203 protein-coding genes, 2 tRNA genes, 3 rRNA genes, 2 pseudogenes and 1 CRISPR repeat array (2 of these 211 cut by a window edge) are annotated in these 230,686 nt (G+C 50.7%); of the genes and pseudogenes, 83 read left to right on the plus strand and 127 right to left on the minus strand.

Annotated features, from left to right (window positions below; genetic code table 11):
- A protein-coding gene (locus EL143_RS10615; RefSeq protein WP_197719597.1) for a multidrug effflux MFS transporter crosses the window boundary here: on the minus strand, window positions 1–769 show its 5' portion. It extends 449 nt beyond the left edge of the window; 769 of the gene's 1,218 nt are visible here — the first part of the coding sequence; the start codon lies at window positions 767–769; its stop codon lies beyond the left edge, outside the window.
- A 234-nt stretch (window positions 770–1,003) separates the two neighbouring features.
- On the opposite strand from EL143_RS10615, the gene EL143_RS10620 reads away from it, so the two are divergent.
- Window positions 1,004–3,247 (plus strand): nitric-oxide reductase large subunit, encoded by a 2,244-nt coding sequence (locus tag EL143_RS10620; RefSeq protein ID WP_085417376.1) that lies wholly within the window; start codon window positions 1,004–1,006, stop codon window positions 3,245–3,247.
- A 231-nt stretch (window positions 3,248–3,478) separates the two neighbouring features.
- Here the strand turns inward: EL143_RS10620 and EL143_RS10625 are convergent, their stop codons facing one another.
- From EL143_RS10625 to EL143_RS10650, 6 genes are all read right to left on the minus strand, one after another.
- Window positions 3,479–4,702, minus strand: a complete 1,224-nt coding sequence (locus EL143_RS10625; protein WP_085417377.1) for a heme biosynthesis HemY N-terminal domain-containing protein — start codon at window positions 4,700–4,702, stop codon at window positions 3,479–3,481.
- A gap of 2 nt (window positions 4,703–4,704) precedes the next feature.
- Window positions 4,705–6,102 carry a uroporphyrinogen-III C-methyltransferase gene (locus tag EL143_RS10630; RefSeq protein ID WP_085417378.1) on the minus strand — a complete coding sequence of 466 codons (1,398 nt, stop codon included), beginning with the start codon at window positions 6,100–6,102 and terminating at the stop codon, window positions 4,705–4,707.
- Entirely contained in the window at window positions 6,092–6,823 is a 732-nt protein-coding gene (locus tag EL143_RS10635; RefSeq protein ID WP_085417389.1) for a uroporphyrinogen-III synthase, read from the minus strand. Before EL143_RS10635 ends, EL143_RS10630 begins: the two co-directional genes overlap by 11 nt.
- A gap of 65 nt (window positions 6,824–6,888) precedes the next feature.
- On the minus strand, window positions 6,889–7,557 hold the full coding sequence (locus EL143_RS10640; RefSeq protein WP_085417379.1) for a cold shock domain-containing protein: 669 nt from the start codon (window positions 7,555–7,557) through the stop codon (window positions 6,889–6,891).
- 87 nt (window positions 7,558–7,644) lie between these two features.
- Window positions 7,645–8,592, minus strand: coding sequence for a hydroxymethylbilane synthase (gene hemC, locus EL143_RS10645; RefSeq protein WP_085417380.1), 948 nt, complete (start codon window positions 8,590–8,592; stop codon window positions 7,645–7,647).
- A 125-nt stretch (window positions 8,593–8,717) separates the two neighbouring features.
- The gene (locus EL143_RS10650; protein ID WP_085417381.1) at window positions 8,718–9,167 is read right to left on the minus strand and encodes an Rrf2 family transcriptional regulator; all 450 of its coding nucleotides are present in this window, start codon (window positions 9,165–9,167) and stop codon (window positions 8,718–8,720) included.
- 108 nt (window positions 9,168–9,275) lie between these two features.
- Here EL143_RS10650 and EL143_RS10655 point away from each other — a divergent pair, with 108 nt between their 5' ends.
- Window positions 9,276–9,644 carry a hypothetical protein gene (locus EL143_RS10655; RefSeq protein WP_085417382.1) on the plus strand — a complete coding sequence of 123 codons (369 nt, stop codon included), beginning with the start codon at window positions 9,276–9,278 and terminating at the stop codon, window positions 9,642–9,644.
- Window positions 9,645–9,675: 31 nt separating this feature from the next.
- Window positions 9,676–10,833 (plus strand): NnrS family protein, encoded by a 1,158-nt coding sequence (locus EL143_RS10660; RefSeq protein ID WP_085417383.1) that lies wholly within the window; start codon window positions 9,676–9,678, stop codon window positions 10,831–10,833.
- A gap of 55 nt (window positions 10,834–10,888) precedes the next feature.
- Here the strand turns inward: EL143_RS10660 and EL143_RS10665 are convergent, their stop codons facing one another.
- Window positions 10,889–12,118 (minus strand): D-alanyl-D-alanine carboxypeptidase family protein, encoded by a 1,230-nt coding sequence (locus EL143_RS10665; RefSeq protein WP_085417384.1) that lies wholly within the window; start codon window positions 12,116–12,118, stop codon window positions 10,889–10,891.
- 198 nt (window positions 12,119–12,316) lie between these two features.
- Here EL143_RS10665 and ilvA point away from each other — a divergent pair, with 198 nt between their 5' ends.
- Entirely contained in the window at window positions 12,317–13,855 is a 1,539-nt protein-coding gene (ilvA, locus tag EL143_RS10670) for a threonine ammonia-lyase, biosynthetic (RefSeq protein WP_085417385.1), read from the plus strand.
- A gap of 136 nt (window positions 13,856–13,991) precedes the next feature.
- Here ilvA and EL143_RS10675 read toward each other — a convergent pair whose 3' ends face one another.
- From EL143_RS10675 to EL143_RS10705, 7 genes are all read right to left on the minus strand, one after another.
- The gene (locus EL143_RS10675; protein ID WP_085417575.1) at window positions 13,992–14,288 is read right to left on the minus strand and encodes a ComEA family DNA-binding protein; all 297 of its coding nucleotides are present in this window, start codon (window positions 14,286–14,288) and stop codon (window positions 13,992–13,994) included.
- A 260-nt stretch (window positions 14,289–14,548) separates the two neighbouring features.
- Window positions 14,549–14,661: ribosomal RNA gene (rrf, locus tag EL143_RS10680) — 5S ribosomal RNA — on the minus strand.
- 152 nt (window positions 14,662–14,813) lie between these two features.
- A 23S ribosomal RNA gene (locus tag EL143_RS10685) occupies window positions 14,814–17,700 on the minus strand.
- Between the two features lie 333 nt (window positions 17,701–18,033).
- A tRNA-Ala gene (locus tag EL143_RS10690) sits at window positions 18,034–18,109 on the minus strand.
- Window positions 18,110–18,158: 49 nt separating this feature from the next.
- Window positions 18,159–18,235, minus strand: a tRNA-Ile gene (locus EL143_RS10695).
- Window positions 18,236–18,338: 103 nt separating this feature from the next.
- Window positions 18,339–19,879 (minus strand): 16S ribosomal RNA (locus EL143_RS10700).
- Together the 16S, 23S and 5S rRNA genes with 2 tRNA genes alongside form the textbook arrangement of a ribosomal RNA operon.
- A gap of 292 nt (window positions 19,880–20,171) precedes the next feature.
- A complete protein-coding gene (locus EL143_RS10705; protein ID WP_085416755.1) occupies window positions 20,172–20,975 on the minus strand; it encodes a cytochrome C assembly family protein in 804 nt (267 codons plus the stop codon).
- Between the two features lie 128 nt (window positions 20,976–21,103).
- On the opposite strand from EL143_RS10705, the gene ffh reads away from it, so the two are divergent.
- Window positions 21,104–22,468: a signal recognition particle protein gene (gene ffh, locus EL143_RS10710; RefSeq protein WP_085416754.1), complete on the plus strand. Its 1,365-nt coding sequence runs from the start codon at window positions 21,104–21,106 to the stop codon at window positions 22,466–22,468.
- An 87-nt stretch (window positions 22,469–22,555) separates the two neighbouring features.
- Window positions 22,556–23,566, plus strand: coding sequence for a ferrochelatase (gene hemH, locus EL143_RS10715; RefSeq protein WP_085416753.1), 1,011 nt, complete (start codon window positions 22,556–22,558; stop codon window positions 23,564–23,566).
- 196 nt (window positions 23,567–23,762) lie between these two features.
- Here the strand turns inward: hemH and pepN are convergent, their stop codons facing one another.
- The 8 genes from pepN to EL143_RS10755 all read right to left on the minus strand — a co-directional run bounded on the left by pepN (window position 23,763) and on the right by EL143_RS10755 (window position 33,816).
- Window positions 23,763–26,384 (minus strand): aminopeptidase N, encoded by a 2,622-nt coding sequence (gene pepN / locus EL143_RS10720; protein ID WP_085416752.1) that lies wholly within the window; start codon window positions 26,382–26,384, stop codon window positions 23,763–23,765.
- Between the two features lie 382 nt (window positions 26,385–26,766).
- Entirely contained in the window at window positions 26,767–27,513 is a 747-nt protein-coding gene (gene fabG / locus EL143_RS10725) for a 3-oxoacyl-ACP reductase FabG (RefSeq protein WP_085416751.1), read from the minus strand.
- Window positions 27,514–27,718: 205 nt separating this feature from the next.
- The gene (gene fabD, locus EL143_RS10730) at window positions 27,719–28,645 is read right to left on the minus strand and encodes an ACP S-malonyltransferase (protein WP_085416750.1); all 927 of its coding nucleotides are present in this window, start codon (window positions 28,643–28,645) and stop codon (window positions 27,719–27,721) included.
- A 9-nt stretch (window positions 28,646–28,654) separates the two neighbouring features.
- The gene (locus EL143_RS10735; RefSeq protein WP_085416749.1) at window positions 28,655–29,962 is read right to left on the minus strand and encodes a cold shock and DUF1294 domain-containing protein; all 1,308 of its coding nucleotides are present in this window, start codon (window positions 29,960–29,962) and stop codon (window positions 28,655–28,657) included.
- Window positions 29,963–30,052: 90 nt separating this feature from the next.
- A complete protein-coding gene (locus EL143_RS10740; RefSeq protein ID WP_085416748.1) occupies window positions 30,053–31,012 on the minus strand; it encodes a beta-ketoacyl-ACP synthase III in 960 nt (319 codons plus the stop codon).
- A 320-nt stretch (window positions 31,013–31,332) separates the two neighbouring features.
- The gene (locus tag EL143_RS10745) at window positions 31,333–32,259 is read right to left on the minus strand and encodes an OadG family protein (RefSeq protein WP_232001293.1); all 927 of its coding nucleotides are present in this window, start codon (window positions 32,257–32,259) and stop codon (window positions 31,333–31,335) included.
- A gap of 330 nt (window positions 32,260–32,589) precedes the next feature.
- A complete protein-coding gene (gene erpA / locus EL143_RS10750; protein WP_085416747.1) occupies window positions 32,590–32,928 on the minus strand; it encodes an iron-sulfur cluster insertion protein ErpA in 339 nt (112 codons plus the stop codon).
- Window positions 32,929–33,126: 198 nt separating this feature from the next.
- Window positions 33,127–33,816, minus strand: a complete 690-nt coding sequence (locus EL143_RS10755) for a S24 family peptidase (protein ID WP_085416746.1) — start codon at window positions 33,814–33,816, stop codon at window positions 33,127–33,129.
- Between the two features lie 204 nt (window positions 33,817–34,020).
- Between EL143_RS10755 and EL143_RS10760 the strand changes: the two genes are divergently transcribed.
- Window positions 34,021–34,293 (plus strand): hypothetical protein, encoded by a 273-nt coding sequence (locus EL143_RS10760; protein WP_085416745.1) that lies wholly within the window; start codon window positions 34,021–34,023, stop codon window positions 34,291–34,293.
- Window positions 34,294–34,478: 185 nt separating this feature from the next.
- Here EL143_RS10760 and argC read toward each other — a convergent pair whose 3' ends face one another.
- Entirely contained in the window at window positions 34,479–35,528 is a 1,050-nt protein-coding gene (argC, locus tag EL143_RS10765; protein WP_126326765.1) for an N-acetyl-gamma-glutamyl-phosphate reductase, read from the minus strand.
- Between the two features lie 243 nt (window positions 35,529–35,771).
- On the opposite strand from argC, the gene EL143_RS10770 reads away from it, so the two are divergent.
- From EL143_RS10770 to EL143_RS10780, 3 genes are all read left to right on the plus strand, one after another.
- The gene (locus EL143_RS10770; RefSeq protein WP_085416743.1) at window positions 35,772–36,932 is read left to right on the plus strand and encodes an FAD-dependent monooxygenase; all 1,161 of its coding nucleotides are present in this window, start codon (window positions 35,772–35,774) and stop codon (window positions 36,930–36,932) included.
- 88 nt (window positions 36,933–37,020) lie between these two features.
- Window positions 37,021–37,410, plus strand: coding sequence for a RidA family protein (locus tag EL143_RS10775; RefSeq protein WP_085416742.1), 390 nt, complete (start codon window positions 37,021–37,023; stop codon window positions 37,408–37,410).
- Between the two features lie 10 nt (window positions 37,411–37,420).
- Complete coding sequence (locus EL143_RS10780; RefSeq protein WP_085416741.1) at window positions 37,421–38,581, plus strand: FAD-dependent monooxygenase; 1,161 nt, start codon at window positions 37,421–37,423, stop codon at window positions 38,579–38,581.
- A 681-nt stretch (window positions 38,582–39,262) separates the two neighbouring features.
- Here EL143_RS10780 and EL143_RS10785 read toward each other — a convergent pair.
- The 31 genes from EL143_RS10785 to EL143_RS10935 form a co-directional block, all read right to left on the minus strand.
- Entirely contained in the window at window positions 39,263–39,994 is a 732-nt protein-coding gene (locus EL143_RS10785; protein ID WP_085416740.1) for a hypothetical protein, read from the minus strand.
- Window positions 39,991–41,055 (minus strand): beta-ketoacyl synthase N-terminal-like domain-containing protein, encoded by a 1,065-nt coding sequence (locus EL143_RS10790; protein ID WP_085416739.1) that lies wholly within the window; start codon window positions 41,053–41,055, stop codon window positions 39,991–39,993. The genes EL143_RS10785 and EL143_RS10790 overlap by 4 nt, the downstream gene beginning before the upstream one ends.
- Complete coding sequence (locus tag EL143_RS10795) at window positions 41,052–41,342, minus strand: phosphopantetheine-binding protein (RefSeq protein ID WP_085416738.1); 291 nt, start codon at window positions 41,340–41,342, stop codon at window positions 41,052–41,054. The genes EL143_RS10790 and EL143_RS10795 overlap by 4 nt, the downstream gene beginning before the upstream one ends.
- 68 nt (window positions 41,343–41,410) lie before the next feature.
- The gene (gene prfA / locus EL143_RS10800) at window positions 41,411–42,487 is read right to left on the minus strand and encodes a peptide chain release factor 1 (RefSeq protein ID WP_085416737.1); all 1,077 of its coding nucleotides are present in this window, start codon (window positions 42,485–42,487) and stop codon (window positions 41,411–41,413) included.
- A 228-nt stretch (window positions 42,488–42,715) separates the two neighbouring features.
- Entirely contained in the window at window positions 42,716–43,213 is a 498-nt protein-coding gene (gene tpx / locus EL143_RS10805; protein ID WP_085416736.1) for a thiol peroxidase, read from the minus strand.
- Between the two features lie 28 nt (window positions 43,214–43,241).
- Window positions 43,242–43,856 carry a DUF4230 domain-containing protein gene (locus EL143_RS10810; RefSeq protein ID WP_085416735.1) on the minus strand — a complete coding sequence of 205 codons (615 nt, stop codon included), beginning with the start codon at window positions 43,854–43,856 and terminating at the stop codon, window positions 43,242–43,244.
- Window positions 43,857–43,981: 125 nt separating this feature from the next.
- Window positions 43,982–44,554 (minus strand): hypothetical protein, encoded by a 573-nt coding sequence (locus EL143_RS10815; protein ID WP_085416761.1) that lies wholly within the window; start codon window positions 44,552–44,554, stop codon window positions 43,982–43,984.
- A gap of 11 nt (window positions 44,555–44,565) precedes the next feature.
- Window positions 44,566–46,497, minus strand: coding sequence for an ATP-binding cassette domain-containing protein (locus EL143_RS10820; RefSeq protein ID WP_085416734.1), 1,932 nt, complete (start codon window positions 46,495–46,497; stop codon window positions 44,566–44,568).
- An 89-nt stretch (window positions 46,498–46,586) separates the two neighbouring features.
- Window positions 46,587–47,795 (minus strand): beta-ketoacyl-ACP synthase, encoded by a 1,209-nt coding sequence (locus tag EL143_RS10825; RefSeq protein WP_085416733.1) that lies wholly within the window; start codon window positions 47,793–47,795, stop codon window positions 46,587–46,589.
- A 3-nt stretch (window positions 47,796–47,798) separates the two neighbouring features.
- Window positions 47,799–48,356 carry a hypothetical protein gene (locus tag EL143_RS10830; RefSeq protein ID WP_232001294.1) on the minus strand — a complete coding sequence of 186 codons (558 nt, stop codon included), beginning with the start codon at window positions 48,354–48,356 and terminating at the stop codon, window positions 47,799–47,801.
- The gene (locus EL143_RS10835) at window positions 48,316–49,554 is read right to left on the minus strand and encodes an NAD(P)/FAD-dependent oxidoreductase (protein WP_085416732.1); all 1,239 of its coding nucleotides are present in this window, start codon (window positions 49,552–49,554) and stop codon (window positions 48,316–48,318) included. Before EL143_RS10835 ends, EL143_RS10830 begins: the two co-directional genes overlap by 41 nt.
- A gap of 212 nt (window positions 49,555–49,766) precedes the next feature.
- Entirely contained in the window at window positions 49,767–52,160 is a 2,394-nt protein-coding gene (locus EL143_RS10840; RefSeq protein WP_085416731.1) for an MMPL family transporter, read from the minus strand.
- A 54-nt stretch (window positions 52,161–52,214) separates the two neighbouring features.
- A complete protein-coding gene (locus tag EL143_RS10845; protein ID WP_085416730.1) occupies window positions 52,215–53,213 on the minus strand; it encodes a BtrH N-terminal domain-containing protein in 999 nt (332 codons plus the stop codon).
- Entirely contained in the window at window positions 53,206–53,649 is a 444-nt protein-coding gene (locus tag EL143_RS10850; protein ID WP_085416759.1) for a hypothetical protein, read from the minus strand. Before EL143_RS10850 ends, EL143_RS10845 begins: the two co-directional genes overlap by 8 nt.
- A gap of 8 nt (window positions 53,650–53,657) precedes the next feature.
- Window positions 53,658–54,821, minus strand: coding sequence for a beta-ketoacyl-ACP synthase III (locus EL143_RS10855; RefSeq protein WP_085416729.1), 1,164 nt, complete (start codon window positions 54,819–54,821; stop codon window positions 53,658–53,660).
- Between the two features lie 55 nt (window positions 54,822–54,876).
- Complete coding sequence (locus EL143_RS10860; protein WP_085416728.1) at window positions 54,877–55,785, minus strand: hypothetical protein; 909 nt, start codon at window positions 55,783–55,785, stop codon at window positions 54,877–54,879.
- Window positions 55,786–55,959: 174 nt separating this feature from the next.
- Entirely contained in the window at window positions 55,960–56,553 is a 594-nt protein-coding gene (locus EL143_RS10865; protein WP_085416758.1) for a LolA family protein, read from the minus strand.
- A gap of 15 nt (window positions 56,554–56,568) precedes the next feature.
- Window positions 56,569–57,297, minus strand: coding sequence for a nitroreductase family protein (locus tag EL143_RS10870; RefSeq protein ID WP_085416727.1), 729 nt, complete (start codon window positions 57,295–57,297; stop codon window positions 56,569–56,571).
- 28 nt (window positions 57,298–57,325) lie between these two features.
- Window positions 57,326–57,763 (minus strand): acyl-CoA thioesterase, encoded by a 438-nt coding sequence (locus EL143_RS10875; RefSeq protein WP_085416726.1) that lies wholly within the window; start codon window positions 57,761–57,763, stop codon window positions 57,326–57,328.
- Window positions 57,756–58,697, minus strand: coding sequence for an LpxL/LpxP family acyltransferase (locus EL143_RS10880; RefSeq protein ID WP_085416725.1), 942 nt, complete (start codon window positions 58,695–58,697; stop codon window positions 57,756–57,758). Before EL143_RS10880 ends, EL143_RS10875 begins: the two co-directional genes overlap by 8 nt.
- 150 nt (window positions 58,698–58,847) lie before the next feature.
- Window positions 58,848–59,570, minus strand: coding sequence for a glycosyltransferase family 2 protein (locus EL143_RS10885; protein ID WP_085416757.1), 723 nt, complete (start codon window positions 59,568–59,570; stop codon window positions 58,848–58,850).
- A 116-nt stretch (window positions 59,571–59,686) separates the two neighbouring features.
- A complete protein-coding gene (locus EL143_RS10890; protein WP_126326769.1) occupies window positions 59,687–60,256 on the minus strand; it encodes a hypothetical protein in 570 nt (189 codons plus the stop codon).
- Window positions 60,257–60,295: 39 nt separating this feature from the next.
- Window positions 60,296–60,889 carry a hypothetical protein gene (locus tag EL143_RS10895; protein WP_085416723.1) on the minus strand — a complete coding sequence of 198 codons (594 nt, stop codon included), beginning with the start codon at window positions 60,887–60,889 and terminating at the stop codon, window positions 60,296–60,298.
- A 112-nt stretch (window positions 60,890–61,001) separates the two neighbouring features.
- Entirely contained in the window at window positions 61,002–62,717 is a 1,716-nt protein-coding gene (locus tag EL143_RS10900) for an AMP-binding protein (RefSeq protein ID WP_085416722.1), read from the minus strand.
- A gap of 4 nt (window positions 62,718–62,721) precedes the next feature.
- Window positions 62,722–63,465, minus strand: a complete 744-nt coding sequence (locus tag EL143_RS10905) for a hypothetical protein (RefSeq protein ID WP_085416721.1) — start codon at window positions 63,463–63,465, stop codon at window positions 62,722–62,724.
- A 287-nt stretch (window positions 63,466–63,752) separates the two neighbouring features.
- On the minus strand, window positions 63,753–63,980 hold the full coding sequence (locus tag EL143_RS10910) for a DUF2798 domain-containing protein (protein WP_054598670.1): 228 nt from the start codon (window positions 63,978–63,980) through the stop codon (window positions 63,753–63,755).
- Window positions 63,981–64,064: 84 nt separating this feature from the next.
- Window positions 64,065–64,604 carry a COG4648 family protein gene (locus tag EL143_RS10915; RefSeq protein WP_085416720.1) on the minus strand — a complete coding sequence of 180 codons (540 nt, stop codon included), beginning with the start codon at window positions 64,602–64,604 and terminating at the stop codon, window positions 64,065–64,067.
- Between the two features lie 220 nt (window positions 64,605–64,824).
- The gene (locus EL143_RS10920; protein ID WP_085416719.1) at window positions 64,825–65,070 is read right to left on the minus strand and encodes an acyl carrier protein; all 246 of its coding nucleotides are present in this window, start codon (window positions 65,068–65,070) and stop codon (window positions 64,825–64,827) included.
- An 11-nt stretch (window positions 65,071–65,081) separates the two neighbouring features.
- The gene (locus EL143_RS10925; RefSeq protein ID WP_085416718.1) at window positions 65,082–65,339 is read right to left on the minus strand and encodes a phosphopantetheine-binding protein; all 258 of its coding nucleotides are present in this window, start codon (window positions 65,337–65,339) and stop codon (window positions 65,082–65,084) included.
- Entirely contained in the window at window positions 65,336–66,094 is a 759-nt protein-coding gene (locus tag EL143_RS10930) for a lysophospholipid acyltransferase family protein (RefSeq protein WP_085416717.1), read from the minus strand. The genes EL143_RS10925 and EL143_RS10930 overlap by 4 nt, the downstream gene beginning before the upstream one ends.
- Window positions 66,091–66,837, minus strand: coding sequence for a beta-ketoacyl synthase chain length factor (locus tag EL143_RS10935; protein WP_085416716.1), 747 nt, complete (start codon window positions 66,835–66,837; stop codon window positions 66,091–66,093). Before EL143_RS10935 ends, EL143_RS10930 begins: the two co-directional genes overlap by 4 nt.
- 123 nt (window positions 66,838–66,960) lie before the next feature.
- On the opposite strand from EL143_RS10935, the gene EL143_RS10940 reads away from it, so the two are divergent.
- From EL143_RS10940 to EL143_RS10950, 3 genes are all read left to right on the plus strand, one after another.
- On the plus strand, window positions 66,961–67,449 hold the full coding sequence (locus EL143_RS10940) for an ApeP family dehydratase (RefSeq protein WP_085416715.1): 489 nt from the start codon (window positions 66,961–66,963) through the stop codon (window positions 67,447–67,449).
- An 80-nt stretch (window positions 67,450–67,529) separates the two neighbouring features.
- Entirely contained in the window at window positions 67,530–68,258 is a 729-nt protein-coding gene (fabG, locus tag EL143_RS10945; protein ID WP_085416714.1) for a 3-oxoacyl-ACP reductase FabG, read from the plus strand.
- The gene (locus EL143_RS10950) at window positions 68,252–69,481 is read left to right on the plus strand and encodes a beta-ketoacyl-ACP synthase (protein WP_085416713.1); all 1,230 of its coding nucleotides are present in this window, start codon (window positions 68,252–68,254) and stop codon (window positions 69,479–69,481) included. Before fabG (EL143_RS10945) ends, EL143_RS10950 begins: the two co-directional genes overlap by 7 nt.
- 82 nt (window positions 69,482–69,563) lie before the next feature.
- Here EL143_RS10950 and EL143_RS10955 read toward each other — a convergent pair whose 3' ends face one another.
- Window positions 69,564–70,178 carry a 4'-phosphopantetheinyl transferase family protein gene (locus EL143_RS10955; protein ID WP_085416712.1) on the minus strand — a complete coding sequence of 205 codons (615 nt, stop codon included), beginning with the start codon at window positions 70,176–70,178 and terminating at the stop codon, window positions 69,564–69,566.
- Window positions 70,179–70,287: 109 nt separating this feature from the next.
- Between EL143_RS10955 and corA the strand changes: the two genes are divergently transcribed.
- From corA to EL143_RS10970, 3 genes are all read left to right on the plus strand, one after another.
- Complete coding sequence (corA, locus tag EL143_RS10960) at window positions 70,288–71,340, plus strand: magnesium/cobalt transporter CorA (protein ID WP_085416711.1); 1,053 nt, start codon at window positions 70,288–70,290, stop codon at window positions 71,338–71,340.
- 57 nt (window positions 71,341–71,397) lie between these two features.
- A complete protein-coding gene (locus tag EL143_RS10965) occupies window positions 71,398–71,889 on the plus strand; it encodes an acyl-CoA thioesterase (RefSeq protein WP_085416710.1) in 492 nt (163 codons plus the stop codon).
- Window positions 71,890–71,966: 77 nt separating this feature from the next.
- Window positions 71,967–72,575, plus strand: a complete 609-nt coding sequence (locus EL143_RS10970) for a riboflavin synthase subunit alpha (RefSeq protein ID WP_085416709.1) — start codon at window positions 71,967–71,969, stop codon at window positions 72,573–72,575.
- 101 nt (window positions 72,576–72,676) lie between these two features.
- On the opposite strand, the gene panC is transcribed toward EL143_RS10970, so the two are convergent.
- The 13 genes and pseudogenes from panC to EL143_RS11035 form a co-directional block, all read right to left on the minus strand.
- Complete coding sequence (gene panC / locus EL143_RS10975) at window positions 72,677–73,510, minus strand: pantoate--beta-alanine ligase (RefSeq protein WP_085416708.1); 834 nt, start codon at window positions 73,508–73,510, stop codon at window positions 72,677–72,679.
- Between the two features lie 16 nt (window positions 73,511–73,526).
- Window positions 73,527–74,321, minus strand: coding sequence for a 3-methyl-2-oxobutanoate hydroxymethyltransferase (gene panB, locus EL143_RS10980; protein WP_085416756.1), 795 nt, complete (start codon window positions 74,319–74,321; stop codon window positions 73,527–73,529).
- Between the two features lie 130 nt (window positions 74,322–74,451).
- Window positions 74,452–74,718 carry a hypothetical protein gene (locus EL143_RS10985; RefSeq protein ID WP_085416707.1) on the minus strand — a complete coding sequence of 89 codons (267 nt, stop codon included), beginning with the start codon at window positions 74,716–74,718 and terminating at the stop codon, window positions 74,452–74,454.
- A gap of 17 nt (window positions 74,719–74,735) precedes the next feature.
- The gene (locus EL143_RS10990; RefSeq protein WP_085416706.1) at window positions 74,736–75,128 is read right to left on the minus strand and encodes a phage holin family protein; all 393 of its coding nucleotides are present in this window, start codon (window positions 75,126–75,128) and stop codon (window positions 74,736–74,738) included.
- Between the two features lie 65 nt (window positions 75,129–75,193).
- Window positions 75,194–75,505 carry a DUF883 family protein gene (locus EL143_RS10995; RefSeq protein ID WP_009117081.1) on the minus strand — a complete coding sequence of 104 codons (312 nt, stop codon included), beginning with the start codon at window positions 75,503–75,505 and terminating at the stop codon, window positions 75,194–75,196.
- A 228-nt stretch (window positions 75,506–75,733) separates the two neighbouring features.
- Window positions 75,734–77,452: a flotillin family protein gene (locus EL143_RS11000; RefSeq protein WP_085416705.1), complete on the minus strand. Its 1,719-nt coding sequence runs from the start codon at window positions 77,450–77,452 to the stop codon at window positions 75,734–75,736.
- Between the two features lie 99 nt (window positions 77,453–77,551).
- On the minus strand, window positions 77,552–77,785 hold the full coding sequence (locus EL143_RS11005) for a hypothetical protein (protein WP_085416704.1): 234 nt from the start codon (window positions 77,783–77,785) through the stop codon (window positions 77,552–77,554).
- Window positions 77,786–77,821: 36 nt separating this feature from the next.
- Window positions 77,822–78,487, minus strand: coding sequence for a YqiJ family protein (locus EL143_RS11010; protein WP_085416703.1), 666 nt, complete (start codon window positions 78,485–78,487; stop codon window positions 77,822–77,824).
- Between the two features lie 46 nt (window positions 78,488–78,533).
- Entirely contained in the window at window positions 78,534–79,529 is a 996-nt protein-coding gene (locus EL143_RS11015; RefSeq protein WP_085416702.1) for a tetratricopeptide repeat protein, read from the minus strand.
- Between the two features lie 75 nt (window positions 79,530–79,604).
- A complete protein-coding gene (locus EL143_RS11020) occupies window positions 79,605–80,267 on the minus strand; it encodes a PspA/IM30 family protein (RefSeq protein ID WP_085416701.1) in 663 nt (220 codons plus the stop codon).
- Between the two features lie 27 nt (window positions 80,268–80,294).
- Window positions 80,295–80,795, minus strand: a complete 501-nt coding sequence (locus EL143_RS11025) for a hypothetical protein (RefSeq protein WP_085416700.1) — start codon at window positions 80,793–80,795, stop codon at window positions 80,295–80,297.
- 162 nt (window positions 80,796–80,957) lie between these two features.
- A pseudogene (locus EL143_RS13020) lies at window positions 80,958–81,763 on the minus strand (integrase core domain-containing protein).
- Window positions 81,764–81,826: 63 nt separating this feature from the next.
- Window positions 81,827–82,804, minus strand: a complete 978-nt coding sequence (locus EL143_RS11035) for an IS30 family transposase (protein ID WP_126326771.1) — start codon at window positions 82,802–82,804, stop codon at window positions 81,827–81,829.
- A 90-nt stretch (window positions 82,805–82,894) separates the two neighbouring features.
- Here EL143_RS11035 and EL143_RS11040 point away from each other — a divergent pair, with 90 nt between their 5' ends.
- From EL143_RS11040 to EL143_RS11055, 4 genes are all read left to right on the plus strand, one after another.
- Complete coding sequence (locus EL143_RS11040; protein WP_126326773.1) at window positions 82,895–83,248, plus strand: helix-turn-helix domain-containing protein; 354 nt, start codon at window positions 82,895–82,897, stop codon at window positions 83,246–83,248.
- On the plus strand, window positions 83,245–84,045 hold the full coding sequence (locus tag EL143_RS11045) for an IS3 family transposase (RefSeq protein ID WP_126326775.1): 801 nt from the start codon (window positions 83,245–83,247) through the stop codon (window positions 84,043–84,045). Before EL143_RS11040 ends, EL143_RS11045 begins: the two co-directional genes overlap by 4 nt.
- Before the next feature lie 362 nt (window positions 84,046–84,407).
- Window positions 84,408–85,931 (plus strand): sodium-dependent transporter, encoded by a 1,524-nt coding sequence (locus EL143_RS11050; protein ID WP_085417318.1) that lies wholly within the window; start codon window positions 84,408–84,410, stop codon window positions 85,929–85,931.
- A complete protein-coding gene (locus EL143_RS11055) occupies window positions 85,928–86,020 on the plus strand; it encodes a methionine/alanine import family NSS transporter small subunit (RefSeq protein ID WP_040667075.1) in 93 nt (30 codons plus the stop codon). The genes EL143_RS11050 and EL143_RS11055 overlap by 4 nt, the downstream gene beginning before the upstream one ends.
- A gap of 236 nt (window positions 86,021–86,256) precedes the next feature.
- On the opposite strand, the gene recD is transcribed toward EL143_RS11055, so the two are convergent.
- Window positions 86,257–87,987: an exodeoxyribonuclease V subunit alpha gene (gene recD / locus EL143_RS11060; RefSeq protein ID WP_085417319.1), complete on the minus strand. Its 1,731-nt coding sequence runs from the start codon at window positions 87,985–87,987 to the stop codon at window positions 86,257–86,259.
- 210 nt (window positions 87,988–88,197) lie between these two features.
- Between recD and EL143_RS11065 the strand changes: the two genes are divergently transcribed.
- The 4 genes from EL143_RS11065 (at window position 88,198) to EL143_RS11080 (ending at window position 92,021) form a co-directional block, all read left to right on the plus strand.
- The gene (locus EL143_RS11065; RefSeq protein WP_085417320.1) at window positions 88,198–89,340 is read left to right on the plus strand and encodes an extracellular solute-binding protein; all 1,143 of its coding nucleotides are present in this window, start codon (window positions 88,198–88,200) and stop codon (window positions 89,338–89,340) included.
- A 228-nt stretch (window positions 89,341–89,568) separates the two neighbouring features.
- Window positions 89,569–90,696 (plus strand): aminotransferase class V-fold PLP-dependent enzyme, encoded by a 1,128-nt coding sequence (locus EL143_RS11070; protein ID WP_085417321.1) that lies wholly within the window; start codon window positions 89,569–89,571, stop codon window positions 90,694–90,696.
- A 144-nt stretch (window positions 90,697–90,840) separates the two neighbouring features.
- Complete coding sequence (locus tag EL143_RS11075) at window positions 90,841–91,521, plus strand: epoxyqueuosine reductase QueH (RefSeq protein ID WP_085417322.1); 681 nt, start codon at window positions 90,841–90,843, stop codon at window positions 91,519–91,521.
- 260 nt (window positions 91,522–91,781) lie between these two features.
- Window positions 91,782–92,021 (plus strand): hypothetical protein, encoded by a 240-nt coding sequence (locus EL143_RS11080; RefSeq protein WP_085417323.1) that lies wholly within the window; start codon window positions 91,782–91,784, stop codon window positions 92,019–92,021.
- 404 nt (window positions 92,022–92,425) lie between these two features.
- Here the strand turns inward: EL143_RS11080 and EL143_RS11085 are convergent, their stop codons facing one another.
- Entirely contained in the window at window positions 92,426–93,274 is an 849-nt protein-coding gene (locus tag EL143_RS11085; protein ID WP_085417324.1) for a ferritin-like domain-containing protein, read from the minus strand.
- 272 nt (window positions 93,275–93,546) lie between these two features.
- On the opposite strand from EL143_RS11085, the gene lolA reads away from it, so the two are divergent.
- The 4 genes from lolA to pth all read left to right on the plus strand — a co-directional run bounded on the left by lolA (window position 93,547) and on the right by pth (window position 95,737).
- On the plus strand, window positions 93,547–94,155 hold the full coding sequence (lolA, locus tag EL143_RS11090; protein ID WP_085417325.1) for an outer membrane lipoprotein chaperone LolA: 609 nt from the start codon (window positions 93,547–93,549) through the stop codon (window positions 94,153–94,155).
- 257 nt (window positions 94,156–94,412) lie between these two features.
- Complete coding sequence (locus EL143_RS11095; protein WP_085417326.1) at window positions 94,413–94,844, plus strand: type II toxin-antitoxin system RatA family toxin; 432 nt, start codon at window positions 94,413–94,415, stop codon at window positions 94,842–94,844.
- Window positions 94,837–95,139 (plus strand): RnfH family protein, encoded by a 303-nt coding sequence (locus tag EL143_RS11100; protein ID WP_085417327.1) that lies wholly within the window; start codon window positions 94,837–94,839, stop codon window positions 95,137–95,139. The genes EL143_RS11095 and EL143_RS11100 overlap by 8 nt, the downstream gene beginning before the upstream one ends.
- Window positions 95,140–95,161: 22 nt before the next feature.
- Window positions 95,162–95,737 (plus strand): aminoacyl-tRNA hydrolase, encoded by a 576-nt coding sequence (gene pth / locus EL143_RS11105; RefSeq protein WP_085417328.1) that lies wholly within the window; start codon window positions 95,162–95,164, stop codon window positions 95,735–95,737.
- A 79-nt stretch (window positions 95,738–95,816) separates the two neighbouring features.
- Here pth and EL143_RS11110 read toward each other — a convergent pair whose 3' ends face one another.
- On the minus strand, window positions 95,817–96,857 hold the full coding sequence (locus EL143_RS11110; protein WP_085417329.1) for a sensor histidine kinase: 1,041 nt from the start codon (window positions 96,855–96,857) through the stop codon (window positions 95,817–95,819).
- Window positions 96,858–96,925: 68 nt separating this feature from the next.
- Here EL143_RS11110 and argH point away from each other — a divergent pair, with 68 nt between their 5' ends.
- A complete protein-coding gene (argH, locus tag EL143_RS11115) occupies window positions 96,926–98,308 on the plus strand; it encodes an argininosuccinate lyase (RefSeq protein WP_197719598.1) in 1,383 nt (460 codons plus the stop codon).
- A 76-nt stretch (window positions 98,309–98,384) separates the two neighbouring features.
- Here the strand turns inward: argH and EL143_RS11120 are convergent, their stop codons facing one another.
- Together EL143_RS11120 and EL143_RS11125 are read right to left on the minus strand one after the other, a co-directional pair.
- Window positions 98,385–98,753, minus strand: coding sequence for a YkvA family protein (locus tag EL143_RS11120; protein WP_085417331.1), 369 nt, complete (start codon window positions 98,751–98,753; stop codon window positions 98,385–98,387).
- A 306-nt stretch (window positions 98,754–99,059) separates the two neighbouring features.
- Window positions 99,060–100,037: a malate dehydrogenase gene (locus EL143_RS11125; RefSeq protein WP_085417332.1), complete on the minus strand. Its 978-nt coding sequence runs from the start codon at window positions 100,035–100,037 to the stop codon at window positions 99,060–99,062.
- Between the two features lie 635 nt (window positions 100,038–100,672).
- Here EL143_RS11125 and sdhC point away from each other — a divergent pair.
- From sdhC to lpdA, 9 genes are all read left to right on the plus strand, one after another.
- Window positions 100,673–101,050: a succinate dehydrogenase, cytochrome b556 subunit gene (sdhC, locus tag EL143_RS11130; protein WP_085417333.1), complete on the plus strand. Its 378-nt coding sequence runs from the start codon at window positions 100,673–100,675 to the stop codon at window positions 101,048–101,050.
- A complete protein-coding gene (sdhD, locus tag EL143_RS11135; RefSeq protein WP_054618386.1) occupies window positions 101,044–101,391 on the plus strand; it encodes a succinate dehydrogenase, hydrophobic membrane anchor protein in 348 nt (115 codons plus the stop codon). The genes sdhC and sdhD overlap by 7 nt, the downstream gene beginning before the upstream one ends.
- A gap of 2 nt (window positions 101,392–101,393) precedes the next feature.
- Window positions 101,394–103,157 carry a succinate dehydrogenase flavoprotein subunit gene (sdhA, locus tag EL143_RS11140; RefSeq protein ID WP_085417340.1) on the plus strand — a complete coding sequence of 588 codons (1,764 nt, stop codon included), beginning with the start codon at window positions 101,394–101,396 and terminating at the stop codon, window positions 103,155–103,157.
- A gap of 12 nt (window positions 103,158–103,169) precedes the next feature.
- Entirely contained in the window at window positions 103,170–103,874 is a 705-nt protein-coding gene (locus EL143_RS11145) for a succinate dehydrogenase iron-sulfur subunit (RefSeq protein WP_085417334.1), read from the plus strand.
- A gap of 2 nt (window positions 103,875–103,876) precedes the next feature.
- Complete coding sequence (locus EL143_RS11150) at window positions 103,877–104,125, plus strand: FAD assembly factor SdhE (protein ID WP_085417335.1); 249 nt, start codon at window positions 103,877–103,879, stop codon at window positions 104,123–104,125.
- Between the two features lie 92 nt (window positions 104,126–104,217).
- On the plus strand, window positions 104,218–105,501 hold the full coding sequence (gene gltA, locus EL143_RS11155; protein WP_085417336.1) for a citrate synthase: 1,284 nt from the start codon (window positions 104,218–104,220) through the stop codon (window positions 105,499–105,501).
- Window positions 105,502–105,697: 196 nt separating this feature from the next.
- Window positions 105,698–108,532 (plus strand): 2-oxoglutarate dehydrogenase E1 component, encoded by a 2,835-nt coding sequence (locus EL143_RS11160; protein WP_085417337.1) that lies wholly within the window; start codon window positions 105,698–105,700, stop codon window positions 108,530–108,532.
- Window positions 108,533–108,595: 63 nt separating this feature from the next.
- Window positions 108,596–109,786, plus strand: coding sequence for a 2-oxoglutarate dehydrogenase complex dihydrolipoyllysine-residue succinyltransferase (gene odhB, locus EL143_RS11165; protein WP_085417338.1), 1,191 nt, complete (start codon window positions 108,596–108,598; stop codon window positions 109,784–109,786).
- A gap of 273 nt (window positions 109,787–110,059) precedes the next feature.
- Window positions 110,060–111,493 (plus strand): dihydrolipoyl dehydrogenase, encoded by a 1,434-nt coding sequence (lpdA, locus tag EL143_RS11170; protein ID WP_085417339.1) that lies wholly within the window; start codon window positions 110,060–110,062, stop codon window positions 111,491–111,493.
- Between the two features lie 600 nt (window positions 111,494–112,093).
- Here the strand turns inward: lpdA and EL143_RS11175 are convergent.
- Both EL143_RS11175 and EL143_RS11180 read right to left on the minus strand, forming a co-directional pair.
- Window positions 112,094–119,323 carry an Ig-like domain-containing protein gene (locus tag EL143_RS11175; RefSeq protein WP_170162411.1) on the minus strand — a complete coding sequence of 2,410 codons (7,230 nt, stop codon included), beginning with the start codon at window positions 119,321–119,323 and terminating at the stop codon, window positions 112,094–112,096.
- A gap of 177 nt (window positions 119,324–119,500) precedes the next feature.
- Window positions 119,501–120,409 carry an OmpA family protein gene (locus EL143_RS11180; protein ID WP_197719599.1) on the minus strand — a complete coding sequence of 303 codons (909 nt, stop codon included), beginning with the start codon at window positions 120,407–120,409 and terminating at the stop codon, window positions 119,501–119,503.
- Window positions 120,410–121,048: 639 nt separating this feature from the next.
- Here EL143_RS11180 and smc point away from each other — a divergent pair.
- From smc to EL143_RS11215, 7 genes are all read left to right on the plus strand, one after another.
- On the plus strand, window positions 121,049–124,531 hold the full coding sequence (smc, locus tag EL143_RS11185; RefSeq protein WP_126326780.1) for a chromosome segregation protein SMC: 3,483 nt from the start codon (window positions 121,049–121,051) through the stop codon (window positions 124,529–124,531).
- A gap of 257 nt (window positions 124,532–124,788) precedes the next feature.
- The gene (locus EL143_RS11190) at window positions 124,789–125,190 is read left to right on the plus strand and encodes a bacteriohemerythrin (protein WP_085417139.1); all 402 of its coding nucleotides are present in this window, start codon (window positions 124,789–124,791) and stop codon (window positions 125,188–125,190) included.
- Between the two features lie 114 nt (window positions 125,191–125,304).
- Complete coding sequence (locus tag EL143_RS11195) at window positions 125,305–125,934, plus strand: lytic transglycosylase domain-containing protein (protein WP_085417138.1); 630 nt, start codon at window positions 125,305–125,307, stop codon at window positions 125,932–125,934.
- Between the two features lie 163 nt (window positions 125,935–126,097).
- Entirely contained in the window at window positions 126,098–127,480 is a 1,383-nt protein-coding gene (locus EL143_RS11200; RefSeq protein WP_085417137.1) for an MFS transporter, read from the plus strand.
- The gene (locus EL143_RS11205; protein WP_085417136.1) at window positions 127,480–127,980 is read left to right on the plus strand and encodes a single-stranded DNA-binding protein; all 501 of its coding nucleotides are present in this window, start codon (window positions 127,480–127,482) and stop codon (window positions 127,978–127,980) included. The genes EL143_RS11200 and EL143_RS11205 overlap by 1 nt, the downstream gene beginning before the upstream one ends.
- 358 nt (window positions 127,981–128,338) lie before the next feature.
- Complete coding sequence (gene greA / locus EL143_RS11210; RefSeq protein ID WP_085417134.1) at window positions 128,339–128,815, plus strand: transcription elongation factor GreA; 477 nt, start codon at window positions 128,339–128,341, stop codon at window positions 128,813–128,815.
- 173 nt (window positions 128,816–128,988) lie between these two features.
- A complete protein-coding gene (locus EL143_RS11215) occupies window positions 128,989–129,486 on the plus strand; it encodes a DUF4149 domain-containing protein (RefSeq protein WP_085417133.1) in 498 nt (165 codons plus the stop codon).
- A 104-nt stretch (window positions 129,487–129,590) separates the two neighbouring features.
- On the opposite strand, the gene queA is transcribed toward EL143_RS11215, so the two are convergent.
- From queA to EL143_RS11240, 5 genes are all read right to left on the minus strand, one after another.
- Complete coding sequence (gene queA, locus EL143_RS11220) at window positions 129,591–130,619, minus strand: tRNA preQ1(34) S-adenosylmethionine ribosyltransferase-isomerase QueA (protein WP_085417132.1); 1,029 nt, start codon at window positions 130,617–130,619, stop codon at window positions 129,591–129,593.
- A 169-nt stretch (window positions 130,620–130,788) separates the two neighbouring features.
- Window positions 130,789–131,727 carry a 4-hydroxybenzoate octaprenyltransferase gene (gene ubiA / locus EL143_RS11225; protein ID WP_085417131.1) on the minus strand — a complete coding sequence of 313 codons (939 nt, stop codon included), beginning with the start codon at window positions 131,725–131,727 and terminating at the stop codon, window positions 130,789–130,791.
- A gap of 235 nt (window positions 131,728–131,962) precedes the next feature.
- The gene (locus tag EL143_RS11230; RefSeq protein ID WP_085417130.1) at window positions 131,963–132,451 is read right to left on the minus strand and encodes a chorismate--pyruvate lyase family protein; all 489 of its coding nucleotides are present in this window, start codon (window positions 132,449–132,451) and stop codon (window positions 131,963–131,965) included.
- Between the two features lie 12 nt (window positions 132,452–132,463).
- Window positions 132,464–132,952: a transcription elongation factor GreB gene (gene greB, locus EL143_RS11235; protein ID WP_372338565.1), complete on the minus strand. Its 489-nt coding sequence runs from the start codon at window positions 132,950–132,952 to the stop codon at window positions 132,464–132,466.
- Window positions 132,953–133,096: 144 nt separating this feature from the next.
- The gene (locus tag EL143_RS11240; protein ID WP_085417128.1) at window positions 133,097–134,488 is read right to left on the minus strand and encodes a nucleobase:cation symporter-2 family protein; all 1,392 of its coding nucleotides are present in this window, start codon (window positions 134,486–134,488) and stop codon (window positions 133,097–133,099) included.
- 403 nt (window positions 134,489–134,891) lie between these two features.
- Between EL143_RS11240 and dapA the strand changes: the two genes are divergently transcribed.
- The 3 genes from dapA (at window position 134,892) to tsaD (ending at window position 138,066) form a co-directional block, all read left to right on the plus strand.
- A complete protein-coding gene (dapA, locus tag EL143_RS11245; RefSeq protein WP_085417127.1) occupies window positions 134,892–135,767 on the plus strand; it encodes a 4-hydroxy-tetrahydrodipicolinate synthase in 876 nt (291 codons plus the stop codon).
- A gap of 20 nt (window positions 135,768–135,787) precedes the next feature.
- Window positions 135,788–136,909 carry an outer membrane protein assembly factor BamC gene (gene bamC / locus EL143_RS11250; protein ID WP_085417126.1) on the plus strand — a complete coding sequence of 374 codons (1,122 nt, stop codon included), beginning with the start codon at window positions 135,788–135,790 and terminating at the stop codon, window positions 136,907–136,909.
- A 107-nt stretch (window positions 136,910–137,016) separates the two neighbouring features.
- Window positions 137,017–138,066: a tRNA (adenosine(37)-N6)-threonylcarbamoyltransferase complex transferase subunit TsaD gene (gene tsaD / locus EL143_RS11255; RefSeq protein ID WP_085417143.1), complete on the plus strand. Its 1,050-nt coding sequence runs from the start codon at window positions 137,017–137,019 to the stop codon at window positions 138,064–138,066.
- Window positions 138,067–138,125: 59 nt separating this feature from the next.
- On the opposite strand, the gene pta is transcribed toward tsaD, so the two are convergent.
- The gene (gene pta, locus EL143_RS11260; RefSeq protein WP_085417125.1) at window positions 138,126–139,607 is read right to left on the minus strand and encodes a phosphate acetyltransferase; all 1,482 of its coding nucleotides are present in this window, start codon (window positions 139,605–139,607) and stop codon (window positions 138,126–138,128) included.
- Window positions 139,608–139,864: 257 nt separating this feature from the next.
- Between pta and EL143_RS11265 the strand changes: the two genes are divergently transcribed.
- The gene (locus tag EL143_RS11265; RefSeq protein WP_085417124.1) at window positions 139,865–140,872 is read left to right on the plus strand and encodes an LLM class flavin-dependent oxidoreductase; all 1,008 of its coding nucleotides are present in this window, start codon (window positions 139,865–139,867) and stop codon (window positions 140,870–140,872) included.
- A 70-nt stretch (window positions 140,873–140,942) separates the two neighbouring features.
- On the opposite strand, the gene rarD is transcribed toward EL143_RS11265, so the two are convergent.
- Complete coding sequence (gene rarD, locus EL143_RS11270) at window positions 140,943–141,854, minus strand: EamA family transporter RarD (protein ID WP_085417123.1); 912 nt, start codon at window positions 141,852–141,854, stop codon at window positions 140,943–140,945.
- A 147-nt stretch (window positions 141,855–142,001) separates the two neighbouring features.
- Here rarD and EL143_RS11275 point away from each other — a divergent pair, with 147 nt between their 5' ends.
- Window positions 142,002–142,466 (plus strand): Lrp/AsnC family transcriptional regulator, encoded by a 465-nt coding sequence (locus EL143_RS11275; RefSeq protein ID WP_085417142.1) that lies wholly within the window; start codon window positions 142,002–142,004, stop codon window positions 142,464–142,466.
- Between the two features lie 172 nt (window positions 142,467–142,638).
- The gene (gene recC / locus EL143_RS11280; RefSeq protein WP_085417122.1) at window positions 142,639–145,878 is read left to right on the plus strand and encodes an exodeoxyribonuclease V subunit gamma; all 3,240 of its coding nucleotides are present in this window, start codon (window positions 142,639–142,641) and stop codon (window positions 145,876–145,878) included.
- 115 nt (window positions 145,879–145,993) lie between these two features.
- On the opposite strand, the gene EL143_RS11285 is transcribed toward recC, so the two are convergent.
- Window positions 145,994–147,244: a DUF2254 domain-containing protein gene (locus tag EL143_RS11285; protein ID WP_169709828.1), complete on the minus strand. Its 1,251-nt coding sequence runs from the start codon at window positions 147,242–147,244 to the stop codon at window positions 145,994–145,996.
- Between the two features lie 210 nt (window positions 147,245–147,454).
- Here EL143_RS11285 and EL143_RS11290 point away from each other — a divergent pair, with 210 nt between their 5' ends.
- Complete coding sequence (locus EL143_RS11290; protein ID WP_085417121.1) at window positions 147,455–148,429, plus strand: PhoH family protein; 975 nt, start codon at window positions 147,455–147,457, stop codon at window positions 148,427–148,429.
- Between the two features lie 48 nt (window positions 148,430–148,477).
- A complete protein-coding gene (locus EL143_RS11295; RefSeq protein WP_085417120.1) occupies window positions 148,478–149,077 on the plus strand; it encodes an LURP-one-related/scramblase family protein in 600 nt (199 codons plus the stop codon).
- Between the two features lie 85 nt (window positions 149,078–149,162).
- On the opposite strand, the gene EL143_RS11300 is transcribed toward EL143_RS11295, so the two are convergent.
- From EL143_RS11300 to EL143_RS11310, 3 genes are all read right to left on the minus strand, one after another.
- On the minus strand, window positions 149,163–150,107 hold the full coding sequence (locus tag EL143_RS11300) for a bile acid:sodium symporter family protein (RefSeq protein WP_085417119.1): 945 nt from the start codon (window positions 150,105–150,107) through the stop codon (window positions 149,163–149,165).
- A gap of 133 nt (window positions 150,108–150,240) precedes the next feature.
- Window positions 150,241–150,819, minus strand: a complete 579-nt coding sequence (locus tag EL143_RS11305) for a GNAT family N-acetyltransferase (protein WP_085417118.1) — start codon at window positions 150,817–150,819, stop codon at window positions 150,241–150,243.
- A gap of 61 nt (window positions 150,820–150,880) precedes the next feature.
- Window positions 150,881–151,315: a peroxiredoxin gene (locus EL143_RS11310; protein WP_009116905.1), complete on the minus strand. Its 435-nt coding sequence runs from the start codon at window positions 151,313–151,315 to the stop codon at window positions 150,881–150,883.
- Window positions 151,316–151,447: 132 nt separating this feature from the next.
- On the opposite strand from EL143_RS11310, the gene EL143_RS11315 reads away from it, so the two are divergent.
- Window positions 151,448–152,725: a NupC/NupG family nucleoside CNT transporter gene (locus tag EL143_RS11315; protein WP_085417117.1), complete on the plus strand. Its 1,278-nt coding sequence runs from the start codon at window positions 151,448–151,450 to the stop codon at window positions 152,723–152,725.
- A gap of 129 nt (window positions 152,726–152,854) precedes the next feature.
- Complete coding sequence (hemF, locus tag EL143_RS11320) at window positions 152,855–153,760, plus strand: oxygen-dependent coproporphyrinogen oxidase (RefSeq protein WP_085417116.1); 906 nt, start codon at window positions 152,855–152,857, stop codon at window positions 153,758–153,760.
- Window positions 153,761–154,093: 333 nt separating this feature from the next.
- On the opposite strand, the gene EL143_RS11325 is transcribed toward hemF, so the two are convergent.
- The 4 genes from EL143_RS11325 to tsaB form a co-directional block, all read right to left on the minus strand.
- Window positions 154,094–154,345 (minus strand): hypothetical protein, encoded by a 252-nt coding sequence (locus tag EL143_RS11325; RefSeq protein WP_085417115.1) that lies wholly within the window; start codon window positions 154,343–154,345, stop codon window positions 154,094–154,096.
- Between the two features lie 748 nt (window positions 154,346–155,093).
- The gene (locus EL143_RS11335) at window positions 155,094–155,927 is read right to left on the minus strand and encodes a uracil-DNA glycosylase family protein (protein WP_085417113.1); all 834 of its coding nucleotides are present in this window, start codon (window positions 155,925–155,927) and stop codon (window positions 155,094–155,096) included.
- Window positions 155,921–156,364: a ribosomal protein S18-alanine N-acetyltransferase gene (gene rimI / locus EL143_RS11340; RefSeq protein WP_085417112.1), complete on the minus strand. Its 444-nt coding sequence runs from the start codon at window positions 156,362–156,364 to the stop codon at window positions 155,921–155,923. The genes EL143_RS11335 and rimI overlap by 7 nt, the downstream gene beginning before the upstream one ends.
- Before the next feature lie 3 nt (window positions 156,365–156,367).
- Complete coding sequence (gene tsaB, locus EL143_RS11345; protein ID WP_085417111.1) at window positions 156,368–157,045, minus strand: tRNA (adenosine(37)-N6)-threonylcarbamoyltransferase complex dimerization subunit type 1 TsaB; 678 nt, start codon at window positions 157,043–157,045, stop codon at window positions 156,368–156,370.
- 158 nt (window positions 157,046–157,203) lie between these two features.
- Here tsaB and gluQRS point away from each other — a divergent pair, with 158 nt between their 5' ends.
- The gene (gluQRS, locus tag EL143_RS11350; protein ID WP_085417110.1) at window positions 157,204–158,091 is read left to right on the plus strand and encodes a tRNA glutamyl-Q(34) synthetase GluQRS; all 888 of its coding nucleotides are present in this window, start codon (window positions 157,204–157,206) and stop codon (window positions 158,089–158,091) included.
- A gap of 470 nt (window positions 158,092–158,561) precedes the next feature.
- Complete coding sequence (locus EL143_RS12775) at window positions 158,562–160,250, plus strand: calcium-binding protein (protein ID WP_085417577.1); 1,689 nt, start codon at window positions 158,562–158,564, stop codon at window positions 160,248–160,250.
- Window positions 160,251–160,321: 71 nt separating this feature from the next.
- Here the strand turns inward: EL143_RS12775 and EL143_RS11360 are convergent, their stop codons facing one another.
- Together EL143_RS11360 and EL143_RS11365 are read right to left on the minus strand one after the other, a co-directional pair.
- Window positions 160,322–160,669: a SpoIIAA family protein gene (locus EL143_RS11360; protein WP_085417578.1), complete on the minus strand. Its 348-nt coding sequence runs from the start codon at window positions 160,667–160,669 to the stop codon at window positions 160,322–160,324.
- A gap of 69 nt (window positions 160,670–160,738) precedes the next feature.
- Window positions 160,739–161,596 carry a DMT family transporter gene (locus tag EL143_RS11365; RefSeq protein WP_085417579.1) on the minus strand — a complete coding sequence of 286 codons (858 nt, stop codon included), beginning with the start codon at window positions 161,594–161,596 and terminating at the stop codon, window positions 160,739–160,741.
- Between the two features lie 82 nt (window positions 161,597–161,678).
- On the opposite strand from EL143_RS11365, the pseudogene EL143_RS13025 reads away from it, so the two are divergent.
- Together EL143_RS13025 and EL143_RS11375 are read left to right on the plus strand one after the other, a co-directional pair.
- Window positions 161,679–162,484, plus strand: a pseudogene (locus EL143_RS13025) (integrase core domain-containing protein).
- Window positions 162,485–162,729: 245 nt separating this feature from the next.
- Window positions 162,730–163,128 (plus strand): MliC family protein, encoded by a 399-nt coding sequence (locus EL143_RS11375; RefSeq protein ID WP_085416210.1) that lies wholly within the window; start codon window positions 162,730–162,732, stop codon window positions 163,126–163,128.
- Between the two features lie 232 nt (window positions 163,129–163,360).
- Here EL143_RS11375 and EL143_RS11380 read toward each other — a convergent pair whose 3' ends face one another.
- The 8 genes from EL143_RS11380 to ybaK all read right to left on the minus strand — a co-directional run bounded on the left by EL143_RS11380 (window position 163,361) and on the right by ybaK (window position 173,649).
- Window positions 163,361–164,011 carry a sulfate/molybdate ABC transporter ATP-binding protein gene (locus tag EL143_RS11380; protein WP_085416211.1) on the minus strand — a complete coding sequence of 217 codons (651 nt, stop codon included), beginning with the start codon at window positions 164,009–164,011 and terminating at the stop codon, window positions 163,361–163,363.
- Window positions 164,011–164,685 carry a molybdate ABC transporter permease subunit gene (gene modB, locus EL143_RS11385; protein WP_085416212.1) on the minus strand — a complete coding sequence of 225 codons (675 nt, stop codon included), beginning with the start codon at window positions 164,683–164,685 and terminating at the stop codon, window positions 164,011–164,013. Before modB ends, EL143_RS11380 begins: the two co-directional genes overlap by 1 nt.
- A gap of 242 nt (window positions 164,686–164,927) precedes the next feature.
- Window positions 164,928–165,677, minus strand: a complete 750-nt coding sequence (modA, locus tag EL143_RS11390; protein WP_085416213.1) for a molybdate ABC transporter substrate-binding protein — start codon at window positions 165,675–165,677, stop codon at window positions 164,928–164,930.
- A 297-nt stretch (window positions 165,678–165,974) separates the two neighbouring features.
- On the minus strand, window positions 165,975–169,136 hold the full coding sequence (locus EL143_RS11395; protein ID WP_085416214.1) for an Ig-like domain-containing protein: 3,162 nt from the start codon (window positions 169,134–169,136) through the stop codon (window positions 165,975–165,977).
- A 132-nt stretch (window positions 169,137–169,268) separates the two neighbouring features.
- Window positions 169,269–171,500, minus strand: a complete 2,232-nt coding sequence (locus EL143_RS11400; protein ID WP_126326787.1) for a DNA internalization-related competence protein ComEC/Rec2 — start codon at window positions 171,498–171,500, stop codon at window positions 169,269–169,271.
- Between the two features lie 101 nt (window positions 171,501–171,601).
- Window positions 171,602–172,477, minus strand: coding sequence for a hypothetical protein (locus tag EL143_RS11405; RefSeq protein WP_085416215.1), 876 nt, complete (start codon window positions 172,475–172,477; stop codon window positions 171,602–171,604).
- Between the two features lie 248 nt (window positions 172,478–172,725).
- Window positions 172,726–173,139: a DUF4870 family protein gene (locus EL143_RS11410; protein ID WP_085416216.1), complete on the minus strand. Its 414-nt coding sequence runs from the start codon at window positions 173,137–173,139 to the stop codon at window positions 172,726–172,728.
- Between the two features lie 27 nt (window positions 173,140–173,166).
- Complete coding sequence (gene ybaK / locus EL143_RS11415; protein ID WP_085416217.1) at window positions 173,167–173,649, minus strand: Cys-tRNA(Pro) deacylase; 483 nt, start codon at window positions 173,647–173,649, stop codon at window positions 173,167–173,169.
- 76 nt (window positions 173,650–173,725) lie between these two features.
- On the opposite strand from ybaK, the gene EL143_RS11420 reads away from it, so the two are divergent.
- Window positions 173,726–174,082 (plus strand): RidA family protein, encoded by a 357-nt coding sequence (locus EL143_RS11420; RefSeq protein ID WP_085416218.1) that lies wholly within the window; start codon window positions 173,726–173,728, stop codon window positions 174,080–174,082.
- A gap of 74 nt (window positions 174,083–174,156) precedes the next feature.
- Here EL143_RS11420 and EL143_RS11425 read toward each other — a convergent pair whose 3' ends face one another.
- A complete protein-coding gene (locus tag EL143_RS11425) occupies window positions 174,157–174,768 on the minus strand; it encodes a glutathione S-transferase family protein (RefSeq protein WP_085416219.1) in 612 nt (203 codons plus the stop codon).
- A 393-nt stretch (window positions 174,769–175,161) separates the two neighbouring features.
- On the opposite strand from EL143_RS11425, the gene pdxA reads away from it, so the two are divergent.
- Window positions 175,162–176,148, plus strand: a complete 987-nt coding sequence (gene pdxA, locus EL143_RS11430) for a 4-hydroxythreonine-4-phosphate dehydrogenase PdxA (protein WP_085416220.1) — start codon at window positions 175,162–175,164, stop codon at window positions 176,146–176,148.
- A gap of 439 nt (window positions 176,149–176,587) precedes the next feature.
- Window positions 176,588–177,004 carry a hypothetical protein gene (locus EL143_RS11435; protein ID WP_085416222.1) on the plus strand — a complete coding sequence of 139 codons (417 nt, stop codon included), beginning with the start codon at window positions 176,588–176,590 and terminating at the stop codon, window positions 177,002–177,004.
- 303 nt (window positions 177,005–177,307) lie between these two features.
- Here EL143_RS11435 and narI read toward each other — a convergent pair whose 3' ends face one another.
- The 12 genes from narI to EL143_RS11495 all read right to left on the minus strand — a co-directional run bounded on the left by narI (window position 177,308) and on the right by EL143_RS11495 (window position 193,540).
- Window positions 177,308–177,991, minus strand: coding sequence for a respiratory nitrate reductase subunit gamma (gene narI / locus EL143_RS11440; protein WP_197719600.1), 684 nt, complete (start codon window positions 177,989–177,991; stop codon window positions 177,308–177,310).
- A 2-nt stretch (window positions 177,992–177,993) separates the two neighbouring features.
- On the minus strand, window positions 177,994–178,662 hold the full coding sequence (gene narJ / locus EL143_RS11445; RefSeq protein WP_085416224.1) for a nitrate reductase molybdenum cofactor assembly chaperone: 669 nt from the start codon (window positions 178,660–178,662) through the stop codon (window positions 177,994–177,996).
- Entirely contained in the window at window positions 178,662–180,221 is a 1,560-nt protein-coding gene (gene narH, locus EL143_RS11450) for a nitrate reductase subunit beta (RefSeq protein WP_085416225.1), read from the minus strand. Before narH ends, narJ begins: the two co-directional genes overlap by 1 nt.
- 651 nt (window positions 180,222–180,872) lie before the next feature.
- Window positions 180,873–183,139: direct repeats of the CRISPR family, unit length 31 nt; unit sequence GTTTCAACACACAGCCGCCCGAAGGCGGCTG.
- Window positions 183,140–183,329: 190 nt separating this feature from the next.
- Window positions 183,330–183,623, minus strand: coding sequence for a CRISPR-associated endonuclease Cas2 (gene cas2 / locus EL143_RS11455; protein WP_040667137.1), 294 nt, complete (start codon window positions 183,621–183,623; stop codon window positions 183,330–183,332).
- A gap of 78 nt (window positions 183,624–183,701) precedes the next feature.
- Entirely contained in the window at window positions 183,702–184,715 is a 1,014-nt protein-coding gene (gene cas1c / locus EL143_RS11460) for a type I-C CRISPR-associated endonuclease Cas1c (RefSeq protein ID WP_085416226.1), read from the minus strand.
- 127 nt (window positions 184,716–184,842) lie between these two features.
- Window positions 184,843–185,886, minus strand: a complete 1,044-nt coding sequence (gene darG / locus EL143_RS11465) for a type II toxin-antitoxin system antitoxin DNA ADP-ribosyl glycohydrolase DarG (protein WP_085416227.1) — start codon at window positions 185,884–185,886, stop codon at window positions 184,843–184,845.
- A 13-nt stretch (window positions 185,887–185,899) separates the two neighbouring features.
- Window positions 185,900–186,541: a type II toxin-antitoxin system toxin DNA ADP-ribosyl transferase DarT gene (gene darT, locus EL143_RS11470; protein ID WP_197719601.1), complete on the minus strand. Its 642-nt coding sequence runs from the start codon at window positions 186,539–186,541 to the stop codon at window positions 185,900–185,902.
- 76 nt (window positions 186,542–186,617) lie between these two features.
- Window positions 186,618–187,223 carry a CRISPR-associated protein Cas4 gene (cas4, locus tag EL143_RS11475; protein ID WP_085416278.1) on the minus strand — a complete coding sequence of 202 codons (606 nt, stop codon included), beginning with the start codon at window positions 187,221–187,223 and terminating at the stop codon, window positions 186,618–186,620.
- A 143-nt stretch (window positions 187,224–187,366) separates the two neighbouring features.
- A complete protein-coding gene (gene cas7c, locus EL143_RS11480; RefSeq protein ID WP_085416228.1) occupies window positions 187,367–188,209 on the minus strand; it encodes a type I-C CRISPR-associated protein Cas7/Csd2 in 843 nt (280 codons plus the stop codon).
- A 19-nt stretch (window positions 188,210–188,228) separates the two neighbouring features.
- A complete protein-coding gene (gene cas8c, locus EL143_RS11485; protein ID WP_085416229.1) occupies window positions 188,229–190,313 on the minus strand; it encodes a type I-C CRISPR-associated protein Cas8c/Csd1 in 2,085 nt (694 codons plus the stop codon).
- Window positions 190,310–191,032: a type I-C CRISPR-associated protein Cas5c gene (gene cas5c, locus EL143_RS11490; protein ID WP_085416230.1), complete on the minus strand. Its 723-nt coding sequence runs from the start codon at window positions 191,030–191,032 to the stop codon at window positions 190,310–190,312. Before cas5c ends, cas8c begins: the two co-directional genes overlap by 4 nt.
- Before the next feature lie 9 nt (window positions 191,033–191,041).
- Window positions 191,042–193,540 carry a CRISPR-associated helicase/endonuclease Cas3 gene (locus EL143_RS11495; protein ID WP_085416231.1) on the minus strand — a complete coding sequence of 833 codons (2,499 nt, stop codon included), beginning with the start codon at window positions 193,538–193,540 and terminating at the stop codon, window positions 191,042–191,044.
- 365 nt (window positions 193,541–193,905) lie between these two features.
- On the opposite strand from EL143_RS11495, the gene EL143_RS11500 reads away from it, so the two are divergent.
- From EL143_RS11500 to EL143_RS11510, 3 genes are read left to right on the plus strand one after another with little or no spacing between them, the layout of a single operon-like run.
- Complete coding sequence (locus EL143_RS11500; RefSeq protein ID WP_085416232.1) at window positions 193,906–194,121, plus strand: heavy-metal-associated domain-containing protein; 216 nt, start codon at window positions 193,906–193,908, stop codon at window positions 194,119–194,121.
- Between the two features lie 19 nt (window positions 194,122–194,140).
- Window positions 194,141–194,794: a membrane protein YczE gene (gene yczE / locus EL143_RS11505; protein ID WP_085416233.1), complete on the plus strand. Its 654-nt coding sequence runs from the start codon at window positions 194,141–194,143 to the stop codon at window positions 194,792–194,794.
- A 50-nt stretch (window positions 194,795–194,844) separates the two neighbouring features.
- A complete protein-coding gene (locus EL143_RS11510; RefSeq protein ID WP_085416234.1) occupies window positions 194,845–197,037 on the plus strand; it encodes a heavy metal translocating P-type ATPase in 2,193 nt (730 codons plus the stop codon).
- A gap of 380 nt (window positions 197,038–197,417) precedes the next feature.
- Here EL143_RS11510 and EL143_RS11515 read toward each other — a convergent pair whose 3' ends face one another.
- Window positions 197,418–198,713: a hemolysin family protein gene (locus EL143_RS11515; protein WP_085416235.1), complete on the minus strand. Its 1,296-nt coding sequence runs from the start codon at window positions 198,711–198,713 to the stop codon at window positions 197,418–197,420.
- A gap of 356 nt (window positions 198,714–199,069) precedes the next feature.
- Between EL143_RS11515 and EL143_RS11520 the strand changes: the two genes are divergently transcribed.
- Window positions 199,070–199,357 (plus strand): PepSY domain-containing protein, encoded by a 288-nt coding sequence (locus tag EL143_RS11520; RefSeq protein WP_085416236.1) that lies wholly within the window; start codon window positions 199,070–199,072, stop codon window positions 199,355–199,357.
- 70 nt (window positions 199,358–199,427) lie between these two features.
- Here EL143_RS11520 and bioB read toward each other — a convergent pair whose 3' ends face one another.
- The 4 genes from bioB to EL143_RS11540 form a co-directional block, all read right to left on the minus strand.
- Window positions 199,428–200,480 carry a biotin synthase BioB gene (bioB, locus tag EL143_RS11525; protein ID WP_085416237.1) on the minus strand — a complete coding sequence of 351 codons (1,053 nt, stop codon included), beginning with the start codon at window positions 200,478–200,480 and terminating at the stop codon, window positions 199,428–199,430.
- Window positions 200,481–200,845: 365 nt separating this feature from the next.
- Window positions 200,846–201,793, minus strand: a complete 948-nt coding sequence (locus EL143_RS11530) for a hypothetical protein (RefSeq protein ID WP_126326789.1) — start codon at window positions 201,791–201,793, stop codon at window positions 200,846–200,848.
- A 44-nt stretch (window positions 201,794–201,837) separates the two neighbouring features.
- Window positions 201,838–202,365 (minus strand): alpha/beta hydrolase, encoded by a 528-nt coding sequence (locus EL143_RS11535; RefSeq protein ID WP_085416239.1) that lies wholly within the window; start codon window positions 202,363–202,365, stop codon window positions 201,838–201,840.
- Window positions 202,366–202,380: 15 nt separating this feature from the next.
- The gene (locus EL143_RS11540) at window positions 202,381–202,578 is read right to left on the minus strand and encodes a DUF1737 domain-containing protein (protein WP_004283984.1); all 198 of its coding nucleotides are present in this window, start codon (window positions 202,576–202,578) and stop codon (window positions 202,381–202,383) included.
- A 136-nt stretch (window positions 202,579–202,714) separates the two neighbouring features.
- Between EL143_RS11540 and EL143_RS11545 the strand changes: the two genes are divergently transcribed.
- On the plus strand, window positions 202,715–203,158 hold the full coding sequence (locus tag EL143_RS11545) for a phosphatidate cytidylyltransferase (RefSeq protein ID WP_085416240.1): 444 nt from the start codon (window positions 202,715–202,717) through the stop codon (window positions 203,156–203,158).
- 148 nt (window positions 203,159–203,306) lie between these two features.
- Here EL143_RS11545 and EL143_RS11550 read toward each other — a convergent pair whose 3' ends face one another.
- Complete coding sequence (locus EL143_RS11550; protein ID WP_085416279.1) at window positions 203,307–204,083, minus strand: exodeoxyribonuclease III; 777 nt, start codon at window positions 204,081–204,083, stop codon at window positions 203,307–203,309.
- Window positions 204,084–204,251: 168 nt separating this feature from the next.
- Between EL143_RS11550 and EL143_RS11555 the strand changes: the two genes are divergently transcribed.
- Together EL143_RS11555 and EL143_RS11560 are read left to right on the plus strand one after the other, a co-directional pair.
- Window positions 204,252–204,518 (plus strand): type II toxin-antitoxin system RelB/DinJ family antitoxin, encoded by a 267-nt coding sequence (locus EL143_RS11555; RefSeq protein ID WP_085416241.1) that lies wholly within the window; start codon window positions 204,252–204,254, stop codon window positions 204,516–204,518.
- Window positions 204,505–204,771 carry a type II toxin-antitoxin system RelE/ParE family toxin gene (locus tag EL143_RS11560; RefSeq protein WP_085389274.1) on the plus strand — a complete coding sequence of 89 codons (267 nt, stop codon included), beginning with the start codon at window positions 204,505–204,507 and terminating at the stop codon, window positions 204,769–204,771. Before EL143_RS11555 ends, EL143_RS11560 begins: the two co-directional genes overlap by 14 nt.
- Window positions 204,772–204,881: 110 nt before the next feature.
- Here EL143_RS11560 and EL143_RS11565 read toward each other — a convergent pair whose 3' ends face one another.
- On the minus strand, window positions 204,882–207,395 hold the full coding sequence (locus EL143_RS11565; RefSeq protein WP_085416242.1) for a TonB-dependent receptor plug domain-containing protein: 2,514 nt from the start codon (window positions 207,393–207,395) through the stop codon (window positions 204,882–204,884).
- 230 nt (window positions 207,396–207,625) lie between these two features.
- On the opposite strand from EL143_RS11565, the gene EL143_RS11570 reads away from it, so the two are divergent.
- The gene (locus EL143_RS11570; protein ID WP_085416243.1) at window positions 207,626–208,279 is read left to right on the plus strand and encodes a hypothetical protein; all 654 of its coding nucleotides are present in this window, start codon (window positions 207,626–207,628) and stop codon (window positions 208,277–208,279) included.
- A gap of 40 nt (window positions 208,280–208,319) precedes the next feature.
- On the opposite strand, the gene EL143_RS12795 is transcribed toward EL143_RS11570, so the two are convergent.
- Window positions 208,320–208,541 (minus strand): chromate transporter, encoded by a 222-nt coding sequence (locus tag EL143_RS12795; RefSeq protein ID WP_408634058.1) that lies wholly within the window; start codon window positions 208,539–208,541, stop codon window positions 208,320–208,322.
- A 1-nt stretch (window position 208,542) separates the two neighbouring features.
- Window positions 208,543–209,004 (minus strand): chromate transporter, encoded by a 462-nt coding sequence (locus EL143_RS11575; RefSeq protein WP_232001297.1) that lies wholly within the window; start codon window positions 209,002–209,004, stop codon window positions 208,543–208,545.
- Between EL143_RS11575 and pyrE the strand changes: the two genes are divergently transcribed.
- The 7 genes from pyrE to EL143_RS11610 all read left to right on the plus strand — a co-directional run bounded on the left by pyrE (window position 208,987) and on the right by EL143_RS11610 (window position 215,149).
- The gene (gene pyrE / locus EL143_RS11580; protein WP_085416244.1) at window positions 208,987–209,628 is read left to right on the plus strand and encodes an orotate phosphoribosyltransferase; all 642 of its coding nucleotides are present in this window, start codon (window positions 208,987–208,989) and stop codon (window positions 209,626–209,628) included. The two genes, EL143_RS11575 and pyrE, sit on opposite strands and share 18 nt — an antisense overlap.
- Before the next feature lie 131 nt (window positions 209,629–209,759).
- Window positions 209,760–210,161, plus strand: a complete 402-nt coding sequence (locus tag EL143_RS11585) for an MJ0042-type zinc finger domain-containing protein (RefSeq protein WP_085416245.1) — start codon at window positions 209,760–209,762, stop codon at window positions 210,159–210,161.
- A gap of 6 nt (window positions 210,162–210,167) precedes the next feature.
- Window positions 210,168–211,508: an amino-acid N-acetyltransferase gene (gene argA, locus EL143_RS11590; RefSeq protein WP_085416246.1), complete on the plus strand. Its 1,341-nt coding sequence runs from the start codon at window positions 210,168–210,170 to the stop codon at window positions 211,506–211,508.
- Between the two features lie 89 nt (window positions 211,509–211,597).
- On the plus strand, window positions 211,598–211,870 hold the full coding sequence (locus EL143_RS11595; RefSeq protein WP_085416247.1) for an oxidative damage protection protein: 273 nt from the start codon (window positions 211,598–211,600) through the stop codon (window positions 211,868–211,870).
- A 65-nt stretch (window positions 211,871–211,935) separates the two neighbouring features.
- The gene (locus EL143_RS11600) at window positions 211,936–212,688 is read left to right on the plus strand and encodes a GNAT family N-acetyltransferase (protein WP_085416248.1); all 753 of its coding nucleotides are present in this window, start codon (window positions 211,936–211,938) and stop codon (window positions 212,686–212,688) included.
- Between the two features lie 128 nt (window positions 212,689–212,816).
- Entirely contained in the window at window positions 212,817–213,563 is a 747-nt protein-coding gene (locus tag EL143_RS11605) for a lysophospholipid acyltransferase family protein (RefSeq protein ID WP_085416249.1), read from the plus strand.
- Between the two features lie 203 nt (window positions 213,564–213,766).
- Window positions 213,767–215,149, plus strand: coding sequence for a phosphomannomutase/phosphoglucomutase (locus EL143_RS11610; RefSeq protein ID WP_085416250.1), 1,383 nt, complete (start codon window positions 213,767–213,769; stop codon window positions 215,147–215,149).
- 434 nt (window positions 215,150–215,583) lie between these two features.
- Here the strand turns inward: EL143_RS11610 and hflX are convergent, their stop codons facing one another.
- Window positions 215,584–216,684, minus strand: coding sequence for a GTPase HflX (gene hflX / locus EL143_RS11615; protein ID WP_085416280.1), 1,101 nt, complete (start codon window positions 216,682–216,684; stop codon window positions 215,584–215,586).
- 220 nt (window positions 216,685–216,904) lie between these two features.
- Complete coding sequence (locus tag EL143_RS11620) at window positions 216,905–217,729, minus strand: phosphatidylserine decarboxylase (RefSeq protein WP_085416251.1); 825 nt, start codon at window positions 217,727–217,729, stop codon at window positions 216,905–216,907.
- A 198-nt stretch (window positions 217,730–217,927) separates the two neighbouring features.
- On the opposite strand from EL143_RS11620, the gene cytX reads away from it, so the two are divergent.
- Window positions 217,928–219,112 carry a putative hydroxymethylpyrimidine transporter CytX gene (gene cytX / locus EL143_RS11625; RefSeq protein WP_085416252.1) on the plus strand — a complete coding sequence of 395 codons (1,185 nt, stop codon included), beginning with the start codon at window positions 217,928–217,930 and terminating at the stop codon, window positions 219,110–219,112.
- A 98-nt stretch (window positions 219,113–219,210) separates the two neighbouring features.
- Here the strand turns inward: cytX and EL143_RS11630 are convergent, their stop codons facing one another.
- Complete coding sequence (locus EL143_RS11630; protein ID WP_085416253.1) at window positions 219,211–219,885, minus strand: CDP-alcohol phosphatidyltransferase family protein; 675 nt, start codon at window positions 219,883–219,885, stop codon at window positions 219,211–219,213.
- 284 nt (window positions 219,886–220,169) lie between these two features.
- On the opposite strand from EL143_RS11630, the gene queC reads away from it, so the two are divergent.
- The 4 genes from queC to EL143_RS11650 all read left to right on the plus strand — a co-directional run bounded on the left by queC (window position 220,170) and on the right by EL143_RS11650 (window position 227,532).
- Window positions 220,170–220,820, plus strand: a complete 651-nt coding sequence (queC, locus tag EL143_RS11635) for a 7-cyano-7-deazaguanine synthase QueC (RefSeq protein WP_085416254.1) — start codon at window positions 220,170–220,172, stop codon at window positions 220,818–220,820.
- A 276-nt stretch (window positions 220,821–221,096) separates the two neighbouring features.
- The gene (gene queD / locus EL143_RS11640) at window positions 221,097–221,519 is read left to right on the plus strand and encodes a 6-carboxytetrahydropterin synthase QueD (RefSeq protein ID WP_085416255.1); all 423 of its coding nucleotides are present in this window, start codon (window positions 221,097–221,099) and stop codon (window positions 221,517–221,519) included.
- Between the two features lie 98 nt (window positions 221,520–221,617).
- A complete protein-coding gene (locus tag EL143_RS11645; RefSeq protein WP_308021758.1) occupies window positions 221,618–226,852 on the plus strand; it encodes a RecQ family ATP-dependent DNA helicase in 5,235 nt (1,744 codons plus the stop codon).
- 41 nt (window positions 226,853–226,893) lie between these two features.
- Complete coding sequence (locus EL143_RS11650; protein ID WP_085416256.1) at window positions 226,894–227,532, plus strand: 7-carboxy-7-deazaguanine synthase QueE; 639 nt, start codon at window positions 226,894–226,896, stop codon at window positions 227,530–227,532.
- Between the two features lie 366 nt (window positions 227,533–227,898).
- On the opposite strand, the gene EL143_RS11655 is transcribed toward EL143_RS11650, so the two are convergent.
- On the minus strand, window positions 227,899–228,438 hold the full coding sequence (locus EL143_RS11655) for a DUF924 family protein (RefSeq protein ID WP_085416257.1): 540 nt from the start codon (window positions 228,436–228,438) through the stop codon (window positions 227,899–227,901).
- A 176-nt stretch (window positions 228,439–228,614) separates the two neighbouring features.
- Here EL143_RS11655 and EL143_RS11660 point away from each other — a divergent pair, with 176 nt between their 5' ends.
- Window positions 228,615–230,686 carry the 5' portion of a heavy metal translocating P-type ATPase gene (locus tag EL143_RS11660; protein WP_085416258.1) on the plus strand. It continues 358 nt past the right edge of the window, so the window shows 2,072 of its 2,430 coding nt (coding positions 1–2,072); its start codon is at window positions 228,615–228,617; the stop codon falls past the right edge of the window.

Consider the following 230,686-nt stretch of genomic DNA (forward strand, 5'->3'; position numbering starts at 1 on the left):
CGAACAGCCAAGCATACGCGTGCGGGCTTACACCGTATAACTTCATATACACAAACGGCGATTCGGTGATAAATGCAAACATCGAAGAAAAACTAAACGCTTGGAAAAACAGAAAACCCAAAGCGAGTTTGGTGCGCAAAACTTTCCGGTAACGCGCCCACACATCGGCAAAAAACAATCTGTCAAATTTTCCGTTATGCGCCGAATGCGGCAGAAAACGGTAAACCAGCCCCCAAACCAACGCCGCATAAACCATTAAAAAAGCAAAAATCAGCCGCCAACCGCCCAAAATCTGTAAAACCGAGCCCAGCATAGGCGCAACCAACGGCGCCCCCATCATGATGATGCCGATTAAAGCAAACATCTGCCCAGCCTGCCGGCCTTCATAATGGTCACGCACCACCGCTCCCGCCATTACCGCCGCCATCCCCGCCCCCAGAGCCTGAACGGCACGCAAAAACAACAGCTGCTCCGCCGTTTGCAGCAAGGCCAAGCCCAAACTGGCAACGATATACACGGCCAATCCGCTCAATGCTACGATTCTTCGGCCTTTAACATCCGAAACAGAACCTCCGGCAAGCTGCCCGAAAGCCACGCCCAGCAAAAAAGTGCTGAGGCTTTTTTCTATCATATGGATATCTGCATCCAAACTTTCCGAAATCTGCACCAATGCGGGCAGATAACCATCAATGGAAAGCGGCATCAACGCCGTTATCGTGGCCAGCAGAAAAGCCATTTGTTTATCGGTTAAAGCTCGTTTTCCTTGCATTTTTATCTCTATAAAATGAAACAGCAAACCGCCTTTTAAGGCGGCTTATACGACCGAATTATACTTTTTTCCTTTAACGACGCACACCGTTTTTTCTTCCTATTTCATAACAACATATTGCGCCCTTCTAATCCGAAAGAACTATACCGTTATCACATCATACAGTAATACAATTCTTAACATTCATATTTTATGAATGTTAAATAACTTTATACCTTTAAAGAGGACACAACCATGGGACAGTATAAAAAACTTTGGCTGTCGCTGATTGCAGTGTTGACCATCACTTTCGGCATATTGGGTTATCTTGGTGTGGATGTTTACCGCAACGCACCACCTTTTCCCGAGCGGTATGTCAATCAAAACGGTAAAACCGTAATGACAAAATCCGACATTTTGGCCGGCCAGTCTGCTTGGCAATCAACCGGCGGCATGGAATTAGGCTCAATTTTCGGCCACGGTGCTTTTCAGGCACCCGACTGGACAGCCGATTGGCTACACCGCGAACTGGAGGCATGGCTGGAAATCAGTGCGCAACAACAATTCGGTAAATCTTATACAGCTTTAAACAGAATCCAACAGTCCGAGCTGCAAACGCTGATGAAAGAGGAATACCGCAACGGCGGTCGCCTCAACAGAGAAGGCACGGTCGTTCTGAGCGATACGCGCATTAAAGCAATCGAAATGGTTGCACCTTATTACATCAAGCTTTATGGCGATGATCCCGCCATGATACAAACGCGCGACCATTTCGCAATGAAAAACAATACACTACCCGATTTGGAAAAACGCACGCAGTTAACCAAGTTCTTTTTCTGGACCTCTTGGGCGGCTTCTACCAATCGACCGGATCACAATGCTACTTATACTGCCAACTGGCCTCATGAGCCTTTAATCGGCAATGTGCCGACCACCGAAAATATTATGTGGTCTATCGCAAGTATCGTTTTCTTATTGTTAGGTATAGGCCTTTTAGTTTGGGGCTGGTCTTTTATGCGCAAGCACGAAGCCGAACCGCAGGCCCCCGATATTGATCCGGTAAGCAAAGTCAACCTTACGCCTTCGCAAAAAGCTTTGGGTAAATATGTATTCTTGACCGTGGCGCTGTTTGTCGTACAAGTGTTACTCGGAGGGCTGACCGCACACTACACGGTAGAAGGCCAACACTTCTTCGGCATACCCCTGTCTGAATGGTTTCCTTATGCTTTGATACGTACATGGCATATACAGTCAGCGATTTTTTGGATTGCGACCGGTTTCTTAACGGCAGGTCTGTTCCTTGCTCCCATCATCAGCGAGGGGAAAGACCCTAAATGGCAGGCAGCCGGCGTAAATTTTCTTTATATTGCCTTATTTATCGTTGTGGCCGGTTCTTACGGCGGTAACTTTCTGGCGCTCAGCCACGCACTGCCTACGGAGTTGAACTTCTGGTTCGGCCATCAAGGCTACGAATATCTCGACCTTGGCCGTTTCTGGCAAATTCTACTGATGATAGGCTTGCTTTTATGGCTGTTCCTAATGTTGCGCTGTACTGTTACCGCGTTCAGAGACAAGCATGCCGATAAAAACCTGCTGGCCATTTTTGTGGCTTCTATGATAGGTGTAGGCGTGTTCTACGCACCCGGCTTGTTTTACGGTGAACATGACAGCATTACCATTATGGAATATTGGCGCTGGTGGGTTGTGCATTTATGGGTAGAGGGCTTTTTCGAAGTATTTGCCACAGTTGCATTGGCGTTTATTTTCTATAACTTAGGTCTTGTCAGCCGTCAATCGGCCACCGTAGCTTCCTTGCTTTCGGCTTCTTTGTTTATGATCGGCGGCGTGCCCGGCACATTTCACCACCTGTATTTTTCAGGCACAACCACGCCGGTTATGGCAGTAGGCGCTTCATTCTCCGCTTTAGAAGTGGTTCCGCTGATTTTATTGGGTAAAGAAGCGTACGAACATTGGTCTTTCCAACATGCTACCCCTTGGATGCAGCGTTTGCGCTGGCCGCTAATGTGCTTCGTGGCAGTTGCATTTTGGAACATGATCGGTGCCGGTGTGTTCGGTTTCCTGATTAATCCTCCGATTTCCCTTTTCTACCTGCAAGGTTTGAACACTACCGCCGTGCACGCCCATACTGCGCTATTCGGCGTGTATGGTTTCCTTGCCCTAGGTTTTGTGCTTCTGGTGGCCCGTTATATCAAACCTACCGTCGAATTTGACGAACAGCTAATGAAATGGGGGTTTTGGAGCCTGAATTGGGGTTTGGTCTTGATGGTGCTTATCAGCTTGCTGCCTGTCGGTGTATTGCAAGTGCATGCCTCTATCACCGAAGGGCTTTGGCTTGCACGCAGCGAAGCGTTTATGCAGCAAAGCAGCTTGGTTACTTTGCGGTGGCTGCGTACATTGGCCGACTTAATTTTCATTGCAGGTGCATGCTGCGTAGCTTGGCAGGCAACGAAAATCGTATTCAGCAAGCACCGTCGCTAAATGCCTGTCTGAAAACAAACACCCGCCGGGAAATCCGGCGGGTGTTTGTTTTCAGACAGGCAATATGCTCTGATATATAGTAAATCAACTTAAAAGTAGCACTCCCTTGATACTCGTACTTGACTCAAATATGAAGAGCCCAGTAATTAAAGAGATACTCGGATCAAGCCCGAGTATAACGGTACCGTTATTATGTAAGCAGATTGACTATATTTATTAAACCAAAAACAGTTACACTTCTTTCGGCAGCAACATATCCGGTTCGTCATACTCCACGCCTTCCAAAGCCAGCATGCGCTGCTCCTCGGCTTTACGCGTTTCTCCGGTAGCATCAAACACTTTGGCCAAAGCCAAACGCGCTTGGATGCTCGGCGCCAACGCCAAGCTTGCCTCCAGATAGCCTTGAGCTTTGCCCCAAAGCTGCTTCGCATGAGCCAGCTGGCCGGCATACATCAGCAAACGCGAATCTTCGGGATATTGCTCCAGCCAATGCGTTGCCGTATCGATGGCTTTGCGCTGTTCGCGCTCTCCCAGATATTGCACGCTTTGCACGAAAGAAGGCAGCAGCTCTGCTTTGCGGGTTTGCGGATAATATTTGCTTACCCATGCTACCGCTTGGCTGTACAAACCCAATGATTCGTATTTTTCGGCAATCGGCACGCACAAGTCGGCCGCCTTCAACGAATCAGGAATCCTTTTCAGACAGGCCTTCAAGCTTCCCGAATCGGTTGCCATAGCAAGCAGGCGGCGGTATGCCCAATCGTGATATTGGAGCGCCTCGTGATCATTAATCGCACCGGCTTTTTGCAACTTGGCAGACGTGTCCAGCACTTCCACAGCATCGCCGTGGTCAAACGCATAACGCAGCTTGAGTTTGACCAAACGGGTTAATGTGGGGTTGATTTGCGCGGCGGCCTGAATATTTTCCAAAGCTTTCGGATAATCCCGGCGGTTTAGCGCACTTTCGGCCAGCAGCAGATAGCGGGAAAGCTGGTCTTTGTGGGGCAGCTTGGCAATATCCGCCAGATAACGGTCGCGCAGCTCCACATCGTCCATAGAATCGGCTGCATGTGCTGCCAGCATCAAAGCCAATGAGCGGTTGCTGCCGGCTTCTTTATTGGCCAACACTTTGGCTGCTTCCTGCTCGGCTTTTTGGAACTTGCCTTCAAAATAAGCCAAACCGGCCGATTGAAGATCGCTTCCGGCTTTGAGCTCTTTACGGCGGTTGCCGAAACGCTGCATGCTGCCCGGAATGTTAAGAAACGCCGCAACAATGCGCACCAAAATATAAAGCAGCACAACAACCAGCAGCAAACCTAAAATAAAGGCATGCAGATTAACCCGCATCAGCGTTTGCTCCACCACAATATACACATTGCCCGTGTAAATACCTGACGCCACCGCCAAGCCTACAGCCACGGCAAATAGGATGATGATCCAAATCAAGCTTTTCATACTTATGCTCCTTTGGCAGTTTTATCGCTGCCGGCAGCAGGTTGGGCGGGCTTATCTGCTTTCTTTTCCGGCGCCTGTTTGGCTTCGGCAGCAGCAGAAGCAGCTTTGGTTTGCGGTTCGGATGCAGAAACCGGCGCAGCAGAAGCGGCAGACTGCGGGGCGACAACTGCCGATGCTTCCGATGCAGCAGAATGGGCAGGCTCTGCCTGTGTTTTCGGGTTGGCAGGCATGGTAACCGCGCCCTGATGCGTGCGTATGCTGTCTTGATAATTTCTTACTGCATGCAGGCTGGCTTTCAGCGCGTCATCGGAAACGGCGCGTACATCAAGCGCCTTTAATTCGGCTAGCTCTTTCAGCCAGGCTTGTGTTACTTGGGATTTGTTGTCGAAATACTGCTTAACGGCATCTTCAACTACGTTCAAATCGGTTTGGTAAATTTCACCGTTGCGCTGGATCAAGGCAAAACGGGCATCCATCAGGCGCAGGCGCAGGTTTTCTTTAATAAAGAAATTCTGTTCGGGAGAAATCAGCATGGCATCATTGCTGTTGAGTTTGCGCACCTCTACCAAACCCCTCAAATTATCCAGCGTTTTGTTCCACGCATTTTCCCACCAAGTAAGCGCGGTATCTTCCGCAACTTCAGGCGCTGCCTCGCTCGGACGCAGTGTTCCTTCCAACACCAGCGGCAGGCCGGCAACTGCGCTTTCCAATCTGTCGAGACGCAAAGACGCGCTGGACACATCCAAATAAGGGCGGTTTTTCAGTGCCGCCAAATCGCTGCTCACCGCCTGTTTAATCGGCAGCAGTTCAGGCTGATTGAAGCGGTTCAAGCGGTTTTCAACACTTTCCAATACCTCAACCGCAACAGGCACATTACCGGTTAGCAGCAGTTGTTGTGCCGCCACGTTTAAAGTAACCTCGGTTTCGTCGACCAACCAATTGACCCGGCCTTTGAGCAATTCTTGATAAGCGCGCTGCGCATTGGCTACAGCTTCGGCATTTTGGCGGTTTTCACCGTCCAATTTTGCCAGGGCGGCGGCAATGCTTTCCTGTTTGCGCAGGGTATCTTGCAGCATCCCCGCATTTTGACTTTCGCCCAAAGCCGCTTTATCCAGCTTTTGCTCGATATTCAGTTCTTGATTTTTCAATACGTTTTGGCCCTGCACAAACAAAAAGCCGCTTGCACCCAAACCTAACAGCGCCAAAATCAGCGCACCCGCAGCCAAACCTCTGCCGCCCGATTGTTTGATCACCACCGGAGCCGGCTGCTGTGTGTTGTGCTGTAAATATTCTTGTTTGGGTTCGCTCATACTGTTTCCTGTCGTTTCATTTTGCGGTTTTGTCGGTGCGGGTGCGGCATCTGCCGGCATCTGCTCTTGTCGGTTATGTTCATCGCTCATCGGCTTGCTCCGTATAGCGTTTTAAAGTTGGCACATCCAACTGCTTAATCAATTCGACTCTCTCTGCGCCCTGCTGTTGCAGGCTTTCTGCAATACGCGGGTGATGTGTAAAGTATAACAAGGATTTAGCTTCTTGCACCAATTCATCGGGCATTAAAGAGAAAAACAACGCCACGCTTTCGGTTGAAGCAATCCAAACGGCATAAGGCTTCTCCCGGGCAAAAACCTGCCATTCCGGCTTTTGCGGCTCCCGCCGGTAAACTTCCGCAAATTCAACCTGCATACCGAGCCCGTTTAAAGTCTGTGCCAGATAAGCCCGCCCGCCCCTGCCGCGCACAATCAGCACCCGTGCCCCGGAGGGCAGGCTCTGCCAGATCGGCAAACGGATAACCGCTTCGCTGTCATTACCGTTGCCGGGAAAAAGCACGTTTGTACAGCCTGCTTTCAGCAAAGCGTCGGCCGTAGCCTGCCCCACGGCGATATTCGGTTTTTCAGAAAAGCATTTGCCGTCGATAACGCCTATGCCTGTCTGAACTGCACCGGGGCTTACCCAGAATACCGCGTCGGCGGCAGCGTATTGCGCCGGCAATGCTGCCAAATGCGGCTTGTCCGGCACAATTTCAAGCACACTAAACGGCACGCCCCGCCAGCCGGCCGCTTTGCAGACTAAAGCATCGGCGGCGGCACGTTCGGCAGGTCGCACAAGCAGAATCGTGGGCATAACGTTTATCCGGCATTCATGGTTTTCAGACAGGCATGAATTAACTCGGAACAGCATATCAGTTTTCAATGGCACCATTGTTTTTCACAAGGCGTGCCGTCTCCGTCTCCATCCATTTCCACATTAGGACAATGTTCTAGGAAATATTCTGCCTCAGAGCAAGAAGTCATTTGAGAACAATGGACTCTTCCATCACATCTAAAAGCAGATTGCTTCTTAATAGAAATAGGCTTTGTATGGGACTCATCATAAACCTTGTTTCCCCCTACGGTAAGAATCACTTGCTTCTGCTCCGTATAAGCAGATTTTGAACTATCAGAAAACTGCTTTCTCTCTGCTGCCATTTTCGCTGCTACCTGTTCTACGGTTGAGAGTGGCTGTGGTGTACTACTGTTTTTCTTTGTGTAATCAAAATACAAAACAATTGCTATCAACACACCGATTAATAACAATACACCCACAATATGATTATTTGTATATTTCCTTGATTGTACGGAATTAAATTCCTGATCAGCTTTTAATGTGCTCCCTAAATAACTTACTTCAACTGCTTCTTTTTTACCCGTAGAATCCTCTGCAATTTTAAACAAAACTTTTTTGCCTTCTATCGGACGGGGCTCCTTAATTGTAAACGCTGATATATGAGCAAAAATCTCTGTACCTGATTTCTCTTCCTCAATAAAACCAAAACCGCGCTTATCATTCCAACGGATAATTTTTCCAGAATACTTCATACTTTTACTTCCCCTAAATTGTTTCTGAAACTTTCATACAAAATTCAGACAGGCATCCGCTTTCAAATGCCTATCTGAAAAAACAGTTTAACTGTTGGCGTTTTGCTCGCCCAACACGGCGGCAATCAAATTTTCTGCGCCGTCGTCGGCCAGCTTTTTAGCCACGACACGGCCTAAGGCATCGGCGTAAGCCAACGGGGCTTGGGCATCCGCCTCCAGCATTACCGAGCCGTCGGGATGGCCGACCATGCCGCGCAAGGTGAGCAGGCCGTTTTCTTCGGTGCAATAAGCGGCCAGCGGGATTTGGCAGCTGCCGCCCAGTGCGCGGGACAATGCGCGCTCGGCGGTAACGCAGGCGTTGCTCAGCGGGTGGTTGAGCGGGTTCAATATTTCGAGCAGATCGTAGCGGTTGGCGGCGATTTCGATACCCAACACGCCTTGCCCTGCTGCGGGCAGACTGTCGGCAGGCGATAAAACGGTACGGATGCGCTCTGCCAACCCCAAACGCTGCAAGCCGGCTTCTGCCAAAATGATGGCGTCGTATTCGCCTTTATCCAGTTTTTCCAGGCGGGTTTGCAGGTTGCCGCGCAAGGGTCGCACGTTCAGATGAGGAAATCGCGCGCGCAACTGGGCTTCGCGGCGCAGGCTGGCCGTGCCCACCACCGCGCCTTTGGGCAAATCCTCCAAACGCCCGTATTGGTTGGACACAAAAGCATCAAACGGGCTGGCGCGCTCTGTGATGGCTGCCAATGCGAAACCTTGCGGCAGCTCCATCGGCACGTCTTTCAGCGAGTGCACGGCCAAATCGGCGCGGCCGTCCAGCAATGCCTGTTCCAGTTCTTTGATAAACAAGCCTTTGCCGCCGATTTTAGACAAGGTTTTATCGAGAATCTGGTCGCCCCGCGTGGTCATGCCCAGAATGCTCACTTCGCATTCCGGATAAAGTGCCTGCAAACGTGCTTGGATATGCTCGGCCTGCCACATGGCCAAGCGGCTTTCGCGGCTGGCGATAACGAGTTTTTTCGGGATATTCATGATGTTTGAAATTTGAGAAAGAGTGGTAACTGAAAACAGGCAGAAGTGTAACAGAATTGGCTTCGTTTAGCCCGAATGCCTGTCTGAAACGTTTTTCAGACAGGCATTCTGTGCTGCGATAAATGTTATGACCGGGCAGCCTGATTATCTGAGTCCACGCGGTAAAGCAGCCGGAAAGTGGGTTTGTTTACCAAATCTGCCAGCGAAAACCCTTCCAAATGCGTCAAAAAGGCTTGCGCCGCGCCGCTCAATATGCCGGCCAAGCGGCAGTCGGGCGTGAGCAGGCAGTTATTTTTGTCGCCCATGCACTCCACCAACACCATAGGCTCCAAACAGCGGACAACCTGCCCGATATTGATTTCCCCGGCAGGCCGCGCCAGCTTGAGTCCGCCGCCCTTGCCGCGGATGCCGGTTAGAAAACCGCCTTTAACCAAAGCGGTTACCACTTTCATCAAATGGCTTTTGGAAATTTGATAGATGCCTGCGATTTCACTGATGTTGACCAAATCATCATCGTTAACTGCGGCGTAAATCAACACCCTCAGCCCGAAGTCGGTATGTTGTGTCAGATACATAGTTGCGGTTTGTTATCTAAAGTTTCATAATATATGCACATTATACACAAAAGGCATAACCAGACGCCACGGTTAAGGCAATGCCTGTCTGAAAATAAGGAACCCCACATGAAACGCCACCCGGAGCTTATCGACCTTTCGCAAGAGCATCATCACGCGCTGGCTTTGTGCGTACGCATTCTGCGCAATCCCGAACTGAACCACGCGCAAGATATCGAGCAGCACAAAGCCGGTTTGCTTGAGCATTTCACACAGGAAGAAGCCCGGTTTGCCGCCTATTGGCAGCGGCTGCCCGATGCCGGCTTGAAAGAGCGCTTCGAGCAAGACCATGCCGCGTTGCGCGAGATGCTGAACAATCCGCGTTTTGACGATCCGCAATGGAACCTGCAATTCGCCCAAACCTTGCGCGACCATGCCCGATTTGAAGAAAGGGTGTTGTTTGGGCAGATTACCGAGCATTGCCTGTCTGAACCCTAAACTGCCGTTAACCACGCTATAAGGAACCACCATGTCTTTTACCCATCATCCCGTTTGGGCCATGGCTTTCCGCCCGCTTTACCCGCTCGCCGCAATATACGGCGCTTTATCCATTTTGCTTTGGGCGTTCGGTTATCAAGGTACACCTGCGCTGCCTGCCTATTTTTGGCATGCCCACGAAATGATCTGGGGCTATGCCGGAGCCATTGTCGTGGCCTTTCTGCTTACCGCATCCGCTACTTGGACAGGCCAGCCGCCCACTCGCGGCGGCGCCTTAATCACTCTGGTTGCTTTGTGGCTGCTTTCACGAGTGTTTGCATTTACGCCGCTTGCCGCCGCATCCGGCCTATCGGGTGTTGCATTTTATTGGCTGGCCGCTTGGTTTATGGGCGTTTCCGTGGTACGCAGCCGCAATTCGCGCAATTACATCGCTGTGGCTGCCTTGTTTTTATTCGGCCTCACTTTATTGCTGTTTCACCTACAGCTTTCCTCTTTCAACGCCGCCGCCCTGCAAAACGGTTTGTTGGCGGGTTTGATTATGGTTGCGGGTTTTATCGGCTTGGTAGGCACGCGGATTATTTCGTTTTTTACCTCACGCAGGCTGGGAACCGAGCAAGTGGCAAGCCCGATGTGGCTGGCATTGAGTGCATTGGTGCTGCCGATGCTTGCGGCTTTGCTGATGAGCCTGAATACCGCACTGCTGCCCGCGTCTCTGTTTGCATTGGCCGCTGGCATAATCGGCTTGGTTCAGACAGGCCGTTGGTTTGAACCCAAAGCTTTGGGCGAACCTTTATTGTGGATTCTGTTTGCCGGCTATGCGGCCACTTCTTTGGGGCTGATGGCGATGGGCGCGGCTTTTTGGAAGCCTGAAATGATGAGCACCGGCGTGCACTTGGTCGCCGTAGGCGGAATCGGTATGTTAACCGTAGGCATGATGGTGCGCACGGCTTTAGGCCACACGGGCCGACCGCTGTACCCCGCGCCCAAGCCGATGGGTACGGCTTTCGTGCTTATGCTGGCTGCTACTGTCGTACGCACGCTTGCAGCGTTTATGGCAACCGTCAACACCACCGCCTATGATCACAGCCTGCGGCTTTCCGCTGCGTTATTCGCCGCATCCCTCTTGCTTTATGCGTGGCGTTATATCCCGTGGCTGTTGCGCCCGAGAGTCGACGGTAAAGCAGGTTGATATCAACAATAATGCCTGTCTGAAAATTTTCAGACAGGCATTACCATCAACAGAATCAACCGAAAATATTTTTAAACCAAAGCTTGATATTATCTATGATGCGGACAAACCAACCCGCTTCTTCCACTTGGTTCAACGCCACCACATTGCGCTCTGCCAGCAGCTTGCCTTCATACATAATTTTCAACTTGCCGAGCACTTGACCCGTACGCACGGGCGCGACAACAGGCTGCACGGTTTCCAACACAGGTTTGATATTTTTTCCCTCGGCATGCGGAATGGTCAGGTAAATAGCCTCGATAAATCCGGCATCCACCGCCTTGCTTTCCCCTTTGTAAACCTTTACTTGAGAAACCACTTGGCCGGCATTGTACAGCTTAGGCGTGTCAAACGAATGCAAAGCCCAGTTCAACAGCTTGCCGCTCTCGGCCGCACGCAACTCCGGGCTTTCCGCACCCACCAACACCGCTATCACCTGTCTGTCATTGCGGTTGCTGGAAGAAATCAGATTGTATCCCGCCGTAGGAGAATGACCGGTAATCATGCCGTCGATACTCGCATCGCGGTAAAGTAACAAATTGCGGTTAGGCTGCTCAATACCGTTATAAGTAAACGATTTCATGGAAAAAATCGGATAATAACGACGAAAATCCTGAGCCACGGCAACCGCCAGTTTCATTAAATCTTTTACCGTGGAAACATGGCCGTCTGCCGATTCGCCGGTGGCATTTTTAAAACTGGTATCCAGCATACCCAAGCGTGTGGCCTGTTCGTTCATCTTTTTTACAAATTCCGCTTCAGAACCGTTGCCCAACACTTCGGCAAGCGTTACGGCGGCATCATTGCCCGATTGCACCAGCATACCTTTGAGCAAATCGCTCACACTCACAGTTTTATTCGGGCTTAAAAACATGCGCGATCCACCGGTTTTCCAAGCCCGCTCGGACACAGTCAACATCTGATCCGGTTTCAATACACCGTCATCCAATGCTTTAAATACCAAATAAGCCGTCATCAACTTGGTAAGCGCAGCCGGCTCAATCTGAGCATCTGCATTATGCGCGCCCAATGTCTGCTTGCTTTGAACATCCATCACCGCATAAGCAGTGGCCGCCAGCTCAGGCAACTTTGGCATCCCTGTTTGCTCTTTCTGAGATACAGTCGCTTGAGGAACGGTATGGGAAGCCGGTTTTTGCACCGCCGGTGCAGCTTCTTTTTTTACGGGATCCGCAGCAAAAGCAGAACAGGCTGCCGCCAACAGCAGGCAGAAAATGTTTTTTTTCATAGCACCAAAGTTATTTCAATTAATTTAACCACAGAAAATAAGGCAGAAAACTGCGTCGAAAAGCGCAGCTTTAGTTGAAATTTCAGCAAATTATACATGAATTCAGTTTCTACTTGCACTATCGTGCCGCTCAGAGTATGGTTTTGCTTTATTCACATCTTAAAAAAACGACATTCCGCGATAACCAGCCACCTTATCATGAACCCAAAACTGCATTCCCAATACCTAACTCAAATCCTGACCGCTTCAGTATATGACGTTGCCACAGAAACCCCTTTGGATTCGGCACGGAATCTATCGCGTAGAATGGACAACCAAATTCTGCTCAAGCGCGAAGACCTGCAACCTGTGTTTTCATTCAAAATCCGCGGTGCTTACAACAAAATGGCTTCCCTCTCACCCGAAGCCTTGGCCAAAGGCGTTATTACCGCCAGCGCAGGCAACCATGCTCAAGGAGTAGCCCTATCCGCCCAATATTTAAATTGCGAAGCCACCATCGTAATGCCCGAAACCACACCCCAAATCAAAGTAGACGCAGTAAAAGCCCGCGGTGGTAATGTTGTACTCAAAGGTGTTTCCTATAACGATGCTTATGACCATGCTATGAAGCTTGTGGCAGAAAGCGGACTTACCTATATTCCTCCTTTTGACGACCCTCATGTAATAGCAGGGCAAGGCACCATCGGCCTCGAAATCATCCGCCAGCACCCCAAACCCATCCACGCCATTTTCATACCGATTGGCGGTGGTGGCTTGGCAGCGGGTGTAGCTGCATTTATCAAAAACGTGCGCCCGGAGATTAAGGTAATCGGTGTTGAAACTTATGATGCCTGCGCCATGAAGCAATCTATTGAGCACGGTGAACGTGTCGAATTAAAAGACGTCGGCTTATTTGCCGACGGTACTGCAGTTAAATTGGTAGGCGAAGAAACTTTCTCACTTTGCCGTGACCTGCTTGATGAAATCATTCTTGTCGATACTGATGACATTTGCGGCGCTGTGAAAGATATTTTTGACGATACCCGCAGCATTACCGAACCGTCCGGCGCACTTGCACTTGCAGGCTTAAAAGCCTATATCGAACGCGAAAAGTGTCGCAACCAAACCTTAATTGCCATTAATAGTGGCGCTAATATGAATTTCCACCGTTTGCGCCATGTTTCCGAACGCAGTGAATTAGGTGAAGGTCATGAGGGTATTTTTGCTGTGTCTATTCCTGAAACCCCTGGCAGCTTCCGTAAGTTTATCAATGTATTAGGCAGCCGAAATATTACAGAATTCAATTACCGCTACGGTGACGACAAAATCGCACATATTTTTGTCGGTATCCAAACTTCCAGCCCGCGCGATATCGGGCGTATCAGCAAAGAATTGGCTGCCGCAGGTCTGCCCAATATCGACCTTTCCGGTGACGAAATATCTAAAATTCATATCCGCTATATGGTTGGTGGGCGCACGGATAAAATCAATAACGAACGTTTAATTACATTCGAATTTCCCGAGCGCCCAGGAGCCCTTGCTCGTTTCCTCAATCATATGCAAACCAACTGGAATATCACCCTATTTCATTACCGTAATCACGGCGCTGATTACGGGCGTGTTTTAGTCGGAATAGATGTTCCGGAACAAGAAAGCGCTGCCTTTACCGACTTTCTCGAAAACGTAGGTTACACCTGTCATGATGAAACTGGCAACGCTGCTTATAAGCTGTTTTTAAGCTCCCCACACTCAGCGTAACTCACAGCCTGCCTGTCCGAACAGCGTCTGCATCTTCCGTCTTATTGACGCGTTCACCTCCAGCCAGCCCGCAACAAAGGCCCGTTGACGGGCCTTTTGCACTATCGGTGTTAACAGCTTCGTTTCCAGTTAAAGGCTACTTGGCCTTGGGCTGCACCGGTTTGGCCGGTTTGGCCTTCGCCGCACCCGACACCGTCGCCTCTTCCTTCAGCTTATTGAAGATACCGTCCCCGATACCCTTCACCTTCTTCAACTCCTCCACACTTTTAAAGGCACCGTTGGCCTGACGGTATTCCACTATCGCCGCCGCCTTCGCCGGGCCGATACCCGGCAACGCCTTCAACTCCTCCGCCGTCGCCGTATTGATATTCACCGCCGCCAGCGACCACGCACACGACAACGCCGCCAACACACCCAACATCAGTTTTTTCATGTATGTTCCATCCTTAATATGATACAGCCGGTTTCCCGAATGTGTTTGGTCAATATACCGTACATAACGAGCCTCCGCCCTTTATGAACAGCCATCATAACCAAACCCTCCCGGCCTTACAAGCCGTTTTTCCCGTTATTATCAGTTTTACAACAGTTCAACTATTAAATTTTTACCCCTCTGCACCGCCATACACCCAATACCGCCAAAAGCAAAAGCGAATCCCCGATATCATACAATATCGGGGATTCTGAATGGGTGTCTGGCAGTGACCTACTTTCACATGGGTATCCACACTATCATCGGCGCTGAGTCGTTTCACGGTCCTGTTCGGGATGGGAAGGCGTGGGACCAACTCGCTATGGCCGCCAGACGTAAACTGTACAAATCGGGAAAGCCGTTATGGAAGAGTCCTTCCACTTATTTATTCTTTAATCAACTGTGATGTGTATCGTCTTCAAGACTGATATAAGCTTTCATATTCAAAGTACCGCATCCTTCAGAATGCAAAGTTCTTCAAATGATAGAGTCAAGCCTCACGAGCAATTAGTATCGGTTAGCTGCACGCATTACTGCGCTTCCACACCCGACCTATCAACGTCCTGGTCTCGAACGACTCTTTAGGAGGGTCAAGCCCTCAGGGAAGTCTCATCTTCAGGCGAGTTTCGCGCTTAGATGCTTTCAGCGCTTATCTCTTCCGAACTTAGCTACCCGGCGATGCGACTGGCGTCACAACCGGTACACCAGAGGTTCGTCCACTCCGGTCCTCTCGTACTAGGAGCAGCCCCCGTCAAACTTCCAACGCCCACTGCAGATAGGGACCAAACTGTCTCACGACGTTTTAAACCCAGCTCACGTACCACTTTAAATGGCGAACAGCCATACCCTTGGGACCGACTACAGCCCCAGGATGTGATGAGCCGACATCGAGGTGCCAAACTCCGCCGTCGATATGAACTCTTGGGCGGAATCAGCCTGTTATCCCCGGAGTACCTTTTATCCGTTGAGCGATGGCCCTTCCATTCAGAACCACCGGATCACTATGTCCTGCTTTCGCACCTGCTCGACTTGTCGGTCTCGCAGTTAAGCTACCTTTTGCCATTGCACTATCAGTCCGATTTCCGACCGGACCTAGGTAACCTTCGAACTCCTCCGTTACTCTTTGGGAGGAGACCGCCCCAGTCAAACTGCCTACCATGCACGGTCCCCGATCCGGATCACGGACCTGGGTTAGAACCTCAAAGACACCAGGGTGGTATTTCAAGGACGGCTCCACAGAAACTGGCGTCTCTGCTTCTAAGCCTCCCACCTATCCTACACAAGTGACTTCAAAGTCCAATGCAAAGCTACAGTAAAGGTTCACGGGGTCTTTCCGTCTAGCAGCGGGGAGATTGCATCTTCACAACCATTTCAACTTCGCTGAGTCTCGGGAGGAGACAGTGTGGCCATCGTTACGCCATTCGTGCGGGTCGGAACTTACCCGACAAGGAATTTCGCTACCTTAGGACCGTTATAGTTACGGCCGCCGTTTACTGGGGCTTCGATCCGATGCTTGCACATCTTCAATTAACCTTCCAGCACCGGGCAGGCGTCACACCCTATACGTCCACTTTCGTGTTAGCAGAGTGCTGTGTTTTTAATAAACAGTCGCAGCCACCGATTCTCTGCGACCCTCCAATGCTTACAGAGCAAGTCTTTCACATCGAAGGGCATACCTTCTCCCGAAGTTACGGTATCAATTTGCCGAGTTCCTTCTCCCGAGTTCTCTCAAGCGCCTTAGAATTCTCATCCTGCCCACCTGTGTCGGTTTGCGGTACGGTTCGATTCAAACTGAAGCTTAGTGGCTTTTCCTGGAAGCGTGGTATCGGTTACTTCTTGTCCGTAGACAATCGTCTTCACTTCTCGGTGTTAAGAAGACCCGGATTTGCCTAAGTCTTCCACCTACCGGCTTAAACAAGCTATTCCAACAGCTTGCTAACCTAACCTTCTCCGTCCCCACATCGCATTTGAATCAAGTACGGGAATATTAACCCGTTTCCCATCGACTACGCATTTCTGCCTCGCCTTAGGGGCCGACTCACCCTACGCCGATGAACGTTGCGTAGGAAACCTTGGGCTTTCGGCGAGCGGGCTTTTCACCCGCTTTATCGCTACTCATGTCAACATTCGCACTTCTGATACCTCCAGCAACCTTCTCAAGTCACCTTCTTCGGCCTACAGAACGCTCCCCTACCATGCACTTAGTGCATCCGCAGCTTCGGTTACAGATTTGAGCCCCGTTACATCTTCCGCGCAGGACGACTCGACCAGTGAGCTATTACGCTTTCTTTAAATGATGGCTGCTTCTAAGCCAACATCCTGGCTGTCTGGGCCTTCCCACTTCGTTTACCACTTAATCTATCATTTGGGACCTTAGCTGGCGGTCTGGGTTGTTTCCCTCTCGACAACGGACGTTAGCACCCGCTGTCTGTCTCCCATGATTGCACTTTCCGGTATTCTTAGTTTGCCATGGGTTGGTAAGTCGCAATGACCCCCTAGCCATAACAGTGCTTTACCCCCGGAAGTGATACATGAGGCACTACCTAAATAGTTTTCGGGGAGAACCAGCTATCTCCGAGTTTGTTTAGCCTTTCACCCCTATCCACAGCTCATCCCCGCATTTTGCAACATGCGTGGGTTCGGACCTCCAGTACCTGTTACGGCACCTTCATCCTGGCCATGGATAGATCACTCGGTTTCGGGTCTACACCCAGCAACTCATCGCCCTATTAAGACTCGGTTTCCCTACGCCTCCCCTATCCGGTTAAGCTCGCTACTGAATGTAAGTCGTTGACCCATTATACAAAAGGTACGCAGTCACCCAATAAATAGGCTCCCACTGTTTGTATGCATCAGGTTTCAGGTTCTATTTCACTCCCCTCCCGGGGTTCTTTTCGCCTTTCCCTCACGGTACTGGTTCACTATCGGTCGATGATGAGTATTTAGCCTTGGAGGATGGTCCCCCCATATTCAGACAGGATTCCACGTGTCCCGCCCTACTTGTCGTATACCTAGTACCACTGATGAAATTTCGAATACGGGGCTGTCACCCACTATGGCCAAGCTTCCCAGCTTGTTCTTCTATCTCAACAGCTATCATATACAGGCTCCTCCGCGTTCGCTCGCCGCTACTTACGGAATCTCGGTTGATTTCTTTTCCTCCGGGTACTTAGATGGTTCAGTTCTCCGGGTTCGCTTCGCTTATCCTATGTATTCAGATAAGGATACCGTACAAAATACGGTGGGTTTCCCCATTCGGACATCACCGGATCATAGCTTTATTGCCAGCTCCCCGATGCTTTTCGCAGGCTTACACGTCCTTCGTCGCCTATCATCGCCAAGGCATCCACCTGATGCACTTATTCACTTGACTCTATCATTTCAAGAACCTCTCTGACTTCGTTGTTTCGGCGTTGACTACCTACGTAACTTGAAGACTTTACTTTGACAAAGCTTACTGCTTGTTGTGTACTGAACTGTGCCTTTTGTGTTTCACAGCTCAGTCGATACAATCATCACCCAAATACTGCGGCTTACCTGTTACAGTAAGCCGACATTGTCTTTGTTTGTTGATTTCGGCTTTCCAATTTGTTAAAGATCAATGCGTTTATATGAAACAAACTTTTGTCTCAAACTTCGCAAATTAAAATGAGCTGCGCATTGTAGCAGCTAACTTTAATTTGTAAAGTCCTTTTATTGAAGTTTTTGGTGGAGGCAAACGGGATCGAACCGATGACCCCCTGCTTGCAAAGCAGGTGCTCTACCAACTGAGCTATGCCCCCATACTCTTACTCAAGTATCGATACTGCTTACTCTTGCTTTGAGAATGTCTGGTGGGTCTGGGAGGACTTGAACCTCCGACCCCACGCTTATCAAGCGTGTGCTCTAACCAGCTGAGCTACAAACCCAGGTCTCATCAAGCAATCTTTACAATCGCTTCTTCAATAATACCGCTTCTTCAATATACAGTTTACCGATAAGTGTGAATGCGACAAACCTGCTCTTCTCTAGAAAGGAGGTGATCCAGCCGCAGGTTCCCCTACGGCTACCTTGTTACGACTTCACCCCAGTCATGAAGCATACCGTGGTAAGCGGGCTCCTTGCGGTTACCCTACCTACTTCTGGTATCCCCCACTCCCATGGTGTGACGGGCGGTGTGTACAAGACCCGGGAACGTATTCACCGCAGTATGCTGACCTGCGATTACTAGCGATTCCGACTTCATGCACTCGAGTTGCAGAGTGCAATCCGGACTACGATCGGTTTTGTGGGATTGGCTCCACCTCGCGGCTTGGCTACCCTCTGTACCGACCATTGTATGACGTGTGAAGCCCTGGTCATAAGGGCCATGAGGACTTGACGTCATCCCCACCTTCCTCCGGTTTGTCACCGGCAGTCTCATTAGAGTGCCCAACCAAATGATGGCAACTAATGACAAGGGTTGCGCTCGTTGCGGGACTTAACCCAACATCTCACGACACGAGCTGACGACAGCCATGCAGCACCTGTGTTACGGCTCCCGAAGGCACTCCTCCGTCTCTGGAGGATTCCGTACATGTCAAGACCAGGTAAGGTTCTTCGCGTTGCATCGAATTAATCCACATCATCCACCGCTTGTGCGGGTCCCCGTCAATTCCTTTGAGTTTTAATCTTGCGACCGTACTCCCCAGGCGGTCAATTTCACGCGTTAGCTACGCTACTAAGGCATCAAGTGCCCCAACAGCTAATTGACATCGTTTAGGGCGTGGACTACCAGGGTATCTAATCCTGTTTGCTACCCACGCTTTCGAGCATGAACGTCAGTATTATCCCAGGGGGCTGCCTTCGCCATCGGTATTCCTCCACATCTCTACGCATTTCACTGCTACACGTGGAATTCTACCCCCCTCTGACATACTCTAGCCACCCAGTTCAGAACGCAGTTCCCAGGTTGAGCCCGGGGATTTCACATCCTGCTTAAGTAACCGTCTGCGCTCGCTTTACGCCCAGTAATTCCGATTAACGCTCGCACCCTACGTATTACCGCGGCTGCTGGCACGTAGTTAGCCGGTGCTTATTCTTCAGGTACCGTCATCACTCCAGGGTATTAACCCAAAGCTTTTCTTCCCTGACAAAAGTCCTTTACAACCCGAAGGCCTTCTTCAGACACGCGGCATGGCTGGATCAGGCTTGCGCCCATTGTCCAAAATTCCCCACTGCTGCCTCCCGTAGGAGTCTGGGCCGTGTCTCAGTCCCAGTGTGGCGGATCATCCTCTCAGACCCGCTACTGATCGTCGCCTTGGTAGGCCTTTACCCCACCAACCAGCTAATCAGACATCGGCCGCTCGAATAGCGCAAGGTCCGAAGATCCCCTGCTTTCCTTCTCAAAGCGTATGCGGTATTAGCCATCCTTTCGGACAGTTATCCCCCACTACTCGGTACGTTCCGATGCATTACTCACCCGTTCGCCACTCGCCACCAAAAGAGCAAGCTCTTCCGTGCTGCCGTTCGACTTGCATGTGTAAAGCATGCCGCCAGCGTTCAATCTGAGCCAGGATCAAACTCTTATGTTCAATCTCTAACTTTTTAACTTCTGGTCTGCTTCAAAGAAACCGACAAGATTTCTTGTCTGTCTTTCAAACAGTGTGGGGCTCGCCGCACCCACACTTATCGGTAATCTGTATTGTTAAAGAGCTAAACCAATCAAAACAGCACTATGCTATAATAACCGGCCTGTCAGTCACTGCCGAAGCAGCGAAGAAACCGAACTATACGCCCACACAATCACAACGTCAATACCCCAAAACAACAAAATACGGACAAATACAACAATACCCTGTTTTAACTCAATATTTAGTTTGGCAATCAGCCTAACAAAATTTCCAAAACAAATTTACTGCCTACATAAGCCAACATCAAACTGACAAAACCCAATACCGTCCATATTGCTGCATTTCTCCCCCGCCATGCCATCATGCTCCTTTTCAGTAAAAGCGTACCGTATATAAACCAAGAGAAAATGCCGAACATAGATTTATGAGTCAACTCAAACGGCTTTCCAAACACCTCTTCTGCAAAAAATGTTCCACTGATAACAGAGATGCTCAATAGAATAAACCCCACCCACATTCCTTGGAACATTAATTTTTCCAAGCTGAGCAGTGGCGGGAGAAAAGATACCAGTGATGAAAATTTGCGTTGGTGCAAATCTCTGCTTAGCCACAAAATTAAAATCGCCAACAAAGTGATAATCGCAAATATACTATATGCAATTAGAGAAGCGCCGATATGCAGCATAAAGGGCATATTGGTAATGGAATATCCTACATATTTCCCAGGCAATAAGGCCGCAACCAGCAAAGAAATGGTTGCTATTGGGTAGAGTAACAATTGAAGCCCTCTTAAACTGTAAAAGAAGCTTCCTATAAAATACATTACCAACATAAGCCACACTATCAGGCTCAAAGCATAACCGAATCCCATCACAAGCACTCGGTCGGCCAATATCGGCAGCATTAATATTGCGCCATGCAAAAGTGTTGCAGGTGCCAATATACTTAGTTCTATTTTTAAAGGGTAAGCATCCCCACTACCGTTTTTATAATATTTCCAAACAAAAACAGCTAATGCGGTGTAAACCACCATAAGCAAAATCATTAAAACCGGCATGGCAAACTTCCCTGACTACGCATATTCAGAATAACGTATGTGGTGTAAAATACTCGGATTTTACCAAATATCCGCATGCTGTGCTGCGTTTGCACGGTTTGCATGTCTGTTGCTATTGAGGATTTAGAATGTTAGACAATTTAACCAACCGCTTCTATTCGGTATTCCGAAACATTCGCGGCCAAACACATTTGGACGAAGACAATATCAAACCGGCTTTGCGTGAAGTTCGGTTGGCAATGCTGGAAGCTGATGTTGCCTTACCGGTAGTAAAAGATTTTGTTGCAAATATTAAAGATAAAGCCATCGGCAAAGAGATCAGCGAAAACCTAACCGCAGAGCAAGCCTTTATCAGTATTGTAAACCAAGCGCTGATTGAGCTGATGGGCAAAGAAAACAGCGCTTTGAACTTGGCAGCCACGCCTCCGGCTGTTGTGTTGATGGCAGGTTTGCAAGGTGCCGGTAAAACCACCACGGTAGGCAAGCTTTCCCGCCTCTTGAAACAGCAAGATAAGAAAAAGAAAATCCTGGTCGTATCTGCCGACGTGTACCGCCCTGCAGCGATCGAGCAGCTCAAGCTGCTGGCAGAACAGGTAGGAGTGGATTTTTTCCCGTCCGATATCAGCCAAAAGCCGGTTGAAATCGCTCAAAAAGCGCTTGACCATGCGAAACGCAATTTCTATGACGTTTTAATGGTCGATACCGCAGGCCGCTTGGCTATTGATGAAGAAATGATGAATGAAATCAAAGCCCTTCATACTGCAGTTAAGCCCATTGAAACCTTATTTGTTGTCGATGCCATGTTGGGTCAGGACGCGGTTAATACCGCACAGGCCTTTAATGAAGCCTTACCGTTAACCGGCGTTATCCTTACTAAAATGGACGGCGATTCCCGCGGCGGCGCGGCCTTATCGGTTCGCCAAGTAACCGGCAAGCCGATTAAATTTATCGGCGTCGGAGAGAAAATCGACGGATTGGAGGCTTTCCACCCGGATCGTATCGCCAGCCGTATTTTGGGCATGGGCGATGTTTTGACTTTGGTTGAAGACGTTCAAAAAGGTATCGACGAAGAAATCGCCGCTGAAATGGCAACCAAGTTGCGCAAAGGTAAAGGCTTCGATTTGAACGACTTTAAAGCCCAAATCCAACAAATGCGCAAAATGGGCGGTTTGGAAAGCATTATGTCGAAAATGCCCGGAGAGCTGGGGCAGATTTCCAAGCAGATTCCCGAAGGCACAGCTGAAAAAGCAATGGGGCATGTAGAAGCCATTATCAATTCGATGACTCCGAAAGAACGCGCCAATCCCGCTTTAATCAAAGCCAGCCGCAAGCGCCGCATTGCCGCAGGTTCCGGCACAACGGTGCAGGAAGTGAACAAAATGCTCAATCAGTTTGAACAGTCGCAAAAAATGATGAAAATGTTTAGCGGCAAAGGCTTATCCAAATTGATGAACCTGGCAAAAGGCATGAAAGGCAAGTTTCCCGGCTTTTGATATCTGAATGCCTGTCTGAAAACTTATTTTCAGACAGGCATCTTAAATGCCACACTCCGCAACGCTTCACAACAATAGGATTTCCACATGTCACGCTTCCGTACAGAACCGGCAATTTCATTTTCCGAACAAAACCGTACCGCCGTTTTACTGCTTAATCTCGGCACGCCTGAAGCGCCCACCGCCGAAGCAGTACGCCCTTATTTACGTGAATTTTTATCAGACGAGCGCGTGGTAGAGCTGCCTAAAATCGTATGGCAACCTATTTTACAGGGAGCTGTGCTGACTTTACGCCCGAAAAAAAGCGCGCACGGCTACGAAAAAGTTTGGTTTCCCGAAGGCTCGCCTTTGGCTGTTTACACCGCACAACAGGCAGCTGAATTGGCCAAGCGTTTACCCGGCATTTCGGTTCGCTATGCAATGACTTACGGCAAGCCGTCCGTATCCGATACAATCGATGAACTGAAAGCGGCGGGCGTATCCCGGCTTCTCGTGATTCCGCTCTACCCCCAATATGCAGCCTCCAGTGCAGGCGCGGCTCTGGACAAAGTACTTTCTACCCTGTTCTATCAGCGCAACATGATGAGTTTGCGCACAGTTACCCGGTTCTACAACGACGAACACTATATCAACGCGCTATCCCAACAGGTTGAAGCCCATTGGGCGCAAAACGGGCGTGGCGACAAAATCATGTTCAGCTTCCACGGCGTGCCCCAAGCCAATTGCGACAAAGGGGATCCTTATTTATTTGAATGCGGCGAAACCGTGCGCCTGCTGGCCCAAAAGCTTCAATTAAACGAACAGGACTACATCATGGCTTTTCAAAGCCAGTTTGGGAAAGCCAAATGGATAGGCCCGAGCACGCAGGATTTATTGGAAAGCCTGCCTAAACAAGGTGTGGCCAAACTTGATGTGTTCTGCCCCGGCTTTATATCGGATTGTCTGGAAACCATGGAAGAAATTGCCATAGCAGGACGCGAGGCCTTTCACGCCGCCGGCGGCAAGCAATTCAACTACATTCCTTGCCTCAATGCCAATCCTGTGTGGATTGACGCGCTGAGCCAATTGGCCAAGCAGCACTTGCAAGGCTGGGTATAATTAATCAACTTAAAAATAGTAGGCCCGCCATATTCGGGCTTACCTCGAGTATCTTGAAGTTCCAGTAATTTTAGAAAATATACGGGCTAAGCCTGGATATGATGATATTGTTGTGATGTAAGTTGATTGACTACTGCAAACCAAAAACATGCCTGTCTGAAAATTTCAGACAGGCATAAATAATAAAATGCCTTTTTTAAGACAAGATTTTACCGATAATCTCGGCCACGTCTTTCGACACATTCTCTTTTGCCGCGACATGTTGCAATTGTTGCTTCATAAGTTCACGGCGTTTCGGTTCCAAACGCTTGCAGATATTAAACGCCTGCACCAATCTCGCGGCCACCTGCGGATTAAACGCATCGATTTCCATCACTTTTTCTGCCAAAAACGCATATCCGCTGCCGTCTTCCGCATGAAAATGCGGCACGTTTCGGCTAAACGCACCCAGCAGTGAACGGGCTTTATTCGGATTTTCCAAGCTGAATTTCGGATGCTGCAAAGCAGCTTTGACTTTGACCAAAGTGTCGCTGCGGCGGCTCAAAGCGGTAAGCATAAAATATTTATCCATTACCAGCGCTTCATTACCGAACTTGTCGGCAAACCGCTCCAACAACACATTGCGTTTTTCGTCTTCAATATGATTGATTGCACTCAAAACACCCCACTCATGCGTCATGTTTTTTGCCATTTCATCATACTTGGCAGCCACTTCCCCGATGCGTTGCGGATTTGCCCGCAGCAAAAATGCGCGGCAGGCATTGCGCAGCGTCCGCCAAGCGGCTTGCTGCGGCTCATATTCATAAGGTTGCGCCAATCCGCTGTTTTCTTCCTGATTTTTAGCCAGTTCGTTCTGCGCCAACCATTCTGCTTCACACGATTGGGCAATCTTATCCAATAGCGCCTCCCTCGCTTGGTGTACACGCAAAGGTTCGATATTTTCACTGTCCGCCCACAATTCCGCCTCAGCCGGAATCTGCAGCAACACGGCTTTAAATGCCGGATCAACATCCGATTGTAAAACCGTTTTCACCGCATCTATCAAAGCATTGTGCTGCGGCAAAGGTTTTCCTGCCGCCAAAGCCGCTTCATTTTCTGCAATCGCGCGGCGGTAGAGCGTTTGCCCCGCTTCCCAACGCGCAAACGAATCGGTGTCGTGTGCGAGAAGCAAACTTAAGTCGTTATCGCTATAAGGATAATTCAGATGCACCGGTGCAGAAAAACCGCGCAGCAGGGAAGGCACAACCGGTTCTTTTACACCTTTCAGTTCAAAAACCTGCTCCGCCTGCTCCAACACCAAAACAGCTTCTTCCATTCTTTTACCGTTGTATTCAAACGGCACCGCCCGGCCTTGCCGGTTGAGCAAACCGACTTTCACTGGCATCAGCATCGGCTGCTTTTCCGCCATATCGGGGGTAGGCGGCACGGTTTGTTTCACTGTAAGGCTCAACACATCATTTTTCAGACAGGCATCCACGTCCAAAACCGGTGTGCCTGCCTGACTGTACCAAAGTGCAAACCGTTCAAGATCAATGCCGTTTGCGTCTGCCATCGCGGCGCGGAAATCATCGCATGTTACCGCTTGCCCATCGTGCCGCTCGAAATAAAGCTTCATGCCTGTCTGAAAGCCCGCTTCGCCCAGCAAAGTGTGATACATGCGCACCACTTCCGCGCCTTTTTCATACACAGTCATGGTGTAGAAATTATTCATTTCCACATAAGAAGCCGGGCGTATCGGATGCGCCATAGGCCCTGCGTCTTCGGGAAATTGATGCTGGCGCAACAGGCTTACGTTTTCAATCCGGCGCACAGCGCGCCCCGCACGGTCGGCAGAAAACTCTTGATCGCGGAACACGGTCAGCCCTTCTTTTAGAGAAAGTTGAAACCAATCGCGGCAGGTAACGCGGTTGCCCGTCCAGTTATGGAAATATTCGTGTGCGATCACGCTCTCCACTCCCTCGAAATCCGCATCGGTTGCGGTGCGGCTGTCGGCCAACACGAATTTGGTATTGAAAATATTCAAACCTTTGTTTTCCATTGCGCCCATATTGAAATCGCCTACGGCCACAATCATGTAAATATCCAAATCGTATTCCAGGCCGAAGCGGGTTTCATCCCACCTCATCGCGTGTTTCAACGATTCCACCGCAAAACCCACCTTATCGGCATCTTCTGCACGGGTATAAAATTCAATCGCCACTTCACGCCCGCTCATGGTAGTGAACGTGTCTTGCGTTAATGCCAAATCCCCGGCAACCAGTGCAAACAGATAGCTCGGTTTGTTAAACGGATCTTCCCATTTCACCCAATGGCGGTTGTGTTCCAGCTTACCGCCGTCAATTTTGTTGCCGTTGGACAGCATCACAGGGAAGCGCGTTTGGTCGGCAATAATGGTGGTGGTAAATTTGCTCATCACATCCGGCCGGTCGGGGTAAAACGTGATTTTGCGGAAACCTTCCGGTTCGCACTGTGTATAAAGATTGCCGCCCGAGGCATACAGGCCCATAAGCGATTTATTTTTATCGGGAAATACTTTGGTTTCAACTTCCAATATAAACGGTTCGGCTGGCACGTTTTCCAATATCAAACGTTCGGCCGCCAAGCTATATTGCTCAACTTCCTGCCCGTTAAGCTTCACGGAAACCAATTCGGCGGAACCGTCCAATACCAAAGGCTTGCCCGTATGCACCGGTTCGACATTCAAACGAGAGCTTATCCGGGTTTCTTCATCAAAAATATCGAAAGTTAAATCGGTTTGGCGGATTTGATAATCCGGCGCTTGGTAATCTTTCAAATAATGAACGGTATTTTGCTGCATGGTTATTCCTTATAAATTTCAAATCGGGTTCATTATACAGAATGCCTGCCTGAAAAAGTTTTCAGACAGGCATTCTTGATTGTTTCCTCTATAAATCAATTTACTTAAGTTTGATAACGATACCGTCATACTCGGGCTTGACCCGAGTATCTTGAGTTTCAGCAAATTTAGGGGATACTCGGGTCAAGTCCGAGTATGACGAACGTACTATTTTTTAAGTTGGTTCACTATATCTACATGCTACGGCATTTCGGCAACTTAATGTCAAAAGAGTAATCTTTTAAGCTGTTGAAGCGGCAACACAATCAACATTTCCGGCTTGCCTTGTTGTTGGTTAACTATGAAATGCCTGTCTGAAAACTTTTTCAGACAGGCATTTGAATTAAGGCATCAACATACCGCCGTTTACATGAATGGTTTGGCCGGTAATGTATTTAGCTTGATCGCTGGCCAAAAACAGCACCGCATTGGCAATATCCTGCGCTTCACCGAATTTGCCCAACGAAGTTTGCGCTTCAAACATCTTACGGGTTTCTTCCGGCAAAGCGCGGGTCATATCGGTATCAATAAAGCCCGGTGCCACGCAGTTTACCGTAATGCCGCGGCTGCCTACTTCGCGCGCCATAGATTTGGAAAAACCGATCAATCCCGCTTTTGCCGCCGCATAGTTGGCCTGCCCTGCATTACCCATCGCACCCACAACGGAAGTGATGTTGATTACACGGCCGCTGCGCTGCTTCATCATGCCGCGCAACACGGCTTTGGAAGCACGGAACACAGATTTCAGATTAACCTGCATAATCTCGTCCCATTCTTCTTCTTTCATACGCATCAATAAGTTATCTCGGGTAATGCCAGCATTGTTTACCAAAATATCCAGCTTGCCGAGTTCTTTTTCAATTTCGGCAATCAGGTTTTCAATGCCGCCTTCCTCAGCCGCATTCAAAGCACGACCCTGTCCACCCCATTGAGCCAAGCGCTCACCAATGGCTTGCGCACCGCTTTCACTGGTTGCCGTTCCGATAACGGTAGCGCCCGCTTGCGCTAACGTGTCTGCAATCGCCGCGCCGATACCGCGCGATGCGCCGGTTACCAAAGCAATGCGGCCGGATAAGTCTTGAGTTGTCATCATTGGTTTCCTATTTGTTTCGGTTGGAAAATTGAAAATTTTGATTGCCGGATAATTAACACCCACGCAAAGCTTTAACCAAATAACTAAAAAGCAATTGCAGATTCTGTCAGGTTATCTATCCGGTTTTATTCCGCAACTTGAATGTTTTCAGACAGGCATAGTTCTACATATGCCTGTCTGAAAAGTAACATTTCCAGCTGAATTAATGGGCTTCTGCAAATGCTGCGACTTGCTCCGCATTAGTCAGCGCCGTGCAAACAGCCGCTTTATTGATGCGCTTTGCCAATCCTGCCAGCACCTTCCCCGGGCCGCATTCGGCAGATTCGGTAATTCCCTCATCCACTAAAGCATTAACGGTTTCCGTCCAGCGGACAGGGCTGTAAAGCTGGCGCACCAAGGCATCTTTAATTTTTTCTGCATCATTGTATGAAACAACATCGGCATTGTGAACCACACGGATTTTCGGCTCACGAATATTCACTTCTTTCAGTGCTTCAGCCAATTTCTCGGCAGCCGGCTTCATTAAACTGCAATGAGAAGGCACTGATACAGGCAAAGGCAACGCCCTTTTCGCTCCCGCTTCTTTTGCCAGCTCCATCGCCCGCTCTACCGCTGCCGCATTACCGGCAATCACCACCTGCCCCGGAGAATTAAAGTTTACCGCTTCCACAACTTCGCCTTGCGCCGCTTCTGCACAAATAGCCTTAACTTGCTCATCTTCCAGCCCTAAAACCGCAGCCATAGCACCAACGCCTTGCGGCACGGCATTTTGCATCAACTCCGCACGCAAACGCACCAGTTTTACCGCATCGGCAAAGTCTAAAGCACCCGCAGCCACCAAAGCAGTATATTCACCCAAACTGTGGCCAGCAACCACAGCGGGCTCTTTGCCGCCCGCTTCCAAATAAGCGCGGTAAGTTGCCACGCCTGCTGCCAACATCAAAGGCTGTGTGTTTACCGTTTGGCCGATAATCTCGGCATCGTCGCCATTTATCATCGCCCATAAATCTTGGCCTAAAACATCAGATGCCTCATCAAATGTGGCCTTTACTACAGCCAAACCATCAAAACCATTCATCATATTGAGGCTTTGCGAACCTTGACCGGGGAAGAAAAATGCAAAAGACATACCATTCCTTTATTTTCTCAAAAATGCAAGCATCGGCTCATTGGTAAAACAAACCAATAATAGATAAGTGATTGCTACATTAGCCAGCGCTATCAACCAAAACATAGTCACAAAACTCTGCTTGGTCGTTTTGTGATTATACATCATACGAGCCAACAGCCCTCCGGGCCAGCCGCCAATCAATCCGAGAAAATGCAAAACATTCTCCGGCACCCTTCTTTTTTTCTCTGGCTTCGTGATGGCTGAATTCTTTTTTGCGATATTTTTATCTATATAGTAATACACCATCGCAATCAAGCTAACCACCATATAGAAAAGCATCATTATTGAAGAAAGGGTATAAACCCAATAAAGATAAGCCGCAACTACCGGAACCGCAAACACCATCTTTGTCCAGTTACTATTTGAAGCACCTATTTCACAAGGAGCATCGCAATAAAGCCATTCTTCGTGCTCACTCAAAACAACTCTTACAGCTTGCTGTTTAGCTTCCGATATCGGCTGATTACAGTAAAAACTTACCAATTGCCCTTCTTTAGGGCGAAGCTTCGTATAGTGAAATGCTTTTATATGAAAAAAAACCTGTTTGCCTTCTATACCGCTCTGTATAAATCCAAAACCTTTACTGTCATCCCATTTAACAATTCGTCCTCTTAAAGAAACAAAGGCAGGGAAAATCATATTTCCTTTGATCTGTTGATTTGACTTTGGAATTTCAGCTTGTACAACACCGGTAGACTGCATCTGTTTCTTCCGTGCAGCGTAAACTCTCCCCGCATAACTGGAACCTGCATATCGAAGTTCTGCAGCCAAACGCTCTTCTTCCAGAGTTGTTTCATCAGGAATATTTACTGTATCGATGATACTGATATCAGTAAGCATCCAATGTTCATTTTCATGCTTGGTCAAATAACCTTGCAAGACATCCCCGATTTCCGGAACACGGGTTCTGTCTGTTAAGTATTGCCCTAAAGCAAAAACAGGCACCTGCTTACGCAATCCGTAAATGCCGTAACCACCGTTATGCCTCAAATCCCACGATTTAACTGCAATACGTATTGAGTTGCCTTCTTTGGGTGGCGGAAGAGGCTCAATTGATGTTGCATACAGCCGGTTTCGCTCATCTTTCTGTACGCGATAACACACTTCATCCCCTACTTGAGGGGAAATATAAAAGTCGGGCAGATTTTCAGCAATCAACAAAATATTTTCACTAATGCTTTGACTGTCCGGTTTGATAGAACCTATTTTTTGATGGTTGAACCAATGGGCAATTGTACCGTAATGTTCTTGAACTTTTTCTGATGGTTGATTCATCCGCGTTTAACCCGTAAATTTTTCTAATATCACTTTTTCAGACAGGCACAGTATTTTTGTTTATTATAACCCTTTAAAGCAAACCTAGCTCTAATATTTCAGTAAAACCGCCCCCCAAGCGAATCCTCCTCCAATTCCTTCTAAAAGCAACGTCTGTCCTCGCTTGATTTTACCTGCTTTAATACCCGCATCCAAAGCCAATGGCACAGAAGCAGCAGAAGTATTGCCATGATCCTGGACAGTTAAAATCACCTTGTCCATGCTCAATCCCAAATGCTTTGCCGTACTCTCAATAATGCGCTTATTTGCTTGATGGGGGACAACCCAATCTATTTGATCGGCAGACATTCCCGCTTCTTTTAGAACATCTTCTGCAACTTGAGATAAATTTTTGACAGCAAATTTATATACACCCGGACCGTCCATTGTTAAAAAAGGTGTACCGCAAATCTGCCCATTGGCAATCTGACCAGGTGTTTTTAATAAATCAAGATAATTACCATCTGCTTGCAATTTACTATGGATAATACCAACTTCATCCGAAGCACCCAATACAACTGCACCAGCACCGTCTCCAAACAAAACACATGTCGAACGGTCATTCCAATCTAAAATACGGCTGAAGATCTCTGCGCCAATAACCAACACTTTGTTTGCCATACAGCTTTTAATGTAGGCATTGGCAGTAGTTAACGCATACATAAATCCGGCACACACTGCCTGTACATCAAAAGCAGGACACCCTCCAATGCCAAGTTTTTGTTGAACAATTGTTGCAGTAGACGGAAACTGCATATCTGGAGTAGCGGTAGCTACAATGATTAAATCGATATCTGAGGCACTAACACCCGCATCAACCAAAGCTGCTTTAGCTGCAAACACGGCTAAATCACTGGTTTTTTCATTATCTGCCGCAATATGCCGGTTTTTAATACCAGTACGACTGGTAATCCATTCATCTGAAGTATCAATAAACTTCGCCAAGTCATCATTACTGACGCGTTTGGTAGGTAAATAAGATCCCGAACCGAGAATTTTCGCGTATTGCATGGCGTGGCCTTTATTATGGTTTTAAACAATTTTTCTATTGTATTAAATCTAGAAATTTCACTCAATCAAAATTAAATTATTTACCAATCTTGGTTACCTGAAAAATCACCCTAACGACGCACTATAGTTAAAAAACTTAATTTTAGTAGCATTTCCGTCATACTCGGGCTTGGAATGATGTTTAAAATTAATCCATACTAATCTCCTAAAACGATTACGCGCTTGGTATAAGAAAACTATTTAGAAATTTACTTTCGGTAGTTTTCTTATACCAAGCGTGTAATCGTTTTAGGTATAAACAACTTTAAGTTTTATTAAAATTAATTTTTAGGTTCACCTATAGGCACAATAGCAGGAGCTGTTATTTGTACGGAATCATCCGTCTTATTTTCTTCTGAAGATTGCTTAACACCTAATAAATTCTCTTTAACAGCCGAAGGAGAATCAGTAATTACTGCCGCAGGCTGCTGAACTGCTGGTTGCGGCACCTTATGGGTATTAGTCACAGATTGTGGTGAAGCAATTGATTGTGGAGCACTTTGTGCTTCTACAGGAGCTTCTTTCTGTGTTTTAGAAGAAACAAATCCACTAATAACAAAAATAAGAGCCAGTAGTACGATCAAAAATACACCCAAAAGCAAGATAGTAAAAATGGCATATTTACCGTAAAGCCATTTTCTCCAACCTTGATAGCGGCCTAATTCTGATCTTAACTGTTGCTCCAATTCTGCTCGAATCTGTTTACGAAGTTGCTTTTCTTCCTCTTGTTTTTCACGCAAAAGCTTGTAGGCAATCTCATGTTTTTTACGATGTTCAAATGCCACTCTCTCTTGCCATTCAATTCGCTTACGCTGAATTTGCTGCTCTGATGTTGTATTTAACTGCAAACCACATGTCGGACATTCCTTTACATCAGGATTTTCTAATATAGAGTAACACACAGGACATTGAGGAATAGGATCCGCCAATACCTCATTACTATCAGAACTTCCATCATCCGCTAATTCAAGCGAGAGTCTTATAATGACATCCAAGCCTAAATAAGTGAAATAATGTTGAGCATTCTCCCGCTCTTCATTAGTGCAGCGCTCCGCAATAATTGCTTGTTTTTGCTCAGCAAGCGCATTGATAATATCGTTTGCTTCTTCTTCTGATAGATTATCTCGAAGACACTCGTTAACGCGCTCAGGATCATCCCCCGGAGGATATGAAACATATACGTCATAAAATTTTTGTTGGTTAATCATTACGTTTCCGTGGCAAGTGTGCTTTCAATAAAGCAGAATAAGATATATCTTTTAACTTTGTAAAGATTATGAAATCCTCTTCTGTAAGCTTGAAATAATCATATTCCAAATGAGATTACCTGTCCCTTAACTAGTTATAAAAGGTAGGAAAATATGGATTGATGGTATGAAAAAATAAATACTTACCACGTATAAATTTAGAAATTTCAAGCCGCCCAATTGAATTGAATATTTTATTATTTCGAATTGGATAATAACATTTCTAAAAAAAGCTAATAAATTAAAGAAACATAGTTAAAAATAAAATTAAATTTCAACAAATTTCTTCAATCATACCGAAAATGAAGATCCGCAACCACAGGTTGTAGTTGCATTTGGATTACGAATAACAAACTGTGAACCTTGCAAACTTTCAGTATAATCAATTTCAGCACCTACTAAATATTGATAGCTCATCGGATCTATCAGAAAAGTAAGTCCGTCTTTTTCAACTTTAAAATCATCATCGTTCATGATTTCATCAAATGTGAAACCATATTGGAATCCTGAGCACCCGCCGCCATTAACAAAAACCCGCAATTTTAAATCGGGGTTATTTTCTTCGGCTATCAAGTCTGCAACTTTAGCACAGCAACTCTCAGTAAAAATGATCGGTGTTTCCTCAGACATTTCAATTTCCTTCCAAATATATGGTGTGTACGGTATTTTCTCGTAAATAAGCTTATTACGCAATATTAGGAATGCAGATTATTTTTTCAAGAGTTACCGATAACGATAAAGAGTGCTTCCAGGCAGGCATTTATTTTGCAGTTTAGAGTACAAACCCACATTTTATTTATTAAATAAAATTTAAATTTTTTTTGCTCATTAAACTGTACGACCAAACCATTCCACTCTACCAACAATGGCAACATCGTCAACCATATTTTGCAAATGGATTTCAAAGGTAGGATATGCTTCGTTAGCGGAAATCACACGCACAATATTTCCGGGCATTAATTGAAGACGTTTCACCAGTAAATTTTCATTGATGCGCAAAACATAAAGGCCGTCGCGCGGTGTTGTGTAACTGTGATTTACCAAAATAGTGTCTCCGTCATTTAACACCCCCTCCATGGAATCGCCTTTAACCGATATTACGGAAAGCTGCTTTACATCCCTAGTAATATAGTTTTCCAACCAATAACGGCGGAAAGCCATTGTAAAACTCGGTGTTTCATTCTCAACAAAACGGCCATGCCCCGCCGCAGCTTCCACATCATAACGGGGCACAAACACAAACTCATCTACATTTACCTTATTCCCCAAAGTATCCAGCGCAGCTACGTCGGAGCCTGATGATGCAGAGGGAAACGGCTCTCCTTCTCCTGTAAGCAACCAGTCAATGCTGCATCCCTTCAACTCTTTAATTTTCTTTAAAGCTTCTGCTTTTGGTAAGCCTTCTTCATTCCAAATTCGGCTGAAGCCGGCAATAGTCATGCCAATATCTTTAGCAATTTTTGCCTGCCTGGCTTCTTCTTTCCACAAAAAGATCAAACGTTCTTTAAAGCTATTCATAAAATATTCCTTACCGAATTGTGTTGCATTTCTACACAGCTTGATTTATGTACCATTTTACTTGAACCACCATAAAAAAGTAAGGTTAATTTAAAAATAAATTGATAAAAGTGTTGAAAATTAAACTTTAAATTAGTAATATGAGAAAAATTAAGAAATACATCAAAATAAACTAAGAAAAATCTTAGAAAGGAGTTCGATAAAATGAAATCAGGAAAATGGTTGTTATGCGGTATCTGCCTGTTTACCTTAACGATTTTACCGGTAATGGATTCAGAAGCTTTTTCTTCTCCAGATTTACAAAAAAATATGAATTGCCATGCACTTTCCCTCACACCCATAAACTATCTGAACCCCGAGCAGAAACAGGCCGTTTTAAGTTGTGATCTTAACGAGGCAGATCAGGCTTGGCATGAACAATACGGTAATATGCACAATCATGATTTTGCTAACGGAATTGTTTACGATCCTTCATAAAGTTTGAGTATTAAATTTTGATATATGGCCGTAAATTTCAAGGGCTGTATGAAATACTTTCCCCTCTATTTCAGTTGATTAGCTAATCCGGATATATGTACAAAGCGGAAAACTTAAATTAAAACAAAATAATACCTGTCTGAAACAGTTTTCAGACAGGCATCTTCGGGGTAGAACTTTGCTAATCAAGGGAGCAACGAAAGTGCCTGCAATCCGGCATCCTCTGCAAAGCCAAACATAATATTTAAATTTTGTATCGCCTGCCCGGCCGCACCTTTTACCAAATTATCCTGCACGCTCATCAAAACCCATACATCGCTTTCTGGCGCTTGCTGAACACTGATGCGACAGATATTGGCTCCGCGCACGCTTCGTGTTTCCGGCGTGGCGCCATACGGCATCACGTCGACAAATTTACTGTTACGGTAAAAGTTACTTAAGAGCTGGTGCGGATCAATATTTTCCTGCAGATGTACATATGTTGTGGCATGCATCCCCCTGATCATCGGCGTGAGATGGGGCACAAACACCAGATGCTCCGCCACACCGCTTTGCAGCTGATTGATGGTTTGCTTGATTTCAGGCAGATGGCGGTGCCCTGCTACTCCATAAGCTTTAAAATTATCTCCCGCTTCGCAAAACAAATTGGCCACAGAAGCTCCCCTGCCCGCACCGGAAACACCTGATTTACAGTCCGCAATCAAAGGTTTTCCTGCCTGCAATATCCCTGCTTTTAGCAAAGGCAAAAGCGGCAGCGACACACAAGTGGGATAGCAGCCGGGTACGGCAATCAGGCGCGCTTTGCGGATGGCATCATGGTTCATTTCACATAAACCGTAAACCGCTTCCCGTAAAATATCCGTGCTGCTGTGTGTATGTTTGTACCATTTTTCCCAAACCGGCACATCTTGCAAACGAAAATCGGCAGATAAATCAATCACCCGCACCCCTTTTTCCAAAAGCGCCGACGCTTCTTTCATGGCCACGCCGTGCGGTGTTGCAAAGAATACCGCCTCACATTGGCTCAAATCCGCCTCATCCGGCGCTTGGAACGCCAAATCATAAACGCCACGCAAACTCGGAAAATAATCGGCAATATGTACTCCCGCCTCTCCCCGGCTGGTAATTACCGAAACTTCCACATCGGGATGCAATGCCAAAAGCCGTAAAAGCTCCACTCCCGTGTAGCCGGTGGCGCCGACAATACCGACTTTGATTTTTTGCGCTGCTGCCATTACTTTTCCTTTATATCTGATTTTTACTTATATAACCTGAAACTTAAATTCATTAGACTAAATCACCAGCTGATTTCGGCTGATGCCTGTCTGAAAATCCACCGCCATTATAATAGAATGTTTCAGCATCAAGCATCCGTCAGCCCAACCACATTAGTGCCTGTCTGAAAAAATCAGTTTCAGACAGGCATGGAAACGGCAAATCCGCTAAAATAAAGCCTTTCCCATTTTAGGCAGAAGCTCATGCACACCATACCGCTTCATACCCATATTGCCGTTGTCGGCGCAGGCCCTGTCGGCGTATTGTGCGCCCTGCTTTTGGCGCAACAGGACAAACGCGTTTTGCTCATTGAGGCGCGTCCGGCCAACACCCATATTCAAGACCGCCGCACTTTGGCCTTGTCGTTCAACAGCATTCAAGCGTTCTCAGAAGCGGGTATTGCTTGGCCTGAAAATGAATCCACTCCGATAACAAACGTGCATATTTCCCAACAGCACCATTTCGGCCGGACGCTGCTGCGCGCCGCCGATATGCAAACGCCTTATCTGGGAAAAACCTGCGATTACGCTACTCTGATGCAGGCCTGCGAAGCCGCTCTTAACCGGCCCGATCTAACTGTTTTATGGGATACGCGCCTACAAAACATCCGCACACTCGATCACTTTGCCGAGCTGCAAATCGAGCACCAAACACACACCCACACCCTCACAGCCGATTGGGTTATTTTGGCCGAAGGCGGCATGCTGGCCGAAACCCTGCCCGGCATCCGGCGCCACAATCATGACTACAGGCAAAGTGCCTTGGTTACCACGCTTGAATTCGATCAGCCTCAAAACGGCACGGCCTACGAGCGCTTTGCAGACACAGGCCCGTTCGCCCTGCTGCCTTACCGGGATGCTTACCGTTTGGTTTGGACGCGTTCTCCCGAAGACGCACAAAAGCTTAAAGATGCCCCGTTTGAAGATTTTGCGGCCGAGTTCGAACAAACTTTCGGTAAGCGCCTCGGCAAATTGCGCTCACGGGGAGACGCTGCCGTATTCCCGCTGCACCTCAAACAGCTCAACAAAGTATACAGCGGGCGCGTTATCTGTATCGGCAACGCCGCACAAACCATGCACCCGGTAGCGGCACAGGGGCTGAACCTCGGGGTGCGGGATGCCATTGCGCTGGCAAAACAGTTTGCCGAACCCAACAGCCTGAAAAACACAAAGCTGGCGCAGCAATACGCAGCAGGCCGACGCATCGACGCTCATGCCATAGTCGGTTTCACCCACAGCCTGGTTACTTTGTTCGACCATCCGAACACCATATTGCAGCTTGGCCGCGGCGGCGTGATGAGCATGCTCGACAGCATTCCTGCCTTACGCAAAAAATTTACCGAGCATTTGATTTTCGGTTTATAGGCCTGTCTGAAAACCGGTGCCGGCAGCATACCCTTTCAGCCGAGCCGCAAACCGAAACACAGATCTCCAACCCACATAAACACACCATATGAACATAGAAAACCACACCCCCGACAATCTGTTCGCCCCAATCGGCCCATACAGCCATTTCAGCAAAGCCGGCAATTTCATCCAAATATCCGGCACACCCGGCGTTGACCCGAATACCGGAGAAATGGCCGGCAGCGACGCTTACAGCCAGGCCAAACAGATTCTGCTTAATTTCCAAACCATGCTCGACAGCATAGGCTTGGATTTGCACCACATCCTGCACATCCATGTATTTTTGAAAAATGTTGACGATTTTACCGAGATGAACCGTGCATACAGCGAACTGTTCCGCAAACATCTGCCCGCGCGCACCGTTATCTGCGTTGCAGACCTCCCGAAAAAAGGCGCGTTGATGACCATGAACGCCACCGCCGTCGAACCCTCTTGAAAGCGCTTGTATGAATGCTTCCACACTTTACGATGCCGTGATTATCGGCGGCGGCCTGGTTGGTGCAGCGGCGGCCGTTGTCCTTAAAAAACAAGGCAAACATGTTGCCTTGTTGGAATTGCGCCTGCCTGAAAGCGACCCTGCCAAGCTGCAAAACGGCTGGGATGCACGCATTTATGCCATCAGCCCGGCCAACCGCCACTTCCTGCAATCTTTAAACGCCTGGCCGGATGAAGCCCGCGTTCAAGCCGTAAAACGGATGGAAGTTCGCGGCGACAACGGCGGCAAAATCGAATTCAGTGCCGACGCGATTCATGTCGACCGCTTGACCAGCATTGTTGAAAACCGTTGGTTACTGGCTGCTTTATGGCAACAAATCAAAGCACTGGATGTTCCCGTGATCAACGAAGCCGCAGCTGAATTGCACACCGATATCCATAAGGCCTGTCTGAAACTGGCAAACGGCGACACCATCAAAACCAAGCTGGTTATCGGCGCGGACGGCGCCGAATCGTGGGTACGTCTTCAGACAGGCATCAACGCGCAGGAAGACGCCTACGGCCATCACGGCGTAGTATCCAATTTCCACACCGAAATCCATCACAAAGGCACCGCATTCCAATGGTTTAAAGGCGGCGAAGTGCTCGCTTACCTGCCTCTGCCCGGCAACACCATATCCATCGTTTGGAGCACGGCACAGCCGGAGAAACTTACCGCCCTCCCGCCCGAAGCCCTAGCCGAAACCGTTACCGCACAAGGCGGAAACGTGTTGGGCAAACTCTCGCCGCTGTCTCCGGCTTTTGCTTTTCCGCTGGTTTTGCGCCGCCCCGAAACCACCGTATCCCAACGCGTTTTGTTAATGGGCGATGCGGCGCATACCATCCATCCGCTGGCCGGACAAGGTGTCAATCTCGGCTTCGGCGACGTAATCGAATTCGCCCGACTTGCAGAAAAAGCCGCAGATACGGGCGCCTACCAACTGCTCAAACAATATGCGCAAAACCGTCTCGAACCCGTTCGCACCATGCAGCTCGGCTGCGACGGCCTGTTCAAACTGTTCGGCAACGAAACCCTGCCCGGCCTACCCCGGCTGCGCAACAGCGGGTTGAGTTTGGTAAACGATATGAATTGGATCAAAAACCGGCTCATCCGCCATGCAATGGGTTTGTGACGGATACAAAGCAATGCCTGTCTGAAACTATTTTTCAGACAGGCATTTTTATTTGAGAAACTGATGAGATGAATTTTTATTTCAAAAAATCATATAACTATTTAAAAATTTTGTAATACAGCTGCAAGTGGACAGTACAATGCATGAGCACATGCAGCAACAGTCATTACAGGTGCGGGAGCTGATGCAATCAATGGCTATGCAGGTAAAATGGGGACTACACATAATATTGGCCGTTGATATGGTTTTTCACCGAATTTAAAAAAATGATGGTTTTAAAAAGTATGTAGCGGCGCTAAGCCTGACTGGCGATACATTCTGCTGAAGGGAATAGTGATGGCAATTTATTTGTGCAGTGTGATTTTTTCTTTTTTTGGCTGGGTGTGCGGTCTTATTCACACAAAAAAGCATGGGCAGCGGTACTTATCGTAATAACAGCTATCTTGGGGCTTTTGTGGACGTTTGTTGCTTGGTACGATGTACTGCATACCCACCCTCAAGATAAAATGCGACTTTGGCTGCTCTTGGGTTGCCATTCATTATTTTTAATCATATTTGGTTACTATCTTCTATATTTCTTTAGCAAAATTCAAAAGAAATAATTTCTAAAAAATTTAGCGGGTTCGGATTTGAAGTGCAACTTTCCATAAACAGAAAAAGATTGCAACAAACAACTATTATTTATTCCAAGTTTGTCTGCCGGAGCAGCTTCACGCTGCTGCCGCTCTCAATCTCCATCACAATATTTCCGCCCGTTGCCATACGGATTTTGTTGTGTCTTAACATTAACCGATCCAGCCATTCCGAAACCGTATTTATCAAACCACCCTGCTCCGGGCCGCACTCCGGCTCATTTGTTTCGACACGGCTAATGGTGATTTCAGGCATATCATCCGTGCCGCTGCTGCTCAAACACAGACAGCAGCAACCTTCCTGTTCTCCGCTCCCTTCGGTGGCTTCGTGGCTCCAGCCGACTAAAACCGAACCGCCGTTTCGCTGCACATGGTTTACCGCCAGCAACAAAGGTTTGCTCCATGATTCCTGTTCGACAGCAACCGGCTGGAACACGGTTAGGCCGCTCAAACCCAAAGCCGCCGCCGTGTGGAATGCGGGCGCGTTATGCAGATTGGCGAGAAAATCGAAAGGTTTGGCAATCTCATGCCGGAACACATTGCCGATCATTTCGTTAAAAACCGAAGGCGAGCTGAACGTGCCGCCCCAATACACGGCGGTATCGTGCGGTAGCTGCCCGCTGTGCAGCGGCAAACTGCCGGCCAGTGTGAGCAATGTCAAGCGGCTGAAGCGGCGCGCATCCAAATGATAATGTTTTTTCAAATGGCGTTTCAGACAGGCATTGTCTTTGCCCGAGCCGTCAAAACATACTGCCGCGCAGATATAAACACGGTGCGTCATTGCTGCCACTCCCATACGAATGCCATATTGCTGCCGCCGAAGCCGAAAAAGTTTGCCAAATAAAAGCCTGCATCAAGCGGATAGCTGCCCTGCAATGCAGCCTCTCCCGCCAAACGGCCTTGTCGCAAAGCCTGATACAGCAACACGGTTTCCAGCGCAGTGCTGGCGCCTTGTGTATGCCCGATTAAGGGTTTGAATGCCGCCAGCGGCATGGTTCGGCCGAACACGCTTTGCAAAGCGGCAGCTTCCGCCTCATCGGTAGCCGCAGTACCTACGGCGTGGGCTTTAACCATACGCACATCGTCTGCCGCTACCCCTGCCTGCCCCAAAGCCTGACGCATCACCCGGCACAGGCTTTCGCTGTCGGTTTCCACCGGGCTGGCAGTGCCGGTGTTGGCTGCGGCGGAAGCCAAACGGAACTGTTTTCCGCCATCTGTTTTTTCGCGCGACAAAGCCAAGCAGGCTATGCCTTCGCCCAACACAAACCCGTCTCCGCCGAACGGCACGCATCGGTCACTCAACAATCCGAGGCTGTGAAAATGCATTAAAGTCAAAAGGTTAAAAGTTTCCAAGCCCACCACAAAAGCGCGGCTTATCAAACCGCTTTCCAACATGGCATGCGCCTGCATCAATGCCTGGCCCGAAGAAGTGCAGGCCGTGGCAAAGCAATAAACCTGACGGTTTCCCCTGCTCTGTTTGAGGTAGTCGGCCAATTGGTGCAGGCTGTGTTGCTTAAATAACTGCTGCTTTGCCAGATAATGCAGTTCATAATAAGGCAGCAGGTAAGAAGTGGAGCCGATAAATACCGGCGTCTCGGACAAAGCCTGCGCGCTCCAGCCCGCATCTTCGGCGGCTTCGAGCAGATAGTGTTCCAGTAAACCGAACAAAGCGCCTTCATCCAAACGCTCGCAATCAAACGCGCGAAAATAAGCCGCTTGCTGCGGCTGGTTTAAAAAATTGAAAGCGGTTTTTTCCGGCTGACCGGGCGCAGCCAAGCCGGCAAGCACGCTGCTGCTTTCGCCTTGCGCACACTGCATACTCATTCCTGCAAGATAGCTCATGCGCCATGCTCCTTACGCACAAATGCCGCCAAGCTGCGCACATTGCTCATGTGTTTGCGCACCATTCTGTCGCCCTGCAGACGCACTTGGAAATATTGCTGCAAAGCCACCGCTATTTGCAGAGCGTCAAGCGAATCCAAGCCGATCGGGCTTTCATCGCCGAACAAAACCGCATCATCGGTAAAATCGGCTATGGCAATTTCATCTTCTTTGTCGGCTTCCGCAAGAATCAGTTTTTTCAATTCGGCTTCAAGCAGCCCGGGCTCTAAGGTAAAGGTGTAAGACATAAACACTTCTTTTCACATCTGTTTCGGCAGTTCAAACGCTTTCAGACAGGCATCGGCTTGCGTTATCGTTAATCGCCCATATTGGCCAGCAATTCGGCCTGATGTTCGGCAATCAGGGCGCCGGTAAGCTCGTCCAAATCGCCGTCCATAATAAAATCGAGCTTATGCAGCGTTAAGTTGATGCGGTGGTCGGACACACGGCCTTGCGGGTAATTGTAGGTGCGGATGCGTTCGCTGCGGTCGCCGCTGCCGATCAGGGTTTTGCGTTCGGCAGCCTCTTTGGCCTGCGCTTCGCGCTTTTGCATATCATTCAGACGCGCCGCCAAAACTTTCATTGCCTGCGCTTTGTTGGCATGTTGCGAACGCCCGTCTTGACACTCTACAACCATGCCGGTGGGCAGGTGGGTAATGCGCACGGCCGAGTCGGTTTTATTGATGTGCTGGCCGCCTGCGCCGGAAGCGCGGAAAGTATCGATACGCAAATCGGCCGGGTTCAGCTCGATTTCTTCCAGCTCATCCGCTTCGGGCATCACCGCCACCGTGCAGGCCGACGTGTGGATACGACCCTGGCTTTCGGTTGCCGGCACGCGCTGCACGCGGTGGCCGCCGCTCTCGAATTTGAGCTTGCTGTATGCGCCCAAGCCGATAATGCGTGCAATCACTTCTTTGTAACCGCCCAGGTCGCTTTCGTTGGCGGAAACGATTTCCACCTGCCAACGGTTGCGCTCCGCATAGCGGGTGTACATCCGCAGCAAATCGCCGGCAAACAAAGCGGCTTCATCCCCGCCCGTACCTGCGCGCACCTCGATAAAGATGTTTTTATCGTCATCGGCATCTTTGGGCAGCAGCAGCTTTTGCAGCGCCAAATCCAACGATTCGATTTTGGCTTTGGCCGCTTCGATTTCTTCTGCGGCAAAGTCTTTCATATCGGGGTCGGACAACATTTCTTCGGCATCCGCCAAATCGTTTTGCGCTTGGCGGTATTGCTTAAACGCCTCCACCACGGGCGTAATTTCGGCATGCTCTTTATTGAGCTTGCGGTAATTATCCATATCGGCAGTGGATTCGGGAGCGCCCAAAAGCTGGGTAACTTCTTCCAAACGGTCTGCCAGTTGTTGTAGTTTTTCTAAAATCGAAGGCTTCATTTATGTGTATTTGCTCCGCTGCTTAGGCGGTGATTAAATTGTGTACGAAAAAAGACGATTCCGCAGAATCATCTTAAATAATGGTTTCAGACAGGCATATGCGATAGAGCCGGTTGACAATGCCTGTCTGAAAAATAGGTTGAACAGGCGAAATTATAACACATATCAACCGTTTAATTAGCAAACTCAAGCTGCATACCCGGCAAGGCATGCGCTTGAGTCAGCGGTTTAGCGCACGGCGGCCAGAGCGGCTTGGTAATCCGGCTCGTCGGCAATCTCGGAAACCAGCTGGCTGTGCAGCACACGGTTGTTTTCATCCAGCACCACAACCGATCTGGCCGTCAAACCGGCCAATGCGCCGGAAACCATCTGCACGCCGTATTGTTTGGCGAAATCGCTGCGGAAAGAAGACAGCATCGTTACATTTTCGATACCTTCCGCACCGCAAAAGCGCGACTGTGCAAAAGGCAGGTCGGCCGAAATGCACAATACGGCAGTGTTGGGCAGCGAAGCGGCCTCTTCGTTGAATTTGCGCACGGATTGGGCGCACACGCCGGTATCCACGCTCGGGAAAATATTCAGAATTTTCCGTTTGCCGGAAAAGTCGGCCAGTTTTTTGTCGGAAAGATCCGCTCCGGTCAATACACAATCCGGAGCGGTATCGCCTGCTTGCAGGAAAGAACCCGCCACTTCTACCGGATTGCCTCGTAAAGTTACTTGCGCCATTGTGTGTCTCCTTTTCAAACAATTGGATTTATGCCTTGCACACAGGCAATGCAGCCGGATAAACCGATACTTTGGTTTGCGTTAGGGCAAATAAAGTTTCAAGCTGCACCTGCGCTTGAGCTTGGGCATGCTTCAAAATATCGGCGCGGCAGGCGCTTTCGAGAATCTGCGTTCTGGCTTTGCTCTGCACTTCTTGGAACACGGATTTATCTATCGGCGTAATGCCCAGCGAGCCGGTTTTGATGTCATACACATCCAGATTATCCACGTTCACGCTCAAAATTTCCACCGGCGGTAAGCTGATAATCGCTTTGCCGTCGATTACCTGCACGTTTTCAGGTTTCAATTTATCCAAATCCACCCCTGCCAACACACGGCCTTTGGCCATAAACAGGCCGGTCTGCGCATCCTGCCAAAGCAGATACCAATTGCCCTGTTTCTCGGTTTTGATGATGGTGTCGATATAAAACGCCGTGCTTTCCAAACGGTTGAGCTTGTGGATTTGAACAATAATGCTCTCGCGGCTAATCGGATTATGCACGGTTTTCGGCGCTGCGGGCTTTTGCTGCATATACAGATACATGGCAAAAGCACCGGCGCAAACCAAAGCCGGAATCAGCAAAAAATAAAAAAGTTTTTTCATAGGTTTTCTAATGAATCAATGGCTTAATCGGGCTTTCAAAAAAGCGATGCCTGTCTGAAAACGAGGCGCCCATTGTACACCTTATTTTCAGACAGGCATATTGCGTATAGCAAAGCCCAATGCGCTTACATTCTGCCCAATTCGCGCTGCAAAGCTTGGATATTCTGTTGGCGGTCGAGCACATGGCTTTGCAGGCCGCTGATCTGCTGCTGGTTGATTGCGCCGTTTTTCACGGCACGGGCACGGATCAAATCCGCCTGCGCCTGCGCCAAAGCTTTGCGCTCGTTATGCAGCTCCTGCTCTAAAATCGAACGCCTGCCGCTACTGCCGACGGGTTTGGGCGCAGTTGCCACTACTGCCTGCGTGTTAATGGCTTGCGGCGCTTTATATGCGGCCTGTTGGATGCCGGGGCCGGGCTGACGCACCGGCAGCGGAGCTTTCGCTACCGTACGCTTGGCGTGTTGTGCGGAAGCTTTATTTGAGACCGGAGCGGACGGTGCGCTGTACACCAGTCTCGGCATGGCCGAGGTGTAATTGCCGATGGCCGGCAAATCTGCTTTGCCGCGGCTGCGGCATTCCGCGCTGGGTTTATCGGTGTACACACCGTTACATTCGTAAATCGTGCCTGCCTGAACCTGAGCCGCCCAAGCCACCGTTAAACCCAATACCAAACCCGAATGCTTTAAAAACGTCTTCATTTTTCCCATACTTACCCATGTGATTGTTCGCTGAATGCGGCTTCGATTTCTTGATTAATCTGCTCTAATTCTTCCTGCCACATCAGCCAATTTTCTTCCAATTCGAATAATTTTACTTTGACCGCCGCCAAGTCGGTGATGATTTGCTGGAGTTTTACTTTATTTTCCTCTAAATAGGCATCTTCGTGTGCCAAAAATGCTTCAAATTCCGCTTGTTGCGCGCCTAAACGGCTGATTTCCTTTTCAGCCTTGTCGATTTTCTGTTGCACGGGCTTGGTGCGTTTGGCTTTTTCCTGTCTGATTTGCGCTTCGAGGCGTTTGGTGTCTTTGCGGCTTTGGGTCTGTGCCGAAGCGGCGGGGGCTGCGGCGACATTTTCCTGCGCCAAACGCCATTGGCGGTAGTCTTCCAAATCGCCGTCGAAGTTTTTCAGACGGCCTTTATCAATCAATAAAAAACTGTCGGTGGTGGCTTCGAGCAAACTGCGGTCGTGCGACACCACAATCAACGCGCCTTGAAAACTCTGCAAAGCCACGGTAAGTGCGTGGCGCATATCCAAATCGAGGTGGTTGGTCGGTTCGTCGAGCAGCAGCAGATTGGGCTTTTGCCACACAATCATCGCCAATGCCAGCCTCGCTTTTTCGCCGCCGGAAAAAGGTTCGATTTTCTGCAAAGCCATATCGCCGACAAAGTTGAAGCCGCCGAGGAAATTGCGGATTTCCTGCTCGCGCACATCGGGCGAAAGCTGCTGGATGTGCCAAACGGGGCTTTGGTCGTCGCGCAGGGTGTCAAGCTGATGCTGGGCGAAATAGCCGATGTTGAGCTTTTCGGATTTCACCATCTGGCCGGACAATAAAGCCAATTCTCCGGCCAAGGCTTTGATAAAGGTAGATTTTCCGCTGCCGTTCACACCCAGCAATCCGTAGCGCGCGCCGCTTTCCAGCGATAAGGTAATGTCGTGCAGCACGACCGTACTGCCGTAGCCCAAATCGGCTTTGTCCATTTTCAGCAAAGGGTTGGGCAAATGTGCGGGCGTTTCGAATTCAAATGAAAATTCGCTGTCGAGATGCGCGGGGGCGATGCGCTCCAGTTTGGCCAATGCTTTCATGCGGCTTTGCGCTTGCGTGGCTTTGGTGGCTTTGGCTTTGAAACGGTCGATAAACGATTGCAAATGCTTGATCTGCGCCTGCTGCTTCACATACGCAGCCTGCTGTTGCACCAAACGCTGGGCGCGTTCGGTTTGGTAAAAATCGTAGTTGCCGCCGTATTGGGTGAGCTTCTGATTCGATAATTCAACGGTTTGCGTGGTGGTGGCATTTAGAAAATCGCGGTCGTGCGAAATGATGATTTGGGTACACGGCAGGTTGGCGAGATGGTTTTCCAGCCACAGCACGGTTTCCAAATCCAAGTGGTTGGTCGGTTCGTCGAGCAGCAGCAAATCGGCGCGGCACATCAGGGCTTGGGCCAAATTCAAACGCATACGCCAGCCGCCTGAAAAGGCTTTGACGGGCTTGCTGTGTTCTTCCTGAGCGAAACCCAATCCGCTCAACAACTTTGCCGCACGGGCGGGCGCGGTGTAGGCATCGATTTCTTCGAGCTTGGCGTGCCATTCGGCGATTTTGATGCCGTCGTTTTGTGCTTCGGCTTGTTGGAGGCCTGTCTGAGAATCTTGCAGCTCTTTATCGCCCTGCAAAACATAGTCCAAAGCGGAAGTATCCAACGCGGGCGTTTCCTGCGCCACCGCCGCCATTCTCCAATGTTTGGGAATCAGCACGTCGCCCGCATCCTGCGTGATTTCGCCTTTAATCAAGGCAAACAGGCTCGATTTGCCGGTGCCGTTTTTACCGATTAAGCCGACGCGTTGGTTGGGGTTGACGGTGAGGTTGGCTTGGTTGAGCAACACTTTCAGGCCGCGTTGGAGCGTGAGGTTTTTGAGTTCGATCATGAATGTTAACCTGCAGGGCGAAAGGCCGTTATTCTACCTGATTTAAAGCATCATGCCTGTCTGAAAACAGATTCAGACAGGCATGATGCTTATTCGCCGATAACCAAAACAGTATTGCTGCCGCCGAATGCAAATGATGAGCTGGCGCCGATTCTGCGCTCATGCAGCCAGCGGCTTTCGGCATGAGTCAAACCGATTTTGGGCAAGGCTTGGTCTGCGATACCGTCCCACCGCTGCGGTGGCAGGTGGCCTTCGGGATTATGGTTTCTGTGGATCATGCCCCATAAAAACGCGGCTTCGATTGCGCCCGCCGCGCCTAAAGTGTGGCCGGTATCGGGCTTGGTTGAAGTGCAGGGTGTGTCGAGGCCGAACACTTCCGCCACGGCTATGCTTTCCATGCTGTCGTTGTGTTGCGTGCCCGTGCCGTGCAGATTAATCCAGCCGACTTCCTCCGCGCCCACACCCGCATGTTTCAAAGCGGCTTCGAAAGCCTGAACCGCGCCCAATCCGTCCGGCCTGGGCGACGACATGTGGTAGGCATCGCTGCTTGCGCCGTAGCCGAGCAAAGGCAGGCTTTCGCAAAAACCGGCTTCACGCGTCATCACGAAAGCGGCGGCGGCTTCGCCGATATTGATGCCGTTGCGGTTGGCGGAAAACGGGTTGGCCAAACCGTTGGACAACACTTCCAGCGAGGCAAAGCCATTGATGGTTAACGGGGAAAGCGTGTCCACGCCGCCGCAGATAACCGCATCGCACAAGCCTGCGCGCAACAGGCGGGCGGCGCTGATTAGGGCACGCGAGCCGGAAGTGCAGGCGGTGGACACCACATAATTCAGGTTGCTCAAGCCGTACACCGCCGCCACAAATTCGGCAGGTTCGCCCATAAGCTGTTGCGCCTGCTTGAAAGTGAGCGTTTTCCAGTCGGCGCCTTTGGCCGCTTGTTCGAACATGGCGATATTTTCGTCCACACCGCTGGTGGATGTGCCCATAACCACCGCCACCCTACCGGCACCGAAACGCGCTTTGGCTGCTTTTATCTGCGGCTCGATTTGCGCCAATGCATGCCACAAAAGCCGGTTGGTTCGGCTTTGCAAGGTTTCAGACAGGCTTTCCGGAAAAGCACGAAGCTCGGTATCCACCGCGCCGAAAGCGAAATTTTTGCCTTTAACCCATTCTTGCGAAAAGGTCAGCGGCGAAGCTTCGGAAGGGTTGAGCAAAGCATCAATATGCGCTTGCAGGCCGTCGCCCAGTGCGCTGGTTAATGCGGGGGCGGACAAATAAACCGGTGTGGTATTCATAAATTATTCCTGAATCGGAAACAGCGACCATTGCGTTTGGCCGGGAAAGTCAATCAACCAGCCCCGGTCTGTGGTTACGGTGCACCACAATGTTTTGGTGCGCTGTTTGTAACATTCACCGCCTGTAACGGCTTGACGCTGCAACTGCGGGTAAACCGCTGCGTCATTATCCGAAAACAGCGGCAACATGGCGCCAAACAGGCGGCGGGAAGCGGCATTCGGCATCACAAAGCCGTCATTGTGCCAGCCTTTCTTACTTAAAACCTGCCGCGCAACCGGCGCTCCCAGCGGATTGGTTTGCACAAAACGCACTTCTTCGCCGCTTTGCTCGACCGCCAGCAGGCTGGTTTGGATGATGTTGCCGGCAGCATCCCGCTGCTCTACTTGAAACCAGGCGCTGTTATTCTGCACCTGCGGTATGCGTGCCGGCTTGGGCAAGCCCGAGGTACAGGCGGCGAGCAGCAGGGCGGCGCATAAAAGAACACTGTATTTTTTCATTTCCATCGCTTTCAGACAGGCATCAAACCAGCGGCACATTGCCCACCACGGCTGCCAACGCATCCAGCCGCTTGGCATGTTTTTCAACAAACGGGTTTTTCGTATCCCATGCGTAACCCGCCAAAATGGAAGCAATCATGCGGTTGATTTCGGGGCTGCGGTCGGCGGCATAAATCGCATTTTGGAAGCGCGTATCGTACCAGCCGTTGACATAGGTGCGGAAAGTGTCCACGCCCTGCATCAGCGTATCGGCGTATTCGCTCTGCCAATCCACCGCTTCGCCGTTGAACTGTTTGGCAAGCAGATCCGCAGCCAGCTTAGCCGAATGCATGGCAATGGTTACGCCGGAAGAAAACACCGGATCGAGAAATTCCGAAGCATTGCCGAGCAAGGCAAAGCGCTTGCCGTATAACGCTTTCACATTGGCCGAATAACCTTGGATGCTGCGGAACGGAAATTCGTTTTCCCATTGCGCATCGGCCAGAATTTCCGCCAACATCGGGCATTCGAGGGCGAATTTTTTCAATACGGTTTCCGAATCGCCGGCAAGCTTGTCGGTCGAGCCGACCACGCCGATGGAGCAATGGTTGTCGGCAAACGGAATCGTCCACAGCCACACGTCGCGGTGCTGCGGGTGGGTGGTAATCAGGATTTTGTCGCGGTCGAATTTGGGGCTGGAAATGTTGTCTTGGATGTGGGTAAAGTGTGCGATGCGCGGCGGCAGGTCGGAAGGGGTTTCCAAACCCAGCAAACGCGGCAGCACACGGCCGTAGCCGCTGGCATCCAACACAAATTTCGCGCTCAGTTCATAAGCCTCCCCCGTGTCGGTTTCCACTTTCAGACAGGCATCGTCTTCCCGCTCTTCAAACGCGGTTACACCATGCCCGAAGCGCACTTCAACGCCCTGCTTGGCTGCTTCGTCTATCAAAATCTTGTCAAACAAAGCGCGGCGCACTTGGAATGTGGTGCCCGGCCCGGGGGAAAATTTATCGGTGAAGTCAAAATAAGTATAGCGGCTGCCCCAAGTGAAGGCCGCACCGTTTTTAAACTGAAACGAAGGCTCCGCTTCCACCGCTTCCAAAAAACCTGCTTCTTCAATCATTTCCATGCAGTGCGGCAGCAAGCTCTCGCCAATCACAAAGCGCGGGAAATGCTGCTTTTCCAACACACACACTTTGAAACCTTTTTTATTCAGCAGCGCAGAAGCAATCGAGCCCGAAGGGCCGGCGCCGATGATGGCAACGTCGAATTGATGAGTCATTTTTTGCTTTCTTCAATTTAAATACTGATTCCATAAACGCTCTCTGAAACAGCGCCCCTATTTTGCCCCAAATAATATTGGAATCAGCCTACACACAATGAAATCCAATCTTTCAGACAGGCATGTTGTTATGGTAGCCAATCAAACTTAAAACCGACACGTTTCCCTTATGCACACATAAACCATACGGCAGTTTCCTGTGCCAAAACCTTTTAGCTTTCTTCCTCCAGCAACCAAGCCGACAGCCACAAATTCAACAGCACGCCCACCGCCACCGTAATGCCGAACGCAGCCACTGCGGGCGTGATGCTCATACCGAGCAGGATAAAGGAAATACCGGTGGTCAAGGCTGCCAACAGCATGCCGCCGAGGCGCGCGGGCGCGGTGTGTTTGGCGGTAACGGCATACACCGTGTAGTCCACACCGATCGCCGACACCAGCAGCAGGCCGAACATGGCAAACAGGCTTACCGGAACACCCGTCCAGCCCAACACGGCCACTGTGCCCAACGCAGCCGCCAAAGGTACGGCCAGAATTTTAATGCCGCGCCGCATGCCGAACATATGCCACAACAAAACCAGCGCCAACGCATAAGATGCCAGCTTAAGCCAAGCGGTATGGTTGCGGGTTTCCTGAAACAGCTGGTTCAAATGCGTACGTTTGTCCGCCCAATGCACGCCCCCCAAACCTTGAATGCCTGTCTGAACGGCAGCGGCATCGGTCAAACCGTTTAAGCGGATTACCGAAGCAAACCTGCCCGGTGCCGCTTCGCCCAAATACAGAGGCCGCCAAGCTTCGGCCATTTCCGGTTTCAAGCCTTCCGACAAAGTCAGCGCCGGCGCATCGGCCGCCTCATTCAAAGCATCGCGCATGGTATTGCGCGGCACGCCGATTTCGCGCATAGCCTGCCAGGCATCCGGCAATTTTGCCAACTCGCGCAAGCGGTTTTGCAGCTTTTTCTGTTCCGACACGGGCAGCAGCCATTGGTCAAGCGACTGGATTCCCACCAGTTTCTGCTGCGCAATCAAAGGCTGGAGCAAACGGCGCACTTCCGCGTTTTTGCGCAACAGCGCATCTTCGTTTTCCGCTTCCACCACCAAATATTGCCCACCGAAATCAGCACCTGAAAGCTTGCCGATTTGCTGTGCTTCGGCCAACAGGCCGGGCGGCATATTGACCCATTGGCGGATATCGTCGCGCCAGTCGCTGCGCCACAAGCCCACAGCAAGAAAAATACCGCCCACAATCCACCAGCCGCGACGGTGCAGACGCAGCTTCACCTTGCCGGACACCTCATACAAGCGGGCCATCCAGCCTGCAAACGGTACGTTTTTAGCCTGATAACGCGCAAACACGGTCGGCAGCCACAACACGGTCGCACCAAAAGCGCCCAGCAACGCAAAGCCCGAAAATACCGCGGTTTGGCGCAATACGGGTAGAGGCGTAAACCACAAAAACGCATAGCCCAAAACCGTAATCAGCAGGCTCACGGCAAAAGTGGGCATCACATGGCGCATCGCGGGTTTGGCCTCCCACGAAAGGCTGTCTGAAAGCGCGGCATATTTGCCTTCGTAGCGACGGAACACCGAAGGCGCAAGCCAATGCAACGGGAAATCCACCAACACGCCAACCAAGCTGGTGCCGATCACAAGAGTGAGGATATGCACTTGGCCAAACATCAACAAAGCGGCAGCCAAACCCGTGAGCATCCCTGCCGCCAGCGGCAAAGCCAACCAGAATACGCGCGCAGAACGGAACACCCACAACAACAGCGCAAACGTAAGCAGCAAACCGGCTGTGCTCATCATGCGGCTTTCCCGCTGTGCCTGCACTTTTGCCGCCGCCGCAAACACCGCCCCGCCCGCACTCAACGTTTCCACGCCGCTTGCCGCCGCAAGCTCGCGGCTTTTCTGCAACAGCGGCAGCAACTCATCGCTGCCGTTGGCAATATTGTTGGCATCGGGCAGTTTGCCGCGTAGCCATACCCAGGTTTTGCCACTTTCGTCTTCGGTGAACAACATGCCGTTATCGGCATTCCACTGCAAGCGGCTTTGCGGGCGGGCGCGCTCGGATACAAAGCGGCCGACGCCCAACCAATCCTGATCCAGCGGCAAAGGCGACGGCGCAGCAAACGGGTTCACTGCCGCTTCCGCACGATCCTGAAAATACTTCGCAGGCTGCTCAAACAGCAATTGCCGCTGCTCAAACGGCATCACGGCCAAACCCAAGCGCCGAATATCCTCGCGCACACGTTCCAAATCGGGTGAAATGCTGCTGTCCACTTCGGCAAACACACCGCTCTGCCGCCACAGCCCGGCAATTTCCATGCCTGTCTGAAAAGCTTTTTCCGCATCGCTGCTGCCGGCCAGCAAAACCACTTGTGCATTTACCTGCTTTTCGTTTTCCGCATCGGCAAGCTGAAGCAAAATATCCGGCTGCCGCTCTTGCGGCAACAGCGCGGTCAAATCGGTTTGCAGCCAGTTTTTGGCGGCAAACTGATAAATCAGAAAAGCGGAAACCAGCAGGATGAAGGCCGTGTAAAGCTTCTGCGGCGTAATGTTCAGACGGCCTCTTTTAAGATGTTTGAATATGGGTGTGCGCATCATAATCCATCCGAATATTGGTTTCTGAAATGTCGGCTCATCCGCTTTGCCAAACAGTTACGGCTTCAACAAACTCCGCCACAAAGTTTCTTCCTGATCGGCAATGCCGCGCAAAAAGTCGGCAATCTCGCGGCAGCCTTGCTCGGTCGGCTTTTTGCACTGGCGCACGCACATGCTGGCAAACTGGCGCCAGTTGTCGCCGATGGCGGTCATCTGCTGCGAAGCGGCCCGCAGAGCCGGGTTGCCGCAGATTTCGGCAGCCTGTTCAAGAAAATAAGCGTAAAGGTAGCGGAAGCCGGCGCCGCCGGTGCCGATTTCTTCCTGCATGCGCACGATATGGCCGAGGTAAAGTTTCTGATATTTGGCGCTTTTGCCGCTTTTGGGCAGGCTTTCTATTTTTTTAGCCAGCGTACGTATGCCTTTTACGCCCACGAAAAACACGGGCACCAGCATTTGCTTGGCATTTTTGCGGATGGCTGCCTGAATTTTTTCAGACAGGCATTCGTTAATCTGCTTATCCGAAGCCCGGGTGTCGATGTAATACATCAAGCCTTTGGCAGCCAGTGCGCCTTTGGCGAAGCGGGCACGCTGCAAGTCTTCCGCGGCGCAACGCTGCACACTATCGAACACCGGATCGCTTACCAAATAGTCGCCGCCTTCTTTGCCGTACACCAAAAGATTGTGCGCGTTGAAATGAAAGCGCATTTCCGGCGGGAAATAAGGCAGCCAGAACACGGAAGTCTGCAAGCCGACCAGTTTGCCTTGCGCCACGGCAGCGTCCAATGCCGCCTGCCCGGCTTCGGGCGATGAGAATTTTTGCAGCTTGAGCTTGATGCCCAACACTTTGCATATGTTGCGGATAATGCCTCTTGGTGCAATCCGGTAGGAAATCAGCGGCATACCGGAAAGCTTCACTATCGGCATATAGATAAAGGTCAGCCCGTGCGCCAGGCCGAACACCATGGCTTCGTTCAAATCGCAGCCGTGGTGTTTAAGTAAGGTGGACATCACGCCGCTTTCGCAATGGGCGGTGTGCTGGTGTGAAAATTCAGTCATGGTTGTGTTTACCGCTCTGGTGGTTTTTCAGACAGGCATTGTTTTCAAAAGGACGGCGCAAATCATCTATGCCTGTCTGAAACGCTTGTGCATATTTTTCCAGCGTTTTCAAAGGCAATTTGGCAAATACCTCGGGGCGGAAATGGCGGCGCACCTGCCAGCGCCACAAGCCCGTTACCTGCGCCAGGCTGGCTTCGTCGTGGCGGTAGCGGTACATATAATAATAAAGCGGCGAGCGTTCTCCATTCAGCACCGCCCGCCGCGCCTGCTCGGTTTGTTCGTCCAAATCGGCCACTGCCTGCTCGGTTGCATAAGCTTCGTCCCGCCAGCCTGTGCTGGTGGCGGCTTCGTAATGCCCGTTGCGTGTGCCGTAAATCACTTTACGGTGGCCGTGGTAGGTTTTGCTGTCGTCTTGCGGAATGTCGTCTATCTTCATCATGCCTCCTATGCCTTCACTGCCTCCAGCAGCATAAAGCAGGAAGAAAAGCGCCCGCTTTCCGGCACAAAACACAATACTTTCTGCCCGTGCGACACATCAAACGTGCGCATGAATTCTTCAAGGATAATATAAATCGAAGCCGAACCCGTGTTGCCTTTATCGGGCAGGTTGGTAAACCATTTTTCCAAAGCGATGGGAAAGCCTGCCTTCTCCAGCCCGGCAGCTACTTTGTCGCGGAAAAAGCACGAAGAATAATGCGGCAGAAACCAATCAATCTCATCGGCGGCCAGCCCGTATTTTTCCATGATGCGCACAATCGGCTTTTCTACTGTGTAATGGACGATATTGTCGTTTAAGAGTTTCACATCCTGCTTCACCGCCATCACGCTGTGCGTTTCGCGGTAAGCCGCATCAAAAGTTTTGAAGCCCCTGAATTCGCCTCCAACCAGCTCTGCTCCGGCATACATGCAGACAGGCATTTCATGCGCATAGGAAACCAGCTCGATAAAGCGGATTTTAAAGCTCAAGCCTTGCGGATTGGGGCGGTTGCTCAAATAGGCCGCGCCTGCACCGTCGGAAAGCATCCAGCGCAGAAAGTCTTTCTCAAAACCGATTTCCGGCCTGGCGTGTTCCAACACTTTTTGCGCCACTTCGCTTTTGAACACTTCGCCGCGCATAATGGCCGAAGCGGCTTCCGAAGCAGCCGCCACCGCATGCCCGTGTTCGCCCGTGCGCACGCTGTTGTAAGCATATTTCATTGCCACCATGCCTGCCGCGCACACGCCGGCCGCGGTAGCCACTTCATAAGCGGGCGCGCCCTCCAGCAAACCGTGCAGCATCACGCCCTGCCCCGGCATAATCTGGTCGGGGTAAGAAGTGCCGCAGGAGAGGCAGCTGATTTCGTGTTTGTCCACCCCTTGTTCAAACAGGCGCTTTACCGCCTCGGCAGCAAGTTCCGTGCCACTATGGGTCGCCCGGCCGGTTGCCGGGTCTATCGCATAATGGCGGCTCTCAATGCCGTTGGAACGCAAAATCATCTTGCGCACGCGCGAGGGCACATCGCCCGCCATGCCCAACACGGCCTCCATTTCATCATTAGAAACGGGAGCATTGGGCAAAAAGGCCGATACCCGGTTGAGATAGACATCCAGTAATTGTTGGTTTTCCATTTAATTCGGTTGATTCACTATTAATTTTGAGCCGCAAACGGTTTTCAGACAGGCATTATTCCCCTGAAGGCCCGCTGAAATAAGCCCGCTGTCTGGCCAGCTTTTCCTGCATCAGCGGCGCCAACAGCCGCTTTAAAACCGCGCTGAGCGGCACCACCGTTAAAATCATGCCAATCAGAAACACGATATAAAACGCCAGCACGGCATAGCGCGCCCGCTTCGACAGGCGCCCCACCGCCATCACAAGCTTGCCCCAAACAAAAAAGCTGCGCTTGCCCACTTTTTCGCTCATCATCAGCTTTTCGTCCACTTTCACCGCGCCCATACCGCGGAACAAGCCGCCGTCTAAGGCTTCATCGTTTTGCAAAGCCCCTGCCAAACGGCGTCCGAAACGCGCTGCGTCCTGCAATTCGTCTTGGCAGATACCCGCCGACGGCAGCCATGGGAAAAGCTGCTTTTTGCCGCTCAGCATCCACGCAGGCGTAGTGATAAAACTGGCCGCGCTGCTGCATGCGTCGATTTTCACAATATTGCCCACCAGTTTCGCGCCTGCATCTGCCAACAGCTTTTTAACGGTTTCCTGCGCCATCAGCCACATATTGCGGCAGCCGATTAAGGTAATCACCGGCGTATCGCGCAAAACCGCCTTAGCGGCCGGATGTTGTAAAAAAGCAGTAACCGGCTGCGCAGGCGACAAAAACCACACGGTATAAGCCAACACCACCGCATCATAACGGGTGTGTGCAAATTCAGGCGCGGCGATCGGCTCGGGCTTCAAATGAACGGTTTCTGGGAATGTGTTGAAAAAACGCCAAAAAGGCCAAGGAAAGGGATACGGTTTTTCGGGCTGAATTGCCAGCATATCCACCGCCACTCCGGCCTGCTGCAAAGGCTTGGCAAAATTCGCCGCCAATTCGCCCAGCTGGCCGGTTTGCGAGTAATACACCACTAAAACATTTTTCACAATTCCCCCGAAACAGATAAATTAATTTGGCAAATTTTAACAAAGCAGTATCTTCTAAAGCAAATAAACTTATTTTCGATGCAGGCTGCAATCCGCACTTCTTGCAAAAACCCGTTTCCTATAAGAAACGGGTTTTCAGACAGGCATCATATCTTTAATACCATACCGCCCAAACTACAAAGCCTGCTTGGCAAACGCATCCAATTCTTTGCCTGTCTGAATCTGATTAAACTGCATCACAGTTCTGTCGCCTTGTTTTTCGTCCAACTCAATACGGCGCACAACATTATCGCCGCTGATGTCGATATGGTTGAAAACCTGCTTCATCAGCGAAGTTTTCGGGTTTAAACGCAGCGTCCATTTTTGCTGCGTGCCGGAAAGTTGCAGATTGAACTGCTTTTCCAAGCCTTGCGTGTTGCCGCCGAGCAAGTCGAGAAACAGGCGGATCTGCTGCGCCTGACCGCTCATTTTGCTTGGGTTGGCGGCAGCCCACTTCTGGCCGTTCCACTGCATGATGCCGTCGGCACGCACGCGCAGGCGGTTGTCGAACGGCTTCTGCATATGCCACAGCAGGCCATTTTTCGGCACCAGCACAAATTGGCCGCTGGTAACCATCGGCTTATTGAGCGATTTGAGGTAACGCTGCTGGGTAAACGCACCTTGCACATTGTCGGGTTTTTGCAGGGTTTGAGAAAGTTCGGCAGTTGAAAATGCCCACAACAGCGGGCTGAATGCGGTTAAGGCAACAGCAAATATCGGTTTTTTCATCATGTTCTTTCTTGCTTAAATTTCGCGGTAAACATCTTCAAACGGCAGGCGGAAGCGTTCGCCCCAGATGCCTTTGTTTTCTTTGCGTATGCCGCAGGAAACAATCATATTGATTTCGGCACCGCGCGGCAATTTGAGAATGCGTTTTACCATTCGGGTATCCAAGCCTTCCATCGGACAGGTATCGTAACCTTGTTCGGCCATTGCTAGCATAAAGGTTTGTGCCGCCAAGCCGCAGCTTTTATGAACCACCACGCGCATATCCGCCTCGGAAACCTCCATCACAATCGGGCGGAACAGACCGATGCCGAAAGTAATAACCTTGCGCAACGCGCCAAGCAGACCGAAAAAGCGTGCATAGACAAACGGCATCAGCTTGCCGTAATAACCTTCCGATTTTTTCAAACGGCCCGGCACCTTTTCGGGCGGGCTGTTGCGTCTCAGATTGCCCCGTTCGAAATCAGACATGGTTTGCGCGCGTTCGCGGTATAAATCCTGTCGGGTTACGAACACCACCATTTGCGCTGCCGTTGTTGCCGCACTTTGGCTCAAACAGGCAACACCAAGCTGCTTGAGCGTTGCGGGGCCGGTTATGTGGTAAAACTCGTAAAGCTGCATATTGGAGCTGCTCGGCGCAAGCTGCGCCAACTTCAGGCAAGCGCGCACTTTTTCGCTGTCGAGTTCTTTATCCGCATCATAATGCCGCACAGAACGGCGGTAATTCAGCATATCGGCAAGCATCATGCTTTCCCTATATAACAAACACACCTTGTTAGGCTGCTTGAAAGCCGGGATGTTCCCTAACCGCTGCCAGCCAGCTATCCGGTGTTTGAAACTGCATCTCGCCGTTTTCAAGCGACACGGCCACTTGGGTGGTGCTGGCTTTGGTAAGTTTAACGCCGCTTTCCAAATCCACAATCGTGTAATCAATGCGCAGGCAGCTTTCGATTTCCACCACCGCCAAATCCACGCGCACTTTTTGGCCGAACACCGCCGGCTTCACATATTTCAGATTGAGCTGCACCACCGGCCAGCTGTAACCCTGCCGCTTCATCTCATTGTAGTCATAAGAGATTTCGCTTAAAAACGCGCACCTTGCCACTTCCAAATATTTCACATAATGCCCGTGCCATACAATATGCATGGCATCAACATCAAAAAACGGCACCTCTATTTCCGTGCTGTGGCGGCAGTAAACATGTTTAGCCATGCGTTTCGTCTTTCCAAAAATCGTAAAAATTAAACCATTGCAGAGGGTTCAGCGCGCATTCCTTCGCCAGTACATCGGCAAACTGCTGCGCCGCCGCGGCAACTTCCTCATTGCGTTTGCCGCGCTTCCAATCCGCCGTATCCAAAAAACGGCTCAGTTTTAGATGATAGCGCCCGTTTTGCTTGATGCAGCACAAAGTATTCACACGGGTTTTCAACAAAGCCGCCAGCAGCCACGCACCTTGCGGCATATCGGCTTGAGCGCCTAAAAAATCCACAGCCACCGTTTTTTCGCCGCGCACAGGCACACGGTCTGCCGCAATTGCCAGCCATTCTCCCGCATCAATCCGTTTGTTCAGCTCCATCATCAGCGAAGCATCCAGATCCGTTACCTGAATCAGCTGGATTTTATCCGCACCGGCCTTGTTTAAAGCCTCGTTAAACGCCTGGGCATGGCGGTTGTGTACCAACACATTAAGACAAAAGCCTTGATGATGCGAAACCAGCGCGCGGCACACTTCCACATTGCCCACATGCGAACACACAAAAATCTGCCCGCGCCGGCCGCGTTTATCGATTTCGGCATACACATCATCCGGGTCTTCCAACACCAAATCTTCATAACGGATTTTACGCTGCCACACCGCGAAACGGTCGCATACCGCTTCGCCAAACGCCACAAACTGTCTGAATACCGGCCAAGTTTCGGGCAGCCGGGTCTGCGGAAAAGCCGCCCGCAAACGCGCCTGATAGCGCGCGATATTGCGCCGCTGCTTGGGTGCGGTGATATAAAAATACAACACCACAAACCAAATACACGGCTTCATCACAAATGCAGGCAGCCAACGCACCATCAACGTGGTGAGCGCTAAAAACAGACGGTTACCGCGTTCATTTTGGGCGGCCCAATGTTCGGAGTTTCGGGTGTCGGTCATGGTTTTCAGACAGGCATTTCAATCAATTAATGAATCAACCGGCTTGTCATACTCAGGTCAGGCTTTGGCATGACGATACTTGTTTACTGAACAAATGATTAAGCTATCAGCATGCTGTCAGACAGGCATAGTGCCGGCAAAAACAGATTATCATTTTTTCCATTGGCCGCTCAAACGCTTATACACCATCTCGCAAAACAATCTTGCGTGCATTTTGCTGATCAGCACATTATCGTCAAACGCGCGGAAATGCGACACGCCGCCAGCTTCGTATTTCACCGGCGTTTTAATCCACACCGGTTTCACGCCGCGCCAATAGAGGCGGATAAGGATTTCCGTATCGAAATCCATGCGGTCGCCCACCCTTTCTTCACGCACCACGGCCAGCGCGGGCGCGAGCGGATAAAGGCGGAAACCGCACATACCGTCTTTTATATCGGTGGAAAACGTATTCACCATATTCCAAAAATCGGTAATTTTACGCCCGTAAAGCCGCGCTTTCGGCGCATCGCTGCCGTATTGAGGCCAGCCGCATATAACCGCTTCGGGGTGTTGCGACGCGGCAGCCAGCAACTTTTCCGTGTCGGCCAAACGGTGCTGCGCATCGGCATCCACCTGTAAAACATGGGTGTAGCCCTGCCCTTCGGCGTACTTCAACCCCGCTTTTACCGCCGCGCCTTTACCGCCGTTGACCAAGCGGTACACAACGTGAATGCCTCCCTGCTCCGCCAAAGCGTCCAATACCGGTTTGCAGTCCGCCCGCGAACCGTCGTCCACAATCAGCACATCCAAACCAAACCCGCGCATGGCTTGGGCAACTTGGGTGATGGTGGTCGGGTGGTTGTAGTGGGGGATTAGGGCTAGGGTTTTCATAATCATGTGTTATCAGTCATTTATCTACTTTAGGCCATCTGCGAATATCGATGATTGTGTTTCAGACGGCATAAACTCACTTTTTTAAAGATACTATTACCCCTGCAAAAAGCAGATTATCTAACCAAATCGGCAATGCGGATATTGTGGTTACGGAGCGTCTTCACATACAGCCAAACCGTCGGCAGCATATCGATGAGCATTCCCCCTCCGAAAATAAGCGAAATATTCAGCAAAGACATCTGCACAACGCCTGCCTTATACAGAGCGAACACCACCCCATAATAAACCACATCTACAACAATAGATTGGTAAAGCATGTATCTGGTTACGCCCAGCCCTTTAATCGTTGAATCCAACACGCTGTAATTAAACATAAAAACAATATAAAAAGCCGTTTGAACCAACATAATTTCCAAAACGGTTTCGGCCTGGCCCACTTGTAAAACCTGTGTTAAAAAAGGCTTCCACAAAGGGATGGATACCAACCAAAGCAACACAAAACATACCGTGCATTTCAAATAAATCAGAGTATTCAAGCGCACGGCGTCTACGCTGTTGGCTACATCTCTTTTCACTACCTCGGCCAACGCCAGCGAAGGCACCAATAAAATGCCCCATATGATGTTGTTGGCCACCCAATAAGCCCCCTGCTCGCCAACTTGGTTTACCATACCGAGTATCATAAAAGCAAACGCCGCATTTCTAAGCAGGGATTCCAAACCCTAAAAAGAACCCAACCTCATCCAGTTTTTAAACCAATCCAAATCAAATCCCAGCCGGTTCGCTGCAAAAAATTGCCGAAAACGGCCGTGCGAGAGCACGAAAACGGCCAAAATCGAATTGATTAAGATATTGGATAACGCAATGCCTTTCACACCCAAAGCCAGCGAAAAAGGCATTTCCGAAATGAACAGAATATCCGTTCCAATGAGAAGAGCCATTTTCCATAACGACAACTGGATTATGCACTTGAAATCTTTAATGATTGCCAGATACACAATCAAATATTCCACCACAACCGACAACAAAATAGCTATGGATTCCAATTTGATATATGCCGCAGTATCGGCAATCAATTGCGGAGTTTGCTTTACGCCTGCAAGAAATTGCTCTGCAAAAAAGAAAACCGCAACGCATAAAACGGCATGTATAAACGTTACCGCCATCAACCCGCCCGCCGTGTTTTGCAACAGCTTTTCTTCTCCTTCTTTCAGAGCCTTAGCCAACATGAAAAACAAAGGGATTAAAAAAGCTTCTTTTACAATTTCATACAGAATATTCAACCATTGAATTTGGCTGGCAATATAAACCCCCACTCGTCAGGCATGTTCCCGATAAAATGCAGCCTGATAATATTGACCAAAGAAGGAATGAAAAAGATCAGTAAAAATGCAAACCACAGTTTGAAATCAAAATTCTTCACAGGTTTTACTCGTTAATCGCCCCAAACACAATCCGACCCGAAGCGCACACCGCTTCGTGATTTTCCAGCTTAAACGTCAGTTTGTTTTTATCCGCATCGTATTTCAACTCTGCAAACACTTCATGATGCGGACGCAGGAATTGCTGGTATTTCAGGTTTTCCACGCGCACGACGCTTTGCCGACCCCAGTCGAAACGTTCGGCCAAATCGCGCACCCATTGCAGCTCGATCACGCCGGGCACCAGCGGGAAATTAGCGAAGTGTCCGCCGAAATACACCAAATCCAGCGGCACACGGCCTTGGAAGCGGTGGCTTTCTGCATTTTCAGACAGGCATGGCTGCCATTGCGGGGCGGTTTGCGCTTCGGTAAAGACCGTCTGAAAATCGGCGGCGGTGATTTTGGATTGGGCATTGCGCGGCAAGGCGTCGGTGAAACGCCAGTAGCGCGGTAAAGCCACTGTGTCTTGCGTGGCGGCAAGGTGTTTTTTCAACGCCGCCGCCACAGCCGCCCGCCCCTGCTCCTGTAAGGCTTGGATGCCGTCTGAATTCAACGCCGCCCACACGGCGGGGCGTTTGTGCTGCGGGTGCTGGGCGCAATAGGCATCGGCAATCCATTCGTGCGCCAACAGGTCGTGTTCGATTTGGTTTAATGACACGCGTTTGTCCTCAAATTTGATAATCCGGTCTTTCCGCCCGAGCAATAAAAAGCCTTCGGGCTGCATTTCCACCATATCGGCGGTTTGAAAGCGGCCGTTTGTCCACGGCGATTGCGCCCACAACGCGCCGTCCTCGTCCTGCCCGATTTCCACGGCAGCAAAAGGCTGCCATTCGCGGCGGTGGCGGCGGGACGCAATCACGCCGGTTTCGGTACTGCCGTAAATCTCAAAAGGCCGTACGGCATGTTTTTCGAGCAAATCGGCGGTTACTTCTGGCAATGCACCGCCTGCCGACACAATCCCCGCCACTTTGCCGCCCACCGCCTGCCAGTTGCGCGCTTCGCCCAAACGGTTCAGCACCGCCGGGCTGGCAATCCAAACGCATTTTCCACAAGCTGCGGTGGCCGCCAACAGCGTTTCGGGGTACACATTTTGCAGACGCACCATCGTCCAACCCATCGTGAGCGCGAGCGCGAAACGGAAAGTAAATCCATACATATGCTGCGGGCTGACGCTGCCGATAACCGCCGGATGGTCGCGCCCGAAAGGAACAGCCTCTGCCAAAGCCAACGCTTCCGCTTCCATTTGAGCCGCCGTTTTCACAATCACCTGCGCCCCGCCGGTCGAGCCGGACGTTTTCAGACAGGCTTCGGCATCGGCAGGAATCAACAGATTATCCGGCATCGTGATTTCAGACGGCATGTCGCTCAACATCGCGGGAATACTGTAAACCTTATCGGCATGAAGGCCGTCTGAAAACGCTTTTTCATGAGGCGCATCCGTCAGCCACACATCCGCCGTGTTGCCCCAATCCACATTGTCCCGCGCCAAATTCGGCGGCAACAACACCTTCGCCCCCGCATGCCACGCCGCCAGCACCGCGCAGGCAAAAAACGCGGCATCTTCAAACCACAAAGCGGCGGTTTGCACGTTCTGCGTTTTCAGACGGCCTGAAAGGCAGATAACGGCGCAGTTGAAATCGGCGCGAGTCCAATCGGGGTCGGTGGCGATTAAGGTGGTTTGCGGAAGGGTTGGGGATAGGATTTGAGAGAGGTTATATATCATGTAACTAAACCGCCGTTTTTTTGCTTTCGTTATCAGAACCGTCATCCGATATGCTTTGAAAGATAACTGCGTACTTTTCTTGGTTAAGCCTTTTAAATACTTCTGAAATATTGTCCGGTATCATCATAAATGGAAAACATAGAAAACAAATTACACAACACCAAATAGGTAATAACTGAATACCATGTAATGTATAGTCAATACCAAATGAAAAAATATACGGAACTGATAAACATATTAAGATGCTTACCATCATCAAGAACCCTATTATTTCAGGATTATCAAATCTTAATTTTTGCCTTTTCCGCCGCCAATAGCCGTGTTTTATTTTTTCATCTTCAAAAGAAGGATAAGTTTCTGCAAAAAACTTTTTCTTGTCATATTTTTTATCGTCGGCATTCCACTTAATCGCTCCCAATCCCCTTACCATGCCGCCTTTTGCAAAAACAACATCTAATATTCCGTCCAAACCTATTTTCCGTTCCATTAAAAAGTCCAACTCTTCAACAGAAAGCTCTTTGAAATAAGGTATTTTTTTCTGCTCAAGCTGCCTGTTTAAATCATAAAAATATTGTTTTTTGCTATCTTGTTCGCGAAGATGGGCCGATTCATCCAAATATTTGAAAAAAGATTGTATTTTTACCAATTCCTCTTCTGTCGGTTCAAACTCCCCTTGAAAATATTTTTTAAGGTTTTTTCTATTCCAAAAGAAAAATATGCTTTTGAAAAAAGAAAGAATGATTTCCACTAGTTTATCTCCCCTTAAATAACCAACACAAACAGATGCTTGCTTTCAGACGGCTCTATAATCAATCCACTTAACTTTTACTACGGCGTTGCTGCGCCTTAGCTCAAAGAGAACAAGATTGTGTAAGCCGCTGAAACAGCAACAGAATGGGTTCCGTACTACCACCTATACTGCCTGCGGTTTACTGCCTTGTATTAAAAATTAAACGGATTAACTATATATTCCACCCCAAACCGCCTATGCCAAACTATTACTTCAATATTCGGGTAAAGCCACGTTTGCAGCAATTACTCCACCGACCACTCCACCAGCTTCAGCACCACGGGTCGCACCCCCAACAAGCTCACGAAAGCTATCGGCCAAGTGATGATATAAGCCTTGATAAAGCGTGCAAAATAACCCGCATCTATACCGGTGTTCAATGCCACCAGCACACCGCTTACGATAAACACCATAATGGCAGAAGCGTAGAAAGAAAATGCCAAACCTGCGTATTTTTTCGGTAATTTTTTCATCGTTGTTCCTTTTCTATTTTAATTTTCCATAGCATGTTATCCGGATACCGGCCTGAAAACACAATCATCTTTTTTCAGACGGCCTCAAACTTTCAACACCGCTTTGCGGTACAGCCACTCGCCCGCAAACAACATCCCCATCAAGATATACGAAACCATGCCGGTATAAACCGCCCACCAATCATACCGGCCGGAAAGTGCCAGCAGCCCGGAAAGGGTAGCGTTGAAAATAAAAAACATGCACCAAATTTGCGTTACCCGGCGGGTATAGCGCACGCCTTCGGGCGGCAGATCGGGGTTTTGCAGGCGGGCGAGGCGTTCGATAAGGGTTTGTTTGGCAAAGAGGCTGGCACCGAACACGGCAAGCATCAGGAGGCTGACGGCAACGGGATACCAATACATGGAATCAGGCCGTCTGAAAACAATCACTACGGCAAAAAAAGCAGCCAGCAGCAGGGAAACGGCTTGCTGGGCACGGGTTTTCTGCATCGCGGCGCGTATCAGCCACAAGGCGCACATGGCGGCGGCAAGCCAGAAAAATGCGCCGTGTTCGCGGCCGTAATACCACAGTAACGGATAAGCGATACTGAGTATGATAAGAAAAACTTGGCCGATGATTTTCATAATGGGTTTGAAATGGATATTTATTGATGAACCTACTTGTATGACAAAAGGTCATGCTTAATGTCATACTTGGTTTTATTCAAGCATGACAAATGTGTTTTTTGAATTGTGATGAAATCGCACAAAGCAAGTTTTCAGACAGGCATATTTGCATCATCCGAACATAGCAAAACGGCGGACAAGGATGCCCGCCCTTCGGCTTTTAAATATCAAATGCGGCTTACTCGGCATCAATTCTTAACACAGCCTGCACCACATCATCGACGGTACGCACATTGCGGAAATCTTCGGCCTTAAGCTTGCGGCCGGTTTCGCGTTTGATATGGTCGATCAAATCAATGGCATCAATGCTGTCGATTTCCAAATCTTCGTAAAGATTGGTTTCAGGCTTGATGCGCTCGGGCTCAATTTCAAACAGATTCACCAAAGCATCTGAGAGAATCCGACGGATTTCTTGTTCGGTCATAACGTACCCCTTTATGCTTGACGGCTGCGGACAAACTCGGCCAGTGTGGCTACGCTGGTGAAATGGTCGCGCAGATTGTCTTTTTCACCGTCGAGCTGGAAGCCGAAAGTTTTTTGCACAGCCAAACCCAACTCCAAAGCATCCACCGAATCCAAACCCAATCCTTCGTCGCCAAACAGCGGCGCATCGGTTTCAATATCGTTAACGGTAATGTCTTCCAGACCTAAGCTGTCGATAATCATCTGTTTGATTTGTGTTTCTAAATTCATATTGTTTCTCGTGTGAAATAGTCTTGTAAATAAGCGTTTAAGCGCCGTGCGGCAATGGGTAAGGGGTTTTCGGCCAGCCAATCTTGCGGATGGATGTCGTCGCCGACCGTAATTTCGTAATGGATGGTACGGGGTGGGATTTTATACCATGGCTGGCCTTTTTTAAAATTGGGCGGGTTCATTTTAATGCACACAGGGGTAATCACTTCCGCACTACGCAAGCCGATGGATACGGCGCCGCGGTGGAGTTTGATTTCGCCGTCCCACCCTGTACGCGTGCCTTCGGGGAAAATCAGCATACTCTGCCCGCTTTTAAACACGGCATCCACTTCTTCCATCATTTCCAGCGATTCGTCGTTGGGAATATAACCCGTGGCGAGAATCTGGCTTTTCATGGAAGGGTTTTTAAGCAGGTCTTTTTTAACGATACAGTTCATCTGCGGCACATGGCCGATCAACAATACCACATCCAGCAGCGACGGATGATTGGCTAATACCAATTGGCCTGGTCTGCCCAATTTTTCCAAGCCGTTGAAGCGTACACTCAACACGCCCGACCATACCAAATAGCCGACAAACCACTTCCACACTCCGCCGATCAGCCGTCGCGCCTGCATTTGGCGTGGAATGTCATTTTTGGTGCTTTTCAGAGTGTAAGGCAGCAAAACGATTTTAAACAACACGCCCACCACGCCGAACAGCACAAAACCAAACAATGTTGCAAAAAAGCGGCGGTAATAATTCAATGACTTCATAAAGTTTTCTGCCAAAACCAGCGACGTTGGTCGTAATATCTGGTTTCTTCATGCCTGTCTGAAAGCATGAAACGTATCCAATCAAGCGCGCCCCAATAAGGTGAGTTTTCTTCGGCTTGTTCACCGCAAGACAAAGACAAGCGGTATTGCTGCCCCGGTTGCAACACCATCGCAAGCGCATAGGGCATAGGCGCGCGTTCTGCTTCGAGCGCATATTCTTCTACCAACGGATCATCCGCCAATACCAGCAGCACTTTGTCTCCACCGTCCTGCATCAGCGCATACGCTTCGGCCAAAGCCGTTTCCAAACCGTCGCTGCCCACCGCCAAAGCGGTGTTTTCACGCATATCTTTACGCAACATCGACCACTGACCCACTTGCGCATTGTGCACGGACAAGCCGAATGATGTGGGCGATACTGTATGGGTTTTCATCAATTCAAGCCACAGCTCGAAGCTGCGGTTTAATTCGCCGTCGTGCGAGGCAAACACCAAAGCGCTTTCAGGATACTGTTCGGCCAGGTTCCACGCCGCATCACACACCAAGCGCGCAGCTTTGCCCAAGCGCCGCCGCTGCATGGCAGGCAAAAAAGCCAGCTCGGGTTTATAATCAGGCTGGCTTTCGAAAAAAGAAGCGTTTGCCGACCATTGCCGCCAAGCGTCATGCCCTGCCAAACGGCTGGAGGATGCCTGCCATTCGACAATATCAAAAGAAAAACTGCAATGGGAAGGAGCGGTCATCATGCGTTCAATCCGGTCGGTAAATACGCTATATTTTAACCTAAGGTTTTAACAAAAAACAGCAATGCAATATAATTGCACATTATTATTTAAATCAACCCCGCTACATTACAGCCCATATCATCCATGAATGCCCCGCTCACCTGCCCAATCACATCTGTTGCACCACTGTTGCCGCACAGCGGCCATATGGTTTTACTTGACTGCATCACAGATTACGGCGCCGGCCACCTTTGCGCCACGGCGAAAATCAGCGAAAATCATATTCTTCTGAAAAACAACTACCTGCCTTGCTCTTCCAGCATAGAAATTATGGCGCAAGGCATAGGCGCTTTGATGGGCTGCCATGCCGCCAACGCAGGCGAACCAATCAAACTGGGCTTCTTACTAGGCACCCGCAAGCTGGATTTATTTGCCGACAATATTCCGATTGGTACCCAATTACAGGTAAAAGTTAAAGAATCCGTAATAGATTCAACCGGTTTTGGCGTATTTGACTGCACTCTGCATTGGATTGACGCGCCGGAACATGCAAAAAACACATTGCCTGCCGACGGCTTGCTGGCGCAGGCCGCCCTGAATGTTTACAGCCCGAAAGAAGGGCAAACCGCTTGAGCCGAATGTCGTTTTTTTCAGACAGGCATTGTGATCGGCCAAGCATACCTACCCCCATTTCTCAATTTTAAGGAAAACGCATGAGCGAAACCATTTTAATCACCGGCTCAAACCGAGGCATCGGCAAAGCAATTGCTTTGGGCTTGGCGCAAGACGGCTACGACATTGTAGTCCATTGCCGCAGCCGCCGCGAAGAAGCGGAAACCGTGGCCGAATCCGTGCGCGCTTTGGGCAGACGGGCCAGAGTTTTGCAGTTTGACGTTTCCGACCGAAGCCAATGCCGTGAAGCGCTTGCAGCCGATATTGAAGCACACGGTGCTTATTACGGTGTGGTGCTCAATGCCGGTTTAACGCGCGACAACGCTTTTCCGGCTTTTGAAGACGAAGACTGGGATCAGGTTCTGCGTACCAATTTGGATGGTTTTTATAATGTACTGCATCCGCTCGTAATGCCGATGATACGCCGCCGCAAAGCGGGGCGTATTGTGTGTATGGCTTCCGTGTCCGGTATCACGGGCAACCGCGGCCAGGTCAATTACAGCGCTTCCAAAGCCGGTATTATCGGTGCGGCCAAAGCTCTGGCGGTGGAGCTCGCCAAGCGGAAAATCACGGTCAACTGCGTGGCTCCCGGTCTGATTGATACGGAAATTGTGGATGAAAACGTGCCGGTGGAAGAGATTTTAAAAGCCGTACCTGCCGCACGCATGGGTTCGCCGGAAGAAGTGGCGCATGCCGTTCGGTTTTTGATGGATGAGAAAGCAGCGTATATCACGCGGCAGGTTATTGCAGTAAACGGAGGTTTGTGTTGAGACGGGTTGTCGTTACAGGCGTCGGTGGGATTACCGCATTCGGGCGCGATTGGAAAAGCATTCAGACAGGCTTTCTAAAAGGTAAAAACGCCGTAAAAAGCATGGATTGGTCGGAGCAGTTTCCCGAGTTGGAAGCGCGCTTGGGTGCGATAGTGGAAAACTACCAACCGCCCGCCCACTGGACGCGCAAACAGCTGCGCAGCATGGGGCGCGGTACGCAAATGGCGGTTGATGCCGCCGAACAGGCTTTGGCCGATGCCGGACTTTTGGGCGACGAGCGTATCAAAGACGGCCGCATGGGCGTGGCCGGAGGCTCATCGGTGGGTAGCACCAAAGACACCGGCGTGATGGGCGATTTGGTATTGCACGGCAACTCGCGCAATTTCAACGCCAACACCTATGTGCGCATGATGCCGCACACCGTTCCGGCCAATGTCGGTATCTTCTTCGGACTTACCGGGCGCCTCATTCCCACCTCCAGCGCCTGCTCCTCCAGCAGCCAGGCCATAGGTTATTCTTACGAAGCCATCAAATACGGCCTGATAGACATGATGCTCAGCGGCGGCAGCGAAGAATTCTGTCCATCCGAAGTGTATGTATTCGATTCACTCTATGCCGCCAGCCGCCGCAGCCACGAACCCGAACTCACCCCCCGCCCCTACGACAGCGGTCGCGACGGCCTCGTTATCGGCGAAGGCGGATGCTTTTTGGTGCTGGAAGAATTGGAACATGCGCGCGCGCGCGGTGCAAAAATCTATGCCGAAATCGTGGGTTACGGCGCCAACAGCGACGGCAGCCATATTACCCAGCCGCAAAAAGCCACCATGCAGCGCTGCATGGAAATGGCCTTGAAAGACGCCGGCATTCGGCCGGGCCAAATCGGCTATGTGAACGGGCACGGCACAGCTACCGAAAAAGGAGACATCGCCGAAACTTTGGCCACGGAAGCCGTTTTCGGACATGTGCCCATGAGTTCGCAAAAAAGCTATTTCGGCCACACACTCGGCGCCTGCGGGTCTTTGGAATCTTGGTTTTCCATTGAAATGATGAACAGCAGCTGGTTTGCGCCCACCGTCAATCTGGACAATATCGACCCGCTTTGCGGCAAAGTGGACTATATCCGCGGCGAAGGGCGTGAAATCAGAACCGACTATGTGATGAACAACAACTTCGCCTTCGGCGGCGTGAACACCTCACTGATATTCAAACGCTGGCAGGAATAACAAAACTGAAGCCGAAAATGCCTGTCTGAAACTTTTTCAGACAGGCATTGTTTATAGCCAAACCCAAACCGAACATCTCCGCTCAATCATAGCTGCCCACGTTTACCGCCTCCGCTTCAAAGCCACCTTCCATGCGCAGCTCCAGCGCCCCTTCTCCGCGCCAAACACAAGCCAACATAAAATCACGGCCGATTTTATAAGTGACACCCCGCCAGCCGCCGCAGCCTTGCACATGCAAACCCGTTTTGCCGCCGGTACCGGGTTGCCGGCCCACCGCTTTCATTGCTTCGGGAAAACCCAAGCCGCCCGCCTTAAGCAGCGCCTCTTTCAGCGTCCACAATTCATAGAAATCATCGGCTTGCCATCCGCGCGCCGCCAATTCTATCTGCTCGTAAGGCTGCGCCACCCATTCGGCTAACAACGCGAAATCCCTCGGGCGGATATATTCAATATCCACACCCACTGCCAAACCTGCACCGCCGCACAACACCGCCGCCATGCCGTTGCTGTGCGACAAAGACCGCACCGGCGAAGCCGCCCGCTGTTTCAAATAGCGGCTCACCCGCCAATCCGCCCGCTGCGCCAATTCAGGCCGCGCCTGCAATCTGAGCGTATCCTGTTTATCCAACAAATCAGGGCGGTATAAATCTGCACAGCGCCCGTCGGCCAGCAGGCAGCATAATGGTGTGTACGGCATAACTCATCAATATCGGCTATGGTTAGAATAGACACCCGCCCGGCCAAGTGGCTTCAGACAGGCATTTCCATTATACTTTGCCTCTCCGAACCGATACACCTTTGCCGCCATGAACGAAGCCGCACCCAAACGCAGCAGCACGGAAAATACGCCCAAACACGCCGTGCACCAAACGCTTTACAGCCCCAAAGAATGCGCCACCCGCGACCTGATCCTAAGCAACGGCAACCTGCCGGAACACACGGCGCTTATTCCCCACGGCCCGGATTCGGAGCACATCAACTGGCTGCATTTCGTCGGCGTTAACGATGGCGCCACGCTCAAAACCCTGCTTGCGCCCTACGGCATTCACGAGCTGGTCATCGAAGACTTGCTCAACCGCAACCAGCGCCCCAAAGCAGAGGATTACGACAACTACCTCTTTATCGCCACCCGCGTGTTCCAATACGGCGGCAGCAAGCTCGTTTCAGACCCGGTGTACCTGATTATCGGGCACAATTTCGTCCTCACCTTCCAGCAGCGCCCGCTCGGGCTGCTCAGCAGCATCCGCAAACACATTGTCGACAACCGCACCGGCCTGCGCGACAAAAGCCCCGTTTTCCTCTCCTATACCTTCATCGACCGCCTGGTCGACGATTATTTCATCACCCTCGATCATTTCAATAACCGCGTGGAGGCGATTGACAAAAACCTGTTTGCCAACACCGGTAGCAACACCACCGATCTGCTGCCGAAAATCCACCGTCTCAAGCGCGACGCCGTGCGCCTGCGCCGCACGCTTTCACCCATGCGCGACATGATGGTTCAGCTTTTACGCGGCGATTTTCCCATTTTCCACAACGAAGCCCATATCTACCTGCGCGACGCCTACGACCACCTGCTCCAGCTTTCCGAATCGCTCGATGCCTCGCGCGATTCCGTGCAGAGCATGATGGACGTGCATTTGTCTTACCAGTCCAACCGGCTCAACATGCAGATGCGCGTGCTCACCGTGATTACCATCATTTTCATGCCGCTCACCCTGATTACCGGCATCTACGGCATGAATTTCGACAACATGCCCGAGCTACATTGGCGCTACGGATATTATATGGTCTGGCTGGCCATGATCTGCATCGTGTCGGCCCTGCTTATTTATTTCCACCGCCGCAAGTGGATTTAACCCGATGCCTGTCTGAAAACGATTTTCCGCAACCTCAAACAATCAAAAGAGAACAATATGAACGACAATCAAAACCTTCCTCAATCAGAGCTTCAAATGTCCGTTTTAATGACGCCAGACATGGCCAACTTCAGCGGCAACGTACACGGCGGCGACCTGCTCAAACTGCTCGACCAAGTTGCCTACGCCTGCGCCAGCCGTTACAGCGGCCACTACTGCGTTACCCTCTCTGTGGACAAAGTTACCTTTAAAGAGCCGATTCATGTGGGCGAACTCGTTACCTTTCTTGCCAGCGTCAACCATGTCGGCCGCACCTCGATGGAAGTCGGTATCCGCGTAGAAGCGCAAAACATCCGCGAACGCACCGTGCGCCACACCAACAGCTGCTATTTCACCATGGTTGCCGTTGACAACGGCAAGCCGGTAGCCGTGCCGCCGCTGCAAATTACCAACGAACGCCAGCAATGCCGCTTTGAAGCCGCAGAAGCCCGCAAACGCATTCGTCTGCAAGAAAGCAGCCAACCCAGCTGCCACGAGTGCGAAGAATAAAACCATGCCTGTCTGAAAAGCATTCCCCGCTTTTTCAGACAGGCATTCCTACAATTTTTCATTTAGAAAGCAAAACCATGTTTACAGGTATCGTTCAAGGCACCGGCACCATCATCGCAGTCGACAGCCCCTCGGAAGACTTCCGCACGCTTACCGTCGAGCTGCCCGGGCACATGGCAGACAATCTGCAAACCGGCGCATCCGTTGCCAACAACGGCTGCTGCCTTACCATTACCCACATCAACGGCAGACAAGTCAAGTTCGACCTGATGGCCGAAACCCTCAGGAAAACCAATCTCGGCGAACTCGAAGCGGGCGATGCCGTAAACCTCGAACGCGCCGCCCGCTTCGGCGACGAAATCGGCGGCCACTTGATGAGCGGCCACATCAGCGCCGTTACCCGCATCACCCGCATAGAAGAAAGCCCACACAACAAAACCGTGTGGTTCGCCCTCCCCCACGCGCTCAAACCCTACATCCTGCCCAAAGGCTTCGCCGGCTTAGACGGTTGCAGCCTGACCATAGGCGAAGTAACCGGTGAGGAATTCAACGTCCACCTCATCCCCGAAACCTTGCGGCTCACCTTATTCGGCATCAAACAAGCAGGCGACAGCGTCAATATCGAAATTGACCCGCAAACCCAAGCCATCGTCGATACGGTTACACGCATACTGGCCAAACCCTGAAAATATTTTCAGACAGGCATATTAAACATCCGCCACATAAACCATGCCTGTCTGAAAGCTACTGTTCAGACAGGCATGGTTTCATCCAATCGCAAAACGGTTTACAGATGCACTTCGATATTGTCAATCAAGCGCGTGTTGCCTAAACGCGCCGCCGCCACAACCACCACATGCTTGTCGCCCGCATGCGCCACCTGCAAATTACCGGCATGGCGCACTTCGATATAATCCACAACCCAGCCAGCATCACGCAAACGCTGCTTGGCTGCCTGCTCCAACTCGGCATAATTCACATTTCCATCCCGAATCGCCTGTGCCATCTGCGATAATTCGCGATAAAGGCGCGGCGCTTCGGCGCGCTCCTCCGCACTCAAATACTGGTTGCGGCTGGATAAAGCCAAACCGTCGGCGGCCCTGCCCGTGTCCACAGGCACGATACGGATGTTCATATTCAAATCATCCACCATGCCCTGAATAATGGTCAATTGCTGGTAATCTTTCTTGCCGAAGCAAGCCACATCGGCTTGCACGATATTAAACAGCTTGGTTACAACGGTAGCCACACCGCGGAAATGCCCCGGCCTGAACGCGCCGCACAGCTCGTTTTGCAGATTCGGCGGCTCCACATTGTATTGCTGCTGCACACGCGGATAAAGCTCCTGCTCGTCGGGCGCAAACACCACAGCCACGCCTTCGCCTTTCAGTTTGCCCGCATCCTGCTGCAACGTGCGCGGATATTTATCGAAATCCTCGCCTTGCCCGAATTGCAGGCGGTTCACAAAAATGCTCACCACCACTTGGTCGGCATGTTTTTTGGCTTCGCGCACCAAAGCCAGATGCCCTTCGTGCAGATTGCCCATCGTGGGCACGAAAGCCACGCTGCCCGCATTTTTTCTCCATTCGCGAAGCTCTTGAATGGAATGGATGATTTTCATAAATGCTTATCCTTGTTTAAGCTTTAAAAATGTGTTCTTCAGCCGGAAAGGTTTGGTTTTTAACCGCATCCACATAAGCTTTCACGGCCGCTTGAATGCTGGTTTGCCCTTCCATAAAATTTTTCACGAATTTAGCGGTTTTGCCCGGGAACACACCCAGCATATCGTGCATCACCAGCACCTGCCCGTCGCAATCGACACCCGCCCCGATACCGATGGTCGGGCAGGAAACGCTTTGGGTAACCAGTTTGCCCAGCTCGGCAGGCACGCACTCCATCAACACCATCGCCGCACCCGCTTCATCATGTGCTTTGGCATCATTCAGCAAAGCCTGTGCAGCCGCATCGCCCTTGCCTTGAACTTTATAGCCGCCGAAAGCATGCACCGACTGCGGCGTCAGCCCGATATGCGCGCACACGGGGATACCGCGCATCTGCAAAAATCCGGTAGTTTCCGCCATCCACACACCGCCTTCCAATTTCACCATGTGTGCTCCGGCCGCCATTAGCTCGGCGGAAGCGGCAAAAGCCTGCTCCTTGCTTTGCTGGTAGGCGCCGAAAGGCAAATCGGCCACAATCATGGCCTGCTTGTTACCGCGCGCAACCGCCGCGGTGTGGTAACACATATCCTGCAAAGTTACCGGCAGAGTGGAGCTTTGTCCTTGCACCGTCATGCCTAAAGAGTCGCCCACCAAAAGCATATCCACGCCTGCTTCGTTCATCAAAGATGCAAAGCTGGCCTCATAGCAGGTGAGCATGGCGATTTTCTCGCCTCCAGCCTTCATTTTTTGCAGGGTATTTACAGTAATCATAAGTATCAGAAGCTTCAAAAACATTAAACGCTGCCTATATTAAGGCACATGATGGGATTTCAAGGTTTTGCGCACAAGCAAATGCCTGTCTGAACCGTTTTCAGACAGGCATTCCAATCAAAACTCGGGCTTAGCGCTTTTTCTTCCAAAACTCAAAAGCCATCAATGCCGCGCCCAACATAGCCCGGTGTTTCCACTTGATGGGCAGCAGCACGCTTTTCCACAAGCTCTGGCTGGGCATGTTGCTGACCAAATCCAAAACCTGTGCGGCCGGCCCGTCGGGCTCTTGCCGGCGCGAGCGCCTTAATTTTTGGCGCTCCAAATCGATTTTCAAACGTGCGAGCTTGCATTCCAGCTCTAAAAGTTCGCGTTCTTCACGTTTGCTCTTGTTAGGCATGTGTCTGCTCCTCCCTGTTATTCTTTACGGCCGCGTTCAGTCTTGTCGTTCAGATAAGCCAAGTCTTCCTGCATATCTTGAAAAGTTTGGCTGACTTTTTCGCTTCCGCTGCGCCAGATTGAAGGAATTTGTAAAATCAAACAAAGCACCAAAAGCAGTGCAACGCCGGCGGTTCCGAAAAACGTCCAAATTTTGGCTTCGTCCGACAACACGGTATTCAAACCGAAAAGCAGTGCGGTCAGGCCTATCAGGCAGCACACGGCGGCAGCCATAATCATGGCGAAGATTTTCAACACACCCGCAGCCTGCTCTTCAACATCCAAACGCAGCACACGCAAACGCAGCAGCAGCAAATGGATACCTTGGCCGAAGATGGCTTTAATACCGGTAATTTCCTGTTTAATACCCATAGGCTTCGCCTTTCTAAATTAAACACGGAAACCGCCGGAAAGGCCCGGCGGTTTGACGATATGAATTAACGACGGGTCAGCAGAATGCCTGTAACCAAACCTGCCAAAGCAGCAAAGCCCATTGCGTAGTAAGGCTTGTCGTTCACATAATCATCAACCTGACGGACACGGTAACGCGCTTCTTCATAAGCACGCTCTTCAAAATCACTCAGTTTTGATTGTGCGCGCTCAAGTTTGGATTGCAGCTTTTCTTTCAAAGCTTTGGTTTCTTCCGCGCCACGCTCGATACCTTGGTCATACAGCGCTTCCGCATCGTTTAATACCGAACGGATTTCTTGCAGCAAAGCATCTTTTTGTGATTCGTAGTTACGTCTCATTGTGTTTTCCTTTCCAAGTTAAATTACCTGCAAAATGGCAAGCAACATTTTCTACATAAGTCTATTTTCAGATATTTCAAGAAAATATTCGATAAATTTAACGGATATGGAAATTTTAAGGTCGGCCCGATAAAGCAAAAAGTAAGTTCGTTTGCTCTATTTTAAACTGCCCCCCGATAAAAATGCCTGTCTGAAAACATTTTTCAGACAGGCATTTTTATGGCCGGATTACGACGGTTCGGTCTTCGAGCCGACCGGTTTGTCCAAAGCCTGCGTCAAACCGTTGATGTCGCCGCCGTTTAAGCCCAATTCTTTCAACAAACCGTCAACCAAAGGAGCTTGACTGCGGTAGCGCAACGCGCTGTTAACCATTTGGTCGGCCAGATTGCCTTGCTGTGCCGCACCTTCCGCACCCTCTGCCGCACTTGCGCCGCCGAAACCGCCCAAACCGTTGACTTGCAGAATCTTGATGTCGTCGATGTTTTCCATCGGACGCACGGATTCGCGGATGATGTCCGGCAGATGTTTCAGCATAGCCAAACGGATCTGCATTTCAATCTGCTCGATCGAAAGCACATTGGCCGCTTCGTTTACCGCGCGCTTACCTTCGGCATCCACTTTATATTGCTGCTCTTGCGCCTGAGCCAGCAAAACTTGCGCATCCGCTTTACCTTGGGCTTCCAAACGCGCCTGCTCCGCCTCGGCCTGAGCCGCAATGCGCACGGCTTCCGCACGGTCTTGCGCCGCCTGTTTCTCGGCTTCCGCAGCCACAGTTACGGCAATCGCTTCTTTCTGCGCCGCTTCCGTTGCCGCAATCAATTCCACCGCTTTGGCGCGCTCGGCACGCTCGGTTTCGCGCACGGTTATCACGCTTTCTTCTTCGCGCACCGCCGCCGCTCGCGCTTTGTCGGCTTCTGCTTTCGCCTCCGATTCGGCGCGGGATTTTTCCGCCACCGCAATCGCGCGGTCCTGCTCGGCCAGCTCAATCGCTTTGCGTCGCTCTACTTCCGCCTGCTCCACAGCCTGCGCTTTGCGGATGTCTTCGTTTTTAATATCGCGCTCGGCCAAAATGCGTTTCAAATCCACTTCGCGTGCAGCGGCGATTTGCGCTTCTTCGGCTTCACGTTTTTTAGCCGCTTCCTGCTCGGCAATGCTGGCTTCCTGCTCGGCTTTGCGCACGGCAATTTCACGCTCCTGCTCCAATTTGGCATATTCTTCTTCGCGCAGGATTTGCAGGCGTGTGCGCTCCGCTTCCAAGTTTTTGGTTTTAATCGCCAAATCCGTGTCTTGCTCGATATCGTTGCGCTTTTTGCGGCGCACTTCGATGGTTTCGGTCAGTTTGGTCAAACCTTCGGCGTCAAACGCGTTTTGCGGGTTGAAAAATTCAAACGCCGTTTGATCCAAGCCGGTCAGCGACACGGTTTCCAGCTCCAAGCCGTTTTTAAACAAATCTTCCGATACCACTTGCTGCACTTTCTGCACAAAATCGCCCCGTTTTTCGTGCAGCTCTTCCATAGCCATTTGGGAAGCCACCGCGCGCAGCGCATCCACAAATTTACCTTCCACCAAATCTTTCAGCTGCTCGGGCGACATGGTTTTCATGCCCAAAGTCTGCGCCGCCGTGGCTACGCTGTCGGAAGTGGGCTTCACGCGCACATAAAACTCCGCCGCCACGTCCACACGCATCCGGTCGCGCGTAATCAAAGCCTGCTGCGCCGTGCGGCGCACTTCCAGCCGCAAGGTGTTCATATTCACCGGAATCACTTCATGCAACACCGGCAACACCAGCGCGCCGCCGTTCATAATCACCTTTTCCCCGCCGAAGCCCGTGCGCACAAACGATACTTCCTTGCTCGCACGGCGGTACAAACGCGCCAGAATCAGGCCGAGCACAAACAAGGCAACCAGCACGATACCGGCAATGCTTGCAATTGAAATCCAACCCATAAATTTTCCTTTCTTCTTTTAATAAAGACCACACAGCAAAATGTAATAAAGACCACACAGCAAAATGATTTTCAGGCAGGCATATTGATGTTTTGCACCTCAACCGGCCAACAGCAACAACACGCAAAAAACCGTCCACGCAACCCACGAGAGCAAAGCATAAAACCGGATTTGCCCGGCATCCCAATCGGTTGCCCTAAAATTGATTAAAAAACCTGCCAACCAGCCTTCAATCTTTTCTGCGCCGCCCCATGAGAGCAGCCATTTGAAATACAGGCTGACCAAAACGTAAAGAGCGATTACTAAAAAATAAGCCATCATATAACCGACCATTTACTGCTTTTCAGACAGGCATAACTGTCGAAACAACTAATCCACCAAGCTGCCGCTCGGATTGGCAATCGCTTTAAACGTATTTCCCTCCAGCGACACCAGCAACACAGCCTCGCCTTGTTGCAACACGCTGCCGTCATCCGGCTCGGCCATCACATAATGCTGCTGGCCGAAGCTGTCTTTCACGCGCACTTCCGCCGGGCTGCCGCGCCGCGCCTCGCCCAACACCACCACGCCGACACGGCCGATCAGGCTTTTTTGCTCAATCGCCGTGGTTTCGTCTTTCGGCATGATTTTATAAAGCCCTCCGCCCACCATCCGCACCACGGGCAAGCTGGCGAACCACACGGCCGCCGCAGCCAAAAAACCGTTGAGATAGAAGCCGGCAAAGTTTTTCAGACAGGCCTGCAAGATATAGCCGAGCAAACCGAACACGGCCAGAAACACTACCATCAGCATCAGCAACGGAATCTTGCCCACATAAAGCCAGCTTAAAAACCGCACCAGTACACCCGCATCCGCGCCGTCCAACCCGATTTCGGCATGCGCCGGCTCCGTTAAACTGTCGGGCAGCAGGCCGTCGAGCCAATCGCTGATACCGCCGAACACCAGCGATAAAGTCTCCACCACGCCCAGCAGCACCATCAGCATAATGGCAACACCGAAAATCCGGGTTTGCGGCGCATTGATTAAATCCCACATAGTTGTTCCTTTGTATTGGCAAGGCAAATGCCTGTCTGAAAAGCATCTACTTCGGCTTAACGGCGCCGCTTGCGAGTAAAGCGGCTTCCACCAATTGTTTATCGCCCAGTCCGGCCCATTCGGCCCGATATTCTTCGGCGTGTTTTTTCTCGAGTTCGTTCAAGCCGCTCAAGGCCTTGGATCGCAGCCGCCACTGGTGGAAAGGCTTTAAAATGCCACGGCTTTTTTCGCTGCGTTCAAACGCAGCCTGCTGCAAAGCATAACCGATGGCCGGATCATAATATTGTTTGCTGCACCCCCTTTGGGAAAAACACTCGCCCAACCTTTGCAGCGCATTCGGATAGCCGTTGCCGGCGGCCATGCCCATCCAATACAGCGCGAAAGAGGTTTCCTGCGGCACACCCCTGCCGACGGCATACATCCTGCCCAAAGCCATTTGCGCATCCCCCATACCGCCATGTGCCGCTTTTTGATAAGCCGCCGCGGCTTTCTCATAATCAGGAGAAGGCAAATCTTCAATACACATGCCCAAATTCGACCAAGCAGCCGCAGAAGCGCCTTTGCTTGCCGCATGCTCCATCAGCTGGCAACCGCGCTCGATATCCTTGCTAACCCCTCTTCCTTCCAAATAAGCAACCGCGAGGTTGTTTAAAGCCTTCACATGCCCTTTCGCCGCCGCTTTTTCCCAAAGCGGAAAAGCCTTATCCCATTCTTTATTCCGCATATGCGCCTGCGCTTGTGCATACCAGGCATTTACTTCGCCATCCTGCTGCACGTTATTCGCCGGCACGGCCGAGGCGGACTCAGGTTCAGGCGCAGGTAAAGAAACGGGCGCAATTTTCTGCTGCTTAACCACAGCGGCATCAGGTCGGCCAACCGGTGCGGCAGCTGCCTGTTTGGGCGGCGCGGATTCAGGCGGTGTTTCCACAACCGCAACGTCCCAATTGTCGTAAATCAAACCTGCAATGCTCAACACCAGCACAACAGCCGCAACAACCAGCCATTTATTATTATTCTTTTGCTTAGGCTCAGATGGATACATGATCTGCTTTCCGAATGTTTCAGACAGGCATACCCCGATTATGGTTTGGCTTGACGAATGCCTGTCTGAAACGGCTTACTTATTGGCTTTCAACGCAGCCAGCCGCTCTTTGATCCGGTTGCTGCGGCTTAAATCTTCCAGCTCTTTCAGCTTGGCCAGTTGCGCAGCTTCGGTGCTGTTGTGAACCGCATTTTGGCGACCCATTACCCGGTCAAACGTGTTACCGCTTTTTTCGGCATCGCGCACAATGCGGTTCAAATCACCGCCTGCGGCCTCTCCGGCTCCCGCCGAACGCTGCTGGGCAGCGCGCCATTCCTGCAATTGCTGCTGCATCTCGCGCTTTTTCGCCTGCAAGGCCGCAATAAAGCTTTCCAGCTCCTTTTCTTGTGCAGCGCAATCGGCAATCGTGTTTTCCAAAACCGGCAAACGCGCTTCGATATCCATTTGCTCGGCAATGCCCGCCTCGGCCAAATCATCGCGGCCGCTGTTAACCGCAGCCTGCAAACTTTCACTCAAAGCTTCGTGGCGGTTGCTTTCATCCGCCATTTTCTTGGCCGCCAAATGCTTTTGCGCCAACACCTTGCCCAATTCCGCGCGCACTTCGTCAACCGCCCGCTCGATTTCGCGTATGCTTTCGTTCATTACCGCTTCGGGCGCCCAATTTTCCGCAGCATCCACCAAAGCATGAAAACCCCCGCTAACCAAACGCCCCACTCTGCGTGCCAATGTTTCGCTCATATATTTTCCTTTCCTGTTTGTCTGCATTTACACATCGCCGGCCTGCTGCACAATCTGTGCCAGCTTCAGCGTGTTCTCCAACTCGCCCAACACATTATCGTCATACGCGGCGCCTTTTCCGGTAACCGCCAGCTGGAAGATGCTGTCGGTCAGACGGACAATGCGCCACATCACTTCACGCTCATATTTTTTCAGCATCTCCAAATCCGCATTCTCGCGCAAGTCGGCGGCCAATGTCGCGCCCAAATCCGGCAGCAGTTCAAACACCCGCGCCAAAATGTGGGAGTGCACGCCGTATTCTTTTTCCGCATGCAGCACATCGCGCTTGGCCGATTGGAAAAACTGCTCCATTGCATTCAGCGCCGAGCCGTAGTCATGCATCTGCGTATGCGCCAAACGCGCCTGCTTCAATAGCTCGCGGATTTTCTCGGAAGGCGTATTCGCATCTTCCATATTTAAATTAGCTATAAAATCAGCATCTTCCTGAGAAATTCTCACACTAACCGGTATTCTGTTGCTTGCATTCATTTCAAATAATTTCTTTTGTATTCATTTGAATACAACTATACAAAATCCGAATTCAAATAGCAAGAAAAATATGCACCGCTTGCACAAAAATTTTACAAACGAAAAATGCCTGTCTGAAAAATGTTTTCAGACAGGCTTAGATGTAAGAAATCCTCGCGTTGTTTACACAACAGATTGAGAAAAATAAGCCTGTAAAACCTCAAAAGGCGTATCGCCCTTCAAGCCCTTATGCGGCTTAACCGTATTATAAAAATTCACAAAACGGCACAATTCCTTCTGCCTGTGTTCCGAATCCATAAACGGAACTTTGTCATGCCACATTTCCATCAGGGTGCGGATTACCCGTTCTGCCTTACCGTTGGTCTGCGGTCGGGCAATACGGGTAAACTTCTGGTTGATGTTGTTCTGCACACAGGCAACCGCAAACGGATGCGACGCATTGCCACGGTATTCCATGCCGTTATCCGAATAGGCACATTCGATGGTATAAGGACAACAGTCAATCACATCACGCAAAAGGAACTTGGCCGCACTAGCCGCTGTACGGTCGGGCAAAATGGCCGCATACAGTTCGCGGGAATAGTCGTCAATGGCGACAAACAGGTAATCTCTCGAGGCGGTTGCTTTTTGGTTTTGCAACAAAGGCAGTCGTTTGGTGTCGAAATGCACCATTTCGCCGGGATAGGATTTGTTGTAGCGTTTGGCCTGTTTCTTGAGCTTTTCTTCGATGTTTTTTCCACTTTTGCCAAACGCTTCATTCCGTATTTGGCCTGTTTGAAACGGTTGTTGGTGCTGTTTTGTGGTGCGAGCAGCTGCAGCCGTGCGGCCTTTAGGATGCGGTAAATGGTAACCCTGCTGACTTGGTATTGCCGGGCCAGTGAGGTAACGGTGATTTTATCCTGCGTATAGGCGCGCCAAACGGCTTGGCGTTGGTGCGGGGTAAGGCGGGTGTTTTTATGGATGTTCATGGCAGTATTGTCTTTCAAATACTGTAAACAACGCTAGAGTTTCTTACAGCTTAGATTCGAATTTCAAGTGCAACACTCAGGCAGTAGAGGTTGGAACCGGTTTAAGAATAAAACACTTGGCGTTTCATAGCCAAGTGTTTTTCTTGGCCTATGGTTCAGTTCATCTTGAACCCTGCGTATCTCCCGATGGCTGATGTTGCGGAAATCGGTTTGTTTGGGGAAATATTGGCGGATGAGTCCGTTGGTGTTTTCATTCAGCGCCTTTTCCCAAGAACGGTAAGGACGGCAGAAATAAGTTTCCGCTGCCAATACTTTGGCTATTCGGGTGTGGCGGTAGAATTCCTTGCCGTTATCCATAGTGATGGTGTGCACCCTGTCTTTATGCGCCCTCAGCGCCCGAATGACGGCGTTGGCCGTATCTTGGGCTTTGAAGTTCTTCAATTTGCAGATGATGGTGTAGCGGGTAACCCGCTCGACCAAGGTCAGTAATGCGCTTTTCTGATCTTTGCCGACGACGGTGTCGGCTTCCCAATCGCCGATGCGGGATTTTTGGTCGACGATGGCGGGTCGGTTTTCAATGCCGACGCGGTCGGGTACTTTGCCTCTGCTCCATGTACTGCCGTAGCGTTTACGGTAGGATTTGCCGGCTATTCTGAGATGCTGCCGCAAAGTGCCGCCGTTGCTTTTGTCTTGACGCAGATAGCGGTAAATGGTGCTGTGGTGGAGTGTGATTTGGTGGTGTTTGTGCAAATAGGCGCACACTTGTTCGGGACTGAGTTTGCGGCGGATGAGGGTAGCGATGTGTTGGATCAGCTGCGAATGGAGCTTATAGGGCTTTCTTTTGCGCTGCTTGGTAAGCCGGCTTTGCTGTTGGGCTTTTTCGGCACTGTATTGCTGCCCTTGTGGGCAGTGCCGTTTGATTTCGCGGCTGATGGTGCTTTTATAGCGGTTAAGCCGTTTGGCGATTTCGCTGATGCTATGGTGGCGGGACAGGTATTGGATGTGGTATCGTTCGTCTTGGGTCAGTTGTGTGTAGCTCATATGCAATCTTTCTTGCAGGAAAGGCCGTATGCTACTGAACTGCACCCCAAAAGTTGGACACCCCTCCGACTAAAAAGGTGCAGTTTTCTTATGAACAAATATACACTAGACTTCAAATACCGAGCCGTACTCCATTATCACCAAGTGCACAGCCAACAGCGCACCGCAGAGCACTTCAACGTCTCGCGCACACACCTGCGCCGTTGGGTAGCCGCCTATCGGCAAGGCGGCATCGCCGCACTGCAACACCCTCAGGCGCACTCCATGAAAACCAAACGCAAAAACCCGTTTATCGTCGATAAGCCCGACCATGAAAAAACCCAAGCAAAGCTGATTGAAGAACTACGCTATATGCGTGCGGAGAACGACTACCTAAAGCACATGAAAGCCCTCAACGAAAAGGAAGGGAACGCCGCCAAAGCTGCGAAACCGTTCAAAAGTTGAGGGCGAAACACCCGCTGAAATATCTGCTGCACAGTGCCGGCATCCCCAAAAGCAGTTTCCATTACCCTATCGGCAAACCCGACCCCGATGCTGCGGCCAAAACCGCAGTGAGCGAAGTATACCGCCAACACAAAGGCCGCTACGGCCGGCGGCGGATTGCCGCCGTATTGTCGTGGAACAAAAAGAAAGTCGGGCGCATTATGGGTTTATTGGGGTTAAAAGCCAAAGTCCGCAGCAAAAGAACCTATCGCCCGCAGGCCATAGGGGAAGCTTCGGCAAACATTCTCAATCGTGAATTTAGTGCCGCCAAATCGCGAGATAAGTGGTTGACCGATGTGACCGAGTTTAAATGCACAGACGGCAAACTGTATTTATCGCCGATATTGGATGTGTTCAATCGCGAGATTGTAGCCTATTCTTTAAGCCGCAGAGCGAACGGTGACATGGTAACGCAAATGTTGGATAACGCATTCGGCCGTCTGAAAGGGGCAACGCCGCTGCTGCATTCCGACCAAGGCGTACTGTATCGGACAAGTGCTTATCGGGCGAAATTGGCTGAGAACGGGATTATGCAAAGTATGTCGCGCAAAGGCAACTGCCGGGACAATGCGCCGATGGAGAGTTTCTTCGGCACATTGAAAACGGAAAGCTTCTACGAAGAAGGTGCGTTATCGGTGGCCGAACTGACAACGGTGATCAATGATTACATACATTACTACAATCATGAGCGCATTAGTTTAAACTTGAAAAAGCTGAGCCCTGTGGCCTACAGAACTCAGCTTGAAGAGGCTGTTTGAGAAATATTCTTAACTTGTCCAAGGATTGGGGGACAGTTCATACCCCCCATACCGGCCTTTTTCTGTTATGGACAGTTGCACTTCAAATCCGAATCCGCCAGGCATTAAAAACATCGTTTTTCAGCTCCCGAACCCTGTTCCATACCCGCTCCGTCAATGCCCAAATCACTAAAATAAAAACAAATATCGGCTTCTTGCTTGCCATTTTTCTGATTTTTTTTTACGATAAGCCTAATTTTTTATGGCATAACTTTACAAAACGCTAAAAGTAAGTCGGTTTGTTGGCAACCATAAAGATAACTGTTGCCGGAATTTATTTCATAGGCAACTGATTTACCACATATTTCATTGAGGTATTTATCGTGTCTGATTCAAATCCGAAAAAACACCAGCGGGAAACCTTTGCCTCCCGCAAGGCGTTTATGTTTGCCGCAATCGGCTCCGCCGTTGGCTTGGGCAATATCTGGCGCTTTCCTTATGTTACTTACGATAACGGCGGCGGCGCTTTCATTATCCCTTACTTGGTCGCCCTGCTCACAGCCGGTATCCCTCTGCTTTTTTTAGACTATGCCATCGGGCATAAATACCGAGGTTCCGCGCCGCTGGCCTACCGCCGCATGAACAAGCATTTTGAAACATTCGGCTGGTGGCAGGTGCTGATTAATGTGATTATCTCGATTTACTATGCCGTAATCATCGGATGGGCCGCCAGCTATACTTATTTTGCGTTTTTCAACGGCTGGGGTGCAGACCCTTCGGCTTTCTTCTTTAAAGATTACCTGCAAATGGCCGACGGCGCTTCACTGGGCTTGAATTTCGTTGACAATGTTGTCGGCCCCTTAATTGGCGTTTGGCTGGTTACTTTGCTGATTTTGGCTTTGGGCGTTCAAAAAGGCGTAGGCAAATCCTCACAGTTTTTTATGCCTTTGCTGACGGTTATGTTTCTGATTCTGGTGGTCAGCGCGCTGTTCCTGCCGGGCGCATCCAAAGGCTTGGACGCTTTGTTTACCCCGGATTGGGAAAAGCTTACCAAACCTACCGTGTGGCTCGCTGCTTACGGCCAAATCTTCTTTTCGCTTTCCATCTGCTTCGGCATCATGATTACCTATGCCTCTTATCTGAAAAAGGATACGGATTTAACCGGCACGGGCATGGTTGTGGGTTTTGCCAACAGCAGTTTTGAGCTGCTCGCCGGTATCGGCGTGTTTGCCGCATTAGGCTTTATGGCTACCGCAGCAGGCAAAGAAGTAAGCGATGTTGCCGCTTCCGGCATCGGCTTGGCATTTATTGCCTTCCCTGCCATTATCGACAAAGCACCCTTCGGTGCCGTGATCGGCGTATTGTTTTTCGGCTCTTTGGTGTTTGCCGGTTTAACTTCCCTGATTTCCATTTTGGAGGTGATTATTGCAGCCATCCAAGACAAATTGCGTATGCACCGTATCACGTCCACCATCATTGTGTGCCTGCCGCTGATGGTAATTTCCACCCTGCTCTTCGGCACCACCACAGGCTTGCCGGTTTTGGATGTGATGGATAAATTCGTGAACAGCTTCGGTATTGTGGCCGTGGGCTTTGTCTCCATCCTCTGCATCACGCTGACCAAAAACTTTCACCAGCTCAGCAGCCACATCAACGCCACTTCATCATTGCAACTCGGCTTTTTCTGGCGTTTGTTTGCCGGCATCATCACACCGGTTATCTTGGGCTTCATGCTGTTTACCGAGGCGAAAAAAATCCTGTCTGAAGGCTACGAAGGTTATCCGGCATGGTTTGTCGGCAGCTTGGGCTGGGGCATGGCCATCGGTCTTTTGGTTATCGCATTTCTCCTTTCCCAACTCAGTTGGCCGCATGAAGACAAACCTCAACAAACAGGAGACAAATCATGAGCACCGCCGCAATCGTTATGATGGTTATTTCAATTTTGGTTATTTGGGGCGGATTGATTGTATCTGTTCTGCGTTTGCCTAAAGAGTAACGCATCAAACCTTAAAGAATGCCTGTCTGAAAAGCAGTTTTCAGACAGGCATTCTTAATATAAATACAAGAAACACATACCCGGCATAAGCCGGGGTTACGATGCAACCATTCTTCTTAATAAGAGCCATTCAACAAAAATCAAAATGCCTCTCTGAAAAATATTTTTCAGACAGGCATATGAATAGCAAACTCCGTAAAAGTTTATACTTAACACAAAACCTCATCCCGCTCGGTTTACCCCTCTGCCAGCATCTCCCTCACCGCACTTCTGCGCGTCTCTTCCTGCAAACACGCAGCTTTAAAAGCTTCCGTTTTGCCCAAAAACACAAAACGCTCCCGAGCCCGGGTAATCGCCGTGTAAAGCAAAGCCCGGTTCAGTCCGGCTCCGGCCGTTTTCGCCAAGTCATACCCCATAGGCGGTAACAGCCACACTTCTTTATATTCCGAACCCTGGCTTTTATGCACGGTCATCGCAAACGCCGTTTCGCACTCCGGCAAGCGGCTCAAGGCGATCTTGCGAAACTCATCTCCATCCGGGAAATAGGCTGCCAGCGCATCCGTATCAGATTCTTCATCACGCAGCACCAAACCGATGTCGCCGTTAAACAAATCCAACGTATAATCATTGCGGCTCACCATCAGCATCTGGCCTGCAAACCAATGCTCTTCTTGCTTGATGATGCCGATTTTTTTCAGATAGGCCTGATAGGCTTGATTGAAATACTCCGCATTATTGCGCCATGCGGCCAAAACCATACAGTCCGCCTGATGCCTGAAAGCCGCTTTCACATCATTTTGCGCCACGGCCTGCCAGTAGTTTTGCTGCAAACGGTATAAAGTTTCAAGCTGCCCGTCAATATTCATATTGTGAATACGGATTTCGTTTGGAAACCGCTCAAACTGAGCCAGCGCATCTTCCACATTTCCTTGCACAACCGCACGCGCTAAGCAGCCGATGCCGCTGTGTTCACCGAACCGGTGGCTGATGGTTAAACGCGCGATATTTTCAGCCAAAGGCTCAGGCCTGTCTGAAACGGCAAACGGCTGTTCCGGCAACAAATCAGTAAGCTCCTGCGCGGTGGTTTCCTTTAGCACCGTTTGCCGGGCAAGCGCTGCCAAAACCGCGCCGGCGCCCACAGAGGGCAACTGGTTTTCATCGCCCAATATAATCACCCTGCATCCGTCAGGCACGGCGGATAAAAGCTGCAACAACAGCGCCGTATCCAGCATCGACGCCTCGTCCACCACAATCACATCCAACGGAAGCGGATTATCGGCATGATAAGCCGGCTGCATATAAGGCGGCTTGAACTTAAGCAAACGGTGCACCGTTTGCCCTTCCAAGTGTCCCAGATGCGCCTTAATCGCCGCTCCGGCATCAAACTGCCCCAGCGCACGGTGCAGCGCTTTAGCCATATGCGCCGCAGCCTTGCCCGTCGGCGCCACCAAAGCAATGCGCGGCAATTTGCCCGCGTTCACACACAGCAAAGCCAGCAGTTTGGCCACCGTAGTGGTCTTGCCCGTACCCGGCCCGCCGCTGATGACCATCAAGTTTTGCAGCAAAGCCAGAGCCGCCGCCGCTTTCTGATCCCTGCTGCCGGATTCTGCAAACCAGTCTGCCAGATAATACGATGCGTTCAACCAATCCACCGGCTCCGGTTTCACTGCGGCAATACGCAGAATCTGCCGTGCCAAATCCTGTTCCAACTGCCACATTTTGCCTAAAAAAAGCTTGTTTCCCCTTAAAACCAGCGGACTGCCGGCATCTCCGCCTACGACGGGCCGTGCCTGTTTCATCGTGGCAATATCATGCTTATCCAGCCAAATAAAGGAATGGCCTTCCGCCAAAGCCGCAAAAAGCTTATCGACAAAAGGCGACACCACACCGCTCGCTTCAGGCGCAACCCGCTCCAGCAAGCCCACGGCCGCTTCGGCAGCAAAACCGTCAAGCATCAAAGAATCCATAACCGACACCACCCATCAACACTTCACAGGAACAAATCCCGTATTTTATAGCCAAATATCCCGGGCACGCCATTTTCAGGCAGGCATTAAGACAATGTTTTTCCTTTTTGATTTTTTGTAAATCCTCCATTACAATAAATCGCTCCCCCGCCTTAATCCGCAACTGTTAAGGCTATATTTTTCCACTCACTCAAGGAATGATAACCCATCATGAAAAAATCATTATTGACCGCACTGATTGCCTTCGCGCTGGCCGCCTGCGGCGGACAAAAAGCCGAACAACCAACCAACGGCCAAGCGGCTTCTGCCACATCCGCCGGCAGCAACCTGCCGCAAACTGACACCCTAAACATCTACAACTGGTCAAACTACGTTGACGAAAGCACCGTAGACGACTTCAAAAAACAAAACAACCTGAAGCTCACCTACGACCTTTACGAAAACAACGAAACTTTGGAAGCCAAAGTGTTAACCGGTAAATCCGGCTATGATTTGGTTGTACCCGGCATCGCATTTTTGCCGCGCCAAATCAAAGCGGGCGCCTATCAGAAAGTCAATAAAGATTTAATTTCCAACTATAAAAACATCGATCCCGAGCTGCTGAAAATGCTCGAAACCGCCGACCCCGGCAACGAATATGCCGTGCCCTATTTCTCCGGCGTCAACACACTGGCCATTACCGCAAAAGGCAAAGAGCTTTTGGGCGGCCAACTGCCTGAAAACGGCTGGGATTTATTGTTCAAACCCGAATACACCAACAAGCTGAAACAATGCGGCATCGCCTTGTGGGACACTCCGAGCGAAATGTTCCCCATCGTATTGAACTACTTAGGCAAAGATCCTGCCGGCACCAACCCTGCCGATATTGAAGAAGCCGCCGAAGTTTTGGAAAAAATCCGCCCCGATGTGAAACGCTTCAGCCCCTCCTATATCGACGAGCTGGCGCGCGGCGATTTCTGTATCGCAGCGGGTAACGGCGGCGATTTGAACATGGCGAAGAAACGCGCCGAAGAAGTGGGCAGCACAGTCGGCATCGAAGTGCTTAACCCCAAAGGCATGGGCTTCTGGATTGAATCGTGGCTGATTCCGGCCGATGCCAAAAACATCGTCAACGCCCACAAATATATCGATTGGACGCTGAACCCGGATGTGGCCGCCAAAAACGCATTGGAAGTAACTTTCGCACCGGCCAGCCTGCCCGCGCGTGAAAAACTGCCGAAAGAGCTGGTGGAAACCCGCTCCATCTTCCCGAATGCCGAAGATATGAAAAACGGTTTCGTCATGCCGCAAATGAGCGACAAAGCGAAAAAACAAACCGTTGCCCTGTGGCAGAAGCTCAAAGCAGGCAAATAATCCGCAGCACTTCTTCCGCACACCATGCCTGTCTGAAAAGTTTTCAGACAGGCATTGCTTTTATTTGCAGCCATAGAATGCTAATATCGTGCAGTCAAAACGCGGCCGCAGCCGCGCAAAATATAGCCGTGAATTTGTAAGCCCTGCGCCCCGCCGCCCTATATGGAAACTTCATTTTCACAGCTATATACCGGCCCGAACGAATAAAACAATCAAGGAGAATCTTTCATGAGCAGCACTCTGCCCCGCCCCGAAGTTGACGAAAACGGCTTACTGGAATATTCCGTGGTTTATACCGACCGCGCATTAAACCACATGTCGCAAAAATTCCGCGCCGCGCTCAACCACATATCCGCCACGCTCAAAAAAGTTTACGGCGCCCGACACGTTGCCGTGATTCCCGGCAGCGGCACTTCCGGCATGGAAGCCGTAGCCCGCCAGCTTGCACGCGGCGAAAAATGCCTGATTGTGCGCAACGGCTTTTTCAGCTTCCGCTGGACTCAGATTCTCGAAAAAGGCGGCTTCGCAGCCGATACCAAAGTGCTTACCGCGCGCCAAGAAGATACCGCCCAAGCCCCGTTTGCCCCTGCACCGATTGACGAAGTGTGCGCAGAAATTGCCGCCTACAAGCCGGCCATCGTGTTTGCACCCCATGTTGAAACCGCATCCGGCATCATGCTGCCCGACGATTACATCCGAAAGCTGGCAGAAGCCACCCACGCAGCCGGCGGCCTGCTGGTTATCGACTGCATCGCATCCGGCTGTATCTGGCTGGATATGGAAGCACTCGGCATCGACATCCTGATTTCCGCCCCGCAAAAAGGCTGGAGCGGCTCGCCCGGCTGCGGCTTGGTTATGCTCAACCAAAAGGCTTACGATAAAGTGCAAATCACCGAATCCGACAGCTTCGCATTAGATTTGAAAAAATGGCTGCAAATTATGGAAGCTTTTGAAAACGGCGGCCATGCTTACCACGCCACCCCGCCCACCGACGCGCTGTTCCAACTCTACGAAGTGATGCAGGAAGCCGAAAGCGCCGGTTTTGAAAACCTGCGCGAAAAACAGCTTGAGCTGGGCAAAAAAATCCGCGCCCTCTTGGCAGAAAAAGGCTATCCGAGCGTTGCCGCACCGGGCTTCGAAGCACCCGGCGTGGTAGTGAGCTACACCACCGATCCCGATATCCAAAGCGGCAAAGCCTTTATCGGCCACGGCCTGCAAATCGCATCCGGCGTGCCGCTGCAATGCGGCGAGCGCAGCGATTTCCAAACCTTCCGCCTCGGCCTGTTCGGCTTGGACAAGCTACAAAATGTCGAGCGCACGGTTCAAACTTTCGCCGAAGCCTTAAACAAACTTTAAAATCTTTCATACACAAGGCCGCCCGAAACTCTGCTTTCGGGCGGCCTTTCAGTCTGATAAAATATCTGCCCGATATATTTTCAGACAGGCATCGTTTCAGATTAAACCTTAAATGCCTGTCTGAAACCATTAAGGCACATCATCATGAGCAAACCACAAAACGACAAACCTTTCGAGCGCCCCATACTTACCCCGCCGGGCGGCCACAAAAAAGTACTGCTGCATTCCTGCTGCGCGCCTTGCTCAGGCGAAGTAATGGAGGCCATGCTCGCTTCAGGCATCGATTTCACCATTTATTTTTACAACCCGAATATCCACCCCAAAAAAGAATACGAAATCCGCAAAAACGAAAACATCGCCTTCGCCGAAAAACACGGCATCCCCTTTATTGACGCGGACTATGATGTAGACAATTGGTTCGAACGCGCCAAAGGCATGGAAATGGATCCGGAACGCGGCCGCCGCTGTACCATGTGTTTCGACATGCGTTTCGAGCGCACCGCACTTTACGCCCACGAACACGGCTTTCCGGTAATTACCAGCTCCCTCGGCATTTCACGCTGGAAAAACATGAATCAAATCAACGACTGCGGCGTGCGTGCAGCAGAAAAATACCCTGATCTGGTTTACTGGGAATACAACTGGCGCAAAGGGGGCGGCAGCGCACGCATGATTGAAATCAGCAAACGCGAACACTTCTATCAGCAGGAATATTGCGGCTGCGCCTATTCATTACGCGACACCAACCACCACCGAAAATCCCAAGGCCGCGCCCCGATTAAAATCGGCGTGAAATATTACGGCGACGAAGAAACCGGCGAATAGCGCCGCCCATAGTCGGCTATTAACCATGCCTGTCTGAAAGATATTGTTCAGACAGGCATTTTGTACAATCTTAAAACCCGATTTTGCCCCCATAATACAAAGGCATAAAAACCGGCTGGAAAATGCCGTTACCGGCCAATACAACCGTCATAGCACCCGAAGATTATCCGACTTATAATCAGGCCGTTTGAAGCCTTTCAGACAACCTACTCATTTAAAGAAACAAAGAGGCTTTACACACCGACAACCAAGGAGATTCCATGAAAAAAGCACTATTTTCCTTTATTTTAATGAGCTGTGCCGTTTTCAGCTTTGCCAAAGAGCCTTCTTCAACCGAGGAATGGCCCAAAGGCGCTATCCGCAACGGAGCATTAGGCGATCCTATTTTAGTAAACGATGCCATGCTTGCCGCCAAAGGACAGGCAACTATAATGGGCTGTGATAAAGTTAAAGACGGCCGTTTTTTTATTAAAAAAGACATTACCGGCAAACCGGGATAACAAACTTGGGAGGAAATTTGGCAATTTCAATGCACCAACGGCAACTACAACGTTCAAATGACGTTTATAGAATCCAAGCGTGGAGGTGTTAGCTTTGTAGCCAGCTCGGAAAGTAAATAACCACCGGTTACTCAGACTGCTTGAAACCTTTCTTCAAACTGCCTCAGTATGTCTTCTTCGCAAATAAAGAGCTAAGGACTGAAGCAGATTAACCGCAAGCAAAATGCCTGTCTGAAAAGTTTCAGACAGGCATTGCTAATTCTCAAAATACTGTACTTGAATATAGCAAATAAACCAGGTTCACATGCTCCGAGCATCCGCTTAAGCTTACTGAAGCTGAAAATACCCAACCCAAAGCCCGAGCATGGCAAACGCGCCGTTGGCAAAGTTATTTACCGTATAGCTTATCTCAAAGCATTCTGCCAATTCCGACGTTGTCCGCCCGCTTTCATACTGCTTTCAAAATCCTCCAGCATCTCCAACTCAAACCGGCTGAAGCCCGCCCGCTCCCTGGCTTCCATATTCACATAACCACGGAAAATAAACATATCGTAGCGCGCCAGCAAATTGCGGAACAGCGCCACAGGCTCGAGCCCCCGCTGCCGACAAAGCCACATATACCAATGGTTGCCTATCTGCACATGCCCCACTTCATCGTGATAGATAATATCCAGCACCGCACAGGTTTCCTCATCGCCACGCTGTGCCACCTTCGCGCGGATGCCGGGTGTTACATCCAATCCCCGCGCTTCCAACACCCTCGGCACCAAAGCCATGCGCAGCAGCGGGTCGAAAGCCGTTTTGTAAGCCATGTCCCATAAATGGTTATGGGCTTTGAAATCACCGTAATCAAAGCCGTATGCCCGCAACCGCCCGCGCATCAGCATGAAATGATAAGCTTCCTCTTTCGCCACCCGCAGCCAGTCTGCCGTGTATTGCGGCGGCATGCTGCGGAAACGGTAAGCAGCATCAAGCGCGAGGTTGATGGCGTTGAACTCAATATGGCATACCGCATGCAGCATGGCAGCGTAGCCTTCAAGCGTGTTCATTTTCCGCTGCGTCACTTCCGAAGGCGGCACCAGCTCGGGTTTTTCAGGATGCCCGGCCATGCGGAAATCACACGGCGGTTCGCCAACCGAGGCCGTTAAACTGCCTGCGGCCCATTCATCAAAAGCCTGATCGGCAAGCCGGCACTTTTCATCGGGACGGCTTGCGGAAAGCGCTGCATATAAAAGGGGATAAATGCTGTTCATTGCCGTATTATAGCGGATTCGGCTCTCCTGCCGGGCCAGCGGGATTAGCTAAAATACTGTTGTATTTAGCATAGGTAAAAGCGTTTTAAATTCAAGTTAAAGCAATTTTTCTTGCCGCTTGAATTTTCAAGGATTTTAATTTGGCCCGTATCTTTACAATTGAACCATGCCTGTCTGAAAAACATCCAAGCGCTTGTAAATTCTGCCCAATCGCTTAATATGCACGGCAAACCGACAATATAAAACCATCCGAACAGAGAAAGGATACCCCGATGAAAAAATTCTTTACCGCCGCGGCTGTTGCTGCCTTAAGCATAGGCACCGCACACGCAGGCGCAATCGATGCCTTGAAGCAATTTAATAATGATTCCGACGGCATCAGCGGCAGCTTCACCCAAACCGTGCAAAACAAAAAGAAAACCCAAACCGCCAGCGGCTCTTTCCAAATCCGCCGCCCCGGCCTCTTCCGCTGGGAATACACCAAGCCTTACAAACAAACCATCGTGGGCGACGGCAAAACCATTTGGCTGTATGATGTTGATTTAAAACAAGTAACCAAGTCCAATCAAAACCAAACCATCGGCGACAGCCCCGCCGCCATCCTATCGAACAAAACCGCGCTTGAAAGCAGCTATTCTTTGAAAGAAGACGGCTCATCCGGCGGCATCGATTATGTGCTCGCCACGCCGAAAAAAAACAATGCCGGCTACCAATATATCCGTATCGGATTCAAAGGCGCAGCGTTGAGCAATATGCAGCTTAAAGACAGCTTCGGCAACCAAACCACCATTCAATTCAACAACCTCAACAACAAACCCTCTTTTGCAGGCGGCACGTTTACATTCACGCCGCCCAAAGGTGTGGATGTGTTGAGCAACTGATTGCCCTTATAGTTAATCAAATTAATTTTTAATACAAGGCAGCAAGCCGAAGACAGTACAGATAGTACGGGACTGATTTTGTTGCTGCTTCAGCAGCTTACAAAATCGTTCTCTTTGAGCTAAGGCGCAGCAACGCCGTAGTAAAAGTTAAGTTGATTAACTATACCCCTAAAATGCCTGTCTGAAAGCAGTTCAGACAGGTATTTTGGTTTATAATCGCGCTTTCCGTTTTAACTTGCCGCGACACGCTTTCCCTTATGAAAACCGTAGAAAAAAACGTACTCGTTCTGCATTCAGCCGAGCAGATGTTCGAGCTGGTCGACCGCGCGGAAGATTATCCCAAGTTCCTGCCCTGGTACGGCAAAACCGAAATCATCTCACGTGAAGGCAACGAGCTCAAAGCCCGCCTCTTTATGGATTACAAAGGCGTTAAACAGTCTTTCGCCACCCACAACCACAATATCCCCGGCAGGGAAATCCGTATGGATCTGCTTGAAGGCCCATTCAAAACCTTAAACGGCACCTGGAAATTTATCCCGTTGGGCGACGATGCCTGCAAAATCGAATTCAAACTCCAATATGATTTTTCCAATTCCTTGCTCGCCGCCCTTATCAGCCCGGTGTTCCAACACTTGAGCGGCAAACTGGTAGATGCCTTTGTAGAAGAAGCCAACCGCCGTCATGGATAAAATTACCATTGAAATCGTTTACGGCACCGCCGAAAGACAACACCTTCAACGTATGCAGGTTGAATCCGGCACAACTGCGCGCCAAGCCGTGATACAAAGCGAAATGGCCGGACTGTTTCCCCAAGCCGATATAGCCGACGCACCCTTGGGCATCTTCGGAAAACAAGTGAAAGACGATACGGTTTTGCGCCACAACGACCGTGTAGAAATCTACCGCCCGCTGCTGATTGATCCGAAAGAAGCACGCCGCCTGCGTGTTTCAGACAGGCATACGGCAACAAATAAAGGTAAATAAACCAGCAACACAGGATAAACACATGACCGTCAAAATGATAGTCGGCCTGGGCAATCCGGGCAAAGAATACGAACACACCCGCCACAACGCAGGCTTTTGGCTGTTGGACGAATTAGCCTGGGCATGGAAAGCCCGGTTTCAAGAGGAAAAAAAATTTTTCGGCGAAGTGGCCCGCGTCAGCCTGCCCGAACAAGGCGATGTATGGCTGCTGAAGCCGAATACTTTCATGAATCTCTCCGGCAAAGCAGTTGGCGCGCTGGCGCAGTTTTATAAAATCAAACCGGATGAAATTCTGGTTGTCCACGACGAACTGGACATTGCCTGCGGTCGCATCCGTTTCAAACTCGGCGGCGGCAACGGCGGGCACAATGGCTTGAAAGACATTCAGACCAGGCTCGGCACACCCGATTTTTACCGCCTGCGTTTGGGTATCGGCCACCCCGGCGACCGCAATCTGGTTACCGGCTATGTATTAAATAAACCGAGCAGCGAAGACAAACGAGCAATCGACGATGCCGTGCAGAAATCCATCAAAGGGCTACCTTTGATTATGGCAGGTAATTTGGAAGAAGCTGTGCGCTTTCTGCATAGCGCTTAACGCGTTCCTTCCCATATCCAAAACAGAATGCCTGTCTGAAAACATTTTCAGACAGGCATTTTGCTTTAAAAGCTTTTGATTAATCGTCAAACAAACCGTTTAAAGAAGACGTTTTTTTATGATACGGCAGCCGGATATGAATGCGGAAGACAGCATCGGTTTGCTCGGTTCGCGCCGTTGCATCATTGTCATACATTAATGCCAGCCGCTCCCTCAAATTTCTCAGAGCCATCGAATTACCTTTGTGCGGCTTAATGTTCAGTTCGCTCTCTTGCGGCACATAAGGGTTTTCAATCGTGATATATATCCAACGGTTTTTCAATTCCGTCATTACCGTGATGCAGCCCGGACGATGGGTAGATTCAATACCGTGGAACACCGCGTTTTCCAACAGCGGCTGCAACAATAAGTGCGGCGTTTCCGCATCGCTCGGCGCATTATGGTGCCACATCACCTGCACCCGCGTAGGCCCCATACGGATTTGCTCAATTGCCATGTACTCCTGGGCCCATTCGATTTCCTGCCCCAGCGTACTGCTTTGGCTGCCGTCGCGCAATTGGGCGCGAAATAAGTTGGCCAGATTTTCCAGCAATGTTTCGGCATCATAAGGGCGCAAACGGATAAGGCTGATAGCAGCGTTCAAACTGTTAAACAGAAAATGTGGGCGGATACGGGCAGTTAGAGCAGTCAATCTTGCTTCCGCCAATGCCGGCTGCAAAGATTGTCTACGGTTAGCTTCATAAAACATCAAGGCAAACACGGCCATATTAAACTGCCAAAAATGTATCCAGAAATTATCGTGCGATTTCAACAACACCTGATTGACCAACACAAAAATCAGTAAATTGGTAAGATAAGAGACGATAATCTCACGTTCTTTCGGTAATTTACTGATGTAGTCATACATCAGATAACCTTTAATCAGGATGGCCAGCAATGTGGGCGCCACCCAGTCCGTCAATTCCAAAACCAAGTCAAAATAAGTTCTTTCCGAAACAGTGATCAGCGGAAGAAACAGGACGGTAATCCCGATAGTAACGATAATCCGTACCTGAGAGGCCAGATTCCGCATATTGGGCACCGCGAATTTTGATAGAAAGTGACGTATAATATTGGTCATGGGTTTGGCAGTCTGCTTATGACGTTTATTTAATAAATAATTAATAATTCATAATTATGGAAATAAAAATGAATAATAGCAAAACTTGGTCAGGTCGTTTTAATGAACCTGTGTCAGAATTGGTAAAAAAATACACCGGCTCAATTGATTTCGACAAAAGGCTGGCCAAATGGGATATTCAAGGCTCTTTGGCGCATGCCGAGATGCTCCGTCAGGCAGAGGTTTTGAGCGACGAAGATGTAGCCAACATACAACAAGGCATGGCTGAAATTCTCAAAGAAATAGAGTCCGGCACAATGCCGTGGTCTCTTGATTTGGAAGACGTGCATATGAACATCGAACGCCGTTTAACCGATAAAATCGGGGATGCCGGAAAACGCCTTCACACCGGCCGCAGCCGTAATGACCAGGTCGCAACCGATATCCGCCTTTGGCTGCGCGATGAAATCAACGAAATACGATCGTTGATTCAAGCCTTACAAGCCGCTTTGCTGGATTTGGCAGAACAGCATGCCGACACCGTGATGCCGGGCTTTACCCATCTGCAAGTCGCCCAGCCGGTAAGTTTCGGCCATCATATGCTGGCTTACGTTGAAATGCTCGGGCGTGATGACGAACGTATGGCAGATTGCCGTAAACGGGTCAACCGTATGCCATTGGGTTCAGCTGCATTGGCCGGCACCACCTATCCCATTCAACGTGAAACCACAGCCCGATTATTAAAGTTTGAACAAATCTGCCAAAATTCACTCGATGCCGTATCCGACCGCGATTTTGCCATTGAGTTTACAGCCGCAGCCTCCCTGCTGATGGTGCATCTGAGCCGCTTAAGCGAAGAGTTGATTCTCTGGATAAGCCCCCGTTTCGGCTTTATTGATATTGCTGACCGCTTCTGCACAGGCTCTTCCATTATGCCGCAAAAGAAAAACCCGGATGTTCCCGAATTGGTACGGGGAAAATCAGGGCGGGTAATCGGCCACCTTACTGCCCTGATTATGTTAATGAAATCGCAACCGCTTGCTTACAATAAAGATAATCAGGAAGACAAAGAACCTTTATTCGACACAGTGGATACTTTGGTAGATACCTTGCGGATTTATGCAGACATGGTGCGCGGCATCACAGTAAAACCGGAAAATATGCGCGCTGCAGTCATGCAAGGTTTTGCTACGGCCACCGATTTGGCTGATTATCTGGTAAAAAAAGGAATGCCTTTCCGCGACAGTCATGAAGTGGTTGCTTTAGCCGTACGCCATGCGGATGAACAAGAAATGGATTTAAGCGAACTGCCTTTGGATAAATTGCGGAGCTTCTCTGATTTAATAGAAGAAGATGTCTATCAAGTGCTGACTCCCGAAGGAAGCTTAAACGCCAGAAATCATTTGGGCGGTACGGCACCGGAACAAGTACGGCTACAAGTAGCCCGCTGGAGAGAATTGCTGGCAAATTGATGCCTGTCTGAACCCTTTAAACAAAACCGCAAACCTGACACCAGGCTTGCGGTTTTTTCAGACAGGCATCTGTTATTCAACGGCGCAATAATTGCTCGGTTGCTTTCTGCGCCCTAACTTTAATATCTTCGGTCATATAGGCTTTCATCTGAGCATACACCAAAGCAATCACAGCAATATCGTCTGTGAAACCCAAAGGCCCTAATAAATCCGGGATACTATCTATGGGGCTGAAAAAATAAACCAAAGCACCGGCAATAATCAACTTTGCCCTCTTAGGAACGGCAGGCGATTTATACAGGAAATACAACGCATAAAGCTGTTTAACCGCAGGGCCGCCCAACCTCGCGGCAAACCGTACCACTTTCCTTAAAAAGCCCGGTTCATCAAGCTTACGCCGACGAAATGAAGGAATAAAATCTTCCGGCTTTTTAAAATTGTTCATTTACTATCCTCTTGCTTGGTTATTCAAAATAGGTTTTTCTGAAATAGCGTTTTACGTCTTCAATTTCAAGTCAACAGTATCCAGTTTATTAAGATTTCACACAGGCTTACATAGAAATTTACAGTCTTTTTATGATTTCCACAATCAATCAAAACACATTGGCATAAAGCAACAGGCAAAAGCAGCACATTTATCTTTCTATTTTCATGCCACATTTGCCTGAAGCGCATGTCACCAACCATAAAAATGCCTGTCTGAAACATTTTCAGACAGGCATTTTTCAATCGGCTTCAATAAACCAAGAAATCACAGCAAGTGGGCCACACCCGCTTTTTCTTCCTCCAGCTCTTTCAGGGTAATATTGATGCGCTCTTGGCTGAAATCATCAATATCCAATCCCTGAACAATTTTATATTCGCCATTTTCACAAGTTACCGGGAAGCCAAACATAGTGCCTTCAGGAATACCATAAGAACCATCGGAAGGGATGCCCATAGTAACCCATTTGCCGTTTGTGCCTAAAACCCAATCACGGATATGGTCGATAGCAGCATTTGCAGCCGAAGCAGCCGAAGACAAACCGCGTGCTTCAATAATCGCGGCACCACGCTTGCCTACTGTCGGCAGGAACACTTCCGCATTCCATACCTGATCGTTGATCATATCTTTCACGCTCTCACCATTAATTGTGGCAAAACGGTAATCTGCATACATGGTTGGAGAATGGTTACCCCACACGCACAGTTTTTCAATGTCTTTCACTGATTTGCCTGTTTTCTCTGCAATTTGACTGGCTGCACGGTTATGATCCAAACGCAACATTGCAGTAAAGTTTTTCGCAGGCAGATCAGAAGCAGACTTCATAGCAATATACGCATTGGTATTTGCTGGGTTGCCCACAACCAAAACTTTCACGTTACGGCTGGCCACTTTATTCAATGCAGCGCCTTGCACTGTAAAAATTTCCGCATTAGCCTGCAGCAAGTCAGAACGTTCCATACCTTTGCTTCTCGGACGCGCGCCTACCAAAATAGCGATATCGGCGTCTTTGAACGCTACTTCCGGATCATCCGAAGCCACCATGCCTGCCAATAAAGGGAAAGCACAGTCTTGCAACTCCATCATGACACCCTTAACCGCATTTTGCGCTTGCGGCAAATCCAACAATTGCAAGATAACAGGCTGGTCTTTACCCAGCATCTCACCGCTGGCAATGCGGAACAACAAACTGTAACCAATTTGACCAGCAGCACCGGTAACGGCAACACGAACGGCTTTTTTCATTTAAAACTCTCCTGAGTACATACTGAAATTTATTTTGAAAGAGATGGAGCTTTAAGAATATACGCTCCATAAAAATACACAAATCATAATTTGCCAAAAGCTTAGCTTAAAGAAATTCCAACAGCAATCACAATATGCCGCAGCTTTATTTAAATATAAATTAAATATCAAATTTCTTTATTGTTTGACAATAGCGATCAGCCTCACAATTACATGGGCTTGCTCGACGGTGTGTATCATACCAACAAATGTAGGAACTTGTAATTTAATTTTTAACAAAATGATTCAAGTATCTGCAACCTCAATTTATCCCATCTTTAAGAAGAAAAACATATGTTTGCCAAATAAACACATTAACTTAACCCGAACAAGCCACTTGCTTAAATTTTGTTCAAAATATTGTAAATTATTATGCCCATTCATATTTTTTGCCAATCAGTAAGATAACAACATTAAGTTTTTAATGCTGTTGGTAAATTTCATAAAATTATTTACCAAAAAAGACTACACAATCTCACCTAAACAGAGTAAATTACGCCTCAACGTAGTTTATTGTAATTTCCCGGTTGCTCTGAAACTGCGTGGCTTTGAGTGTGTTGAGTATTTATATAGAGAATTTTTTAAGAGGAATTGAGATGCAGACGAAAAAACGACCTGTGTTTCTGGATTTACAGCAGATCAAGCTGCCAATTCCAGGGATTGTTTCGATTTTGCACCGGATTAGCGGCGTTATCCTGTTTATCATGCTGCCGATTCTATTGGCGCTACTGAGCGGTTCATTAAGCAGCGGTGAAACTTTTGAAACTTATAAGGCTTTTGCCGATAATTTCTTTGTTAAGCTTATTCTGATCGGCGTATTATGGGCTCTGATGCACCATCTTATTGCCGGTATCCGCTTTTTATTATTAGACGCCCACAAAGGTCTGGAACTTGAAACAGCCCGCAAAACAGCTCGAATCGTACTCTATTCAGGTATTGCGTCTGCTTTGGTACTGGGGGTTGCATTATGGTAAACCGTAAATTAGCCGGAGCTCATTACGGGCTGCGCGATTGGGCAATGCAGCGTATTACCGCTGTGGTGATGTTGGTTTACACCGTCATCTTTTTCTTTTTCCTGCTGAGCATGTTTGGTGCCGATGACTACACCGAATGGCAGCAGTTTTTTGGCAAAACTTGGGTTAAAGTCTTTACTCAAACCACTTTTATTGCCGTTTTCTTACACGCATGGGTAGGCATCCGCGACCTTTGGATGGACTATATCAAACCTTTCGGTCTGCGCTTGTTTCTACAATCCGCGACCATTGTTTGGTTGGTAGGCTGTGCTGTTTATTCAATTAAAGTGATTTGGGGTTAATGATGACTTTTCCTGTACGCAAGTTTGATGCTGTTATTGTAGGCGGCGGTGGTGCCGGTTTACGCGCAGCACTTCAATTATCCAAAGCCGGTTTGAATACCGCTGTTTTATCTAAAGTATTTCCAACTCGTTCACATACTGTTGCCGCTCAAGGCGGTATTTCTGCTTCGTTAGGCAACGTTCAGGAAGACCGTTGGGATTGGCACATGTATGACACAGTCAAAGGTTCAGACTGGCTTGGCGACCAAGACGCCATTGAATTTATGTGCCGTCGTGCTCCTGAAGCAGTAATCGAATTAGAACATATGGGCATGCCGTTTGACCGTGTTGAAAGCGGCAAAATTTACCAACGCCCGTTCGGTGGTCATACTGCCGAACACGGTAAACGTGCCGTAGAGCGTGCTTGTGCGGTAGCTGACCGTACCGGTCATGCTATGTTGCATACCTTATATCAGCAAAACGTACGCGCCAACACCCAGTTCTTCGTGGAATGGACTGCGTTGGATTTGATTCGTGATGAAAATGGCGATGTTGTCGGTGTTACCGTTATGGAAATGGAAACAGGTGATGTGTACATTTTCCATGCGAAAGCCGTGTTATTTGCTACCGGTGGTGCAGGCCGCATTTATGCTTCTTCTACCAATGCTTTCATGAATACAGGTGACGGCTTAGGCATTTGTGCCCGAGCAGGAATCCCGCTTGAAGATATGGAATTCTGGCAATTCCATCCTACAGGCGTAGCCGGCGCCGGAGTATTGATTACAGAAGGTGTACGTGGCGAAGGCGGTATTCTTCTCAACTGCGATGGCGAACGTTTTATGGAACGTTACGCGCCAACGGTAAAAGACTTAGCCTCTCGTGATGTTGTATCGCGTGCCATGGCTATGGAAATTTATGAAGGCCGTGGTTGCGGTAAAAATAAAGACCATGTTCTTCTAAAAATCGATCATATTGGCGCAGAGAAAATTATGGAAAAATTACCGGGAATCCGCGAAATTTCCATTCAATTTGCCGGCATTGATCCAATTAAAGATCCAATTCCCGTTGTTCCTACCACTCACTACATGATGGGCGGTATTCCCACTAACTACTTGGGTGAAGTTATTGTGCCGGAAAACGGTAACCCTGAAGTTGTTGTAAAAGGCTTGTATGCAGCAGGCGAATGTGCTTGTGCTTCCGTACACGGTGCCAACCGTTTGGGTACAAACTCTTTGCTGGACTTAGTGGTATTCGGAAAATCAGCCGGCGACAGTATGATTGAATTCATCAATAAACAATCTGACTGGAAGCCCCTGCCAGAAAATGCAGGAGAATTTACCAAACAACGTTTAGACAGACTGAATAATCAATCCGGTGGTGAGAATGTTGACGAATTGCGCCGTGAATTGCAACGTACCGTTCAATTACATGCAGGCGTTTTCCGTACTGATGCTATTCTGAAAGAAGGTGTAGATAAAGTATTGACTCTGTATGAACGCAGTAAACATACAGAAATCAAAGATAAAAGCCAAGTTTGGAATACTGCGCGTATTGAGGCCTTGGAATTGGATAACTTAATGGAAGTGGCCAAAGCCACCTTAATCTCTGCAGAAGCCCGCAAAGAGTCACGAGGCGCACACGCATCTGATGACCACCCTGAACGCGATGATGAAAACTGGATGAAGCATACTCTGTTCTACTCTGCAGACAACAGCCTTCATTACAAACCGGTTCACACCAAACCACTTACCGTAGACTATATCGAACCGGCAAAACGCGTTTACTAAGGAACACACAATATGGAAAAAGTACGTTTCAAAGTGTACCGCTATAATCCTGATGTGGATGCCAAGCCGTACATGAAAGATTATGAGATTGAAATTGAACCGACTGACGTTAAGCTCTTAGATGCGATGGTTAAAATCAAAGCACAAGACGACAGCTTCTCGTTCCGCCGCTCTTGCCGTGAAGGTATTTGCGGGTCTGACGGTATGAATATTAACGGCAAAAACGGACTCGCCTGCTTAACAGACATCCGCAGCCTGCCACAACCTATCGTGCTGCGCCCTTTACCAGGCCTGCCTGTAATCCGTGACTTGATTGTGGATATGACCCAATTCTTCAAACAATATCACTCTATCAAGCCATATGTAGTTAATGACACTCCGGCTCCTGAGCGTGAACGTCTACAATCCCAAGAAGACCGAAAAGAGTTAGACGGCCTGTATGAATGTATTCTTTGCGCCTGCTGCTCAACCGCTTGCCCTTCTTTCTGGTGGAATCCCGATAAATTTGTGGGTCCTTCCGGCTTATTAAACGCTTATCGTTTTATTGCGGATAGCCGCGACACCATTACTAATGAGCGGTTAGACAATTTGAACGATCCATACCGGTTGTTCCGTTGCCACACAATTATGAATTGTGTAGATGTTTGCCCGAAACATCTCAACCCGACTCGTGCTATCGGCAAGATTAAAGAAATAATGTTGAAACGAGCCATCTAAATATGGTAACTTTTGACGAATCTGCGAAACGGCGCATCCGTTTCCTCACACGCCGTGGGCTGCTTGAGCTAGACATCTTGCTCGGGCGGTTCATGGAAACAGAATTCCAGCACTTAAGTGATGAAGAACTTGTGATATTTGTGGAAATCTTGGATTTACCAGATCAAGAATTTTTAGCTTTGGTAAATCAAAAAGAGCAAGCAGATCGCGATGATTTCAAACTGATTCTGGAAAAAATCAGAAATGCTTAATTTGGCAATATATTCAATTAAAGATGTGCATATTCCAAATAGCTTTCTGAGGTTTCAACAAAACCCGAACATAAGAATAAAGGAGTTAAGAGATGTCTAAAACCGTTAAAGTACAAATCGAAGGCAAAGAAACCCTGGAATTACCTGTATTAGAAGGTACTTTAGGGCACGACGTAGTAGACATTAGAACCTTCACCAAAGGTTCGAATATGTTTACTTTCGACCCAGGTTTCGTATCTACTGCGAGCTGTGAGTCAAAAATTACCTTCATCGACGGCGAAAAAGGCCAACTCTATTACCGCGGCTATCCTATTGAACAACTTGCTGAGCATAGCGATTATCTTGAAACTTGTTATTTGCTCATCTACGGAGAGCTTCCGACTGCCGAGCAAAAAGAGAAATTCGTTAACACAGTAACAAAACATACCATGGTAAACGAACAATTAACTTGGTTCTTCCGTGGTTTCCGCCGTGACGCACACCCAATGGCTATGATGGTAGGTGTAGTAGGTGCTCTATCTGCTTTCTACCAAGACAGCTTGGAAATTTCTGATCCAGAACACCGCAAGATTGCCATTTATCGATTGATTTCTAAAATTCCGACAATCGCTGCGATGTGTTACCGCTATTCAAACGGTTTACCTTTCAACTATCCTCGCAATGACTTGTCTTATACCGCCAATTTCATGTATATGACATTTGCCACTCCTTGCGAGCCTTACGAACCAAACCCGGTCTTAGTAAGAGCTTTGGATCGCATTTTTATTCTGCACGCAGATCATGAACAAAACGCCTCTACTTCTACTGTGCGCTTAGCAGGTTCGTCCGGTGCAAATCCGTTTGCATGTATTGCTGCCGGTATTGCAAGCCTCTGGGGTCCTGCCCACGGTGGTGCAAATGAAGCTGTACTGAAAATGTTGGATGAAATCGGCGACGTATCCAATGTGGCTACTTTCATGGAAGGTGTGAAAGAGCGTAAATACCGCTTGATGGGCTTCGGTCACCGCGTATACCGCAACATGGATCCGCGAGCCAGCATCATGCGTGAAACTTGTTATGAAGTTTTAAAAGAGCTGGGCTTGGAAAATGATCCGAAGTTCAAACTGGCCATGGAATTAGAAAAAATCGCTTTGAACGATCCGTTCTTCATTGAACGTAAACTGTATCCAAACGTAGATTTCTACTCCGGCATTGTATTGTCCGCTCTTGGTATCCCGGTATCCATGTTTACCGTAATCTTTGCTTTGGCGCGTACCGTAGGCTGGATTTCACACTGGCATGAAATGATTAGCGACCCGAACCAAAAAATTGGCCGTCCGCGTCAACTTTACACCGGTTCTGCCCGCCGTGACTTTGTTCCAGTAGATAAGCGCTAATTATTACCGATAGGTTTTCAGACAGGCATTCTTGATATAATCAATGCCTGTCTGAAAACTAAACTTATTTTTGGCATTAAAATACACTCGAAAAATTTTCGCAGCATATCGCATTCACACATTTACCATTCACTTAAAGAATAAGCCTATTCGGATTTATTCTGAATTTTTTCACTTTCAATGCAAAGACATAGCTATGATGGATGAACAACAAAGTTTTTCATATCTGTTTGGTTCCAATGCTCCCTATATTGAAGAGCTTTATGAGAACTATCTTAACGACCCGGACTCTGTTAACGATCATTGGAAGCAATATTTCTCTCAACTAGCAGCCCAGCCAGGTGCCGTTGATCGTGATGTTGCTCATAGACCGATTCAAGAATCTTTTGCTAATTTGGCAAAACAAAAAGCCACCGCAGCCATTGCAGGCGGCCTAGATGAAAACCTGCTGAAAAAACAAGTCGGTGTATTACGTTTGATGTCTGCTTACCGCATTCAAGGTGTGGGTGCCGCACAACTTGATCCGCTCAACCGCATGCCTCCTCGTAATCTTGATGCGCTTGACCCCAAATTTCATGGTTTGAGCGACGCCGACATGGCTGTGCGTTTCAGCGTTGGTGAAGGTGATTTTTCCGGCGACGACAAAATGACCTTGTCTGACATCGTCAGCAAGCTCAAACAAACCTATTGCGGGCATATCGGCGTAGAGTATATGTATATTGCCAACACCGAAGAGCGCCGCTGGATTCGTAATTATTTTGAAGGAACATTATCCACCCCCTCTTTCAGCACTGAACAAAAACGCTATATCTTAAAACAAGTTACTGCCGCTGAAACGCTAGAGCGTTATCTACACACCAAATATGTAGGCCAAAAACGTTTTTCTGTTGAAGGTGGAGAAAGCTCAATCGCAGGTTTGAATTACCTTATCCAAAATGCCGGCAAAGACGGTGTGGAAGAAGTCATCATCGGCATGGCTCACCGCGGCCGTTTAAATGTGTTGGTTAACACTTTAGGCAAAAAACCGAGCGACCTGTTTGCAGAATTCGAAGGTAAGTCTGAAATCACTTTGCCAAGCGGTGATGTGAAATATCATATGGGCTTCAGCTCCGACATTGCTACACCGAATGGTCCTATGCACGTTTCTTTGGCATTCAACCCTTCGCATTTGGAAATTGTAAATCCGGTAGTAGAAGGCTCTACTCGCGCCAAACAACGCCGTCGTGGTGAACATGGCCAAGAACAGGTTCTTCCTGTTTTGATCCATGGTGACTCCGCATTTATCGGTTTAGGTGTTAACCAAGCGACATTCAACCTCTCGAAAACTCGCGGTTATACTACTGGCGGCACCATTCATTTGGTCATCAACAACCAAATCGGCTTTACTACATCAGATATACGAGACGTACGTTCTACCGTTTACTGTACGGATATTGCGAAAATGGTGGAAGCGCCTGTATTCCATGTAAACGGAGACGATCCGGAAGCTGTGTGTTTTGTTATTCAAGCGGCTTTAGATTACCGCAAACAATTCAAAAAAGATGTGGTTATTGATTTGGTATGTTATCGCAAACTCGGTCACAATGAAGGCGACGATCCTACATTGACACAACCGATGATGTACAAAAAAGTCAGCCAACATCCCGGTACCCGTGCTTTATACGCAGATAAATTGATTAACGAAGGTGTTGTAACCAAAGAAGAAGCTGACGGCTATATCCAAACATATCGTGACGCTTTGGATAAAGGTGAACATGTAGAACAAACCCGTTTGACCGACTATGAAAGCAAACACCGTATCGACTGGTCGAAATATAAAAGTACCGACTGGCGTGAGAGCGTTGAAACCGGATTACCCGCAGCCGATATTAAGCGCTTAACAGATAAATTTACCGAAATACCCGACAACTTTGCTTTACACAATACCATCAAGCGGGTTATTGACTCCCGCAAAGCAATGGCTTCCGGCGACCAGTCGATTGATTGGGGTATGGCCGAAACTTTAGCTTATGCAAGTTTGGTTACCAATGGCATCGGTGTCCGTATCTCAGGTGAAGACTCCGGCCGCGGCACATTCTCGCACCGCCATGCAGTATTCCACGATCAAAACCGTGAAAAATCAGATGGCGGCACCTATATCCCTCTGCGCAATATGAGTGAAGGCCAGGCAAGTTTTTCCGTTATTGATTCAATCCTTAACGAAGAAGCAGTAATGGCTTACGAGTACGGCTACGCATGCTCTGCACCTAATAAACTCGTTATCTGGGAAGCCCAATTCGGTGACTTTGCCAATGGTGCGCAAGTAGTTATCGATCAATTTATCTCTTCCGGCGAGACCAAATGGGGACGCTTGTGCGGCTTAACGACCATTCTGCCTCACGGTTATGACGGACAAGGCCCAGAGCACTCTTCTGCGCGCTTGGAGCGTTGGCTGCAATTATGCTCGGAAGAAAACATGCAAATTGTTATGCTTTCTGAAGCCTCTCAAATGTTCCATGTTTTGAGACGCCAAGCTTTAAGATCGCTTCGCAGACCGCTTGTTATCTTTATGTCCAAACGCTTACTGCGTTTCAAAGATTCCATGAGTCCGCTGGAAAACTTTACCGAGAATTCCGAATTCCGCCCGCTTATTGGCGACGTGGTTCAACGTAAAGACAATAACAGTGTAAAACGCATTATCCTGTGCGCAGGCCAAGTGTATTATGATTTGGCTGCCGCTCGAGAAGAGCGTAAGCTGCTTGACGACATCGCTATCGTCCGTGTCGAACAGCTTTATCCTTTCCCATATGAAGAAATTCAAGCCGAACTGGCTAAATATCCGAATGCAAAAGAAGTTATGTGGGCGCAGGAAGAACCACGCAATCAAGGTGCTTTCCATCAAATTCGCCACCGTATTGAACGCGTACTAAATGACTCACAAAAACTGTCTTATGCAGGACGTCCAACTAGCGCTTCACCAGCTGTTGGCTATATGAGCAAACATGTGGCCCAGCTCAAACAGCTAGTCGACGACGCAATGAACCTGAATTAATCTTAAGAATGCCTGTCTGAAAACATTTATTTTCAGACAGGCCTACCCAAACCGGAGAATAAAATGATTGTTGAAGTAAATGTTCCTGTATTTGCCGAAAGCATTACAGAAGGTACCCTATTATCTTGGCATAAAAAAGTTGGGGAATCTGTTGCCCGCGATGAAGTATTAGTAGATATCGAAACCGATAAGGTTGTGTTGGAAGTTCCCGCTCCCCAAGCAGGCGTGTTGGTAGAAATTATCGTGCAAGACGGTGAAACCGTTGAAACACAACAGCTTTTGGCTAAGATTGACACCGAAGCAGCTGCCTCAGCCCAAGAAACCCCTGCTAAAGAGGCTGCTCCAGCTGCTTCTGAAGCAAGTGCAGCTCCCTCTTCCTCTTCTCAAGCCGGTGTTGCCATGCCTGCTGCAGCTAAATTAGCCGCAGAAAAAGGCGTAGATATCAACAGCGTACAAGGTTCAGGTCGCGATGGCCGTGTTTTGAAAGAAGATGTACAAAATGCAGCTCCTTCAGCCTCTAAAGCCGCTCCTACCGCTCCATTGCCTACCGGTGAACGTCCGGAACAACGCGTTCCGATGAGCCGTTTGCGCGCCCGTGTTGCTGAACGTTTGCTGGCTTCTCAGCAAGAAAATGCAATCCTTACCACTTTCAACGAAGTTAACATGAAACCGGTAATGGATTTACGCAATAAATACAAAGAAAAATTTGAAAAAGAACATGGCGTAAAACTTGGCTTTATGTCTTTCTTCGTTAAAGCAGCCGTAGCAGCCTTGAAAAAATTCCCGGTTGTAAACGCTTCTGTTGACGGAAAAGATATCGTATATCACGGCTACTTCGATATCGGTATCGCTATCGGCAGCCCGCGAGGCTTAGTTGTACCTATTCTGCGTGATGCCGATCAAATGAGCATCGCCGATATTGAAAGAGCGATTGTCGATTACGCAGTAAAAGCCAAAGACGGCAAAATCGCTATCGAAGATTTAACTGGCGGCACATTCAGCATTACCAATGGCGGCACTTTCGGTTCTATGATGTCCACCCCCATTATCAACCCTCCTCAATCTGCCATTTTAGGTATGCATGCAACAAAAGAGCGTGCCGTAGTAGAAAACGGCCAAGTTGTCGTACGTCCTATGATGTATTTGGCTCTATCCTACGATCACCGAATCATCGACGGTCGCGAAGCCGTGTTAACACTTGTTACCATTAAAGACCTGCTAGAAGATCCTGCACGTTTGTTGCTTGATTTATAAAAGATTTCAGACAGGCATATAGTAAATATGCCTGTCTGAAACTATATAAAGAAATGCTGAAAACAAGTTACATTGCCTTATTTATCAACAGCATTTTAAGCAGATGTTTCAACGATGCATGACACAACTATGTAAATTTATCCTCATATCGCCATCCATATTTGGAATTAGGATTAAATGGCAACGAGGTTACAAACATAGTCTTTAAATACTTGTCATTAAATTTCCCAACAAAATTTCAAATCAATTCTTTAAAAAATTTAAGGATAAATCATGTCTCAGTATGACGTTGTTGTAATTGGCGCTGGTCCTGGCGGCTATATCGCTGCCATTAGAGCTGCTCAGCTAGGTTTCAAAACTGCCTGTATTGATGCCGGTCTTAACAAAGCAGGTGATGCCCCTGCATTAGGCGGAACCTGTTTAAATGTGGGCTGTATTCCATCTAAGGCTCTTTTACAATCCAGCGAACATTTTCACGCTGCGCAACACGACTTCGCCGAGCACGGCATTAATATCGGCTCTGTAAAATTTGATGCCGAAAAAATGATTGAACGCAAAGATGCCATTGTTAGCAAACTTACCGGCGGTATTGCTTTCCTCTTCAAAAAAAATAAAGTCGACAGCATCCATGGTAAAGGCTCATTCAAAGGTAAGTCCGGCGATTTCTACCAAATCGAGGTAGATAACCAAGGCGAAAAAAGCTTAATCGAAGCCAAAAACGTTATCGTTGCTACCGGTTCAGTTCCCCGCCCTCTCCCTCAAATTGCTATAGACAACGTTAACGTATTGGACAATGAAGGTGCTTTAAACTTAACAAAAGTACCAAAAAAACTCGGTATCATCGGTGCCGGCGTTATCGGCTTAGAAATGGGTTCCGTATGGAAACGTGTGGGTTCAGAAGTTACCATCTTAGAAGTGCTTCCAACTTTCTTGGCCGCAGCAGACCAACAAATTGCTAAAGAAGCATTCAAATACTTTACTAAAGAGCAGAATCTGGATATCCAATTAGGCGTAAAAATCGGTGAAATTGAAAACAAAAAACAAGGTGTAACCATTAATTACGAAACTGCCGACGGCCAAGCCAAAACAGAAACTTTTGATAAACTCATCGTTTCAATTGGTCGTATTCCCAGTACCAACGGCTTAAACACAGAAGCGATTGGATTGGAAAAAGATGATCGCGGTTTTGTGAAGGTAGATGATGAATGCCGCACCAACCTGCCTAATGTCTGGGCGATTGGCGACGTTGTCCGCGGCCCGATGTTGGCTCATAAAGCCAGTGAAGAAGGCGTTGCAGTTGCAGAACGTATTGCCGGTCAAAAACCTCATTTAGATACCAATACTATTCCTTTCGTTATTTACACTGACCCTGAAATTGCTTGGGTAGGCAAAACCGAAGAACAGCTTAAAGCTGAAGGCGTAGAGTACAAAAAAGGAACATCTGGTTTCGGAGCCAATGGCCGCGCCTTAGGTTTGGGCAAAGCAAAAGGTACAGTAAAAATTCTTGCCGATGCAAAAACTGACCGTATTTTAGGTGTACATATGGTAGGCCCTATGGTTAGCGAACTAATAACCGAAGGCGTTGTAGGTTTAGAATTTAAAGCCTCAAGCGAAGACATCGCTCGAATCATTCATGCACACCCAACTTTATCCGAAGTATTGCATGAAGCCGCACTAGCAGTAGACAAACGCGCTTTGCATGGATGATTTAAATTTATTATCGAGCCGTTCTATGAACGGCTTTTTTATTTGTCCTTAATTCACACTAAAATAAGCTAATAACTGAAAGAATCTCTGAACAAACCGGGCATAAAAAATATTACATAATTTAGTTCTCAATCTCTAAGCAATGTAAAAGGTTTGTTTTCTTCAAAATACGATAGCAACATCATAAAATTTAAGCTTATTTGTTCATCAGCTCTTGTCACTTTAACCCAGGATAATTTATAAATTTTAAGTTACTTAATGTCTATCTGAAGTATTTTTCAGACAGGCATTCTCTTTTTTTAGATACTCACATTATTCTTTACAGCCTCAATAATATAACTTCGGTAACGATATAGGAGCTTTAAGCTTCAATAACGTTACGAGATACTTGCATTAAACCCAAGTATGACAAACACACTATTATTGAAATTTATTTGCCTACAATAGTATCTAGTGCAGCTCCAGAGCTTTACTTAACCACCCACATAATCAATGCCTGTCTGAAATATCTTCCCCATTCAGACAGGCATGGAATCATATATGGCAAATAAAAAGCCCCTTTACTTCAATCAAAAGCAAAGGGGCTTTTTGGAACAACAATTAGCCTAATACTTCAACATGTTTTTCCAATACGGTTTCTAAAGTCTGACCGCTAGAAATACCTGTAAAGGTAATGCTATTGTTGTAAGTGGCACCGTCAGCTCCTACAGCAGTAAAGCTCAAGGTACTTGTCGCATCATCCCAAGCGGCATTCTGCAGCTGATTTACATTCACTAAGTCAGCAAACACTACTTTATCTTCGCCCTCAGTGAAATCAACAATTACATCATTACCACTATTGGAATTCGCCAAGAAGACAAACTTATCGGCACCTTCTCCCCCGGTCAGATTGTCATTACCAGCACCACCAAACAATACATCATCTCCAGTACCACCGTTAAGCGTATCATTGCCTCCGTCAGGACGACCATCTAACAACTCTTTCCAGTGATCGGTGATATAGTCTGCTTTTTGTTGATCCGTAGCTTCTACACCACTATTTTCAGACCATTTGATGAATTCATTCAATGCTTCTGAACTCATACCATTATGGTTTCCACCAGTATAGTTAACACCAGTATCCCCATTGGTCCAAGTCAAGTGGTCGGTATTGATAGTATCACCAAAGATAATATCGTTACCATCACCTCCAGAAATAACGTCATCAGAAACATTGCTCAGAGCCTCAGATTCACTACCACCTTGCAATGCAGCATCCAACTCATCCGGAGTGTTCACAATAGCAGAATCACCTTCCGTACCTTGATATACAACTTTTCCGACTTTAGGCGCTTGATAACTGAAGCTATTTTCTACCAATGCCTCGTTAGAAGTGTTATCAAAATAATTCAATACATTTTCTCTAATACCTTGAGAGAAGCCTATAGCATGCACAGCAGAAACATCACTCAAGCCTTTAAAGCTATTTAGAGCAGCATCGATTGTATTTTGAGTAACATAAGCACCGATAGGATCTTTACGTCCATCTGAACCGTACGCAGTTGGTTCACCGTCAGTCAAGAAGTAAGTAACGTTTTGGTAACCATTACCGGATACTTCATTAAACCATGCGGTAGTATCGGCAAATGCATCATCATAGTTGGTAATACCTTCAAGGCGTGATCCAACTTTCAAATTAGCAATCTTGCTTACCAATTGATCCACATTGTCTTGAGTCAGGTCATCAATATCTATTTCCAACTTCGTCAAACGGTTGAATGCGAACAAGGCTACGTTTACTTTTCCATCATGACCAGCTAAATCATTTGCCAGTTTCAGCAAAGAACGCTTCGCCATATCGAAGTAAGATGAACCATCTGCAATACGGTATTTTTGCATACTGTTAGAAATATCCAACAGAATAGCCACATTGTAATCAGCTCCTGGAGTGATTACTGTTGTAGTGCCACCCTTATCACCAACTAAAACGTCATTACCGCCTCCACCATTGATATCATCTTTATCATTGCCACCAAAAATAGTTTTGTCACTATCTCTACCGTCAATAGTAATAGTCAATGTTGAAGTAACGCTATCGCCATCTGCATCCTTCACGGTATAAGTAAACGCGTCTGTTAATGTTTCACCGTCATTCAAGGCTTTAACGGCAGAATTGTTATTATCCAATGTATAGCTATAAGTACCATCAGAATTCAGTGTTAATTCACCATAGCTACCCTTGCCATTTTCAACATTAGCAGTTACAGGTTTATCAGCACCGGTAGTATCATTATTCAAAACATTTCCACTAACAGAGCTTTCACCTTCCCTGATATTGTTGGTATCAGCAGATGCGGCTGGTTGAGTATCTGTAATAGTCACATTCAGTTGAGCATTGGTTGTATTACCTAAGGCATCCTTCACAACTATGTCAAATGAATCTACAACAGAATCATTACCTTGGCTGTGGTCTTTCGCTGTGCCGTTTTCAGTATACTCATAAGTCAATACACCTGTTGCAGCATCATAACCTGTGACTTTTAAAGTACCTTTATCTGTAACAATTTCAACAGGAACATTATTATTGGCTTGAGTCACATCTTTATCACCGATAGTGATTACACCAACACCTGCTTTATCAGATACTTTAATCGTACCATTTACTGTATTTGAGCTTGCCTCTTCCACAGAAGCACTCTCCACTTCTACAGAAGGAGGGGCAGTGTCTACACTACCACTATCCTTAGCCGTACCTTCATTACCCGCAGGATCTTTCACCTTCGCTTCCGCTGTATACGAACCTTCCGGCAATTCGTTCGGCACTTCCACTTCGTAGGTACCGTCCGGTTTAACCGTGGTGGTCACCACTTGGGTGTTGCCGTCTTTGTCGGTAACGGTCACTGTCACTTCCGAACCTGCCGGTGCATCGGTTGTACCGGTAATGGTCGGTGTGGTATCGCTGGTATTGTCCGGTGCGTCTACCGTGATTTGTGGGGCAGTAGTGTCTACGCTGCCTTCATCTTTAGCCGTACCTTCATTACCCGCAGGATCTTTCACCTTCGCTTCCGCTGTATACGGACCTTCCGGCAATTCGTTCGGCACTTCCACTTCGTAGGTACCGTCCGGTTTAACCGTGGTGGTCACCACTTGGGTGTTGCCGTCTTTGTCGGTAACGGTCACTGTCACTTCCGAACCTGCCGGTGCATCGGTTGTACCGGTAATGGTCGGTGTGGTATCGCTGGTATTGTCCGGTGCGTCTACCGTGATTTGCGGCGCTGTAGTGTCGATCGAACCCGGGTCGGTTGCGGTCGCTTCATTACCCGCAGGATCTTTCACCTTCGCTTCCGCTGTATACGGACCTTCCGGCAATTCGTTCGGCACGTCCACTTCGTAGGTACCGTCCGGTTTAACCGTGGTGGTCACCACTTGGGTGTTGCCGTCTTTGTCGGTAACGGTCACTGTCACTTCCGAACCTGCCGGTGCATCGGTTGTACCGGTAATGGTCGGTGTGGTATCGCCGGTATTGTCCGGTGCGTCTACCGTGATTTGTGGGGCAGTAGTGTCTACGCTGCCTTCATCTTTAGCCGTACCTTCATTACCCGCAGGATCTTTCACCTTCGCTTCCGCTGTATACGGACCTTCCGGCAATTCGTTCGGCACTTCCACTTCGTAGGTACCGTCCGGTTTAACCGTGGTGGTCACCACTTGGGTGTTGCCGTCTTTGTCGGTAACGGTCACTGTCACTTCCGAACCTGCCGGTGCATCGGTTGTACCGGTAATGGTCGGTGTGGTATCGCTGGTATTGTCCGGTGCGTCTACCGTGATTTGTGGGGCAGTAGTGTCTACGCTGCCTTCATCTTTAGCCGTACCTTCATTACCCGCAGGATCTTTCACCTTCGCTTCCGCTGTATACGGACCTTCCGGCAATTCGTTCGGCACTTCCACTTCGTAGGTACCGTCCGGTTTAACCGTGGTGGTCACCACTTGGGTGTTGCCGTCTTTGTCGGTAACGGTCACTGTCACTTCCGAACCTGCCGGTGCATCGGTTGTACCGGTAATGGTCGGTGTGGTATCGCTGGTATTGTCCGGTGCGTCTACCGTGATTTGCGGCGCTGTAGTGTCGATCGAACCCGGGTCGGTTGCGGTCGCTTCATTACCCGCAGGATCTTTCACCTTCGCTTCCGCTGTATACGGACCTTCCGGCAATTCGTTCGGCACTTCCACTTCGTAGGTACCGTCCGGTTTAACCGTGGTGGTCACCACTTGGGTGTTGCCGTCTTTGTCGGTAACGGTCACTGTCACTTCCGAACCTGCCGGTGCATCGGTTGTACCGGTAATGGTCGGTGTGGTATCGCTGGTATTGTCCGGTGCGTCTACCGTGATTTGCGGCGCTGTAGTGTCGATCGAACCCGGGTCGGTTGCGGTCGCTTCATTACCCGCAGGATCTTTCACCTTCGCTTCCGCTGTATACGGACCTTCCGGCAATTCGTTCGGCACGTCCACTTCGTAGGTACCGTCCGGTTTAACCGTGGTGGTCACCACTTGGGTGTTGCCGTCTTTGTCGGTAACGGTCACTGTCACTTCCGAACCTGCCGGTGCATCGGTTGTACCGGTAATGGTCGGTGTGGTATCGCCGGTATTGTCCGGTGCGTCTACCGTGATTTGTGGGGCAGTAGTGTCTACGCTGCCTTCATCTTTAGCCGTACCTTCATTACCCGCAGGATCTTTCACCTTCGCTTCCGCTGTATACGGACCTTCCGGCAATTCGTTCGGCACTTCCACTTCGTAGGTACCGTCCGGTTTAACCGTGGTGGTCACCACTTGGGTGTTGCCGTCTTTGTCGGTAACGGTCACTGTCACTTCCGAACCTGCCGGTGCATCGGTTGTACCGGTAATGGTCGGTGTGGTATCGCTGGTATTGTCCGGTGCGTCTACCGTGATTTGTGGGGCAGTAGTGTCTACGCTGCCTTCATCTTTAGCCGTACCTTCATTACCCGCAGGATCTTTCACCTTCGCTTCCGCTGTATACGGACCTTCCGGCAATTCGTTCGGCACTTCCACTTCGTAGGTACCGTCCGGTTTAACCGTGGTGGTCACCACTTGGGTGTTGCCGTCTTTGTCGGTAACGGTCACTGTCACTTCCGAACCTGCCGGTGCATCGGTTGTACCGGTAATGGTCGGTGTGGTATCGCTGGTATTGTCCGGTGCGTCTACCGTGATTTGCGGCGCTGTAGTGTCGATCGAACCCGGGTCGGTTGCGGTCGCTTCATTACCCGCAGGATCTTTCACCTTCGCTTCCGCTGTATACGGACCTTCCGGCAATTCGTTCGGCACTTCCACTTCGTAGGTACCGTCCGGTTTAACCGTGGTGGTCACCACTTGGGTGTTGCCGTCTTTGTCGGTAACGGTCACTGTCACTTCCGAACCTGCCGGTGCATCGGTTGTACCGGTAATGGTCGGTGTGGTATCGCCGGTATTGTCCGGTGCGTCTACCGTGATTTGTGGGACAGTAGTGTCTACGCTGCCTTCATCTTTAGCCGTACCTTCATTACCCGCAGGATCTTTCACCTTCGCTTCCGCTGTATACGGACCTTCCGGCAATTCGTTCGGCACTTCCACTTCGTAGGTACCGTCCGGTTTAACCGTGGTGGTCACCACTTGGGTGTTGCCGTCTTTGTCGGTAACGGTCACTGTCACTTCCGAACCTGCCGGTGCATCGGTTGTACCGGTAATGGTCGGTGTGGTATCGCTGGTATTGTCCGGTGCGTCTACCGTGATTTGCGGCGCTGTAGTGTCGATCGAACCCGGGTCGGTTGCGGTCGCTTCATTACCCGCAGGATCTTTCACCTTCGCTTCCGCTGTATACGGACCTTCCGGCAATTCGTTCGGCACTTCCACTTCGTAGGTACCGTCCGGTTTAACCGTGGTGGTCACCACTTGGGTGTTGCCGTCTTTGTCGGTAACGGTCACTGTCACTTCCGAACCTGCCGGTGCATCGGTTGTACCGGTAATGGTCGGTGTGGTATCGCCGGTATTGTCCGGTGCGTCTACCGTGATTTGTGGGGCAGTAGTGTCGATCGAACCCGGGTCGGTTGCGGTCGCTTCGTTACCCGCGGGATCTTTCACCTTCGCTTCCGCTGTATATGTACCTTCCAGCAAATCTTTCGGTACATCTACCGCATAAGTGCCGTCATCTTTAACTGTGGTGGTTACTAATTGAGTCACACCCTCTTTATCGGTAATCGTAACCGTTACCACAGAACCCGGAGGCACATCATCAGACACCTTACCGGTAATGGTCGGTGTGGTATCGCTGGTGTTGTCCGGTGCGTCTACCGTAATTTGTGGGGCAGTAGTGTCGATCGAACCCGGATCGGTTGCGGTCGCTTCGTTACCCGCGGGATCTTTAACCTTCGCTTCCGCTGTATATGTACCTTCCGGCAAATCTTTCGGTACATCTACCGCATAAGTGCCGTCATCTTTAACTGTGGTGGTTACTAATTGAGTCACACCCTCTTTATCGGTAATCGTAACCGTTACCACAGAACCCGGAGGCACATCATCAGACACCTTACCGGTAATGGTCGGTGTGGTATCGCTGGTGTTGTCCGGTGCGTCTACCGTAATTTGTGGGGCAGTAGTGTCGATCGAACCCGGATCGGTTGCGGTCGCTTCGTTACCCGCGGGATCTTTAACCTTCGCTTCCGCTGTATATGTACCTTCCGGCAAATCTTTCGGTACATCTACCGCATAAGTGCCGTCATCTTTAACTGTGGTGGTTACTAATTGAGTCACACCCTCTTTATCGGTAATCGTAACCGTTACCACAGAACCCGGAGGCACATCATCGGACACCTTACCGGTAATGGTCGGTGTGGTATCGCTGGTGTTGTCCGGTGCGTCTACCGTGATTTGTGGGGCAGTAGTGTCGATCGAACCCGGGTCGGTTGCGGTCGCTTCATTACCATCCTTATCTTTGATAACAGCATCTGCTGTGTATGTACCTTCCGGCAAATCTTTCGGTACATCTACCGCATAAGTACCGTCATCTTTAACCGTGGTAGTTACTACTTGGGTATTGCCATCTTTATCTTTGATAGTAACAGTTACTTCAGAGCCCGGAAGAACATCCTGAGTTACAGTTCCGGTAATGGTCGGAGTAGTATCGCTAGTGTTATCGGGCGCATCTACAGTAATACCAATAATACTGCCTGGATCTTCCGCTGTTGCAGTATCTTCAGGTGACGATTTATCTACTACTGTAGCTGATGCTTTATAAGGCCCGCTCGGCATTTCATCTGTTGGCTCTACAGAATACGTTCCATCTGCTTTAACCGTTGTAGTTAAAGTATGTGTTTTTCCATCAACAGTATTGCCATTAGCATCTTTAGCAACTTCCGTTACTGTTACCGTTACGACACTACCTTCCACTGCATTTGTTGTACCAGTAATAACCGGTGTCTTGTCTGCTGTTTGATCAGGAGCAGATACTGTGATTTTTAGAGCATCCTCTGGTGTATCGTCATCACCGCCTCCACCTGCAGCAGCGGCCAAACCGGCTACAGGAAGAGCAGCCAACGCCCATAGAGGATTCGGAACCCACAATGCACTTGCTACAATCTCACCACCTAAAGCTTGACCTGCAGCCACTTCATCGGCCAACATCGTAACAGCTTCTTCCTGCAGCGTACTTTCAGGAATGTAAGGGTACATATTACCGTTTTCATGTAGACCAACCAAAAGGTTGTCTGCACCATTATTGCCGTAGAATCCTTCAATAATGAGATCCGGATTCTCAATATTCGTACCTTCGAATGCAATTTCCAAATTTTCACCCACACGTTTGGTCATAATATTTTCAGGACCAAAAGATGTAGCATCATCAATAAATTGATAGTTTACATTTTCTTGGGCAGGAATTCGAAGAGGTGTACCTGTTGCTGTTTGTAACTGTACTGTTTCAACAGTTGACTTAGCATCATTAATATTTAGCGTAATGCTTCTAGACATAGTCTTTCACCTTAATGGTTAGTTGTTTTTCTCGCCGTGCAGAATAATTTCCACTCTACGGTTCGGTTGGTCACATGCTTTGCGCGCTGTAGCATCTTTAGGATGCTTGGCTCGGCAGTCTGTTACGATAAGATCATTTTCTCCGCGCCCTTCGGAAGTAATCAGATTCGGATCCAATCCGCTTCCAGACAAGGCTTCTTTTACTGTTTTAGCGCGAGCTAAAGACAGTCTATTGTTATACTGATCATTACCCTCAGGATCAGTATAGCCAATAACTTGAATACCGCTTATACGGCCAGGATTTTGTTTGATATCCTCAGATACAGCAGCAATCTCCTGCTTACCTTTGGGCAACATATCCTTATAGCCTGAACGGTCAAATTTAAACAAGGCAGAAGCTTGTAAAGTATATTTCTTCAATACTGTTGAACACTGCTCTGCTGTTTGCACTCTTGACAGAGTGTGATGTTGGCTCTGAACGCCTTTCATTTCTTGCTCTGCCTGCTCAGGAGAAACAGCTTGCAATGCAGGACGGCCGTTTTCTCCTTTGACGATTTTGAAGAATGAAACGGCTGCTTCGGGCAAATTATAGTAATCACCTGAATTTGCTTTTTCGTTATAAGCTACGTCTCTATTGGCAAACTCAGCAAAAAATCTTTGGTTTTGAGCACATACAGTTTCTTGACGATATGCGTTTGGCTGCAATGAACCCAAATATTGACCATTCACATAAACATTAACGGTAGGGCCTTCGATAGCATCTGCTTGGCGGTAGAACACAACCGAAGATTTATCATCCGGCACACTGGTGCTATAAACGGTATCTGTCGTATCAGTCCAAACTTCACGGTTTGCATTTTTGTAAACACAACCTGTTGCAAGCAACGGCAGCATCAATAACCACAGTTTTTTATGCTGAATCATCATTATAAATCTCCATTTAATTTAAGCACCGCAATGTTAGAAGTGAATGTGTACCTAAATTACATTTGGTTTAAACACAAGAAACCTTAATTTTACGCGACGACACCAAATCGACTTAAATTTTAGTAAAGGACTGTAGGACTCTTTAACAAGCTCATGTGATGAAAGTGCATTGACTTCGTAAAGTTATCCTAGCAAAATCCCAAAACAATTTTTAAGAGAATGATATGAAATGGCACCGAGATAGATTAATGACATTAAATAACAAAGCACCTATCCCATGTCGAAGCAAAAATAAACGGCCTCCATACTAGATAAATGGCATTATACTAAAAATGATTTATCTTGCATATTTTTAGGAAATTTAGTTCATCTTTTAGATAGCTTCCAACTATCATTTTTTTTATTATTTAAAATCATAAAGTTATAAAATTTATATTTACAAATACAAAACAGAACCCGAACCCTATTTAAATAAACGATTAATTTACATAGAGTTGCATTTTTGACACACAACAACAAAAAACGTTTACAGACGCAAGCTTTCCTTCAAGCTATTTTTGAATCAATATTTTGATTAACTTAATTCATGATTTGAACAAATATTTCAGCCAGTTGATTAAATAAATTTCTTTATCCACCATGCGCCTTACACATATCAAACTCACCGGTTTCAAATCTTTCACAGACCCTACGACCATTCATGTGCCGGGACAATTAGTTGCCGTTATCGGCCCTAACGGCTGCGGCAAATCCAATGTAATTGATGCGGTTCGCTGGGTTTTAGGTGAGGCTTCTGCCAAGCAACTGCGTGGAGAAAGTATGCAGGATGTAATTTTTAACGGTGCGGCAACACGCCGACCCGCACCCCGTGCATCGGTTGAACTGGTATTTAACAATGCAGACCAATCTTTGCAGGGACCTTGGGGAAAATATACAGAAGTAAGCATTAAGCGGCAGTTAACCCGACAAGGAGAATCCACTTATTACATCAATAACCAAGTGGTGCGCCGCCGCGACATCACGGATTTATTTTTAGGTACGGGTGTAGGCGCGCGCGGTTATGCAGTTATCGAGCAAGGCATGATTTCCCGAATCATTGAAGCCAAGCCTGAAGAATTGCGTGCTTATATAGAAGAGGCCGCCGGCGTGTCCAAATATAAGGAGCGCCGCAAAGAAACCGAAGCCCGTCTGAAAGACACCCGGGAACATCTGCAACGCCTTTCCGATTTACAAACAGAACTTGCCCGCCAAGTTGAAAAACTGGAAAAACAGGCAGAGACCGCCGAACGCTATCAAACACTGACCGAACAACTTGCCCAACAACAAGACTTATTAGATTACACCCAATGGCAGCAATCTCTCGCAGCGGCCGACAAAGCTACCCAACAACACCGTATCTCCCAACAAAAGCAAGACGAAACTGCCAAACAAAACCAAGCAGCCGGAGAAGCATTGCACGCATTGCGTGACGAAGAACACAAGCAGCAGCAGCAAGCCCAAGAAACAAGCAACCAACGGGCTATGTTGCGGGAGCAGATTGCCCGCCTGGAAGAGCAATTGCGCTCCCAACACAACCTGCAACAAAGAATCCAGCGCGACCGCCAAGCCGCCCAAGCTCAGTTGCAGCGCATTTATTCAGAAAAACAAAATATTCTCAACGAGCTGGAAACTCTAGAAACCGATTTGGAAGACAAGCAGGTCGAGCTGGCAGAATGGGCGATGCAGGTTGCGGAAAGAGAAGAAAGCCTGCCCGAACTAGAGACCGCGCAAAATACACTAAGCGCTTCTTTCCAAGCCCAACAAGACGAGCTGAACCGCATCAAAAGAGAACTTGCGCTCAAACAGCAACGGCTTGCCCACGCCAGCCAAACACTGAAGCAGCACGACACACGCAAAGAACGCCTGAATCAAGAAGCACAATCCCTCAATTTGCCACCCGAAGCAGAAATTTCAGCCGCACAAGAACAAGCCGAAATACTGCAAGCAGAGCATGAACATTATGAACAGCAGCTGTTAGACAGTGAAGAACGCTATGCCTGTCTGAAAGAAAACGTTCAGACAGGCATAAGTGCATACAACGACTTATACCAAAAACACATCACACTTCAAGCCGAACAGCAAGCTATCGGCACATTGCTGCAAAACAGCAGCCCAAACCATGACTTTTGGCAGCAGACACCCCACGCTACCGCACCGGCATTATGGGAACACATCAAAGCGCCTGATGACTGGCAGCACGCATTAGCCGCCTTTCTTGAAACAAAATTACAAGCAAAAGCCCTAAATGCTGAAAGTAATTTACCCACACCCTTGCCGCAAGGCTCTGCAGCATGGTTTTACACCGACTTGTCCTCAAGCCGCAAAACCCAACCGGCACAGGCATTGATCAACCAAATACAAGCCACACAGCCCTACCAAGCTGCGCTTACATACTGGCTCGACGGCGTTTTATGTGCGCCATCTCTGGATTACGCCCTGCAAAATCGGGAGCGCTTACAAGGCCATCAACGCTGGCTGACACCCGAAGGCCATCAAATTGATGCCATCGGCGTCGTGCTTTATGCCGAAAAAAACGGACAGAACCTGATTGAGCTGAAAAACCGCCAAGATTCGCTCAACGAGCAACTCCAAGCCATCGCACCTCTCCTGAAACAGGCCGAGCAGAATAAACAAGAAGCCCAAACTACTATCGAAGCGCATGAAACACAACACAAAACATTGCAGGCACAACACCGCCAACATGCCGCACAACTGCACGCAGCACAAGCCAAAGCCACCGAATTGCTCACGCGCACCAACCAAGGGCAGCTTAGGCGCGAGCACATTGAGCAAGAGCTGCTGCTGCTTGAAGAAGATCAAATCACACTCGAACACAGCAGCGACAGTCTGCAAAACGACATAGAATCGCTCACCGAAGCCGCCACCGAATTAGAAAGCCAACAAAATGCACTAAACAGCACACGCCAAAGCCGGCAAAACGAGCTCAAGCAGGCCCAACTCGCCCTACTTGAAGCAAACCGCCGCTACGGCGTGGTTGAAGTGGCCGTACACAAACAACAGCAGCGCAAACAATCACTGGAGCAGCACATCGCCACACTCGAACAGCAAACATTAGATTGGCAAGAACGGCAAACAGAGCTCGCGCTGGCCTATGAAACCGAAGAGCAAGACTGCGAACAGCGCGAAAAACTCGAAGTGCTGACCGAACAAGTTGCCGTTTTAGAAGAGCAATACCTTGCCATACAGGAATGCCTGTCTGAAACCCAGCAGCGAGGCCGCGAACTGTATGCCAAGCAGCAAACGCTTGCCGCAGCCCTGCCCCAGCTGCAGGCCGCCACCCAAACCGCCCTGCTGCAACAGCAAGAAGCCTTAATCAATGCCAAACGCCATCACCAAAACTTGGAAGAGCGGCATGCCGATTTCGATGCGCTTGCCAAACTGGCCGGGAAATCCGGTTTGAAAGAGCTTTCCGGCGGCATCCGCAGCCTGGCGCAACAAATCGAAGCATTGGGTGCCGTCAACCTCGCCGCCCTTAAAGAGCTGGAAGAAGCGCGCGAACGCGACGGCTATTACCGCAGCCAAAGCGAAGACGTCCAATCCGCCATCGATCTATTGGAAGAAGCCATCGGTCAGATTGACAACGAAACCAAACAGCGCTTCAAAGAAACCTTTGATGCCGTAAATGAAAAAGTACAAACCTTCTTCCCGACCTTGTTCGGCGGCGGCGAAGCCACTTTACATATGATAGGCGATGACTTGCTCACCGCAGGCGTATCCATTATGGCGCGCCCGCCCGGCAAGAAAAACAGCACCATCCACCTGCTTTCCGGCGGCGAAAAAGCGCTAACCGCCATGAGCCTCGTGTTTGCCCTGTTCAGCCTCAACCCTGCACCTTTCTGTCTCTTAGACGAAGTAGACGCACCGCTTGACGATGCCAACACCGGCCGTTTCTGCAACCTGGTTAAAGAAATGTCGGCGCAAACCCAGTTTCTCTATATTTCACACAACCGCCTCACCATGGAAATGGCCGAGCAGCTCATCGGCGTTACCATGCAGGAAAAAGGTGTATCGCGCATCGTGGCGGTGGACATCCAGCAAGCCCTCAGCATGGCGGAGGCCTGAGCACCGCAAATCTAAAATATGCCTGTCTGAAACCTCACTCGGAGCAGATTTTCAGACAGGCATTTGTCTATCTAATAAATAGTTAATCATATAATTTTGATATGTATCAAAATCCAAGCAAACCCGCCATACCGCCATCTTGAATTCGCCTTATCCGCATCCTAAAATAATACAAATAAATAGTTGAAACTATCATTCGACCAAACATCACCGTATTAAAAACATTTACAAACAACCATCACGAATAGAGAGTAACTATGTCATTTGTACAATGGACTGTTGACCTGGCAACCGGCTTTGACGATATAGACGAGCAGCACCAACAATTAATCAACCGCATCAACAATTTTTACGATGCCGACCAAACCAAAGACCGCGACCTGATTGCCAAAGCCCTCAAAGAGCTTATCGACTACACAACCTACCATTTCCAACAAGAAGAAAAAATGCTGGAAGATGCGGGCTACCATTTGCTGGAGCAGCACAAAAAAGTCCACATCAACTTCCTAAGCCGCGTTGCCACTTACCAAAGCCGTTTTGAAAACGGCGACGACATCGGCGAAGAGCTGCTTACCCTGTTGGACGGCTGGCTGTTCCGCCATATCCGCATCAACGACCACGGCTACGTCGATCCGGTTAAAAAGTCCGGCGTCAGATAAACCAAGCGTAAAACCGCGAAAAACAGGTTTGGATGCAAAGGTTTACGCATTTATAATCATGCCTGTCTGAAAACATTCAGACAGGCATTTCAGCATATAACACATTATTCACATATGGAAAAACACACCGAACTCATCCCGCCGCACATGCACACCCGCCGCCTGCTGTTGGCTGCCGGCGCCGCGGCGCTGCTCACACCCAAAACCACTTTGGCCGGCATGCAGCGCGAAGAAACGCTTTCCGACGACGTGGCTTCCGTGATGCGCGGCGCCATCAACAATGTCAACCCCGCCCGTTTGGTATTCACAAACAGGCAAGACGGAGAGCGTTGGTTAAACGACATGTCGGCAAGGCTCGCACGCTTCATCCCCAACGCGGAAGAACGCAAACGCCTGCTGGTCAATATCCAATACGAAAGCAGCCGCGCCGGATTGGACACCCAAATGATACTCGGGCTGATCGAAGTAGAAAGCGCATTCCGGCAATATGCCATCAGCAATGTCGGCGCGCGCGGCTTGATGCAGGTTATGCCGTTTTGGAAAAACTACATAGGCCAACCCTCACACAACCTGTTCGACATCCGCACCAACCTGCGCTACGGCTGCACCATCCTTCGCCATTACAGCAACCGTGAAAACGGCAATATCGCCCGTGCACTCGCACGCTTCAACGGCAGTTTGGGCAGCAATAAATACCCCAACGCCGTTATCGGCGCTTGGCGCAACAGATGGCAATGGTCTTAAGCTTTTTGATAAACTTTGATAATCAACCCGCCCGCCGGATATACCCGCACAGCCGCCGCAAGCTTAATGCCCAAAGCCCCTGCATCCGGTTTCAAATAATCCCAAACAGCCTTATAATCCCGCCATCTCTTTTTCAGACAGGCATCCGCCCCGCATAATCATTATGGCAAGAGCAAAGCAAAACCGCATGTACCCCGAAGAATGGCGCGCCAGCACATCCATGGCTTGGGTTTATGCCCTACGCATGCTGGGTATGTTTCTCGTATTACCCGTATTGGCACTTCATGCGGCAGACTTGGCAGATGCGGAAAACAAAATGCAGGTAGGCCTCGCCATGGGCATCTACGGCCTCACCCAAGCATTGTTCCAACTGCCTTTGGGCATAGCTTCCGATAAATTCGGTCGCAAAAAGGTAATTTATTTCGGCTTAATCGTATTTGCCGCAGGCAGCTTTTTGGCTGCTTGGGCCGATTCATTACCCATGCTGATTATTGCACGCGCATTGCAAGGAGCAGGCGCGGTGAGTGCAGCGGTAACCGCGCTGGTGGCGGACTTAACGCGCGAAGAAGTGCGCACCCGCGCAATGGCCATGATCGGTTTGAGCATCGGGCTTACCTTTTCTTTCAGCATGGTGTTATCACCCGTCTTAACCCGCTTTCTCGGCGTTCCCGGGCTGTTTATCCTAATGGGTTGTCTAACCTTGCTGAGCATAGGCGTAGTTGCTTGGATGACTCCCAACCCTACCCAATCCAAAATACATGAAGATGCCCAAGCCCAACCGGCCCACTTTTCCGAAGTTTTGAAAAACGGCCAGCTGCTGCGCCTAAATTTCGGCATTTTCGCCTTGCAATCGGGCCTGATGGCATTGTTTACCACCCTGCCTTTCGCATTGTCCCAACTCGGGCTGGACAAGGTTCAACATTGGAAAGTTTATCTGCCGGCCACACTGATCGGCCTGATTCTGATGGTGCCCGCCATCATCATCGGCGAAACGCGCAACAAGCTCAAACAAGTTTTCCTGCTCGGCATCGGCCTGATCATCGTATCGCAAATCGGACTTTTATTCGGCCTGAATTCTTTGTGGCTGATCGGCTTGTGGCTGGTATTCTATTTCATCGGCTTCAACATTCTGGAAGCCAGCATGCCTTCGCTGGTTTCCAAAATTGCACCGAGCGAACTCAAAGGCACGGCAATGGGCATTTATAATACATTGCAATCCATTGCCCTCTTTGCCGGCGGCGCCATAGGCGGCCTGCTGTTTCATCATCACGGCTACACAGGCGTATTTATATTTTGTAGCGCATTAATGATTTTATGGTTTACCATAGCTTTATTTTCCCCCGCGCCCAAGCCGGTTAAAAATGTGAGCTTTAAAGTGGGAACAATTTGGGCCAACCGCCGGCAGGATTTACAATCGGCTTTACAGTCCGTTTCAGGAATCGAACGCATCAGCTTCAGTGCAGACGGAGAAACCGTTTTTATCAAAGCATTGCAAAAAGGTTTTGACGAAGAGGGTGCGAAAAAAATCATCTCAGGAGCAGAATAATGTCATTAAACAAAGTCATTCTTATCGGCCGCCTCGGCCGAGACCCCGAAGTGCGCTACATGCCCAACGGGGAAGCCGTAGCCAATTTTTCCGTTGCCACCAGCGAAACATGGAACGACCGCCAAACCGGCCAGCGCGTTGAGCGCACCGAATGGCACAACATCACCATGTACCGCCGCTTGGCTGAAATTGCCGGCCAATATTTGAAAAAAGGCAGCCAGGTTTATTTGGAAGGCCGCATCCAAAGCCGCAAATATACCGACAAAACCGGCGTTGAGCGCACCGCCTACGACATTATCGCCAGCGAAATGAAAATGCTCGGCAGCCGCGACAGCGGTGGCAGCAGCGCACCCTACGACGACGGAGGCTATCAGCAGCCGGCCGCCCAACCCGCATACCAACAACCCGCCGCCGCAGAACCTCCGGCCGCTCCGCGCCGCCAAGCGCCTGCTGCTCCTGTGGCTCCGGTTGACGATATCGACGACGATATCCCGTTCTAAATCTTCGGGTATAAACATACCTCAGCCGATACCAAACCGGCAATATGTTATTTTTGTATAACTTTGGCTTATTTCAGACAGGCATATGTTAAATTCACTCAGAGAGATTGCTATTTCCCCCTGATTTGATACAATGCCAGCCTAAAACGAATATTGAGCAAGCCGCCGATTACGCGCGGCTTGCGTTTTTATTGATTAAATACACGCTGTCGCAAACTGCCCTTTGCAACCACATACAGCGTTACACCAATGAAGCTGCCCGCCGGTATCCGGCGCCGGTTTGGCCGGTGTTTCCAGTGTGTGGATGCAATGGGTTTTACTATTATCAGGCTGCGCAGCCAACGGAGAAAAAACAGTTATGAAGAAAACCCCTTTAACCGTGCGCGGAGCGGAAATGTTGAAAGCCGAATTGCAGCATTTGAAGAGCGTTGCCCGCCCTGCCGTGATTGAAGCGATTGCAGAGGCCCGTTCACACGGCGACTTATCGGAAAATGCAGAATATGAAGCTGCGAAAGAGCGGCAGGGTTTTATCGAAGGCCGCATCGCCGAAGTGGAATACAAACTTTCCCATGCACACATCATCAACCCTGCCGAAATCCATGCAGAGGGCAAAATCGTGTTCGGTTCAACTGTAACGTTGGAAGAAGTGGAAAGCGGCGAAGAAGTCCGCTATCAAATCGTGGGTGAAGACGAGGCGGATCTTAAAGAAAACAAAATTTCTGTCAGCTCTCCTATTGCGCGTGCTTTAATCGGCAAAGAAGAAGGCGATGTTGCCGAAGTGCAGGCACCCGGCGGCATCCGCGAATACGATATTGTAGCGGTAGAATATATTTAAACCGCACCAAACACGCACACAAGCAAATGCCTGTCTGAAACGTTCAGACAGGCATTGTTGTATTTTGCTCTTTTGTCATATTTCTCCGTGCGTTTGTTTATGCATGGTTGACAGCTTATTTTTCATATAGTTTAATTCACAGAATTTAAAAAAATTTAACAAAGAGATTAATCATGAATCGTTTTGCTGCGCTCATTGCAGGCAGTTGGCTGGGGATGCAGATTATGGCAGGCTATGTGGCCGCCCCTATTTTATTTAAGAGTTTGGACAGGGTTCCCGCCGGAGATATTGCCGGCAAGCTGTTTACCGTAGTCGGCTATTACGGCTTGGCTGCCTGGTTTTTGGTGTATGCCGTTGCCCGCATACAGTCCCGCAGCAAAAAGCCCCAACGTTGGATTGCACTGCAAATTGTTCTCTTAGGCATCAACCAGCTTGCAGTAACGCCGGTTATCGAAACAGTGAAGCAAGGTCAACACCATCCCTTACTTGCCATTTCCAACCTTTTCATTTCACCTTCCAACCAAGCAGACGCATTAACCGAATTTGCTTTCTGGCACGGCCTTTCCAGCCTGATTTATATGGCGACGTCTGTTTTGGGTCTGCTGCTGCTTTCTGTTTTTCTAAGGCTGGGTTTCGGGGATAAGAAAACCCGGTCCCCTGAAGCCATATAAGACAATCCCATCGCCTGATTTAAATTTATCAAACCTATACAACATCATGCCTGTCTGAAAACCTTTTCAGACAGGCATTTGATTATAAATTTCAGACAGGCATATCAATCTTGCGCCCGCCCCAATATCATGGCATCGCCATAGCTGAAAAAACGGTATTGCTCCCGAATGGCATGAGCATAAATGTCGCGTATATGCTGAGTACCCGAAAACGCGCTGACCAGCATCAGCAAAGTGGATTTCGGCAGATGAAAATTGGTAATCAGCCGGTCAACCACTTTAAAACGATAACCCGGCGTAATAAAAATATCCGTATCTCCCTGCCCCGCCTGCAACACGCCCGAACGTGCGGCAGATTCCAACGCACGCATTGATGTGGTACCCACCGACCACACGCGGTGCCCGGCTTGGCGGGCTTGGCGGATTTTTTCCACCGTGGTTTCAGACACCTCATACCATTCGCTGTGCATTTTATGTTCGGCGATATTATCCACCCGTACCGGTTGGAACGTGCCGGCTCCCACATGCAGCGTTACCTCTGCCATTTCCACTCCCTTAGCCGCCAGCCCGGCCAACATGGCTTCGGTGAAATGCAAACCTGCCGTCGGCGCAGCCACCGCACCCTGCTCTTTCGCATAAACCGTTTGGTAGCGGCTGTCGTCATTCGCACCCGCAGCGCGCTCGATATAAGGCGGCAGCGGAAGATGGCCGTGCTGCTCCAAAAGTTCGTAAACATTCGGTCCTCCCTCAAAACGCAGGCAGAACAATTCGCCTTGACGCTCTTCCATCACAGCTTTAATCCCGCCCTCAAACCACAGCTCCGCACCGGGTTTCGGCGATTTGGAAGCGCGTATATGCGCCAAAGCGCGGTGTTCATCGAGTACGCGCTCTACCAGCGCTTCGATTTTCCCCCCGCTGGCTTTCTGCCCGAACAAACGGGCTTTAATCACTTTGGTATTGTTAAACACCAGCACATCGCCCGGCTCGAGCCACATCGGCAAATCGGCAAACATCTTGTCTTGCGGCGGCATGCCGGACAAAGCCACCAGCAGCCGGCTGTTGCCGCGTTCTTCGGGCGGATGCTGGGCAATCAATTGCTCCGGCAATTCAAAGTCGAAATCAGAAATATGCATGAAACGTCAATTCACTTTTAATTGATAAATTTTTAATTGTAAATAGCAAACAATACGGCAAAACCAATCTTCCGCCGCGCCGACCAATTCATAATAAAGCGGCCGCCGGCCAGACAGAAACACAATGCCTGTCTGAAAACTTTTCAGACAGGCATATCAATCACGCCTTTTACACAGACCAGCCCAGCTGCCTGAACAAGCCGCACAGAAACCACCAGCAATAATGCAGCCCTATGCCGACAAACCATGCCAAACCGATGCGGTTGTTTTCCAAAAACGTGCGGAAACACACTTGCCGGTCGCGCGTTTTAATCGCCTTATACTGCTGCCACTGCCAATACACCACCAGCGGCACCGCCAGCCAATAAGGCCAAGTTGCTTTAATCTGAATGCCCAAAATCACCATCAACACGGTAAACCAGAAATGGCAGAGCATCACGGCGGCAATATCGTGCTGGCCGAAAGTGATGGCGGAAGTTTTGATGCCGATTTTCAAATCATCTTCTTTATCGGCCATCGCATAAATCGTGTCGTAAGCCAGCGTCCACAACACATTGGCAGTAAACAGCAGCCAAGCCACCGGCGGCACGGTTTCCTTTACCGCGGCAAACGCCATCGGAATGCCGAATGAAAAAGCCAAGCCGAGATAAAACTGGGGCAGCGGAAAAAACCGCTTGGTGAACGGATAAGTAATCGCCAGAAAAAGGGCGGGAAGGCTCATCAGCCAAGTCAGGCTGTTGAGCGGCAGCAGGCAGAGTGCCGCCAACATACAGAGAATCAATAGAAGCAACAAGGCTTCGCTTTTGGTTACCAAACCCTTGGCAAACGGGCGTGATTTGGTACGCTCAACCGCGCCGTCAATATCGCGGTCGGCAAAATCGTTAACCACACAACCTGCGCTGCGCATGAGAAAAGTACCCATCGAAAAAGCGGCCAGAATCGTCAAATCCGGCACGCCTTCCGAAGCAATCCACAAAGCCCAGAGCGTGGGCCAGAGCAAAAGCAAAGTGCCTATCGGCTTTTCCACACGCATCAAACGGCCATATATCAGCATACGGCCGACGGCATAACGCGGGAGCATTTGTAACAGTAAGCGTTTTATTTCCATTTTCTGTATTTGTTTTCCGTATTACGGCTGCTGCTGTTATTTTTATCGACAGCCATGTATTTATCGTAAGTTGTTCATTTATTGATTGTTTTTGTTATATGCCGCATTTATCCAATGCGGCATGAATTATATAATAAATTCATGCCGCTATGCTGCTCAAAAAGCAAAAGAATATCAATTTGTGCAAGCAGGCCGCGCTGTTGCCGGCAAAACGGGCAACCGGCCATCAAACACTCTATTCAAAGTCCTCCAGAAAGCATTCCACCAAGCCCAAACGGCTGCCTTTCAAATCGAACACCGATCGCCGCGCGGCAATAGGCCTGCTGCTTTCGTGCGGCAAAACAATATGGGCGCAGCCGCAATATTCAAAAGGCGTGCGCACCAAAGGCAGCGCGCCGTTAAACAATCGCTCGCCCAAAGGCTGTGTGCCGCAATCCAACACTTCGTGCCACACGGCGTCATCCGCTTCACAGACACTACGCGCCCACACAACCGGCATGCCGCTCAGACACAACAATACTTCGCGCGAAAACACGTGGGCGGGGAAATGCCTGTCTGAAAACCATCCGCGGCTTTCAGACAGGCCTAAATGTAAAAGGCGCACGGAAAATGCCGCATCCCATGATCTGAGTGCGGCGGTTAAAGAAGGCTGCTGCATCAGCCATTGCAGTTTTTCAGACAGGCCTTTGGGCAGCTGCTCCTGCCAGTTTAATGTTTGCTGCATGAGAACGCCCCGCTAATCAATCTTTATGTATTCAACCGACAAAATCTCAATCTCTTCATTGCCTTCCGGCGTACGCAACACCACTTCGTCGCCTTCGCGCGCCTTAATCAGGCATCTGGCCAGAGGAGAAATCCAGGAGATTTTGTTTTGTGCAGTGTCGATTTCGTCCACGCCGACAATTTTTACCGTTTGCTCGCTGCCGTCGCCGCGCAGCAATAAAACGGTTGCACCGAAAAACACTTGGTCGGTGGCTTCGCGCGTTTCGGGGTCAACCACTTGTGCGGCTTCCAAACGCTTGGTCAGGAAACGTATGCGGCGGTCGATTTCCCGCATGCGGCGTTTGCCGTAGAGATAATCGCCGTTTTCGCTGCGGTCGCCGTTGCCCGCCGCCCAGTTGACGATTTGCACGATTTCCGGACGCTCTTTATTGACCAGCTGGTAAAGCTCGTCTTTCAAAGCCTGCCAGCCTGTGGGAGTGATATAATTGGGCGTGTCGCTCATAATGGAGAAACATTTGTCAAAATTTAAACGCGTATTTTACTTCATCCGCAGCCAAAAAAGAAAACCGTCTGGTTCAAATACATCGTTCATAAACAATGCCTGTCTGAAAGCCCTTTTCAGACAGGCATTGTCCTATTACACCGATCAAGCGTCCAATTCGTCGGTCAGATACACCTTCTCGCCGGTATCCCGGGGCATAATCAGGTTCATCAGCAAAGCCGCCACCCCGCCCATACAAATCGGATTTTGAAACAACTCTTTCAGCGGCAGCAAGGCAAACACTTCAGGCTTAAAGCTCACACCCAAGCCCAAGCCGATGGAAGTTGCCGCAATCACGGCTTCGCGACGGTTGATGCCGTTAGTCATAATAATGCGCACACCCGCAATCGCAATCAGGCCGAACATCAACACCATAGCGCCGCCCAACACCGGGCTGGGAATCGTGGTAAATGCACGGCCGACAACCGGAAACAGCCCCAGCACCACCAAAATCGCCGCAATATACTTGCCCACATGGCGCGAAGCCACACCGGTCATCTGAATCACACCGTTGTTTTGCGCAAACGTGGTCAGCGGCAGCGACCCCAGCGCAGTGGCAATCACCGACACCAAACCGTCGGCAAACACACCGCCGCGCAAGCGTTTCTGAAACTCATCGCCTTCATATTCCTCGCCCGACACCATCGCCGTTGCGGTTAAATCGCCCACCGCTTCAAAAATACTCAGCAAATACACCAAACCGGCCACCAAAAACGGCACCCATTGGAAATCGAAACCATATTTAAACGGCACGGGAATCGTCACCAAAGGCAAATCCTTCAACACCGAAAAATCCACCATGCCCAAAAACAGTGCCGCGATATAGCCCGCGATCATCCCCACCGCAATACCGCTCATGCGCAGCAGCGGATTTTTCAAGCTGTTGAAAAACAAGACCACTGCCAGCACAAACGCCGCCAGAGCAATATTCTGCCAAGCACCGAAGCTGCCGTCGTTCAAAGCCGCATAACCGCCTCCGAATTCGGTAATCGCCACGCCTATCAGGCTCAAACCGATCATCATCACCACCACACCGCTCACGGTAGGCGTGATCACTTTTTTCAGATAGGGCAACAACCAAGCCGAACCCGCCACCAAAAATGCACCGACAAATGCCACGCCCAGCAGCGCCGAAACCATCGCATGTTCGTCCAAGCCCTGCTCTTTCATGCCCAAGCCCAGCGAAATCATCACGCCGACAAACGAAAAGTTAACCGATTGGATCGACAGCAAACCCGAACCGATCGGCCCGAAACGGTTGACCTGCAAATAAGTGCCGATGCCCGAAGCCACCATCGCCATCGACACCAGATAAGCCGTCATCTCAGGCGGCAGTTTGAGCGCACCGCCCACAATCAGCGCCGGTGTAATCATCGGCACAAAAATCGCCAGCAGATGCGTAATCGCACTCAGCAAAGCATTGGCAAACGGCGGTTTGTCTTCCAAGCGATAAACCAAATCCGGCGTATCCACACCCTTTTTAAACGGGGCTCCCATCAAATCATTCCCTTAATCAAATTAAAATAAAATTTACAAGGCTGCATTCCATACTCACGCTTCATCCGGCCCAAATTTCATCCGATAAAACAGTATGCCTTATCCAAATCAGCGGTTTGAGCATATGTAGTAAGAATGTCAAATTGTGTAACCGCGTGCATTTTATCCGAAGCACTAAAGCACTTCCATTTTTTTACCTTTCATCCGCTTTGCCTGCCGCGCAGCCGGAAAAAGCAGCGTTCCACCCGCCCGCAACCGCCGTTTATCCTTGAAAATACCGATTAACATTTGTTCTGCTATCATGCCTGTCTGAAAAAGCAGCTTCACCCTGCCGCTATTTCACAAGGCAGATAAAGTAAGCTACAATCCACCATTATTATCGACGTCTGACAAAGGTTTCACTATGTTAAAAGGCAGTTTGGTCGCATTGATTACCCCGATGCAGGAAGATGGCAGCATTGATTACAGCGCGCTGAAAAACCTGATCGACTGGCATATCGAAAACGGCACCGACGGCATCGTGGCCGTAGGCACTACCGGCGAGAGCGCCACTTTATCCGTTGAAGAGCACAAGCAGGTAATCGAAGCCACCGTAAAACACGCCGCCAAGCGCATCCCCATCATCGCCGGCACGGGCGCCAACAACACCCATGAAGCCATCGAGCTTTCCAAAGCCGCCAAAGCCGCCGGTGCCGACTACACCCTGTCTGTCGTTCCCTACTACAACAAACCTTCGCAGGAAGGCATTTACCGCCACTATCAAGCCATTGCCGAAGCCGTGGATATCCCGATGATTATCTACAACGTGCCGGGCAGAACGGTGGTGAACATGTCGAACGAAACCATTTTGCGCCTGGCAAAACTGCCCAATATCGTGGGTGTCAAAGAAGCCAGCGGCGACGTAGGCCGCGATATCGAGCTGATCAATGCGGCACCCGAAGGCTTCGCCGTTTATTCCGGCGACGATCCTACCGGCCTGCCTTTCATGCTCTGCGGCGGCCACGGCGTGATTACCGTTGCAGCCAATATCGCACCCAAACTGTTTGCCGACATGTGCCGCGAAGCATTGGCCGGCAACATACCCGAAGCGCGCCGTTTAAACCGCGAACTGATTCCGCTTTACAACGTGATGTTCTGCGAACCCAGCCCCGCCGCCCAAAAATGGGCCTTAAACAAACTGGGCAAATGCAAAGCAGCCGTGCGTTTGCCGATTCTTGAACTGTCTAAAGAAGCACAAACCCAAGTTCAAGATGCTTTGGCAACACTCAAACTGATTTAACCCCCGACAGGAATGATTATATGAACCGCATGAAACCGGCCGTATTGGCCATCGCCTTAATCGGCCTGGCCGCCTGTTCCAGCAACAAAGAGCAACCCAAACTCGATTACCAAACCCAAAACCGCAAAGTGGTGAATCTGGAAGTTCCCCCTGATTTAACCAACCCCAACCAAGGCAACCGTTACAGCCTGCCCACGGGCGGTGCCGTACGCGCCAGCGACATGCAGCGCACCAACACCCAGCAGCCGGCCAACCAAGCGGTATTGCAAGGTGTTCAAGGCGTCGAGCTGAAACGCGACGGCAACCAGCGCTGGCTGCAAGTGAGCGGCAAACAACCTGCCGAAATCTGGCCGCTGCTGAAAGCTTTCTGGCAGGAAAACGGTTTTGTCATCAAATCAGAAGAGCCTGCGATCGGCCAAATGGAAACCGAATGGGCCGAAAACCGCGCCAAAATCCCGCAAGACGGTCTACGCAACCTATTTGAAAGAGTCGGCCTCGGCGGCATTTATTCGACCAGCGAGCGCGATAAATTTACCATCCGCATCGAACGCGGTGCCGACGGCGCAACCGACGTATTCTTTGTCCACAAAGGTATGAAAGAGGTATATACCAATAAAAACAAAGACACCACTACATGGGAGCCGCGCCCCAACGAACCTGCTTTGGAAGCCGCTTTCTTAGGCCGCTTCATGCAGTATTTGGGCGCCGATCAGCAACAAGTCGAGCGTGAATTGCAGCAACAGCAAAACGCCGGCAAAGCCGAAGCCAGCGAATTGGCCAAACTGGATGGCAACAGCCTTTTGGTAAGCGGCGATTACCAGCGCAACTGGCGCCGCACGGGCTTGGCGCTCGACCGCATCGGCCTGACCGTATTGGGCCAGAATGTCGAAAAACATGCTTTCTTAGTGCAGCCCGTGCCGGATGAGAGCGCTTCCAAAGGCAAAAAAACCGGCATGTTTACCCGCATTTTCGGCAAAGGAAAAAAAGACGATGCCGCCAAGCAAGCCCTGCCTGAGCTGATTGTGTTTGTAGAACCTGTTCAAGGCGGCTCGCGCATCCAAATCCTCAACAAAGACGGCAGCGCATACCGCGGCAAAGAAGTGTCGAACTGGCTCGGCAGCCTGCAAAACGAACTGCGTTAATTTTGCGCAAGGCAAGCGCAATGCCTGTCTGAAAATCTTTTCAGACAGGCATTATGTTTAAAGCTAAAATACGCCTCTTATCATCTTCACAAACCCTTCCAAATAAAATGTTAGTTCTCGGCATCGAATCTTCCTGCGACGAAACCGGCGTCGCCCTCTATCATACCGAACGCGGCCTTATCGGCAACCAGCTCCACACCCAAATGGCAATGCATGCCGAATACGGCGGCGTTGTGCCCGAGCTTGCCAGCCGCGACCACATCCGCCGCTTGGTGCCGCTCACCCATGCCTGTCTGAAAGAAGCCGGCCAAACATTCGGCGATATTGATGCCGTTGCTTTCACACAAGGCCCCGGCTTGGGCGGCGCGCTCTTGGCCGGCTCAGGCTATGCCAACGCTTTGGCCTTTGCACTGGGCAAACCTGTGATTCCGGTGCACCATTTGGAAGGCCATTTGCTCTCGCCGCTTTTGGCAGAAGACAAACCCGACTTTCCCTTTGTCGCCCTGCTTGTTTCAGGCGGCCACACCCAGCTGATGGCCGTGCGCGGTATCGGCGATTACACTTTGCTGGGCGAAAGCGTGGACGATGCCGCCGGCGAAGCCTTCGATAAAACAGCTAAGCTGCTCGGCCTGCCCTATCCCGGCGGTGCCAAACTTTCCGAACTGGCCAAACTCGGCCGCCCCGATGTGTACACGTTTCCGCGCCCTATGCTGCATTCTCACGATTTGCAAATGAGCTTCTCCGGCTTAAAAACCGCCGTGCTCACAGCCGTGCAAAAAGCAGAGGCCGCTTCTGAAAACGGCAGCCTTTCCGAGCAAACCCGTAACGATATCTGCCGTGCGTTCCAAGATGCCGTGGTTGACGTATTGTTTGCCAAAGCCAAACAAGCACTTATCGACACTGGCTTCCGCACACTGGTCGTGGCAGGCGGCGTGGGTGCAAACTGGAAACTGCGCGAATCTTTGGCCGCACTCAGCATCAAACCCGCACCTAAAACCAAGCCGGAAGCTGTGAAAGTGTTTTTCCCGCCACTGCCGCTCTGCACCGACAACGGCGCTATGATTGCCTTTGCCGGCGCCATGCATTTGCAAAAGTCTGCCCAAGCAGGCGCGTTCAACGTGAAACCGCGCTGGCCGCTGACCGATATCGTGAAATAGAGCATACGGCCTTATGCCTGTCTGAATGTTTTCAGACAGGCATTCTCTATATTTTCACATTATTTCGCCATTTGCTCCGACTGAATCGCAGTCAGCGCGATGGTGTACACGATATCCTCCACCAAAGCACCGCGCGACAAATCGTTTACAGGCTTGCGCAAACCTTGCAGCATGGGGCCTACGCTCAATACGTTGGCATTGCGCTGCACCGCTTTGTAAGTACAGTTACCCGTGTTCAAATCCGGGAAAATAAACACGGTGGCTTTGCCTGCAACCGGGCTGTTGGGCGCTTTGGATTTGGCAACGCTGGCAACGCTCGCCGCATCGTATTGCAACGGGCCGTCCACCGCGATGTCGGGGCGTTGCTGTTTCACCAGTTCAACGGCAGCGGCCACGGCTTCCACATCCGGACCTGCGCCTGATGTACCGGTTGAATAGGAAATCATGGCCACGCGCGGCTCAATGCCGAACGCTTTGGCCGAATCGGCCGACTGAATGGCGATTTCGGCCAATTGCTCCGGCGTCGGGTTCGGGTTAACCGCGCAGTCGCCATACACCAGCACTTGACCGGGCAGCAGCATGAAAAATACGCTGGACACGATGCTGGCGCCCGGCGCGGTTTTAATCAGCTGGAATGCGGGGCGGATGGTGTTGGCGGTGGTGTGGATCGCGCCGGAAACCAAGCCGTCCACATCGTTTTGCGCCATCATCATGGTGCCGAGCACAACGGTGTCTTTCAATTGCTCGCGCGCCTGCTCGGGCGTTAAACCTTTGCTTTTGCGCAGTTCGCACATCGGCGCAACATATTGTTCGATTAAAGTATCGGGATCGATGATTTCCACGGAATCCGGCAATTCCACGCCGATTTCCTGAGCCACGGCCAACACGGCCGGGCGGGGCGCAAGCAACACGCAACGGGCAATACCTTTTTCATGGCAAATCGCAGCGGCATGCACGGTGCGCGGCTCCGCACCTTCCGGCAACACGATGCGTTTGTCGGCTTTGCGCGCCGATTCCATCATATTGAAGCGGAATTGCGCGGGCGACATGCGCGGCTCTTGCGGCGCAACCAGTTTGGACACACCTTCCAGCGCGTCGGGCTTGCCCAAATAAGGCAGGCCGGCATCTTTAGCCGCTTCCGCACTGCCGCCGATTACGCCCATGATTTCTACGTTTTTACCGGCAAACGATTGTTTGGCAAGCTTCAAGCGGGTTGCCGTGCCGCATTCGTTGCTGGAAGCAAACACCACGCGCGCATTAAAAGATGTGGCGAGCTCCACATTTTGCACGGATAAAAATGCGCGTTCGGCATCATTTTGAATACCCTGAATCACCACGTTCGGTTTATCAAGCTCTGCTACGCGGCCGACCAGCAGGTCGAACCAATCATCAGATTTGCCGGCACCAATCAGCTGCTCGGCTTCGGAAGCATCGGCCAGCGGATTAAACACCACCGCATCAGGCAGGCCTGAAGCCACGGTTTTCGCAACGGATGCCATATCCACATGAACGCATACGGGTACAATCAAAATATTTGCCATAACGCATTTCCTTTTGTATTTAGAGGGTTAATCTACATCATTTCAACAAGGTGCAAATATACTCTAAAAAGGCAGAAAATCCTACTTGTTTTGATTTTATGATGACAGCCATCCGCGTTGCTGATAGGCTTCGGTTTAAGCCGGATGCCTGTCTGAAAAATAAGCAGCGCTGCGCTTGGCGGGAAACCGTATTCAGCCGATAAAACAATACCGTACACTTTTCAAATCAGACATACTCTCAACTTAAAGGACACGCCATGATTCCCGTTTCCGTATTAAACCTCGTGCCCTTGCGCAAGGGGCAAAACCGCGCCCAAGCCATCGAGGCCATGATCGAGCTGGCGCAAGAAACCGAAAGAATAGGCTACACGCGCTATTGGATTACCGAACACCACAATATGCCCAGCCTTGTCAGCTCCGCTACCCAGGTTTTAATCGGCCACACGCTTGCCCACACCGACAGCATACGGGTGGGCAGCGGCGGCGTGATGCTGCCCAACCACAGCCCGCTGTTGGTGGCCGAACAATACGGCACGCTCGCCACCATTTACCCCGACCGCGTCGATTTGGGCATAGGCCGCGCACCGGGCACCGACCGCCCCACCGCCAACGCCCTGCGCCGCAACGAACACAATCTTCCGCTGAGCTATCCGAACGATGTTCAAATGCTGCAACGCTTTTTCCGTTCAAGCGACGAACAGGGCTATGTGCGTGCATTTCCCGGCGTCGGGCTGCATGTTCCCATCTATATGCTCGGTACCAGCACCGAAAGCGCCAAATTGGCAGCGGAGCTCGGGCTGCCTTTCGTATTTGCCGCACATTTCGCACCGCACCTGCTGGAATCCGCACTGGATATTTACCGGCGCGAATTCAAACCTTCCGACGTATTGGAAAAGCCTTATGTGATTGTGTGCCTCAACGTGATTGCGGCAGACACCGATGAAGAAGCCCGTTTTCTTTCCAGTACGCAACAGCAGTTTTTAGCCAACACCATCAAAAATACCCATCTGCCGCTCCAGCCGCCCGTGCCTGAAACGCAGATTGAATGGAGCAGCGAAGAAGAGCGCGCAGCGGTAAACGAGATGCTCTCCTGTTCGCTGATCGGCAGCAAAGAAAGCGTAGCCGCCCAATTGGAAGTTTTGCAAACCCACTTGCGCGCCGACGAAATCATGGTGGTCAGCTATATTTACGACAAGCAGAAGCAATACCGTTCTTACCGGCTGTTTCACGAAATCGCATCTTCGTATCAGCCAAGTCCGCTGTAAAAACAATCATGCCTGTCTGAAAACTTTTTCAGACAGGCATTTGTTTAATGAAAACCTGTGTGGCTTTGCGTTAAACCACCGGCGCGCCCAAAACTTCCCTGCGGCTGCCGCGCATCTTCACATAGCCGTCATACATGCTCAAACCCAGCCCCAGCCAGATAAAGCCGTAAGTAACCACCGAATCGGCCGACACCTGTTCGCCGAGCAGCGTGGCCGCCAGCACAAACAACAAAATCGGTTCGAGATAGCTCAGCATGCCGAACAACGTTACCGGAAGCAGGCGGTTGGATTGCAGGTTCAGCAGCATCGCCGCTGCGCTTACCACGCCCAACATGGGAATCAGCAGCCATTGCTTGGAAGGCTCCAGCCACACATCCACCCCGCCGGTATAAAACAGATAAAACACCGCCACCGGCGCAATCACCGACAAATCCACCAGCAAGCCCGCCAGCTCCGGCACATTCAAATGGCGGCGCAGCAGATAATAAACAGGATACGAGCCGAACACCCACAGCGTTACCCAAGAAAACGCATGAGTATGCCAAATTTCATAAAGCACACCGCAGCCTGCAGCGGCCACCGCCAGCCATTGCAGGCGGCTGACTTCTTCATTCAAAAACACCCGTCCGCACAGCACCATCATCAGCGGAAAAAGGAAATAACCCACCGCCACGTCCATGCCGTAGCCATTCAACGGCCCCCACATAAACAGCCAAAGCTGGCTGGCCAAAACCGGCGTGGGCAGAATCAACAGCAGCCATCTGCGCCAGTTTTTACCCGTTTCGCGGGCAAAGCGAAACACCTCGTGCCTGCCGTTACCCAGCCACAAAATCAGGCACAACACGCCCAACATCGCCACCATGCGCCATGCAAATACATTTGTGCCGCTCATCGGCTGCATCCAACCGCCGTAAAGATAAAGCACGGCAAACAAAATATTGGATACCACGCCTGCAATCAGGCCTTTTTTTATTGTGTTCATTTTAATGTTCTTATTCTGAAATCAAGATAATGTTTGGAATCAGCATTTTAATGCTTGAATGCAGAAAAATTTTTTCCGTTTTATCCATTTTGTGAAATAATTTATCTAAATTTAATCCATTATGAAAAATTTTATCAAATATTCAAAATGTATAACCCGGACAAACTGGACCGCCAAATTCTCAACATCTTGCAAAGCGACGCCACCCTCTCGCTCAACGAACTTTCCTCGCAAGTCAACGCTTCCGTTGCCACCTGCCAGCGGCGCATCCTCAACATGAAACAGCAGGGCATCATTCTGAAGCAGGTTGTTTTGGTTAACCCCGCCGCCGTCGGCCGCAGCCTCAGCGTGTTTGTATCGGTGGAAATGGCCAGCCAAAACACCGCGCAGCAAGACGCTTTCGTGCGCCGCATCAACGAAGAACCCGACGTGGCCGGCTGCTACGAAGTATCCGGCGCCTATGACTACATGCTGCTCGTTCACGCCAAAAACATGGAGGAATACCATCAATTCACCCGCCGCGCACTCAATTCGGAAAACAACGTACGCAGCTTTACCAGCCAGTTCGTGATGAACTTCAACAAAGTCGAAACCAAAATCGCGCTTGAATAAAGCATGCCTGTCTGAAAACTTTCAGACAGGCATGCTCACTATGTAACGATACCGTCATACTCGGGCTGATTTTCAAGTTTATCTAAGATATAACCAAACAACCATTAAGCCGCAAAGTCGGCCCGCTTATCCGCTATAATGCCTGTCTGAAAACACTTTCCAAGCCAAGCCCATGCTCTATCTTTACCAATCCAACCGCCTTGAAGACCTTGCCGAGCTTTTACAGGCTGTCAAAACGCGCCAACCTTTGCGCCACCTGCTCGCCTCGGAAGAAATCATCGTGCAGAGCCAGGGCATGCGGCGTTTTCTCAGCAGGCATCTGGCGCGCGAAACCGGCATCGCCGCCAACCTCAAATTCAGCCTGCCCGCCGGTTTGGCTTGGCGGCTGATGCGCGACACCCTGCCCGACATCCCCGCGCTCAACCCGTTTTCCCCCGAAGTAATGCGCTGGCGGCTGCTCGACTTGTTTTCAGACAGGCATTTCCATCATGCCCCCGAGTTTGCACTCAGCCGCGCCGCCCTCGGCGCCTACCTGCAACGGGGCGGCAATGCCGCCTACCAACTGGCCGGTCAGATGGCCGATATTTTCGACCAATATCTGATTTACCGCGCCGACTGGCTGGATGCCTGGCAGGCAGGTAAAACGCTCGGGCTGGGCGGCGACGAAGCCTGGCAGGCAGAGCTTTGGCGCTTTCTCGACGACGGCTCGCAAACCGCGCCGCACCGTGCCGCCTTGTGGCAGCAGTTTCTCGGCGCATTGGATAAAGCCAAGCTGCCCGAACGCTTTTTCGTGTTCGGCATCGCCACCCTCGCGCCGCTTTATCTGGAGCTGCTGCAAGCCCTCTCCCGACATTGCGACATCCATGTTTTCGCGCTCAACCCGAGCAGCGAATACTGGGGCAACATCATCGAGCCGGCACAAATCCTCAAAAGCGGCGCCGACATTGATTTAAGCCAAAGCGGCCATCCGCTGCTGGCTTCGCTCGGCAAACAGGGGCGCGACTTTTTCGACGCGCTGATAGAAGCAGGCGCGCAAACCGAGCTGGCCGTTTATTCCGATGCCGCCGCGTCCGAAAGCCTGCTGCACCGCCTGCAGCACGACATCCAAACCCTCAGCCTGCCCGCCGCTGCCGAAACACCGTCCGAACCCGACGGCAGCATCCGCATCGTGTCCGCCCACAGCCCCTTGCGCGAACTGCAGATTCTCAAAGACCACATTCTGCGCGTTCTAAACGAGCACCCGGGCTGGCAGCCGCACGACATCGCCGTGCTCACCCCCAACATCGAACCGTACAGCCCCTACATCGAAGCCGTGTTCGGCCGCCAAACCGGCGGCGGCCAAGCTTTGCCCTATTCCATTTCCGACGTCAAACTCAGCCGCCGCCAGCCGCTTTTACACGCGCTGGAACAAACGCTGGAATTGCTGGAAAGCCGCTTTGAAACCGACAAAGTGCTGCCGCTTTTGGAAAACGAAACCGTGCTGCGCCGCTTCGGCCTCAGCCGCCAAGACCTGCCGCTGCTGCACGAAACCGTGGCGCAGCTCAACATCCATTGGGGCATGGGCGGCGAGATGCGCGGCGGCAGAGATGCCTTGTTCACTTGGCAGCAGGGGCTCGACCGCCTGGTACTCGGCTGGATGATGCCCGGCAACACCGGCACCTTGTGGCAAAACATCAGCGCCCTGCCCGGCAACTTAAACCTGCTCGAACCCCTGAGCCGTTTCGCCGCCTTCTTCCGCACTTTGGCAAACATCCGGCGCGCTTGGCAGCGGGCGGCCGACGTGCCCGAGTGGACGCAACGCGTGCGCCGCCTGACGGCGCATCTGTTCCAACCCGAAAGCGGCGACCAACATGCCGTGCAGCAAATCGAACAAGCCCTTGCGCAATGGCAGGAAGAAGCCGCATTGGCCGGTTTCAGACAGGCATTGCCCCAACACACCGCCATCCGCCACATCACCCGTTTTCTCGAAAGCCGCAGCGAAGCCGGCTTCCTGCGCAGCGGCATCACCTTTTGCAGCATGGTGCCGATGCGAAGCCTGCCCTTTAAAATGCTCTGCCTTATCGGCCTGAACGACACCGACTTCCCGCGCAACACCCGCGCTTCCGGCTTCGACCTGATTGCCCGCCATCCGCGCAAAGGCGACCGCGCCCGCCGCGACGACGACCGCTACCTCTTCCTCGAAGCCCTGATGAGCGCGCGCGAAATCCTCTATCTTTCCTATCAAGGCCGCAGCATACAGAATAACGACCTGCTCGCCCCTTCCGCCCTGCTGCCCGAGCTTATCGACACCCTCTCCGCCATGACCGGCCTGCCACCCGAACAATTGTCGGAGCAAATGATTGAAAACCACCCGCTGCAAGCCTTTTCGCCGCAATACTTTGTTTCAGACAGGCATTACACCAACAGCCGCAGCGACTATGCCGAAGCGCTCAACCGCCCGCAAAAGCCCGTGCAGCCGTTTTTCAGCCGACCTTTGGCTGAGCCCGAAACCGCCTGCACCGTCAGCCACGGCCGCCTGATACAGTTTTGGCGCAATCCCGTGCGCGCGTGGCTGCAGCAAAACCTCAACTGGCGCGAGCCTTATATTGACGAAGCTTGGGATTCCGCCGAACCCTTCACGCCCGAGCACTCAAGCCGCATCACCGCCGAATACACCGCCGCCCGCCGCCACAATCGGGATTTCAACCTCACCGCCGAGCGGCTGGCCGCCGAAAGCATGCTGCCCGCGGGCGAGTTGGGCAAACTTTGGCGCAACGAATTTGAAGCCAAAGCCAAATCGCTCGATACTGCGTTGGTGCAAAGCCCCAAGCTGCCCGCCGCGCCCTACACGCTCACGCTCGGCAAACACACGCTGGAAGGCAGCCTCGGCAAACTTTACCGCCACGGGTTGATTGATTTTCAAAACGAACAGCCCAACGCCCCGCGCAAAATCGAGCTGATGCTGGAGCACCTGATTTTCAACGCCGTGCGCCCCGACGGCACGGAAAGCTTCCAAAGCCACTGGCTTCTGCCCGACGATCCGGTTTTCCTGCCCGAAATTCCGCAGGAAGAAGCCCAAAACCTGCTCGCCCTTTGGCTGGATTACTACGTTCTCGGCCAAACCCAGCCGCTGCCCTTCTTCCCCAAAACCAACCTTGCCGCCGCCGAAGCATGGTTAAACCCCGGCAAAGACGATCCTGCCGACAAAGCCAAAAAAGAAGCCTATAAAGCCTACAACGGCTCCAAAATGAGCACCGGCCAGCGCGAATATACCGAAGTGGATCTGGTGTTCGGTTCCGCAGACGAAGCGCCGCCGGAGCAGCAGCTTTTTTGGGTGCTCACAGAGCAAATGCTCGTTCCCACATTAAGCGCCTGCCCCCGCTTGCAGGAAAATGAAGGCAATAAAACCGAAGCCGAAGCCGAAGCCAAATAAACAATGCCTGTCTGAAAAAGTATTCAGACAGGCATTCATCCATATAAATAACAAACCGTATGCCCGTCATACCCGGGCTGGATTGGCTATCAAACGTGTGGCTCGACTCCCGCTTTTACGATTCCGCAGTCCCGAACAAAGCCTCCCGCTTGCCGCGTAAAACCGCCACGTCCGGTTCAAAGCCCAGTTCCTGCTCCGCGCGCTTGAACGCCAAAGCCGACATCTCTTGCGCAGCACGCGACACTTCCGTTTCGGGAACCGATTTCCAAATCGCGGCCAACACTTTCTGCATCACCAGCCCCACTTCCAAAATGCCTGCGCCGTCGCGGGCGAGCGGAGCGAAACCGTCGCGCACCCAGTCGCCGCAATCCAAAGGTTTAATGGCCAGCCGGTCGTAATTTTTCTCACTTTCTCCCTCATCCGGCCGGGTGTCCAGCAACAGGCGCATCATTCGGGTCATCACATTAATCGCCGTGCCCGGATCGTTTACCGCAGGAGAAAGCGCACGCTGTGCAGCCTCGCTCATCACGATAAAGCCCCAGCTCGGGTCTTGCGCATAGCTGCGCTCCACTTCAAGCACGAAGCAGTTGTGCAAATCCGCCGCCTCTTCCCCGCCTTTGTCCACCATTGCCAGCACCGTGCCGGGCATAATCAGCTCGCCGGGGCGCACGGCGATATAAATGTGCCAGTCCTGCGCTTCGGCTTTGCTTTGCAAAGTCGCCATATCGATGTGGGTGAGGTAGCCGCTGGATTGTGCTTCAACCATTACACTTTTCTGCCCGATATTGCCGTTCCACGCCGCCCCCATATTCGGATGGTTACGGTAGTTCAATAAAGAAGCTTCGGCAGCAGTGTGGATTTTGTTCAAAGTGTTGCCCATGCGCCCCAGTTGCGACAAAGTGTGTACCCAGCGTATCAACGTAACAATCAGATAAACCAGCACCAAAATCGTGCTGACAAACAGCACAAAACGGCCGTTTTGCCCGTAAAACTCCATGCCCAACGCCGTTCTTGCCACAATCGCATAAATAAAGGCAGAAATAAAGCTGGCAATCGCTATACGCGTGTTGTTGTCGCCCATTACCAGTTCGGTTGCACGCGGCGTCGCCCCGCTGGCGGCAGAAGAGAATGCCGACACCATAATCGAAAGCGAAAACGTGCTTACGGCCAGCATACTCGAAGCAATCACATCCAGCAGCCCTTCCAGCGTACTCAATCCGATTTTCGGCAGAATGTCTTCCGGCAGGTAAATATTGAACAAGCGCGCCATAAATGCAAACAGCACCGCAAACAAAGCGCCCAAAGTCGGGTTAATCCACAATTTGTTACTCGGTTTTTTAAACGCCAGCAACCATCTGTACATCATTTTTCTTAATTCCTTCCGATTAACCGCCCGTTCGTACACAAAAACGGCGGCATAATTGCAAACGCCGTAATGTAACACAAACCGCACAATCGGCACCACGCGGCATAACTTTGCCGATGATGCACCGAACGGCTTGATTTTTCGGCACATAAACCCAATAAACCCTGTATCCGTCCATAATATATTTAGAGAAAGACTTGTCACAACAGTATGAGCCATACCGTACACCTGAAATTTGAAGACATCGACAATATCGTGCTCCAGCGCCTCACCGGCGCACTGGACGCCAACCTCGACACCTTAGCCAAAGCGCTCGATATCGAAATCAGCCGCCGCTTCAGCGACTTCACCTTTATCGGCGAACTCGCGCACGCCGGCCGCCGCGCACTTCTGGCGCTGGCCGAAACCGCCGAAAGCCGCGATTTGGCAGACAACGACATCCAACTGGCCGCAGTTGAAGCCAAAACCGCAGATGCGCAACACATCGAGCAGCGGCAAGACAAACAATACTATCTGCAAACCAAACGCGGCAGCATCGGCGGACGTACGCCCCGTCAAAACGGCTACATCCGCGCCCTGCTCAATCACGATATCGTGTTCGGCTTAGGCCCCGCCGGCACGGGCAAAACCTATCTTGCCGTTGCCGCCGCCGTCGATGCTATGGAAAAGCGCCAAATCGAACGCATCGTTTTGGTGCGCCCCGCAGTGGAAGCCGGCGAAAAACTGGGCTTTCTGCCCGGCGATTTGGCGCAAAAAGTCGACCCCTACCTGCGCCCGCTCTACGACGCCCTTTACGATTTGATGGGTTTCGACCGCGTTACCAAACTTTTGGAAAAAGGCTTGATCGAAATCGCCCCGCTGGCCTACATGCGCGGCCGCACGCTTAACGGCGCGTATGTGATTCTCGACGAAGCGCAAAACACCACACCCGAGCAGATGAAGATGTTCCTCACCCGCATCGGCTTCGGCGCCAAAGCCGTGATTACCGGCGACTTGAGCCAAATCGACCTGCCCAAAAACATCAAATCCGGCTTGAAAGACGCCAAAGAAAAACTGCGCGACATCGAAGGCCTGTATTTCCACACCTTTACCAGCGAAGACGTGGTGCGCCACCCGCTCGTGCAGAAAATCGTCGAAGCCTACGACGCTGCCGACGAACGCGCCAACTCATCCATGCCTGTCTGAAAACGGGCAACATAAAGTTCTAAGAAGTGACAAACCATCGGAACCAGCATGCAAAACTTAAACTACCCTTTAAATTTCCAGTTCAAAATCTTCACACCTTCCAACGACTTCACCGTTACCGACAACAGCGGGCAGGAAGTGGCTTACACGCGGCAGAAAATTTTCCGCATTAAAGAAGCCGTTGAAGTTTATGAAAACAGCCGCCGCGAGAAAGTGCGCTACACGCTTAAGGCAGACCGCATCATTGATTTCAACGCGGTTTATTCCCTGCGCGACGAGCAAACCGGCGAATTGGTCGGCAAGCTCAAGCGCGAGGGTGTGCGTTCGCTCTGGCGCACCAGCTATATGTTGTTGGACGCGGCCGGTAATACCGTGTTTACCGTAAAAGAAGAAAACCCCTGGATTGCCGTGGCCGACGGCGTGCTCAGCGAAATTCCGGTTATCGGCATGATCAGCGGCTATTTGCTGAACCCCACTTATAACGTAACCGACGCGCACGGCAGGAAAGTGTTTGTGTTGCAGAAAACCGCTTCGCTTATGGAGCGCAGATTCAGCCTGCAGAAAACAGGCGATGCCACGCCCGAGCAGGAAACGCTGGTGGTATTAGGCTTGATGATGCTGATGCTGCAAGCCCGTGGAAACGGCTGATAAACTATCAAAACTGTCTGAAGCTGCATAAACAATGCCTGTCTGAAAACATTTTCAGACAGGCATTGCCATATAAGGCCAAGCGCTAAGATTTGTGCTCTTCTTTCTCCGCCTTCGCCGCCCAATAAGAAGCCAAAAGCGAGCCGGAAATATTGTGCCACACGCTGAAAATAGCGCTGGGCACGGCAGCAAGCGGGCTGAAGTAGGCTGCCGCCAGCGCCGCGCCCAAACCCGAATTCTGCATGCCCACCTCAATCGCCAGCGTTTTTTGCGAATCGTAAGGCAGCCTGCACAATTTGGCCGCCAGAAAGCCCAGCAGATAGCCGATGCCGTTGTGCAGTATTACCACACCCAAAATCAACAGTCCGCTTTCCGCAATTTTCGGCTTACTCGCTCCGATTACCGCGCCGATAATCAACACAATCGCCGCCACCGACACCACCGGCAGAATGCCCGCCGCCGCCTCGGTTTGCTTTTTAAACAGCACATGCGCCGCAATGCCGAGCACCACGGGCAGCAACACGATTTTCAGAATCGACACAAACATCGAAGCGGCGGAAATATCGAGCCATTTATGCGCCAAAAGGTAAAACACGGCGGGCGTAAGCAGCGGCGCCAGCAGCGTGGAAACCGACGTTACCGCCACCGAAAGCGCCACATTGCCTTTGGCCAGATAAGTAATCACATTCGATGCCGTGCCGCCCGGGCAGGAGCCGACCAAAATCACGCCCACGGCAATTTCCGGCGGCAATTTTAAAGCTACCGCCAGCGCATAGGCCACCAACGGCATAATCACAAACTGCGCCGCCACACCGGCCAGCACGGCTCTCGGATGCCGGCACAAAATCTTGAAATCGGCGGGCGCCAAAGTCAGTCCCATGCCGAACATCACAATGCCCAAAAGCCACGGCACAACCGGCAGCACCCATTTAAACGTTTCGGGCGCAAAAAAGCCGACGGCTGCAAATAAAGCCGCCCACAGGGCAAAAGTTTGGCCGACAAAGCGGCCTATGCGGTTGAGCATTTCCATCTCAAATATCCGTATCGGTTAAACAAAGCGCGTAAGGATACCCTGTTTCCCGATGCAGCAAAAGCCCGTCATAACGAATGCCTGTCTGAAAACAGGTTTTCAGACAGGCATTTCTACAGTAACGGACGCAACCTCAAATACCGAGCTTCTCTGCCAAACGCGCTTTGGCTTCGGGCCACTCTTCGCGGGTCATGCTGTACATCACGGTATCGCGCACGCTGCCGTCGCGGCGGGTTTGGAAGCCGCGCAACACGCCGTCTTTTTTCGCACCCAGCCGCTCGATGGCCTGCTGCGAGCGGGTGTTGAGAATGTCGGTGCGCCAGCCTACGGTGCGGCAGCCCAGCGTTTCAAACGCATGTTGCAGCAGCAGGTATTTGCAGGTGGTGTTGGCGCGGCTGCGCCAGTAGCTTTGGGCATACCATGTGTGGCCGATGTCGAGCCGGCCTGCGGGGATGTTGATGTCGTGGTAGCCGGTGCTGCCGATAACTTGACGGTTGGTTTCGTCAATCACGGCGAAAGCCAAGCGGTTTGGCGTGTTCAGGGCGGTTTCGATATAAGCGGCCACGCGTTCGGGCTCGGGTGCGGAGGCAAACACCAGCCGCCACAATTCACCGTCTTCAGTCGCTTGGCGCAAGCCTTGCTCGTGCTGCGCGCCCAATGGCTCCAAGCGGATGCGGTTGAGGCTGAGCGTGATGGGTTCGGGAGGTTTCATTTTTTATCCTTGCTTGATGCGGATGCCTGTCTGAAACCGTTTTTCAGACAGGCATTTTTGTTTATTTGCTCACGGCTTCCAACACTTCCTGCGCGTGTCCCGCCACTTTCACTTTTCGCCATTCGTGTTCGATTTCGCCTTGTTTATTGAGCACGAAAGTGCTGCGTTCGATGCCGAGCGATTCTTTGCCGTAGAGCTTTTTCAGCTTAATCACGTCAAACAGCTTGCACACGGTTTCGTCTTTGTCGCTCAGCAATTCAAACTGAAAGCCTTGTTTGGCGCAGAAATTCTGGTGCGACTTCACGCCGTCGCGCGAAATGCCCACCACGGTGTAGCCGAGCGCTTTGAATTGGTCGAGGCGCGCGTTGAAATCCAGCCCTTCGGTGGTGCAGCCGGGTGTGCTGTCTTTCGGGTAGAAATATACAATCAGCGGCAGATGTTCGGCCGACGCAAAATCGTTGCCGGAGCTGGAGGGCAGGGTAAATTCGTATTTCATGCTTATCCTTACAATGCGTTGGTTTTGACAATACCTGCAATATATCACAAGCCTGCCCGCACACATAAAAACCCAACTTTCAGACAGGCTTGTATAATGCACTTAAATCTGACTTGCATAAGGAACAGGCATATGGTTGTATTACACAGTTTGCTGGGCATGGCGGTGTTGGTTGCCATTGCCGTTTTGCTCTCTACCGACCGCCGCGCCATCAATATCCGCACGGTAGCAGGCGCGTTTCTGATTCAGGTGGCTTTGGGTGCGCTGGTGCTTTATGTGCCGCAGGGACGCGATATGCTGCAAACCGCTTCCGAAGCGGTGGGCAAGGTGATTGCTTACGGCAACAACGGCGTGAATTTCCTGTTTGGCGGCTTGGTGTCGGAAAAAATGTTTGAGGTGTTCGGCGGCGGCGGTTTCGTGTTTGCCTTCCGTGTGTTGCCGATGATTGTGTTTTTCTCGTCGTTGATGGCGGTGCTGTACTACATCGGCGTGATGCAGCTGCTGATTAAAATCATCGGCGGCTTCCTGCATAAAGTGCTGGGCACATCCAAAGCCGAATCCATGTCGGCCGCGGCCAATATTTTTGTGGGGCAGACCGAAGCGCCGCTGGTGGTGCGTCCGTATATCCGCAGAATGACCGAATCGGAGCTGTTTGCCGTGATGAGCGGCGGCTTGGCTTCGGTGGCAGGCTCGGTGCTGGCGGGCTATGTGCAGATGGGCGTGCCGCTGCCCTATCTGATTGCCGCGTCGTTTATGGCCGCCCCCGGCGGGCTGCTGTTTGCCAAACTGTTGGTGCCCGAAACGGAGCAAACGCCAAACGAGGCGGAAGTGTTGGCGGAAAACGAAGATGAAAAACCCGCCAATGTGATCGACGCAGCCGCCGGCGGCGCGGTTACCGGCGCGCAGATTGCCATTGCAGTAGGCGCTTCGCTGCTGGCTTTTGTGGCTTTGATTGCCATGATCAACGGCATCATCGGCGGCGTGGCAGGCTGGTTCGGCCACGGCGGTTTGACTTTGCAGCAGATTCTGGGCTGGGTGTTTTCGCCGCTGGCCTGGGTAATCGGCGTGCCGTGGAGCGAAGCGGGCATCGCCGGCTCGCTGATCGGGCAGAAAGTGGTGATTAACGAATTTGTGGCCTATTCCGAATTTGTGCAGTATCTGCAACCCGAATCGGCAGTCAAACTCGGCGACACCACCAAAGCGATTATTTCTTTTGCTTTGTGCGGCTTTGCCAACTTGGGTTCGATTGCCGTATTGGTCGGCGGCCTGAGCATCATGGCGCCCAACCGCCGTAAAGACGTGGCGCGGCTGGGCATCAAAGCAGTGGTGGCCGGCTCTCTGTCAAACCTGATGAGCGCCGTGATTGCCGGTTTGTTTATCGGTCTGTCGGGCGCATCGGTGCTTGGCTGAAGTAACAACCCGATGCCTGTCTGAAACCCGATTTCAGACAGGCATCTTTATATTTAACCGCCCCGCGTTATAATGCCTGTCTGAAACGGGCGGCGCGGATTCCCGCGAAGCCGAAACCAAAGGACAATCATGCAGACACAAGTTGTTTTAAACGTTTTGCAGCAACTGCAAAACCGCATCTGCGCGGCGCTGGAAGCGGAAGACGGCGCGGCGCGTTTTGCTGCCGACCGCTGGCAGAGCAAATTGGGCGCAGGCGAAAGCCGCGTATTGAAAAACGGCGCCGTGTTCGAGCAGGCGGGCGTGAACTTTTCCCATGTAAAAGGCGCCGCCATGCCCGCCTCGGCCACCGCACACCGCCCCGAGCTGGCGGGTGCGCCGTTTGAAGCAACGGGCGTATCGCTGGTGATTCACCCGAAAAACCCGTATGTGCCCACCAGCCATGCCAACGTGCGCTTTTTCATCGCCTATCCCGAAGGCAAAGCGCCGGTGTGGTGGTTTGGCGGCGGCTTCGATTTAACGCCGTTTTATCCGTTTGAAGAAGACATCGTTCATTGGCACACCGTAGCGCGCGATTTATGCCGCCCCTTCGGCGAAAGCGTGTATGAAGAATACAAAAAATGGTGCGACGATTATTTCTATCTGAAACACCGCGGCGAAACCCGCGGCGTGGGCGGCTTATTTTTCGACGATTTAAACCGCTGGGATTTCGATGCCTGTCTGAACTTCATCCGCGCGGTAGGCGAGGGCTATATCGAAGCCTATGCGCCGATTGTGGCCAAGCGCAAAAACACGCCCTATGGCGAACGCGAACGGCAGTTCCAACTTTACCGCCGCGGCCGCTATGTGGAATTCAATCTGGTGTGGGACCGCGGCACCCTCTTCGGCCTGCAAAGCGGCGGGCGCACGGAAAGCATTTTGATGTCGATGCCGCCGCTGGTGCGCTTTGAATACTGTTACGAGCCGGAAGCGGGCTCACCGGAAGCGCGGCTGAATGAATTTTTGAAGCCGAGGAATTGGTTGGAAGAATTGGCTTGAAACAAAAGTAAAGATATTCAAAAATAAAAATCAACAGCCAATTTAGAAAATATACTTAAATTACAACATATATTTTCTAAATTGCATCTACCTATTAACAAAATACTTTTCCGTAATAAAAGCAAAAACAATAGTAGCAATCAAACAGGATATGACTATTTGTATTAAACCAGCTCCCAATAAATAAGAAACAAATGCAGAAATGATAAAAAATACAGCATAAAAAACGATCTTTTTGATTTTCATAATTGAACTCAACTTAAGTTATTCGATTATAGAAACAAAATTAGCAAGCAAAAGATGCAAAGATCGCATCTTTTGCTTGCTAATAAATTACCACCAGCCTGCGACAGTATAAGCAGCAGCGCCTCCTAAAGCTCCTCCAACGAACCCAACCGCAGCACCAGGAATAGCACCAGGCCCGAAAGCAGCACCAGCAACACCTCCTGCAATACCAGTAGAAACAGCACCTGTAGCAGTATATCTACCAAACTCTTTCCAACTCCATGCACCACCAGCAATCAAATCCAATTCAGCCATAGTTAATTCACGGGCACCAAATTCATTTATCACTAAAGTTTGCATAGTAATCTCCTTAAAAAAATTAAAAATAAATATAGTATTCGACTATCACAAATTAAGCAGAAAGAAATTATTTATTTCTTTCCATATTTAAGAATAAAAAATCTCAATATTTTAAAGAGCTCTTTTATTCTTAAATTCTTTTTATGGAATACTGTACCAGCATAAATTATTCCATAATCATAAATAGTGACAAGTCGAGTGTCGTTAAGTTCAAATTTTTTCAAACAGGCTTTTTCAATTCAACCCAAAGTGAATTAACTTAAAAATTGAATGCCTATCATATTCAGATTTGACTCGAATATCTCCCTTTGCGTCGATTATGACTAAATAATCAGATTACTCTTTAAACAGCTCCCCATTATTTCAGTTTGCGCTTCATGGCCGCGCGGCCACTTACTTTCTTTGCTTCGCCAAAGAAAGTAAGCAAAGAAAGGCGACCGCGATTGCCGGTTTGCTGCGCAAACTGCCCTCATTGCGCGGGATTTTCGGGGCGGCCGCTAGTCGCTTCGCTCCGGGAGCGGCCTTGTTCCCCCGAAACCCTCGCTCCGTTCGGCGGCGCCAGCGGGCAAGCCGTTGTAACAAAGGTTACCGAAACCCAAGATATTCAGGACGAATGCTTGTATAGCGAATAAACTTATTTTTATTATGTTTTTCGTCATGCTCGGGCTTGACCCGAGCATCTTCTAAGGTTACAGGAATTCAAGATGCTTGGGTCAAGCCCGAGCATGACGAACGTAGTCAATTCCGCCTACTTCAACACTTCCCTCAAGCGCTTCAATTCCACCCACGCTTCGGCCTTTTGCAGCGGATGGCGCAACAGGCGGGCGGGATGGGGAACGGTAAACACAGGCAGGCCGCCGCACAGTTCGGCCATCGTATCCGCCTGCTCGGGTGCGGTGAAAAACTGGCCGAGAAACAATACGGCCTGCGGCCCGGCAAGCTCGAGTTCGGCACGGATGCGCGGCAATGCGCGGGCGAGTTTGGCGGCGTCGGGATTGGGGTTGAACTCGGTAGCGTCAAGCCAGCTGGTGGGGTGGGTTTGCTGCATGTCCATGCCGATGGCGGCCAGCATATTGGCCAAAAGTTCGCCCACTTTGCCGCTGAAAAGCCGTCCTGCGATATTGTCTTCCGGCGACGGGCAGATGCTCACAATCATGAGCTTGGCCGGGCGAACGGTTTCAGACAGGCGTTGTTTGTGGCGGGCTACGGTGTTGTCGGGGTCGGGTTGCGGCTCTGCCGGAACAACCTGTTTCGCCGCCTCTTCGGCTGCGGCTTCCCGTTCTTTCTGGCGCAGGGTTTTCAAGCCCAATGAGGCCAACGTGGCGGCATGTGCACCTGAAATCGGCACGGCCGGCGCGGCAGGTTCGGGCGGCACAGGCCGGGCGGCTTGCGGAACCGGTTTGGCCACCGCTTTTTCCGGTGCAGCAACTTGTTTTGGAACCTGCGGCAAAGCCGCTGTTTTGACAGCTTCAACCACGCCCGCTTGTTCGGATTCGGCGGGCAGCACCACGGCGCCGCGTTTCAGCCACATGGGGCCTAATCCGAGCGCTTCGTGCAGGTGAAGATAGCGGCTGCTCAGCATGTTTTCTCCATAATCAGGGCGTCTTCGCGCCGGTTGCCGGGCAGGGAATAATAATCGCGGCGGCGGCCTGTTTGGGCAAATCCGTGTTTCAGGTATAAAGCTTGCGCGTTTTCGTTGCCGGCGCGCACTTCCAGATAATAATGCGTTGCACCTTCTTTAATGCCTGTCTGAAACCATTCTGCCATCAGGGCGGTGGCGATGCCGCGGCCGCGGTGTTCAGGCGCGGTGGCAATCAGGTGCAGCTCGGATGTTTCAAACAGCGTGTGCCACACGATAAAACCCAACACAATGCCCTGCTGTTCGGCCAACAGCACGGTTTCGTGTTGATTGGCCAGCGCACCGGCAAACTGCGCTTCTGACCACGGCGAAGGGTTGCACATGCGGTCGATAGCGGCAAGCATCGGGCAGTCGGCAGCGGCGGCGGGGCGGATGTTCACGGTTTACCCCTGCGCTTTGCGCTCGGCCTGCTCTTTTGCGGTGAGCGCGATTTTGTTGCGCACATAAAGCAGCTCGGCAGCCGCTGCTTCTTGAGCGGGATAGCAACCGCTTTGCGCCAAGTTCAAATAGGTTTCGGCAGTGGGCATATCGGGCACGCCGTCAAACGGCGGCGGCTCGGGCAAAGCGAAAGCATTGCCGATGCCTTGCGGTGTTTTGGTGTTTGCAGGTAAGTCGGTGTCTGCCACTTTGCCTACTTGGTAATCGCTCAGGCGGCGGCGGTGTTTGGTATCGAACCATGCGTAAAACACTTCGCCCATGCGCGCGTCGGTTGCGGCCAATACGCATTCTGCATCGGGAATCTGGTAGGCAACGGCATCCAAGCAGGGGATGCCGATTAATAACGTGCCGTAAGGCGCAGCCAAGCCTTGCGCCACCGCCGCGCCGATACGCAGGCCGGTAAACGCGCCCGGGCCTTGCGCATACACGATTGCGCCCAAGTCGGCAGCCGCAATGCCCGCCTGCTCAAACAATCGGCCGATTTGCGGCAAAATCAAATCGGATTGGCGGTTGCCCGCTTCTTCATGAAACAGGAATGTTTGCCCGTTGGCACGCAGGGCGAGGGATAAACAGGATGTGCTGGTGTCGATGGCCAGCACGGGCTTGGAAAAATCGGCTTGCATGGTTGTTCGGATTCTGTTTTCAGACAGGCATTATAGCATTGGGGCAGGGTTTCGGAGGCGGCAAAATGGGGTAGAATGCCTGATTGTTTTTTCAGACAGGCCTATCACGGCAAACATGCCTGTCTGAAATCTTTCCCACTTTCAACACAGTTCAAATCATGTATATCGGACGTTTCGCCCCCAGCCCTACCGGCCTGCTCCACATCGGCTCGCTGCTAACCGCGCTGGCCTCTTATGCCGACGCCAAATCGCAAGGCGGCAAGTGGCTGGTGCGCATGGAAGATTTGGATCCGCCGCGCGAAATGGCCGGCGCGGCCGACGATATTTTGCGCACGCTGGAAGCGTTCGGCTTTGAATGGGACGGCGAAGTGGCATATCAAAGCCGCCGCTATGCCTTGTATGAAGCCGCGCTGGCCGATTTAAAACGGCGGAACCTGGTTTATCCCTGCTATTGCAGCCGCAAACGCTGGCAGGCAGCGGCAACCTCAGGCGCAGACGGCTTTGTGTACGACCGTCATTGCGCGGTACAGGGCTACACACCGCCGCCAAACGCGAAAACGCCCGCCTGGCGGCTGCGCGTGCCGGATGAAACCGTGGGGTTTGACGACGCAGTAATCGGGCATTATGCGCAGAATCTGGCGCGCGACATCGGCGATTTTGTGCTGCTGCGCGCCGACGGCTTTTGGGCTTATCAGCTTGCCGTGGTGGTGGACGATGCCGAGCAAGGCATCACGCATATCGTGCGCGGGCAAGACTTGCTGGTGTCCACGCCGCGCCAGATTTGGCTGCAACGCTGCTTGGGCGCACCCACGCCACATTATGCCCATTTGCCGCTGCTGGTGAACTCTTTGGGGCAAAAATGGTCGAAGCAGACAGTAGCTCCGGCACTTGATACGCAAAACCGCGGAAATTTGCTGCGGCAGGTAATGGCTTATCTCAACCTGCCCGCCGCCCCGGCAACGGATAATCCGCGCGAATTGCTAGATTGGGCCGTGTCTCATTGGAACATAGGCAGCGTGCCGAAGGCAGCAATCAATACGGAATGACGGTTCGGGCTGCCACACCCGAACCCGCTTTATCATTTTCAGACAGGCATTGTTATATCTGGCCGACCTTATATAACAACAACGCCTGTCTGAACGTATATTTAAACAGACCAATAAATAGTATCTTAAATAACTATTATTAAGGTAAATAAAACATTAAAAACAAATTCAGAAGATATAGTTTTGTTTTAAGTTAGGTTTTATAAAAATAAACCGTTTCCATGTGTTTTTTGTTTAATTTGTATTTATTTGCTTGGTATAATCGTATAGCATGTAAGCACATTTCGGGATGCGCGGTTATTCATATATCGGATTAACCTTTTGGCTTTTAACGTTTTGCGGTGTTTCAGACAGGCCTGATTCAAAAACCGAAGCCGTTAGCCGCATCCCACAATAGTAAAACAACTTTAATAACACGGCTGATCCGAATCGTTACGGCCGGCCCGACAAATAAACAGAGAGGTTAGTATATGAGCGTTACACAATGGTTCGAAGTAAACGGCTACGACAGCCGCACATCGAAAGAACAAGGCGGCTTCAACACCAATAAGCAAGCCATCACGTTCAAAGGCCAAGTCGATCCGGCCAGCACCGATGTGAAAATCTACACCTACCGGACAGCCAAAGAAAACAACGGCGAAACCGCAATACGGGAATATTTTACAACCATTGATAAAAGCCAAATTAAAGCAGACGGCACATTCACCGTCTACGGCCTTACCGAAATGAGCGGCGAAGTGCGCTTCGAGCTGCAAGCGGCATCTGCTTCGGGCAACATTACCGCAACCCGCATCGCCGGTACGGTGGAGGGCAACAACCAAAGCATGCAGGTCATTTCCGAAAACGGCGTGATGTATCCCGACTTCAAGGGCAACTGGCACAGCTACTCGCGCGACATCGACATTAAAGGCAAAGTAGAAGCCGGCAGCCAAAACGTGCGCGTTAAAGTGGATCGGGAACACTACACCATCAATGACATCGATAACGAAGGCAACTTTACCCTATCCCTGAAAGATTTGAACGCCGGCCAGCACACGTTTGTTTTAAAATCCACCGATGCCGACGATAATCAGGGCAAAGACATCTACACCATCAGCACGGGCCGAAAATACGGCGGCGGCGCAGTGGTGATTGATCAGGACGACAACGCATTTATGCGCAAAGGCCAAAAAAGCCTGAGCGGCAACGTATTAACCGATTATTTCGTTGAAAAAGGCGGAAAAAACCCCGGCATATTGAGTTTCAGCGTTAAAGGCAAAAGTGCGGCCGTGGGCGAAGAATTAACCATCGACGGCGTAGGCACCATCCAAATAGATTTCGGCGGCGGATATGTGTTCAAACCAGCAGAAGGTTTCAGCGGCCGCGTGCCCGACATTATTTACCAAGTAGCCAACGGCACGGATACCGATTATTCGGTATTGTCGATCCGCGTAAACGAAACCGGCGGCAATGCTTACGGTGAAAGCATCATAGTAGCCGACAATGCCGACGGCGCCAACAATGTGCTGCAAGGCCGCTTGGTTAACGATGTGTTGATCGGCGACACCCGCAACACGTTCACCAAAGGCATGGGAGACGACAAAGTCGTGTACACCGTTAAAGCCACCAACGACACCATCGAAGGCAACAACGGCCACGACATCCTGTTCGGCGACAACATCAGCACCGAAAAACTCGACTTTACCGCGCCCGACGGCAGCACGGCCTACGAAGCCCTGCGCGCCTATGTGGATCAGCAGCTGGGCAACAACAGCGATGATGCCGTGCGCAGCTTTATCGCAGGCAACTGGGCGACCCTGCTCGACAGCAGCAGCAACGGCGGCAACGACATTCTGCGCGGCGAAGTGGGCAGCGACATCCTGATCGGCGGCGCGGGCGACGATTTTCTCGACAGCGGCGAAGGCTATGACAAATATGTGTTTGTGACCAACAGCAACAGCGGCCGCGACACCATCAAAGATTTCAATCTGGAAAAAGACAAGCTGGTGTTTACCGAAGCATTGAGCGATCAAAACGCTTCCTGGAACGATACCGCACACATGCTGACCTTTACCGGAAACAAAGACGGTCAAACTTACAAAAACACCATCACGTTCCAAAACTTCGAAACGGGTATGACATTGGAAGATGTGTTGAAAGCACAAGAAGTATTGGGCTAACCCGTAAAGCCGAACAAATGCCTGTCTGAAAAATTTTCAGACAGGCATTTTCAATTCATCCGGATCAGCCGTTAATCAGCCCGCAACCACGCCTGTGCAGACGCCGCATCGTCGAAATATTTAGGGCGCTGGTTGGTAAGCAGGCTTGAAATATGCGTACCCAAACGAATCCACACATCATCCACCACAATCGCGATGCGGCCGAATTCGTCTTCATGTTCGCGCAAAAACTTAAGCTGTTCCACCGCCATGTCGATGGTGAAATCCTTCAGCATGGATAAATCCAACAGCAGATCCGGCCGGTGGATGCGCTTGACCGTAGAAAGCGCGGCTTCTTCAAAGCTGCGGAAATCCTCCAACGTAAACTCATTATAGAGCGCAATGTCCAAACCGTAGTCTTGTTCTCGGATCGAAATCATTTGGTTCTCCTTGTCTTATTGTATTAACCGGCAAACATGATGCCTGTCTGAAACCGCTTCGGCATGCCGCTATTTTTTCAGCGCGCTCAACACACCGCTCAACACTATAATAACCATCCCCAGCCATTCTTGCCAGCCGATTTTATCGCCCAGCCAAAAAATACCCGCCAGCGTAGAAAACACCACCGTCAGGTAAGCCAGTGCGGCCACCGTGAATTTCCGCCCCACTTTATAAGCATGCGTCATTGCAAGTTGCGCACCCAATGCCGAAGCGCCGATGCCCAAAATATAAAGCCAAGCCGCACCCGAAGGCATATGCCAGCCTGAAACCGTTGCCCATGCCGCCCCCATTACCGTGCCGACCAGCGAAAGATAAAACACCACCCGCCAAGCCGGTTCCCCCAACAATGAAAGCTCCCGCACCTGCAAATACGCCCAGCCCGCCAGCAAACCGCCCAGCAAACCCACCAAAGCGGCCACCTCCTGCCCGCTCTTAAACGAAGGGTTCAGCAGCAACACCACGCCGGCAAAGCCCAGCACCAGCATCAGCTGCGTATAGGTCGGGATTTTCTCTTTCAACACCAAAAACGACAGCAAAGCCAAAAAAATCGACGAGGTATAGCTGAGCGTTACCCCCGTAGCCAGCGGCAGGTGGACAACCGCATAAAAAATGCAAAACATGCCCAAAGTGCCCGAAACACTGCGGTTGAGGTGTGCTTTCAAATGCGGCGTGGCAAATGTTTTGCCTTGCGCTTTGGCAATCATACCCAACACCAGCGCCGAAAACGCCATGCGCCAAAACACCAGCTCGCCCGTGCCGAAACCGTGCTTCTGACCCATTTCTTTAATCCATAAATTCATCAGCGTAAAGAGCGCGGCAGCCACAACCATCCAGCCCGAGCCGAGAACATCGCGTTGATCAGCCATATCCAAAATCCTTATCCGACCGCACATCTTAAACTGTAAGAAACTCTAGCGTTGTTTACAGTATTTGAAAGACAATACTGCCATGAACATCCATAAAAACACCCGCCTTACCCCGCACCAACGCCAAGCCGTTTGGCGCGCCTATACGCAGGATAAAATCACCGTTACCTCACTGGCCCGGCAATACCAAGTCAGCAGGGTTACCATTTACCGCATCCTAAAGGCGGCACGGCTGCAGCTGCTCGCACCACAAAACAGCACCAACAACCGTTTCAAACAGGCCAAATACGGAATGAAGCGTTTGGCAAAAGTGGAAAAAACATCGAAGAAAAGCTCAAGAAACAGGCCAAACGCTACAACAAATCCTATCCCGGCGAAATGGTGCATTTCGACACCAAACGACTGCCTTTGTTGCAAAACCAAAAAGCAACCGCCTCGAGAGATTACCTGTTTGTCGCCATTGACGACTATTCCCGCGAACTGTATGCGGCCATTTTGCCCGACCGTACAGCGGCTAGTGCGGCCAAGTTCCTTTTGCGTGATGTGATTGACTGTTGTCCTTATACCATCGAATGTGCCTATTCGGATAACGGCATGGAATACCGTGGCAATGCGTCGCATCCGTTTGCGGTTGCCTGTGTGCAGAACAACATCAACCAGAAGTTTACCCGTATTGCCCGACCGCAGACCAACGGTAAGGCAGAACGGGTAATCCGCACCCTGATGGAAATGTGGCATGACAAAGTTCCGTTTATGGATTCGGAACACAGGCAGAAGGAATTGTGCCGTTTTGTGAATTTTTATAATACGGTTAAGCCGCATAAGGGCTTGAAGGGCGATACGCCTTTTGAGGTTTTACAGGCTTATTTTTCTCAATCTGTTGTGTAAACAACGCGAGGATTTCTTACATCTTAACATGTTTCAGACAGGCGTCGTCTGCTTTATGCCTGTCTGAAACGCCCTGCCCGCCCGCTGCATTTGTATCAAAAACGCACATTACTCCTGCGAACTTTCTGCATAATGGCGTAAATTAGCGTTAAACCTGTTTGCCTTGTACTGCCCCCAACATAGTATAAGTCTGTACCGGTAGCAAGGGTGTTGCCGGGAACCATCTTTCTTGGAGAGAATAAACTATGAAAATAAAATCTTTACTGTCTGTTTGCGCCATCGCTGCTTTGGCCGCCTGTACCACGCCTGAGTCAAACCACGGTCACAATCACCAAGGCCACAACCACGGCCACGATCATAGCCACGATCAAAACCAAGCACCGAGCGGAAACGCAACCAAATTTTCATGCCGCAACGGTTTAGCCGTCCAAATCCGCCCGATGGGCAACGATAAAATCGAATTGACATTGGATGACAAGCGGGCCGTTCTCAGCCAAACCCGTTCCGGTTCCGGCGAGCTTTACACAGGTAAAACCGGCCTCTTCGGCAGCGGCGCACAATGGCATTCAAAAGGTAACGAAGCCTTTTTCAGCTTTGCCGATCCTTACGGCAACAAAGTAGACACTTCCTGCAACGCTATGTAAGCGGCTGATTGTTCAAAACGCATCCTGTTACAGGATGCGTTTTTATTACGGGGAAATATCGGCAAAGCATCTACAGTGAATCAACTTAAAAAATAATATGCTCGTCATACTCAGGCTTGACCCGAGTATCTCTTAAATTTACCGTAACTCAAGATACTCGGGTCAAGCCCGGGTATGACGGTATCGTTCTTAAACTTAAGTAAATTGACTATATTTTCAGACAGGCATCGATTTATGCCATCCCCAAACTGCCTGCATCCATACGCCATATTTCATCCGCCAACGCTTCCGCATCCTGCATATCATGCGTAATCAGAATCAGCGGCACGCCCTGCTCTTTGGCCAATTCGTTCACTTCCTGCCGCATTTGCGCGCGCAAATCCGTGTCGAGCGCGGAAAAAGGCTCGTCCAGCAGCAGAAGCTTCGGCCGGTTGGCCAAAGCGCGCGCCAGCGCCGTGCGCTGCTTTTGCCCGCCGGAAATTTCTTCGGGATAGTGCGCAGCCACATGTGCAAGCTGCATACGCTCCAGCCACGGTGCGGCCTGCGCCAGAGCCTGCCGCTGCTTGGGATTGGCCAGCCCGCTGTTGAGACCGAACGCAATGTTTTGCGCCACGGTTAAGTGTGGAAACAGCGCATAATCCTGAAACACCAGCCCCACCCGCCGCTCTTGCGGCGGCAGGTGTTTTTTGCCGTCGAACCAGCTTTCGCCCTGTATTCGGATATGCCCCGAATCCGCTTTCAGCAATCCCGCCAAAATATTGAGCGTGAGCGTTTTGCCCGAGCCGGACGCGCCGACAATGGCGATATTGGATGCGTCGGACTGCAAAGCGGCATCCAGCCCGAACGCGGCAAATGTTTTCCGCACCGAAAAATCAAACCGCATCACGCCCTCCTTCCTTTGCCGCCCGCCACCCGCCCGATGGCCAGCAAAATCACCACGCACACCGCCGAAATCAGCAATACCAAACCGTTGGCCAGCGGGTCATTGCCTGCCTGAACCGCTTCGTAAACAGCGATGGAAAGCGTTTGCGTTTCATTCGGAATACTGCCCGCCACCATCAGCGTGGCACCGAACTCGCCCAAAGCCCTTGCAAACGCCAGCAGCACGCCGGCCAAAATGCCGCGCCAAGCCAACGGCAGACTCACACGGAAAAACACGGCAGCGGCACCCAAGCCGAGCGAACGGGCGGCCTGCTCAAGCTGCGGATTCACATTTTCAAAAGCCGCCCTCGCCGGTTTGAAAATCAAAGGGAAAGTCACCACCATGGCGGCAACCACCGCGCCTTGCCAGGTAAAAATCAACGTGATACCGAAATGCTCCTGCAACCAAGCGCCCAAAGGCCCTTTGCGGCCGAGCAGTACCAGCAGGTAATAGCCGAGCACGGTCGGCGGCATCACCATAGGCAAAGTGAGCACCGTATCCAGAAAATCGCGCCCGAAAAATTTCAGGCGCGCCAGTGCAAAACCCGCAGCCGTACCTAAAACCACGTTAAACAGCGTGGCCAGCCCGGCTACTTTCAGCGAAAGGTAGAGGGTTATCAAGATGGATTCAGTCATAAGGGTAAGTGAAACGTTTTCAGACAGGCATAATGCGTATGGTCAATACAGTCATACCGGATTCAACCCAAGCATGGCGGAGCCAACCAATAAACTTATTTTTCATACAAGTCAGCCAAACCGCAGCATATTAAGTTGCTTAGATTAAGCGGCTGCTCCAAGCGCATCCTGCCGCAACCATAATGGATTTCAGACAGGCATTGCGCCTGCCGGACACAATGCCTGTCTGAAAACAGCCGTGCTTAAGGCCGGGTAAAACCGTATTTCCGCAAAACCGCCTGCCCTTTGGCAGAAAGCACATAATCGGCGAAGCGTTTGGCTTCGACCTGCTGCTTGCTGTCTTTCGCTACGGCAATCGGATAAGTAACCGGTTTCTCCAGCGGCACAGTCCACAGCACTTTCACTTTGTCTTTCTGAATCTGCGCATCGGTGTTGTACACAAAACCCGCTTCCACCTCGCCGCGCGCTACATAATCAAGCGCCTGACGTACGTTTTGGGTGTTGATGATTTTCGGCGTGATCGAAGTCCACACGCCTGCTTTTTCCAAAGCGGCTTTGGCATAACGGCCTGCCGGCACGCTTTCCGGATTGCCCACGGCAATGCGCTTCACGCTGCTTTGCTGCAAATCTTTCAAACCCTTAACAGCCAGTTTGCTGTCGGCAGGCGCCACAACCACCAGCGTGTTGCGGGCAAAATTTTTACGTGTGGCGGGCACGATCAGGTTTTGCCCGCCGGCCATATCCATGGTTTTCTGGTCGGCAAACGCCAACACGTCAACCGGCGCACCTTTGGCAGCCTGCTGCAATAACGCGCCGGAAGCGGCGGTGTTCAATTTGATTTTGGCATCGGGATGCTGCTTTTGGTATTGCCCGGCAATTTCTTTAAACGCATCACTCAGGCTGGCGGCAGCAGACACGGTGATTTCCGCGGCAGAGGCGGCCGGCACGGCGGCAATTAAAGCCACTGCAAAAGCTGTTTTGCGAAAGTTCATGTTTTTCCTTTTTTGGTATCGGTTTCATAAGCAGGGCGTTTATAACACGCTCAAAACGTGCTTTTTATACCACTTTTTAGCTAATACTAAAGTAGTAGTTTTGCCTTCCGGATGCGTGATTCTTTAAATTGATTAACCGCAGTCTCTTGAAAAAGAATATGCCTGTCTGAATGTCTTTCAGACAGGCATATAGCGAATCAGCTAAAAATAGTACACTCGAGATACTCGGGTCAAGCCCGAGTATGACGGTATCGCTATTATGTAAGCAGATTAACTATCTCAAGCTAAACCAACCGTTTATGCAACGATAAACACGTTTTGCGCCGTTTGGTTGTCGTCCAACGCGAGTTTGGCAAACGCAACCGCGTTGCCGCTGCCCGAGCCGTCGGCATCATAATAAAGCGTGCCTTTATCGTAAACCAAACGCGTTTCCGCCGTGGCCTTGTCCGCACCGAATGCCAGCATGCCGTCGGTAACCGAATCCATGCCGAATACAAGGCTGCTCAAGCTGATTTTATCTTCGCCGGATTGGAAATCGGTAATGGTGTCGATTGAACCGTCCAGCGCGGCATCAAACACAAAGGTATCCGCGCCGGCGCCGCCGGTAAGCATATCGCTGCCTTTTCCGCCGTTCAGCACGTCATCCCCCGCTTTGCCGTCGAGTACATTGTCGGTGCCGTTGCCGACAATGCGGTTGGCTTCATCGTTACCTATGCCGCGCACAGCGGTTTGCCCCAGCAAGGTAAGATTTTCGATATATCCGGCAAGCTCGAAGTTGTTTGTGCTGAACACGGTGTCGGCGCCGGCGTCTGCACCTTCCGTTATGCGGTCGTGCTCACTGTCGACATAGTAAGTGTCATTGCCTGCACCGCCTGCCAGCGTATCGTTACCTGCGCCGCCGTCGAGAATGTCGTTGCCGTCTTCGCCGTTTATCGTGTCGTCGCCCGCGCCGCCTTCAATCAGGTTGTCGGCTTTATTGCCGGTTAAAGTATCGCCGAACTCTGAGCCGATCAGGTTTTCAATCTGCGTGCCGTAGCCGATAAAGGATTGGCCGGAATGGTAAACATCAGCCATGGTTTCTTCTACATAACGCCCCTCTGCCACCGACCATATTTTTCCGTTTTCCACACCGAAAGCTTCGCGCAAATTAACCGGCTCGTTTTTCTCATGGATCAGATGAGGGCTTTTTTCACCGATATAGTTCCACGCTCCGGGCTGCAAACTTGCGGTTACACCCGCCCAAGCATCCGAAGCGTCGAATGTATCGGTGCCGCTGCCGTCCCAAATATACACACCGCCGTCGCTGCTGCTGCGGCTGAATTTGGAGAAGGTGTAAATGTCGTTACCGCTGCGCTGGCCTCGGTTAACACCGAAATTGTAATGCATGGCAGCCAAGTCAAACACACGCAGATCAGGCGTGCCCACATCGTCTTGCTGCGTATACGACATCAGGGTATATGTGAGTTCGTCTTCATCCTTGGGCAAATCTTCGCTTTTGTTCAGAGAGCTTTTGCTGTCGGGATTGTCGCTGCTGTCTTCATTGAAAGGATGCTCGAAGCCGAAAGTATGCATCACTTCATGCAACACGGTAACCGCGCCGTCGTAGCTGCCGAAAGCATCATCACTCGTAAATACTTTGGTCGATAAGTGTACGTCGCCTCCCGCATAAGCATAGCCGGCGATATGGTCGCTATCCCCCGGCGTTCTTTCGGTTGACGTCATGTCATCGAAATAGAGCACCATATTGGCCGATTCCACATCGGTGGTTTCGACAAGCGTGATGCCTGCGTATTCGGTGTATTTTTCAAACAATGCCCGGATATCGTTTTTCTGCTGCTCGCTGAAAGGCTTGCCGCCGTTGAGCACTTTATCCATGCTGCGGTCATATTTACTGTCCGGGTCAAAGGCATAGGTTACATATAAGGAGCTGCCCGGGCCGTGCCAGTTGAACGTATTGTCAAGGTAGCCGAAAGCAAGCCCTTTGTCCTGGAAGCTGCCGTCGCCCAATGAACGGATAAAATACGGCAGCTCGGCATTGCCCGATTCGCCGCTTTCAGCACCGTTTGGCGTTTCTTTCACGGCATAAACATCGCTGTCTGAAGCAGATATGGTTTTGCCCGCTTGATTTGTTGTGGTCAGCACAGCGCTTAAGGTGTGGTCGGCATCGGCATACAGATCGCTGTTTTTCACATTCACGCTGAATGTTTTGTCTTCGCCTACCGAAGTGCGGTAGTCGGTGCCGTTTACCGTAACCACCACGCTGTCGCCGGCTTTGCCCGCACCGCTAACCGTGCCGCCGATGGCGGTAACCAGCATGTCTCCGGCATTTTCCGCCACTTGGTACTGGCCGGCATCGTTGGTAAACAGCGGGTTGTCCGCGAATTCAACGCCCACCTGCGATAAATCGGCATTGTCCGGAATGCCTTCATAAAGATTGTAATTACCGTTGCCGTACTCGCTCAAAAAAGGAAACGGGCTTTCGATATATTTCACCAAAACCTGCTCGCTGGCTACTTTGGTCAAATCGTTTGCGTTGGCTTTAAAGCGGAACGAGCCGTCTTCGCCGACTGTTGCGCGGTAAGTTTGATTGCCGATATAGATTTCAAGCCCGCTGATCCAGCCTTTTTGAATATATTGCTGCAACCCGGCATCCGCGCTTACCAGCTTGCCGCTGAATGTAACAATCTCATCGGTGCCGCTTTCTCCAACCACATCATTTTTACCTACCACCGGATTCAGGCGGATTTGTGCGGCCACTTCGTCTTGCAGCGCATAATTGCGGCTGGCGGCTTCTTTGCCGTTTACCGATGCGGTAATGTTGTGCTTGCTGTTGTTTACCAAATCGGCCGCTTCCACTTTTACACTAAACGTACCGTTCGATGAAACCGCGGCATGATAAGCTTTGCCGTTTACATTAATCTGCACTTTGTCTCCCGCTTCGACGCCTTCTGCACGGCCGCTGATGCTTACCGGAGCCTGTGCTTCACTCATGCTCAACACGCCGTCTCCGGTAACTTCGTCCAGCTTCAAAGTGATTTTACGTTGGCTGTTTTCACTGGTCGGTTCGCCGCCATCAGAACCACCCGCAGCTGCAAGCACACCCGCACCGAGCAACACGCCCGCACCGATTGCCGCTTTTTTGCCGATACCTACTTCTTTTGCATGTAAAGAACCGTCCTGAATCGGTTGCAGCACGGCTTCGCCGTTCACAAAATCGGCATGATGTTGGTAATATCCTTCAATTTTTGCTATCGGATGAGCGTTTTTGTTATTCGGCAATAGCAATAAATCATCGCCTTCCCGCTTGACCGTTATATCAGCCAAGCTGCCATCCCCGTTGTACAAGGTAAATGTTTCGCTGCCTCGAGCCTCGATTTCTACAGGCATTAAAGCATTTGTATAAACCAATTCCGAGCTATTGTCTGCACGGTTAATCTTCAGTTGATAGTTTTTATTCATAGCCTTCTTTCTAACGGTTTGATTAATTTAACTTCTTCTTATTTACAAAAAATATTTATAACAAATACTCAATATCAATGGTATCCCATACCGATACCCGGCATCCCATTTAGATATTCTGTTTTTGAATTATTATTCATGCTTAAACGGCTTTTTCTGCCAATACGGTTTGCTTGAATCCGGCTCCAAATCGGAAGACCTCTCTTCTTTTTTCACAAACCAGAATTGTTGTACACCATGCAAATCCGTGCGCATCAGTCGGATACCGTGCGCGCGCAAGCGGTTTTTCACCGCTTCGGCAGGATGCCCGTAAGCGTTGGCAAAACCGCTGGACGCTATGGCATATTGCGGCGCAACCACATTCAAAAATGCGCTTGAAGACGCGCTGTTGCTGCCGTGATGGCCGAGTACCAACACATGGCTGTACAAGTCTTCGCCATATTGCCCGACCAACGACTGCTCGCCCCGCCGGCTCAAATCGCCCGTAACCAGCAACGCTTTTTCAGCCGCCACCACACGCAAAATACAGCTTTGTTCGTTATCGTCATCTGATTTTTCAGACAGGCTTAGCCATTCGAAATGCACGCCGTCCCAGTTCCAAGCTTTGCCCTCATGGCAAGGCCGTGCATTCGGATAAAATCCGGGCTGACCCGCCCATACCACTGTCGGGCTGAATGCCTGTCTGATAAGTTCGGCTCCGCCGTCGTGGTCGTTATCGTGATGGGAAAATACCGCGGCATCCAGCCTGCGCACACCCATTGCACGCAGGCTCGGAATCAGCTGCGTTTGCGCCGCAGCTTCCGTTCCGGTATCGAACAGCAGCGTTTTGGAAGCGGTGTGAAAGCTGACGGCCAGCCCCTGCCCGACATCCCACACCGTAATCTTTACAGCACCATGCGGCACGGCAGGCGGGCGGTAAAAAACGAAACCGGCCAACACGATAAACGCCCACGGCCTCAGCCCCATCCCGCGCGGCAACAACGCTGCCGATACAGCTGCCGCCGCCAACCACAACAAGCCCGCAGGCGCTGCGGCAACGCTCCATTCCGGCGCCCGGTCGCCCAGCCAGAACAAGGCATGCATCGTGTATTGACCTGCACCGGCCGCGAAAGTTTGCAAAGGAATGAAAGGAAATGCGGATGCCGCCAACGCCAACGGCACCAACACCCACGAAAACCAAGGCACGGCGAGCAAATTTACCAGCGGGCTGATTAAAGGCAAAGCGGCAAACATAAACCCCAGAGCCACTAAAGACACCAGCAGCAAGGCATACTGACCGCGCCAAAACACCCGCCACCCTTTTTCTTCCAACCGCCAAGCGCTTATCCACAATAAAGCGGCCACCAAACCGAACGAAAGCCAAGTGCCCACACCCAACACCGCCAGAGGGTCAAACAGCAACACGGCCGAGAGCGCCGCCCACCAGGCAAACCAAACGGACTGCCCTTTTCTCGAATGCCAAATCCAAGCAAATGCAGCCAGCATCAATACAGTGCGCTGCGTCGGCACGCCGAACCCTGCCAGCAGCGCATAAAGACACGCAGCCGCCAAACCGGCCGCCAACACCACCGTGCGCGGCCTTTTAAACGAAAACGGCAGCCGGCGCAGCACCAACCGCGCCAACCATGCCGCCATCAAACCCACCATACTGACATGCAGGCCGGATATGCTGACCAAGTGGGTCAAGCCCAAAGGGCGGAACGCCTGCCAAGCCCGGTTCGGCAGCGCACCTTGCTCGCCTATGCTCAAAGCACGCATCAGCGCCACGCCTTGCTCGAAACCCTGCACCTGCTGCCAATTGCCGCTGATTGCCACACGCAGCCCAAGCACACCGCCCGCAGGATCCTGCCCGACCTGTTCGCGCGCCTTCCCGACCGTGCCCAAAGCATCCAAACCATTGGCCAACGCCCACGCTTCCCGATTGAAACCGCGCAGGTTCACCTCGCCCACCGGCGCCCGCAGCCTCACATTAGCCCGCCACACACTGCCCACAGGCCAATCCCGCAACGAATAATCGGAAAGCTGAACCCGCCGTTGCCGCCCGCCCGCATCCTGCACTTGCGCTTCAAACCTTACCCGCCGCTCTTCCCGCTGAGGCAGGCCGGTTACTTTCAACGTTAGCGTATCTGCCGCAAACCGCCCGACAGGCCATTGGTTTGCCAAAGCAAGCTCAGTGCGCCAGATACCGTATGCCATACCCAACAACGCCGCCAACAGCACAACAGCCACACCGCTGCGCCGCGCAACCAGCAGCAAACCCGTGCCTGCAGCAGCCGTTACATACCATGCAGGCACGGCCGGCAACGCAAAAGAAGCCGCAACTCCCAACACCCATGCGGGCAGACAGCGTTCGATTCGGTACACGTTTTCCCTTGTTAAAAAATAAAAAAAGATATTATCGCCAAGTTTATCATTCTTATACAACAATGCCTGTCTGAAACATTTTCAGACAGGCATTGTTATGCTCACAAACCCAACAGCGCACTGATTTGCGGCCAATAAAACAAACAGCCGATAGCACACACCGCCACCGCAATACCCGCCGCATTGATGCTGCTGATTTTTTCCTTAAACGCCAGCGCCCCCACCAGCGTGCCCAGCACAATCACACCGATATTCATTCCCGCAAACACCAAAGTCGGGCTTTCGCTCATCACCTGATGGGCGCGCACATAAGTAAAGATATTGGCGAAATTCAACACCCCCAAAATCATGCCGCCGAGGATGCCCGCTGCCGTCCACTTCACGCCTTTGGCAAACAGATAGCCGAACATCAACATTCCCGCCAAACAAAAAGCCACCAAAAGATTGCCCGAAAAGGCCGTGCCGCTTTTGGCCACCTGTTTGAACAGAATATCAATTACACCATAGCCCGCCCACACGCCGAGCAGCAGGCCCGCATTTGCCAGCAGCCCGCCCGATTTTTTACCGCCGCCCGATTTCCACAGCAAACAAAACAAAGCCGTAAACGCCAACGCCAATCCTACAGCCCGCCCCTGCGTGAGCGTTTCACCGAAAATCAGAAACGACGCGCCAACCGGCAGAAACAGCGACAACCTCTGCGCCGCATCCGACCGCACAATACCCGCCCGTTCGACCGAGCGCCCCATCACCACAAAAACCGAAGGCAGCAGCACACCCAACGCACCGAACACCCACCAAGTGGGCAAAAAGCTGCGCCAGGCCCCCAAATCGGGCTTCAGAAAAACCATACACAGCGCGATTGCTACCAAATAATTCACGGCCACCGCCTGTTCGATGTCGATTTTTTTGGAACGCGCCATTTTCAGCAAAACCGACACGGCCACGCTGCAAACGATACTGCTGATTAGAAAAACCATATTGCTACCCCTTTAAAAGTTTTCAGACAGGCATGTCACTGATTGTGACCCAGCTTGGAAAACAGCACATCCGCCATACTCGGGTTTGGCGGTATTGTTGCCATGCAATTCGACAGGCCGCTCAATGCCCCACTTTAAAAACAACCGTATTCCGGCCTGCTCCAACTCGAGATTCGGCACGGCTTAACAAAACATCCACAACAAAACCGGGCTTTCCGCCCGGCTGGATTTATTTTTCAAAAGCGTTGTTAAAACCAGCTTTTCACAGATACCTGCTGATTCTCGTTAAACTTGATAAAGCCCGCCACCACACGGTAAATAAACCAAATCCATACGATACATAGCACAAGCAGGCCGCTAATGACGAATAACGACCCAATCAAACAGATACCGATCAGTTTGCCGGCTAAAACCACCCAAAACGTTTTAATCAGATACTGCATATGGCCGTAACAAACCGTTCCGGCCGTTTCGTCCCGTTTCAGATAGGCAATAACCACACCTGCAATAGATATGACGCTTACAGGAAACGAGAGAAAATAAAGTATATAAACTATCCAAGTATATTTGTATGCTTCATCAGAGGACGCAGGAATAGGCAAATTGCCGCAAATGCGCCCCCGCTCTGTTTTTTCCTGTTTGCTTATGGGCGTTTCAATCACATTCTGCCTTTCACGGTTATATGGATTTCAATCAACCGCCACATTCACGCTGACAGTGTTCAGGCTCATCAAAGCCCGCGGGGAAACGGCCACAAGAAAACCGCGCTTGCCGCCGTTGATATACATTTTCTCCAAAGCCCAAATGCTTTCTTCCACATAAACCGGCAGCGCGGTTTTGGTGCCGAAGGGGCTGGTTCCGCCCACCAAAAAACCCGTCCATTTATTCACCTGCTTCGGGTCGGCCGGTTCGATATGTTTCATGCCTAGTGCACGCGCCAGGTTGCGGGTGGAAATCTGCTTGTCTCCGTGCATCAGCACAATCAGCCCTTTTTTCGCTTCGTTTTGCAGCACGATGGTTTTCACCACTTCATGCTCTGCCACGCCCAAACAGGCGGCAGAATGCGATGTGCCACCGTGTTCGACATAATCGTAAAGCTTAGGTTCAAAATGAATATTGTGTTCGCGCAAAAAGCGCACGGCAGGGGTAATCGGATAATCGGGCTTGGCCATAGCAAAATGTTCAAAACAATAACCGGCCTTATGTTAACATAGCTTTTCACTTAACCACCGCTCTCAAAGGAAAAAGATGACCATCCAATATTTCGGCCAAACACCCCGCCTTTCGGAAGCCACCGTTGCCAACGGTTTCGTGTTCCTTGCCGGCATGGTGCCGGAAAACACCGAAGCCGGCGCCACCGAGCAAACCCGCAACGTGCTCGAACAAATCGACCATTGGCTCGCCCAATGCGGTTCGGATAAAAACCATATTCTCGAAGCCACCATTTTCCTGCCCGACTTGGCCGACTACGATGCAGTGAATATCGCATGGGATGCCTGGGTCAACCCGCAACGCGCTCCCGCCCGCGCCTGCGTGGAAGCCAAACTCGCCAAACAGGAATGGAAAGTGGAAATCAAAGTTTCCGCCGTTCAGATTCAGAAATAACCTTCATGCCAAACCAACCGTGCCTGTCTGAAAATAGTTTCAGACAGGCACGGTTGGTTTCAATATACAGGCTTCTATTCCCCCTGCTGCGCCAACAGGCCTTCATCAATTTCATCAGCCCGCAATGCCGCAGGACGTTTCCGATGGCGTTCGGCAAACGCAACAAAAGCCGGGCGGGGCTCCAGCAGCTTGAATTGCAGATACCAGCCCACATAGGCAGCCACCATAAGGTCGGCGGCGGTAAACGTGCCGCCGGCCAAATATTCCCTGTTTTTCAGCGCAGATTCCAATGCATCAAGCAAATCGGCTTCTGTGCCGAAACCCGCACTCTCGGGCGGCGGCATAGCCGCACCTCTTTTGGCAAACATCAATTGCTCCAGCGGCGCCATAAAGCTGATCCAGCGGTAATAAGTGCCGCGTTCAGGGCTGCCCGGCGGCGGCGCAAGCTGCTTTTCCGGCACCAAATCGGCCAGATACATGCAGATTGCCGCCGTTTCAGTAACCACCGTATCGCCGTGCTTCAGCGCAGGTACTTTGCCCATCGGGTTAATGGCGCGATATTCGGGCGATTTCATGCTGCCGCCGTATTCAAGCAACAAGGTTTCATAAGGCAATCCGGTTTCTTCCAGCATCCAGCGCACAATTCTGCCGCGCGACATGGGGTGTGTATAAAAGCTCAGTTTCATTTTCCGCTCCTCAATTCCGTTAACAAATTTCTATAGCATAATCTGGGGCATGTCGCTATCTGGCTTGTACAGCGGCTTTTTAAAGAAAATTTGTAAGTATAGTTAATCAACTTAAAAACTGTACGCTCCCATACTCGGGTCGAGCCCGGGTATGACGGTATCGTTATTATGTAAGCGGATTGACTATACAAAGCAAAAAGCGCACCAAGGTTGAACGTATCGCAAGCATTTTTCACGCCGCTGCGCCAGCTAATGATACGGTTCAGTATAACAGCTTGTCATGACAATTTCTGTCAGCAGCAAAATGCCTGTCTGAAACCCTTTTCAGACAGGCATTGCCACGCAATTGATGATATAGTCCGTTTAACTCTTTTCCTCAGAAAGCCCTGCGCCATGCAACCCACATTAGCCATTACCTCGGGCGAACCTGCCGGTATCGGCCCCGATATCTGCCTTGATTTGGCACACGCCAGCCTGCCCTGCCGCGCTGTAGTTTTGGGCGACATCAACCTGCTTCGGCAACGCGCGCAAATGCTTGGCAAATCCATTGAAATCAAGCCCTACGATCTGCAAGGCCTGTCTGAAAAAGGCGTGTTGGAAGTGTGGCACATCCCTTTAAACGCCGCTTGCGAAGCGGGCAAGCTGAACGTTGCCAACGCATCTTATGTGCTCGACCTTTTAGACACCGCTTACGAAGGCATAGAACGCAAACAATTCGCCGGCATGGTTACCGCCCCGCTGCACAAAGGCATCATCAACGATGCGGGCGGCCCGTTTTTCAGCGGGCACACCGAATACCTGGCCGAAAAATCCGAAGCCAAACAAGTGGTTATGATGCTGGCAGGCGGCGGCCTGCGCGTTGCACTGGTCACGACCCACCTGCCGCTGAAAGACGTGGCCGCCGCTATCAGCCGGCCGCTGCTGCACGATATTGTCCGCGTGCTGCATCACGACCTGAAACACAAATTCGGCATTGAATCACCCAACATCCTCGCCGCAGGCCTCAATCCGCACGCCGGAGAAGGCGGGCATTTGGGGCGCGAAGAAATCGACGTCATCATCCCCGCATTCAAAGCCCTGCAGGCAGAAGGCATCAACATCTGCGGCCCCTACCCCGCCGACACGCTGTTTCAGCCCTTTATGCTGGAACACGCCGATGCCGTGCTCGCCATGTACCACGACCAAGGCTTGCCCGTGTTGAAATACGCGGGTTTCGGCAACAGCGTCAACATCACCCTCGGCCTGCCGTTTATCCGCACTTCGGTTGATCACGGCACCGCCCTCGAACTGGCAGGCACAGGCAAAGCCCGTTCCGGCAGCCTGATTGCCGCAGTACACACGGCTTATGAAATGGCTACCGCGCAAAATTCATATCTGTAGTTATCCGGCTGGCGGCAAGAAATATGTTTCCAACACAAGCCTGTACCTTGCTTTCGGTATAAACCCGCACCAAAACAATTACAAACCAAAACATAAAATTCCATTTTTTAACTTATGTTTCAAAAAAATCACTTTAAAAACGCTCAAACAACCTTTCGTCAAAAAAGAAAACCGCTTGCAAATCATTTTATTTAAAGGGAGTTTAAAACTCATCAGGTTTTATTTACATCAAAATTTTTTTCACATTAAATTGTAAAATTAATTAAAAAGTTGTTATAATCCACCCACAAGCTTCAAATCATTTACTCTACATAAAAAATTATAGTTGTGTCTCTCAAATGGTTATAAGGGGCCATATACAGCCCGCGCTATCAGCAGTGCATCACTTTCAGGTGGGCGGATACGCAACTATAACCAAACACAAACAGGAAATATCGTTATGAATATACTTGGATGGGAATACAGAAAAACTGATGGGCGCTATTGGTGGCTGCTCGGCATATTGGCGCTGGTCGGCGGCATGGTGGGCATGCTTCCTGTGATTGTTGCGCTGTCATTCAACCCCGGCGTACAAGCCGCCCGCAACCCCGATATGCTGCTTAACCTGGCCTTGATGGGCTGGCGTTTCGGCTTCCTGCCCTCAGTGCTCACTTGGGCCGTGTGGTTTATTATGGATCTGAAGCGCGGCGTTTTCGGCACATTGGTAACCATAGCCACCGCCGCATCCACTTCCCTGCTCACAGGATGGCTGATCTACGAACTGAGCTTCACGCAAGGTTTGTTGGCCGGCTTGTGCGGCGCATTTGCAGGATGGGCTTTCTCTCTATGCCTGCCTGAATCCAGAAAGAGAGACTGACTGCAAAATCCTTAAACTCTTGTGTTGCTGTATTGAATAGGGTCGCCACCAATAAAATGCCTGTCTGAAAAACACTTTTCAGACAGGTATTTCTTCATTCAAGCACATGCGATGAAGCTGCGATGAAGCTGCATAGTTAATCCACTTACATAATAACGGTACCGTCATACTCGAGCTTGTCTAGAGCAAATAAACTGACGATTAATCGGTTCTATTGCCCCAAACCCTAAAAAAATGCCCGGGTTCCAACCCGAGCATAACAACCAGTCTGTTTGGTTTTTCACTTACTTATGATTAGGAATCTTAACGGCGGCGCACCAACTGCCACGCACGGCCGAGGTAGGCGACGCTTGCGAAGCCGCTCCACACATGCACCAAGCGGGTGAAGGGAAAAATCACAAACAAGCCCATACCCATCACCATATGCAGTTTGAACAGGAAGTTCACGTCTTCGATATGGCCGGCGGCATCACCGCGGAAGGTAACGATGTGCTGCGCCCAAGTCATCAGTTTCACCATTTCGTGGCCGTCGGTATGGCCCATGCTCACGAAGATGGTCAGCAAACCCAAGCCTAAGGTGATAATGAGCCAAATCAGCACCAATTTGTCGCGCCAAGTGCTGTTGACGGCCAAGCGGTCGCATTTCAGACGGCGTTGCAGCAGGATAATCAAACCGATCATCGCCATCACGCCGAAGATGCCGCCCATCACCATCGCAAAAATCTGCTTGGCTCCGTGGGAAATGCCCAGCGCGTCCCAAAACCATAAAGGCGTGAGCAGGCCGAACAAGTGCCCGAAAAACACGGCCAAAATGCCGACGTGAAACAGAATGTTGCCCACGCGCAATTGGCCTTCATACAGGATTTGGCTGGATTCGCTTTTCCACGAATATTGTTCGCGGTCGAAGCGCACGAGGCTGCCGAAGAAGAAAATCGCGAGGGCAATGTAGGGGAAGATGCCGAAGAAGAATTGGTGCAGGGTATTCATGTTTATGCTCCTGTTTGGGCCGTCTGAAAAGCGGCTTTAGGATAAAACTGTACGGTTTCGACGCTCGGTTTCAGCAGCGGCTCGGTGCCGGAAATATCGGGGCCGAACGTTTCCATCGCTTCGTCCATATCGCGCACGGGCGGCTCGATGAGGGGCTGCGGCGCTACCGGGCTGAGGGCTGTGATGCCTTGCAGCAGCACGGCATAGGGCGAACCGTTTTTCTCGAGTTTGCCGCCGATGTGGGCGATCACATGCACGGCATCGCCCAACAGTTTTTGCGCGTGTTCGGGCGCCACTTGGCTCAGGTATTCCAGCAATACGGGCAGGTAATCGGGCAGCTCATCGTTGCCCAACTCGAAACCGTGGTTGCGGTATTCTTGCAGCAAGTCCACCATGGCGCTTCCGCGGTCGCGGTCTTCACCGTACACATGCTCGAAAATGTAGAGCGCATGGTTGCGGTTGCGGTCGAAAGTGGCGACGTAGTTTTCCTGTAATTCGCGCAGGCTGTGGCTGTTTAAATAGTCTAAAAAGCTGTTCAGACGGCCTGCTTGCGTTTGCAGCTCGGGCCATTCTTGTAAGGCCGTCTGAAATTCAGACAGGGCTTCGATCAGCTCGGCTTCGGGGTAGCACAGCAGCGCGGAAAACCATTTGTAAACAGGATTCGCGCTCATCAGCGTACTCCTTCTTCACGGTTTTTCTCGGCATCTTTGCGCAGGCCGTGGAAGATAATCGGCGCGCCTTTGCGTTTGCCGAACAAGCTCTCTTCGCTGCTGCCGCCGGAGCAGCCGTTGCCGAAGGTAAAGCCGCAGCCGGCTTTGTCGCCGAAGCTGTTTTCCACCATTTCTTTGTGCGAAGTCGGAATCACAAAGCGGTCTTCATAATTGGCAATCGCCATGATTTGATACATGTCCTCCACCATCTCGGGCGTGAGGCCGGTGCCTTCCAGCGTTTGCGCCAGCGTTTCGCCGTGAACCACTTGTCCGCGTTTGAAACGGCGCATGGCAATCATGCGTTCGAGCGCGAATTTGATCGGCTCGACTTTACCTGCGGTGAGCAGGTTGGCCAGATATTTCAGCGGGATGCGCATTTCGTCCACGCTCGGGATGATGCCGTTTTCGCCCACCAAACCGTTTTCGATGGCAGATTGAATCGGCGAGAGCGGCGGGATATACCAAACCATCGGCAAGGTGCGGTATTCGGGGTGCAGCGGGAACGCCACTTTCCACTCCATCGCCATTTTGTACACCGGCGATTGTTTGGCCGCATCAATCCAACTTTGGCTGATGCCCTGTTTCAAGGCTTCTCGTTGTATTTCGGGGTCGTGCGGATTCAAGAACACGCCCAATTGCTGTTCGTACAAATCTTGCGGGTTGGCTACCGAAGCGGCCTGTTCGATTTTGTCTGCGTCATACAGCAGCACGCCCAAATAACGGATGCGGCCTACGCAGGTTTCGGAACACACGGTCGGCTGGCCGCCTTCGATACGCGGGTAGCAGAACGTGCATTTTTCGGCCTTGCCCGAAGTCCAGTTGTAGTAGATTTTTTTGTAGGGGCAGCCGGATACGCACATGCGCCAGCCGCGGCATTTGTCTTGGTCGATCAACACGATACCGTCGTCTTCACGCTTGTAAATGCTGCCGGAAGGGCAGGACGCCACGCAGGTCGGGTTCAAACAATGCTCGCACAGGCGCGGCAGATACATCATGAAGGTTTGCTCAAACGCAGCGTGCATGTCTTTCTGAATGCCTTCAAACAGCACGTCTTTCGCCCGCTTCTCAAACTCGCCCGCCAAATCGTCTTCCCAGTTCGGACCCCATTCCACTTTGTCCATTTTTTTGCCGGTGAGCACGGAAATCGGACGCGCGGTCGGCGGCGTTTTCATTTTCGGCGCGTTTTGCAGATGCTCGTAATCGTAGGTGAACGGCTCGTAGTAGTCGTCGATTTTCGGCATATTCGGGTTGGCAAAAATATTCGCCAAAATCTTCAACTTGCCGCCCTGCTTCGGCACCAGCTTGCCGTCGGGTTTGCGCACCCAGCCGCCGTTCCATTTGTTTTGGTCTTCCCAGTTTTTCGGAAAACCGATGCCGGGCTTGGTTTCCACGTTGTTAAACCACGCATATTCCACGCCGTCGCGCGAAGTCCAGACGTTTTTACAGGTAACGGAGCAGGTGTGGCAGCCGATACATTTGTCTAAGTTCAGAACCATGCCGACTTGTGCTCTGATTTTCATGGTAGTGTTCCTTTTGGTTTGGTTTTCAGACAGACATCCAATCAAGCACAATGCCTGCCTGAAAAATAGCCGTTAATGATTGGACGGTAGCGGTAAAGTTTGGTGTAAAAAAATTTTCGACGTGTAAAAGTGTAAATGACTGCACGCAAGAAAAATATGCACAGAAAGCTTAAGAAGCAGCGGCAAAATAAGGGGAAAGGGGTAGCAGAAAGAGTGAACGGAAATAATACTTTGGAAGTATTTGAAGATTGATGATAGCGATGAGGGAGCGTTTAAAATTCCATGCCAGGCGGAACCGCATAACTTATACCTTAGCCGGCCTACGAAAAACAAAGCTACCCCTTTACCGTAGCCCTTTGATGACCTTATAGCAAATCAACTTAATTTTGCTTACCAATCGGCAAATCCGGAGCCAAAACAGAAAACAAGTATTTGATTTATCGATAAATTATTGAATTCAAATTTTTTCTTTGAATCAAGGCACAACAATGCAGCAAATTTAAATTTGGTTTGTAATGGCTGTACCATCATTTAAAGTTCAAAATATAGCCGCCCGAAGGCGGCTAGGATTTGCCGAGTTTCTTGTTTCAACACACAGCCGCCCGAAGGCGGCTGAAAAAGCCTCCATTTCGCTCGGCAAAGCCGTTTCGCGTTTCAACACACAGCCGCCCGAAGGCGGCTGATAATGCGCTTGACATCGGCCAGCGCCTCAGAGTAGGTTTCAACACACAGCCGCCCGAAGGCGGCTGGCTGTTGGCCGTAGGCACAGGCGATTTCCAAATCGTTTCAACACACAGCCGCCCGAAGGCGGCTGAGGAGTTTTACAAAAACAAGCCCGGCAATCTGAAGTTTCAACACACAGCCGCCCGAAGGCGGCTGATCGGCTACTGTAAACAATATTGCTTACGGTAACGTTTCAACACACAGCCGCCCGAAGGCGGCTGGCCGTTTGCCAAATTGTTGGAAATGGCCGGCGGCATCAGCGTTTCAACACACAGCCGCCCGAAGGCGGCTGGCAGATATTCGTATTTTGTGGCGACCGAAAATTTAGTTTCAACACACAGCCGCCCGAAGGCGGCTGTCCGGTCATTGCGCCTTGCTCTTTAAGCAAGTCGAGTTTCAACACACAGCCGCCCGAAGGCGGCTGTTGTATAGTTGATACATGTTTTTTTCTCCAATGGGTTTCAACACACAGCCGCCCGAAGGCGGCTGTTGATAAAAAAATTAGAGAGGCTGCTAGTAAAGGGGTTTCAACACACAGCCGCCCGAAGGCGGCTGAGATATTCGTATTTTGTGGCGACCGAAAATTTAGTTTCAACACACAGCCGCCCGAAGGCGGCTGGACACCCTAACACGAAGACCCAACTCGGGTATGGTGTTTCAACACACAGCCGCCCGAAGGCGGCTGAAAGCTGCATTTTCCAGCATCTGTATGCTACCCTGGTTTCAACACACAGCCGCCCGAAGGCGGCTGTAGCAAAGGATGGTTTGTTGAAATCTGGGAAGTAGTTTCAACACACAGCCGCCCGAAGGCGGCTGGTGCGGCTGTATTGGGCGGCGCAATAAGGCCGTCTGTTTCAACACACAGCCGCCCGAAGGCGGCTGGCCACTAAAAAGGCCGTTTTCCACGGCCAATTCGTGTTTCAACACACAGCCGCCCGAAGGCGGCTGCCAACTTGGCATACATACCCGCGGCACCTAAGATGTTTCAACACACAGCCGCCCGAAGGCGGCTGCCTCGCGCATTATGTTGGCAAATACTTGCTGTTGTTTCAACACACAGCCGCCCGAAGGCGGCTGCCCCCCCAAAAATCCATAGAAATATGGATTGGTAGTTTCAACACACAGCCGCCCGAAGGCGGCTGGAGGCGGCTTAAGCCTTGCAATTTGGCATGATGGTTTCAACACACAGCCGCCCGAAGGCGGCTGCAGCTTTTCATTGTAAGATTTCGCCTCAATAAACAGTTTCAACACACAGCCGCCCGAAGGCGGCTGACGCCCGCGCGTTTCGCATGAGCGGCAATATCGCGTTTCAACACACAGCCGCCCGAAGGCGGCTGTTTAGTTACTTGTGTCATTTCAAAACCCATAAAAACGCGTTTCAACACACAGCCGCCCGAAGGCGGCTGTGCTCTTGATGAGAAACCTAAAGCACAGGCTACTGTTTCAACACACAGCCGCCCGAAGGCGGCTGTCCCCTACCCTCATCGCCGTTTCCAAAGCAAACAACTGTTTCAACACACAGCCGCCCGAAGGCGGCTGATCCGCCTTGATAGATGTCTCGGATTGTTTGATTGTTTCAACACACAGCCGCCCGAAGGCGGCTGTTAAGGCTGTGATAGAGCATGACCATTGGAAACGGTTTCAACACACAGCCGCCCGAAGGCGGCTGATAATCGGCGCTTGAATCGTTTGCCCTGCGGCAAGTTTCAACACACAGCCGCCCGAAGGCGGCTGCCTTGATACCGCGCCCCTTGCGGCGGCCTTTGTGTTTCAACACACAGCCGCCCGAAGGCGGCTGGCCGTTTTTGATGGTAAGACTTGGCGATACAAGGAGGTTTCAACACACAGCCGCCCGAAGGCGGCTGTAAAGCCGCTGCCGCGGCCAAATCCGCACAATCTGTTTCAACACACAGCCGCCCGAAGGCGGCTGCAGTCGCAAATAGGCGGTATACCGTCCGATGCAATGTTTCAACACACAGCCGCCCGAAGGCGGCTGGTTCGGTTTGCGTACCCGACATACGGCTCAACAAGTTTCAACACACAGCCGCCCGAAGGCGGCTGGGTAGCAATCGCGCCCTTTTCCAACTTCACGGAGTCAAGTTTCAACACACAGCCGCCCGAAGGCGGCTGGTTTAAGCGGTGTTTATCAATCAAAAAGGAAATTGTTTCAACACACAGCCGCCCGAAGGCGGCTGAGCCTCTTTGAAAATGCTTGCCAAACAAAGCATTCAGAGCCTTTGTGCGCTAACGTTTTCAAAAAAGCGGAACACGAGTATAGCACAGCCTTATTCTGCTCCACTCGCATATTTCAAGTTCCTGATTGTTAAAGAACAACTCCGCATCGCTAACCACCCCGCATTTTCATGAGAACCACGGGTTAGCGATTCACACGATCAGCGTATCTTGAAACACGTCCACCGCCGCCTTCGCGCCGTGGTGTTCCACCTTGCGCCGCCATTTGCTGCCCAGATGGTAAAAGCGCAGGCTGTCGGTTTCGGGCTGGTAGGTATCGAGCAGCTTGGCCTTCAGTTTTACCCACTGATCAGGCGTTACGTCGCACTCGAATACCGAATATTGCACGCGCACGCCGTAATCCAAGCAATGTTTGGCGATGCGCCGCAGCCTCGCCTGCCCTGCCGCGTCTTCCAGCGAAATATCATAAGTAATCAACATCAACACGCTATTTCCCCTTATTTCTTTTTCAGACGGCCTCAAATATAAGCGGAAAGGCCGTCTGAAAATGCCTGTCTGAAAAACTCAACGCATCAAAAACGGCGGATATTCCGCCAAATCCCCGCGCAGATGCCGCGCCAACAGCATCGCCTGAATATACGGCAGCAGGCCGATTTCTACTTCCTCCTGCAAAAACGGATGGATAATCTTCTCCTGCTTTTTCGCCTGAAGAGCCTGAAAAACCAGTTTGCGCGCTTCGGGTTTGATATTCACCGCGCCGCCGGCCTCATGCACAAAATCCTGCGGCTTGATTTGCCCGCGGTTAATCAGGGAAAGCACCAACCTGTCCACCCACCACGCGCGGAACTCTTCCAAAATATCCTGCGCCAAACTGTCGCGCCCCGGCCGGTCGGCATGCAGAAAACCCACCTGCGGATCCAAGCCCACGCCCTGCAACGCCCCGCTGATATCCTTGCCCAGCACCGCATACAGAAAAGACAACAGCGCATTCACCCCATCGCGCGGCGGGCGGCGGTTGCGACCGTCAAAATCAAAACCGCTTTTCTCCGCAAGCAAATGCCGGAATACCCCGAAATAACGCGCCGCCGCATCGCCCTCAATCCCGCGAACCTTGTCCAAACACTCCGCCCGCTTCAACTGCTGCAAAGAAAAATTCAACGCCGTTACCGCCGCCAACACCTCCGCATGCTCGCCATGATTACGTAAACGCCGCTGCAACACCCGCTTGGCCGACTGAATCTTCGCCGCAATCACATGCCGCGCAATCGGCACGGGATTCTGCTCCGACAGCCGATACTGCGCCCGCCGCAGCAACACATTACCACTCTGCCGCCCCTGCAAACGCCCCAAAAACCGACCGTTTTCGGTAAAAAACGCCAAATTCACATTGTTTTCGCCGCAAAACCCCATCAAAAAAGGCGACACCAACACGTTACCGAAACAAAAAATATGCCCGATCGCATGCACCGGCAACTGCGCCACCTTCTTGCGCTCCTGCTCCACCACCAGCGTTTCCCGCTCCTTATGCAGATAACTGCCTTGAGTGGTGATATAGAGCGTGTTTTGCAGTTTGCGCATGGTTGGAAAAACCTCTTGATTTTGAATACACGTTTGAATGACTTTCCGTTTAGGTCGTCTAAAAATATCTAAGGTTGCCATTAAGGCTGGTTATTCATTTAAAAGCTAGGCTTATTATTTTATTAGGTTAATTTTGCACAAGCCAACCTTGGTATAACAGGCGGTCATAAGCAATATCAATTTGACGAGGGGTGAATGATTTTTTATGCTCATTCCATTGATAAACACCTCTTCTTAAATCCTCCTTATCCATAATTCCATCTTTTTTAGCCAACCAATGCACAGTTGCTAACAACTCCAAACCATAAGATGACTCAAACCCCTCAACCAATTCGGTAACCTTCTCAAAATGAGCATAACTATTGACGTGTTTAGACAAGAACTGTTGTGCGTCTTCAATAGCTCCTGGTACAAGCTTTAACGGCTTATTCGGCATATCGCCACCATCAGCGTATCCAGAAATAAAATGTCCCTCTATTGCCTTTAAGACATGGCGTAAATTTTCCGCATAAGGCCCATAATGATGTTTAACATATTTTAAACGCAGATTTTCACCAGATTCCTGCATAAAATACATTAACTTATGCACTTCTAAGAGGGAAATATAGGGATCTAGCAATCCTTTTAAATAACGATTCATCAACTCAATCAAAGCAGCTCGTCCAGCTGTCATTTCTGGAACTTTTGTGGAATGATTCATTTTGGTAGTTTCAGGTGCACCACCCGGCTCATATACAAAAATTTTTACGTTTTCGACATGACTAAGTGTATTTTCAATCTGCGAGCGCACATCGTTCCAATCCAATCCGCCTAAACCAGATCCTAATGGAGGAATAGCAATAGACTGAATGTTTTTCTCTTGTATTACCTTTACCAAATCAATCAGTCCAATTTCAATATCTTCAATACGGCTTTTACCTCTCCAATGACGTTTTGTAGGAAAATTAATAATCCATTTTGGCAATACAAGCTGCTCTGTTTCAAAAACAAACATTTTTCCTGGTTTCAAAAACTCCTGCTTGCACGCTTGCTGATATGCTTTAAAATTTTCTGGATATTTATTTTTGAACTGCAATGCTATGCCACGCCCCATAACACCAACACAATTTACAGTATTTACCAAGGCCTCAGCATCACTTTCAAAGATATTGCCAGTTTTAAATTCAATCATGATAAACCTCCTATTAGTAATACCAAGTTGGCTCAACGGTTACTTGTGGTCGATGCTGTTGTCCTTGAAGTACATGCACAACTTGTCGATAAATACGATTTGAATGCACTCCGATATGTTCTATCAAATGCCAAGGAAGAGCGTTCTCAAATAGGAATTCTGCTTGTTTCCCCTCCTTGATACTTGGTTCTTGCCAATATCTGGCACCAACAGCATCCCAATTAATTTTATCATTCAATAGGTTTAAATCATTAAAATCTTCAAAATAGTTAGAGCCTGCATTAGAGTCAGTGAAAACCCAACGTTGTCTAGGGGATTGTGTTTTTGCCCATTGAACTACTTGTTCCAAATCAGCTTGCAAATGAATAATTGGCTCTTGGCCTCCCTGATATGCTAATTCAGAATTCCTACAATAAATCAAAAAAAGCATAACCGAACGAGGACAAAAATAAAACGGCACACAATCTCCAACATGCAAATTAGGATAGCTATTTAACGATTTTCTCAATCTACGTTCTTTTATATTGCTCAGCCCGATCATTGATCCGTTGTTTCCGCGCTGACTGATAATAGCATCACTTAATAAGTACCCATCGGCAAGAATAGAACCTAACCGATCTAGATGCACAATATGATAAATTTTGATTGGCATCATAGCTCCCTGTTTCACAATAAATATTTCAAAGCCTGTTTCATATTTTAATACCAAACTTCGATTTTCAAAACATCACTTAATCCCCAAACAACCCCGCCACATACCCCACCGACCTATCCCTATCCACCAACTTCGGCTGACAAACCTCAATCAACGAACAAGCTTTACAGCGTTTGCCATATTCTGGCGGCGGGGTGGTACCGCTTTCCAGAAGTTTGCGCACTTCGTCAATCACTTGTAAGGTTTGTGCCCGCAGGCTACCTGAAAACATCACCGGTACGCGGTGGCGGGTTTGCATATACCACAGCGCGCCCTCTGCAACCGTTTGTCCGGTCATTTCCTCCAAGCACAAGGCTTGGGCGCAGAGCTGGATTTCGTCGAACGGTTCGGGCTTGGGTTTGCCGCGTTTGTACTCAACGGGTTTCAGATGGCCTGTCTGAATATCACGTTCAACCATATCCAGCACGCCATGCACACCCAAATTTTCTGCCGACACATGCACGCTACGCTCGAAGCGCACGCCCTTGCGCGTTTCCGGCTCGCCGCCATCCACCCGCTCATGCAAAGCACGGCCTTGTGCGGTCAAATAGTTCTCCGCCCATACTTGTTCGTTATGAATCAAGGCACACTGGCGCGGACAAAAGGCGTAGTGTTGCAGGGCGGATAGCGGAATGTTTGTCATGGTATTTTTTCTCATCCATAAGCGCTTGTTGCGATAAAAAATGTCTATATAAAGCGCTTAATATGATCTGTTTTTATCATTGATAAACGCTTATGGTGAGAAATTTTCTCATCGATATATTCTTGGATATGCGCTTCGGGCCATCAAAAGCCATCCAAGACTTCAGGCTGCAAGTCTTCAAAGTTATCCAAATCATAACTGCCGTCTGAATGCACTTTGAGGCTGCCGTGTACTTTGGCGGAGGAATACTGGCCGGATTTGCAGTTGTGCTCCCACCAAATCAGTTTCAGCACCTGCATGCTGCCTTCCGGGCGGGCAGACGAAGCATCGCCTTCAAAGAGCTTGGTCAGCACGGTTTTGATTTTCTGCGCATCGGCATCGGAAAAGCCGGTGCGCTCGGCAAGCTGTGGCGACATGGCGCCGTAGGCAACGTAAATGCCTTTGTCCACGCGGTGTTTCATGCCCATGGTGTCAGAGCCGCGTTTGCTGCCGTCGCCTTCGCCGCTCACACTTTTGGTAATTTGGGTGCTGGTAATGCTAACCGGGTCAACGCTGAATGCGGACTGGATGGTGACCGGGCCGCGAACGGCAATGGATACGCCGGAAGCATCGTCGCTTTTACCGAAGGCAAATACTTGACCGAAACTGCGCACATCCAGCCATTTTTCGCAGGCTTTTTTGGCGGTTTCGTCTTTGTTCGCTTTTTTGGCATTAAATGCGTCTGCCCCCAAGCCGACTTCTTTGTCTTTGGCACGGTTGGCGAGGCTGGTCATGCCGTCGGTTTTCTTTTCGTCGGACTGTACGAAAATGCTTTCACCGCAGTCTTGCAAGCGGTCGCGGATTTTGCGCTTTAGGCATACGTCGGTCATTTCGCCAAAGCCGGAAAAGTCGGCACGCGGGCGGTTGCCGTTCAAGGGGTCGCCGTTGGGGTTGGCGTTTTGTACGCTGATAATCAGGGCGAAGTCGATTTTTTTGCTTAAAGACATATTATTTTCTCCAAAGGTTTCAGTTGTTTTCAGTTTCTTGCGTATCGGGCTGCGCTTGGGCATTGGACTGATTGCGATAGGCCATTTTTTGGCTGTGATAGCCCAATAAGAATTCGCCGTCCAACTGGGCATCCAACGAACAGCCGGTTTTATCTCTCAATTCATTTAGCGCAAACATGATTTCGTCGATTTCTTTTTCACGATTGCGCAGAAAGCCCATGTAGCGGTTATTGCGCAGGCGGTCTTTATAGGACTTGGTCAGATTTGCCTCAATTTGCAGCCAGGTGCTGAGCGGACGCACCACAAAACGCTGCATATAGCGCTCTGCTGTGGTGGCACGGTCTTCATCGGCAATTCGCAACGCGGTGCTTTCCAATTTTTCCGCAACCGCCAACAGCCTGCCGAACAAATAATCGCGCGAGCGGTTTTCAATATCTAAATCCATGGAGTAAGTCCTCTTTTGTGATGAATCATAATGACGGGCGCGCCAACCTTTGTATAAGGCGCAGGCAACACCGATATTCCGTTCCCATTCCCAATGCTCGCATCCGTTTGGGTTGCAGGCCGTCTGAAAACTTTTCCGCACCAAATCATCCGGTATCGGCACGGCTTGCCCACCGGCAATCACAGGCAACAAACGGGCATACAGTTGTTTTTTCAGCGTGTCATTCAGCGCAGCACCATATACGGCTTCACCAATTGCCATTGGCGACGGCGGCAATACCGCCCAAACAGTTTGCTTTTGTGCTTTTTTCCCTTGCTTTTGCTCTATGCTGTGGCGCTGATACCAAGAAAAATCGTCCACCCATGTATCCAAATTGGCGAAATAATCGATAGGTAAAAATTCTTGGTAATAAGTCAATGCCATGCGACCGGGCGTAGCCGAATCCAGCATCAGCAAAGAAATTTGCTCGTGCTCTTTCAATTCTTTTTTCATGCCGTGCAGTTTCTGCTTCAGAATCTGCGCAGCCTGCCTGCCAATATTGACTGACCAATCTACGCCGTTGTCTTCGACTACAGACGGTATAACTGATTCTTCCTGAACTTCAACGGCTCCGGTATCCAAATTATCCCAGTCAATTTCATAAAAGGTATCTTTCAACGGCGGCAGCACTTCTTTTCCGCTGAGTGCCCACGCTACCGTAACCTGATCACCATTACGGATGCCTTGGCGGGCAATCAGCCAACGCAGAGCTGCATGGGATTTATGGGAAATTTCTGCAGAAATACTGCTTGCCTGATTGGCCGTTTCAAAACGGCCTCTGTAGGTATAGCCTTCCTTGTCATTTGATGAAACAAGTTTGGCTTTATCACCTGTATAAGTTAATTTAGCAGGATGACTTTCTCTAATCTTTTCTTCATTGCCCGTTATGATGCAAAATTGACTATCCAATGTGCTTTGATAGTATCGTCCCCAATCCTGCTGGACCGACTTATCCTCCCATGTTGCAGAAACCAAATGCTTAGGGATCTCAACAGACCAAATTACAAGAGCTTTACGAATTTCATACTTCCCTTGCTCTTTAGTTAACACATTGAATAATTCAGGCTTTTTCCTCCCTTCATTTTCTTTTTCTATCCAGTTATCCAGCAAGTTGCCATTTTCATCAGTTGGAATGATTTTTTCTTTAATCAAATCCTCCAAAACCGTACCTTTGTGCAAATATTTTTGTATGGCAAGCACCTTGGGATTGAAAGTATCAAGACACCACTTATCTAATTGCTCAATATATAAATTAAAAATCAAGTCCTCTTTTTTAATTTTGACTTTTTTCTTTTTACCGTTTTTCCCTTCTATTTCTTGAATTTCTTCCTTGCTATAAGTCAGCCCCAAGTCTCTTGCAATATATTGCAAGCTATCTGCTAAAGCATGAGGCGCCAAACCGCTTGTCCGTCCTTCAGAGCTCTCCGTGACGGGCAACATTACGATTGGCTTATCTGTTAAAACTTTAGCGGATAAAAAATTACCTGCTTCATCCAAATTAATTTGAATATGAGCAGTTTGAGGGCTATGCCATAGAGGAGCTAGCTTATCCAAATCCAGTAGATCAGGATTTTTTTCAGCCGCTTCATACGTCCGATACAATTTTTGCATCCAACTCATAATCCCAACTCCTTCGCCTCTTCTTCTACGGCTTTCAAGTTTTCGCCGCGCTTAAAGGGCTTTTCAGGCTTCATTTCGCGGATCAAACGGGTTTTCAGACGGCCTGTGTCGTCGTTAACCCTTGGAAAAGTAATAATACCGTGCTGCATATTGGCCTGCCAAAAACGGCTGACCAATTCATGATTGCCGGTTTCTTCGGGATAGCCGAAACTGTGGAACATCAAACCGAAGTCGAGATTGTCGATGTCGTCGTAAAAACCTTCTCCGCTGCCGAATTCACATGGATCGACATAGCCTTGACAGTCGCGCGTGCCGAGAAAAATGTCCTGCCGCCCGCCGCGCTCCAGCATACGCTTGGCAATCGCCATGTGTTTACCTGCAACGCGGTCTGCTTTTAATTCTTCCCAGTTTTCGTTCCACTCAAAATGCGCTTCCACCTGATATTCCACGTCCTGCAAAAAGGTGTAAATCGCCAGCGTATTGCCGCCGTTCCAATCCAAAGGCTTGGTGGATTTGCTTTGTGTACGGATGGGCTTCATGACGCGTATGCGGTCAATATGCCAAATCAAGGTGGGCTTCCAGTAAATGCTTTTGACAATGCCTTTAATGGCTTCGTAAGTCGGCACTTGGTAACTGAATTTTTCACCGCCGATTTTGGTCACCGGGTCGGTAAACAGCGCCTGCCGCCCCCAAACGCGGAAACTGATTTGATTGTTCATGCCTCTCCTTTATAAATCGTAAAAAACCATTTCGCTGGTTTCATCTGCCGATAATCCATATTCGTCATTGTAGTAACGCTCGTTCAAATAATAAATACCCGTCCCGGCTAACACTTCCTGCACAGCCTGTTGCTCTTCAAGCTTGCGCCAAACATTCGGAAACACATTCACGCTGTATCGCTGCGCTTGTGCCAACAGTTCATATTTTTCTTGCGGATTCCACTCTCCGCACAGCTTGGCGATGAGATCCCTACCTGCCGCATAAGGCACAATCACGGCCCGGGTTGGCGCATCAATCACTTGAAACGCCTGCCCGGCACTTTTAAATGACTGCATCAGCAAGGGAAACGGTTTGTTGCGCCGATTATTTTTTGCCGCATAAGCATTTAAACGATTATCAGACAGCCAATCCAACAGGCTGCCTGAAGTGCTTTGGGGAGCCGGATAAACCATTTCGCTGCTGCGCTTGTAAAAGTAATACTCAAAATATTGATGCATTGCGGCAGGCTGCAAAATATCCTGCCCTTTAAACTCACGCAGTACACGCTCGGCATTACTTTGCCCGATGGCGATATCGGGCAATACTTTTTCAAAGTTCGGTTCCTGCAAATTCAATACATACACCTTGCCCTTACCGGCTTTTTCGCCATGCCGATTACAACGCCCCGCCGCCTGGGCGATGCTGTCTAATCCACCCAAAGCGCGTATGACACAAGCCATTGAAATATCGACACCCGCTTCGATTAACTGGGTGCTGATGCAAAGCACCGGCTCACCTTTTTTCAGACGGCCTTTGATAACAGAGAAAATTGCTCTGCGGTGCTCGGCGCACTGATTGGTGCTGAGATGGAATAAGGCTTCTTGGGGAACATTTTGCTCTTGGCAATATTGGTAGAGCTGTTGCGCCCAGCGTTTGGTATTAACGATAAACAAACAGCTTGAGGCCGTCTGAAACTGCTCCAGCAAAAATCTGCCTGCATCTTGCACAGACCAACCGCCTGATTTTGATTTGAATTCAATTTCCACGCGCGATAGTTCGGCAAACAGCTGATTTTTGGCCTGTTCATCGCCCATGATTTCGGAATTTTCCGCCAGCTTTAACTCACCCAATTCGGATTTCGGCAACTTGTCCAACAAAGGTTGAGTGGCAGTACACAACACCGCGCTGGATTTGCCGTATTGCGTGAGCCAGTTCAGCACATTGCAAAACAGATGCACGCATTTCACCGGCAGAGTTTGGATTTCATCGAAAATCAGCACACTGCGTGTCATCGGGTGGATATGCCGTGCACCACGCGTACCGCCGCCGAACCAGGCATCGAGAAACTGCACCATGGTGGTAAAGACAATCGGCTTGTCCCAGTTTTCAGACAGGAGTTTATTTTGCCAAGTCTGCTGTTCGGGATCGAGGTTGGAATGGTGCTCAAGCACCCATTCATCGCCAAGAATTTCGCGCACGGCTTGGGCATTCTGATCAATGATGGAGGTGTAGGGAATGATATAGATGATGCGGTCAAGGTCATGCTTTTTCGCATGGTGCAGCGCGTAACGCAAGCTCGCCAGCGTTTTGCCCCCGCCCGTCGGTACCGTTAACGTATAAATACCTTGCGCATCTTCGGCCCTGTTCAGACAGGCATCGGAAATATTGCGGCGAATCTGATCAATCGGATAACGGATTTCAAACTGGGACAAATGCGCCTCCAGCTTATCAATCGCGTCTTGCCAATCGGTTTTTTGCGTTAAACGCCGCAAGGATTTTTGATTTTCTCTTTCGAAATCTGCACTGTTGATACGGTCTGCATCAATCAGGCAACTGAACAGAAAACGGGTAAAGCAGCCGAGATAAAATTCCTCGATTTTATGGGGCGTCCGAATCTCGCCCGTCGCACGCTCCTGCTGAAAAGAAACGCTCATCGGCTCGATAGCAGGCCGCAAAACTGTGATGATTTGTTTGATCAAAGCTTCGCTTGCCAAGCATTCCGCTTGTTCTTTAACGGCAGCGTCGGCATTTTGTTCACATTCACTTAAATGGGTTTCCGCATCATCTTTATCAAAACGCTTGACCCAAACCGTTTCACCATTTTCAGGACTCAAACAATCAATCAGCCCCGCACCGTGATGCGAAGCAATGCACAAGCCCAGCATCTGCCCGCACAACTCACCCATACCATTTGTTTTCCCCGGGCTGCCTTTTACCGCCCCAAACTTCTTCAGACGGCGATACACCCATTGCGCACCGGCGGTGGAATGATCAATTTTGCCACCGCCGGGTAAAATGTCATCCAAATCCGTATCGGGATCGAAGCCGGTTACGGCTTTAATGTACTCCTGAAACGCTTCTGAGTACTTACCAAAATCATGCATCAACCCCAGCAGCTCACCGGCCAAATCCAAGCCCAGCTTGGCGGCCAACAGCTTGGCAATCGCAGCGGTTTCGGTAAGATGGGTGGCCACAGATTGAGGCGTATTATCGGAACGGCGGACATGAGCAATAAAATGTTCAGCCATTCATCTTCTTCCTAGTTACGTTAAATTTACATAAAAAAGCGGCAAACCTTGAAGCCATCTTTTCATATTTAGAGAAAAGGCTTTGCAAGGTTTGCCGTTTTTGTTCGGGCCGGTTTTCGGCGGAATGGGCGTAGTAAGTTTTGGTTTTCTCCATCATGTTTATTCCTCAGTTATTTTTATTTTTCAAATATTATCACAATCTTTAAAATAACAATTAATAAAAATCAAACCTTCTTTATATGTTGTACACATGCTTTCAGACAGGCATCCGCTCCCTGCTTGAATCATTTTCTTTATATAGGATAATTTATCCTTATATAATGAATTGATTATTCGATTCTGTTTTTCAAAAAAGGATATATCTTATGCAAACCATCAATATCAACGTCGGCGGCATGACCTGCGGCGGCTGCGTGAAAAGCGTTACCAAAGTGCTGGAAGCATTGAACGGCGTAGAAAAAGCCGAAGTGGATTTGGCCTCTGCCTCTGCAAAAATTACGTTCGATCCGGCCAAAGTGCAAACTGCCGAATTGGTTGACGCGATTGAAGATGCGGGTTTTGACGCTTCTTTGTCCCAATAAAGCGCAAAGGTAGTTTTCTATGGCTCAAGCCCGACGCATTTTGCCGAAAACGCCGTGGTCTGCGCCCGCGTGGTGGTCTTTGCGGCCGCAATCTTTGGCGATGTTGTGCTTTGCGCTGATTTTGTTCGGCGTGGGCGAGGGCATGCTGGTAAACGCTGCTTTGGGTTCTACGCCGTGGACGGTATTGGCGCAAGGTATTGTGGTGCAGAGCGGCCTCGATATCGGCACGGTAACGTTTTTAATCAGCGCGGCGGTATTGATGCTGTGGCTGCCTTTGCGCCAACGGCCGGGGCTGGGCACGGTATTGAATATGGTGCTGATTGCGGCGGTGTTGGGCGTGTTTGTGCAGTGGGTGTCTCCGCCTGCCGCTTTGGGTTGGCGGCTGCTGCAATGTGTAGGCGGCGTGGTGGTAATCGGCATAGCCTCGTCTCTGTATCTAACTTGTTATTTGGGTGCAGGCCCGCGCGACGGCCTGATGATCGGTTTGTGCCAGAAAACCGGTTGGCGGGTGGGCGTGGTGCGCACGATGATAGAAAGTTCGGTGTGTCTGACCGGCTGGCTGCTCGGCGGTGTGGTGGGTTTGGGTACGCTGCTGTTTGCGTTCGGTGTCGGCTGGGTGGTGCAGTTGAGTTTGCAGCAGATTGCCAAACGTTATCCGCAAAATCCGATTTAGGCCGTCTGAAAACCGCGACTGCTTGTTTTTGAATCTGAAAGGCTGAAACCATGCAACAAAAAGCCCGTTTCCAAATCGACGGCATGACCTGCCAAGCCTGTGCCAGCCGTATCGAAAAAGTGTTGAACAAAAAAGACTTTGTTCAGACGGCCTCGGTGAACTTTGCCGGCGAAGAAGCGCAGGTGGTGTTTGACGACGGCCGCGCCGATACCGACACGCTGATTCATATCATTGAAAAAGCAGGCTTTAAGGCCGTGTTGAAAACCGATGCGCCCATGCAGCCCGAGGCAGAACCGCATATCGGCTGGCGGCTGTGGCTGCTGCTGGTGATTAACGTGCCGTTTTTGTTCGGTATGGCGGGCATGATGATCGGGCGGCACGATTGGATGATGCCGCCGATGTGGCAGTTTGTGCTGGCGAGTATCGTGCAGCTTTGGCTGGCGGTTCCCTTTTATAAGAGCGCGTGGGCGAGCATCAAGGGCGGGTTGGCGAATATGGACGTGCTGGTAACGGTCGGCACGGCGGCGATTTATCTCTACTCGGTGTTCATGCTGTTTTTCCATCCGCACGCGCATCACGGCGACATGGCGCATGTGTATTTTGAAGCGGGCGTGATGGTGGTGGGCTTCGTGAGCTTGGGCAAATTCCTCGAACACCGCGCCAAGAAAAACAGCCTCAATAGCCTGAGCCTGCTGCTGAAACTCACGCCACGCCAAGTAAGCGTGCAGCGCGGAGGGCAATGGCAGGAAGTGCCGCTCGACGATGTGCAGATCGGCGATTTAATCCGCGCCAACCACGGCGAACGCATCGCGGCGGACGGCACGGTGGAAAGCGGCAACGGCTGGGCGGACGAAAGCCATCTCACCGGCGAATCCAACCCCGAAGCCAAAACCGCAGGCAGCAAAGTGCTGGCGGGCGCGGTGATGACCGACGGCAGCGTGGTTTACCGCGCCGAACAGCTCGGCAGCCAAACTCTGCTCGGCGACATGATGGCGGCTTTGTCGGAAGCACAAGGCAGCAAAGCGCCGATTGCGCGCATTGCCGACAAAGTGGCCGCCGTGTTCGTGCCCACTGTGGTCGGCATCGCTCTGATTACGTTCCTGATTACTTGGTATGTTAAAGCCGATTGGGTAACGGCACTGATGAACGCCGTGGCCGTGCTGGTAATCGCCTGCCCGTGCGCGCTCGGTTTGGCCACGCCCGCCGCGATTATGGTCGGCATGGGCAAAGCGGTGAAGCACGGCATTTGGTTTAAAGATGCCGCGGCTATGGAAGAAGCGGCTCATGTGAATGCAGTGGTACTGGATAAAACCGGTACGCTCACGCAAGGCAAACCGCAAGTTGCCGCGGTGTGGTTGAGGCCGTCTGAAAAGCCCTCCGCCCTTGAATCTGAAACCGCCGCGATAGACGAAAACGAACTCTACCGCCTTGCCGCCGCCGTCGAACAAAACGCCACCCATCCGCTGGCCGCCGCCATTGTTCAGACGGCCTTATCGCGCGGCATCGACATTCCCGAAGCCCAAAACGCACAAACCGCCGTCGGCGCAGGCATTTCCGCCGAGATTGACGGCGCGGGCTTAGTGAAAGTGGGCAAACCCGATTACTGCAATCTCGTGCTGCCCGATAATCTTGATTCCGTATGGCGCATCGCCACCATCGTGGCCGTATCGGTCAACGACCAACCCGTCGGCGCGTTCGCCCTCGCCGATGCGCTCAAAACCGACACGCAGGAAGCCATAGGCCGTCTGAAAAGCCACGGCATCGACGTTTACATCATGAGTGGCGACAACCAAAACGTGGTCGGCTACATCGCCGAACAGCTCGGCATCGCCCACGCCTACGGCAATATGAGTCCGCGCGACAAAGCCGCCGAAGTGCAAAAATTGAAAAACGCCGGCAAGGTGGTTGCCATGGTCGGCGACGGCATCAACGATGCCCCCGCACTCGCCGCCGCCAACGTGAGCTTTGCTATGAAAGACGGCGCAGACGTTGCCGAACACACCGCGTCCGCCACGCTGATGCAGCATTCCGTCAACCAAATGGTCGATGCCCTGCTGATTTCCCGCGCCACTTTGAAAAACATCAAACAAAACCTGTTTTTCGCCTTTATCTACAACACCTTGGGCATACCTTTGGCCGCACTCGGCTTTTTGAGTCCGATTATTGCGGGCGCGGCGATGGCGATGAGTTCGGTGTCGGTGTTGGGAAATGCTTTGAGGTTGAAACGGGTAAAGATTGAATGACGGAGATTGAAATACGCCCGGCAGCGGTTGAAGACGCGCATAGTATGGCCGATATTTTCAGACGGCCGTATCGTCGGCGTTTTGGGCTGAATGTATTGTGAAAACAAAATTTTGGACTGCTGAAATGAACAATCAAGCGGTTGGATTTATTTATCGAATAGTTGTAGTTGTCCTAAACCGGCCGTTTCGCAGGATTTATTAAGATGATGCCTGCCTGAAAACTTAGCAAATAAACTTAAAAATTAGTACACCCGTCATACTCGGGCTTGACCCGAGCATCTCTTAGAATTACCGAAACTCAAGATACTCGGGTCAAGCCCGAGTATGACGGGTGTACTAATTTTTAAGTTTATTTGCTAAGTTTTCAGACAGGCATTGCTTTAGTCTTTCTTTTCAAGCGCATCCTGATGAAGCGAAACCAAAAGCTGGTCGATTTTCAGATTATCCGTGTCGATAATTTCAAACTTGTATTTGTCGAACACCACGAAATCGGTTCTCTTGGGCACTTTGCGCAACGAATACATCATAAAGCCGCTGAGGGTTTCGTAGTTTTCCGAATGGGGGAAAGCGGCGATGTCGAGCGCGCGCATCACGTCTTCCAGCGGCGTTGCGCCGTCGATCAGCCAAGAGGTTTCGTTGCGGCGGATAATTTGCGGCTCTTCTTCGGTTGCCACCAAATCGCCCATCACAATGCTCATCACGTCTTTCAGCGTAATCACGCCGACCACGAGGGCGTATTCGTTGATGATCACGGCAAAGTCTTCGCCGGCGTTTTTGAAGGTTTCCAACACTTCGTAAAGCGACAAAGTATCGGGAATAAACAAAGCCTTACGCAATACGCGGCGGTCGGTTAGGTTGATGTTTGGCTCTTTCAGATAATGGGTGAGAAACGTGTGCGATTCGATATAGCCGATCACTTTTTCCAGCCCGCCGTTGCACACTAAAATTTTGGAATGCGGCGTTTCATCCATTTTTTTCAGCACGGTTTCGTTGTCGTCGCTTTTGTCCACATAAACCAAATATTCACGCGCGCTCATAGTGGAAGTGACCGTACGCTCCTGCATATCGAAAATGTTTTCAATCAGATAGTGTTCCTGCTGCTTCAACACGCCCGCCTGCGCACCGGCATCCACCACGGCGTAAATGTCTTCCGAAGTCAGCCCGTCGCTGCGCACGGTGGAAATTTTCAGCAATTTGAAAATCAAATTGGCCATGCCGTCAAACAGGAAAATCAAGGGCTTAAGCACGAAAATCAGCAGCATCACCGGCCGCACCACCCGCACGGCCACCCGTTCGGGGTTAATCATGGCAAAGCGTTTGGGCATCAGGTCTGCAAACAGAATAAACACGCTGGTCACAAAAACAAATGCCAGCACCGAAGCCGCCGTTTCCAAGCCGGTGCCGGCCAACAGATTGCTCAAAAACGGCCGCACCGCCGCCTCGCCGACCGTACCGCCAAATACCGCCACCGCGTTCAAACCGATTTGCACCACCGTAATAAAACTACCGGGGTGCTCCTGCATGTTCAAAACATCAAGTGCACGCACGTCGCCTTCTTTTGCCATCACTTGCAATTTGATTTTACGGGAAGAGGCTAAGGCCAACTCTGCGGAGGATACAAAACCGCTAATCAGCACCAGCAGCAATAAAATGAAAACGGCTTCAAGAATGCTCATAAAAAAGAAAGATTTGTTGTAAACGGTTGGATTGTAGCATTATAGTTAATCAAATTAATTTTTAATACAAGGCAGCAAGCCGCAGACAGTACAGGTAGTACGACCAGGCGCAGCAACGCGGTAGTAAAATTTAAGTTGATTAACTATATTTGACAGACAAAATTGAGGCCGCAAAGTTACACCAAGCAAAATGCCTGCCTGAAAGCGCTTGATTGGCGTAAGCTGAATATTTTCAGACAGGCATATTTTGATTTACATATCCTTAACCCTGCCCTAATTCTCAGCCAAATATCGGCTTTTATAATGCAAACCATCCTAACAACTCTTGAGTTTTACCCTCAAAAAGGAAATACATCATGAAAAAAATACTGCTTACCCTAACCCTGATTGGTTTTTCAGCAGGCGCTCTTGCCGATAACCATATTGAGCGTCAAATCTACCAAGATTCGGCCTATGAAAAAAACCGCGCCAAAGCCGTAAACATGTTGGAAAAACGCGGCTATAAAGTGGTGGATATCGACCCCGACGACCACATGGGCCAACCCGCTTTCGATGTGGAAGCATTCAAAGGCAACCAAGAATACGACATTAAATTGTCTTATCCTGATTTGCGCATTCTGAAAGAAAAACTGGATCGCCACTAAACGGCTTTGATAGAAAAAACCGCCAGTGCCGTTGCGCACCGACGGTTTTTTCTTTCCCTTAATAATCGAATCACGATTCTACACGGATGCCTTGCCCGCCCGCTTCTTCCGCCTGAGTTTGGGCAGCCCCGCATCCGAGCGGATACAGATCCAGTTTTTCCATCAACACGCGGTCGCCGTCTTCTTCGGGATTTTCGGTGGTCAGCAGTTTGTCGCCGTAGAAAATCGAGTTCGCGCCCGCCATAAAACACATGGCCTGCATGGCTTCGGGCATATTGCTGCGGCCGGCCGACAGGCGGACGTAGCTTTTCGGCATGGTGATACGGGCGACAGCGATGGTGCGCACGAATTCCGTCCAGTCCAAATCTTCGGCATCTGCGAGCGGCGTGCCTTCCACTTTCACCAATTGGTTAATCGGCACACTTTCGGGCTGTGGGTCGAGGTTGGCGAGGCTGGCGATTAAGCCGGCGCGTTCGGGGCGGGTTTCGTTCATGCCCACGATGCCGCCGCAGCACACTTTCAAGCCTGCGCCGCGCACTTTGCCCAGCGTGTCCATGCGGTCTTCGTGCTGGCGGGTGTGGATGATGTCGTTGTAGCGGTCGGGGTCGGTGTCGAGGTTGTGGTTGTAGTAGTCGAGACCGGCGTTTTTCAAATCTTCGGCCATGCCGTCTTCAAGCATACCGAAAGTGCCGCAGGTTTCCAAACCCAAGCCTTTGACGGCTTTGATGATTTCCGACACGGTTTCTACGTCTTTCGGTTTCGGGCCGCGCCACGCCGCGCCCATGCAGAAACGGCTGGCGCCGCGCGATTTGGCGATTTTGGCTTTTTCGAGGATTTCTTCCACGTCCATCATTTTGGCTTTTTCGAGGCCGGTGTTGTAGTGCGCCGATTGCGGGCAGTATTCGCAATCTTCGGGGCAGCCGCCGGTTTTGATGGAAAGCAGGGTGGAAAGTTGGATTTCTTGCGGGTTGAAATGCTCGCGGTGGATTTCGGCAGCTTTATAAACCAAATCGAGAAAAGGCATTTCAAACAGCTCTTCAACCTGGCATTTGCGCCAGTATTGGGCGGTGGCATGCGGCTTGCGCTCGGTTTTGCGGCGCAAGGCGATAGGAGATACGCTCATGTTTTACTTTCTGAAATTTCGCAGCGGCGCAATGACGCTGACGTGCAAAGCCACAGGCGCAATGACTGGGGCTGCGGGTTATTTAATTACCGGGTTGCGGCGTTCGGATTCCGTTTCGCAACAACGGCCCGGCAAGTGTAGCCTGTTTGTCCGCGGCGGGCAAATATAGCAAATAAACTTATTTCTGCTACGGCGTTGCTGCGCCTTAGCTCAAAGAGAACGATTGTGTAAGCTGCTGAAGCAGCAACAAAATCAGTCCCGTACTACCTGTACTGTCTTCGGCTTGCTGCCTTGTATCAAAAATAAGTTTATTTGCCAGATATCGGGCGGATGCCTGTCTGAAACGTTCAGACAGGCATCCGGGCTTAAAACGCCGGCCTGCCGAAATACTGCTTCTGCGCGGCCTGCACCGTTTTTAAGGCCTGCTCGTAATCTTGGTTTCCCATTTGGCGGATTAATGCCGTGGTCGGGCTTTCGGGATGGTGTTCGGCAAAATCCTGCCAAGCTTCGGCCACTTCCGGCCGGGGGCGTTTGCCCTCACTGTCAAACGCAAGCGTGTTTTCCATACCGAGCAGAAACATATATTGGTAATACATATGTTGCTCTTTCATCTGAGCAAACAGACGGCTTTGGGGAAACTGCCGTGTAAACGCCTCTCGCGCCGCCAGCCGCTTGCCCAGCTCCGGCCAACCGACTATCACATCCGCTTCACCCCACGACGGATCCCTCCGCTCTTGCGCCTCCAATTCGATAAAACGGGCATAGTCGGGGCTGACTTTTCCGGCAAACAGTTTGCGGTAATAATCCGGCTCGGCGCGTATGATGGCAGGGCCGTCGTACATATCGACATATTCCAAACCGATAGCCGCCATTTCTTCCTGCTTCTTTTTCAGCGCCGGCACAGGCTTGCGCACTCCGGTGTCCGAATTGGTTATCCAGTTTGCATCATCGTGATAATGGTCGAGAAACGGTTTTTGCTCGTGAGACAGCCTGTCCAGCAGACCGCTTTTTTCGGTTTGCCCGTCATAATGCTCGAGCATTTCTTTGTGTGTTTCGTAAAGCCGGTCGGCTTCTTCGGGCGCGGCTTGCTGCAATCGGGGGCGCACTTGTTCGGTGTGCCACACAAATTGCTGCAATAAATCTTCAGGCTTTGCCGTGTCGGCCTGCCGCGGAGCATAATGCCTGTCTGAAGCCGCGCTTTGCGGTGCGGAAGCGGCAACGGGCTGCCCGATTTTTCCGGCCTGCCCGCCCTGTTCGGAACACGCGCCGAGCAGGCCTGCCGACAAGGCTAAATAAAATATGGGCTTTTTCATTGTTTCTCCCAAACCGGCACGGTCGAACTTTATCAAGCTGAACCTTAGGCCAACAGCATTTCCTGCATCAGCTTCATGCCCCACTGCCAGCCGCCGAGCGCGCCGTTTAAATGCCCCTGATGCGGCGACTCCAGCAGGCGCGCGCCCCAAAGCGAAGCCTGTTCGGCCGCCCAGTCGCGCGGGCAATGTTCGTCATCCCCGCCGATAACCAAAGCGACTTTGCTGCACATCAGCCGCACATGGCGCACGGCATCGTGGCGGCAGGCGTTTTGTGAGGGTGCGGCCAAGATAATGCCTTTGATGCGGCGCTGCACCAAAACGCCGACGGTGCCGTACCAAGCCATAAACGCTGCCGCACCCGCGCCGTGCGCCACCACCATCACGTTTTCGCTGCGGATCTGCCCGAATGCTGCGGCCACATGCTTTTCCTGCTCAGCCACAGTTTGCGAAGCGCTGCATCCGGCCGTTTCCACAATCGGATAGCTGACCGCCCAGCGGTCTATCCACATGGCAGGTTCGTCCGCATCGCGTATCAAGAATAGGGTTAAGTCTTCTAAATCACCCGGTTTCATGGTTTCAGACAGGCATCAGTATTCATGCAGAGGTTTGTCGGGGTCGTAAACACCTTCCACATCTTTTACTACGGCCTGCCCCACCTGCACGCCGTCGGGCGTGTGGGTCATGGTCGGGCTGCCGTATAAATCCCAGCCGTGCTGCAAGGCTTCGGTTACGCGGCGGCAAAACACGGCATCGTCCGGGCCGGTAAGCATACGGTAAACTTTCATATCGTTCCTCCTCTAAATCAGAATTCAGACAGGCATTATAACGAATGCCTGTCTGAAAAAGTTTGTATTAAATCGAATAATCGTGTTCTACTATGACGGCACATTTCCGAAACCATCACAACTCATACTGACAAACATGAAACTCACTCTACTGGCCGCATTATTATCGCTGTCTTTATCACTGGCAAACGCAGCAAAATCCGAACACCATCAAACCTCCGAAGCAGATGATTTCCATGATATTTTCTCCGTTTTGGCTTCCGAAGAAAACGGCCGGGTCATTCTGGCGCCCTGCTCTTCACCCGCTTCCGACTGGGTTGCGGTGTTCAAACAACCGGAAGACGAAGCAAAAGTCCGCGCTTTGATAAAAAAGCTGCCGCCCCGCTCCCCGCACCATTCCCGCGCGAATTTCTGGCTGAGGGTGGCCGCGGATTCTCCGGAAATCAAAGAAAGCAGCCGCAATTTCCCATCCGACCGCTTCGTTGTGTACCGCATTGACAATATTGTTGAAAACGACAGCTGCTTCCTTATGGATTATCTTGATGCGGTCTCTAAAAATGCGCAGCCGCGCAAACCTTGAGCTTGATATGGTTAATCAACTTAAAAACAGTACGAACGTTATACTCGGGATAAGCCCGTATATGACGGTATCGTTATTTATCATGTAAGTGGATTGATTGTAAGCCAATAAAAACAGACAGAATTGCCCATGCTTGTCTGAAAACGCATCAGATCGAATAATCGTATTCCACCACCAGCGGCGCATGGTCGGAGAATTTTTCTTCTTTATACACATGCGCCTGCACCGCTTTGGCCGCCAGATCGGACGTGACCATGTGGTAGTCGATACGCCACCCCACATCCTTTGCATACGCCTGTCCGCGGTTGCTCCACCAAGTGTAGCCGGGCACTTCGGGATACAGTGTGCGCCACATGTCCACCCAGCCCAATTCGGCAATCACTTTTCCTATCCATGCACGTTCTTCCGGCAGAAAGCCCGAATTTTTCTGATTGCCCTTCCAGTTTTTCAAATCGATGTTTTGATGGGCGATATTCCAATCACCGCACACCACAATATCGCGGCCTTCCGCTTTCATTTCCGCCAGCATGGGGTAAAACGCGTCTAAAAAACGGTATTTCAACTCTTGGCGTTCAGGCGCGCTGGTGCCGCTGGGCAGATACAGCGAAATCACACTCAATTCGCCGAAATCGGCACGCACGAAACGGCCTTCGCTGTCGAATTCTTCAATGCCCATGCCGATTTGCACATTGTCGGGGCGTTGCTTGCTGTACACCGCCACGCCGCTGTAACCGCGTTTTTCGGCGCAATGCCATACGCCGTGCATACCGTGCGGATTTTTCATATCGTCCGACAAATCCGGCTCTTGGGCTTTCAATTCCTGCACGCACACAATGTCGGCACCCGACGCAGCGATGTATTCGTGAAAGCCTTTTTTATAGGCGGAGCGGATGCCGTTAACGTTGGCTGAGATGATTTTCAACATGATGAATGTATTGGAACCGAGAAAATAAAACGCGATTGTAGCAGAAGTTTTCCGGGCTTTGAGGCCGTCTGAAAAAAGAGAAACGGGTGTTTCCATTTCATTGCCACTTGCATTTTCAGACGGCCTTTAGGATAATTTGTTTATCAAACGATAAACAAAGGAAAGCAAATGGCTGCCAATGCACTTGTGAGCGTACGCATCAACGAAGATGTGAAAAACCAAGCCAGCGCAGTATTGGCCGGTGCGGGTTTGACCATCTCCGACGTCATCCGCATGACGCTGACCAAAATCGCCACCGAGCAACGCTTCAGCTTCGACTACCAACCCAACGCCGAAACCGCACGCGTTTTAACTGCCATGCAAAACGGCACGGAAACCCTGCATCGCGCCGACAGTGTGGAAGCATTGATGGAACGGCTGAATGAAAGCGATTGAGTTCAGTAACGCATTCAAACGCGATTTCAAAAAATATCCTGCGCTGGCGCTGTCAACGCGCTGGATTGAAGCACTCTACTGTATATGCAGCGAACAAACTCTGCCGCCTAAATTTTGCGACCACGCACTCACGGGCAACTGGCACGGCTTTCGCGACTGCCACATCGAGCCTGATTTGGTGCTGATTTACCGCCATACGGAAAACACAGTCGAACTGGCACGAATCGGCACGCACTCCGCGCTGTTCGGCTAATAAAACAGTTTTTGCACAAACGTCAACCAAGCATGGTCGACCTATGGTTTTCATCTCAAAGGCCGTCTGAAATTTAATTTTCAGACGGCCTCTTTATCTTGTCCTTTGGTTTACCAAGAATATTTCGCCCCCAGCCAGAATTGGCGGCCGATTTTATACGACACGTCGCGTTTTTTCTCCTGCCATTCGGGGGTATAAACTTTTTTGCCGACGATTTTGCGGTTAAACACGTTCAACACGTCCAAATTCACTTCCACCTTTTTCGTTTTCGCCAGCGGTTTTGCCCACGAGAAATGCCAGTCTGCCATCAGCGCGGAATTGTATTTGATTTGGTCGAACTTGCTCAGGTTGCCTACATAGCCTTGGCACAGCCGCGCGCGTTCGGGGGTGCAGCGGATGTTTTCCTGCGTGTATTCCACCGTGCCGGGCGAATAACGCCAGCGTTGCGTCCAGGTGAAAGACCATTTGGGCACGGCGAGTTCGGTTTCGATAAAGGCGTTCCACGGCTGGTTGAAATCCATTGCGGGCAGGTTGTCGGGATCTTTCAGCTTGCCGTCTACCAATACTTTTTTCACGTTCCATTCGCTCCAGTCGTAGCGTTGGAACGTGCCGATTTGGTTGGAGCGGCGTTTGTTGTAATCGGCACCCGCCCGCCAACTGAGCAGGGTCGGGCCGAGCGTCCACGGGCGGTTCAGGCCGGCGGAAAAGCTGAAGGTGTCGTTGTCGGCACGGCCGGTATTGGCCAGCACGCGGTAGGTTTGGCCGCTTTCATCGGTTTTTTCTTTGGTTAAAAACTGGTTGCGGCTGTTGCGGCGCACCCATTTCAACTGCCATTCGCTGTTGCCGATATGCTGGCGCAGACCCAAATTCCATTCGTTGCTGTACGGCGTTTTCAAATCGCTGCCGTCGTAACGCGGTTCTTTCAACTCGCGCGATGTCCACGGGTCATCTATCTCGAAGCGGTCGAAATTGCGTTGGAACACATGTGCGCTGCGTAATTTGTAGGTCAGCATTTCGCTGCCGTAATAACGGTTGGCTCCGCCGAACACATGCAGTTTGGCCGCTTTCAACGGCAGGCGGTAATCGAATGCAAACCGCGGTGCGATGTCGGTATTTTTCAGAAAGCCGTTGTAATCCAAGCGGATACCCGGCTTCAAACGCAGATTGCCTTTTTCGATATCGTCTTCAAGATAAAGGGAGAGATTATGCGTGCCTACTTTGATGTTGGCCGGATAGTTGTAGGCATAGCTGGTAAAGAACTGTTCGCCCGGAATACATTCGGTGCAATCCTTACGGTCGGTTTTTCGTGAGCCGCTGTAAATAATGGTGGGCTTTTTGCGCTCGAAGCCTTTATCGGCATATTCCGCCTCCCAACCTGCGTTGAAGCGGTGCTTCCAACCGCGCCAATCCGCTTCGTTAAACTCGAAATGCTGTTGCAGATTGATGTGTTTGCCAAACGAACGGCTGGTGCCGATGCCGCCCACGGCCGCTTCATCCACTTCGGGATGGGTTGTCCAGTTTATCGACGGCGTGTCGTCGCTGTAGCGGTATAAATTGTCTTGGTCGTAAGCGGTTTTTTCTTCGGTGCTGCGGTAGCTCAATTTGGTCTGCATCCTGCCGAAACCGGCGTAGCGTTCCCAATCCAAATCAAAACGCCAACCGCCGCCGCTGTTGGTAAAGCGGCCGTCTTTATAGTTGGCCGGATGGTAAGTGGCATAATGCGGCGAATACATCACCGTTGCCGACAGATTGTTATCGTCGTCGATACGGTGCGCGCCCCGCAACAAAAAGGTTTCGGCCAAACGCCTTTGCTTGGTCGATTGTTTCAGATGCTGATGGAAAAAAGGAATCGAAGAGCGCTGGCGGCTGTACGAAAACAGCACCGCCGAATCTTTGCCGACAGGTTGGTTTACCGTGAGAGTGGATTCATGCTTGGTAAATTTCGGCTGAGTATTGGGCGACTGCGCCTCGCGGTATTCGTCGGCATACAGCGGGTCGATATAATGATGCGTCCAAGTATGGCGCGTGGTGCGGTACGACAGGCTGCCGAATGCTTTTTCTCTGTTTGTCTTGATTAAATCGGCATCGACCACGCCGCCGGTAAAGCGGCCGTAGCGGGCGGAAATATTGCTGTCTTTCACCTTAATGTTTTCCACCAGCGAAGGGCTAATCCAAAACGCCTGCGGATGGCCTGCGGGCAGCGAGCCCACCGTGTGCGAATTCACCGTATCCGCATCCAACTGCGTATCGGAGCCGTTGTGCGCGGGGTTGAGATTGCTGTCGTTGCTCACTCCGTCTATTGCAAAACGGTTGTTGTAAAATTTCTCGCCGTGAAACGAAATATTCGGCGGCGCAATTTCTCCCACACTGTCGGCCGTGCCTTCGGTATTGGAAAACTGCACGCCCGGGCTGGTACGCAACAAATCATTGATGGTGCCGTTGCCCTTAGGCGTAGCGGCGATTCTCTCTTGACCCCATATATTGCCTTCAGACTGAGCCGCATAAGGCTCGTCTTTCACAATAACCGCATCTACCTCTACCACATTATCTTCCGGCCCGTCCGCCCAAGCACCTTGCGACAAAAAAGCCAAAGACACCCCTAAAGCAATTTTGGTTTTTCCCATTGTTGAAAAATTTCCATACACAAATGTTATAACATAACAATTATAAGTAAATTTGTGTACAGAAGAAAGAAAATAAAAAAACCATGCGCTCAATAAAACGGCAACATATTGTTCCGCAAGCACTTAAGCTTTTTTATTGAGTGTTGCAAATAGATTGAAGCAAAAAACTGGCTTTCCCCGCCCTATTTGCAAGACAATACGGCATCTCCGGCTTTTACCACAAAAATATCATGAAATATCCAACTACCTTGTTACTTTGCCTTATTGCGTTGCCCGTGTCCGCACAAACTTATCAAACCCACAATCCCTTTGCCAGTGAAACGCTTACCATTAAGCAGTCTGAATTTATAATTGACACGGTTGGTGCGTCTGGCAACTTATGTTATTTGGAAGGGCAGATTAAAAACAATACTTGGCAGGATGGTGACGGCTGCCGCATACACTTTCGTTCCGCCCGGAACAGCATATCGATAGCGATTCCCGAAAAAGCAAAAGCCGCCTGCTCAACTTATTGCGGGCATAATACTTTTTTCGATAAAACGTATTACAGGCTGCCTACTGCCTGCACAAAACAAGCTGCTGCGCAAACAGAACAGCGTTTTCAGACGGCCTACCGCAAGAAACATTTCCAATCAGCCATCCGTATCAAGCAAACTTATCTTGAGCAATGCGGTGAATTTATGCACCTTGTCGACAGAATGCGCACCCGTAACGATTTGGCAGTCAGCTATAAAAATGCCGGCAATCCCGCTGCCTGCCGCCGCGTTTTGCAGCCATTAACAGAATATATGGATAACAAAGAATTTCAGCCTTCTTATATTTATCGCGATGAGTATGAGCGGGAGTTAAAGCATACCCGCTTTAACCGCGCTGCTTGTAAGTAGTCTCTTAATTTAAAATATTGATGTTGTTCGATTTTAGTCTTCAAACCAAATACATGCCGGCAAAACCGGCTAGCAATACGACTAACCACACCGGCACTTTCCAAAACATCAATGCGCAAAAAGCAGGCAAGGCCAAAGCAAAATCCATAGAGGTATGAACTGCGCTGACCCAAACAGGTTGGTACAAAGCAGCCAGCAGCAAGCCCACTACTGCGGCATTTACTCCGGCCAAAGCTGCTCGTGATTTTGGTTGTTTGCTCAAACTATTCCAAAAAGGCAGTAATCCGAACACCAGTAAAAAAGAAGGAATGAAAATAGAAACCAAAGCCACCATGCCGCCTTGCAGGCCGTTTGCTGCCGTGCCCGAGAAAAGCGGCAAAGGTAAACAGCGGCCCGGGCACGGCTTGTGCTGCACCATAACCGGCAAGAAACGTGTCGTTGCTTAACCAAAGCGGCACAGTCTGCGCCTGTAATAGCGGCAGCACGACAGCCTGGCTCAAAGAGAACGATTTTGTAAGCTGCTGAAGCAACAACAAAATCAGTCCCGCACTATCTGTACTGTCTACGGCTTGCTGCCTCGTATTAAAAATGTGTTGATTACCTATAGCTAGAGCCGTGAACTCTTTTCTTTGTTTCGCGTAACCTGTTACAGCTTGCCGCCTTCGGCTATAATCCACTTTATTTTTCTGCTGGAAAGAATCACAAAAATGTCCGATTTCCGTCAAGATTTCCTGAAATTCGCCTTAGCCCAAAACGTATTGAAATTTGGCGAATTCACCACCAAAGCAGGCCGTCAGTCGCCTTATTTTTTTAATGCCGGTTTGTTTAACGACGGCGCGTCCACTTTGGCGTTGGCCAAATTTTATGCACAGGCGATTATCGAGAGCAAAGTCGAATTCGATATGCTGTTCGGCCCTGCTTACAAAGGCATTATTCTGGCGGCTGCCACCGCTATGATGCTGTCCGAAAAAGGCGTGAACGTGCCGTTTGCCTACAACCGCAAAGAAGCGAAAGACCACGGCGAGGGCGGCGTGTTGGTCGGTGCGCCGCTCAAAGGCCGCGTGTTGATCATCGACGATGTGATTTCGGCCGGCACGTCGGTGCGCGAATCGGTTAAGCTGATTGAGACGGAAGGCGCAACACCCGCCGCCGTTGCGATTGCACTTGACCGCATGGAAAAAGGCACGGGCGAACTTTCCGCCGTGCAGGAAGTGGAGCAGCAATACGGCTTGCCCGTTGTATCCATCGCCAACCTGCGCGACCTGCTCTCGCTGCTGGAAAACGATGCAGACTTCCAGCAATATTTAGCGCCGGTTCAAGCCTACCGCGAGCGTTACGGCGTGATTTAACGGCCTCAACAATGCCTGTCTGAAACACATTTTTCAGACAGGCATTCCGTTGTCACATGGTTTTACGTTGGCAAACTTATTGAAATTGCTTAAAATATCCGCCATCCATAATACCAACGAAAGAAAACGTCATGCCTTTATGCGTTTGCCCGCATTGCAGCACCCAGCTTTGGGTAAAAGACAGCCAGCTCAATTTGGCGCAAGGCTATGTGGTTTGCCGCACCTGCCAAGGCTTGTTTCAAGCACGCAGCCACACGCGCCCGACACCGGAAAATTTCAATCCCGACCTGTTCCCCTCAGCCGGAAGCGACACCAAACTGGTACACAAAATCGGCCCGCAAGTGCGCGCCCAGCGCCAGCTTTCCCGCCAGGAAATCGCCGAGCTGCTCGACAGCCTGCTCAACCAGCAAAACCGCGCTCCCGCCGCACTGCCGCCTCCGCCCCAAGCCAAAGAAACCAACTGGACGCTGCCCTGCATGGTGGCGCTTACCGTGTTGATTATCCAGATTTTTTACCTGACCATCATTCTCTAAACCCTCATGACCACGCCCGCTTTCGTTTGTGATTTCCGGGAAGCCGCACCCTATATCGACTATCTGCGCGGCAAAACGCTGGTTATCGGTATCGCCAGCAACATGCTCGAAGGCCGGGTATTGCAATCTCTGGCCGCCGACATCAACCTGCTCGCCAGCCTCGGTGTGAAACTCGTTTTGGTACACGGCTCCCGCCGCCAAATCAGCGCGCTTGACCAAGCCGCCGGCGTCAGCCCCGAATACCACGACGGCAGAAGAATCACCGATGAAGCCACGCTGGAGCGTGCCAAACAAGCCTGCGGCATCGTGCGTTTCGACATCGAAGCTGCGCTTTCGGTGGGCATCACCCACTCTTTACAGCGCGGCAAACGCCTGCGCATCGCTTCGGGCAATTTCGTTTCCGCCCGTCCCTACGGCATCATCAACGGCATCGACATGGGCTATACCGGCCGGGTACGCAAAATCGACACAGAAGCCGTCCGCCAGCAGTTGGACAACGGCGCAGTGGTACTCATCAGCCCTTTGGGCGCTTCGCTCAGCGGCAAAACCTACAACCTCAGCATGGCCGACATCGCCGAAGCCGCCGCCATCGCGCTGAGCGCCGAAAAGCTGATTTTCATCACCGAACCCGAAGGCATATTGGACGAAAACGGCCGCCTGCTGACCAACCTCTCCTCGCAAGAAGCGCAAGTTTTAATCAAACAAAACAAAATCCGCACCGACCAATGCCGCCTGCTGAAATCTTCCGTCAACGCCGTCGAAAACCAAGTAGAGCGCACCCATATCCTTTCCGGCTTGGAAGACGGCAGCCTTATCAGCGAACTCTTTACCCGCGAAGGTACGGGTACGTCCATCGCACAAGCCCCGTTCATCAACATCCGCCCCGCAACAGGCAGCGACATCGCCGACCTCATCAGCCTCATCCGCCCGCTGGAAGAGCAAGGCATTCTGATAAAACGCAGCCGCGAATACCTCGAACACCATATCAACGAATTTTCCGTATTGGAGCACGACCGCCAAATCTACGGCTGCGTCGCCCTCAAACTTTACAGCGGACACCTCACCGCCGAACTCGCCTGCCTCGCCGTTTCTCCGGAAGTGCGCGACGGCGGCTACGGCAAGCTGCTGCTCGAACACGTCATCAACCAAAGCAAAGCCGCCGGCATGGCCAGACTCATCGCCCTTTCCACCCACACCGGCGACTGGTTTACCGAACGCGGTTTCAGTGTCGTCCAACCCGCCGACCTGCCCCCCGCACGCCGCGAAGAATACGAAGCGGGCGGCCGCAAATCCAATATTTACAGCCTCAACCTGAAGGCACCCGAACGTGAAAGCATGCCTGTCTGAAACCCCTTTTCAGACAGGCATTCATATACAAACCCCGACCAATCCATTACAATTCCGAGCATCGCAACCCAAACAAAAAGGATACCGACATGACCCGCATGGTTCACTGCATCAAGCTGGGCAAAGAAGCACCCGGCATGAAATTCGCCCCCCTGCCCAATGCACTGGGCAAACGCATTTTTGAAAACGTGTCCCAAGAAGCATGGGATGCTTGGACGCGCCACCAGACCATGCTCATCAACGAAAACCGCCTCAGCCTCGCCGACCCTCGCGCGCGCGAATATCTGGCACAACAAATGGAAAACTACTTCTTCGGCGAAGGCGCCGACAGCGTTCAAGGCTATACGCCGCCCGGCGAATAATCTACCGGCCTTTCCGAAAGGAAGGCCCTTTCAATTTCTATTACCCACAGCACCAAACTTCCCTTATGTCTGCTCATAACAAATTTAATACCACCGGCCCGAAAATCGGGCTGAGCGTTCGCTTGGCCGAAACACCTCAGGAAATCGAAGCCGCCCAACGGCTGCGCTACCAAGTATTCGGCGTCGAAATGGGCGCCGGCATCAAAGCCGTCGACGGGCGCGATATTGATAAATATGACGAACATTGCCAGCATCTTCTGGCATTCAACGACGCCACCGGCGAAGTTATCGGCTGCTACCGCCTGCTCACCGAAGAAGGTGCCAAAGCCGTGGGCTCATGGTATAGCGAAAGCGAGTTCGACCTCAGCCCGCTGAAAAACATCCTGCCGCAAACCGTAGAGCTCGGCCGCGCCTGCATCCACCCCGATTACCGTCACGGCGGCCTGATCATGCTTTTATGGAGCGGCCTCGTCAAATTCATGAAAGACTACAACCTGCGCTTTATGACCGGCTGCGGCAGCATCAGCACACTCGACGGAGGCCACCAAGCCGCAGGGCTTTACCATTCATTGAAAGAAAAATACCTCGCTCCCGAACAATGGCGCGTGCGCCCGCTCAACCCGCTCAAATGGGAGCAACTCACCCCGGTTGAAAACCCGGAATGCCCCGCCCTGATTAAAGGCTATCTGAAAGCAGGCGCATGGTTTTGCGGCGAACCTTGCGTAGACGAAGCATTCAATTGCGCCGACGTTTTGATTCTGATGGACATCACGCAATTAAATGACCGGTACTTGCAGCGTTTTGCACCCCAGTCATAACAAACTGTCTCCAAATAGCGGCAAAATTCTACTTTTGCCGCTATTTTGACGCATAATCAAGCAAAACAGGCTGACCTGCTTCCCCCATGCATATATAATCCGCAGCTAAAATCGACACACATCACAACATGAACCGAATCCGCTTTATTTTCCGCCTTTTCGGCATTGCCTTCTGCCTGCTCTACGGCATGCTCGAAATGTTTTTCCTGTTTCCCCTTTACAGTAAGCAACGCAAACTGCGCGCCATCCAAATTTGGTCGCATTGCGTGCTCGCCTCTTGCGGCATGAAGCTGAAAACCTACGGCACGCTGCCCGAACGCGGGCGCGGACAGATGATGATTTGCAACCATATTTCCTGGCTCGACATCATGGCCATCAATGCCGCATTTCCCGGCCGCTTCGTTGCCAAAGACGATGTTGCCAAATGGCCGGTTATCGGCTATCTCGCCACTCAGGCTCAAACCGTTTATGTGGCCCGCAAAAAAGGCACGGGCGGCAACGGCGAAAAAATCCGCCACGTTACCGAAGCCCTGCAAAACGGCGACACCGTCACCCTCTTCCCTGAAGGCACCAGCACCGAAGGCCACGAAATCCTGCCTTTCAAAACCAGCTTTTTTCAAGCGCCCTACGATGCCGGCACGCCCCTGATTCCCGTGCTCTGCCGCTATCCCAACCCCGACGGCAGCAGCCCCAATCCGCACATGGCCTATTACGGCGACATCAGCCTGTGGTCTTCCATCCGCTCCGTAATCAGCCAGCGCCGAAGCATGGTCGAGCTGCATTTCCTCGAACCTTTGCCAGCTTCACCCGAACGTCAGGAAACTGCCCGCGAGATACACCGCAGATTGAGCGAAAAACAAAAAGAACTCGGTTAAGCAGTGTTCACGGACACACTCAAAGATGCCTGTCTGAAAACAAACACGGTAAGTTTTCAGACAGGCATTTTCCAAACACCGCCGCCCAAGCGATTCGGCTGTAACAGGTTTACGACCTTTCAGACAGGCATAAGTTAAGCTTTCTTAACCTTATGCTAGAATACCAAGCATATTTCTCCACCATTACACGCAAAGGAAAAAAGATGGTAAGCATCGCCAGAGATATTTTCAAAGCTTATGACATTCGCGGCATCGTCGGCAAAACGCTCACCAATGAAGCAGCTTATTTAATCGGCAAAGCCATCGCGGCCAAAGCGGCGGAAAAAAGCATTCAAAAAATCGCCATCGGGCGCGACGGCCGTTTGAGCGGCCCCGACTTGATGGCCAACCTCTCACGCGGCTTCACCGAAAGCGGCATCAACGTGTTAAACGTCGGCATGGTTGCCACGCCCATGCTCTACTTTGCAGCCATCCAAGAATGCGGCGGCAGCGGCGTGATGATTACCGGCAGCCACAACCCGCCCGACTACAACGGCTTCAAAATGATGCTCGATGGCGACACGCTGGCCGGCAACACCATACAAGAGCTGCTTGCCGTGATTGAGCAAGACCGCTTTGTTACAGGCGCAGCCGCCGGCAGCGTTACCGAAAAAGACATTTCCGCCGAATACCGCAACCACATCGTCAACCACATCAAGCTCAAGCGCCCGATGAAAATCGTGGCCGACGCGGGCAACGGCGTGGCCGGCGCGTTTGCCGGCGATTTATACCGTGCACTCGGCTGCGAAGTTACCGAGCTGTTTTGCGACGTTGACGGCAATTTCCCCAACCACCATCCCGATCCGGCCAAACCTAAAAACCTGCAAGATGTAATTAACGAGCTGAAAACCGGCGACGCAGAAATCGGCATCGCATTCGACGGCGACGGCGACCGCTTGGGTGTGGTTACCAAAGAAGGCAACATCATTTATCCCGACCGCCAACTGATGCTGTTTGCGCAAGACGTATTGAGCCGCAACCCCGACGCAAAAGTGATTTTCGACGTAAAATCCACCCGCCTGCTGACACCCTGGGTAAAAAAACACGGCGGCGAACCGATTATGGAAAAAACCGGCCACAGCTTCATCAAATCATCCATGAAGAAAAACGGCGCACTCTTGGCCGGAGAAATGAGCGGACACACTTTCTTTAAAGAACGCTGGTTCGGCTTCGACGACGGCCTCTACGCCGGCTGCCGCCTGCTGGAAATCCTTTCCGCCGGAGACAACCCCTCCGCCGTGCTCAATGCCTTGCCGCAAAGCATTTCCACCCCCGAAATCAATATCGACCTGCCCGAAGGCAGCAACGGCCACAAAGTGATTGAAGAGCTGGCGCAAAATGCCAAATTCGACGGCGCCACCGAAATCATCACCATCGACGGCCTGCGCGTGGAATTCGCCGACGGCTTCGGCCTGATGCGCGCTTCCAACACCACGCCTGTTTTGGTGCTGCGCTTCGAGGCCGACAGCGAAGAAGCCATCGCCCGCATCCAAAACCAGTTCAAAGCCGTGATTGAAAGCAATCCTGCTTTGCAATGGCCGCTGTGATTGGTAGTACGCTGCCTATAAGCAAAGCATGCCTGTCTGAAAACGTTTGGCTAGGGCTCGCCCCCGCCGCTTGTTTTCAGACAGGCATTTCTATACGGAGAATAAACTTTAAAAATACGGCATAGCAAATATACTTTATTTCTGCTACGGCGTTGCTGCGCCTTAGCTCGAAGAGAACGATTTTGTAAACTGCTGAAGCAGCAACAAAATCAGTCCCGTACTATCTGTACTGTCTGCGGCTTGCCGCCTTGTATCAAAAATAAGTTTATTTGCTATGGTTAAGGAACTCATGGAAAGCACACGTCATACCCGGGCTTGACCCGAGTATCTCCTCAAATTACCGGAACCCAAGATACTCGGGTCAAGCCCGGGTACGATAAATGAAAAAAAGCTTATTTAACATACCAATAAGCTTTTTTCAGGCAGGCATTCCCTTAATCTTCCGCTTGCGCCAACTCCACCATGGCATCGCGCAAATCTTCCAGCCCCCAGCCTTCTTTCACCGAAAGATACACTGCCACCGGCATGCCGCGCTCATTGCGCAGAATGCCTTTGGGGCGCTTCTCTGCGGGCAGCAAGTCGGTTTTGTTGTACACCATCAGCTGCGGCACATCGCCCGCGCCGATTTCTTCCAGCACCAGATTCACATCCTCTTCCTGCCGCTCCAGCTGCGGATGCGACACATCGGCCACATGCAAGAGCACATCGGCCAGCGCCGTTTCTTCCAGCGTGGCGGAAAAGGCTGCCACCAAGCTGTGCGGCAAATCGCGCACAAAGCCCACCGTGTCGGTAATAATCACGCTGCATTCCTGCGAGAGATACAGGCGGCGGGCAGTGGTGTCGAGCGTGGCAAACAGTTGGTCTTTCGCCAACACGTCGGCTTTGGTCAAGCGGTTGAACAGGCTGGATTTGCCCGTGTTTGTGTAGCCCACCAGCGCAAAGGTTTTCAGGCTGCCGCGCAAACGCGCTTTGCGGCGTGTGGCGCGCTGCTTTTCCACATTTTTCAGCTGGCGTTTGAGCGCGGCGATTTTCTGGTTAATCAGGCGGCGGTCGGTTTCCAGCTGCGTTTCGCCCGGCCCTTTGAGACCGATGCCGCCGCGCTGGCTTTGCAGATGGCCGTAACCGCGCACCAATCGGCCGGAAAGATGCGTGAGCTGCGCCAGCTCCACTTGCAGCCGCCCTTCCTGACTTTGCGCGCGCTGGGCAAAAATCGCCAGAATCAGCCCCACCCGGTCGAGCACGCGGCATTGCAGCGCTTTTTCCAGATTGCGCTCCTGTGTGGGCGTTAATTCGTGGTTGAACACAACCAGCTCGATTTCATTCAGGCGCACGGCTTCCGCCAGCTCCTCCGCCTTACCCGTGCCGACAAACAGCGCGCTGTGCGCCCTGTCGCGCTTCGCGCTTTCCACCTGCACCAGCTCGCCGCCCGTTGCCCGCACCAATTCGGCAGCTTCTTCCAAAGCCGCCTGAAAATCACGCTCGCGGGTTTCGTTGGCGCCGGAATAATCGGCAGCCAGCATCACGCCCACCAGCATCACACGCTCGGGTTTGCTCAATGATTTATCGGGTTGGTGTTTGCTCAAAACCGCTTTCTTATCAAGTTTTCCAGTTAATCCACTTACATAATAACGATACCGTCATACTCGGAACTGACCCGGTATGGCGGCGCTTTTACTGTCTAAGCGGCCTGATTATCAATGAATGTGGGAAATGAAAACGGCTTTCAGAATGCCTGTCTGAAAGCCGTGGGCGCTTTTATTCTTGCGGCGCTTCGCGTTCGGCAGCCGCTCTCACTTTCTCGGCGGCCTCTTCGATTATCTGCTGCTCGTTTTGCGGAGCGTTTGCCCTGGCAGCATGCTCTGTCAAACCGGCTGCGGGCGCGGTTGTTGCGGCCGGCCGGATTGTTTGCGGCTCATCATTTTGAACCGCTGCTTTCAGCGGCAGGCGTGCCAGTATGGTGGAGCTGGCTTGGACTTTGTCGCCGATAGACACTTGGGCCACGGCATCGGTCGGCAGGTATACGTCAACGCGCGAACCGAAGCGGATAAAGCCGTAGCGCTCGCCGCGCACCACTCTTTGGCCTGAGTCGACATAGCATAAAATACGGCGCGCCACCAAGCCTGCCACCTGCACGAAAGTCAGCTCGCGGCCGGTGCGCGTGGTGGCAAACACGGCATTACGTTCGTTTTCGGTGCTGGCTTTATCGAGCGCGGCGTTGAGGAATTTGCCTTTATTGTATTCCACGCGGGTAACCGTGCCGTCAATCGGCGAGCGTTGCGAATGCACGTTAAACACGTTCATAAACACGCTGATTTTCAGGGCTTCGGTGTTGCGGTAGGGATCGATGGTGCGCTCCACCACCACGATACGGCCGTCTGCCGGACACAGCACGGCATCAGGATCCTGCGGAATCGGGCGCGAGGGGTCGCGGAAAAATTGCACGGCAAACAGGGTAAACAGCCAAAACGGCAGCGACCACCATTCCAACCAGCAGGTAAACACGATGCTGAAAAACAAGCCAGCCAAAATAAACGGCCAGCCTTCGCGGGCAATAATCGGATGCGGGTAAAAACGCGGCATAAGGTTTCCTCTATTAACCAAGCATAATAATGAACCGGATTATACCCGATTTACCGAGCTGCATGGCAATGCCTGTCTGAAAGCCTTTTCAGACAGGCATTCTGATGGTTTAACCTCCTTATCAATATCCGGTTTCCTATATGAAAACCGCTTTTATTCGCTATAATCGGCTCCACCTCATTTTAGGATTTACTTGTCATGACAACACAAAAACTTTCTGCTGCCGCTGCCGGCTTAATCTGGTTCGGCGCGGCCGTGTCGGTGGTGGAAATCATCACCGGCACACTCTTCGCCCCGTTGGGTTGGGAAAAAGGGCTGGCCGCCATCATACTCGGCCACATTATCGGCGGCGCGCTCTTTTATTTCGCCGGCTTAATCGGTGCGCAAACCGGACGCAGCGCGATGCAGACGGTGCAGCTTTCTTTCGGCGAATGCGGCTCCGTGCTGTTTTCGGGTGCCAACGTATTGCAGCTGGTCGGTTGGACAGCCATTATGATTTTCACCGGCGCGCAGATTACCGCCGCGCTTACCCAACACTTGTGGGGCGGTGTGTCGCAACTTGCTTGGAGCCTGATTATCGGCGGCCTGATTGTAGTGTGGCTGCTGAGCGGCGTGCGGCATTTCAACCGCGTGCAAGTGGTGGTGTTGGGTGCGCTGTTTGTGATTACGCTTTGGCTCAGCACCAAAGTATTCGGCGGCAGCGGCGCACCCGTTCCGGCCGATGCGCAAGCCATGAGCTTCGGGCTGGCGGTTGAACTGGCCGCTGTTATGCCGCTCTCATGGCTGCCTTTAGTTTCGGATTACACGCGCAATGCCGGGTCGCCGAAAAAAGTAACCTTTGCCGCTGCTGCCGCCTATTTGGTAACCAGCTCGTGGATGTACATCCTCGGCTTGGCCGCCGCGCTCTTTACCGGACAATCCGACATCGCCCAAATCCTGCTTTATTCGGGTTTGGGCATCGCGGGCATTCTGATTGTGGTGCTCTCCACCGTAACCACCACTTTTCTCGACGCCTATTCCGCAGGCGTGAGCTACCATGCCATCAGCCGACGCTTTAGTGAAAACGCCGTGGCCATCGCCGTTACCCTGCTCGGCACCGTACTTGCCGCCACCTTGCCGGTTAACCGCTTCGAGCACTTTCTGCTTTTTATCGGCTCCGTGTTCGCACCCATGATTGCCGTGCAGATGGCCGATTATTTCGTGCTCAAACGCCGCACCGCCGCTTCAACCGACTGGATCAGCCTCGCCTTGTGGCTGGCCGGCTTCTGCCTCTACCGCATCTTAATCGAATGGCAAACTCCGCTGGGCAGCACTCTGCCCGTGATGCTGGCCACATTCTTACTCACGCTGGTTGTACGTAAGGCTTTACCGGGAAAAGCGTAAACCACCGGGCAATCCGAATAGAACGAATGCCTGTCTGAAAAGGTTTCAGACAGGCATTTTTTGCCTTTAGGTTTGCAGTTAAACCACAGTAAAAGGAATTATTCGGCCTCATCCTCGCTTATTGCCTGCTCCCCACGCACTTGGTCTGCACGCAGACGCATCAGCTCGGCAATGGCTTGGGTGCGTTTGTAGCAGGTGATGGCGCTGCCGATAACGATGGCCACCAGAGAAACGCCGAGCAGGAAATTGGTTTGGTTGTAATGGCTTTCTACCGCGCCCAAAAGGCAACCCAATGTCAGCACGGCCATGCGGTGCTGCTTGGCCATCGGGCCGAGGAAATCCTGCGGGAAACCCAAGCTGCCGCCAAACACGCGGATGTAGGCGGTTGCCATAGCCAGCAAAGCGCCCAGCCAGCCGAGCCAGCCCTGCCCGATGGCATAGCCCAGCGCCACAATCAAAACGCTGTCGGCCACTCGGTCGGGGAATTCATTGAATATTTCGCCTGTGTCGGTTTTTTTACCGCCTTCAACCGCCACCATGCCGTCGAGCAGGTTACACATCAGCCTGAGCTGGATGAAAATCGCACAGCCCACCAAAGCTGCAGCATGTTGGCTGTAGGCAAGCAAACCGGCGCCGCAAGCGGCAAACACGGCGCTTAAAATGGAAATCTGGTTGGGCGTGGGGGAATCTTTTGCGGCCAGCCATGCTGCAAAGCGAACCATCAATTTGTTACTGCGGGAAGCAATGGGGCGGCGGTTGTCGTGAGTTGTCATATTTGTTTGAAAGAAATGAAGTGAGTAGAAACAGCGTTAAATATTCCCTAAGGATAAACAAGATTTTTGTGTATGCAAAGCGTTAAGTTACGATATGGCGCGTAAAGCGTATAAACGGCTGTACCGGCCTGACCCGCGCGCTGCTTTTTTCAGACAGGCATGTGATATTTCCGCCCCGTCATCCGCCTTGGCCGCTTTGTGACAAACATCTGTTCATTCGGCTATAATCCGCCGTTTTCCACGCGGTTCGAAATCCTCCCGCGATACCAAAACTAGGAACCCAAATGCAAAACGAAAAAGCTCTGGTTGTCTTTTCAGGCGGCCAAGATTCCACTACCTGCCTGATTCAGGCGGTTCAAACCTACGGCCGCGAAAACGTGCAGGCCATCACTTTTCAATACGGCCAACGCCACGCCATCGAGCTGGAACGCGCCCGCCGGATTGCCGAAGATTTAGGCATCGCACAAACCGTGCTTGATTTAAGCCTGATGCAGCAAATCACCCACAACGCTTTAATGGACGACACCGCCGAAATTCAGACGGCCTCAAACGGCATGCCGAATACTTTTGTCGACGGCCGCAATGCGCTGTTTCTGCTCTACGCCGCCATTTACGCCAAAAGCCAAAACATCAAGCACATTATTGTGGGTGTATGCGAAACCGACTTTTCGGGCTATCCCGACTGCCGCGACGTATTCGTGAAATCGATGAACGTAACGCTCAATCTGGCGATGGACTACGCCTTTCAAATCCACACGCCGCTGATGTATCTCACCAAAGCGCAAACATGGGCGTTGGCCGACCGTTTGGGCTGCCTCGACTACATCCGCGAACACACCCACACCTGCTATCACGGCGTGGAAGGCGGCTGCGGCGAATGCCCGAGCTGCGTGCTGCGCGAACGCGGGCTGGCGGAATATCTCGCTTCACGCTGACCGTCTTAAAGGCGTGTCTTCAGAAGGCTTGTGAAAACACGCCCCAGCTTTCCAAAACAAAAAAGGCCGTCTGAAACGGGTTTTATAGTTAAAAAACTTAATTTTAGTAGCATTACCGTCATACTCGGGCTTGACCCGAGTATCTTGAGTTCCGCTAGCTTTAAGAGATACTCGGGTCAAGCCCGAGTATGACGAACGTACTATTTTAAGTTGACCCACTATAGCAAAACCTGCCAAACCCATTTCAGACGGCCCGAACCCCGAACCAAACCCACCATGAAAATCACCAAAATCTTCACATTCGATTCGTCGCACATGCTCGACGGACACGACGGCAAATGCCAAAACCTGCACGGCCACACCTATAAACTCGAAGTCGTAGTTTCAGACGGCCTCATTCAAGGCGGCGCGAAAGACGGCATGGTGATGGACTTTTCCGACCTGAAAACCATCGTCAAACGCACCATTATCGAGCCGTTCGACCACGCCTTTATCTACAACGGCAACAACTCGCGCGAAAGCCAAATCGCCGCCCTGCTCGAAAGCTGGAACATGAAAACCCTGCGGCTCGGTTTCCGCACCACCGCCGAAAACATGACGGTGGAAATGTTCGGCCGTCTGAAAAACGCCGGCCTGCCCGTGAGCCTGATCCGCCTGTGGGAAACGCCCACGTCTTGCGCGGAATACGAAGGGGAATAGCGGCGGAGTTTGTTCGCTTAAAGCCATTCTGTTTATATAACTGGATATTTCCTTAAGTTATCAGTTATATTCGGAACTGTTATTTAATTTTCCAACCGATGATGAAAACCCCGATACCACCCGTTCTGATTATTGATTTGGAAGTTAACCCGCAAACCCGTGAGATTTTTCAGATAGGGGCATTGCGTCCCGACACGGGCAATGAATATGAAAGTGCCAAGTTGCGCGGACAAAAGGCATTGCAGGCTGCCTTTGCCCGGCTGGAAGAAATGGCCGAAGGTGCGGAATATCTGCTGGGACACAACATCATCGGACATGATTTACCCGTTTTGGCGGCAGCTGCCCCGCATTTATCGCTGCACCGTTTACCGGCTATCGATACGCTGCGCCTTTCGCCCTTGGCTTTTCCGCAAAACCCCTACCACCGTTTGATCAAAAACCACAAGCTGATTGCTTCTGCGCTGAATGCGCCTTTGGCGGATTGTTATGCCTGCCTACAATTGTTTAACGATCAGTGCGCCGCTTTCGCCAAGTTGCGCGAAACCGCGCCGCAAGAATTTGCCGTTTACGGGCATTTGTTTGGTGCGTTGCCTTTTTCAGACGGCCACACCGTCCATCTGGCTTCAGGCAAAGTGCAGATGCCGTCTGAACAGTTGAAACAGGCGGTTTTTAAGATGATGACTGACGGGCAGGATTCCGAAAAATCGCTACGGGTGTGTATGACCCGAATGGCACGGTTAAGATCGGAAGATTTGGCTGACACGCGTTTGCATATTCCTCTGGCTTACGCTTTATCGTGGCTGAAGGTATCGGGCGGCAATTCCGTGCTGGCTCCGTGGGTACGCTACCAATTTCCCGAAACCGAACGGCTGATCCGTGAATTGCGCGACCAAGACTGCGGCAATCCGCATTGCCGTTATTGCCGCGACACCTTGAATCCGACGGCGCAACTCATCCGCTATTTCGGCAGCGGCAAAGGCGGCAATATGACTTCTTTTCGCGAAGTCAAAAACATATCCGGCGGACAGGAAGCCATTGTGCTGGCAGGCATGAAAGGCGAACATTTGCTGGCCGTTCTGCCTACGGGAGGCGGAAAGTCGGTTTGTTTCCAATTGCCCGCACTCAACCGTTATTTCCGTAACGGCGGCCTGACGATTGTGGTTTCGCCTTTGCAGTCGCTGATGATGGATCAGGTTTATAACCTGCAACGCCGCGGCATCAGCGGAGTGGCCACGCTCAACGGCATGTTGTCGGTGCCGGAGCGGGCGGATGTGCTCGATAAAATCGCTTTGGGCGATGTGGGCATTTTATTTGTTGCGCCCGAACAGTTCCGCAACACCAGCTTCATCAAAGCCATCGAACACCGCCAAATCAACGGCTGGGTGTTTGACGAAGCACACTGTTTGTCGAAATGGGGGCACGATTTCCGCCCCGACTATCTGTATGCGGCCAAATTTATCAAAAGCAGGCCGTCTGAAATCGGGGCGCCCGCTCCAGTAAGCTGTTTTACCGCCACCGCCAAGCCCGATGTGTTGAATGATATTCTCGGCCATTTCCGCGAAGAGCTGGGTATCGAATTCAAGCAGTTTATCGGCAGCAACGAGCGTAACAACCTGTTTTATGAAGTGCTGGATACGCCGCGCGAAAACAAAAACCAGCGCATCCACGAATTATTAAGCAGAGAATTGAACGGCCAGAGCGGCGGGGCGGTGGTATTTGCCGCCAGCCGCAGGCGTACCGAAGAAATCAGCGGATTTTTAAAAGCACAGCAATGGGCATGTTCGCATTTTCATGCGGGGCTGAAAAGCAATGAAAAAGCGGATATTCAAGAGCAGTTTATCAACGGCGGCTTACGCGTTATTGTGGCTACCAACGCCTTCGGCATGGGTGTGGACAAGCCCGACGTGCGGTTGGTGGTTCACGCCGAAATTCCCGGTTCGCTGGAAAATTATTTGCAGGAAGCAGGCCGTGCGGGGCGCGACCAAGAGGCTGCAAAATGTATTTTGCTGTTTGACCGGCAAGACATCGACACTCAGTTCCGTTTGAATAAATCGTCTCAGCTTGAGAGAAAGGATTTGGCTTTGATTTGGGGCAGGCTCAAATCAACAGGCAAAACGGAAGAGCTTGTAATCAGCAGCGGCGAAATATTGCGTGACGGCAGCGAATACATGAGCTTCGATGCCGACGACGATATGGCTGACACCAAAGTGAAAACCGCCGTGGCTTGGTTGGAACGTGCCGAACTGCTCAACCGCACCGAAAACCGCACCCGTATTTTTCCTGCACGGTCAGGCCGTCTGAATCTTGATCAGGCATTGGATAAAATCAAACGCACCCCTTTGCCGCAACGCAAGCAGGAGCTGTTCGCTACCGTTACGGAAATCATCTACAACGCGCAAGGCGACGAATTAATCAGCACCGACCATTTGGGCAGCCTCACCGGATGCAGCTACCAAGAATTGCAGGGCATATTGCACGAGTTGGAAAAAATCGGCGTGTTAACCAATGATACGCACATCACTGTTAACGTGCGCACCGACACTTCGAGGCCGTCTGAAAAACGCCTGCGCGAGATATTGGCTTGGGAAGAAACCCTGTGGCAGGTATTGCATGAACAGATTCCCGATGCCGATTCGCAAGAATGGCAGAATCTCTCACTAACGGCACTAAGCCGCGAAATCAACCTGAAACATGCCGAAAATCAAGAAAACATTCGTCCCGACACGGCCAAACTGCTGCTGTTTGCGCTCGCCCAAGACAAAGATGCCCTCAAGCACAGCACCGGCAGCTTAGATATCCGTGATTACGGCAACGATATTTTGAAAATCCGCTTCAAAAACAAAAGCGATTCATGGGAAAACGTAGAAGAGCGCGCTGCTTTGCGGCGGCGGATTTGTGCGGCCGTATTGGTTTTTTTAATTGCGAAAACCGGCAATGTGCGCAGCAAAGATGCGATTGCGGAAACCACTTTCGGAGAGCTGGAAAACCTGTTGGCCGACGATTTGGAATTGGCGGCACACATTCCGGCAGACAAACGCGAAACTCTGCTCAATCAGGCCATGCTGTTTATGCACAAGTTAGACGTATTCAAACTCAATCAGGGCATGACCGTATTGCGCCACGCGATGACCATACGCCTGAACCAACATGCCGTGGCAGCCAAAATCAGATACCTGCAACGCGATTATCAGCCTTTACAGGATTTCTACGGCGAAAAATGCTTTCAAGTGCACGTGATGCTGGAGTATGCCAAAAAAGCTTTGGAAAACATCGGCAGTGCGTGGAAACTGGTAAACGATTACTTCCAATCGGAAGAAAAAGAATTCAAAAACAAATGGTTCAAAGGCCGTCTGAAAGAATTGGAAGAGAATGTTTCGAAAGAAACTTTAGAACATATTATCGGCAGCCTGAACGAGCAGCAACGCGCCGTGGTAACCGATAAGGGTACGCAAAACCGCTTGGTCTTGGCCGGCCCCGGTTCGGGCAAAACGCGCGTGATTGTAGCGCGCGTGGCTTATCTGCTTAAAGTCCAACATATCGACCCGGCTGCCATTATCGTTCTTACCTTCAACCGCCATGCCGCTCAGGAAATCAAAAGGCGGCTGTTTGCGCTGGCAGGCAATATTGCGGCGGCAGTAACCGTATTGACCTACGACAGCATGGCCATGCGCCTGCTGGGCGTCCGGTTCGACCCAAAAAACGATAAAAAACCCTCCGAAACAGATTTGGGAGAACAGCTTGAAATCTGGTGCCGACAAGCAGCGGAACTGCTTTCGGGCCATTTGGCTGCCGAATCAGGCGAAGACAGCGGCCGCGACAACATCCTTGCCGGATTCCGCTATATCTTGGTAGACGAATATCAAGACATTACCGAGCGGCACTACAAACTGGTATCGGCTTTAGCGGGCCGCCAGATGGATGAAGACAACAAGCTTACCCTGTTGGCGGTCGGAGACGACGACCAAAACATCTATGCCTTCAACGGCAGCAGTAACGAATATATCCACCGCTTTTGCGAAGATTACGATGTTAAGCAACCCGATTTTCTCACCTTCAATTACCGCAGCAGCCAACACATCATCACCGCCGCCAATCACATTATCTCCGGTCAGGAAGGCCGTCTGAAAGCCCTGCACCCCATTGTGATTAATCCCGAACGGCAATGGCAGCCCAACGGCGGCATATGGGCGGAAAAAGATACCGAACGGCAAGGAAAAGTGCGCGTGATTTCGCTGCCTCAATGCGGCACGCACCAACAGAAAAACAACATTCAGGCACAAGCCGTAGCCGCCGAAATCCTGCGTTTGGCCGCGTTGGGTGCGGATACCGCAGACATGGCCGTACTCGCCCACAGAAACGAAACACTCGAACCCATACAGGCTTGGTGCGAGCAGAACGGCATCCGTTATTTTAAAAAGAACCCGCTGCGTTTAAGCAGGCTGCGCCAGTTCGTCCGCCTGATTGAGGCGCTCGACAAAAAACACCCGGAAAGCGAAAACGAACACTCATTTACCGTGCCGCAGTTCGAACGTTTGCTTGAGCGGCAAAAGGTATGCGCCAAATGGCGGCGGTACTTTCAAGAAATGCTGGAAGATTTCACACAGGAACACGGCCTAAACAAGCCGCAAGCCGAAGTAAACCAAGAAATACGTTATTCTTGCGCATACTTGAAATCATGGCTCTACGAATACGCGGGAGAATCGGACAGCATACGCAGCAAAGGCCTGTATATCGGCACGGTGCATTCTTCCAAAGGCTTGGAATTCAAACACGTTTTCATTTTGGACGGCGATTGGGAAGAACAAAGCCCCGACAAGCAGCGGCTTTTTTATGTCGGCATGACCCGCGCCATTGAAACGCTGACCCTGATTCAACACAGCATCCGCCATGCCTGGATACCGAAATTGCCGCCCGAAGTCGAACATATCAAACAACATTTCGAAACGGATGCTGCTTTGGATACGAAATACAACACTTTGTCTTTAAAACAACTCGACATCGATTTTGCAGGCCGCGACCGGCAACGCCCTGCCAACTTAAACAACATCTGGTGCCGCCTTCAAAAGATTTCCGATTTGGAAAGCGGCGACCCCTTGCAAATTCGGCGCAAAGGAGATTGCTATGAATTTTGGGCAGGAGGAGAAATGGTTGGCCGCACAGCGAAAAATGCCGATATCCCCCCGCTGCCTGCCAACTCAGAAGCCTATGTTGACGATTTTTATGTACGCTACCGCGAACAGGTTGATGAACACTATGCAGCTATGTATCCGGAAAAGCTGCCGAAGTGGACGGTGGTCATTCCCAAAATCATTATCAAGCCTGATGATTCATAACACTTTATTTTTTATAACCATTTCAACTCAAACCATTATTTATGCTACCCATTCACACACAAACGCAAAACCCGCCATACCGCATCGTCGAAATCTTTGAAAGCCTGCAAGGGGAAGGCTATAACACCGGCATGCCCGCCGTATTTATCCGCCTCGGCAAATGCAACCTCGCCTGTTCGTGGTGCGACACCGACTATCTCACATTCAACATGATGAGTTTGCAGGATATTGTAGGCCGTCTGAAAAGCTACACAGCCCGCAACATCATCATTACCGGCGGCGAACCCACCATTCAGCCGCATCTCGACATTCTGCTCGATGCACTGAAAACCGAAGGCTACACGCTCTGCATCGAAACCAACGGCCTCAACCCTGCCCCGCCGCAGATTGATTTTGTCGCCGCCAGCCCCAAAGCCTGCTATGCCGAAAAATACGAAAAGCAGTGCATCGCAACCGCCGATGAAGTACGCATCGTGGCCGACGGCGACGTGCTGGCGTTTTGCGAACGCATGGAGCACAAAATCCGTGCCAAGCATTACTATCTCTCGCCCTGCGAGCAAAACGGCGAAATGAACATTTACGATACCATCCGCCAAATCGGTCTGCTCAACAGCCGCCCCAATGCCACCGTGCATTGGCAATTGAGCGTGCAAACGCATAAATGGGCGGGGATTGAGTAGTAAAGTTGAAGAAGAAAAATAGAGTGAAGAAAAACCCAATGCCTGTCTGAAAAATGGTTTCAGACAGGCATTGGGTTTTATCCGTTGCATCAAAGCGCGTTTAATTGCGGCGGCAAGCTTGGAATGTTCAGCCAAGCCGTAATCTATATTTTATAGTTAATCAACTTAAAAACAGTAAATTCATCATACTCGGGCTTGACCCCAGTATCCCCTAAATTTGCTGAAACTCAAGATACTCGGGTCAAGCCCGAGTATGACGGTATCGTTATTAAACTTAAGTGAATTGACTATAGCGGCAGCTGCGGATAGTTTTCGCATATTTTTCAGACAGGCATTGCATAACACAGATGCCTGTCTGAAACGTTTTTAAAACGCAGAGCCGGGCTGCTTTAGAAATTCGGTTTCTTCAGGCGTGGATGCCCTGCCGAGCACGGCGTTGCGGTGCGGGTAGCGGCCGAAGCGGTCGATAATGGCTTTGTGTCGGATTTCAAAATCAACGGTTACGGGGTCGGTGTAGCGTTGGAACAACGGCAGCGCCTGCTCGTGAATGGCGCGGCTTTCGCTGTGCATCAGCGGCATCAGCATAAATTTGCGCCGTATTTCGGGCAGGTGTTCAAAGCCGCTTTGGCGCAACGCTTCTTGGGCAAGGGCAACGGCCATATTGTCTTGTGCGAAAGCTTGCGGGCTGTTGCGGAAAAGGTTGCGCGAGAATTGGTCGAGAACAATAATTTCTGCCAGCCGCCCTTCGAGCGTGTCGCGCCATGCATCAAGCTCGCTCTGTGCGGCCTGCCGCCAAATCTCTGCAAATTGTGTGCGGATGCTTTGGTCGAAGGCATCGCTTTTTTCAAACCAAAAGGGTTGCGCGGTATCGGAAAACCAAAAATTCAAAATCGTTTGCGGGGTCATAAATGCTTTCAGAAAGGTGATGAAAAAAGCATACTCTAGCAGAATCCGATGCAAAATAGGCAATTATGCCCGCTATATTCAGACAGGCATTGGTTTGGCGGTACATTGATTCTATAATGATGCCTGTCTGAAAATCCGCCTTCCCCTTATCCAATCTACCAATTCAAAAGCCTGTTATGTCCCAATCCTGTTTCCATTGCGGCCTGCCCGTTCCCGAAGATGTCGATTTGCCCATCCGTTATGAAAACCGCACCGAACCTGCCTGCTGCGCGGGTTGTCAGGCGGTGGCGCAGAGCATTATCGATGCAGGTTTGGGAAACTACTACAAACAGCGCACTGCCGATGCGCAGAAAGCAGGCTTACCGCCGCCGGAATTACTCGAGCAGTTAAAGCTTTATGATTTGCCCGAAGTGCAGGCGGAATTTGTGGAGGCCGATTCGGCCAACGGGCGCGAAGCGGTGTTGATGTTGAGCGGCATCACTTGCTCGGCTTGCGTGTGGCTGATCGAGCAGCAGCTTTTGCGGCTGCCCGGCGTGGTGTCGGTGGAATTGAATTACAGCACCCGCCGCGTGCGCGTGAAGTGGGACGAAAGCCGCGTCAAACTTTCGGATATTCTTTTGCGCATTCAGAATTCGGGTTACAGCGCGGCGCCTTACGATGCGCAGAAAGTGGAAGAAGCGGCGGTGGCCGAGCGCAAAAAATCGCTGGCCCGGCTGGCTGTGGCGGGCTTGTGCATGATGCAGACCATGATGTTTGCCGTGCCCACCTATCTTTATAACGATATCGAGCCGCAATATCTGGAAATTCTGCACTGGGGCGCGTTTCTGATGGTGCTGCCGGTGATGCTGTATTCCGCCGTGCCGTTTTATCAGGGCGCGCTGCGTGATGTGAAAAACCGCCGCGCAGGCATGGACACGCCGGTTGCGCTGGCCATATTGCTGGCGTTTGTGGCGGGCGTGTACGCGCTGCTTTCCAATGCGGGTCAGGGCATGTATTTCGAAGGCATCGCCATGTTTGCCTTTTTGCTGCTGCTGGGGCGTTTTATGGAGCAGGCGGCGCGGCGCAAAGCGGGCGACGCAGCCGAGCGGCTGGTTAAGCTGGTGCCGGCCTTTTGCCACAAGCTGCCGGATTATCCGGATGAAAAAGTGCAGGAAGCGGCGGTGGCGCAGCTGCGCTCGGGCGATGTGCTGCTGGTGCGCGCGGGCGAAATGGTGCCGGCTGACGGCACGGTGCTGTCGGGCGAAAGTGAAGCCGACGAAGCCATGCTCACAGGTGAAAGCCTGCCGGTTGCCAAGCGCGCCGGCGATAAGGTTACGGCGGGTACGCTCAATATTACCGGCCCGTTGGTTGTGCGTGCCGACGAAGTGGGCGGGCAAACCCGTTTGGCACACATCGTGAAACTGCTCGACCGCGCTCTGTCGCAAAAGCCGCGCTTGGCCGAGGCGGCCGACAAATATGCCTCGGGTTTTGTGTCCGGCATGTTGCTGCTGGCCGCGCCCGTGTTTGCCGGCTGGTGGTATTTCACCGATGCCTATCAGGCTTTGTGGATAACCGTGTCGCTGCTGGTGATTACCTGCCCGTGCGCACTTTCGCTGGCCACGCCTACCGCGCTTGCCGTCTCCACCGGCAAGCTGGCAGGCAAAGGCGTGCTGATTGCGCGCGGACATGCTTTGGAAGCATTGGCGGCGGCTACCGATGTGGTGTTCGACAAAACGGGTACGCTCACCGAAGGCAAACTGTGGGTAACGCAAACCCTGCTGCTGGGCAGCGAACATGCAGTTCAGGCCGCGCAGGCATTGGAAAGCCAGTCCGAACACCCGATTGCGCGCGCCATTATGGCGCTGCCCGTGGAAAAAGCGGCGGATATAAGCGTTGAACAGCGGGTCAACCGCGTGGGGCACGGCGTAAGCGCCATGCTCACCATCAACGGCAAACGGCAAATCTGGGCCATCGGCAGGCCGGAATTTGTGGCAGAGATCGCCGGCGATATTCCACCGCAATGCGGCGACTCAAAACACGAAGGCAGCGTGATTGCTTTGGGCAACCGGCAAGGCTTTAGCGCGTTGTTTTTCTTGAAAGACCAAGTGAAAGCAAGCGTGCCGGAAATGTTGGCCGCGCTCAAAAAACGCGGGTTAACGCCGCATATTCTGAGCGGCGATCGCCGAAATGCCGTGAACGCGCTGGCTGCGCAATTGGGCATTGAATCAGCCTGCGCCGAAGCCGCGCCGGAAGACAAGCTGGCTTATGT

Source organism: Neisseria canis, from assembly GCF_900636765.1.
Lineage (GTDB): Bacteria > Pseudomonadota > Gammaproteobacteria > Burkholderiales > Neisseriaceae > Neisseria > Neisseria canis.

What these genes read in the sequence shown, in the direction of transcription:
- EL143_RS10620 (WP_085417376.1), top strand. Translation starts at nt 1,004, where the DNA reads ATGGGACAGTATAAAAAACTTTGGCTGTCGCTGATTGCAGTGTTGACC.
- EL143_RS10625 (WP_085417377.1), bottom strand. Translation starts at nt 4,702, where the DNA reads ATGAAAAGCTTGATTTGGATCATCATCCTATTTGCCGTGGCTGTAGGC.
- EL143_RS10630 (WP_085417378.1), bottom strand. Translation starts at nt 6,102, where the DNA reads ATGAGCGATGAACATAACCGACAAGAGCAGATGCCGGCAGATGCCGCA.
- EL143_RS10635 (WP_085417389.1), bottom strand. Translation starts at nt 6,823, where the DNA reads ATGCCCACGATTCTGCTTGTGCGACCTGCCGAACGTGCCGCCGCCGAT.
- EL143_RS10640 (WP_085417379.1), bottom strand. Translation starts at nt 7,557, where the DNA reads ATGAAGTATTCTGGAAAAATTATCCGTTGGAATGATAAGCGCGGTTTT.
- hemC (WP_085417380.1), bottom strand. Translation starts at nt 8,592, where the DNA reads ATGAATATCCCGAAAAAACTCGTTATCGCCAGCCGCGAAAGCCGCTTG.
- EL143_RS10650 (WP_085417381.1), bottom strand. Translation starts at nt 9,167, where the DNA reads ATGTATCTGACACAACATACCGACTTCGGGCTGAGGGTGTTGATTTAC.
- EL143_RS10655 (WP_085417382.1), top strand. Translation starts at nt 9,276, where the DNA reads ATGAAACGCCACCCGGAGCTTATCGACCTTTCGCAAGAGCATCATCAC.
- EL143_RS10660 (WP_085417383.1), top strand. Translation starts at nt 9,676, where the DNA reads ATGTCTTTTACCCATCATCCCGTTTGGGCCATGGCTTTCCGCCCGCTT.
- EL143_RS10665 (WP_085417384.1), bottom strand. Translation starts at nt 12,118, where the DNA reads ATGAAAAAAAACATTTTCTGCCTGCTGTTGGCGGCAGCCTGTTCTGCT.
- ilvA (WP_085417385.1), top strand. Translation starts at nt 12,317, where the DNA reads ATGAACCCAAAACTGCATTCCCAATACCTAACTCAAATCCTGACCGCT.
- EL143_RS10675 (WP_085417575.1), bottom strand. Translation starts at nt 14,288, where the DNA reads ATGAAAAAACTGATGTTGGGTGTGTTGGCGGCGTTGTCGTGTGCGTGG.
- EL143_RS10705 (WP_085416755.1), bottom strand. Translation starts at nt 20,975, where the DNA reads ATGCCGGTTTTAATGATTTTGCTTATGGTGGTTTACACCGCATTAGCT.
- ffh (WP_085416754.1), top strand. Translation starts at nt 21,104, where the DNA reads ATGTTAGACAATTTAACCAACCGCTTCTATTCGGTATTCCGAAACATT.
- hemH (WP_085416753.1), top strand. Translation starts at nt 22,556, where the DNA reads ATGTCACGCTTCCGTACAGAACCGGCAATTTCATTTTCCGAACAAAAC.
- pepN (WP_085416752.1), bottom strand. Translation starts at nt 26,384, where the DNA reads ATGCAGCAAAATACCGTTCATTATTTGAAAGATTACCAAGCGCCGGAT.
- fabG (WP_085416751.1), bottom strand. Translation starts at nt 27,513, where the DNA reads ATGACAACTCAAGACTTATCCGGCCGCATTGCTTTGGTAACCGGCGCA.
- fabD (WP_085416750.1), bottom strand. Translation starts at nt 28,645, where the DNA reads ATGTCTTTTGCATTTTTCTTCCCCGGTCAAGGTTCGCAAAGCCTCAAT.
- EL143_RS10735 (WP_085416749.1), bottom strand. Translation starts at nt 29,962, where the DNA reads ATGAATCAACCATCAGAAAAAGTTCAAGAACATTACGGTACAATTGCC.
- EL143_RS10740 (WP_085416748.1), bottom strand. Translation starts at nt 31,012, where the DNA reads ATGCAATACGCGAAAATTCTCGGTTCGGGATCTTATTTACCTACCAAA.
- EL143_RS10745 (WP_232001293.1), bottom strand. Translation starts at nt 32,259, where the DNA reads ATGATTAACCAACAAAAATTTTATGACGTATATGTTTCATATCCTCCG.
- erpA (WP_085416747.1), bottom strand. Translation starts at nt 32,928, where the DNA reads ATGTCTGAGGAAACACCGATCATTTTTACTGAGAGTTGCTGTGCTAAA.
- EL143_RS10755 (WP_085416746.1), bottom strand. Translation starts at nt 33,816, where the DNA reads ATGAATAGCTTTAAAGAACGTTTGATCTTTTTGTGGAAAGAAGAAGCC.
- EL143_RS10760 (WP_085416745.1), top strand. Translation starts at nt 34,021, where the DNA reads ATGAAATCAGGAAAATGGTTGTTATGCGGTATCTGCCTGTTTACCTTA.
- argC (WP_126326765.1), bottom strand. Translation starts at nt 35,528, where the DNA reads ATGGCAGCAGCGCAAAAAATCAAAGTCGGTATTGTCGGCGCCACCGGC.
- EL143_RS10770 (WP_085416743.1), top strand. Translation starts at nt 35,772, where the DNA reads ATGCACACCATACCGCTTCATACCCATATTGCCGTTGTCGGCGCAGGC.
- EL143_RS10775 (WP_085416742.1), top strand. Translation starts at nt 37,021, where the DNA reads ATGAACATAGAAAACCACACCCCCGACAATCTGTTCGCCCCAATCGGC.
- EL143_RS10780 (WP_085416741.1), top strand. Translation starts at nt 37,421, where the DNA reads ATGAATGCTTCCACACTTTACGATGCCGTGATTATCGGCGGCGGCCTG.
- EL143_RS10785 (WP_085416740.1), bottom strand. Translation starts at nt 39,994, where the DNA reads ATGACGCACCGTGTTTATATCTGCGCGGCAGTATGTTTTGACGGCTCG.
- EL143_RS10790 (WP_085416739.1), bottom strand. Translation starts at nt 41,055, where the DNA reads ATGAGCTATCTTGCAGGAATGAGTATGCAGTGTGCGCAAGGCGAAAGC.
- EL143_RS10795 (WP_085416738.1), bottom strand. Translation starts at nt 41,342, where the DNA reads ATGTCTTACACCTTTACCTTAGAGCCCGGGCTGCTTGAAGCCGAATTG.
- prfA (WP_085416737.1), bottom strand. Translation starts at nt 42,487, where the DNA reads ATGAAGCCTTCGATTTTAGAAAAACTACAACAACTGGCAGACCGTTTG.
- tpx (WP_085416736.1), bottom strand. Translation starts at nt 43,213, where the DNA reads ATGGCGCAAGTAACTTTACGAGGCAATCCGGTAGAAGTGGCGGGTTCT.
- EL143_RS10810 (WP_085416735.1), bottom strand. Translation starts at nt 43,856, where the DNA reads ATGAAAAAACTTTTTTATTTTTTGCTGATTCCGGCTTTGGTTTGCGCC.
- EL143_RS10815 (WP_085416761.1), bottom strand. Translation starts at nt 44,554, where the DNA reads ATGAAGACGTTTTTAAAGCATTCGGGTTTGGTATTGGGTTTAACGGTG.
- EL143_RS10820 (WP_085416734.1), bottom strand. Translation starts at nt 46,497, where the DNA reads ATGATCGAACTCAAAAACCTCACGCTCCAACGCGGCCTGAAAGTGTTG.
- EL143_RS10825 (WP_085416733.1), bottom strand. Translation starts at nt 47,795, where the DNA reads ATGAATACCACACCGGTTTATTTGTCCGCCCCCGCATTAACCAGCGCA.
- EL143_RS10830 (WP_232001294.1), bottom strand. Translation starts at nt 48,356, where the DNA reads ATGCGTTGGCAGCCGTGGTGGGCAATGTGCCGCTGGTTTGATGCCTGT.
- EL143_RS10835 (WP_085416732.1), bottom strand. Translation starts at nt 49,554, where the DNA reads ATGACTCATCAATTCGACGTTGCCATCATCGGCGCCGGCCCTTCGGGC.
- EL143_RS10840 (WP_085416731.1), bottom strand. Translation starts at nt 52,160, where the DNA reads ATGATGCGCACACCCATATTCAAACATCTTAAAAGAGGCCGTCTGAAC.
- EL143_RS10845 (WP_085416730.1), bottom strand. Translation starts at nt 53,213, where the DNA reads ATGACTGAATTTTCACACCAGCACACCGCCCATTGCGAAAGCGGCGTG.
- EL143_RS10850 (WP_085416759.1), bottom strand. Translation starts at nt 53,649, where the DNA reads ATGAAGATAGACGACATTCCGCAAGACGACAGCAAAACCTACCACGGC.
- EL143_RS10855 (WP_085416729.1), bottom strand. Translation starts at nt 54,821, where the DNA reads ATGGAAAACCAACAATTACTGGATGTCTATCTCAACCGGGTATCGGCC.
- EL143_RS10865 (WP_085416758.1), bottom strand. Translation starts at nt 56,553, where the DNA reads ATGAAAAAACCGATATTTGCTGTTGCCTTAACCGCATTCAGCCCGCTG.
- EL143_RS10870 (WP_085416727.1), bottom strand. Translation starts at nt 57,297, where the DNA reads ATGATGCTTGCCGATATGCTGAATTACCGCCGTTCTGTGCGGCATTAT.
- EL143_RS10875 (WP_085416726.1), bottom strand. Translation starts at nt 57,763, where the DNA reads ATGGCTAAACATGTTTACTGCCGCCACAGCACGGAAATAGAGGTGCCG.
- EL143_RS10880 (WP_085416725.1), bottom strand. Translation starts at nt 58,697, where the DNA reads ATGACCGACACCCGAAACTCCGAACATTGGGCCGCCCAAAATGAACGC.
- EL143_RS10885 (WP_085416757.1), bottom strand. Translation starts at nt 59,570, where the DNA reads ATGAAAACCCTAGCCCTAATCCCCCACTACAACCACCCGACCACCATC.
- EL143_RS10890 (WP_126326769.1), bottom strand. Translation starts at nt 60,256, where the DNA reads ATGATACTCGGTATGGTAAACCAAGTTGGCGAGCAGGGGGCTTATTGG.
- EL143_RS10900 (WP_085416722.1), bottom strand. Translation starts at nt 62,717, where the DNA reads ATGATATATAACCTCTCTCAAATCCTATCCCCAACCCTTCCGCAAACC.
- EL143_RS10910 (WP_054598670.1), bottom strand. Translation starts at nt 63,980, where the DNA reads ATGAAAAAATTACCGAAAAAATACGCAGGTTTGGCATTTTCTTTCTAC.
- EL143_RS10915 (WP_085416720.1), bottom strand. Translation starts at nt 64,604, where the DNA reads ATGAAAATCATCGGCCAAGTTTTTCTTATCATACTCAGTATCGCTTAT.
- EL143_RS10920 (WP_085416719.1), bottom strand. Translation starts at nt 65,070, where the DNA reads ATGACCGAACAAGAAATCCGTCGGATTCTCTCAGATGCTTTGGTGAAT.
- EL143_RS10925 (WP_085416718.1), bottom strand. Translation starts at nt 65,339, where the DNA reads ATGAATTTAGAAACACAAATCAAACAGATGATTATCGACAGCTTAGGT.
- EL143_RS10930 (WP_085416717.1), bottom strand. Translation starts at nt 66,094, where the DNA reads ATGAAGTCATTGAATTATTACCGCCGCTTTTTTGCAACATTGTTTGGT.
- EL143_RS10935 (WP_085416716.1), bottom strand. Translation starts at nt 66,837, where the DNA reads ATGATGACCGCTCCTTCCCATTGCAGTTTTTCTTTTGATATTGTCGAA.
- EL143_RS10940 (WP_085416715.1), top strand. Translation starts at nt 66,961, where the DNA reads ATGAATGCCCCGCTCACCTGCCCAATCACATCTGTTGCACCACTGTTG.
- fabG (WP_085416714.1), top strand. Translation starts at nt 67,530, where the DNA reads ATGAGCGAAACCATTTTAATCACCGGCTCAAACCGAGGCATCGGCAAA.
- EL143_RS10955 (WP_085416712.1), bottom strand. Translation starts at nt 70,178, where the DNA reads ATGCCGTACACACCATTATGCTGCCTGCTGGCCGACGGGCGCTGTGCA.
- corA (WP_085416711.1), top strand. Translation starts at nt 70,288, where the DNA reads ATGAACGAAGCCGCACCCAAACGCAGCAGCACGGAAAATACGCCCAAA.
- EL143_RS10965 (WP_085416710.1), top strand. Translation starts at nt 71,398, where the DNA reads ATGAACGACAATCAAAACCTTCCTCAATCAGAGCTTCAAATGTCCGTT.
- EL143_RS10970 (WP_085416709.1), top strand. Translation starts at nt 71,967, where the DNA reads ATGTTTACAGGTATCGTTCAAGGCACCGGCACCATCATCGCAGTCGAC.
- panC (WP_085416708.1), bottom strand. Translation starts at nt 73,510, where the DNA reads ATGAAAATCATCCATTCCATTCAAGAGCTTCGCGAATGGAGAAAAAAT.
- panB (WP_085416756.1), bottom strand. Translation starts at nt 74,321, where the DNA reads ATGATTACTGTAAATACCCTGCAAAAAATGAAGGCTGGAGGCGAGAAA.
- EL143_RS10985 (WP_085416707.1), bottom strand. Translation starts at nt 74,718, where the DNA reads ATGCCTAACAAGAGCAAACGTGAAGAACGCGAACTTTTAGAGCTGGAA.
- EL143_RS10990 (WP_085416706.1), bottom strand. Translation starts at nt 75,128, where the DNA reads ATGGGTATTAAACAGGAAATTACCGGTATTAAAGCCATCTTCGGCCAA.
- EL143_RS10995 (WP_009117081.1), bottom strand. Translation starts at nt 75,505, where the DNA reads ATGAGACGTAACTACGAATCACAAAAAGATGCTTTGCTGCAAGAAATC.
- EL143_RS11000 (WP_085416705.1), bottom strand. Translation starts at nt 77,452, where the DNA reads ATGGGTTGGATTTCAATTGCAAGCATTGCCGGTATCGTGCTGGTTGCC.
- EL143_RS11005 (WP_085416704.1), bottom strand. Translation starts at nt 77,785, where the DNA reads ATGGTCGGTTATATGATGGCTTATTTTTTAGTAATCGCTCTTTACGTT.
- EL143_RS11010 (WP_085416703.1), bottom strand. Translation starts at nt 78,487, where the DNA reads ATGTGGGATTTAATCAATGCGCCGCAAACCCGGATTTTCGGTGTTGCC.
- EL143_RS11015 (WP_085416702.1), bottom strand. Translation starts at nt 79,529, where the DNA reads ATGTATCCATCTGAGCCTAAGCAAAAGAATAATAATAAATGGCTGGTT.
- EL143_RS11020 (WP_085416701.1), bottom strand. Translation starts at nt 80,267, where the DNA reads ATGAGCGAAACATTGGCACGCAGAGTGGGGCGTTTGGTTAGCGGGGGT.
- EL143_RS11025 (WP_085416700.1), bottom strand. Translation starts at nt 80,795, where the DNA reads ATGAATGCAAGCAACAGAATACCGGTTAGTGTGAGAATTTCTCAGGAA.
- EL143_RS11035 (WP_126326771.1), bottom strand. Translation starts at nt 82,804, where the DNA reads ATGAGCTACACACAACTGACCCAAGACGAACGATACCACATCCAATAC.
- EL143_RS11040 (WP_126326773.1), top strand. Translation starts at nt 82,895, where the DNA reads ATGAACAAATATACACTAGACTTCAAATACCGAGCCGTACTCCATTAT.
- EL143_RS11055 (WP_040667075.1), top strand. Translation starts at nt 85,928, where the DNA reads ATGAGCACCGCCGCAATCGTTATGATGGTTATTTCAATTTTGGTTATT.
- recD (WP_085417319.1), bottom strand. Translation starts at nt 87,987, where the DNA reads ATGGATTCTTTGATGCTTGACGGTTTTGCTGCCGAAGCGGCCGTGGGC.
- EL143_RS11065 (WP_085417320.1), top strand. Translation starts at nt 88,198, where the DNA reads ATGAAAAAATCATTATTGACCGCACTGATTGCCTTCGCGCTGGCCGCC.
- EL143_RS11070 (WP_085417321.1), top strand. Translation starts at nt 89,569, where the DNA reads ATGAGCAGCACTCTGCCCCGCCCCGAAGTTGACGAAAACGGCTTACTG.
- EL143_RS11075 (WP_085417322.1), top strand. Translation starts at nt 90,841, where the DNA reads ATGAGCAAACCACAAAACGACAAACCTTTCGAGCGCCCCATACTTACC.
- EL143_RS11080 (WP_085417323.1), top strand. Translation starts at nt 91,782, where the DNA reads ATGAAAAAAGCACTATTTTCCTTTATTTTAATGAGCTGTGCCGTTTTC.
- EL143_RS11085 (WP_085417324.1), bottom strand. Translation starts at nt 93,274, where the DNA reads ATGAACAGCATTTATCCCCTTTTATATGCAGCGCTTTCCGCAAGCCGT.
- lolA (WP_085417325.1), top strand. Translation starts at nt 93,547, where the DNA reads ATGAAAAAATTCTTTACCGCCGCGGCTGTTGCTGCCTTAAGCATAGGC.
- EL143_RS11095 (WP_085417326.1), top strand. Translation starts at nt 94,413, where the DNA reads ATGAAAACCGTAGAAAAAAACGTACTCGTTCTGCATTCAGCCGAGCAG.
- EL143_RS11100 (WP_085417327.1), top strand. Translation starts at nt 94,837, where the DNA reads ATGGATAAAATTACCATTGAAATCGTTTACGGCACCGCCGAAAGACAA.
- pth (WP_085417328.1), top strand. Translation starts at nt 95,162, where the DNA reads ATGACCGTCAAAATGATAGTCGGCCTGGGCAATCCGGGCAAAGAATAC.
- EL143_RS11110 (WP_085417329.1), bottom strand. Translation starts at nt 96,857, where the DNA reads ATGACCAATATTATACGTCACTTTCTATCAAAATTCGCGGTGCCCAAT.
- argH (WP_197719598.1), top strand. Translation starts at nt 96,926, where the DNA reads ATGAATAATAGCAAAACTTGGTCAGGTCGTTTTAATGAACCTGTGTCA.
- EL143_RS11120 (WP_085417331.1), bottom strand. Translation starts at nt 98,753, where the DNA reads ATGAACAATTTTAAAAAGCCGGAAGATTTTATTCCTTCATTTCGTCGG.
- EL143_RS11125 (WP_085417332.1), bottom strand. Translation starts at nt 100,037, where the DNA reads ATGAAAAAAGCCGTTCGTGTTGCCGTTACCGGTGCTGCTGGTCAAATT.
- sdhC (WP_085417333.1), top strand. Translation starts at nt 100,673, where the DNA reads ATGCAGACGAAAAAACGACCTGTGTTTCTGGATTTACAGCAGATCAAG.
- sdhD (WP_054618386.1), top strand. Translation starts at nt 101,044, where the DNA reads ATGGTAAACCGTAAATTAGCCGGAGCTCATTACGGGCTGCGCGATTGG.
- sdhA (WP_085417340.1), top strand. Translation starts at nt 101,394, where the DNA reads ATGACTTTTCCTGTACGCAAGTTTGATGCTGTTATTGTAGGCGGCGGT.
- EL143_RS11145 (WP_085417334.1), top strand. Translation starts at nt 103,170, where the DNA reads ATGGAAAAAGTACGTTTCAAAGTGTACCGCTATAATCCTGATGTGGAT.
- EL143_RS11150 (WP_085417335.1), top strand. Translation starts at nt 103,877, where the DNA reads ATGGTAACTTTTGACGAATCTGCGAAACGGCGCATCCGTTTCCTCACA.
- gltA (WP_085417336.1), top strand. Translation starts at nt 104,218, where the DNA reads ATGTCTAAAACCGTTAAAGTACAAATCGAAGGCAAAGAAACCCTGGAA.
- EL143_RS11160 (WP_085417337.1), top strand. Translation starts at nt 105,698, where the DNA reads ATGATGGATGAACAACAAAGTTTTTCATATCTGTTTGGTTCCAATGCT.
- odhB (WP_085417338.1), top strand. Translation starts at nt 108,596, where the DNA reads ATGATTGTTGAAGTAAATGTTCCTGTATTTGCCGAAAGCATTACAGAA.
- lpdA (WP_085417339.1), top strand. Translation starts at nt 110,060, where the DNA reads ATGTCTCAGTATGACGTTGTTGTAATTGGCGCTGGTCCTGGCGGCTAT.
- EL143_RS11175 (WP_170162411.1), bottom strand. Translation starts at nt 119,323, where the DNA reads ATGACCAAACGTGTGGGTGAAAATTTGGAAATTGCATTCGAAGGTACG.
- EL143_RS11180 (WP_197719599.1), bottom strand. Translation starts at nt 120,409, where the DNA reads ATGATGATTCAGCATAAAAAACTGTGGTTATTGATGCTGCCGTTGCTT.
- smc (WP_126326780.1), top strand. Translation starts at nt 121,049, where the DNA reads ATGCGCCTTACACATATCAAACTCACCGGTTTCAAATCTTTCACAGAC.
- EL143_RS11190 (WP_085417139.1), top strand. Translation starts at nt 124,789, where the DNA reads ATGTCATTTGTACAATGGACTGTTGACCTGGCAACCGGCTTTGACGAT.
- EL143_RS11195 (WP_085417138.1), top strand. Translation starts at nt 125,305, where the DNA reads ATGGAAAAACACACCGAACTCATCCCGCCGCACATGCACACCCGCCGC.
- EL143_RS11200 (WP_085417137.1), top strand. Translation starts at nt 126,098, where the DNA reads ATGGCAAGAGCAAAGCAAAACCGCATGTACCCCGAAGAATGGCGCGCC.
- EL143_RS11205 (WP_085417136.1), top strand. Translation starts at nt 127,480, where the DNA reads ATGTCATTAAACAAAGTCATTCTTATCGGCCGCCTCGGCCGAGACCCC.
- greA (WP_085417134.1), top strand. Translation starts at nt 128,339, where the DNA reads ATGAAGAAAACCCCTTTAACCGTGCGCGGAGCGGAAATGTTGAAAGCC.
- EL143_RS11215 (WP_085417133.1), top strand. Translation starts at nt 128,989, where the DNA reads ATGAATCGTTTTGCTGCGCTCATTGCAGGCAGTTGGCTGGGGATGCAG.
- queA (WP_085417132.1), bottom strand. Translation starts at nt 130,619, where the DNA reads ATGCATATTTCTGATTTCGACTTTGAATTGCCGGAGCAATTGATTGCC.
- ubiA (WP_085417131.1), bottom strand. Translation starts at nt 131,727, where the DNA reads ATGGAAATAAAACGCTTACTGTTACAAATGCTCCCGCGTTATGCCGTC.
- EL143_RS11230 (WP_085417130.1), bottom strand. Translation starts at nt 132,451, where the DNA reads ATGCAGCAAACATTAAACTGGCAGGAGCAGCTGCCCAAAGGCCTGTCT.
- greB (WP_372338565.1), bottom strand. Translation starts at nt 132,952, where the DNA reads ATGAGCGACACGCCCAATTATATCACTCCCACAGGCTGGCAGGCTTTG.
- EL143_RS11240 (WP_085417128.1), bottom strand. Translation starts at nt 134,488, where the DNA reads ATGGGAGCCCCGTTTAAAAAGGGTGTGGATACGCCGGATTTGGTTTAT.
- dapA (WP_085417127.1), top strand. Translation starts at nt 134,892, where the DNA reads ATGTTAAAAGGCAGTTTGGTCGCATTGATTACCCCGATGCAGGAAGAT.
- bamC (WP_085417126.1), top strand. Translation starts at nt 135,788, where the DNA reads ATGAACCGCATGAAACCGGCCGTATTGGCCATCGCCTTAATCGGCCTG.
- tsaD (WP_085417143.1), top strand. Translation starts at nt 137,017, where the DNA reads ATGTTAGTTCTCGGCATCGAATCTTCCTGCGACGAAACCGGCGTCGCC.
- pta (WP_085417125.1), bottom strand. Translation starts at nt 139,607, where the DNA reads ATGGCAAATATTTTGATTGTACCCGTATGCGTTCATGTGGATATGGCA.
- EL143_RS11265 (WP_085417124.1), top strand. Translation starts at nt 139,865, where the DNA reads ATGATTCCCGTTTCCGTATTAAACCTCGTGCCCTTGCGCAAGGGGCAA.
- rarD (WP_085417123.1), bottom strand. Translation starts at nt 141,854, where the DNA reads ATGAACACAATAAAAAAAGGCCTGATTGCAGGCGTGGTATCCAATATT.
- EL143_RS11275 (WP_085417142.1), top strand. Translation starts at nt 142,002, where the DNA reads ATGTATAACCCGGACAAACTGGACCGCCAAATTCTCAACATCTTGCAA.
- recC (WP_085417122.1), top strand. Translation starts at nt 142,639, where the DNA reads ATGCTCTATCTTTACCAATCCAACCGCCTTGAAGACCTTGCCGAGCTT.
- EL143_RS11285 (WP_169709828.1), bottom strand. Translation starts at nt 147,244, where the DNA reads ATGATGTACAGATGGTTGCTGGCGTTTAAAAAACCGAGTAACAAATTG.
- EL143_RS11290 (WP_085417121.1), top strand. Translation starts at nt 147,455, where the DNA reads ATGAGCCATACCGTACACCTGAAATTTGAAGACATCGACAATATCGTG.
- EL143_RS11295 (WP_085417120.1), top strand. Translation starts at nt 148,478, where the DNA reads ATGCAAAACTTAAACTACCCTTTAAATTTCCAGTTCAAAATCTTCACA.
- EL143_RS11300 (WP_085417119.1), bottom strand. Translation starts at nt 150,107, where the DNA reads ATGGAAATGCTCAACCGCATAGGCCGCTTTGTCGGCCAAACTTTTGCC.
- EL143_RS11305 (WP_085417118.1), bottom strand. Translation starts at nt 150,819, where the DNA reads ATGAAACCTCCCGAACCCATCACGCTCAGCCTCAACCGCATCCGCTTG.
- EL143_RS11310 (WP_009116905.1), bottom strand. Translation starts at nt 151,315, where the DNA reads ATGAAATACGAATTTACCCTGCCCTCCAGCTCCGGCAACGATTTTGCG.
- EL143_RS11315 (WP_085417117.1), top strand. Translation starts at nt 151,448, where the DNA reads ATGGTTGTATTACACAGTTTGCTGGGCATGGCGGTGTTGGTTGCCATT.
- hemF (WP_085417116.1), top strand. Translation starts at nt 152,855, where the DNA reads ATGCAGACACAAGTTGTTTTAAACGTTTTGCAGCAACTGCAAAACCGC.
- EL143_RS11325 (WP_085417115.1), bottom strand. Translation starts at nt 154,345, where the DNA reads ATGCAAACTTTAGTGATAAATGAATTTGGTGCCCGTGAATTAACTATG.
- EL143_RS11335 (WP_085417113.1), bottom strand. Translation starts at nt 155,927, where the DNA reads ATGCTGAGCAGCCGCTATCTTCACCTGCACGAAGCGCTCGGATTAGGC.
- tsaB (WP_085417111.1), bottom strand. Translation starts at nt 157,045, where the DNA reads ATGCAAGCCGATTTTTCCAAGCCCGTGCTGGCCATCGACACCAGCACA.
- gluQRS (WP_085417110.1), top strand. Translation starts at nt 157,204, where the DNA reads ATGTATATCGGACGTTTCGCCCCCAGCCCTACCGGCCTGCTCCACATC.
- EL143_RS12775 (WP_085417577.1), top strand. Translation starts at nt 158,562, where the DNA reads ATGAGCGTTACACAATGGTTCGAAGTAAACGGCTACGACAGCCGCACA.
- EL143_RS11360 (WP_085417578.1), bottom strand. Translation starts at nt 160,669, where the DNA reads ATGATTTCGATCCGAGAACAAGACTACGGTTTGGACATTGCGCTCTAT.
- EL143_RS11365 (WP_085417579.1), bottom strand. Translation starts at nt 161,596, where the DNA reads ATGGCTGATCAACGCGATGTTCTCGGCTCGGGCTGGATGGTTGTGGCT.
- EL143_RS11375 (WP_085416210.1), top strand. Translation starts at nt 162,730, where the DNA reads ATGAAAATAAAATCTTTACTGTCTGTTTGCGCCATCGCTGCTTTGGCC.
- EL143_RS11380 (WP_085416211.1), bottom strand. Translation starts at nt 164,011, where the DNA reads ATGCGGTTTGATTTTTCGGTGCGGAAAACATTTGCCGCGTTCGGGCTG.
- modB (WP_085416212.1), bottom strand. Translation starts at nt 164,685, where the DNA reads ATGACTGAATCCATCTTGATAACCCTCTACCTTTCGCTGAAAGTAGCC.
- modA (WP_085416213.1), bottom strand. Translation starts at nt 165,677, where the DNA reads ATGAACTTTCGCAAAACAGCTTTTGCAGTGGCTTTAATTGCCGCCGTG.
- EL143_RS11395 (WP_085416214.1), bottom strand. Translation starts at nt 169,136, where the DNA reads ATGAATAAAAACTATCAACTGAAGATTAACCGTGCAGACAATAGCTCG.
- EL143_RS11405 (WP_085416215.1), bottom strand. Translation starts at nt 172,477, where the DNA reads ATGGTTTTTCTAATCAGCAGTATCGTTTGCAGCGTGGCCGTGTCGGTT.
- ybaK (WP_085416217.1), bottom strand. Translation starts at nt 173,649, where the DNA reads ATGGCCAAGCCCGATTATCCGATTACCCCTGCCGTGCGCTTTTTGCGC.
- EL143_RS11420 (WP_085416218.1), top strand. Translation starts at nt 173,726, where the DNA reads ATGACCATCCAATATTTCGGCCAAACACCCCGCCTTTCGGAAGCCACC.
- EL143_RS11425 (WP_085416219.1), bottom strand. Translation starts at nt 174,768, where the DNA reads ATGAAACTGAGCTTTTATACACACCCCATGTCGCGCGGCAGAATTGTG.
- pdxA (WP_085416220.1), top strand. Translation starts at nt 175,162, where the DNA reads ATGCAACCCACATTAGCCATTACCTCGGGCGAACCTGCCGGTATCGGC.
- EL143_RS11435 (WP_085416222.1), top strand. Translation starts at nt 176,588, where the DNA reads ATGAATATACTTGGATGGGAATACAGAAAAACTGATGGGCGCTATTGG.
- narI (WP_197719600.1), bottom strand. Translation starts at nt 177,991, where the DNA reads ATGAATACCCTGCACCAATTCTTCTTCGGCATCTTCCCCTACATTGCC.
- narJ (WP_085416224.1), bottom strand. Translation starts at nt 178,662, where the DNA reads ATGAGCGCGAATCCTGTTTACAAATGGTTTTCCGCGCTGCTGTGCTAC.
- narH (WP_085416225.1), bottom strand. Translation starts at nt 180,221, where the DNA reads ATGAAAATCAGAGCACAAGTCGGCATGGTTCTGAACTTAGACAAATGT.
- cas1c (WP_085416226.1), bottom strand. Translation starts at nt 184,715, where the DNA reads ATGCGCAAACTGCAAAACACGCTCTATATCACCACTCAAGGCAGTTAT.
- darG (WP_085416227.1), bottom strand. Translation starts at nt 185,886, where the DNA reads ATGATTGAATTTAAAACTGGCAATATCTTTGAAAGTGATGCTGAGGCC.
- darT (WP_197719601.1), bottom strand. Translation starts at nt 186,541, where the DNA reads ATGATGCCAATCAAAATTTATCATATTGTGCATCTAGATCGGTTAGGT.
- cas4 (WP_085416278.1), bottom strand. Translation starts at nt 187,223, where the DNA reads ATGACAAACATTCCGCTATCCGCCCTGCAACACTACGCCTTTTGTCCG.
- cas7c (WP_085416228.1), bottom strand. Translation starts at nt 188,209, where the DNA reads ATGTCTTTAAGCAAAAAAATCGACTTCGCCCTGATTATCAGCGTACAA.
- cas8c (WP_085416229.1), bottom strand. Translation starts at nt 190,313, where the DNA reads ATGAGTTGGATGCAAAAATTGTATCGGACGTATGAAGCGGCTGAAAAA.
- cas5c (WP_085416230.1), bottom strand. Translation starts at nt 191,032, where the DNA reads ATGAACAATCAAATCAGTTTCCGCGTTTGGGGGCGGCAGGCGCTGTTT.
- EL143_RS11495 (WP_085416231.1), bottom strand. Translation starts at nt 193,540, where the DNA reads ATGGCTGAACATTTTATTGCTCATGTCCGCCGTTCCGATAATACGCCT.
- EL143_RS11500 (WP_085416232.1), top strand. Translation starts at nt 193,906, where the DNA reads ATGCAAACCATCAATATCAACGTCGGCGGCATGACCTGCGGCGGCTGC.
- yczE (WP_085416233.1), top strand. Translation starts at nt 194,141, where the DNA reads ATGGCTCAAGCCCGACGCATTTTGCCGAAAACGCCGTGGTCTGCGCCC.
- EL143_RS11510 (WP_085416234.1), top strand. Translation starts at nt 194,845, where the DNA reads ATGCAACAAAAAGCCCGTTTCCAAATCGACGGCATGACCTGCCAAGCC.
- EL143_RS11515 (WP_085416235.1), bottom strand. Translation starts at nt 198,713, where the DNA reads ATGAGCATTCTTGAAGCCGTTTTCATTTTATTGCTGCTGGTGCTGATT.
- EL143_RS11520 (WP_085416236.1), top strand. Translation starts at nt 199,070, where the DNA reads ATGAAAAAAATACTGCTTACCCTAACCCTGATTGGTTTTTCAGCAGGC.
- bioB (WP_085416237.1), bottom strand. Translation starts at nt 200,480, where the DNA reads ATGAGCGTATCTCCTATCGCCTTGCGCCGCAAAACCGAGCGCAAGCCG.
- EL143_RS11530 (WP_126326789.1), bottom strand. Translation starts at nt 201,793, where the DNA reads ATGAAAAAGCCCATATTTTATTTAGCCTTGTCGGCAGGCCTGCTCGGC.
- EL143_RS11535 (WP_085416239.1), bottom strand. Translation starts at nt 202,365, where the DNA reads ATGAAACCGGGTGATTTAGAAGACTTAACCCTATTCTTGATACGCGAT.
- EL143_RS11540 (WP_004283984.1), bottom strand. Translation starts at nt 202,578, where the DNA reads ATGAAAGTTTACCGTATGCTTACCGGCCCGGACGATGCCGTGTTTTGC.
- EL143_RS11545 (WP_085416240.1), top strand. Translation starts at nt 202,715, where the DNA reads ATGAAACTCACTCTACTGGCCGCATTATTATCGCTGTCTTTATCACTG.
- EL143_RS11550 (WP_085416279.1), bottom strand. Translation starts at nt 204,083, where the DNA reads ATGTTGAAAATCATCTCAGCCAACGTTAACGGCATCCGCTCCGCCTAT.
- EL143_RS11555 (WP_085416241.1), top strand. Translation starts at nt 204,252, where the DNA reads ATGGCTGCCAATGCACTTGTGAGCGTACGCATCAACGAAGATGTGAAA.
- EL143_RS11560 (WP_085389274.1), top strand. Translation starts at nt 204,505, where the DNA reads ATGAAAGCGATTGAGTTCAGTAACGCATTCAAACGCGATTTCAAAAAA.
- EL143_RS11565 (WP_085416242.1), bottom strand. Translation starts at nt 207,395, where the DNA reads ATGGGAAAAACCAAAATTGCTTTAGGGGTGTCTTTGGCTTTTTTGTCG.
- EL143_RS11570 (WP_085416243.1), top strand. Translation starts at nt 207,626, where the DNA reads ATGAAATATCCAACTACCTTGTTACTTTGCCTTATTGCGTTGCCCGTG.
- pyrE (WP_085416244.1), top strand. Translation starts at nt 208,987, where the DNA reads ATGTCCGATTTCCGTCAAGATTTCCTGAAATTCGCCTTAGCCCAAAAC.
- EL143_RS11585 (WP_085416245.1), top strand. Translation starts at nt 209,760, where the DNA reads ATGCCTTTATGCGTTTGCCCGCATTGCAGCACCCAGCTTTGGGTAAAA.
- argA (WP_085416246.1), top strand. Translation starts at nt 210,168, where the DNA reads ATGACCACGCCCGCTTTCGTTTGTGATTTCCGGGAAGCCGCACCCTAT.
- EL143_RS11595 (WP_085416247.1), top strand. Translation starts at nt 211,598, where the DNA reads ATGACCCGCATGGTTCACTGCATCAAGCTGGGCAAAGAAGCACCCGGC.
- EL143_RS11600 (WP_085416248.1), top strand. Translation starts at nt 211,936, where the DNA reads ATGTCTGCTCATAACAAATTTAATACCACCGGCCCGAAAATCGGGCTG.
- EL143_RS11605 (WP_085416249.1), top strand. Translation starts at nt 212,817, where the DNA reads ATGAACCGAATCCGCTTTATTTTCCGCCTTTTCGGCATTGCCTTCTGC.
- EL143_RS11610 (WP_085416250.1), top strand. Translation starts at nt 213,767, where the DNA reads ATGGTAAGCATCGCCAGAGATATTTTCAAAGCTTATGACATTCGCGGC.
- hflX (WP_085416280.1), bottom strand. Translation starts at nt 216,684, where the DNA reads ATGCTGGTGGGCGTGATGCTGGCTGCCGATTATTCCGGCGCCAACGAA.
- EL143_RS11620 (WP_085416251.1), bottom strand. Translation starts at nt 217,729, where the DNA reads ATGCCGCGTTTTTACCCGCATCCGATTATTGCCCGCGAAGGCTGGCCG.
- cytX (WP_085416252.1), top strand. Translation starts at nt 217,928, where the DNA reads ATGACAACACAAAAACTTTCTGCTGCCGCTGCCGGCTTAATCTGGTTC.
- EL143_RS11630 (WP_085416253.1), bottom strand. Translation starts at nt 219,885, where the DNA reads ATGACAACTCACGACAACCGCCGCCCCATTGCTTCCCGCAGTAACAAA.
- queC (WP_085416254.1), top strand. Translation starts at nt 220,170, where the DNA reads ATGCAAAACGAAAAAGCTCTGGTTGTCTTTTCAGGCGGCCAAGATTCC.
- queD (WP_085416255.1), top strand. Translation starts at nt 221,097, where the DNA reads ATGAAAATCACCAAAATCTTCACATTCGATTCGTCGCACATGCTCGAC.
- EL143_RS11645 (WP_308021758.1), top strand. Translation starts at nt 221,618, where the DNA reads ATGATGAAAACCCCGATACCACCCGTTCTGATTATTGATTTGGAAGTT.
- EL143_RS11650 (WP_085416256.1), top strand. Translation starts at nt 226,894, where the DNA reads ATGCTACCCATTCACACACAAACGCAAAACCCGCCATACCGCATCGTC.
- EL143_RS11655 (WP_085416257.1), bottom strand. Translation starts at nt 228,438, where the DNA reads ATGACCCCGCAAACGATTTTGAATTTTTGGTTTTCCGATACCGCGCAA.